We start from the raw sequence: 182,003 nt of genomic DNA on the forward strand, positions 1-182,003 counted from the left end.
ATGATTTTACCAGTGTCATACGTTTCATACTGTGCCAGTTGCGGTGCAGCTTTTTCTATCAAATCCGCGAGTTTATAGAGCAATTTTCCGCGTTGCGAAGCGGTTAAACCTGACCATGCCGCGTTTTGCAAAGCCTGAGATGCAGCAGAAACCGCACGATTAACCTCAGCTGTTCGAGCTTCAGGCATTATTGCCCAAACCTGCCCAGTTGCTGGATTGATACTGTCAAATTGCGCAGCACCATCCTCAAACTGACCATTAATATACAACTGAAATGGAGAAGCCATACTCTTCTCTCCTATGCAAATGCTGGCATCACTTCATTAATCATACGTTCTAATGAGGCCTTTTTACGTTCAAAGCTCATTCCTGTATCGATCCAGAAGGAATACTCGTTATATCCCATCGCCTCATAGACTTTCAGACGATCAATGACTTCCTGCGCCTGACCAATGACATTATTTTTACGCATGGCTTCAGCTGTATAAAATGAATGTTGTGCGATTTCTTCTTGACTCAGTGGCGCAATGAGTCCTTGGGTAATTTCCCGCTCATTTTTAAACCATGACCCAAAATAATTATAGAATGTATTCATTTCATCTGCCGCAAGCTGTGCATCTTGCTCACTGTCGGCAACGTAGGTATGACGGAGTAACATAATTTCAGGACGAGGTACATCAGCAAACTTTTCACAAGCCGTATTGAAATGCCCCATCAACTTTTCGACTTCCTCATCACCTAAATGCAAAGGCGTGACTTGTACATTACAACCATTTTGTACTGCAAACTCATGGCTATTGGGATCACGGGCAGCAACCCAAATCGACGGATGTGGCTGCTGTAAAGGTTGTGGTGAAGCGGTGGTTTTAGGGAACTGCCAAAACTCACCCTTATGCTCATAATCGCCTTTCCAGAGATTTTTAATTGTAGGAATCATTTCCCGTAACCGCTGACCGGCACTCCACGCATCCATCCCTGGTACCATACGCTCATATTCAAATGAATATGCGCCTCGTGCTATACCAATATCTAAACGACCATTAGTGATGATGTCTGCCATGGCAGCTTCACCTGCCAACTTTATCGGATGCCAAAACGGCGCAACTACGGTACCTGTGCCTAAGCGAACATTTTGAGTTTTGTTGGCAAGATCAACCAAATTAATAAATGGATTGGGTGCAATGGTAAAATTCATTGCATGATGTTCACCCATCCAAATCGCATGCATTCCGCCCCGATCAGCAATTTGGCAAAGCTCTATCATTTCATCATAAAGTTGCTTATGTGTTTCTTGATCAGAAACACGTTCCATGTGTACAAATAATGAAAAACGCATAGTTAAACTTCCTCTTTAACAATTTGACGAACCGTCCCTGTGGTTTGATTCCCGTAATAAACCCCATAAGTTTTAAGATAATTTTCTTTGCGATAGCGCATTAACATACTTTCCAAAGCACTATCTACAAAAGTGAGTTGTTCAAGGTCATTTAAATCCACAAATTGACCTTTGTGGGCTTCAGCAGTTGGGGTATTACATAAAAAAGCAATATATTGTTGTTGTGTGGTGATATCGTCGTAGACAGAATAAATAAAGCTTGGCGAAGCTTCAGGCTGGTAAACCGCAAAGATTTTCTCAAGCGCTTTTTCTGCACCGTCTTTATCTACAAGCAAATGTGGCAATGTCCATTTTTGCTGCGAGGTTTGCTCAAGCAAGATTTGGTTTTCATGACCGATTAATGCCATCATCATAACCTTCATGCCAGAGATCACATCCGTTGAAGATTTAGCGGGGGTAAAATAAGCACCACGGTAATACCCCAGTCCGGCAAAACCTGTTGAAGTAAAACCTTCAACCTTACCGATCAATACAGCATGATCTCCTGCATCGACAACTTGGTAAGTGGTACAGTCAAACCATGCACTCACTTGGTCAATAATCGGATTTTGGCAATTACTTTTGCGCCAATCCAAATTTGCAAAACGATCATCACTTGGTCGAGCAAAAGTATTGGAAATATCCTTTTGTTCTTCTGCCAAAATATTGATGGCAAAATGTGTTGTCTGTGCAAAATAATCGTAATTGCTCGATGTCTTGGCAATGCTAACCAAAAGCAAAGCTGGGTCCAAAGACACCGAAGCAAAAGAGTTCGCTGTAAAACCTAATGGTGTTCCATCGTCCTTACAGGTAGTCACTATGGTCACGCCTGTCATAAATGATCCAAAAGCATCACGTAGTTCCCGTATTTTATTTATTGTATCCATTTCACTCATTGCTATATTCCTTTATCAAGCAATTTAGACGCTGGTTTCCAACCATGCTTGCATTGCATTATTCACTTTATCTGGTGCAGTTAAATTCACCATATGTCTTTCATTTTCAATCACAATAGCCTTGGCATTTTGAGCTTGGCTGGCCATTTGTATTGCCATTTCTGCTGTAGAGTTAGGATCACCAGTCCCCGTGAGAATCAAAGCTGGACAGGTGATTTTTGACCAGGCATTGGCATAAATTGAATCACCTCGAGCAAAGGCTGAATAAGCAGTTGCATAGCCTGACAGATCGACCGCCTTTAACCAAGATTTCACTTTTAATGCAGCTTGGCGCTCTGCCTCACTGTCACCAAACCAACGTTGTAGTGGTGTTTCTATATCAAGCTGACCTGCTTTTATCGCTTCAGCGCGGTGAAGCACTGCATTCTTGGCTTTTTCTGAACGTTTATAAACACCATTCAATACCGCCATACGTTTCACCAAATTTGGACAAGTTGCACTTACACCTGTTGTAATCAGTGAACCCATTGAATGCCCAGCCAAATTGACAGCTCCAATATTCAGTTTTGTCAGAAACTCAATCATCCAATCCACAAAGGCCTGTAACGATGCATCATGAGCTAACTTTGTACTTTTCCCATGCCCAGGCATATCCACTGAGATCACGCGATAAGCTTTTGAGAAGAACTCAATTTGCGGATACCATGCCTCGGCTTGCATTCCAACACCATGAATCAGAACTAAAGGTTCTCCTTGACCCTGCTCAAAATAGTGAGCAAGGCGATTATTTGACAGCTGCAGGGTTTTTGAGATCATGACCTAACTCTTCCAAATCTTGATAACGATCCCCAATACGATGATGTGGACGACCACCTGTTGCAGCACCAATCACAATGACTAACTCATCAGCAGCTGGCGCATCTGGAATAGCAAACTGTAAGGTTAAATAATGAGAACGTCGCCCTTCATCATTTTTATCCATCATTGGAATTAAAATCGGTGCATTTGCAGGGCCACGGGTGTTGTTAAATGCAAGATATGATTTTGCCCCGACCGCACTACGATAAGTATTTCCAAAATGTAGGGTATGAATTAGGGCTGAGGCATGTTCAAGCTCACCGTTTAAACCCACCACTGCACTCTTACCAAATGCTTGTACTGCTTCACCAGAACCGGCTTCATCCAAAATAAGCTTGGTTAAGTGCTCACTCAGTTCTGGCGCAATACGACGAACTTCTGGGGAAAGATTTTCAACATAACCTTGCCCTGCCCACGGGTTTTGAATCACAGCCGCTGCTGCAACCATTTTTAAGGGTATAGGTGCATCCTTAGCGCCATCGATATATGTGGTTTCAACATGAAGCACCGTTTTACGTATCAAATTCATTATTCTTCCTTGCTGGTTAATTAATTTTGCAGCCCGTATTATGGTATACCATAATACATAATGCAAAAAATGCAATAGTTTGCTATGCTATTTTTAAGCAAGGAACTTGTAACAAAATTGTGTATTCGCAAAATCAGGAATGATTAAACCTCTATGAATCTTAAAATTGAAAATCCACCCGTGACCTTGCGTGAGCTATGTTTAGACAAAGTTCGCAATGCCATTATTACTGGCTATTTTCCTTCTGGAAAAAGACTGGTTGAAAGAAGCTTATGTGAAGAACTGGGCGTAAGTCGCTCTGTTGTACGGGAGGTCATTCGTTATTTAGAAGCTGAAGGCTTGGTTGAGATTTTGCCAAATAAAGGGCCAATTGTTTCTTTGCTGAACTGGGAAATTGCATCACAGATTTATGAAATTCGACTATTGCTTGAACAAAGTGCGGTTGCTGATTGCACTCGGAATCTCACCCCTCAAACCACCGAAACGTTAAAAGCTTTAGTGATAGAACTTGAACACGCTTTTGCTATAGACGACATTAATTTGATTATTTCAGTCTCATCAAAACTCTATGAAACGATTTTTACCACAGCAAAACATCATATCGCCTTGGAAGTGGTACAACGCTTAAATGGTCGTATTAGTCGACTTCGCGCAATGACAATGAATTCAACTAAACGCGAAGTTTCAGGTTTTCAACGAATCAAAAATATATGCGAAGCAATTTATTTAGACCAAGATGCTGAAAAAGCCAAACAAGCTGTTGCTGCCCATATTGCTGAAGCTGCTTCGATTGCAAAGAATATTTTAAATACATAAAGGTTTAAGAAATTAAAGGATTAAAGCCATGTCTGCATACTGGATTGCGCACGTTACCATTCATAATTTAGAACAATATAAACAATACATGGCTTTAGCCCCCTTAGCGTTTGAAAAATATAATGCAAAATTTCTTGCGAGAGGTGGAAATTCTATTTGCATGGAAGGAAAATCTTATGAACGCCATGTCATTATTGAATTTGCTGATTTAGAAACAGCACAAGCTTGTTATCATTCAGAAGAATACGCTAAAGCAAGGCTTGCTCGTCAAGATTGTGCCGATGTCATGATTAGCATTGTGGAAAGTTTAAAATCTTTGGATTTATAAAGCCCAAAAATGAATGTATTAGAACTGATAAAAATACTTTTCATCACAATTTACTTAAACCCACACTCTTCACCATTAGACTAAATTTTAAAAACGGTTCTTTAAATCAAAGAACCGTTTCGTAATACAGAACCCTTAGAACTTAAAGCTATAATCTATATTTAAACGAGTTTCATTGGCTGAGTGAAAGACCATATTGGTTGGCATATCATTTCGGTAATGAGAAAAACGTGCTCGCATGCCTAAGCCTTTTAACTTCCCTTCTGGGATTTTATAAGCTAAATCCAGCTCCATCGATTCCTCTTTAAATCGTTTATCGCCATAACTAAGTAAATCAATATCTTGTCCTTTGGCATAGCGGGTCATAAAACGCAGTCCATTAAGGGAAATATCAGCTAATTTTACATTTTTAAAATCATATTCATAACGCAGTGAATAGACTTTCTCGTCTTTATTGGAATAATCCGAGCTCATAAAATCAAGCACCACTGGACTTTCTGTTCCCGATAAAAATGGTAAACCTGTCGAACCAAAAGCCTGCATATAACCCAAAGACAAGGTATGGTTTTGATAATTTAAACCAAATAATCCACTTAAATGCTGGTTATCTACATGACCAATTTTTTGTCTACCTGCCTCCTGACTATTGAAAAATCGTACATCGCTTAAAAAAGTTAACTGTTCATTTAAAGGCTGTTTACCATTGAAACCTAAGAATTGCTGTTGGTAGATATCGTGCAGTTCAGCCTGATAAGCACGTATTCGATACGCATCATCGAGTTGATAAGCACCACCAAAACTATAGAAGTAATCTGTTGTTGCTGATTGATCAAAACGGCGATTGATATTGTCAATACCAACATCACTATAATGGATCGAATCACGTTGTCGCACTTGGTCTACATAAAAGCCTTCCAATTGTAACTTTGTAATTTCATTGGAAACAAACCGAGCACCTCGATAAGTTTGAGGAAACAAACGCGCAGGTGAAGAAAAAATCGTGGGCAATCGTGGAACCAAATCCCCCACAAAAAGCTCATTTTTCTTAAATTTTGTTTTGGCAGTCAGCCCTATTTTCCCATAATAATCATCTCGTGAATTATCTGCATTTACAGGTAATAAGTTACTCCGTGCATAGTCATCGGCTCGATCTCCAATTAAGTTAAATCCAGCCATTGCCAATACATCAACACCAAAACCAACTGTTCCATCGGTATAGCCCGATTGACCATTAAAGATAATACCTTGTGCCCAATCGCGCGCAGCAGTATAAGGGTATGGATCTTGTTTATAGTCTCGGTCAAAGTAAAAATTTCTAAGCGTTAGCTCTGCACTGCTGTCTGTCACTAAATCGGCATGCGCCAGAACACTAAATAATGGGCAAAAGTATACCCACACCCACAAGGATGTTTTTTTCATTTTTTATCTCAACTATTTAATTTTTAGAGGATTAAGTTGTTGTTTTAAGCGTATAGGCTGGTTCATTTTTATGTCGATAAAATGCATTACCTAACATTAAAATAAGTACAATTGCCAAAATAAATACCACCCCGTAATATGCATAAAGTGTGGCTGGCGCTAAACCTTTATCTAAAAAAACGCCTGCAATTGTTGGTGATAAAATGGCACCAATACGGCCAAAACCGATGGCATAGCCTACGCCACGGCTACGAATATCGGCATCGTAAATTGTAGGTGAAATAGAATATAAACCTGCAATACAGCCATTAATCAGCGTTCCAAGTAATAGGCCAACAATCAATGCCACGCTCACTTGGACCGAGACAGCCACGAATAAAAACACACATGCGGCAGTTAGTCCTAGAAATAGACTTAAGGCATAGAAGATTTTGATACGGGATGCTAGCAAACCAATAATTGCTGCACCAAAGATCCCGCCAATACTAATTAAAATACCTGTGGTAACCCCTTGTTCAGCCGACATTCCCATTGAAATTAAAATTTTCGGTGTCCAACTCATTACAAAATAGAAGCCAAACATTACAAGAAAGAAAGCGCCCCATAAACACAATGTTTGAAAGCCCTGTTGCCCACCAAATAATTTGGCAAAATCTCCGCCACCCTTTGCATCGCTTTTTGCATAATCAGGTAAGGCATCTAGATGATTTAAGCCCATACGCTGTAATACTGAGTTCATCCGCGCTAGCGCTTGTTGTGGTCTTTTTGCCAACAAATAATCTAAGGACTCAGGCAATAACCATATACTCACCAACAGCATTGCAATGGTTGTGATCCCACCTGCAAGGAAAATCGAGCGCCAGCCTAAATGTTCAATCAGTGTCAGTGACAATATCCCACCAAGTGTGGCACCAATCCCATACCCTGTAGACATTAAACTTACCGCAAAACTTCTCCAACGCGTATTGGCATATTCACTGGCCAAAACATTGCTACTGGCAAGAATACCGCCAACCCCAATCCCTGTGACAAAACGAAGGACTGCCAACATGCTATGACTATTCACAAAAGCGCATGCCAGCATGCTGATTCCAGCGATCACCAAACAAATTAAGATCAGTAAACGGCGACCCATTTTATCGGCGAGTGGTGCCAGAAAAATCGAACCAGCAGCCATACCAAATAGACCAGCACTTAATAACAAACCGATTTGAGCACCAGAAAGCGACCAATCCGCTGAAACTGAAGGTGCAGTAAATGCCATAACCATGACATCAAAACCATCAATAATATTGAGGAAAACACAAATCAAAATCACAAACCATTGATATCGGCTCATTTTATTTTGACTTATCTCACGAAGAACATCTCTTTCCATTTGTGTATCTCCCAATTTGGATCAGATACACACACGACATTACTGAGCTGCGTCGCTGGGTGGTTATGCATATCCGTATCCATAATTACCTAGAGGAATAATTTAATTTTTAAAACTCGTTTTTGAACAAGAATATTTTTTGGAGCGTCCTGCTCTATTTCATCTTGATTAATTGGATCCAAAAAATCAATAGTATTATTAAAAAATATTTTAAAAATAAGATTAAAACACAAAAAACACATGATTTAACTCAATATATTTAAATTAAAAAGAATGAAAAGCGAATATACACATTTAAAGATTACATTAAAATGGATCCATTAAATTCATTTAACCTCTTCTTAGTAAGTGACCTTATTAGAGATATTAAAAAAGCCCACCCCCTTATTTTTAAATATTTCAGTTTTCGCAATACGATAGGCATCCAACAAAAAACACAAATTGGATCCAAAATATTAATAAAAGTACAGTCAACCATATAAATCTCGTAGAGATAATTTTTAAATAAAAACAGCAGAATATTGACAAATACAAAACATTAAAGACTATATTAAATGATTTAATAATCAAAAATGATCATTTTATGGATTGACCGTTTACTTGTGTTGCGATAAATTGGATCCAATAAGTAATAAGGAGTCGTCACAAATGTTTATAAAAAATGCCTGGTATGTTGCTTGCTATCCTGAAGATATCCAAGAAAAACCGCTTGGTCGCACCATCTGTGGTGAGAAAATTGTTTTCTATCGCGGCAAAGAAAATAAAGTCGCTGCTGTTGAAGATTTTTGTCCACATCGTGGCGCACCTTTATCATTAGGCTATGTAGAAGATGGCAATTTAGTTTGTGGTTATCATGGTTTAGTCATGGGATGCGAAGGAAAAACCATTTCTATGCCAGCTCAACGCGTAAACGGTTTCCCCTGCAATAAGAGCTATGCTGCTGTAGAAAAGTTTGGTTTTATTTGGGTTTGGCCTGGTGATCAAGCTTTGGCTGATGAGTCCAAACTTCCAACACTAGAATGGGCAGATCATCCTGAGTGGAGCTATGGCGGTGGTTTATTCCATATCCATTGTGATTATCGTTTGATGGTCGACAACCTTATGGATCTGACCCATGAAACCTATGTCCATTCGAGCAGTATTGGGCAAAAAGAAATTGATGAAGCACTTCCTGTCACCAAGGTCGATGGTGATCATGTCATTACTGAACGTTATATCGAAAATGTCATCGCTCCCCCATTTTGGCAAATGGCACTTCGTTGTAATAACTTAGCAGATGATGTTGCTGTAGATCGCTGGCAACGCTGTCACTTCGTTGCTCCAAGTAACGTACACATTGAAGTGGGTGTCGCTCATGCTGGACATGGCGGATATCATGCCCCCAAAGATAAAAAAGTGTCATCGATCGTGGTTGATTTTATTAGCCCTGAAACAGAAACCTCACATTGGTATTTTTGGGGAATGGCACGTAATTTTCAACACGATAACCCGACCCTCACCGATCTCATCCGCGAAGGTCAAGGCAAAATCTTTACCGAAGATTTAGAAATGTTGGAACAGCAGCAACAAAATATTTTGCGAAATCCCCATCGCCAGTTACTGATGCTAAATATCGATGCTGGTGGCGTACAGTCACGTAAAGTGATTGACCGATTACTGGCACAAGAAAGTACGCTCACCCCTGAAACAACAAAACATAAGTTTCCAAATATTCGGGTGATTTAAAGGAGAATAAACATGGACGTTGTTATTGATAAAATTCATCAACTTACTCCATCAATTCGAGCATTTGAATTGATTTCAAGCAATGGTTCTGCCCTTCCAAGCTTTGAGGCAGGTGCACATATTGATGTACATCTCAAAAATGGCTTAACGCGTCAATACTCACTTTCAAACTGTTGTCGTGAAAAACATCGTTATGTGATTGGTGTTTTGCATGATGAGCATTCCAGAGGTGGTTCTCGTTGTATGCATACCGAGTACCGTGAAGGTGATCAATTACGTATTGGCACACCACGTAATTTATTTGAAATTCATCCTCATACCCAAAAGGCAATCTTATTTGCAGGCGGTATCGGTATTACCCCGATTCTTTCAATGGCTTATCGACTTAAATCCCAGCGGATCCCATTTGAATTGCATTATTTTGTACGTAGTCATGAAATGATTGCCTTCTATGGAAATTTAACCGAACACTTTACAGGTCAGATTCATTTTCATATTCAAGATCAACCAGAAACTCAATGTGATATGTCATCAGTCTTGGAGCAGAACGCATCCGATAAACATTTATATGTTTGTGGGCCAGCAGGTTTTATGGCATTTGTGATGGAGTCAGCTCAACACATGGGCTGGCAGACAGAGCAGCTACATCAAGAACACTTTGTCGCACAAAAGTCAGAGCCATCTAACAATGCAGCTTTTACCATTGAAATCAAAGGCACTGACCGTCGAATCGAAGTACAGCCTCATCAAACAGCAACCCAAGCCTTAATTGAAAACGGCTTTGATGTCCCTATTTCTTGTGAGCAAGGTATTTGCGGAACCTGTATCACGCGTGTGCTTGCAGGAATTCCAGATCACCGTGATGTATTTATGACTGACGAAGAACATGCATTAAATAACCAGTTTACCCCCTGCTGTTCCCGAGCAAAATCTACAAGTTTGGTGATTGAATTCTAATGAAAAACAACCCTTTGATTCGATTAAAAGAGCTGCTTAGGGTCTGTTGATATTTCATTTCGGTTTTATTGAGACAACACATTTCTTAAGGTCTCGCCCAAAACCACAACACTGCTATGCTCACGCATCAATGTTTCAGCACGCCCAGCTTGTCTATGTATTAAGGCATCGTAAATTGAACAATGCTGTAGATGGGCATAATGTAAACGACGATATTCTGAAAGTGCCTGAGTTTGGTCATAAGTAATGGCTTGGGCCGAGGCCATGGGCAATTGATTGTTTTTGGCTAAGGCTTGGATCAGCGCAACATTTTGTGCACCTTGAATAATGGTATCGTGAAAAATCACATTAAAGTGATGATAACGTTCCAGTTCATGATCACCAAACTCAGTTTTTCCATCAAAAAGTTTTTCTGTTTCGACAATGCAATTTTGTAGTGTTTTTTTCTGCTCTTCTGTCAAACCTTGTTCTGCAATGGTTTTAGCTGCCAGTCCTTCAAGGATGCCTCGTACTTCAAGTGCATCATTGACCAGCTTTTCTGAAATTTCTCGAACCGTATAACCTCGAGTCGGATTTTTAATCAGTAAGCCTTCTTGCTCAAGCAAACGAAATGCCATACGCACAGGCTGTCTGGACACCCCAAGCAACTCAGCCGTTGGGATCTCTGCTACTCTGGCACCGCCCTCTAGCTCTCCAGCAATAATCATTTTTCTAAGTTTAATTAAAACTTGTTGACCTGAAGACATTCACTGTCACACGCTATCAAAAATACCCTTTGATGCTAACAAGTTCATCTATAAAATGAAAACAAATTTTCGATTTGAATCTATTTGGTTTGAAGCTAATGCTTTGATTTACGAAGTCACAATACAGGCATAAAACCTATTTAGTATTAAACTCAACCTTAACTATAACTATTGATCCCCTCTCAATTGATGCAGTTCTTTGATAAAAAAGCAACACGTGTGCTTTTTTATCAAATCTTTAATATATCAATTACATAGAATAATAATTCTATTAATCAACAGCGATGATTGTAGGCTCGCTAGAATTATAATCAATATAGTGCCATCCATTTAAAACGGTTGAACAACTATAGTCATCACCACTTAAATCATAAAATGTAAATCCCCAACCTTTTGTATTACGAAATTGTATGCGGCATTGATATATCTTACTGATACCGCCTATTACATTCCCTTCAGCAATACCTAATGCTTTTGCGCAATCCGATGTATAACCTGGTTTTACATTGACTTCCCATTTCAACTAACAACGGCTTCCTTCAACTTTATCAATTTGCTTTTTATTCAACGTATCTGTCACTAGTTCTAAGCTATATCCTGCAGATTTTGGATAGCCAACCTCATAGTTTTTACCCTCATTATTTTTAAGGGAAACCACAATGTACTCTTCATTTTGATCAATACTTAAAATATTTAAATTAGTCATTTTAATTACTCTTTGAGTTATGGAGTAAATAAATTATTATTTTCCAATTGGTAAAAAAATACCCAATTCTTGGTATTTTCTCATTCTTAAGTATTTATTTTTATAAAATAATTTGTAACATCCAGAATCTTTTGTTTTTTAAGTATCAAAAATTCCAGTATTTTTTATCGCATTATTTATGAACAATCACACTACTTTTTTCTAATCTTAGTATCCTTTTCTTAACTATATCTTTTCATTGTTTATCAAAAAGTTGCTTAAAATACTTTTAAAAAAAACTTTAAATAAAGCCATATCATTTTAAATTTAGCTTAATCATAAACATGAAGATCAAGCTTTTTATTTTTCGTTTAATTTGGTTAGCAACAAAAAGCCACCTATATTTAATTAAGATTTAAAAACCTTGCTCAAAATAGGTAACTTTCTATTTTTCAAAATTAATGACTAAGCAAGTCAGAACGACTCCCCTGAACCTCATTAAATGTTTTAATTTCATAAGGTAAACCCACATAGTTTTCAGCCAATGTGGTTAAACCCGCATGTGAATCTAAAATATAACTCAATTCAGCCTGCTTAATTTTATGATCAAACTCACTTTCCGTTTCAAAACGATGTAGTAAATGCGTCATCCACCATGAAAAACGTTCTGCTTTCCACACACGTTTTAAGCATTTTTCAGAATATTCCTCAATGCCTTGTTCTGAACCATTGAGATAAAATTCAATTAAGGCATTTGACAAATAAGCGATATCAGATGCAGCTAAATTTAAACCTTTTGCCCCAGTCGGTGGAACGATATGTGCCGCATCTCCTGCTAAAAATAGTTTCCCAAATCGCATTGGCTCTGTCACAAAACTGCGTAAAGGTGCAATACTTTTTTCAATTGAAGTGCCTGTAACCAAATTTTTACGACTTTCTTCATCAAGGCGATTTTTTAACTCATCCCAAAATCGTTGGTCAGACCACTCATCAACGTGATCCGTCACTGGAACTTGCAAATAATATCGGCTACGGGTTTTTGAACGCATACTACATAAAGCAAAGCCACGTTCTGACTGCACATATATCAATTCATCTGAAACAGGTGGAACATCTGCAAGTACACCTAACCAACCGAATGGATAAATCTTCTCAAAAGTTTTGATTTTATCTTGTGGCACGCTTGCACGACAGACTCCATGATAACCATCACAGCCTGCAATAAAATCACATCTAAGCTGGTACGATTGACCATTTTGCTGAAAGCTAACATACGGGTTTTGCTCAAAATCATGAATTTGCACATTCTCTGCTTCGTAGTAAGTGCACAAACCTGCCGCTTCACGTGCATGCATTAAATCTTTTGTGACTTCCGTTTGTCCGTAAACCGTAACTTGCTTCCCCTGAGTTAACTCAGATAAATCCACACGATGCTTTAAGCCATTGGTTAAAATTTCAATACCATCATGCGCTAAGCCAAACTTGTTTAGATTTTCATCCACACCCGCTTGCTTCAATAAATCAACCGATACTTGTTCAAGTATCCCTGCTCGAATACGTGCAGCTACATATTCAGCACTGCGTTGCTCAATGATCACGTGCGAGATACCTGCTTTAAACAACAGTTGTCCAAGCAATAGCCCAGCTGGGCCTGAACCAATAATCGCCACTTGCGTGGTTAAATTTTCCATAACATTTTCTCCATATCCTGACCATTAAATTAATTTTTTTGATCTCTTTTTGATATGGTGAAAACTGGATAATCGCCGTATAGTGGCAACAATGACCGTATATCGGCCATAAAATTATAATCAGGAATGGATGAACGATGAGATACGATTTAATTGAGAACGAGGTTTCAGGTGAAACAATTAAGCAAGATGATTACATTGCTGGACTCGCCAAAGGACTAAGTTTGCTTGAAGCCTTTGGGGTTGATCGTCAAAAACTCAATTCGACTCAAATTGCGGAGCGCGCAGGATTGAGCCGTACAGCGGCACGAAGATATTTACGCACTTTAAAATATTTAGGTTATTTAGAAACTGATGATCACTACTTTTGGTTAACTCACAAAGTATTACGCTTATCGAGCTCCTATTTAAGCTCTGCACATCTGCCTAAAATTGTGCAACCTATTCTCAATCTGTTAAGCGCACAAACCAGTCTGACTTTTTCGCTGGTGGTTTTAGATGAACATGAAGTCGTTCCGATTGCCCGAAGCTACTTACCTCAACATGATAATTTACGCCTCAGCCCTTATGGGATGCATTTGGGCAATCGTCTGCCTGCACATGCAACCTCAACAGGCAAGGTTTTATTGGCAGCATTAAATTTAGAAGAACAAAAACACTGGGTAAATAAATATAGTTTGAAACGCCTAACCGCTTATACCATTCAAGATGAAGTCCAGTTTTATCAAGTATTGGCAGAAATTCAAAAACAAGATTATTGTCTATCAAAAGAACAACATGAATTAGGGGTTATTGCGATTGCAGTCCCAGTATTAAATGCACAAGGCAAAGCCGTCGCTGCATTAAACTGTATTGCACAAACACATCGTGTCACTGAAGAACAGCTGATTCAGCAGGTTTTGCCTTTACTGAGAAATACAGCCTATGAGTTAAGGAGTATGGTTTAAAAATACTTTGAAGAAATTTTAATGGGAACCAATCTTTCAGCCGACATATCAATAGAACTCAAATATTTTTTTAGTTTGTAAGTATGCTTGTACAAAGCAACATAAATTTATAAAACATATAGATCCATATTGATTTTTATCACTAACTTAAAGGATAATAATTATTATTCGCATATTTATAAAAATCAATTTTATGATCCAATCTATTCTTATTCAGCCAATAGCAAATCGAGTACTCAGCTCTATGACTTTGGTCAGTTATAAAAATACAAACAGATGCTGCAAAACACCTGTTTCTGCTAAAAGCACTATCAGCCAACAATTAAACCTGAACTGAATTTAATCTCATTTTTCTGTAAATCATCAGTACCCATACTTGAGCAATCAATAAGTTTACTCGACTGGGGTAATCACATCACTGTTATCGAATAGGTCATTTTTCATGTTGAAGAAAACTTCTCTCTATTTGGCGCTAGGCATGTTGATCATGCAAATTTCAATACATACTTTTGCCGATAACAGCATTCGTATTGGAGAAACACAAAACATATCTTCCGCTATTTTAAATGAAAAAAGACCAATCCAGATCTATCTCCCTGCTACATATGGCAAATATCCCAAGCAAAAATATCCTGTGATTTATCTATTAGATAGCGAAAGTAACTTTCATTATTTGACAGGAATTGTCGAAAAATTATCGAAGTCACCTTACCCTTCGATTCCTGAAATGGTCATTGTGGGCATCGTCAATACAGATCGTGCCCGAGACTTAACCCCAACCAAGCAAAAGCCTGAAATTAATGAAGAACGACTGATTGAAGGTCAAACTGGCGGAAATGTCGCATTTTTTAAATTTTTAGAATCAGAGCTCATGCCTGATATTGAGAAAAAATATCGTACTAATGGGTTAAATATATTGATTGGTCATTCTTTTGGAGGTATTACCGCACTCAATCATATGCTCAATGGTCAACAAAATATCCAAGCCTATATTGTCCATGACCCTAGTATTTGGTGGGATGATGAGATCATGCTGAAACGTTTTAAGGAAGCGAACAATCAAGATTTTCAGCATAAAACTTTATTTTTAACCCAAGTTGATGCCAGTGAAAATACAGACAGTTTAGACAACCATTACAAGGGTATCAAAAAGTTCAATCAATATTTAAGTCAACAGCCTTTTACTCAACTGAACTATAAATATGTCCAGTATGAGGGTGAAGATCACGGTACTGTGCCAATGAAAGGTAATCTTGATGGTTTGCGTTATATTTTTGAAGGTATACGAGTCAATATTAAAGCGATCCCAGAAAATCCCAATCTTATAAAAGAACATTATGCTCAATTAAGTCAAAATTTAGGTTTTGAGATACAACCCAGTGAGGCTTACTTAGATCGTGTTTTAGACTATTTAAAGCGTTCAAACAATCCAAAAGTGATACAACAATTTCAGGACTATATCCTTTCGATCTATCCTCAATGGCGTGTTAAAACATCATCATAAATGTTGTTTTATATAAATATACCCATCACTTTTTGGTAGATCTCAATGCTGCTATCACCCACCATTGCTTTGTATATTCCAAGTTTGATTCTTCAGCGAATTCAAATCCGTCGCAGATGCCTTGCTGGTTAATCCAGTGTTTACATCATTGACCTGACTATTCAAGCTATTGAAATCCGACTGTGACACTTTCGTCGCCAGCCCTGTGCTTGAATCATTCACTGGGTTATTTAAGCTATCAAAATCAACCTGTGATACCTTAGTGACCAACCCCGTAGAGGTATTATTAACTTGATCATCAAGGGTATTTAAATCATTTTTTGTTTGATTTAAATCAGTATTTACTATTGTTAATGAAACACCATTTGCAACTACATCTCCAGTTGCAGTTAAACTACCATTTACATTTAAACTCTCGTTAATATCTTGCGCTAAAATAGCATTTGAATTAACAATAAATAATAAAAACATCGAACCTCTCACAATTTTATTAATTTTCGATTTCTGATTACCTTTTACAATTTCAGAAACTACAACCCAGCTTCCCACTGTAGTATTCCAGACCAGTTTATACACTTTATTCATAATATATACCTACATTTATAATGAAGTTTTTAATTTATTAATTACTTTTCAAAAAAAATGCACAATATATTTATATTTTTCCATACTGTTTACCAAACGATACATTTTGCTAACAACGAAAAAACAAATATACAACATCAAAAATAATAATATATTATTTTCAAAAACTTAAATAAAAAATACCAACAATACAGACATCTTAAAAATACAAAAAAATTTGTTTATTTTTCTTAAATTTATTTTTTAAATAAATTAACTTTTAATAAAAAATTACCAATCAACATAATATCATTAGAAACAAATAAGCGTTCCAAGCACTCAATAATGGTTAGAATTTTTCTTTAGTTAAGCAAAATTTAATATTCTCCATATTTTTCATATTATTTAAATGAATCAAAAAACCATGAATTAATATATTTTAGATATAGATGTTTTACATAACCTCGATTGATATAGTATTTTCCATTTAACGTAAAAAATTAACTTTCTATTCATAATCAAATATAGATTAAATAATAAAGGTGGGGCCGTAAAATGATTGAATGGCTACAAGGTGAATTAAAACATAGTCCTGAAATCCTATTATTTTTATCCTTAGCAATAGGGTTTTGGATCGGTCAATTTCAATTTGGAAAGTTTCAATTTGGTGGTGTTGCAGGATCATTACTTGTCGCTGTTATTCTAAGTCTTATTGGGGTACCAATCGACAATGGTGTAAAAGCGATTCTTTTTGCTTTATTTATTTACGCAGTCGGTTTTGAAAGTGGCCCACAGTTTTTTAAATCGCTTGGACCACAATCCATTAAAGAAATTTTGTTGGCTATTTTTATGGCTGTATGTGGACTCATTACGGTCTTAGTCATGGCAAAAATCTTTAATCTAGATAAAGGCTTAGCCGCAGGTCTAGCTGCAGGTGGGATGACCCAATCTGCGATTATTGGTACGGCGGGCGATGCAATTTCTCGTCTAGACTTACCACTTGCAGAAATTCAAAAACTTCAAGCCAATGTTGCGATTGGATATGCCGTGACCTATATCTTTGGTTCTCTAGGCGCAATTATTGTCTGTGTGAATATCTTGCCAAAATTTATGGGACGAGAAATTCATGATGATGCCTTAAAAGCGCAAGCGGAACAGTTAAAAGGTGCATTTGAACTGGCACCTGGTCAAGAATTGGCTATGCCTGAAATTGTTGGTCGTATTTACAAAGTCAAACAAGCATCAGGACACACCATTGCCGAACTCGAAACACAAGTACCGAGCGTCACCATTGAACGATTAAAACGCAAAGATCAATTTATTGATGTTGCGCCAGAAATTACCTTACAGAAAGATGATGTTGTTCTGGTCGTTGGTCGCAGGGCAAGTATCGTTTCCATTGCCGAGTTTATTGGATCTGAGTTGCAATCCTCACAAGGCATGGAAATGATCATGGACACCACAGATGTCATATTACGAAACTCAAAATATGCCAAGCGTACCCTTGGAGATATCAAAGCTAATACACCAGATTATTTAAAGCATGGCATTTATGTACTTGCAATTAAACGTAACAGTGAAGCACAAGCTTTAAGTGATGATACGGTCCTGCGTCAAGGCGATGTGGTCACCGTATATGGAACTAAAAATGATCTTGAGCGCTTAGTCAAAGAGGCGGGTAAAGCTTTACCAGAAAGCTTAAAAACAGACTGGATTTTCCACGGTGCAGGTTTAGTTGTTGGTTTAGTCATTGGCCTATTTGTTGTCCGTATTGGTGATGTTCCTTTAACCCTTGGTGCAGGTGGCGGTGCGCTGTTATCAGGTCTGTTATTTGGTTGGCTACGTAGCCGTAACCAAGTCCACGGCAATATGCCTTTAGCCGCTTCACAACTTCTCAAAGATTTAGGTCTTGCTGGTTTTGTTGCTGCTGTCGGTTTGCAATCAGGTTTACAGGCCATTCAAACCATTAAAGAAAGTGGCTTGTCCCTGTTTATGATCGGAGTGGTGGTCACACTAGTACCGCTGATTCTTTCAATGCTGTTTGCCCGTTATGTACTCCGTTATAACAATGTCGCCGTAATGGCTGGAGCATTAACTGGCTCACGCAGTGCAAACCCCGCTTTTGGTGGCGTACTCGACAAAGCTGGAAACTCAATTCCGACCGTCCCATTTGCGATTACCTATGCACTCGCAAATGTATTTTTAACCTTGCTTGGCCCTCTGATTGTCGGTTTAGCATAAATAATTTTATAAATTTCAAACTCATTCACTTCAAGATAATTAAGGAGACTTCCCATGGGGAACGTTGATTATTCAAAATATGCAAAACTTAGCCCATTTGAACTCAAAGATGAATTAATTACTTTAGCACAAAGCCATACCGATCGTATGATGCTCAATGCGGGACGAGGAAATCCAAACTTTCTTGCAACTGTTCCACGGCGTGCCTTTTTCCAATTGGGTTTATTTTCTGCCACTGAATCAGAATTTTCTTTTTCCTATATGCCAGAAGGACTTGGTGGATTTCCTCGTGCGGAAGGATTGCAATCACGCTTTGACCACTTCATCCTAGAAAATCGTGACAAGCCAGGTGTTGTTTTTCTGGGTAAAGCGATTTCTTATGTTCGTGACCAATTGGGACTTGATCCTGATGCATTCTTACTCGAAATGGTCGAAGGTATACTTGGCTGTAATTATCCTGTTCCAGATCGAATGCTAAGAGTCAGCGAAAAGATTATTAAAGAATATGTTTTACGTGAAATGGGCGTACAAGGTATGCCTAAAGAGGAACTCGATTTATTTGCAGTGGAAGGCGGTACAGCTGCAATGGCTTATATTTTTAATTCATTAAAAGAAAATAAAATTATTTCACATGGTGATCGTATTGCCATAGGTTCGCCTATTTTTACCCCTTATCTCGAAATTCCAAAACTCAATGATTATCAGCTCGAAGAAGTACTCATCAAGGCTGATCCTAATCTTGGTTGGCAATACCCTGAATCAGAATTACGCAAATTAGAAGATCCATCGATTAAAGCATTTTTCTTGGTAAATCCAAGCAATCCACCTTCGGTTAAAATGAGTGATGAAGGTTTAGCGATTTTGGCTGATATTGTCAAAAAACGTCCTGACCTGATTATTTTAACAGATGATGTTTATGGCACATTTGCAGATAACTTTAAATCCTTATTTGCAATTTGCCCTGACAATACCATTCTGGTTTATTCTTTCTCTAAATATTTTGGTGCAACTGGCTGGAGACTTGGGGTCATTGCCTTGAGTAATCATAATATTTTAGATAAAAAAATTGCGGCGCTTTCTAAAAAAGACAAGAAAGAACTCGAAGAACGTTACTCATCCCTCACCACAGATCCATCTAGTATTAAGTTTATTGATCGCCTTGTTGCCGATAGCCGTAATGTTGCTTTAAATCACACGGCTGGATTATCCACACCTCAACAAGTACAAATGGTTCTTTTTGCTTTATTTAATATGATGGATTCTCGTCAAAGCTATAAAAAAGCAGTGAAATCTGTGGTTCGAGAACGTGATACTGCGCTTTATAGACAGCTTGGCGTTGAAGTTCCGCAAGATCCGAATGCCGTTGATTACTATACCTTGGTCAATTTAGAAAATACCTCGCGAAAACTATATGGTGATGCATTTGCTGATTGGGTGATGAAAAATAAGAATCCAACAGAATTACTTTTCCGAGTTGCTGATGAGACAGGTGTAGTACTACTTCCGGGTTCAGGTTTTGGTGTTCAACACCCTTCTGCACGCGCCTCGCTAGCCAACTTAAATGAATTCCAATATGCAGCAATCGGGACTTCATTACGAAAATTTGCTGAAGAAGCTTATCTGGAATATAAAAAAGTCAGCAAAAAGAATAAATGAGTATAAATAGATTAAGTATTTGTTTTAAAAAAGATCGCATTAATGCGATCTTTTTTGTTTGCGAATAGCTAACCAAGTTAAGCTCTATTTACTTGTAGTTATCAAATCTCATCACAGTATTCAAACAGTCTTAATTCTGCACTTTACATTTTATTGCTTTTGCGGGAGTAATATTGGTCGCTGAAACTAATTGAGTTGAATCAAAACCTTCAGTTTCCTCTATAAATAAATGATAGTCTTTAATTTGAATCGTTGCCTGTCCTTCATATTGGCAATAACCTTTTTTAATATTGTCTGGTAACTTAAAAGTCTTTTTTGCTGCATCAAAGTTGCTAAAGCAAAACCATACATCTCGTGTATCACCTTTTGGGCGTGGAATAAGTGCAGCTGATGTTTTGTTAGGTTCGAAGCAAATATCATCGCCCATATAATCCAAATATTCAGGGTCTAAATTACGTGAAAATTTTCCTGTTAAAGTGGCTACTCCCTGATAATTTTTAAAACCAGACTCGGTGTTTTTGTATTTGAAGCTTTGTGCTTGTACAAATACTGGCAATATCCCTAAGGCGATTACTAAAATTTTGTTCATCATCATCATCCTAATCTACATTTTATAAAGTGCTAAATTTGCAGTAATTTTACCCAATCTTAGCAAATAAAAGAACCACTTAGACATCTATGACAACAGCCTTTTACTCAACAGCTTGACTTGTTCAATTTGTTGCGTGCTCACTTCTTGTTGAATGGTTACTACGACTTTTGGACAATCACTAATAAGAGCTTATAAAAATTATTTAAAAACAGATTTTTATTAAAATAAATCCCCATAAGTTGTGCACAACTCATGGGGATATTTTATGTCAAGCCACTAGTCTTGTGAGTCAGGATACAAAGGACGATTTCCGGGACTAATTCGATTGATATGTAAAAAGGTCATATGACGTTCGTACTTATCTAAAATGTCATTAATCACCTGCTCTTTTGTATATCCGACCAAGTCATTGTCCTGCGAACCTTCGTACAGGAAGGTTTCTAAACGATAGTAATGTTGCATACCGCGTTTACCACGTTCACTAAAGGTCGGCGCGATATAACGCACAGGCCAGATCTGATAAACGAAATTAAACTCTTCTTCGATGTAGATGGTTAAATCAAGATGATACAAGGTATCACTATCTTCCACTTCTCCCTGCGTTACTTCGATACTCATGCCACGTTTAACTAACTCATCCGCAACTGTCTGGACTGCAGGTTTACATACGCTGTCGAGCATACTGAGTGTTTCGCGACTACCAGGATGAAACATGACACGAGACAAACGTTGCTTCCAATTTAGAATATCAACATTCCCTACAACAGGTGCTGCATTTGAGCTACGGCTCGCTTTACGATAATCTTCCAAGCGCAAGGATTTATACAAACCTGCCATCACTAACAACATGACAAAACTGAAAGGCAATCCCATAATGATCGTTGCACTTTGCAAAGCGGCGATCCCATTAGCCATTAGCATGGCTACAGTCAGTAATCCGATTGCAATAGCCCAGAAGATACGCAACCAACGTGGAGCATCATGATCAACACTAGAAAATTTCGTCGTGAAGTTACCAAGTACTAAAGCACCTGAATCTGCCGAAGTAACATAGAAGAGTAAACCTGTAATTGTGGCAATACTTGCAATAAAGGCAAAGCCTGGATACTGCGCAAGTAAGTCATAAAAGCCATGTGCAGGATTGGTCAATACCGTTTGTGCCAATGCGCTGTTACCATCGAAGATCACACTATGTAAGGCGCTATTACCGAAAATAGATAACCAAGTGATAGTGAACAATAATGGAATGATCAAGGTACCGCAGACGAATTCTCGGATCGTACGACCGCGAGAAATTCTCGCCAGAAATAAGCCTACAAATGGAGACCAAGCTACCCACCATGCCCAGAAGAATAAGGTCCAGCTATTCATCCAGTCTTTTGGCCGATCAAAAGCAAAACTTTCCAAAGCTAAACTTGGGAAGCGACTAATATAATCACCAAAGTTTTGTACCAGCGCATTGAGCAGAAATTCGGTATTTCCAAGAAACAATACGAACAGCATCAAACCAATTGCAGCATAGATATTAATTTCAGACAGAACCTTGATGCCTTTATTTACCCCTGCGGTCACCGAAATAATGGTCACAATCACAGCGACTAAAATCAGCGCAATCTGAATCCAGAGCTTCTCTGGGATATCCAACAGCACATGTAGGCCATAATTGATCTGAACTACTGCAATACCACAGGTGGTAGCAATACCAAAGATCGTTCCGATCACAGCAGCAATATCAACAGTATGCCCAATAGGCCCATCAATTCTTTTACCAAAGATTGGATATAGCGCAGAACGAATTGTTAATGGCAAATTATAGCGGTAACTAAAATATCCCAATGCCATACCAACCAAAGCGTACATCCCCCACCCTGTTAAGCCATAGTGGAACAATGTCCAGACCATACCCTGACGTGCAGCTTCATAAGTCTGCCCTTCACCTATGGGAGGGTTCATATAATGCGATAGCGGCTCTGCAACCGAGAAGAACATTAAGTCTGTCCCAATCCCAGCAGCGAACAGCATCGCTGACCAACTCAATAAACTAAACTCAGGTTTCGAGTGCTTTGGACCAAGTTTGATATCGCCATAACGTGAGAAAGCAATAAAAATTACAAAGATTAAATACAATGTTGCAGCTAATAAATAATACCAGCTGAATTTATCACTGACCCAAGCCAGTACCACATTCAGTAAGTGATTGGCAAAGTCGTTAAATAAAATCGTAACAAGTGCAAATGTTAAAATAAGTAGAGCTGAAATATAAAAAACCACACGATTTAAATGGTCTTTATTCGCTAATGTAGCATCATCAACTGCTCTTGGATTATCTGTTGCCATACAATCCTCAGGAAGTTAGAGAAGAAAAAGAAAATATTCATCCACGTCTTTCCATCGCTCAATCAATGAAAATAAATATCTGAATAAAAAATGAAAAACAAAAGTCATTTACTCAAATTAAAATATTCCTGATTTTTCAGTTGTGTGATGTGATGACTGAATTCACTTCGTGATCACTTGCATTACTTTAGGACTAAATTGATCCTGTTTAAGCGCTTTGACTGAATCAAACATAAACAGCAAAATAATGATGGAGTATGATCAACCAGCGAGTATCACTGCGCTTTACCAGTCGAAACTTTCGAGCAACAGCTGTGAGATACAGACCATAGTAATCACCACAGACCAAAAAATGAGTAATCAAATTGCTGAGACACTTTTATTACGTCCTCTTTCGAGGAAAGATTTGCGACCTGAGTATAACAGAACCTATAAAGTCAAAAACAATACGAAACAAATCACAACACCCCATTTACATAAGGTTTGAAAGATAAAATGGAATAAATGAGACCGAGTCACCGAAGATTTTTGCTATTGTTCTAAGATAAATCACAATATTGCTAAAATCTGTATCCAATCACCAGATAAAATTCAGCAGAAAAAAGCGTAGACTAAGCATAGCATCACTTATGATCAGAATACTTCACCCCAAAATAAAACAGATATTCCCTAAAAAAGGGAACTGCCAGCTCAAGTTTGAGCTAATACATATAAATCTTCCCCCCCCTTTTTACATCCCACTTCAATATCTAAGTCAAAGGGTAAAATCAGTAAAGCCTCATGTCGATATTTAATGAAAATTTCGACACGTATGTATAGATATGTTGATAAAACTTATAAAAATCGATATGAGATATTAAATATGTTGATGACATCAGCATAATGCAATTTGAATAAGGCATTTATTTTTAAAGCAATTGCAATACGACTACTCGAATCTTAGCCACTTTCGCCTTCAACTTTTTAAAACTATATTTTGGCTCTTTTATATCTTGATATTGACTCGCCTTATGTGTTAATTCAAAAACAAGATAAAGTTAGAAATTTTCTTTCCAATAAAAAATCTATCATTGAATAAACAAAATAAAGGATCAAAAAATGAAAAAATTCCTACTTCTCACCCTCTTAATTAGTCGTGGAACTTGGGCTGAGTTACCAAAATCCAAATCATCATGTCAAATCCAAGTTCAACAATTAAAATTTGCTCGTTTAGTTGCTCTTAGTAGTCTTTGTGATAAAGATGAAAATTCAACTTACGGAAAAAGCTTAAATGCTTTGTTTTTAAAAAATCAAAAGAAATGTAAGGTTTCCCGTGAACAGATTGACCCTACAGATGAACAGGTAATGAATGCTTATGATGAACTCATTGGTTTACCTATAGAACAGCAAAAAATACGATGCAGAACGGCAGATAAACAGATCAAAGTCCACTTTTAAAAACTTAAGACTTACTCGGTAAAACTATTCCATCATGCCGAATTCTAGAACTGCTTTGGCTAAGATATAGATGTTGAAAGTAAGATTTCAAGTCACCTATATTATGATAATTTTACAGAAATCAGAATTATTGGCATTCTCGTATACTCTTATCCCGACTATTGAAATTCATAATTGAATTTTTTTTACTTAGACAGAAGTAATTTATAAATTCATATTGTCTAAAGGATTTTCCTTTTTTTAGCTCAATACGGATCTGAGTTTCTAAATAATTCGACATAAGCATATCTTTTGAAAGGCAAAAAATATACTTACTATCTTTATTAGACAAATTTTCTAAACTTTGTGCATATATTTTCTTTGATAATTCATCATTGAAACTTCCACTTTCATTTTTAAATGATGTGTCAAACATTGAAAACTCATTAGAATCATAAATTTCTTGGGGTTTTAATGAACAAATGCTCTTATCTTCTAATATTTCATATTGGAAATCAGCTACACGTTTCTCTTTACAACCAATTAATATTATTGATATAAAAAAAACACTTAATAAATTAATATTTTTCATGAGATGATAATTCAGTAAATTAAAGGAATTAATGGAGTCGGAGTAGAATTAGAAACCAGTGTATATCCTGAAGGATTACTTATAATCGGTTGCATTACCTGTCTTATATACTGTGAATTATCAGCTATATGATTTCGCCAAGCTAAACTGAAATTAATCTGATTATATCCTTCAATTCATCCAAAATAATCAGCTACAATATTAGCCTGTTGCTCAGGATTCAATTTTTTAAAATCTGTATCTTTATTTAATTCTTAATCATATGGGTCATAGACAGAATCAGGTAAAGTCCACTCTAATGTTTGTAGCACTAGTCCTCTGCCAATTACATTGATATTAAAGCATAAGAAAGAAACAATACAAAACTTGATCACCCTAGTTCAAAACTTTCTCCATTAACAAAATGATTCCTATACGAAATAGCACCTATTTCCAGTACCAAACTAGAATCATCCATTAAACAAAAACCACCCGAAGGTAGTTTTATTTGTCTTAAAAACTCGCTTCAGCTCGACTCCGTAAACGTCTTCCCAAGCTTTGTATTTCATATTTTAATCGCAAAATAAAATACTTATGGAAGATTAAGCCTACGGCAATCTTCATAAATAATTTTGCATTGAGTCTCAGGAAAGCCATCATAACGACACGCCTCTAAAACTTTTTTTCGTCCTAAAGCTTTTCTACTTCCAGGGACTAACATTGGGACAACATCGCTTACTTCACCCGCCGTTGTTCGTGCTTTATACAATCTATTTGTTCCTTCCGCTTGACCTATAGTCGCGCAATGATTGTCATCATAAGTAAACCAAATTCTGCAATCAGTCCCACCTTTTTTTTCGCAAGCTTGTAATGCTTTCTCTTCTAACTTTCCGCGGAAAATTTTTGCAGTAGCCACACCGATTACACCATTTGTACCCGAAGCCACATAACCTTCTGTGCTTGGTGTCCGATAGCTTGGAGCTGAATATCCCCCACTGCTTCCATAATTCGAAATAGGCGCACAGCCTTGTACACCTTGACCACCGACAGGATAATAGCCCGGAGGACAATTCCCCTCAGCATGCGCAACACCTGACATCGTTAAAGAAAATAGAGTAAGAGAAATTAACGATATAAAAAATTGTATGATCTGCGGTCTATTGTATTTAGCCATAATTTTTCATCCATGCCGTAAATTATTTTGTGAAATATCTATCATTTATAAATTAACTTTTAGTCGTTCTAAATCTTAAAATAATTCATCACTAAACTCAAATTTTGAATTGGCATTACTTATTTTTATTCTGATGATCATGCTCATCACAACTTGATATTTATGAAACATTCTTAATTAAATCAATATATTGATTAATAGACCGAATATAATAAAGTTTATTCAAAACAGCGCTCAATACGAGGATCGCGCCTTCTAAAAAGATCATCAATAGACTATGAGCAGAGGAAAGTTAACACCAAATTATTTTAGTGAGAATGGGCTTTTGACTATCAATAGTTATGCGATATAATCGTGTGAAATATATACCAAATAATAAATTATGATGAATTAATATCTCGCTCTGCTCTGTACGTATAACATTGATTATTTTAGGAGTCTTTTCCATGCCTTTATTCAAATATAGTTGTGTCACCCTCATGGTGCTTAGTATCAGCGCTTGCGCCACCTTGGCCACCAAACCCAATGAAGTCGAAGTGGCTGCACAAAAACTAGTAGGGCAGCCAGCCAGTAATGCATTTAAAATATTTGGCAAACCTGATCATGGTCTAGGTCCATCATCGTATGGTAGTGGTGGCTTCTATGGGTGGAATCGAGTGCAGACTCATGTAACACCAGAAAAAGTTTTCGTGCAGACAGGTGTTGAGTATATTGGCCAAAAGACGACCATGGTTGGAATCGGTGGCGGTGGCGTGGTTGGCCAAATGCCAGTTGGTAGCGAACCTGTATATCGGAAGACTGGATATACAGAAAATCGGACTGTTATCGATTACTTTTGCAATATCACCCTGTACACCGATAAAAAGAACATCATCACCGATGCCATAGTGATCGGTTGTGATAAAAAGAAGTGATAGCGTAGCTTAAAGCCCATAATTTCAAATGAGCTTTAAGCTGGTTTAGTCTAACTTTAACACTTTGTTCTTCACATCATTCAAAGCGCTACACTGATTTTGCTTAGCAACAGTATCAATACCTCAAAGTAAAATATCTTTACTCTGCCCTGATTCTAATTTTTGCGGTAAGGCGATTGATCTATAAAGAAACTATCTAGAATTTCTTATCACGACCATAATTTTAAATTGGTCTATATATTTTGCTATAGTGAATAGCATAATGACTGATATAAATGAACATATGCTTATTCGCCTAGCGACTGAAACTGACACTAAAGACTTAATCGCTATTGACAGTGTTGCCTCACACGATCCGCAGCGAATATTGCAAATCCACAATTGGTGTATGCAAGGTGTCTGCTTTCTTGTTGAAAAAAATGGAAAGGTAATGGGCTACGGCGTTCTAAATTACCATTTTTTCGGATGCGGTTTTATTGAGATGTTGATGGTCGGAGAACCTTATCGTCGTTGTGGTATGGGGCGAGCATTACTGAATGTATTAAAGGCTAACTGCCAACATCCGAAGCTTTTTACCACAACGAATCTATCTAATTTGGCAATGCAGCAATTATTACTAAATTATGGATTTATCGCGAGCGGTCACATAGAAAATCTTGATGATGGTGATCCAGAGTTAGTTTATTTTTATTCTAACCGTCTAATATAATTAATTTTTAGATAAATACGAATGAATCGTAAATACTAAAATAATAAAAGCTTAAATCAAAGATAACGAAAGATTATACAATTGCTTATCACGATTTCAACCTGTAGAGAAGAGAGGTTGAATTTTTAATGTGTTAAAAAAAGTACCTTAAGGTACTTCTTTATAAAAATAAGTAATTAAAAAACTCGTTCAACACCAATCACACTTAAATATGTTCATCATCACTCCCCTACAGGGATTGAATATTTAAGTTGATTATTTTTCTGTTCTAAAGGCATCTGATTTTGCTTAATCATTTTCTGTTGATAATCGCGCTCTGAAATTACCCCTCTATTGCGTGCCTTTTGCAATGATTTTAACTGCTGTTCATTTTCATGTGCATTCAAAGCATAAGTATCGTTATTTTTCAGAAGATATTGAGATCTTTCAAATGGACTCATATTAGAAGTATTTGCCCGACTTTCATACATTTTTGCGACATTTACCTCACGTTGAGCGATACGATCTTGCTCTTGTTGCTTTGACAACTCAAAAAAATCAACATGTTCACTATTGTTATTCTCATATTGAGGTTCTTCATTTTGTAAAAATACATAGGATTGAGGCTTTTTCGACCAATCTTCAGCGCTATACACAGAACCAGCAATTACAGGACTGATCAGCAACATTAATATTTTTTTCATCAAGTATACTCAACTCAAAATAGTGAAAGTCATCGCTACGTATCATACCTTATTTATAATGTGCGTGATTTTCAAATTGTACTTGTAGATGTCCATGATAGATATTTAGGCATGAAAAAGCGCTGAAATTGTTGATACAAAAAATTAAAGGATTCACTTATTAATCAATTTCCCATAACGATCAATCCATCCTGCTCAGATAAAAATTTTAATTCAACAAGCTTATCAATATCTCTATAAAATGTTCTTTCGGTTTTTCTATCATATAAAATCTGGATTTGTGGAATACGATAAAGTTCTGCTTTTGACAAAAATTTATTACTTTCACTCATCACTCGCATCACATTATGAATAAGATTGAATTGTCTATCTGAAATTTCCTTCCTAAATTTAGCGTTATTTAAAGCTGTTTGGTAAAGCAAATATCCGATTAATTTATTACTTTCATCATGAAGATATTCAATTGTTTCAAACATACCATTCAATATAAATTCAATAAATGGTTGATTAGGTTTATCTTCCTTTTTATCAGCTAGTTTTCTACACTGATTGAATAAAGCAAAATATTCATGGATATTCGTTTGATAATACTTCCAAATAGCAGATGAACTAAACCGATATCCTGACTGCTCAAGAATAAACATTTCAATCAGACGCCCAGTACGTCCATTACCATCCCAAAATGGGTGAATTAGCTCAAAATAATAATGTGCTAGCCCTGCTCTAATTATCGCTGGTTGATTAATTACGTTTGGACTATTTAACCATTCTATCCACGCCTGAATAAGATATTCAATATCCTCTATGCACTTGGGTGGTCGATAGGTTCCCCCATGAGAATCATTACCAACTATTGTTTTTTGAGTTGGCTGGTTATTTCGTAACTGCCCTGCTGGATTATGTTGCTCTTCTAAATTCTGAGATACTAGTGTATGTAATTGAAACATCGTAGAAAGTTCAAAAGGCTTACCTTCTACAGGCTTTAACTGTTTAGAACTGGATTTTTTTATCCATTCAATAGATTCTTTTAAATTTGTCAGTCTTCGCTCTTCTGACTTTTGAATAGTCTTAGGGTCCTGTTTTAATATGTTTGCAGTTTCTTGTTCTGTAAATTGCCCTCCCTCAATAGTATTGGTACTGTAAATACTGCTTGCTAATACCTTATCCTGCACTTGGTCAATAATTAAGGGTAAACTTGGGGTTTTGTTAAAGCGCTTTTGTGAATCATTGACACGATTGAGCATCGCTTGGACTTGAGTATGTTCAAAACCCAATTGAAAAGTAAAAAAGCCTGATTTATATGTCATGACTTTTAACGTCGTTTCATCTATCCATGTTTTACTTTGTTCAGGCATATTTTGTCAGAAAAAATGTCAAAGAAAATGTCAAATCATTATTATTGTATTTCAGTTATTTAGTCAATTTTTTAATAAAAAATATCAAAAAAATGTCAAAGAAAGTGTCAGAAAAAATGTCAAAAAGAAGCATTTTAACTAAAACATATAAATATCATAAACTTAGTCATATTGAGAAATTCTCTAAAATAGCAAGTATAGACAATCAGCTAAAGATGGTTTTACTAAATTTAACTCAAAATAAATTGTACTGGTAATACTTCCATTTTTTAATGTGTTGAAACAGATCATGGAATATTTATTTAGCCTTCTTGCTAATTTATTGAATGTTATTTGTTGCGCAATTCACTTTTTGCTTTACAGACTGAATATTCAATGAAAAAACTATTGTGCTGCTCGGCACAGAAGTGTTTTCATTTAGTTTTAAAAGAATCATATTTTTCTATGACATATTTAGCCATAACACTTTTTTATTCAATTTTATTTACAGTTTCTGAATTAAATTTATATTTTTCAAAATATTAATTTTCCTCATACATATCCTAACTACTGCTATAATAACCATTGTAAGTCAAATCGCTATTTTTAAATTTTAATAAAAATGGGATTTTTGAAAAAAAATAAAAGTTAACAACACCTCAAATTTAATTTTAAAAAGCATCAATTATATTTTGGACAAAGGTGTGCTATGCAAAAATTAAATTGATTTATGCTACGGAAAGCAAATTATGCAAGATGAAATTAGTGATTTAGATTTCTTTATAACATTAGCCTCATCAAAATCAATGACGCGTGCTTCCATTGAAATGGATATTCCCCTACCAACAGTAAGTAGAAAGTTAGCAAAACTTGAATATTTTTATGGTAAGAGGCTTATTAACAGATCTGCTAGACAATTTGATTTAACAGAGGCTGGTAAATTATTATTAGATCGTAGTATTTACATATCATCTTTAATGAAACAAGTTCATGACGAAGTTTCTCAAAATGTGAATTCTTTTGCAGGTAAATTACGTATTGGTAGCTTAAATTATCTTGGGCGTAGTAAGTTAGGTGATCTAGTAGCAAAATTCAGCGTACCGCATCCAAATCTAGAAATCGAACTCATTCTTTCTGACTCGAAAATGGATCTTGTGGAAAATGAACTCGATATCCTTTTTCAACTCGAACAACCCAATAATGTAATCTACAATTCAGAAGTTTTACTCGACACTAGACGTATATTCTGTGCATCACCCAAATATTTTAATAAATTTGGCTACCCTACACATCCCTTAGACTTACTCAATCATCGCCGCATTTGCCTAATAAGAAATCGTCACATATATCAAGATTGGAAATACAGCATAAATGACGAAATATTTGAAGTTCATGTACACCCTTATTTAAAGAGTAATAATGCTGAAGTTACACACCAATGGATGATTCAAGGATTTGGTATTGGATATCGTTTATATCACGAGGTCAAACAAGAGTTAGAAGATGGTATATTAATTGAGTGTTTTAAAGACAATCATTCATCTGAATTATCACTTTACATGGTGTATTCAAAATTAAAAAAGAGAGAGGTTGTCAAAGATTTTATTAACTTTACCAAAGACAATATTAATTACTGAATTTTCTTGGAATGTTATAAGCTAATCCACCGATAACATTCCATTTATTTTATGCTTTAAAATTTCCACGTGTAATCAACATTGACCCTCGTCTCATTGGCGGGTCTGAATACGATTCTCTCATTAGGTAAATCATTACGATAACGCGTATAGCGAGCACGGATACCAACACCCTTGAGGATTCCACGAGGTATGCGATAATTTAGATCAAAATCGTAAGAGTCTTCTTCAAATAACTCCCCCTTTAACCGAGGAATTTCAATATCAGTTCCATGACTATATCTCGCCATAAATTTTAAGCCACTTAAAGCAGTATCTTTAAAATCATAATCATATCGAACACTGATAACTTTTTCATTTTGATTGGTGAAATCAGCACTTATACTATCCATAAATACTGCGGGTTCAGCATAACCTAATGTTGGCATTGCGGTATCGCCTAAAGAGTGCATATATCCTAAACTCAAGGTATGAGTATGAATATTTAAACCTACAATCCCACTTAAATGTTGATTGTCTATTTTCCCTGCTAATTCTTTTCCAGCATCTTCACTGAGAAACGCTCTAAAATCGCCAAGAACATGACCGATTCCGACATCATGTTTAGTTTTGACACCAATAAAATTTTGAGAATATACATCATGCAAATTTGCGTGATATAGATCTGCTTTAAAGCCTTCACTAAATTGATATTCAGCACCAAGCATATATAAGCCTGAAGACTCAGCAGCTGTTTTAAATCGCCCATTGATATTTCCTATACGAATTTTTTCATAGTTCGTAGAGTCCCTATGATTGACTCGATCGACATATAATCCATGAAGCTTAAGATCTTTTACTTGATTAAACTGCAAGTGTGCACCGCGGTAATTCTGTTGGAATAATCGTGCAGGGCTTGAAAAAATTACTGGGAACATCGGCGAAAGTGTCCCGATATGAACTGTCGAATCACTTACCTTGGTTTTCAGGGTCCAGCGCAACTCTCCTGTCTGATCAGGACGCTCATTGTTTCTATCTACAGGCAATAAACCTGAAGCAGCATAATCTTTGTTATTTCCCATAAGATTAAAACCTGCTAAAGCAAGAACATCCAAACCAAATCCTACATTTCCACTGGTATATCCAGATTTAGCATTTAGGATAAAACCTTGAGCCCAATCTCTTGCTGCAGGATATGGAACATTATTTATGTAATCTCTATCAAAGTAATAATTTTTTGTCGTTAACGATATTTTACTATCTTTGATAAATTCAGCATTTGTAATTGTGGGCAGCGTAGTCGTGAGGCCGACTAATCCAAGAAAAAATATATTCTTCATGATATGTACCTATTTTTACTTAAATCTTTAAGGTGTAAAAATCCTGACTACCTAAAAATAATTGAGGTAGTCGTTATTGTTTTTTATTTAAACTTTTGAAGTTTGAGGAATTGTCACTTTAGAAGTTGAATAACGCCCTTTTAAATAAAGCGCTAGCGCCGAAATTAAAATAGGCAATGCAAGTACGAAGAAAATGCCGCTCATACCGAGATTAAATGTGAAAATATAAGCGCCAAAAAATGCCCCGAAAATAGCGCCAAAACGGCCTAATCCGTGCATCCATGAAACACCAACTCCACGGCATTCTGCAGGATAAAATATCGCAGCTAAAGATGGCAATGAGGATTGTGCGCCAACCAAACCAGCGCCTGCTAAGAAAATAAACAATACGAGTAAATAAATATTTTGTGTAAGAAATCCTGTTATGACGAATAATACGGCTGATATAAAATATGCAAAAGTGATGGTTTTATTCACGTCATATTTACTCATAAACCAACCAATGAGAATTGTTCCTGCAACACCACCAAATGGGAAAACTGCTGTGACTAAACTAAACTGTTCTGGTGTAAATCCTGATTCCTTAAGAAGCGTGGGCATCCAACTTGTAAGTACATAAAATACCAATAAACTCATAAAGCAGCAGAGCCACATCATTGCAGAGGGTACAATAAACTTGCCGACGACAAGACCAACGGGATTGGTATTTTTTTCATTTAATTCAGCATCTAGAGGTGTAACAGGAACTAATTTTGCATCGATAAATTTACCCTGTATATTTTTTACAATTTCTAATGCTTCGACTTGTCCTTGTTTTTTAATCAAAAAATGTAGCGATTCTTTTAAAAGAAAAACTGATACAACAGCAACCACTACAGGAATAGCTCCGCCTATATAGAGAACCATTCTCCAACCATGATTTGATAGAAGTCCTGCTGATAAAACACCGCCAATCGTAATACCAAGCGATAGTGCACAAAATAATAAATTCACCATCCATGCACGGCGATGCGCTGGCATATATTCAGATACGAGTGTTGCAGCATTTGGCATTGCAGCACCAAGCCCTAATCCCGTTAGGAATCGATATATCACCATTTCAGTCGTATTATTTGAAGTACCTGTCAGGATTGTTAAAACACCAAAAATAAATGCAGAACCGATAATGACCCATTTTCGTCCAATCTTATCTGCTAATATTCCTGCAAATATTGCTCCAATCGCCATTCCTATTAAGGCAACACTCATCACTGGGCGTAGATCATTTTTAGTGATCCCCCAATCATCTAACAATGCAGGAGCGATAAACCCGACTACCCCTGTATCAATCCCATCTGCTAAAATCACTAAAAAACAAAGTATAAATATTATCCACTGCTGCAGAGATAATTTTCTAGTATCAACGGCTTGCTGTATATCTAATATTATTTTCATCATAAAATCCTTTTACTGCATTAAAAATACCAATAACAATCATTGTTATTGGCTTGAGCTACTTTAAATGCTTAACTTGAATAATTTGTGTGCATTATGACGGCCTATTTTTTCTCGATCATTCTCACCAATTTCGGCATGATCAAACCAATGCGTCGCTTCTTCCATGTCTTCAAATGGATAATCACTTGAGAATAAAACACGATCAGATCCAATTTCATCAATTGCATTTTTCATGGTAATTGTTCGGAAGTTACCGCTTGTTGTTAAATAAAAATTCTTACGGAAATAATCAATAAATGGTTTTTCTGCTTTTACACCGAGTGGATTACGACCATTCGCTGAAGCCCAATGCGATGTACGCCAAATATTATTTTGAATCAATTCACCTAGGTGTCCTAAAATAATATTAATATTTGGGTATTTATCAAATAAACCTGAACCAATTAAACGTAGCGCATGTACACCTGTTTCAACTGAGAATGACCATGCAGGACCCATTAACCAAGGATGATCTTTGATACCCAATTGCTGACTTAAAAGTGGATTACGCGGATGTAAATAGAATGGTACATCGAGTTTAGCAAGCTCAGCCCAAAAATCTAAATACTCCTCAGCATCATAATATTTGGCTGTTTCATCGTTATTTAAATTTGAGAAACCATTTACTAAAGCACCCGCAAAACCGAGTTCTGTTATGCAGCGATTGAGTTCTTTTGTCGCTGCTTCTGGGTCTTGTAATGGTAAGGCAGCAAAAGCCCCAAAGCGATCGGGATGTTTAGCGATTAATTCCGCTAAGGTGTCGTTTGCAATTTTTGCAACTTCAACAGCTCTTTTGGGATCTGGTATCGCTTGAATCGCTGGTGCATTTAAAGAAATGATTGAGTATTCAATACCCGTTTCATCCATGCGGCGTAAACGTTCTCCGGTTATATCTAGTAATTGACTCCGCTTAATTCTCCAAACATCTGGTACAAAGAATCGTTCTGAATCACCAAGCGTCTCTTGAATTGCAAAATGTTCTTCTAAAGCAATCTTCCCTTTCATCTACGACTCCATAATTTATAAAGGTATAGATGTAGATTAGATGGATCAAAAGAATACGAGAATATTAATTATGGAAACTTAACTTTCATTTTACGAAAGCTAAATTATTTTGATCGACTTGGACATCGCTTGTAAATATTAATTAAGCGATATGCAAAATGGATTCATGGTGATAAAAATAGGATAGAGATGGCAAAACTAAATACAGGCACTTAATAAGTGCTTTTTTTATATTTATAAGAATGTGGCGCAAAAAAGTGGTGTATGTGGCATTAAAAAAGCCCTGAAACTGTTAAATTTCAAGGCTTTATTAAGTTTCATGATACATCGTATAACTAAGTGACAGATCATGATTTACAAATTTGGTGGAGATGGCGTCAGTTGAACTAGATTAACAACTTATTGTTTTATTTAAATTTTATTTATATAAAAATCAAATTTACCCAAACTTGACCCATAAGCTTTTTGTACATTTTTTAAAGAGTTAAAAACTCTAACTGTAAAAGAGTTAAAGGGACTACATGCATATCGTTAAATTCTAAGTGTGAGTACAAATTCTTTATGAGCAATTGGACTACTCTATTGTGATTTGCATGTAGCGTGAAATCAACGGCCCTGTTATCTAGTCCATTCTCTCCAGTAAAGTTTGGCCTGTGTAATAAACACTTGTATGATTACTCTACGGAGTATTTTTGCTAAAACACTAATATTTTAAAAAATATCATTTAGTAAATTTTCAACATCACTTAAACATTTTTCTAGCAACACTGATAACATCTACTATATTGATTACTTTGATTTATATAACCATCTAAGGCATAGGACGTAAAGAATACATTGTAATGGAAATCAAGCAAATAAAGTATTTTCTGGCTGTCGTTGAAGCCGGCAGCATAGGTAAAGCAGCTCAGAAACTTGATGTCGGTGCTTCCGCAATTAGCCAACAAATTAGTAAGCTCGAACAGGAATTAAGTATTCGCCTATTACAGCGTAATGCCTTTGGGGTCACGCCTACTCCGGCTGGCCTTGCATTTCTAAAGCACTCTCAACTTATTTTGCGTCAAATAAACTTTGCTGTTGACGCCGCTCATTCAGCTCGACTTTCAGGCCATGTTAGTTTAGGTTTTCCACCAACTATTACTGCTTTGATTGGTATACCTTTGATGAAATTAATGTCTGAACGTTATCCAGACATTCGTCTGGAAATTGTGGAAACACTTTCAGGGAACCTAATTCAGTCGATTAATTCCCGCCAACTTGATATCGCTATAATTTTTACCAACGAAGTTGATAAACAATGGGCAATACAGCCCTTGGTACGTGAGCAAATGTATTTAATGGCACGTAAAGAAGTATTCGAAAAAAATGGCCTTTCTGAATGCATTACTAACGGCATAATCCAATCCCAACAAATTGGTAACATTCCGTTGGTACTACCTCGTCAACGTCACAGTTTAAGAAAATTCCTTGAGCACAAGATTGGACAGCTCAATGTCGTCTATGAAATTGATGGCTTACATTTGCTTATGGATAGTCTTATTCACCTTGACCTTGCAAGTATTCGTCCTGGAAGCGCCTGTCTACAAGAGTATAAGTACAAGATAAAATTACTGAAATTGATTGATCCTGAAGTTGAACGAATCAATTACTTGGTCAGTCTTGCTGAAGAAGAATTATCACCTGCTGCACTCGCCGCCAAAGCCGCAATTAAAGCTTGTGTCAAAGAGTTGATCCAAAATCAAATTTGGCCATGTTCAGAGATTATTTTATAAAGGGTCATTAATTTTATTAAATACCTCATTAATTTTGCCCTATCACTCCTTATCCATTTTTAGGATTACATTTCTTTTCGAATGATAAGTGGATTTCTGTTTATCAAAATATTGACGTGTAGTTTGAACTGGAAACAAGGCAACACATTTTCTACAAAGGATAGCTCAATATCTCACCTCTAACCTATTTAATATTAGGGTCTATGGGGTTAGATCAATTTACATCCAAAAATTGAAAATTGTGAACGTTTCCATTTTATCAGGCCAAGGAGGTCTTTAATGGATGTCGCAAATAATCGCACAGCTACTTTTAAAAAAATATTAAATGTAACCAGTGGTAATTTTTTAGAACAATATGATTTTTTTCTTTTTGGCTTCTACGCTACTTATATTGCAGCAAAATTTTTCCACTCTGAGAACGAATATGTATCTTTAATGATGACATTTACCGTGTTTGCAGCGGGTTTTCTAATGCGACCTCTTGGCGCTATTTTCTTAGGTGCCTATGTTGATAGAGTCGGACGACGTAAAGGTCTCATTGTGACTTTAAGCCTAATGGCAATTGGCACCATACTGATTACTTTTGTGCCAGGCTATGAAACTATTGGTATTATTGCACCAATTTTAGTGGTAATTGGGCGTCTGTTACAAGGTTTCTCGGCGGGTGTTGAATCTGGCGGTGTATCGATTTATCTGGCTGAAATTGCAACTGATAAAAATCGTGGATTTATTACCAGTTGGCAGTCTGGTAGCCAACAAATTGCGGTTGTATTCGCAGCATTACTGGGTTATTGGCTAAATACCATCTTAACTACGGCTCAAGTGGGTGAATGGGGCTGGCGTATTCCATTCTTAATTGGTTGTTTGATTATTCCTTTAATCTTCTTGTTCCGTCGTACTTTAGAGGAAACTGAAGACTTTAAAGCGCAAAAGACTCATCCCTCTTCAAAAGAAATTTTCAGCACATTGGCAAGCAATTGGCGCATTGTACTTGCAGGCATGATGATGAGTGCAATGACCACAACCACTTTCTATTTTATTACTGTTTACACCACTGTATATGCAAAACGTACTTTAGAAATGTCAGTAACCGATAGCCTACTAGCAACCGTATTTGTAGGCCTATCAAATTTCTTCTGGTTACCTATGGGTGGCTTACTATCCGACAAAATTGGTCGTCGTCCAGTTTTAGTTGGTATTTCTTCACTTGCAATCTTGACCACTTATCCGGTTCTAAGTTGGTTGGTCAGTGACATAAGCTTTTCGAATCTTCTCATTACGCTTGCTTACTTTTCGTTCTTCTTTGGTATGTACAACGGCACCATGGTCGCAACACTTGCAGAAGTAATGCCAAAACGTGTTCGTACTGTGGGCTTCTCATTAGCGTTTAGTCTTGCAGCTGCTATTTTTGGTGGGATGACCCCAATGGCCTGTACCTTCCTGGTCGAAAATACAGGTAACGCAAGTACCCCAGCTTTCTGGCTCATGCTCGCTGCAGTATGTAGCCTGATCGCCAGCTTGTATCTATGTCGTGGGTCTCAACAGAAGAATACTGACACGATTGCTGAACCTGCAAAGGTTATTTCTTAAAACAACGACTTAACCTGAAAACTTAATGAACAGTACGGCAGCCTACAAATCTTCGTACTGTTGTTTTTTGTATTTAAAGTGAGGCACTATGAAAAAGTCCCCTATATTGATGACCATTTGTCTGGCTGGCGCAGGCTTAGGTTCAACTCTTACTAACGCAGACACCCTCGAAGTCATTAGCTCAGGCGGTTTCTATTCATCTATGGAAAAACTCATTCCAATATTTGAAAAGCAAACTGGCCATACAGTGCACCTCTCGTCTGGTTCATCAATGGGTGCATCACCGACTGCAATCCCAAACCGTCTTGACCGTGGTGAACGTTTTGATGTGGTGGTCTTGGCTGCCCCTGAACTAAACAAGCTCGCAGAAAAGGGATATGTAGGCCCAAATTCACAAAGTGCTTTAGTGAATTCAAGCATTGGTATGGCTGTGCCTAAAGGTGCACCAAAGCCAGATATTAGTTCTGCGGAAAAATTTGAAAAAGTTTTACTCAATGCCAAGCATATCGGCTATTCAGCAAGTGCAAGCGGCACACATCTTGAAAAAGATATTTTTCCAAGCTTCCCGCATGTCGAGTACAAAGTGATTGCGGCTAAAGCAGAAAAAGTGGTTGGGGACCGCGTTGCTAAACGTATTGCTGAAGGACAGTTTGATATTGGGTTCCAGCAAATCAGCGAAATCAAACCTTTTACTGGTAAATATGGTCAAGTTGATTTAGTCGGCCCAATTCCTGCGCCATATCAAAAAGTCACCGTGTTTGCAGCAGGTATTGGTAAAAACTCTGAACATGAAAAAGTCGCAAAAGAACTCATCAAATTTGTGAAATCACCACAAGCCACACAAATTATTGAACAACAGGGTCTTGAGCAGGTTAAACAATAAAAGTGCTAAAAGGCAACGTCTTTAGCTGATGTTGCCTTTACACTTTTTTTAGGGGTACTCAGTTCAACAGAACAAAATGTATATAGTGATAAAGCAGTGTAGAATAATAAATAAAGGTCAATTTAGTATTTGCCGTGGAACTTAAACAACTCAAGTATTTTATTGCAGTGATTGAGTCAGGGAGCTTGGGTAAAGCTGCCAAAAATCTCGATATTGGAACGTCTGCATTAAGTCAGCAAATTTCAAAATTAGAAAGCGAGCTTTCTATTCGCTTGTTACAACGCACCGCTTTAGGTACAGTTCCCACCCCTGCGGGTTTAGCCTTTTTTCAACAAGTTCAACTTGCACTTAGGCACTTAGACCATGCTGTAGATTCTGCACATTCTTCGCGTTTAAGTGGTCATGTCACCGTCGGTTTCTCACCAAGTGTCGCAGCAGTTATTGGTACGCACTTTTTAAAACTCATGAGAAATCGATACCCTGACATTAAAGTCCGTTTGATTGAAGGCTTATCGGGTGATCTCAAGGCCTTAGTCAATACTAGACAGCTCGATGTAGCCATCATATTTAGCGATGATGTCGACCCTCAGTGGGCCCTACAGCCATTGGTGAAAGAACAGATGTTTTTAATCTCACCCAAAGAAGTGCTCAGTCAATATCAACTTGAAAGCTGTATTGATACTCAAACTATTACTCATCCACAGCTTAAAGAACTCCCCCTGATTTTACCAAGTCAACGACATGGGCTGCGCTTGTTGCTCGAACAGACAATTCATCAACTTAAAGTAGCCTATGAAATTGATGGACTGCATTTGTTAATGCAAAGTATTAGCCAACTTGAGATGGCAACCATTCAACCTGCGGGAGCATCGTTAAATTCGCGACAAGAGCTATGTTTATTACGCATTGTAGAACCTACTATTGAACGAATTAACTATTTAATTAGTCTCTCTGAAGAAGAGCTCTCGCCTGCAACCTTAGCCACGAAAGTGGTGGTTCGTGCCTGTGTGACCAACATAATGAAAGAAAAACGTTGGCCTGGTGCGCAATTCATAAACACTTAAGCTATTAGTATTTAATTTTACTAAACACCCATTCAAGGTTTGCCTCTCACTTCATCTTCTCTTTTAACGCTACATTAGCCCTAGCTGAGAAAGGAAGAAATCTATGCATGATGTTATTGTGATTGGGGGTGGGAATGCCGCACTGTGTGCCGCGCTCACAGCCAAAGAAAGTGGAGCTTCGGTACTGGTACTAGAAGCAGCGCCTGAGGAATGGCGTGGTGGTAACTCACAACACACCCGTAATCTTCGCTGCATGCATGATTGGCATCAAGATGTATTAGTCGATGCATACCCAGAAGAAGAATATTGGCAAGACCTACTTAAAGTAACTGCCGGAAAAACCAATGAACACTTAGCTCGTCTCGTTATTCGTAGCACCGCGACTTGCCGCGACTGGATGCGAAAACATGGCGTGAATTTTCAACCGCCGTTATCCGGTGCTTTGCATGTTGCACGTACCAATGCGTTTTTTATGGGTGGCGGTAAAGCCCTCATTAATGCCTATTACCGTAGTGCTCAGGAACTTGGCATCGAAATTTTATACAACACAAAAATTAAAGATCTAAAGTTAAACCACGGACATTTTGAAGCTGCAATTGCTGAAGATGGCCGTGTATTTAAAGCTAAAAGCTGTGTATTGGCCGCCGGTGGTTTTGAGTCTAATTTAGAATGGTTAAGAGAAGCTTGGGGACAAAATGAAAACGGCGAATGGCCAGCCGATAATTTCATTATTCGCGGAACCCGCTTTAATCAGGGCAACTTACTCAAATTTATGATAGATCAAGGTGCCGATATTATTGGTGACCCATCACAATCGCATTGCGTAGCAGTTGATGCACGCGCACCGTTATATGACGGTGGTATTTGTACCCGTATTGACTGCGTTTCCTTGGGTATTGTGGTCAATAACAAAGCCGAACGTTTTTACGATGAAGGCGAAGACTTCTGGCCAAAACGTTATGCGATTTGGGGCCGTCTTGTTGCAAAACAGCCACAGCAAATTGCCTATTCGATTATTGATTCAAAAGCCATTGGTCGTTTTATGCCACCTGTATTTGCTGGTGTAAAAGCAAATAGCATTCAAGAATTAGCCGAAAAAACCGGTCTAGATGCAAAAACATTATGCCACACCATAGAAGAATTTAACCAAGCCTGTGTGCAAGGTACCTTTAACCATACGGTTTTAGATGACTGTACCACCAAAAATATTTTTCCTAGCAAAACCCATTGGGCCGTTCCGCTTGATCAACCACCCTTCTATGCCTATGCGCTTAAACCTGGCATTACGTTTACCTATTTAGGTTTAAAAGTCGAAGACGATGCTGCTGTACGCTTTAATAATAAAGCGAGCCATAACCTGTTTGTCGCAGGTGAAATGATGGCAGGTAATGTACTAGGTGAGGGTTATACCGCAGGCGTTGGTATGTCGATCGGAACAACGTTTGGACGGATTGCTGGGAAAAAAGCAGCCCAATATGCACTTTCACAAGGAGTGGAACATGAATGCTAGTACTAAAGCCCTAATACCTGTTGTTCAGCTCTCGAACCATGAGCAGGAAGTTCAAAGAGCCCTACAGATTTGTAATGCTTGTCGTTACTGTGAGTCATTTTGTGCTGTATTTGCAGCCATGACCAAACGCCTTGAGTTTAATCAAGCCGACATTCATTACCTCGCGAATCTGTGCCATAACTGTGGTGCCTGCTTACATGCTTGCCAATATGCCCCACCGCATGAGTTTGGTGTAAATATTCCGAAAGCGATGGCACAAGTACGTTTGGAAACTTACCAAGAATTTGCGACCCTTCAGCCTCTAGGTCGACTTTATAAGTCTGTAGGTATTACCTTTGTCTCGGCGTTATCACTTATTTTCTTTTTATGCATGTTAGCTGTGGTTTGGTACAAAGGAACTGATTTATTTGCAGGCTACCAAGGTAATTTCTATGCAATTTTCCCGCATAATTTTTTAGCTCTTCTTTTTGGATTGACCTTTACAGTTGCGATTGTTCTGCTGGGCAATGGAATTAATAAATTCTGGAGACAGATCTCTAAAGTCATTCATGGTAAAGTTGAGAAACCCGACCTAGTTCAAGCCACTCAAAATGTATTAACGCTTAAATATTTAGATGGTGGGCATGGCAAAGGCTGTAATGAACAAGATGACCGTTACACGCAAATCCGCCGTGTGTTCCATCACCTGACGTTTTATGGCTTTATGCTGTGCTTTGCTGCCACAAGCGTAGCAACCTTATACCATTATTTTCTTAATTTACATGCACCTTATGCTTTCTTTAGCTTGCCCGTTGTTTTAGGTACCTTGGGTGGAATTGGCTTAGTCATAGGTCCTTCTGGTTTACTCTATTTAAATCTTAAACGTCACCCCTTGCATGGTGACCAAGAGCAAAAACCTGTAGATCGAGGTTTTATCTTCCTTCTGCTTTTAGTCAGCACTTCAGGATTAGCGCTTATGGCATTCCGGAATTCTCCTTACATGGCACTTTTACTAATTTTTCATTTAGCCACAGTCATGACCTTCTTTATCACCATGCCCTTTGGAAAATTCGCACATGGTTTTTACCGCAGTGCCTCGTTATTGAAATTTGCAATTGAAGAGAAAAAGACAAACTAAGAAATAGCCATAAATTGAATATAAGGTGATTACATACTCCTTATATTCAATGCAACAGTACTAATACGACCAAGACACAATTTTTTTAAAATCGCTAGTCTTATAGATTTGATTTGGTTACGTTAATCATAATAGTTATAAGCAAAACATTAGAGGACACACATGCACCCTCTTTAATTAAACCACTTAAATTATAAAATTCAATAAGTTACATAGAAACAATCTTTTTATGATGTAATCTTGCCACTAATGCAGGAATCAGTGTTCATGGTCAGTTTTTAGAACAGGATTTAGAACAATTTGAACAACTGATTTCTTTAAATGTCTTAGCTCTAATCCACTTATCTAATACAATTCTACAAAGATTAATCCCTTAAAAACACAGATGCTATTATCAATCTTGGTTGAGAGTTTTATCTAACTGTCTACTTTGCAAGTAAATAGTTTGTTAATTTTTTTAGTCTAATCCTCAGCTTAGGACTAAAAGAAACCGATGTTTATATTCAGGCTGTGCTCCCCCTCTCCCCTCTACGACAAAAAACGCAATATGGGAACGTCAAGTGCGGGTATCATTCAAATACCTCCAATGATGGATGTGGATCAACATGTGGATGCAGCGTTGATTGGCTTTGAGAAACGAGAAATTGCGCCAGTTGAACTAGATCAATATAATTCTGTTTTATTTGAATTTTATTCTTAAATAAATCAAATTTTGACAATCCTGACCTGACCATTTACCCTTTTTGAATATCCTGTAGATGGGCCAGATCATACAGGAGCAGCATGGTCAAACCAAATCGAATTATTTCAATGATTGATTTAGGTCCAATTACAAGAAGATCATTTCGTTGTGCAATAGATTTTAGGTGCTGACTTATTCATGTGAGAATTATATTACTGAATAAGGCTTCTACAATAAGGTTTGCAATAAAGATACATCATCCAAAAGCTTTTTTTATGCAATTCAGTTCCTTGTTTCACACAAAATTCACTATTAAATGAATATTATCTAACTAAAAGTTTAATTAAGCGTTTTTTTATCTATTATCAAGATATAGGCGGATAGTCTAGTGGCTATAGAATTTGTTTCCAAATCAAAGTTACCTACTGCGTTTGGTGATTTTGAAATTATAGCGTTTCAAGACCAAAGTACTGGTGAAGAACATATCACTCTTACCAAAGGCATGGATACTATTTCGAATCAACCTGTACTCGTCAGAATTCATTCAGAATGCTTAACAGGTGATGCTTTTTCTTCACTCAAATGTGACTGTGGGCCCCAATTACATTCAACCATGAAAATGATTAATGATGCAGGTCTAGGTGTGATCTTATACCTACGCCAAGAAGGCCGTGGCATAGGATTAACCAATAAAATTCGGGCCTATGCACTTCAAGACCAAGGACATGATACTCTTGATGCCAATTTATTATTAAATTTACCAGCAGACGCTCGTAAATATGACATGTGTACCATTATGTTAGATTATTTAAAAATAAAGAATGTAAAACTCATTACAAATAATCCTCTTAAAATCAAATCCTTAACTGATTTAGGAATTAATGTTGTTGAACGTATTCCTTTAAAAGTTGGCTTAAATATCTTTAACAAAGCTTATCTAGAAACAAAGCAAAAACGTATGTCTCACCTGTATGATAATAGTGATTTTTAACAAGCGATCACTTTCAGTAAAAAATCCACATATAAAATTCCATCTCCCTTACGGGAGACGGTTTTATCACGTATGGTTCTTGATAAATTCACTTAAAGATACTGATTAAAAACAGGATATTATTGATTTTCTCTAAGTATTTGTGAAAAAACTGTGACCTTCTCTAAAGTCTCATTCATCCCCTTATTAAAAAAAGTATCAACGAGTGCTGAACCGATAACAATAAGACCTACTTTATTGGCTAATGCTTTAACATGACTTTCATTTTTGATCCCAAAGCCAATTGCAACTGGAATATCAAAAATAGGTTGGATTTCAGCAATCTTTTTCTCAAGATTAGTCAAATTTAAGTCTCCTCCTGTTAAGCCATTTTCTGCAACATGATATAAAAACCCTGTCGTGCGCGCTGAGATTTGCGCTAACCTTTCAACTGGGGTAGTCGGCGCTGTTATTGCTATTAAATGCATATTATTTTCATTTAATTGCACTTCAAATTTTTCTCGATATCCATATGGGGCATCTAAAATCAATATTCCATCTATAAGATTTTCTGTTTCAGCGATAAGTCTCTCGAAACCATATTGCATAATCGGATTTAAATAAGTCATCAAAATTATTGGTGTTTTTTCATCTTGTAGCCTAATTTCTTTGACCAATTCAATGGTCTGTTTTACGGTTTGTCCTGAACTTAAAGCTCTAAGATGTGCTGCCTGAATGATCTCTCCATCTGCCACTGGATCTGAAAAAGGAATGCCAACTTCAATAATGTCAGCCCCAGCTTGTCCTAATTGGCTCAACAGACGACAACTTTCTGTAAAATTAGGATCTCCAGCAGTAAAATAACAGACCAGACCGCTCCGATTTTCCAGTTTCAATTGCTCTAATTTTTGATCTAGACGATTCATGCTGTAGCTCCTGCAAGATATTTTTGGACTGTGTTTAAGTCTTTGTCACCTCTGCCGCTTAAATTTACAATAATGATCTGTTCTGGCTGCATTTCTTGAGCAAGTTGAATCGCTTGCGCAATCGCATGGGAACTCTCAAGAGCAGGAATAATGCCCTCATGTTGGCTTAAAAGCTGAAATGCATTTACAGCTTCTTGATCGGTTATAGCTGTGTATGTTACACGTCCTGTTTCAAACAGAATGCCATGTTCAGGGCCAACGCCAGGATAATCTAAGCCAGCTGATATAGAGTGTCCCTCTAAAATTTGCCCATCTAAATCTTGTAATAAATAAGTTAAATTGCCATGCAACACACCGACTTGACCTTTGCAAATAGAGGCGGCATGTTCACCGCTATTTGTTCCTTTTCCACCAGCCTCAACGCCAAACATTTTGACATTCAAGTCTTCTAGAAAAGGATGCATCAACCCTAATGCATTTGATCCACCACCAACACAAGCAACCAAGGCATCTGGCAGTTTATTTTCTTTGAGTAGTATTTGGTTTCTGGCTTCTAGGCCAATAATTTTTTGAAATTCTCTGACCATGGCGGGATATGGATGGGGACCAGCACAAGTACCCAACAGATAATAGGTTGTATCAACATGACTAATCCAGTCACGTAGTGCTTCATTCATCGCATCTTTTAAAGTACCACGACCTTTTTGAACACTTTTGACTTCAGCTCCGAGTAACTTCATGCGTTCAACATTCATTTGTTGGCGCTGAATATCTGTTTCTCCCATAAAAATGGTACATTTCATCTTAAACAGCGCGCAAACAGTTGCTGTTGCAACACCATGTTGTCCAGCACCAGTTTCTGCAATGATTCTAGTTTTGCCCATAATTTTGGCTAATAAGATTTGCCCAACACAATTATTGATCTTATGTGCACCTGTATGGTTCAAATCTTCCCGCTTGAGATATATTCGAGCACCTCCTGCATAAGCTGTTAGGTTTTTTGCATAAAAAAGAGGACTAGGGCGACCAACGAAGTCAGTTAAAATATGTTGATATTCAGCCCAAAATTCAGGTTTTCCCCGAACATTATTAAAGGCTTGCTCTAATTCTTGAAGTGCCGGCATTAAGTTCTCTGGCATGTAACATCCACCAAATTTACCAAAAAATCCCAAGTCATCAGGACCGTTACCTGTATAAGGGGTTGTCATCTCATATCTCTTTTAGAATCAAAACTTGTTTGATCTTAAGATATTTTCATTTTTCTGATAATTGATATATTTTAAGCTTATGGTGTTAGAAAATTTTACAACATGAAACGCAGAACGTTACCTCCCCTTAATGCTTTAAGAGCATTCGAGGCAGTCGCTAGAAATAAAAGTTTCAGCTTAGCTGCGGAAGAATTGTGTGTAACCCATAGTGCAATTAGCCACCAAATAAAGCAGTTAGAAGAATGGTTTGATAAAAAATTGTTTATTCGACACTCCTCTACCATCTCTCTCACGGCGGACGCCGAAGAATTATCGCTAGTTTGTACGCAGCTTTTTAATCGTTTAGAAGAATGCGTCTTTGAGTTAACTAATAAAACGTCAGAGGTAGAAGTTATAATAGGAGCTTCTCATAGTTTTATGGCAAATTGGCTAATTCCCCGATTAGAAAAAATCGAAATAATTTATCCCAATATCCATATCAAATTAATGACATGTAATGACTTAAAATTGTTAGAAAAAGAGAAAGTTGACATATTTATCAATAGCATAAATAAAAACCATATAACTCCTAACTTTTTGAATAAATATCTTTTATTTCCGGATAACATGGGGCCTATTTGTAATCGTGAAATAAATCCTCTTCATACAAAAAATGATCTTCTAAATTATCCATTACTTCATACCTACTCAAATAAAAGTGCATGGCATACATGGTTTGCTCAGTTTCAAATGAGCTTTTCCCAAAAACCGAATGATCGTTATTTCGATAGTCTTAATTTAATGATAGAAGCTGCTGTATCTGGGTTAGGAATTGCCATAGTGCCTGAAATTCTAGTAAAAAAAGAAATGTTAAATGAAAGAGTCTTTGCCCCTTTTGGTTTTATCTATTGTGACTATAATTTTTATGCCATGGTCAGAAAAAATAATGAAAATCGTGATGTCATGAATATTATTGATTGGTTAATGGCTGAAGAAAAAGTCAAAAAATTAATCTTTAATTTTCAATACCTTATTTAATTGTTCATCTATAACGTCTATTTCACATTCTGTTCACGGTGTGCAGCCTAAAGTATTAACATAAACTTAATACGGAAACTGATGATGAGACTTGTAAAAAGAGTAATTGCTACAGCCTTATCCTTACCGCTTTTGTTGTTAGCAGGATGTAAAAGTATTCCTAGTTATTCAGCTGATTATGCCCAATCTAGAAATAGTATTCAAGGGATAGCACTGGATCAGGCTAAAGCCCAAAATATCGGCCTCCGCTTTACCTCAGCCTTTAACACCTTGGGCACACCAGAATTTGTGGAAAGAGCAGGATCGCTCTATTCCGACCAACTGTTTATTAACGATACGTTATCGCAATTTTCATCCCGCCAAAATCTGCTGGAGCATTTTCAAGGTATGAATAAGAGAGTCAGTAATGTTAGCGTTATGCTGTTAAACACCTCTTATCATCAGGACTCTGCCTATGTTCACTGGCATATGGCCTATGACTTTAAAATGTTCGGCACGACTCGTAGTATGGACTCTTATGGTATCAGTGAAATCAAAATCGATTCGAACAATAAGATTATTTTCCAGCAGGATTTCTGGGACCCTGCGAATGGGCTTTACCGCTCCCTGCCTTATCTTGGAGGGGTCTATTCATGGCTACTGCCTTTCAAAAATTAGTGCTCAGCACCACGTTACTGATAGGATGTAACTTCAATCTATGTGCGCAGGCACAAAGTATGAATCAATGCGGCAATGGTCCGCTAATGGTGGGGCAAAAACAGGTCGGTATGGCCAGTTATTTTGCCCAAAACTGTAGCCAGTCCTGGGAAAAACAAAATATACAGATGGAGTTTTCCTATATACAGAATATTCCGGAATGGGCGTTTAAGCGTGCGGCCACGCATTTGCTCAAGCGTAACGTCAAAGACCCTAACACCCAAGTTATCTTTAACCCTATTACCGAATTATATCGTCCAGTAAAATCAGGAGACCTGTACCGTTTAAAATACAACCATGCTACACAGACTCTGAGCTTATCATTGAACCAGCAAGGTTTAGGGCAGCTTAAACATCCTCTGGCACAACAATATTTCAATATTTGGCTGGGTCCCCAGCCATTTAGTGCTAAATTAAAACAGCAATTATTAAATTAGTATCTACCGCTATGTCGAAACATTTTATCCTGATGGTTGAAGACCATTATGAACTGGCCTCTACCCTATGCGAGTTTCTAGAAGAACATGGCTTTGTGGTCGATCATGCCCGCAATCTGAATGCTGCTAGACAATTACTCAAACAGCAACGTTATCATATCTTGCTACTAGACATTAATTTGCCTGATGGTTCTGGGTATGAATTGTGCGAGTGGTTACGTAATGAAGAGGGTTTGGACTTACCTGTATTGATGCTCACCGCTCGGGATACGTTGGATGATAAACTCAAAGGCTTTAGTTCTGGGACAGATGATTATTTGGTCAAGCCCTTTGACTTTAACGAGCTGGTGGTCCGGGTCAAGGCCTTGATCAAACGCTCCTTGGGTGAAGTATCTAACAGTCATCTAAAAATTCATGACCTAATTCTGCACCCCGCAACACAACAACTAACTCGAGCTGGGCAGAACATTGAATTGCCTCCGATTCAGTTTAAACTTTTGAAGCTACTTATGCGTCATTCCCCTAAAGTACTAACTAAACAAGAAATTATGATGGAGCTTTGGGGTGACGAAGAGCCAGAAAGTGATGCTCTGCGTAGTCATATCTATAATTTACGCAAAATGGTCGATAAACCCTTTGAACAAAAGTTGATTCACACCATATCCGGTATCGGTTTAAAAATTGCTTTCGAAGATGAAGCTTAATTTAGGTACACCACGACAATCAACCCAGTGGTCATTGTCAGATCAACATTTTGATGGGTACCAAGATAATATTGCCTGTCAAACAGCTCCACACGCCAGCCCAGTTGCTTGCATAGCTTCTGTACCAGTTGCAGGCCAATGCCATGTCCTTTGATTTCCAGTTGCAGCTGGTGTCCGGAAAGCTCCTGGACTTTGGCGTTATTCGGTAAAGGAATACCTATTCCGTTGTCAGCAATTAGCACTTTATTTTTTTGCAGAATCACATCAATTTCTGTGCCCTGTGAATAGTTCAGCGCATTGCGCAGAATATTACCAAATACCATTTTGGTCATCGACGGATAAAGTTTACGCGGCTGTTCATTGAGGTCCTTTTGCAGGTCAATCTTTATACCTTTGTTATGGCTAACGCTTTCCAGATCCTGCACCAGATTGTCTAGACATTCTGAAAGCATGGTCGGTTCAGCAGTTAATGTGTTGGTGGTATTGCGGGCGATGGCCAGCAATGTATCGACCAGCAGTTGCATATCTTCAATGGTATTGTGCAAGCGGGTAAAGGACTTATTGTCACCATAGCGTGCCTGACAGAGCTGCACATTGCCCTTTAAAATGGTCAAAGGAGTACGCAGCTCATGGCTGACATCACCAGTAAATTCGCGTTCATGCTGAATAAACTCACTGAGTACCTGATGATATTTTTCGAGCGCCTGCTTGAGATATTCCGCTTCCAGATTGGAATCAGTACGGATGTCCTGAAACGGCGAAGCCTGATTTTTCTGGTGTTCCCAATCAATATGCTCCAGAGCATTGGCCAGTCGGGTAATCGGGGAAAAATAGCGCCGGGCACGACGATTCCACCACCACAGCACGCTATACAGCACAAACAGGCTGACCATTAGCGGTGCTAGACCAAACAGCCAGACAAGCTTATTAACGTTACTTTCACCAAACACAAGCAGCACATGCTGTCCGTCTTTTTCACCATAAACGGTCATGCGCTCTTTGCCATCTACAAAATGCCGGTTCACCCCTTGCTCAAGCTGCATGTTGCGAAATTGGACTGGTGGCACATCGCTCCAGCGATAACCATACAAGTTTTTGGTGTCGGGCAGTTCAGCTGCCTGATTACGTTCCATCCGCTGCCAGTAGTGTGACATTTCCTGTTCCAGCGCAGTTCTGAGCAAGGAACCCTTGATCACCCAGGTACTACAGGCAATCCCAATCACCACAGACAAGGCAATGAATCCGATTTGTAGCCAGTAGTAGCGGTTAAACACTTCACCCAAAGGATGATCGCGTTTGTCCCTAAACAGCCTTAACATTGCTATATTCCTCGCTGTCCCATCCGATTTATCATTCAATTATATGGCTTTTTTCTTAAACAGAAAGTGACCGATCACCCACTCACGGCCATGGTCATAACCGAACAGCTCTGCACAGGCTATAAAGAAAATCCGCCAGCGCTGCCACCAGATTGCCGCATCTGCGCCATAGGTCTGTTCAAACAGGGGCTGCAGCTCGGCGTGCTTCTGGTCCATATTCTCTAGCCATGCATTTGCAGTACGTTCATATTGGGTGCCGGCCCATTGCCAGTGCATTTTCAGCTGCAAATGCTGCTGGAAATGCAGAAAGGTTGAGGCGGCAGGCATAAGCCCCCCACTAAAGAAATATTTTGACATCCAGTCAAATTCATTTTTTACTTCAAACGGATAATGCAGAAAACGGTGACAGAAAATATGACACCACAGCAAGCCATCCGCTTTCAGCCAAGTGCTAATATTTTCAAATAGTTTCTGATAATTACGTACATGTTCAAACATTTCTACCGAAACCACACGGTCGAAATAAGCGGCTTCCAGTTGCAGTACATTGATGTCGCAGGTCATCACCGTCAGGTTTTCCAGTTTTCTCAGATGGGCCTGTTCCTGAATATACTGACGCTGGGTTGAGGAGTTTGACACCACGGTAATGCGGGCATTGGGATAATGCTCGGCCATGTACAAGCTTAAAGAGCCCCATCCACAGCCTATTTCCAGAATATCCTGTCCATCCTGTAGCTGTGCACGCTGGCAATAGCTGGCAAGTGCCGCTTCTTCCGCCTGATCCAGCGTAGTATGTGTATATTCAAACAGACTGGCGCTGTATTTCAGACGCTTGCCCAGCACCGCCTGAAAAAATGCGGTGGGCAGTTCATAGTGCTGCTCATTGGCTTTGTCAGTCTCGATGGCAATCTTGCTGTTTTTCAGCATATGCAGCACATCCATATAGCGCTGGGCAGCCAGTGCCGGGTCAAAGCGCCCTTCCTGCGCCAGACGTTTTTTGCTTAAGCTGCGAATGCCGGCCCGAATCACAGTATCGGGCAGTTTGCCACTTTCGACTAGTTTTAAAGATTGTTGAATCATAAAGTCCATTTAATTACCTACTCTTTGGGTGGCCACGGAATAAACATTGAAGTTCGTCGTTGATAGTCTTTATAGTTATCGCCGCGATGTGCCAGCGCCTGTTGTTCACTAAAGGGAATTCCGGTGATGTAGTACAAAAACAGCCACATCAACAGTGGATACAACCATAATTCATAAACACCTGCCGCCAGACCAAGGATTGGATAAGCAAACCAGTGTAGCCATTCAAAAAAATAGTTTGGATGACGTGAATATTTCCATAGTCCCCGATCCAGGGTTATGCCCTGGTTTTGCGGATCAAGCTTGAAACGGTAAAGTTGCTGATCAGCCGTGCCTTCCCCCATCAGGGCCAGCAGCATGATTATGGCTGCCAAAAGCACTGTGAGCTGTGTCCAGTCATTCCACTGCTGGACAGGAATGCTCAGCAGCTCTAGCATCGGATAGGAAAACAGCACCACCAGCCCAGCCTGAAACATAAAAAAGGCCAGAAAACCGAGATGCTGATAATCGCCCATGGCCCGGCGCATATTGGCATAACGGGTATCTTCTGCAGTTTCACTGGCATAACGTCGTAGTAGATGCCATGTCAAGCGTAAAAACCAGATGCCACTAAACACGCCCAGAAATACCCGAACTAACAGCGGTGCAGTTTCCATCACCCAGGCCGCGATAATGACGTTGAGTCCAATACAAAAGCTCCACGCCACATCGACCAGTCCGGCACGCTGGTTATAGGTCACCAGCAGCCAGCTACAGAACATGATATAGACATTCAGTACCAGTAAATTCAGCAGCATGTCAGCCCTCCTGTTTTATTTCGGCTTAGTAAGCACTGGCTTCGAACACCAGATGTACATCACTGATCACGCCTTCACGGAAGCCACCTTCGCAATAACACAGATAAAAATCCCACATGCGGATAAAGCGCTCATCAAAGCCGAGCTGCAGAACCTGATCACGCTGTTCCAAGAAACGCTGACGCCAGCAGTTCAGGGTTTGAGCATAGCTCTGACCGATATCTTCCAAATGCTTGAGACGCAATTTTTGCTCAGAAGCAGCATGGGTTATTACACTAATACAGGGAATAAAACTGCCCGGAAAAATATAGCGCTTGATATAGTCCACTGTATTCAGGGCTTTCGAATAGCGTGCATCTTCAATGGTGATAGCCTGAATCAGGGCCAGACCATTCGGCTTGAGGAGCTCATGACATTTACGGAAATAGGTCGGCAAATACTGTTCACCCACGGCCTCGATCATTTCAATCGACACCAGCTTATCGTATTTGCCTTCCAATAAACGGTAATCTTTCAGCTGGACAGTGACGCGATGTGACAGTCCAACTGCAGCGACCCGAGCCACGGCTTCATCATACTGTGCCTTAGAAATGGTTATGGTGGTGACTTTACAGCCATACTGCTGTGCGGCATAAATGGCAAAACCGCCCCAGCCACTGCCAATTTCGACTAAATGATCCATCGGTTTCAGCTTGAGTTTCTGGCAGATCAGCTCTTTTTTATAATCCGAAGCCTGTTCCAAACTCATACTGGGCTCTTTAAACACCGCACTGGAATACATCATGGTGCTATCCAGCAAGAGCTTGAAAAAGTCATTGCTCAGGTCATAATGCTCGGCAATATTTTTGCGGCTGCCATCAATCGAATTCTTGCGCGATTGGTACCAGGCCTTTAAGAGCAACTGGCTGGCCTTGGTCACTGCATTCTGGTTCATCCGGTCCAATACATCTCGGTTGCGTGCCAGAATGCGGATCACATCCACTAGATCTTCACTACTCCAGTAACCGCGGATAAAACCATCTGCTGCACCGAGCACACCATTGCGGAACAACAGTTCCATCAGACGGGAATCATGCACCTCAATCACTGCCTGCAGATCACTGCTTTCCCCGACGTCTCCGTTCCAGACGCCTTTAAAAATCAGCTGACCATGCCGTAATTTCAGCAAATGCCGTAATACCACCGGCAGTGTGCTTTGCTGTCCCATGAATAGTGTCTTCATCGCAATGTGTTTCCTTTTTCTTTTTTAGGATGTCGATAAAATGGAATTTTCTTTTTCCATAAACGAAAGGCATGCAGATAAATTCCGCTGACCATCCTGAAGGGTTCAAGAACTTTCAGCACAGCATAACGATGCTGCTGTGAAGGAACAGTGATGGCCTGCAGGGAAAATTTCAGGGTGGCATCGAATTGCAGCACGCCCTGCTGAAACAACTGCATATGAATCACGTTCTGCTGATCGGAGAAGCTGAAGCGCCAGCGGTAATCCAGTGCCATCGGCATGAACGGCGATACATGAAAAGCCTTTTTAAAATCAAATTGGTGACTCTGGTAGGGCGCATGTTCAGCTGCATTTTTCCGGCAGTCGTGGATATAAACCTGACGTTCATTCCACGGTGTGTTGGTGATTTCGCTGAGGACAAAGAGCAATTGATCGGTGGCATCAAAGACCAGATAAAACACTACAGAATTAAAGCGAAAGCCGAGTGTGCGTGGTAAAGCGAGCACCCGGATGGAAGCGGCATGCGGCAATAGATAGTTTTCCCGTTTGATCAGCAGGCGTACAATTTTTTGCCGGATCGAACCACATTCCATGGTCAGAAAGTCATGCTCATCCAGGGTCAGTAGATTCCAGCGGCTAGAGGACCACAGCCAGGATTTTCGGTTAAAGCTCGCAAGCTGATCCGGATCAAACCATAAATAGCTTAGCTTGCTTTCAAAAGCGTGGGCTTTGGGCAAATAACGGCGATGTCGAATTTCAGCAGCGGCGATCGCCAATGGATACATCTGCATCATGTGCTCCTAGGCTACCTGCTCAGTCTGTTGCAGCAACTGATTTACAACCCATGAAGCACTACGTGCCCCATCTTCGTGAAAGCCCCAGCCCCAGTAGGCACCACAGTATGAGGTGCGGTTCTGAGTATTGACTTCGTTCCAACGTTGTTGCGCTTCAATCGCGGAGGCATCAAACACCGGATGACGGTAATGCCGTTCTACCCAGACTTTTTTCGGATCAATGGCAAAATTAGGATTCAGGGTGGCAAAGACCTGAGTTTTGCATTTCAGGTTTTGCAGCTGGTTCATCCAGTAACTGAAACCATAATGAATGCCACTGTGCTGGAACGTGTTCTGTTCGGATGCCTGACTCGGGGTCACATGCACATGCCAGCTGGCCCACTGGCGACGGGATTTAGGCATGATGCGGGTATCGGAATGCACCACCATGCGGTTATCCTGATAGCGGAACTTACCCAGTACGTCTAGTTCCGCTACTGACGGGTCTTTCAGCAGTTTCAGGCTGTCATCGGCATGGCTGGTAAAGATTACCCAGTCAAAACGTTCACTGCCCTGTACCGTTTCAATCAGTACATCATTGGCATTACGGGATACATGGAGAACACCCATTTTGCGGAAAGTCATATTCGATTGGGCCTTAATGGCATTGACGTAACGAGCTGATCCACCTTTGACGGTAAGCCACGACGGGCGTTCTTTCAGCTGCAACATACGATGATGCTGAAAAAAGCTCACCACAAATTTATACGGAATCTGTCCAGCTTGCTCCACTGGACAGGACCACAGCGCCCCGCACATCGGATAGAGATGTTCCTGACGGAAAGCTTTCGAGTAGCCATGCTGATTCAGATACTCATCAATAGTTAGCTTTGCATCAACCTGTTCGACATCCAAATCTACATTCGCAGCATAAAAACGGAATAAATCCGATAACATCACGCGAAAATCGGCGTTAAAAAAGTTTTGCGGTCGGAACAACAGCGAGAATTTTTTTGAAGGATTGTACTGCAAGCCAGTGACCTGATTATTCACCGAAAAACCCATGTCACTGCTTTGCGATTGAATCCCGAGTTCTTTCAACATTCTGCAGAACAGTGGATAGTTATGTTCATTAAACACAATAAAGCCACTGTCTACTGCGACCTGTTCGCCCTCTATATTCAACTGATGGGTATCAGTATGACCGCCAAAGTAGTTATTCTTTTCAAAGACGGTAACTTCATGCACTTTACTTAATTTCCAAGCCGCATACAAACCGGAAATACCTGAACCAATAATTGCGATTTTCATGGTGATTCCTTCGATTGAATCGTGTGAGCGCCCGTCGTGGTGAGTTTTTTCTGTTTTCGAGCCTGTCTAATTTTACTTGCTTCATAGACCCGTGCGGGAATTGGCTTGAGCCCCCAGACCAGCCCGAGCCAGGACATGAGTTTCAGCAGGTAATAGGTCACATCAATCTGCCACCAGTAAAAGCCCTGCCGGGTACTGCCAGCATAATAATGATGGTTGTTATGCCAGCCTTCGCCCAAGGTAATGATGGACAGGAATAAGTTGTTGCGGCTGTGATCTTCAGTGTCAAAATCCCGGCTGCCATAATGATGCGCCAATGAATTGATACACAAGGTGGCATGGGTCAATAATACGGTAGAGATGACAAAGCCCCAGACCAGCAATTGCAGGCCAGACGTACCGAGTTGCGGCCAGATAATGGTCAGCCATTCCCCAAATGCATAAATTCCGCTCGCGGTCAGTAACACTACAATTAAGCTGAAACGGTCCAGCCAGATCAGTTCTGGATATTTTAGCCAGTCATTAATGACTTCTTTACGCGTAGCAAAGTTATATTCGTTTAAAAACCAGCCGATGTGGCTGTACCAAAAACCATGCGTCGAGGAATGTGGGTCTTGCAAGGTATCGGTATAGCGATGGTGATAGCGGTGATGTGCCGCCCACCACAGTGGGCCACGCTGTGCACTCATGGTGCCAATCAGCACAAACAGGAACTGTACCGTGCGCGAAGTCTGAAAAGTTTTGTGTGACAAATAGCGATGAAAAAAAGCGGTAATGGAAAACATGCGGATCAGGTAGAACAGCAGCATAAAGCCAATCGCAAACCACGACACTCCCACCCAGAACACGGCAAAACAGGCCAGATGCAATAGAGTAAAGGGCAAGATCCTCAGCCACTGAATCTTGCTGTTTTCAGCCGTCAGTGTTTCGGGCGCTGTGGGTGTAGACCAGCTGTCTATCCATCGCATCAGAATTTTCAACATGGACTCATCCTACTTTCAAGCGATTGTCTTTATTCTATTTGATGAGTGTAATCAGTCAGGTATGAATTTTATGTGAAGTCAATAAAAAAAGCCGAACCATAGAGAGAAATGCAGTTCGGCAAAAGGGTAACAGATTAATGCGGCAATTTGATCAGTTTTGTCACGTCATAACCATAATGTTTTGCAGTTTGCAGATAGGATTGATAAGTGGCTTCATCCAGCTGCGGTTCACGTGACAAAATCCACAGGTATTTAATACTTGGGCCACCTACCAATGCCACTTTATATTCTGGGTCTATTCGTAATATCCAATAATGACCTTTGCTAAATGGTATCCATCTTAAACCTTGTGGCAAAAAACTGACCTTTAATTTGCTGTTGCCCGCATTTTGCGGATAGGCCTCCCCTTCAGAGCTGATCATCTCATGATTGGCAATCCTGCAACTATTCAAGACACGCAAGGTTTGATCAGCATTGACACTGTATAGCGCCGTGATATTCGAGACACACTTACGTTGAAAATACATCGGTAAATGCGCAATTTCATACCACTTTCCTGCATACCGCTGGATATCCACCTGATCGACTGGCTGAGGTGCAACAGTTTCTGCTCGAGTCGTTGTACTTAAGCTGATGATGGTCAGTGCGGTCGCTGCAAAAACAGACTTAAATAGCATTTTCGTTTTTTCGCCTTGTTTTATCACAGTCTTAAGATAACCCATGCAGGTGTGAACAAAGCGTGAAGACCAAATGATGCTATTCAGTTTCTCCAGATCAGGAAATGTCATCTGAATATTCAGAATCCGGGCGTTATTGCAGTTTTTTGAGAAACCCAAACATGATTACTGTTTCAAAGCCACTTTTTGCTGTCATCTACAACAGGTATTCTAAACATCACATGCTGAATCATGGCATAGGAGATACTGCCCTTGAACGGAATCTCTGGTAACTGATCAAATTTGAAAAATTGCGCATCGCTTAGTTCATTTTCCTGAATATAAATTTCACCCGCATGATATTCTGCCTTGAAAGCCATCATCAGATTGCTGGGAAATGGCCACGCCTGACTGGCCAGATATTGAATATCTTTGATCTGCCGCCCCTTTTCTTCCAGCATCTCACCGCGTACTACCTCTTCCAAGGTTTCTCCGACTTAAACAAAGTCTGTAATCAAGCTGTATCTCTGGGTTTTGTTGCTAGCATTTTTTGCCATCAGAATTTCATCTGTACCCCGGGTAATGAAGTTAATCACATAGGGATTCACCCGCGTATTCTAGTTATAACCACAGGATGGATAGATCATGGCATATTAGCTGGCGTGCTGCTGGGAGGAAGTACGTTACTGTTCTGAACGATGTAAACATCAGTCCAGACGGCGGCCAAAATCAAACGCTTAAAAATGCTTGTATTGCCGTAAACAATAGGCCCGTATCACCTCGGGCGAACGCAGTTGCAGATGCTTGGTTTTTCGTCCAGTCACGCGTTCACGCCACATTTTAAAGCTACTCGGTTTCATATTTTGCCGCATCAACCGGATCAACGCAGCTTCATTCAGGCGAAACTCAGTCTGGATGGCTTCAAATGGGGTTCGATCTTCCCAAGCCATTTCGATAATTCTGGATAAGTCTTCTTCAGAAAATTGATTCATATCATTCTCGTTTTTAATAATCATTAAGCGTCAATAAGCTTTGTCAACTTTAATCTAACTAAAAGCATAACAATACAATCATGAATTTTTTGTGATTTTTCTCTAGTTTTAAGGCCTAAACACAAATAAATGGGCCAGTTTTACCAGCCCTTTTGAGTATTAATTACCTCTATAAGTCGAATATCCATAAGGACTCAACAGTAGAGGAATATGATAATGGTTGACGCTTCCATCTACTTTAAAAATGACTGGAACTTCAGGGAAAAAAGTATTTTGCTTATTTTTTTTAAACCAATCCTCGGTTTTAAAGGTAACTTTATAAATACCGGCTTCAAAATTCTGATTTTCAGGAAACAACGCAGTGATACGGCCATTGGGACCAGTATATTGCTGATTTAATTTTACCCATTTTTCGCCGGTACTTTTTTCAAGTATCACCATGACTTGAGCGGAAGGCAGGCCACTTTCCAAATTCAATACATGCACACTTAAGGGGTTAGTTTGTGCAAAAGTCATTGATGTCAATAATAACGTTGAGAGTGGCAATAATTTTTTAAACATAATGAATTCCTTAAGGATTGAAAATAGACTGAACAGCTGTTTCAGCGCAGTAATGGTCATTTTTTGCTCCACCTGCTCCAGCAACACCAATGGCACCGACCACCTGATTTTTATAACGCACAGGTATGCCTCCGCCTAACAACAGTAAATTTGATAAAGTGGTTAAATTTTTTGCATCCTTGTTTTCATGGACATTTTGGCTTAACAACAAGGTCTCCATTTTGGTGGATAAAGCGGTATAGGCTTTCTTTTCAGCTGCGCCCAAATTATGCGGTCCGACAGTTTCATGCCTGTTTGCCATCAAGGTATTTCCTCCCCTATCCACTACAACCACAGCTATGTTGCGCTGTATTTTTTGACACGCGACCACTGCAGCATCAAGAAGAGTTCGTGCTGATTGGGAATCAAGTGAATAAACTTGATTCAATTGAATGGATTGTGCAAAAGTACTGATACTCATCAGCATTACTGTTGCAATAAGCCCTTTGAGTTTGTTCATCATGATTGCCCTGAATTAAGTTTTAAAAATCTTATACAACTTGAATGATTTGAATGATGACAATTACATTACAGAGTTGTCATCATTCAAAATGAGTCTGAACAAAATGTGTATTCTAATTATCGAAGATGAAGTGAAGATCGCCTCATATCTGGTTAAAGGGTTAAATGAGTCTGGCTATGAGGCGCAATGTGCCCATTCAGGGCTAGAAGGCTTGGAAAAGTTAAAGATGCATGCATATAGTCTGGTTATATTAGATGTAATGTTGCCCGATATTGATGGCTGGACTGTCCTGAAAGTATTACGACAGTTTTCCAAGATTCCCGTTATTTTTCTTACCGCAAAAGATCAGGTGATCGATCGGGTCAAAGGTCTGGAACTGGGCGCCGATGATTATCTGGCTAAGCCTTTTTCTTATATTGAATTATTGGCCCGAATTAAGAGCCTGCTTAGACGCCAGCAGTATGTGCAGGAAAACCAATTAGAAATTGCCAATCTAAAATTGGATTTGATCAATCATAAAGTTTGGCGTAATAAGCAGTTAATCGAACTCAGCAAAAAAGAATTCAATTTATTGCACTTTATGCTGAGGCATCCAAATGAAATTATTACGCGTAGGCAAATTGCTTCCGAAGTGTGGCATATCAATTTTGATACTGATACGAATTTTATTGATGTCGCGGTGCGACGCTTACGCAATAAAATTGATGAGGCGCATGATATAAAATTAATTCATACAGTTCGCGGTTTAGGCTATAAAATTTCGGCAGAGAAGTAATGTTTAAATCCATTCGTTCGCTAGAACTACGAATAACGCTACTGGCTACAACTTGTGCTGCAATGGTCCTGTGTGCTGTAGCATTGATGACCTATCTAGGCATCAACCAGATTTTAATTTCGCAGCAAGATCGGGCTTTGGTTGACCGAATAGAACGTCTGGAAACTTTGCTGCAAGACAGTCGCAATATTGAACAGATTATCGCGCGTCCAAAGCTGTATCAAAACATGCTCGGAAATCAAGACAATCTGTTTTTATTGATTCACGGCGATCAGATTCTGATTAACATCAATCCTCTTGGCATTCCTCTGCCTAAATTTACCCTTCAGCCCCAAATCCAATTCCGTGATTTATCTGTTCATGCTTACCCCACCCGTATTGCATGGAAAACCATTCAAATTAATCGACAGCCCTATCTATTAATTGCGGGCAAGCAGTGGTCGGAAAGAAAAGACATTATCTCGCCTTTTCAAAAACATCTTTTTATCTACGTGGTTACTGGTATTCTGGCCATTTTCATTCTTTGTGCTATTACCAGCCGTCTGGGATTGAACTCATTAAGAACCCTGCGCGAACAAACCCATGCCATTAGTATTCACAAACTTGAACAGCGACTCAATCTGATTCATCCTCCTGGTGAGATTGAACAGCTCGCCTCCGATATCAATGCCATGCTCGACCGTATTGAAATAGGATATAGTCAGCTGAATCGTTTTTCCGAAGACATTGCGCATGAATTTAGAACTCCTTTGAATAATTTAATCGGCCAAACCGAAATTTTACTCATGAGTGAACGTAGTCCCGTACAGTATCAGGAAGTCATGATTTCCAACTTGGAGGACTATCAACGTTTAAAAAGAATGATTGACAGTATGTTATTTCTAGCCCGCGCAGATACACAAAAGGTTTGCTTAAACAAGCAGAAGATTCAGCTTCAATTATTTATAGAAAATATATTTAGCATTTTCGAGTATCAAGCCGAAGAACAACACTGCAATTTTGTTTTAGAGCTTGAAACAACTGAGTTAGTAGCAGATCCAGAACTGTTACAACAAGCGCTGTATAATCTGATCTCCAACGCACTGATTCATGGCGGCAATCATAGGACTATTTATGTGCATAGCCATCGAAAAACTATCAATAACATGTCTATGATTGCATTATCAGTAATCACAAGTGGTTTAGAAATCTCTCCAGAGCATTTGTCTCATATCTTTGAGCGATTTTATCAGTGCAATTCCAGCAGACAGAATACTCATCAAACCGGCGGTTTAGGCCTGTCGATTGTGGCCTCTATTATGACGCTTCATGAAGGAACTTATCATGCAGTAAATAGGGCAGAAGGTATAAGTTTTGAGGTAATTTTTCCTGAAGCGTATATAGAAAAGTTATAAATACCGACCTCTTCACAACATGAATTTGACTAGTAAATATACGGAATAATCACAAATAAAAATCGATATAAAATATTTTTCTTTAAAAAAATACAGATTAAATAAAACCAACATAATCAATTATATACAAAAAATCGAATTAATAGTCCTTTTACATTGCTCACATCAACTTGGCCTGAGGACTTTGTTTTTGGAAACAGCAGACACGAGCTACTTACCCTCATCAAAGTTTTTAAACTCTTTGGAAAGCTGACTGAGTGTTTTAACTTGTTTTCCATAGCGGCGGCATGAACGGCAAAGCAATAAATGAATTTGTAAATTACCCTGCTCTCGAAATTGAAGTGTTCGGTCTAATCTTTCAGATAATAACTGGGTGGCTTGGCGACAAGTTAACATGAGCAATCATCCTTCAATAACCATTTATTTTCTAAACATTCACGCAATCTTGTTCGACTTCTATACATGAGCACATTTAAATTAGTCACAGTAAGTCCTAACTTTTCACAAATTTCATCTGAACTGAGTTCAATCATTTCTCTAAGCATGAAAACTTGTGCATATTTGGCTGGTAAATGATTCAAACAGGCATCAAAAATAATCCAAAAATCTTGTTGTTCCAATATTTCTTCTGGGTTGGGCCATGCTTGAGGTGCTTCATATTTATTCCAATGTCCAGAAGCATCAAATAATGCATCTATACTTTGTTCACTGTCTTCGTCATTAAACAATTCACTCATCGTCATTAAACGAGATTTTTGCCGAATTAAATCAAAAATCTTGTTTTTTAAAATCGCAAAAACCCACGTTTTAAAAGCTGCTCGGCCAGTAAAAGAATCAATATATTGAAATGCGCTCATTAATGCTTCTTGAACAGCATCTTCAGCCTGCTGTAATGATGACAGTTGTAGAATTGCGAACTTCAGCATTTGTTGTCGTAATTCTATTACAAAGGCTGGATTTTGTAGTTGTTGTAATATTTCTTGATTCGCATTTGCAGGCTCTATGCTCATCCATTTTCCTCATCATTTGTATAGGGTAGATCTAACAATTTCAATCGAATTAATAGTACTTTTAACTCATCGATCTGGGTTTGTATCTGAACACTAGAAAAATCAGGAAACGTCGCTTTTATTAAACTTCTAATATCTTGTTCAACTAACTCTTGTTGATTGAGTTGTTCAATCACCACAGCGAATAAAACAGATAAGCTTTCTACGCAGATATTATCTTGATCATTTCGCCAAACCAATATGGCACTAGGCATAGGCTCAACTTCAGCAATGATCGTGCTTGATGACCATTGGTAGACAGGATATTGATAAACGAGCACCCAGACTTGAGTATTTAACTGCCATTCACTCTGCCGAGTAAGGCGTTTTTTTTCAATTTGAACTGTATCTAAATAGAGTTCAAGCCATTCAAACTGTAAGAGCTCAGCTAACCACGGATATTCTTGTAAACTGGGATGCTGACAGTCTGTCAAATACTCTCTAAATTGTAGAGAAATATCATTATAAAAAGGTGAATCACATTTCGCTTTTTGAAAAAATTCATTCAATAGCTTTTGCCACTGCAACTCGGGCAACATTACTCGAGCTATTGGATAAACCAAGTTAATAAAAGAACTAACATTATTAAAAAGTAAATCTCGATAAATCTGCATTCGTTCCGCAGGAAGAGCTTTTGGTAACTCAGATTGAGGAAAGCGAATCCAATTACAAAACTGCTGCTGTGTAGCTTGGAATGATATTTGCTCTGTTTTCATCACCGCCCTCCTGCTGCTGAATTGTTTTAATTCTCGTCATTTCATCTTGTAACTCTTGCCATGATGGAATATTAAAATCACGCTCAAGTAATGTTGGTTTTACACCACACACTTGATAAGTATATTGTAATAATTGCCAGACAGAATCGCATACTTCAGCACCATGCGTATCAATCAATAGATTTTGTTCAACTTGTTCATGCCCAGCAATATGTATATAACGAATCCGCTCTTTTGGCATTGCTCGAATAAAGGCATACCCATCACTGCCGTGGTTTATACTGTTTACATAGACGTTATTCACATCGAGTAATAACTCGCAGTCTGCTTGCTGAAGTACTTCAGATACAAAATCGGCCTCACTCATTTCAGCATTTGGCATCAAATAGGTTGAGACATTTTCGATCACCAGCCTTTTACCTAAAATATCTTGGACACGTAAAATACGTTCGGCTACATATTTAACTGCCGCCTCAGTCATTGGAATTGGCATCAAGTCGTATAAGTAGCCACGATCATGGGTATAACTTAAATGCTCGGAATAAATCGGGATATGATAATCTTCTAAAAACCCTTTAATTTTTTGAATAAACTCTAAATTGAGTGGATGTGGCCCACCAATGGATAAAGACAGCCCATGACAGATTAAAGGTGCTTTTTCCACACACCGAGCTAATAACTTTGCATGCCGACCACCAAAACCTATCCAATTTTCAGGCGCGATTTCAATAAAGTCTGGCACTTTTTTAGCACTTAGAAACTCATCAATAAAATCCCTTCTTAGCCCAAGCCCTACACCAGCCAAATTAACCATGGTGATACTCCAACTTTGGAAATGATGCCGTCTATGTGATTCACAGCGACATCATTCTTTAACTGATTGACTATTTACTACCACACTTACCATCAGCAACTTTTTTATCAGCACCACATTTCGCATCCGTTGCTTTCTTCGTTGCACCACATTTACCATCTGCTGCTTTTTTATCAGCACCACATTTTGCTTCTGCCGCTTTTTGTGATTTCGTCATTTTGTTCGATCCACACTTGGCTTCACCACATTTTGCATCACTGGCTTTCTTCGCATGGGTTTCTGTCGCATGCGTTGTTGGGGCTGCTGATACTTGAGTTACACCAGCAACAGATAAAGCTAGCAGTGCTGCGACTGATGTGATTGAGTTGAGTTTATTCATTGTTCTATTCCTTTAAGATAATTTACTTGCTTGTACTTAGGTACATATAGTTAGACGACCTAAACTACCATTTATTACAGTCCAAATTAAAAATTATGAATTATGTAAGAAACACAGTTACCAATCGACTAATTACTATTCAATCTTAATGGGTGTGAAATTTTCATGAATAACGCTATCTATGCTTTATCTGAAAAATACCAAAAATTTTGTAGTCTCATAAAACATGGTGACGGTATCGTAGCACTTACACTGAGACTTTATTTAGTCCCTATATTCTGGATGGCAGGTACAAACAAACTTGCGCATTTTCAACAAACAGTGGAATGGTTTGGTAATACCGATTGGGGCTTGGGTTTACCATTCCCGACATTGTTAGCTACGCTTGCGACTTCTGCTGAAATTTTAGGAGCTATTTTGTTAGCGCTAGGTTTATTAACCCGCCTAATCAGTATTCCACTCATTATCACCATGCTAGTTGCTATCGTTACAGTACATTTACCGAATGGATGGCAAGCAATTGCTGATCCCAATGCTCCATTTGCTAGCGCTCAGGTGATTGCTTCATCTGAAAAGTTAGAAAAGGCTCGTCAGATCTTAGAAATATATGGAAATTATGATTGGTTAACCTCAAGTGGATCATTTGTCATATTAAATAATGGTATTGAGTTTGCCGTAACCTACTTAGTCATGCTGTTAGCATTAATTGTGCTTGGCGGTGGACGTTATCTAAGTTTTGATTACTGGGTGAAGCATTTTTTCTTAAAATGAAATGAATGAGGGAATAAAGTTTATTCCCTCATATCATTCACCAGTAAATACTAAAGCAACTTGGATTACGCTTTAAACCAAAATCAGAAAGATACACTCACAGTCAAAGGTCTTTCGACGATGCCTTATCGCTCTTAAATAATGATATTAAGCATAACTGTTTACTAAATGGGTTTTTACAGCTTGCAAAACAAGCTGAATCTGCTTGTCATCAAACCAATTTACGAAATGCCTTTAAAATTATGTTCTTCAAATGAAACTGCTCCATAGCCATTGGTTACATCCAACCATAGTTCACCAATTTTACGTGCATGATTCGTAAGAGTGAAAGTTTGCCCAGCGTAAATACAGAATAACTAAACAAAGTATACGATTGAGTTGTCCAGTCGATATTCCAAAACTAAATTAACAATCGCATAAGTAAAAAGATGAGTAAGAAAAATCGTACTGTAATATGTAAAAGACTCTACATGTCTCAAGCCAATTTCAGAAAATGACAGTATTCATTAAAAGTCTCTAAAAAAATTTATGCAAAATATCACATCAAATATAAGGAATATATAAAAATATAACTAATACTGGAAATTATGACAATACTTATTGTCAAAAATATATTGACAAATGCATCCCTTATACTTTACAAAAGAACCCTATAGTACTTTTAAAAAATATTCATTATGTCCGATTTACGATATTAATAGTTCGTAAGGTACATCGTTTCCGTTTAATGGAGTAATATTTATCATGTCTACTACAATTAACGCTATACAAAAAGTTAAATCCTCTTTTCCTGTTCGGAATATTAAGTTTAATTTTGATCCTTCTACACGTTATTGGTTTGATAAAGATCCTCTTTATAGTCATTTTTTAAATACATTATCAGCAATAACAGCACAAGGAGAATTATTTTTAATAAGAATGCTTCGTACGCTTAGAGAACGTATTAACGATCCAGTATTACAAGCTGATATCAGCGCATTTATTGGTCAAGAAGCCATGCATGCTAAAGAACATACCGCATATCATCGTTACGCTGATCAAAATGGAATTGATATTGAAACTTTTGAGCAACAATTAATTCAAATATATACTCTACTAGATCGAACTATACCATTAATGGATCGTATGGCAATCGGCTGCGCAATTGAACATTGTAATGGAACATTTGGTGCAGAGTTATTACGTAATAATGTGTGGAATCAAAGGATGGTTGGTCCTCTACGTGACTTATGGCTTTGGCATGCAGTTGAAGAGAATGAACATAAAGCAGTGTTTTTTGATGCCTATCATGCTGCAGGTGGTGGATATACTAGACGAATTGTATGGATGGTACTTGGATGTAGTATTTTTGCAGGATTAATGACCTATGGAACAGCCCGTCTCTTAATCGCAGATAAGAAGTTTCTATCAAAAAAACACTTGCAATCTATCAGTCAAATTGCTCACCCGAAAACAGGGCTATTTAATATTATAGTCCTTAAAGAATTCTTCGATTATATTCGTCCATCATTTCATCCATTTGACTATGATACAAAACAATTAGAACAACGCTGGCAGAAAGAGTTAAGTCTTAAAGTTCAATAAAGGTAAATTTATGAAGAGTATTTCAAAAAAGAATGCTCTTCCATTCAAGAGAATTCTTTCAAATTCTAGTAATCCCAAAGCCTTATTAGGCAACCTTTTTGATTTTTTCAATAATTGTCCTTTACCCTTTAATAACGGTTTTAATTATTGCTGTATAAGGCGCTTTAAATGGAGTAATGGCTAAAACAAACACATCTATGAATTGATCTGTTACTCCTTTAAGTTTCTCATATTGAAACAATTTATATAGTAACGATACTATACATATTGATTTGACATCTTACATCGAAGGATGTAAGCAACTTTTTAACTTCAAGAAAAAGCAATCCCAAAAGTTATAAATTTCAAAAACATGTGTTAAAAATCTATATTTTGGGACGTAAACCAATTATTCCTATCCCGAAAACTCCTCTAAGCAGCCCTTTGCTCATATTCAACCAATCAAAATAATCACGCCATAAAATTATTTTTCCATTCTCAACTTTAAATGTGCCACATACCCAAAATCCAATATGCAGTGGTCCAATTTCTAGAATATCCGTACGCTCGGTGAGAACTATATTTCCTTTTGCAACGATTTGATGATTTTTAACTTGTAATTTTCTTGAGCTACTGAGCGCAATTTTGATTAAACTAGCAACCCTTTTACCACCTCTAAAAGTCGGTAAAGAAACATTTGTATAAAGCACATCTGAGTGAAGGAGTTCATTAATCACATTATGATCTTGTTCAACCAAAGCAGTCAGGAATCGTTCTACAACCTCTTCTGATTGTACTTGTATATTTGTTACATCAATATTTGATGTTGTTTTCATTTATGTATTTCCCTAAGATTTAAATTTTGAGATCCAAACGTTGCTGCCAAAGTTTTTCTAAAGCCTTGGTATCATGATCAAAAGGATGAAAATCAGGTCGATAATAATCAAGAAAGTCTTTAACGGTTTGTAAGGTTAATAATCCTCGATGGCCGACTCCTTCTTTGAGGAACTGCGCTATACCTTTCAGAGAAAGCATTCGATCTGCTTTAAGCAATCGTCGTGTGTTATTTGCAATTAAGAAAGTTAAAATACTGCCTGCGATGGTCATATAAAAAATACGTGATACATATCCCCCGCCTGAGGCGACATAAGCATCAAAGAATACTGCTTTATGTTCGTTTTCTTCAACTGCATGCCAAAGCCACAGTTCAGCAACTGGACCGACTAAACGATTATTCCAATCATCATTGCGTAAAAGTTCAGCCCCTAAGGTTGCAGTAATATGTTCAATCGCACACCCAATTGACATGATATGCATACTTGGCAATATTTTTTGCATTATGGCGTACAAGTCTTTAACTTCATTCTGTAATTTATCGATATTAATATGCTGTTCATCAGCGTAACGATTGAATGCCAGATGCTCTTTAGCATGCATGGCTTCTTGTCCGATAAAAGCACTGATTTCTGCTTGAAGTAGAGGATCATCAATTTTGTCCCGAATATTTCTCAAAGCTTCTATTAGCATCAATTCCCCCTGAGGAAAAATAGCAGACATTGCATTCATCAAATGGGTGAAATATGCATCATTATCAAACCAATAACGCTTTGAACTGGTGAAATCAAATCTTAAGCGTCTGACAGGAAATGAAGCTTTCAAACGATGTGCTGTGGAAGATTGATTAATCTTAATAGCTTCTAAGGTAGACATATTTTTTCCAATTTACAAAAGTACCAACTAGTTCTTTTGTAAATTGCTTTACATTATTAGTCAATCAACATTTTTCATCCAATTGAAACTTATATACTTATTTTCAATTGAAGATTCTTTAAACAAAACAATCTTGAGCAATAAACTGGTTAATGATAGCTTTGCTAAGATTAAAAATTTGTAGAAGATTTAGTGTGGAAAAACTTTCTGGTGCTTACGATACTAAAGCTGCTGGGTTACCCAGAGGCCGTACCAGCCTGTTAACCGAAGAAACACGTGAAAAGCAACGTCGACGTTTAGTTAAAGCAGCAATTAGTGTATTCGCTGAAAAGGGGTTTGCTGCCACAACGATTGCTGACATTGTTAAAACAGCACGAGTATCTAAACAGGCATTTTATGAAATATTTGAAAATAAAGAAGATTGTTTTCTTGCCGCTGATGATTTAGGTCGAAAAGCCTTGTATGAACAAGTGCTTACGGATATCAAAGCTCAGGGGAGCAACGGCGATCAATGGATCAGGTCTTCTCTACGTGCCTATTTACAACTGTGTGTTAGTGAACAGGACTTCACTAAGGCATGGGCAATTGAATTCCCTAAAGCTGGGAGTCGATGTTTAGAGCAACGCAATTTATTTTTTTCAGAATTAGGACAAAGACTTAAATTAATTCATTGTGCTATAAAGATCAAACAACCTGAATTGTGGGTAGCTGTTCCTGATTTATTTTATGACGCGGCGATTGGCGGAGCTTATGAAATTATTTTTCGTTATATCTGTCAAAATAAATTTGATGATCTGTTAAATATTGAAGATGATTTAGTTGATTTTATAAAATTCTCGATCGGTTATAAACAAAATATATAAATAATATCAAAATTATTGATACGATAAATCAATTGTAAAGTATGACTTGTAAAATTATATCATTATTACTTTCTATATTTTTGGTAAAAATTACGGCGAATATTACGGTGTAGAAGGCGTTTGGACGCTTTGGGCTATTGCTATCGTACTCAGTGAATTAGTCTATCCACTTATTGTTAAATTTTCTGAATTTAAACATAGAACCAAGCATATCACCTTACTTAAGTATTTTTAATTGAAAGTGAATTTTCGCTCTTTTTAAAATATGTAATTGGGAGTGCTTAGAACAAGTAAGCACCTCCAATCTTCTGAAATAATTGAGAAATAAAATGCAAAATCAAATTTATTGTAATAATATAACATTACACTTGGTTGATATTTACTTCCTATGCTTTCCAAATTTTATCTAATTTCTTCATGTTCATTACTCTCAAACTTAGTCTGGGCACAAACATCTGATCCAACGAGTTCTCTTCCCACAATTGTCATACAAGCGCAAGAAACAGATCAGAATGTCATAACAACATCTGCGTCAACAAAATTTACCCATGATGTACTTGATACCCCTTCCAGTCGCAGCTTTCTTTCTCAGGAAATTTTAAAACAGCAAGATATGCAACGTATAGATGATGCCTTAAACCAAGTAAGTGGTGTATTCAGTCAAACCAATTATGGTGGTGGCTTTTGGGATAACTTTTCATTCCGTGGATTTAGTACTGATCCCAATATCGGACCGCAAATTATTCGAAATGGATTAAGTGTGAATCGGGGTCTCAGTGCGTCTCGGGATATGGTCAATATTGAATCTTTAGAGTTTCTCAAAGGTCCAATGGCTGCACTATATGGACGAGGAGAAACAGGTGGTTTACTTAATATCAATACTAAAAAGCCGGCATGGGAATCATCTAGTGAAATTAATTTAAGAGCGAATAGCCTAGTAAAATATCGTGCTAGCTTTGAGCATACCGCTCCTATTAACGATCAATTAGCATATCGTTTTGCTATTGCACATGAAGATAATCAGAGTTTTCGGGACTATGTGAGTAATTCACGCTGGTTTTTTTCTCCGCAGTTAAGCTGGAAGTTATCTGATCGAACTCAATTGGACTTAGACACAGAATTCACTCGTGTAGAAGGATTATTTGATCGTGGTATTAGTGCTTATCAGCAGAAAATTGTAATGAATCCAAAAACCTATACAGGTGAACCAAGCGATGGAGATCATTTACAAACTGATAATTTTTATCAAATTCGGCTCACGCATCAGTTAAATGATGATTGGAAGGTCAAAAGTGCTGTGAGTGTGAAAGATAGTTTGTTAAAAGGCTTTTCAAGTGAACCTCGTCGTATACAAAGCGATGGTCGTACTTTAGAGCGGCAGCGACGTTATCGGGATAATAAAAGTGATGATGTGTTATTCCAAACAGAAATGTTAGGCACGATACAGCAAGGCTGGGCAAAACATGAAATATTGTTGAGTGCAGAAACAGGACAAATGAAATATCGCCAATTGCAGCTACGCCGTAATCACAGTTCAGATATACCCAATACCATTGGTATTTACCAACCTACCTATGGAAAATATTTACCAGACCTTCCTCTATTTATTGATACTGAGGATCGACAAAAATACTTCGCCTTCAATGTTCAAGATCAGGTTTTTTTAAATGACCAATGGAGTGTTTTACTCGGTCTACGCTTTGATCATGTCACACAAGAATTTGTGAATAAGATTGCCACGACCTCAAATCAAAAAGACTTACAACAAACCAGTCCGCGTTTTGGTTTGAACTATCGTTTGAGTGATGCATGGTCTCTCTATGCCAATTATGGCCAATCATTTGCAATTAATAGCGGAATGGATCGCAATAATCAAACCTTCGACCCAGAAAAAGGTAAAAGTTATGAGATCGGCAGTAAATACCAACTTAACCCACAAAGTCTGATCAGTGTTGCATTATTTAAAATGGATAAGAAAAATGTGCTCACAACAGACCCAATAGATAACAACTTCCAGATAACCGCGGGAGAAGTCTCTAGCCAAGGGATAGAGCTAGATGTCGAAACACAACTGAATAACCAGTTATCGCTCCGCGCCAACTATAGTTACACAGATGCTCAAATTGAGGAGGATCAAACGCTTGCTAAAGGTTCCCGCTTAAGCAACGTTCCCAAACATAGCGGTTCAATCAGTACAAACTATGAATGGACGTTATCAAACAACTCAAATGTAGGCGTTGGGGCAACAGCTGTTTATGTTGGGAAACGTAGCGGTCATAGCACCGATAACGGATTCAATCTTCCTGAATATACATTAATTAATTTAAATGCTTACTATGCGCCAAGAGAGCAAATACGTTATCAGTTCAACCTGAATAATCTTTTGGACAAAACCTATTACACGGCGAGTTATAGTGAGATGTGGATACAACCAGGTGAACCATTGAATGCATCATTGGCAGTGCAATGGAAATTTTAAACTTGTTTGAATGAATGCGTTAAGGCTAGCTAAGCTGATATAGCCTTAACCATTAAACTTATGAAAGTGTAAACATATTGTCAGCATCGAATATAACCGCCAACCTTATAATACGCATTAACATTACCCTGTCGTGCTATATGGTCTAAACAGTTATAATTCCATCCCCCCAATAGCTCATCATTAACTTCTGATTGCCATGCCCCAACAACCCTCTTATTGGCAAAATCTATTCCGCTTAGTCCATATTTATGCAGGAATATTTGTTGCGCCATTTATTTTTATTGCTGCATTTACTGGCTTCCTGTATGTCAGCAGTCCGCAATTAGAGCAATATCTTTATAAGGAGCAGTTGTATATACACAGTGAAAATCGCCCTCAACAACAACTGAGTTTGCAAGTTCTTGCAGCTCAGTCAAAGATGGCAGAATCAGCAAGAATTACTGAGGTACGTCCAGCACCTGCATCGGATCAAACCACTCGGGTTATTTATTCAGATCCAGAAAATAAACTGAATAACCAAGCAGTTTTTGTGAATCCGTATACTTTAGAGGTTATGGGGCAATTACCTGTTTATGGTACGAGCGGTGTACTCCCCTTAAGAACGCTAATCGATCAACTCCACAGCAATTTACTTCTGGGTGACGTTGGAAGATTCTATAGTGAGCTTGCCGCAAGTTGGTTAGCAATTCTCAGTCTGTCAGGGTTTTATCATTGGTATATACGTAGAAAACATTTTAATCAGAGCAAGACTGTCCGAAATAAAGTTTTAAAATGGCATAGCTGGATTGGAATTATTTTATTTCCACTCTTGCTGATTGTTGCGATCACAGGTTTAACATGGTCTAAATGGACTGGAGAAAATATCCGTATACTTCGCCAAGCCTTGAGTTGGCAGACACCAGTGCTCGTCAGCTCTCTTTCGGGTACGCATTTGATTGATAGACATGTACATCATCATACCGATACGGGTCAAATGAATCATCAGCCGCTCATAAAAGCAGAAAATTTTGATCAAGTGCTACAGGTTGCTAAACAAAATGGTATTCATAGTTCTGAACTTCAAATAAAGCCACCTACAAGGATAAATACAGCATGGACCGTGTCAGAAATACGTCGTCGCTGGCCTACAGAAGCAGATAGTATCGCGATTGATCTGCAAAGTAATAAAGTTATTGATCATTTAAAATTTGAAGATTTTCCACTAGCAGCCAAACTAACCCGTTGGGGAGTGGATGCGCATATTGGTATTTTATTTGGTTGGATCAATCAACTCATCTTAATGATCTATTCGCTTGCTCTATGCTTTATGATTCTTTTGGCTTTATGGCTGTGGAGCCGTACATTTAATTTAAAGCAGACAATCTACAATTTCGTAAAGCAGAGCTTACAACTTTGGAGAATCGGCAACATAAAACAGAGATTTTTTCTTCTTCTGTCGCTGCTCATTTTTCTAATTTGTTTGCCAACCTTCGCAATCAGCATAGCCGTGGCTATTACTTTCATAATGCTTAAACAGTATCAATCCAGATTATTATAATTAGTTAGCTAGGCACTAAAAACTGTGCTTAGCTACTCTTCAAATGGCCAACGTTCTCCATTAGATTATGAAAAGACCCATCAAAAGATGGTTAAATGTGTCTAGAATTTTGGTGGCTATTCAGTATTACGTAATCTAAAGCTTCCTGATAAACCCCTACGGCCTTACTTTGCTCATCAATTTGCTTTTGGCCGTAAGTGATCGCATCATTAAAGTTTTTTCAATCATGTAAGGTTTAGTCCACTTTTAGATCTGGGTATGAGAGATAAAGCTCTTTCATTTAGATATTTCATCTAAATTAGTAACAATCCTACGATTTAATTAAACGTTTTTTTATTTCAGATTGAATGATCTCTGGTAAAATCTTGGTGGAGGTGGCGTCAGTTGAACTAAGTCACTATCTTATTGTTTTATATTAATTCTAATTAAAAAAAACACATCAAATTTACCCCATTTCACCCCTCTCCTTTTTGAACATTCCCAGTTAGACTAAACTTTACTCAACAACATTAAAGATAGAGAAAAATAAAATTCAGCCAATAAAATCTTGGATTAAAATTTAAAATATTTTTAAAAATACAGCTTAAAAAACAAAAAGATAATGAAGATTTAAGAACTCATAACTTTTAGAAAAAATATATAAATTTTAATCACATTCATTTTTTTAAGTAATGATACAGAGTTTTTACTCTGTATCATTAAATCACTTATGCTTCGATTGAAACTAGAGTTGATGATTGTTGTTCTACAGCGATAAGATTTTGTATACCATTATATATATCAATATCAGAATCAGCTTCTACACTTATTATTAAACTATATCTCACCTTATAATCTTCTCGTGCAAACTTAGAATTCTTCCACCAACCATAAATTGGAAAAACTACAATAGTATCCATGGAAACAAGATCTGCAATAGTCCCTTCCCATGAATCAGAATGAACTGAACCAAGTCTACGGAAATCATCTTTAAATAGCCACCCATCATAAGAGTTCTGTGAACCTGTATAATTTTCATCGACAGCTAAGCTATTGATCGTTGCTAAAAAATTTTCTTCGCTTTGTGAAGGACTTTTCACATTAAATCCTAAACCAAATGATCTATAGGCATATTTAGTAGCATATTTATTACTCGTTGGATTAGGCTCAACGAAATATGAGAGAGTAACTTTCAGGCGTCCTATTGAGTTTGGATTGTCTGCTACGGCACTCAGGATCAACTCTTTTGGTATAGGTACTTTATGATGATGTAACTCATCAAATCTAATTTCTCCACCATTCTCGACTTTAAGTATATTAATTTCGCGCTCAACAATTATAGTGGCTGAATTATTTTGGCTATTTAATGCTTTTTGTAAATAAGGAATGCCATAACCAAATGTTCGTAAAGCTACCATAACACTAGTTCTTTCAGCATAATCCTTCATTTTATCATTCCATTCCGCTGAATGAATTAATAATCCTCTCAACGTTTCAGGCCAATAATTTGAATATTTTTGTGTCACTTCTGCAAGAAATTTACTTGCTAACGCTGTAGCAGCACTTGTATCTTTATGTACAGTCAGATCATTTCTAGTTCCAGAAGTCGTTAATAATAAAAGATCTTCCGGATAATCAAAATCCGTCCCGCAAGGTGAGATAGCATAATTTCCCCCCTCAAATACTACCTCTGGTTTAATTGGACTATTTTTCCCCCAAATCCATCGTACTGAACTAGAAGTTGCTGGACTGACTTCACCAATATCACTAAACAGCCTCCAACCTGCATAAGTAGCATTTCTTAAAGTATAATGTTCAGTGTATGCCCCAACAGTAATAGCATTCCATGCTTGAGCGGGATCTTGTATTTTACTTAAATTTGCATTATCCCATGCATCTAAACTTGAGGAAATTTCAGGGTTATTCCCAGCAGAAATTACAAATAATCTTTTTGAATCTTCATATATAAAATTATCTATCGAAGCAGACCATGAAGAAGGTTTACCTTCTGAGGGCTCTGCGGTGACTGCTAGGCTGTATATTCTTTTTGCATGAGGCTGCCTAATCTCTAAATCTAAGCATACACTCTTAGTTACATACCCATATAGTAATGGATCATTACTACCACGTTCTGGCAATATTCTTCCAGACTCCAATGAATAATTAATAGTTATAAGATCCGTATTTTCTAAACAATTCACTAAATTTCCATATACAGCTAGACCAGCTTGTAATGAACCATGGTGATGATGATTGCCTAAAGTAGAATATAATGGCCACTCACCTACAATATTATCACCATATGAAGAACTATTTCTTTCAGAAATAAAAGGCCGTAATAGCTTATGATTGAAATTAATGCCAGTATCGAGGATTGTGATTCTAATATCATGTGAATTTGAACCAGATACTCGAGACTCCAAATCATCAATCCAATCATCATGTTCAGTTGTTTCTAAATCTAGAAAGTTGCCTACTGTAGTTGTCGGGTACTTTACCTCTAATAAGTTTGAGATTAAGAAAAGTGACTTCTCTAAACTTTGAATAGATACTTTTACTAAAATAATGCTGGTATTTGGTAAATCAATTTTCTGACCTTTAAACTCTGCATTAGTTGCCCTACAGAAACTAGCTATTGTTTCATCATCGACTCGATCATTCTCAAGCCATAATTCGAACCACATAGGTTCAACAATATTATTTGGAAAATCTCTTTTATCTGTCCAAAATGATTTCAAACTAGCTAAACGTATATGATCAATTGAGTTTATTAAATTATAGTTCTTAGGCTTTTCATCATCTGCTGTTTCAATATATTTTTGAATTTTTGTTAAAAATTTTTGTCTTTGTTCCATTGGAATAAAAACAGTTGCCATTAGATTTTCATCATTTTCAGACTCACGAATATTTCTGAAGTGAATTTGAGTATTATCTAAAGACTCAATTGGAAATGGTGAGTCCTTAACTCCAAATATTTCTAAATAAATTCCATTATCTTGGTTTATTATTGGTCTCAAAGCAGAATTACGTTGTGCTTCACTGAAATTTTGGAAAGCTACACTTATACTTTCTAAAAGAAATCTACCATGGGTGGGATGATTTCGAATACGAGTCTCTCGTCCTCCACCTCCTCTATTTTTTGACTTATATGATTGATTTGTAGTGAAATGTTCCAAATAAATATGATCTAAGCTCATTAATTATTCCATTTTATTTTCTTTACGCCGCCTTAATGAATTACAAATATATTCAGTGGTAATGATTCCCTGATTATTAAAAATTGCATCTTTAGCGCCGTCATCAAATGCTTTTTCAATGTCCCCCAAACTTAAATCCGAAGTAAAATCCGTTATTTTTTTCCAGTCAAGTTGAGTATCTGGAAATATTGAGATTCTATTTTCTAAATAACTTTTCACTTCATCAAAAGTTGGTAATTCAAAAGATATTATATCATCAAATCGTCTATTTAGTGCACTATCTAAAAGTTGTGGGTGGTTTGTAGCGGCAATAACTATACTTTCAGATTGAAGTTGTTCTAGTAAGATTAAAAATGAGTTTAATATTCTACGACTTTCACCTACATCATTTTTTGCAGTTCTATTAGAACCGATTGCATCAAACTCATCGAATAGATAAACGCCTTGATTATTATTTATGAAGCTAAAAATAGTTTTGAGATGTGTAGCCGTATCTCCCATATATTTTGAAATCACAGACTCCAATACAATTTTATATAAAGGCAATCTCAACTCGGAAGCTAAAACAGATGCAGATAATGTTTTCCCTGTACCAGGTGGCCCAACAAACAATAATTTTTTCCTAGGGGACAGTTCATATTTTTTTAAATTATCTTTTTGTCTATGTTCTTTGATGATCAAATTCAACCTAGTCTTAGTTTGATTATTGAGAAAGAGTTCACTCATACGATGATGAGGTAAATATAATTCAATAAGACCTTGTAAATCTTTATCTGTAGATGTCCCCTGCTCATAGCGATTTGTATGAACTTTTTTCTTGAATTGATACTTCTTTACTTTATCAGATAAATCCTGAGCTATTTTATTATGTCCTGCTCTTGCTTCCTTTGCAGCCATTTGCAGAACTGTCGTGTAAAAACGATGGTCATCATTTTCTGCATGACTTTCGACTAATGCAAGCACTTGCGAAGCTGAGATAGCCATGCTTATTTCCTCCAATTGGTATATACAAAATTTTGCGAACTATTTTATCTATTTATTCTACTATTTTTCTAAACCCTAAAGAATACACTATATTTAAGCTATTGTTATTTATATAAATTTATATAAACAAGCATGCATTCCCGACATAAATCATGTTTATTTTTTGCGCATCAAAATATTACCCTAGGTCAACAAACTGGTCAAAGCCAAGCCTAGCATAACTTTAATTGACTCAAAAGTTATATCAACTCCTTTCTCTTTAGAAATTTGTTTAATCCTATTCCAAACATTCTCATCTCTAAGCGTGTCTAATAACTCATGCCCGTCCCAAGTAAGCTTTAAGTTGAATAAAGCTAATTCGCCATCAAGATATACATCACGTCCACCCGTAAAAAAACCTTTAGCAAGTAACAAGTCCGCCATTTCTAATTTTATTATTTCATGTGAATCATCAAGCCCCTTCGAGTCAAGATTATAACTATCTGAATGAGTTAAAGCTTCTATATCTATAAGCAAATTACGAATTACGTCCCAATCTCTTTTCATAAATTTTTAATTCCTTTGATTTATTACTCAACAATACCATTAAGTTTAAAAATAATATCTTCCTTAGCATGAGTTAGCGACATTTGATGTCGCTTTAATCATACTTATAAATTTGCTCAAAAGATTCAATACTCTCAATTTAATTAAACTGGGTACTACAAGTCTTTTTAATATCATTTACATGCTTCAGAATAGGAGCTTGTTAATCTTACTCTGTTTTCGCCTCATTGAACTTCTCAATAATTTCCAAATTCTCTTCTACACCTGTCACAAAGCTAGCATTTGCTGAGTCCTGTTATGATACTCATTTAAAGTATTTTGATAAAATCCTACTGTTCATACATGCCTGATGATTGTACGAGGCATAGCACTGTATAAATATATTTTTTCGTTTATATAATTGAACACCAGTGTATATTTTTATCAAAAAAATAAATTCAATTAAAAAATAGGGAGCATCTGCTCCCTATTCACGGCTAGCTAACTTAGCTTCAATCCATTGATTAATTTCCCAAGCTGACCAACCGATACGGTTCTGAGTGATTTTCACTTTCTTTGGAAATGTTGGATCATAATACGGTGAAAACTCATCCATCATTTCATAAATCGTTGAACGACCAACACCTGTAAATAAGACAACTTGCTTAATGTTAATAATTTGATTCATTTGAAAAGTTTGACCTGTGAACGCATTCATGATGTTTACTCCTGATCATTGATGCGAGCGCTACTGCTCAAATAACCCCTAGGTCTGTAATTTTTTAATCTTTGAGCTCATTCAGTTCACCGCCCTCACACTTCCCTGCAATCCCTGCTGAATATCTTGCACAAAACCCTCTCCCTGATTAGATTTAAGGCGAACTTTTGTTTTCGAATCAGGCTGTACTGTCATCGCTTCAGAACTTTCATCTGTATAAAACTCTTCCACTAAATCCAAGCCCTCCTCAGAATTCACCTCAAATCGTGCATTACTATAACCCTGTCGTGCCATTTGATCTAAAGCAGTTTGATTAAATCCAGCTGCTTTACTTTGTTGGTCAATCTCTGTAGCCATTTGAATGGCTTGTTGAAGATTGACACAATCTCTTAAAGTTAAATCGACGTAATACACTGGTGTTCGATAACTTTGTGTAGTGGACTTGCCTCTTAGGGTCAGTTGCAGTGGTAGGCATGACAACAAGCCATTCGATGCTGCATGGTAATAGCTCAATCTCGCTGCCAAAGTCCTAATACTATTAAAGCCTGTGGTTCTAAAAATGAATGTACCGAGTTCATCCGATTCATCTAAATTGACATGCAAACGGCCAAAAGGTTTACAGTTACCGCCTTGTGCCAACGGGCATAAATCAGGGGATGGACATGGGTGTTGCTCAATGCCTTGGCTAGTTTGCCTTTGACAGGTTTCACCATTCCCCACACAAACAGGTCGCCCTGTTTGACGGTCAAATAAGCTGTACTCCGCCCTTAAATTGAGTTCAGGATCATTGAAGATCATACGTACTGGGATTGAACGGAGTTTTTGATTAGGGGCTTTGGCTCGAAGCTGTTCATCCAAAGGATGTTTCACCCATCCATCCTTGCCTTGGATTTGGCTAGTAATGGTAAATTGGTCATCTCGTTCAGGGAGCCGCTTTCCATTCTTTTCAATGACTTTACCGATACTGATTCTGCCAAGTATGGGTGGTGTGATGGCTAAACCTTTAATCATAGTGGTTTCCTCTTTCCTATAAAATTGAATTGGCATAAAAAATCCCACACGCTCAGGTATGGGATGTTTAGCTGGAGTCTTCTGTTTTGCTTAGGCTAATTGCCTTTCAATCATCATCTGTATAGATGTTGAAACGCCGTGAACCCTGCTTGCTTTGTGGAAATTGACTGAGATACTCAGGGTATTGTTTCAGTAAAGCCTTACTGTCTAAGCTGATTGAGCCTTTAGACTTTTTCCACGTCACTGAACCCTTAGTGAATGTCGCTCGCTCAGCCTGTTGCATCCTGGCTTGGAGTTGATGTTTGAGTAGGTCAAATTGCTCCTGATGCTTTTCAATCTGATAACGTGCCTGAATCAATTGTTCAAATTGTTGATTGGCTTGCGTATCTTCGGATAAATACGTAGTACTGAGTGGTACGTGTTCTGGATAAAGTAGCTGTAAGGCTTTGGCTGCCGATTCGCTGGCGTCTGCATCAGGTGGTGTGTCTTTTTCAACGCACTGCCAAAAGTGTCGTTCAGCGTTGATAATGTGTTGGATCACTGACTCTGAACGAGTTACTTTAAAAATACGGGTTTCATGCCCACAGATCAGCACACAGATATGTGCTGCTTTCTTACCTGTCACCGCCAGTTGATGTTGTACCTGACACAGTACGTATAAAGGCACACCATCTCGCCACAGTTTGGCACCATATTCCCCTGCGGTTTTACATTCTAGAATTTGTACATCGGCATCACCCACCACAGAATAATCCAAGTTGGCTAACATAAAGTGTTTATCAGCTTCAGGGTGTTGTAGCACTGCATTGACTCTACGGACTTTGTAGTTGGTGTGCATGCTGTAGTATTCAGCGACTAAAGGTTCAAGGCGTTTGCCCCAGTACAAAGGTGCATGTCCTTCACTTTCATCTTCAATGGATTGTTGAATTCGTCCTGTCTTGATCATCCATAATTCAAGCATCGACATATAAGGATTGAGTCCACAAGCTGCGGCACAATCACTACTGCCTATACCTTGTCGACGTACTTCTAACCATTCGGCTTGGCTCATGCTTTTGGTATTGACTAAACGTTTAGCGCTGAAAAAACGTGGTGCAATAAAGGGTTGGCTTTTGATTGCTGTGTTGATCATCACAGCATTGGATGAGTTGGTAATATTTAAGTGACTATTCATTGTTTAATTCCTGTATTTTTTAAATTTCGGGCATAAAAAAGCCACATCCGAAGATGTGGCTGTGGGGTATGTTTTTTAGGTTACGTTGGTGAGTGAGTCTGGGCGTTAATTAAAATTAGGCAATCATCCTTAGAGCCTGTTCTAATCCACGTTGTTTTAAGCCTGCCCCTGCGCCAAACCAAGCAGAATCCAGACGATGATCCTGACTCATGGCACGACGCTCGTGGTCTGCAAACTCGGTGATTGAGCACAATAAGCCATAAGCCGTGTCTTTGGCCGAACTGAGTTCAGCCCCACGTCCATGTCCATTAAACATGGTCATGACCTTAGACATGGCACGTCCATTCGGTTCGGCTTTTGTGGTCTCAGCTGTTGAGTTTGCATGTGTTGCAACATTACGATAGAACTGAATAATGCTGTCATCCTGTTCCGCAATACTCAGACTGGTATTGTTAAACACGGCATCAAAATAAGCAGCCGCTTCCTGCTGTGTGACTTTACGTTGACTGAGTTGTTTCATTTCATACATATGCTCTTCCCATGCACGGATTGAAATGCCCAATTGTTGTTTGACCTTTTCAGCATCAAATTTAGTGCTATGTGGGACTTTAACAACACCTCGACTTGTATCCTGTCCTTTCAGTGCAATCGCAAGCGTGTTATTACATACTACTCGGATCGAGGTGAATTGCGCGGTGGTGGCGAGTGTGCCATCACAAGCAGTCGCTAAGAGAATATAGCCATTACTGACATCTTTGCCTTTGAGTACAGTCGTTTGTCCTGTTTTCGCCAAAGCCCAGAATTTCTTACCGCCTTTGAGTACACCTGCTGTTTCTAGTTCAAAGCCAGATTGTTCTGTTAAGTCTTTGTAGAAATGTAGAATCTCGTGAGGTTGCACTTCCTGAAAGCGTTGACTGACCACAGATAATGGCGCATGGGTATCTGAACGATAAAGTACCCTTTGTTCTTCAAATGGCATGATGATACTTTGTCCACGGTCATTCTGTGCCATGTAGCTGACATTAGAGGATTCAATGCGCCAATCCATGCCTGCTTGTTGTGCCCAGACTTCAATGGGTTGATTTTGAGAAAGTTGGTTGCCTAAGCCATGCCAAGGAGTTACACCAACATAAGCCATCTGTTCAATTAAATGTGACATAATAAATTACTCCAATAAAGTTGATTATTCATTTAAGTAATATGTATTTGAAATTATTTTGATTTTTTGTAATTATAGTTAACAACTACACAATAAGACTCTAGAATAATTTTTATGTTTACACTTATCGAATCAAGAGAAGAAATTAGTAAAGCACAACATCATTTAGAACTTGCAATTCATCGTGATTTTCAACAAAAAATTAAAAAAAATATTGGTTATCCTGGTGGCACAGTATTTGATGCACAAGTACAAACAGATGGAACTTATTGGTTCTGGTCAACAGATCATGTTGGAAAAGATGTTATTAATCCACGTCGTTTAAACTGGTTTGGTTTAGTTAGCGATAGCCAAAGTTTAGATATTTCAGTAGAGATTAATACAGTATATGAAGGTCGGAATGATAGAATTGCAGGCTTCTTTGCACGTGATAGCGAAACTGGCTCCATCTATTTAATGCACTCAGGTCGCGTAGGTGGTGGAACTGAAGGTGTAGGTAAAGAAGCATTTTTAGCATGGACTAATCAGCAACCTATTGAAGTTTTAGATTCATCAGGTGATGTTAAAGAAGGAATAGTGGTTATGCCAGTTCAAGGTATAGCCGTGACTCAGCCAGCTATTTTTTATATCAATAATATTGCGAATTTTAAACAAGCGGTACGTGATGGTGAAATAACATCACCAGAATTTCAAAAAAAGAAAAAAGAATTTTCTGATTTTTATTCAGAATCATCGGGTAGACGTCAAGGGAAGCGCTCAGAAGAAATTGATTATATTTCAAGGCATGGAGAAATTGTCGATGCAGTTTATGCATGGCGCAATTCAAGTCCACTTCCAAAGAAAGGGTGTTTAGTCAAGGATTTCTTGATTGATCTCGGGGTAGCCATTGATAATAACCTCGTTGAAGTATATGAGGTCAAAACAAGCTCAAAGCGTATCAATATATACACAGCTATAGGTCAACTGATGGTTCATGGCGTATCTAATGAATGCCAAAGAACTCTTGTACTTCCTCATGATCAAGAGTTGGCTCAAGATCTGCAAGATACTTTAGAACGTCTCAATATTAAGTTGCTTACATTTAAGCTTAATAAAAAATCAGTCACCATTATTTCATCTTAATTTATATAAATTAATTAAGTGTTTAACAAAAATTCAATCTTCAAGAATTGCAATCCAATTTTGAAATGTGGCATTGACTAAGCCCTAACGCCAGATTATCCTTTGCTTGCTGACCTACATTGTCAGTCGGTTTTGACAGGCCGTTTACCCAAAGCGCACTAAAAAGTCTAACTTTTTGGTGGGCTACCCTGCGTCTCCCCCTCTGCGGTGGAACGGGAGGGGGACACCTTCGGGTGTGCTGATCTTTTTGGGTATCAGTCTGTCAACCCCTTTTCGTTTCGCCACCAATATTTGACAGTAAAGTGGTGAAACTTCTTTATACCCAAAGGAGTCATTACCATGACTAAATTTTATCTATCTTTATTATTTTCTCTAAAGCCATATTGGGTATCGCCCTGCCTTTGGTATAACAGCTAGTTTTTCATTCAACAGACATTCAATCTAAAGACTTATTTGTCCGTGGAATAGGACACCTTTGTCTTTGCATTTTGTCTTGCTGTTGAAATGATCAATTCAAAAATAAGCAATAACAATAAATTAGGGGGAATGATGAAAATTCAAACTTCAATTTTAATCATTGGTTATTCACTCATAACGCTCGGTTGTGCCAGTAAAGCTGAACGGGAGTTTCTTGGGGGTTGCCAATCTACAGGTATAGAGAGCTCTGCCTGCAAATGTGTCTATCAAAAACTTGAAGCTAAGTACGGAGAAGAAGGTTTTAAAAACAATCTTTACACCCTCAGCCAGACTGAAGCCTTTCAAAACGATATGGTGCAAATCAGTTTGCAATGTATGCGGGAGTAAGCGATGAGAGCTATTGCTGGAATCATCTGTGTGATTGCGATCATCTGTTTTCTAGGACTACCTTTTATTGGCTTGATGATCCTTTTCGGACTGTTTGTCTTACTTCTTAAATTTGCGCTTGGAGAAAAATAAATGAATACATCAATTACATCTTGGTTAATCCGTTCTTATTTGATTATCGGCTTACTGTTCGCCATCTATCAAAACTTTTGGGGTCAACATAGCTACAAATCATTTGCCTATCACTTAGGGCAAGGTGTGATTTGGCCTGCGGTCATGTTCCCTTCCGTAGGTAAATTCATCGGTGGTGTACTTATCCTTGTGATTATCGGTGGAATACTTCTGCGTTCTAAATAAATTCAAATCTTATTCTTATTTAAAAATATCCAAAGGATCTTCTCATGAAAAAATTCACATTAATGGCTTTCATACTGTGTATGTATTCCACATCTCAAGCAGCGCCCAATATCTGGCAAGATAGTTTTGCACAAGGCTTTAGTTTGTATTCCCTCCAAAATGGTCAAAACCAAAAATTGACCATTTCATGTAACAGTGGCGGTGTTTTAAACGTTGATCACTCAGTGGAACTGTCAATGGGAAGTAAAGCGTATGCAAGCTTTAACAAGCAATCATCTTTCAGCTTTATCATTGATGGAAAAGCACTTGAAGTACCCAATGAAACACAATCCAGACTGAATGGAAATGATTGGGATAAACTTATCGCCCATCTAGGAAATGCCAAAAAAATTGATGTTTTTATTAACAATAAAAAAATGGCTTCGTTCATACCTACAAAAGCCAATAAAGCTTTTGCTCAAGAACTAGTTGAGACTTGTGCTTCGCTATAATTCTCAAATTTTTAATCGTTGCGCTCATTCTATTATTGCTTATATCCATGATCAAAAAAGAAATAAGCATGCCTAGGCTTAAAAACCTAGGTAGCTCCACCTTAGAACGATATTGAGTCATTCATGGCAAAGACCTCAACATTATGAGTCATTACAACTGCTTATTTATTTCTGTATATGAATGGGTTGCTTATTTTCTTCATGATGTGTGAAACATTTTGTTCGTTCTAAATGAGTTTTAACGTGATCTAACTTTATAGAATATCAAAAGGATAATTACATGAAAAATCATCTGCAACTTATCTTCAATGTGATCATTATTATTGCCCTTGCTGGAATAGCTTATCTTGTATGGAATCAATCTAAGCAATCACCAATCAGCAGTAACGTTCCAGCAAATATTAAACCTGATCAATCACAAGTCTCTCAACTTGAAGCAAGTCAACTATCTACTCCAGAGACTAACCCCTCTATTACAGCAGCTGAAATACAACACTCAAAAACAGCCAATACACAGTCAGATTCTCAATCCATCCCAGTCGTTGAAAGTTGTGGTGCTAACGAATACAGTGTGGATTGTTATAACGATTCTGTCCCACGTTTATACTTTATGTACATTATGAATTTGGATAAGCCTACCTTGATTGAATCCATAAGTTTAGGTAAACCTATTGGGTTCCCAGATATGCTGATTGATGAAGTAAAAATCACAGCCAAAGATGGTCATTCATGTGAAGTAGATACATGGAGTCTAGATGGTGAAACCTTAACTGATATGGGACTAAATGTTTCACTGATGCCCTGCCCAGAAAAACAGATCAAACATGTTGATATAAAAATTAATGGAAAGTTTTACCGATTCGTTTAGTTTTTCAGACAAAAAAAGAACTATTCGCTCTTTTTCCTTTTTAAACAAACCAACTTGTACAATATACAAATCGGTTTTATTTTTCATTGAAATGCCAAGCTGTCTTGTGGCTTCTAAGACACTGCGATTATTTTCTTCAATTAGTTTTTATTACTTCCGCTTTAAATTCAGCTTTATAAATCTTCTAGTTTTTGCTCATGGTTAACTTCTGATAAGTATCTATAGTTTACCAAGTTAAAGCCTCTTTTTTTAAGCACGCATCATTTAAAATCACAGCCTTTTCTCAATCAAAGACAACGATTTATTAACATCTTATAAAATAGAAATTCTCTTAATCCATTTAAATTTATCAATTATCCTTCAAAAACTCTATAAGTAATCAGGATATTACTTTTAGCTAAAAAATCTGTAACATCAACAAAAAAGAGTGTGCTAAATGCATTGAGTTCATTTGGTTGTACTATCTCAATACTTGTTTTTTCAATTTCATGAGAACCAAATTTCTCAGCAATTTCATCTGAAAAAATGTACTTTACATATAAATTAATTTTATCTGTTAATAATTGAGCATGAGCAGTATTTTTTTCATCAATATCACTATTACGCACGCTATCATCATCCCAAAAGTAACTATCTAAAATCATTAATTTCAAATGCTTCTCATCTGGAATATATGCAATATAGTCTATTTCATCAAGATTTGTGATACTCATATTAATGTCCAACTTAAGATAACTATCCGGCCGTAAAATTAAAATTGCATATTCTTATATTAATGTACCACTCATTCTTGTTCCTATCGTACCACTATTAGAAAAAATTATATAATCTTGAGATCAAAGTAAGATAACTGATATAAAGTAGGACAATCTTTGAAAAGTTTTTCATGGAATGAAATTATATTATTTACACAATTAAAATCACTTTTTACTATGTTACATTAAAATGCACTTTTTGAGTTAGGTTAACAAGGTTCATGCAGGTATAGCAACATTAAATATAATCACAGAACTTAGGCAAACTTGACAATCTAATTATTCTTTAAGTTTGAATGATTTGACGCAGCTTCGAATTTTAATTGTTTATGCAACAAAGCTTAAAATAATTTAAGAAAATTTCATATAACACTCATTTATATACATTTAAATAAACTGTTGATCATCAACAATCCGTCCACCATTCAACAGAATGATACGATCAACAGATGCAATTGTTTCTGGACGATGCGCAATAATGATTCGTGTGATGTCTAACGATTTGATCATCTCATTAATTTCTTTTTCTTTTATGATATCAAGATGACTTGTTGCTTCATCCAGAAATAAAATTTTAGGTTTTCGATACAGCGCTCTTGCTAAAAGGACTCGTTGTTTCTGTCCGCCAGAAAGAATATTTCCCATATCACCAACCAATGTTTGATATCCCATTGGCATTGCCATAATTTCATCATCTATAGCTGCCATCTTGGCACATTCTTCAACCCAAGATTGCTTAACACTATGATCGAAGAAACTAATATTTTCTGATATCGACCCAGCAAATAAAACATCATCTTGAGCAACAGATGCAATTAAATGTCTTATACGATTTTGCCCCAAGTTTTTGATATTATGTCCACCAATTTTTATGTCGCCATATTCAAGATTTAAATTACCTAACAATAAGTTCATCAGCGTGGTTTTTCCACATCCTGTAGCGCCGACTATGGCTATAGATTGCCCCATAGGGACATCAAAATTAATATGATGTAAAGTCCATGGTTCATCTTCAGAATATCTAAATTTTAATGATTTAACTTCAATATCTGTACATATTTCTTGATCTGTAATCTCAGATTCGAATAAGTAATGATCTGTTTTATCTTGGTCAGTGAGAACAATATCTGCTAAACGTTCACCATGTAGACTGAGCATTTTTACTTCAACAAATTTATCAATAAGAGAACTCACACGCCCACCAAATTGATTTTTATAGGCAATAAATGCCATTAAAATACCAACGGTGAATTCACCTTCAATGACTAAACTCGCGCCCAACCAAACAATTACAATATTTTGTATGCCAAATAATAAAGTATTTACAAAGCCAAACATCAGGCCTAGTTTCTGTGTGGTTAATCCAGCATTGATCTGATCTACAAATAATGTAAGCCATGTGGCTTGCCGATGATCCTGTTTTTCAAACTGCTTAATCGTTTTTATTCCACGCATTGTTTCCATAAAATGCGTATTTTGCTTTGCAGCATGTACAATTTGGTCTTCAGTCGCCCGTCTTAATGGTGCATACCAAATCCATCGAATAATGGCATATATCAGCATAGTAATGATGGCAATCCATGCCAACTTCGCGCTATAGATAAACATGAGCGCTAATGTAAATACAGTCATTAAACCATCTAGAATGGCGGTGATGAATGATGTCGTTAGTGTCCTTTGAATTGCATCAATAGAGCCAAATCGAGAGATAATGTCACCAAGATGACGTTTCTGAAAAAAGTTTGTTGGTAAATTCACCAAATGATGAAAAATATTAGCTTTCCACTGCACATTTAATGTCGTTGCCATATGCATAACAACCCATGACTGCAGTAAGCTGATCAAACTACTTAATATCATGAGCATACCAAAGCCAATCGCTAAGGTAGTCAAAAGGTTGAGATCCGCTGAAACAATCGCATGATCAATTACCCATTGCATAAAGAATGGACTGACGAGTGAGAATACTTCTAAAACTAGGGCCAAAAGTAGAATCTGGCCTAGTGATTTCCATAACCCTCGAATCTCGCCAAACAACTTAAAAATTCGAATACTGGTTTTTTCTTTTTTTTCTTCAAAATCAGAGTCTGGCCATAGCTCTAAAGCAATTCCGGTAAAATGTGATGACGCTTGATCATAATTAAGCTGCTTTTCGCCAAAAGCTGGATCAATAATCGTAATTTTTGTTGTTGAAACACTTTTTAATACGACAAAATGGTTCAGATCCCAATGGAGGATACATGGCAGCCTGAGTTTATTTAATTCATCCAGTTCAAGCTTTAATGGTCGAGTGATTAAATGTAATTTATTTGCAATTTTGACTAAGGTAGTAAGTGTCACACCCTTTTGTGATATCGGATACTTTTGCCTTAAAGTTAATAAATCTGAATCATAACCATAATAACCAGCGATCATTGCCAAACAAGCTAATCCACATTCAGATGATTCTGTCTGTAATATTACAGGTGTCTTTCTACCGAGTCCTAAAGACAAGCGATCAAGATAGCGCATAAATTATAACTTTCCTGTAATACTAAACAGTGGCTCAAGTACCCATTCATACAATTTGCGCGTTTCATGCATAATATCCCCTTCAAGTGTCATACCCACCTGTAATGGCATATCATGACCATAAGCTTTCACTGTTTGCTGCTCTAATTGAGCTCTAACTAGATATACAGGCTCATTATTTAGCTGTTCTTGTGGGGAAATAGTACCTATCGTTTTTAAATCTTGGCTGGCCAGTGCTGTTTTTGCAACAGAAAGAATTTTTGCCTTAGCATGTCCAAATTTTTGATATGGATACGCTTGATAACGTAATAAAACTTGATCGCCTTGTTTAACAAAACCGATTGCTCTACTAGGAACATAAAGCTGTGCGATGAGTGCTGTATTTTCAGGAAGAATTGTCATTAAAGGCTTTGATAAATCAACAAACTGCCCCACTTCTGCATTCACTGTACTGACCACCCCAGAAGTATGCGCTTGTATAGCAATCTGCTGTCTTGACTGCATTTCAATGAATTCTTGAGTATTCGTAGACAGCAAGCGTTCTAACTGTTCAATTTCATTACTTTGTTTATTCTGTAATCCATTTAGATTGATTTTCTGTTCATTAAGCTGTTTATCAAAGGTTATTCTTTCACGTTGTAATGATTCATGTTGATCAACTTGATTCAAAAAATCTGCTTTTTTTGCCTCAAACTCTTCATTTGATGTTGCGTTCTGTTTAAATGCTTGTTCATAACGTTCTTGATTTATTTTAGCCAAATTGACACGATGTTTTTGATTGAGAATTAAATTATCCATTTTTATTAAGTTTTCTTTTAATAAATTGATTTGGTTAAGCGTTGTCTCCTTTTCATTTTGATGAAGTAGGCGCAATCGTATAATTTCATTGCGAATAGACTGTTGTTTTAATTGAGTTTGTTTAGACAAAGCCGCAGCAATATCACCATGTTCTCCATAGCTTGTTGTTGAAATGGCAAAAAGAATATCTCCCTGTTTAACCATTTGCCCTTCATATACATTTTTTTTAACGATGGTGCCTTGTTGAGTAGCATAAACCTGAATTAATCCAGATTGCGGAATCAATTGTCCCTGTACCGTACTACGTTTGGTATAATTTCCCCATATTGCAAAAGCAACAATGACTAACACAATACAGACTGCACAAACTGTTAAAAAAGTAAAACTAAACGGACGAGAGAGGATAATACTTCCCGTCCATCGAGTTCGGTTTGCATCAAGAACTTCTTTACGAAATAAGTTTGAACTCATCTGAAATTTATGTCACAAGCCCAATAATATTTTCCAAAGCCAATTGGAAAAGAAGTTTTTTTATTTTATCTGCTGGATAGCTATTGAATTGAGAAACGATATCCGCAACTGATGAATATGGATGTTCAAACAAATACTGAATCAGCTGTAAACTTATAGCATCAACATTAAGTTTATTTCCGTTAATGATGACGAAACCATCATCAAATAAATAGACTAAATTTGCATTTAGGCAGAGCTTCTGGTCTTCATTTAACTGATCAATTTTACCATTACCGAGAACATCTAAAGATAACATAGCTGGTACCTGATGATTTCCCATATGGTGCATCATAAAGCTTTCATAATATTTTTTATCTTTAATTATTTCGGCAACTTGATGGCTGATATTCTGAATCATCGTTTCATCATGCTCAAAATCAGTAAAATTTTTACGGCAATCTAAAATATCTGGAATGGTGTTTTGCAACCATTGCATATATTCAAAACCTGTAGGTGCAAAAGTAGCCACAGCTAAATGAAAAGTTTCTTCATCTAAAGGCAAAGGATCATGCCACCAACCACGGGGAATATATAAAATATCTCCGGCTTCAAGAATGACATCCATATAAACTTCTTCTGGCTCTTTTATATCAGAGAAATATTTAGTTTGTTGCATATATAATGGAAAGTCAAAGTTAGGTTTTTTTAAAATCCAACGTTTTCGCCCTATTAATTGTACTGCATAAACATCACGCGTATCCCAATGGCCTTTATAAGAAGACTTAGAGCTAAATGCGGCATACCCACCAGTTATTGTATGAGCTTCTGCAAAACTCGCAATTTGTTTACTAATACAATCTACAAAAGTCTCATTTTTAATTCTATTGTAAACTAAAGTTGCACCATTTCTAAGATATTCATATAAAACAGCTGTTATAGGTCTATATTCAATAACGCCTAAATTATCATATGCTTCAACATATTTTTCTTTAGAAACTTCATAACCATCCATTAACTTAAAATTAATATGCGAAATATCAGCACGACTGTAAAATTCATTTACATCATTCCATGTAAAATTATTTTTAGATACTACACCTTTAAATAAGCAAGGTTTTTTGTACAAAAATTCTTTTTTAAATGTATCTTTATTCAGAGAAAAATTTAGCAGCATAACAACCTAGCTATAAATAAATTTGGTTGAATTAAATCAACCAAGTATTAAAATTAATTTAAGATATTAAATAAAAGGTTTAATAGTTACCTCCATCTTTTCCATAATTAGTACCGTCGTTACAGTAATTATTGCCAGCTTTACAAGCTGGTGAGTTTTTCCCAGCAACCGCGCCACCAATTAACGCACCGACAACAGCAACTAATTGAGGTGCTCTTACAGCAGCTCCAATAGCGGCACCCACTAAACCTCCAAGGGCTGATCCCTGCAAAACAGCATTTCTACAGTTTTGGGCATTTGTTCCACCTGAAACGAGCTCTAAGTCTTCTAGAGAAAGTTCTCGCATTGTGAAATTTTCCATATTAAAAATCCTATTTTCTTGATAATAAAAAATGAATATTCAAAATAATTGATATTGGAAGTATGTAGCTCAATATTTTTTTAACAATATCTAAGTTACTTATATTTTTTTGAATGTAAATTTCCAAAAGAATTATAGTCACACTACATAAGAAAAAAAATGATATTAAAAAATGAATAATAAATATTTTCATTTTTACACTACAGGGTTAATCTATATTAAAAAATACTTATATCACATTATTCTGATTTTTCTATTTTTTTCCAAAAATAAGAATTAAAGTTTTAAAATTTAATTTAAACTCAAACACTTAACCTCTATTTCTGTGTTTAAAACACATATTTATTATTATTATGTATAATTTATATTATTTAAAAAGTACTAGGCTACATTTATAGTTAAAATAGGCTTTGTTACATAAATCTCGCAATGAAGAAGTCTACATCTAAAATCTATCGTACAACTAATTGGTCTTCTTATAATCGAGCCTTAATCAAGCAAACAACTCAATTTTTTTGATCCTAGCACTCAGTCCTATTAACAACCACGATGCAAACAAGGTCGGAATCAAACTTATTTCGATACAGCTATTCAATGCTGTTTTTTGATCATATCTTTATTTCGAATGGTAACAGACTTTGTAGCTTAGATTGGACAGCGCCAGATTGTTCCACGCTGTAAAGAAGGAAAAAGCATATTGATATTGCGATTAGTTATCAAAAAAATTGTGATGGACTTCATCTACTCGTCGATTCTACTGGTTTGAAATTCTTAGGTTAATGAGAATGAAAGCTTAAGAAAACCTAACTGAATATCATCAGCAATGGAGTAAGATTCATGTCAACATAGATGATAAAACCCTGTAAATACATAGTATTAAGATAAATACGCACAGTGTTAGGGATTAGCAAATATTTGAAGATCTACTTGTTCAAACTCCACTAAAGGAGCAAATTGATTCTGCTTATACAGATGGGGCTTATCGAAATACTGACGACAAGTGATTTTAACAAAAACATGTGGTGATTCGACTAAAAAAATACGAAGCATTGGAAAGATAAAACTCTGATGTCTATGTAGAGAAATGAATTATTAAAAACAGTCAAACGCCTAGGAAGAGCTATTTGGAAAAAGTGGTCTGGATTATTGCCAAAGCTTGATAGAAACCAAGACGCATAATATTAAATTATTAAGCGATAAGCTCAATGCTAGAAACTTTCAAAGCTATGTCAATGAAATTCATACGCGTGTGACAATACTTAATAAATTCACTGAATTGGGGTAAACTCTCTCAAGTAACCACATAAATCTGAATTACTAAGGGTAGCTATAGTAGTTTTTAAATATTGGTATAACAAAGCCTATTGCTCAATAAGCCTTTAGAGATACATTTTTTGAATAATGCCAATTTATTGTAATTTAAATAAATTTCCATATTAAACTTAATATTCTTTTGATAGTAGGAAGTGAATATTCAAGATAATTGAGACTGGAGTTATATAAATTAATATACTTTTAATAGTATCTAAAATATCTTTATCTTCAGGAAGGTAAATATTAAGAAGAAACATGCATATGATCGACAAGGAAAAAAAAGTTATAAAAAACTGGACAGTAAATTTTTTCATTTATATCTCTAAAAGTAATTTTTATTACAAATAATTTATATCACATTAATTTTATTTATCAAAATAATTTAACTTTAATTGTTATAGTTTGAAGCAGATAAGCTTTGTTGAACAAAGATTTAAAAGTTAATACTTGCCCAAGTAACTAAAATTTAAGACATAACTCAGGTATGAGGTCTGCATAATTCGCTAAATTTATTCAATACCGCTACACGCGTATGAATTTCATTGACATGGCTTTGAAAGTTTCTTGAACTCAGTTTTTCACCTAGTAATTTGATGCAGTGAATCTTAGTTTCCATTAAACATCTTAGGTGGTAGCCCAACCATTTTTTCTATATCATCCGGCCTAAATGCTTTACTCTATCGAGTAGCGCATTACGTTCAATCGAACTTATTCGAGTACCTTTCCATGATTTGCCATTCTTCCTTCGTGGAATAATCGAGCCAATGTTAACAGCAATATAATGCATTTCAAAATCAATCTAAAATAGGGGGAAATAATAGAAGCCAACTAAGAATTTCAATCATTTTTAAACTCTAATATCCAATTAATTTCTAAATTTAAATTACAACAAATCACTTCTATGTTTTCCTGACAAAAAACTCTCTTGATAATCTATTATTTTCTTCTAAAAATAATTTTATTTTTTTATAATCTAAATATTTATTAACGTTTAATGAATAATAACTACCATCATCAAAACCAACCCAATTTATACTACACCTCTCGATTTCTTTTAAAATTTTCTGCACAATTATAGGATCATAATTAAAGAAGACGATTCTTATAGTAGAGTTTTCTGATGTCTCAAATAAATCTTCAAAATATAGCTGTTCATCATCTAACTTTTCTACTAAAAGGATATCACCTAAAGCCAAATTTGGGGCATATAAAGGAATATTTTCAATAACATATTTATCCCCGCTAATCCTTCGACCAAATATAATTTCTTTAGATAAAATATTATCCACATTATAATAAACCTCTTTCATAAATCAAAAAACGTTCATCTTCTTGTTTAATATTCATCCTGCAAAATTTAAGATTTTCAAGCATAATCTGTGTATGAAATATCTCGATTCAAAAAAGCTTTCTGATTCTCAGTTTAAGCGTTATACAGGCATATCTCGTTCGACATTTTCTCTAATGGTTGAACAAATGCAGATGCAAATTCCTTCTAAACGCAGGCCACCGAAACTCTGTCTTGAAGATCAAGTATTACTCTGCTTAAGCTATTGGAGAGAATACCGAACCTTATTTCATGTTGCTGCAAGTTACGGTGTATCAGAGCCAAGAGCTTCCAGAATTGTTCGTCAAGTTGAAGATAGTTTAATCCAGTCAGGTTTGTTTAATTTACCCAAAGATATTCCCGAAGGTGAAGGTATAGACTGGAATGTTGTGATCGTAGATGCTACAGAAATTCCAATTCAAAGACCTAAAAAAACAGAAGAAAAGCTATAGTGGTAAGAAAAAGGCTCATACCTTTAAGGTACAAGCGATCATTCACTGTAAAACTCAGCAAATATTAAGTTTATGCATGAGCAAAGGCGCTGTATATGACTTTGAACTGTTCAAACGCAATCTGCATTTAGTCCCAACAAATTCATTTATTCTTGCAGATAAAGGTTACCAAGGGATTTATGCTATATATCCCAATAGCCTGTTACCGTGCAAGGCTAAAAAACGTTGTGAATTAGATCCTTTGCTAAAAACATATAATCGAGAAATTAATAAAAGAAGAATAGGGATTGAGCATGTATTTGGAACATTAAAGACTTTCAAAATCCTTGCAGAGCGTTATCGAAATAGAGGGAAAAGACTTGGCTTAAGGTTCAATTTGATTGCAGGAATTTATAATTTGGAACTGAGTAAAAAGTGAGTTATGAAATAGGTCTAATAAAGAACTATAATTTTTTCCGCATCCATCTAATATACCTCAATTAATTTAAAATACATTAAAAATAATAAAATAAATACTTTAATCTCGAATATTTATTCTATTAAATTTGGACGCCATCCCAAATCATAATCATCAGCAACTTCACTCGGATAATGATAATCCAATCGCTCTCAGCCCATCAATGTCATCTTTGCTTTTTTAATATAAATCCAAAAATCTTCTGTCATTCCTCCTCCTTGGACTCTATCTGGTGTATCTATTCCCCAAAGTATATCCACAAAAAATGAATTCCCCTTACAGCAGGTTTAAAAGCGATTTATCAAGCCAGTACAGAAGACAATTCGCTAAAGTCTCTAGATATCTTCTGTTATCAATGGAATTACCAGTGCCCCAAAATAGGAGAATCCTGGCGAGCGAATTAGAAAAATATCCGAACGATATTCAGCTATCCAGCTGAAATAAGTGATGCGATATATACAAAAAATGCAATTGAATCGTTGAATAGTGCAATCCGCCATTCAACCAAGAAACGAAAAATATTCACTTCGATGACCGATTAAAAGATCATTTTTAAAAAATGGAACTTACTCAAAATAATTTACAGGCTCCCTATTGGCTGTGAATTTCCACTAGTTAAACTAAAAAAACAAGTTACTTTTTTACCCTTTCTTAGGGAACCGACTTGTACAATATACAAATCGGTTTCTATTTATCTAACACCTAAACTCTAAGTTTCGAACTGTATTCAATAAAAACTTTGCTGACAGTTGGCACAATAAAAGTAACTCATGGGAATAGGTGCTGGACGTGCAGGTGGCTCAAATACACTACTAATAATCCCGCCAATCACTGCGCCTGCTAGACCTCCTACCCATGGGGTAATAGGAATAGGCGTCGGTAAGTTTTTGGCTAAGGTAGCACCGATGCTCGCCATATTGATTGAAGCATTCAATGATTTCGGATTCTCATTACGTTCGTATGGAACATGTTGAGTCATTCGATGGATTTGATCGGAGTGGCAATAAGGACAATGAATTTGCATAATATTTATCTCAGAATTAGTCAAAACAGGTTTGCATTAGTACAGACCTGTTTGAGAAAGAGTGTTTCTCTTTTTGATAATGTAGGTCTAAGATTTTTTTAATTATGCAAATGTCCGCATACGGTTTTTACACTTTACACGTAGATGCTGATTTTCTTTTTCAGGTCTAACTAAGTATTTCACGGTATTCAACATGTTATTCACTTCATCCTTATTCTTACGATGAATCATCCCAATCCCTAAAGTATTTCGATCAGAAAACTGTTTGAGATAGTCAGAATCGTGGCAATTGAAATAACAGCCTAAATCACCCGTAATGGACTTCCATAAATCACCCACCTGTTTTGCTATACCATAGGCTTTACAGCGCTCACTGCCCTTATAGACCAATAATAAGTGACAATGGTAGCCCTTATCAGTGCCTTGCTCTAATGCCCAAGCAGATTCGATCAATCCTTTAAAGATTTTATCTTGATCATTTATTCTTTTTCTTAATATCTTCATATGATGACTAAATTCTTTAATACCTACTTGAACTTGATGTTTAAGCGGATAGGCTAAATCAACTCGTACAACCAAGATACGAGAATAATCATCACTGATTTTTTTCATACGTGCAATTAACTGCTTTGTATTTCGAGATTCAGCATAACGATGATCACGCAGTCGACGTTCATGTATACGGTAATGTATTTTAAAACTTCGTTGTATTTTATCAAATGGTACTCGCCTTAATCTTTTCAGTAACAGATAGTAGAAGCCTAACTCTAGGTACTCATCGAAATCATTAATTAACTCAATGAACGCTCCAATGGAAGCGGAATAATAAAAAGGTGGACTATAGATTTGATTAAATTGAATCAGTAGGTCTGTTAGGTCTTTATAGAAATTTTTAGGCTCAGTCTTTTTACTTACTATATCTTCTACAAAACACTCAATCTCGATTAATACTTTTGATTCGTTAACTGATTCACTCATGTTGATTACCTATGAAAGTTTTATCTCATAGAAATAACCATCATGTAATCTTTTACTGTTTGTATAAGTCATGTATAGCTAAACTTAAAACTTACTTATTATTTCAACCCTATTAGATATAAGAATAGATACTAGTAGTATAAGAGTATATTTACTAAGTGGAATTGATTAAGCTAAGATAATAACATTAATAACCCTTGATGAAAAATCACAACACCCATCAAGACAAAACATTAAAACCATCTAAAATAAATTAAAACACTAAAATATCACAATAAAAACTAAAAAAGCATCAAGCGTATTTTATCCGTTATTTAGATAAATATTATCGGCATAAATCTAATGACTTTAGTCACCCAGTTTATTTATATCTAACTATCAATACATTTTTTCTTCCAAAAATAAATCCAATTCAAGCCAACCTATCATGATATTTCGAAAATTCACTCCTGACTCGATTGCTTAGCATAACGTAGAAATATTGGGCTAATACGATCTTAGATAGCTAACTTTGACAATCAGATAAGTTCGATGCATCGATAATTCTTGAAACTTTAAATTCCTACTATTACCAATTTGATCAATTCCTGAGGCTTTAAAAAGATTAATAAGAAAAAACTAAATCATAAAAATTTATGTCAACAAAGTTATTTCTATTTGCAAAATTTATGAAATATGTTGCTATACATACGATAACGCATATAACAAACTTCATAAAAAACTTGTAAAATACATCTAAAATTATGCTAAAATATTACTATAAATACTACGCATAATACTACAAAGGAAATGTTTAATGTCTGGGTTTAATGTTGAAAGCTCTATACCTGATATCATCGACGAAAAGTTAAAGAAGTACGATGATGAAGATATGATCTGGATCTATAATGAAGTTCTTAAACATGCAGAAGGAACTGACCTTTCATCCAGTAGAGACTCAAACCGAAGACGTGGATATGATCGACAAAACCTTTCCTTTAGAGATATTGAAGAATATAAAAGTATTGATGGAATAAAAGATCTTATTAAAATAAAACTAAAAGAAATTAATGATAGAGAAATATTAGAATCTTTTTTTAAAAACATAGATGAAACAAAAAAATCTATTAATAACATCGATATCTTTATATTTTTAAAAGAAGATACACGTTTATGCAGTTTTGCTTTGAACTACATAAATAATGATCAAATAAATAGAAGAAGATCAGAATCTACTTTTCAATATTTTCAGACCCCATACTTCTATCTTATTTATCAATTAACTATAGATAAAAGAAGAACATCAATATCAGAAATAAATAGTATTAAAGAAATAAATTTGAATATAATTTCCAAAAATTATCACAATAACTCTAAAAATCTTAAAGATAAGGACTTTCTAATATGGGCATATTCTTATCTAAGAGATAAAAATGAATATTTTAGGAGAATAAGATTTATTCCAGAAAAAAATTATGATTATCAAAATTTAATAGTCTCCTTTCTTGATTATCTATTATATTTCGACAAAGATTATCATTACTTATTAACAAATCAACTTTATAAAGCTTGGAGTCAAAGGAAATTCAGAGCAGCAGATAAAATAAAAAAACCTTATCACTTACCGCTAACAAAGTTAGCAAAATCAGAATTAAAAAAACTATCCGATTTCAAGAATAAAACTGAAAACGAAATATTAGAGGAATTAATTCATCAAATGTATTTAAAAGAAATGTGTGATGAGGATGGGAAGTTAAAATACTAGCAAGTTCCTCTAGATCGACTTTTGACTTTAGCAACGGTTAGAAGTCACATTCAATGGCATAGCGGTGATACATTAAATTGAAAATACAGCTTCCTCCTCCATATCTGTTTCACGTTGCATAACTATTTAATCTCCTAAAGATAAGAGGCTTTTCAGCCTCTTTTTTCACGCTATAATTTTAGCAACCAATTTTTTACTTGCTCCCCATACCACTCCATAATCTTTACACGTTCGTCCCAATACTGCGCTCGATTATATGCAGAGCGAATACGGTTCTGTGGCACATGGGCAAGTTGCCGCTCAATTGCATCAGGATTGAATAAATTCGATTCATTCACTACTGTACTAAATAACGATCTAAATCCATGCGTGGTCATTCGACCCGCATAGCCCGACCGTTTGATCACAGCTAAAATTGATTCACTACGCATAGGCTCTTTGTTATTTAAACGATGTGGAAATAGTAGATCTTGATTATGTGTCAGACGCAGTGCCTGAAGCTCATCAATCATCATATCTGTTATGGGTACACGATGGGGTAAACCGTTCTTCATACGTTCAGCAGGGATATCCCATTTACGCTCTTCCAGATCAAATTCATCCCAACGTGCTTGCAGCAACTCACTTACTCGAACACCAGTAAGCATGATCATAATTATTGCATGGTGAGTTTGGGCATCTGCTGGATAAGTTTTAATTTTTCTTAAAAATTCAGGCATTTCACTTTCTGATAATGAAGCTAGGTTCTTCACTTTTTTATTTTTGAGTGCATAAACCAAATCACTTGCCGGATTATCGAATCTATAGCCATGAGCTATGGCATATTTCATGACCATACCACAACGAGACAAAGTACGCTTAGCCACCTCTAATGAGCCTCTAGCTTCGATCTTTTTAATGATTTGCAGAATCTCTGGAGCTTGAATTTGATTAATACGTTTATTGGCCAGAGCAATATAAAGCTCATCTAAAGATGCTCGCACATTACTAATATGTTTGGATGACCAAGTTTCTCTTTGATTATCAAACCAATCTTCTGCTACCTCTTTAAAAAATGGCTTAATTTCCTCGTGCAACACTGACTTGGAATATTTGTATTTCAGTTCAAGTGCAAGCTCCCTTGCTTTCTTTAAACTCATATCAGGATATTGACCAAGTGACTCTGACTTACGCTCACCAAGAACAGTAAAGCGTATGTTCCAGTATTTTTGCCCTGATGGCGTTACGAGAAGTGATAGACCATTCTCATCCGAAAGGCGATATCGTTTTTCTTTTGGCTGTGCTTTTCTGCATTCTGTATCGGTAAGCTTCATCAGTATTTACCCTTTATCTAGACTAAAATAATTGGGTAAATTTTCCCAATAATTACCCAGAGAAGGCAAAAATTAGGTCAAATCAAGTCGGATGATATCGGACAAACAGGCAAATAAAAAAGCCTTTAAGTATTGAACTTAAAGGCTTTTTTACATTCAGTCAAACTTCTCTGAATTGAATTTTGGTGGAGATGGCGTCCACCAAAATAAAAGTCTAACCATTAGATTAATATAACTTAAAAAAATAAAATAAATAAATTAAACCCAATAAAAACCCAATTAACTTTTTTCTAGTATAAAAGATTTTAGGATTTGAACTCATGTACAAATATTCCCCCTTATCCATTGGAACGATATTTATACCTTCACCAAGTCCTTTAAACATAGATGCAATTAAGTGACCACAATGATCATCTAGAAGCCGTCCATTATTTTTACCTGAATTGGTTTGCTGGTGTTTGTTGCGGTCATTAGCTTCAAATTTTAAATTTGCTTCAACATTACTTACACGACCATTTGGATCTGTTTTGTAAGTATAACCATTCAAACTTATAGATTGAATTCGCTTCAGGTTTATTTGCAAGTTTATTCCATGCACATTTTGCCTAGCTTTTAAATGAAAAATTTTCTAGTATGCTTACATTGATCATACGTAAGGCTATATCCGGTACAGCCCCAGAATTTGCCAAATTTCCCTTCTCTTAACTTCATAGGACGACCACATCGGTCACAAATAATTATCTCATTTCTACAATTGCTATTATTGCAAACACTTTGATTACGGGTATCAATTGAAGGTGAGCCACACTTATCACATACTCGAGGTTTTGAATTGCAAATCTCACCAGATGAACACTTATAAAACTGACCAAATTTTCCTCTATAACTTCTAAAATAGCCTTCAGTACATAATGGACATTTAAAGATTCTTCTATAACTCTCTTCAAACATTTTAGATGCTATACGCAATTTATAATTTGGAGATAACAATTCATTGATAAATTCAGATGGTGCCATTGGATCTGCTAACAAATAATTCTTTTTTCTTGCTCGCGTCAAAGCTACATACAAAAGCCTACGCTCCTCGGAATGCTCATAGCTATCCAATAAGGGCAATAGGGATTCAACGATAATCTCTTCCTTATTCTTATTCGGAAATCCTGTCTTGCCTTGGAAAAATCCAATCAGGATACAATAGTCAGCTTCTAGCCCTTTTGAACCATGGAATGTCCAATATTTAATATTGGCTTTGACCTTAGTATTTTTAATTTTCTCTTTTGTATTATCTAGTAAGTATCTATATCTCGCTAAAACAGCAATAGATCCATTCGAGTCATTAGCAATTATCTTTTGAACTACTTGAACCACTCTATCCTCAATAGAAGAAGATTCGCCCACTAGCGTATCAACCAAATAAACCGAAGAACTATCAACTTTCGTATGAGTCGCTACATTTTTCTTATATTGCTCTGGGTTTTGCATCACAAAAGCACCAGCTACATCAGCAATACTATTGTTATATCTATAAGTCTTTTCTAGTTTTGATAAAGAATGACTGCCAACCAATTCTGCAAATCTTGTTGTAAGCTCTAATTTCCCCCCTGAAAATCGATAGATAGATTGCCAATCATCACCTACCACGGTAAGAATGGGGCTATCACCAAACTTAATGAGTGCTTTTAGCAATTCCATACGTGCCATGGAAATGTCCTGGAACTCATCGACCAGAATGTGTCTCCACGCTGGTTTGTAGTGACCTGATTTAATCAATTCTGTCGCAAGAATAATCATATCATCGAAATCAATTCGATTTGTCGATCTAAGCTTAGTCTTGTAGGCCTCATGGATCTCGTTTAAAAGTTCAGTATAGCTCCGAGCAAAAATAATATTATTTGCCTTCAGCCTAGATAGAATGGCTTCGAAGTCTAAATGCTCAACCCTGATAGCTTGTAAACATTTAATGTAACGCTCTACGTTAGTAAGTAAAATGCCTGACTCTTTAAGAGCTTTAAAAACATCTTCATCAGGCCTTTGAACTAATTTTATCTTATTCTCGATCATCAGTTTTTCTAGTCTGTTATAAAGACCTCCCTCAGCCCAATTGTAGTGATAAGTTTCCAAGAGTGTGGTGCCTAACTCTCTATGCAACTCTCTCTTGCTTTTCATTGATTCGTTATACTGCTGTGCATCAATATCTGGTCGGGTATTACCCTTACGATCTACCCCAAAATGCTCGATATAAATATTAGTCCCTTTAAGGTGGAAATCTGGTCTGTAATCAAAACCTATCTCAACCCTTCTTTTACTGACATATGGTTCTTCGTACTCATATGGTACACTGTTAATGAATAGCCAATTAGCAATCAATAACTCCTGATACCCTTTGACCCGTTCGCCTTGTAAAGTTCGATATTCATTGTCACGTACGTAAACATCGTACTCATGCTTGTTGAAGAAAGAAAATGGATTAACCGGCTGGTAGCTTAATTCAATAAATCTAAAAAGAAATGAGGGATCAGAGGTGATATAGGATTTAATCCAATCTGATAACCATATCTTTAGTTTTAAAGGGTCTTCAACAAAGTCAGACATATAAGTGGATACATTACAATCTCTAAGGATCTTCCGCCCTAGAGCATGGAATGTTGATACTGGTGGGCAATTCTCGATAGCCAAGTCACAACCTTTGCCGCGAACACTGAGTCGTTCACTCAACTCTTGTGCTGCTGCTTTGTTATATGCCAATATCAGAATCTCTTTATCAATTGCAATTTTTGAATCAACTAGATCTAAGGCTTTCCCCACCATCACTGAGGTCTTTCCTGTACCGGCCGCAGCTAACACTAGATTAAAGTCATTATTTCTTATAACAGCCAATCTTTGTTGTTCTGTTAATGGGTTAGACTCAACTTTATCGTAAAAAGCTTTTCGATCAACCAGTCTCTTTTGCTCAAATGCTACCCTGACTTTGTCTTTATTCCTCTCAAATGGATAGTAACTTTTTAAGACTTCAAATTTTTCAAGACAGTCACTATTTAGCTTTGAACTCCATGACGCTCTGGACTTCTGATGGGCATCCACCAGTTGTTTAACGATATGATCTAACTCTGTAATATTAGAGTCTCTCAAATATTCATGCACCGCTACCTTTTCAAAATGGAGAAAGGCATTACCAATGTTTCTCTCAATAACACGGTAATACAGTTTTTCAATGGTGGGGGCAGCTGCCACTACTTCTTTTTTTATTAAGAAGGAGAATTTATGATTTGAGCCCTTAGCATTAAAATTTATCTCGCTGCCAAAAATCCCGCTGATGTATATAGAGAGATCAACAATTTCGACAAAGCTATATTCTTTTGTTGTTTCATCTTTAGTTTTTACAGAAATGGAATCCTCATCAATGGAAATGTACGCCACATTTCCAAATAATGAACCTAAAAAATTCGGTCTTATTGTTAATGCCATCCCTGTTAACCTAAATCATTTATTTGGAAAAAATTAAAAATGCAAATACCACCACAACGATAATTATGATCGTCCAAGAATTATGCTCTCTATTACCACTATTATTGGCATTACTTCTTTTCATTGTAGAATTAACTGGCGACACTGGTAAAGTTGACTTGGTAGGAGGTGATGGAGGTTTAACCTTGAGTGTGCCATTCCTAATTTTCTCTTCATGTAATCGAAGAGATGTACTAGAAAAATCCTTTAATGGTTTTCGCTGAAGGCTTATCAGCTGAGGCAAATTCAGTTGACTCACTGCACAATAACTTAATAAATCTTTATAGATCTTTATAAATAAATCTGCAGTAACCAACGCATCACTGAGTGCTCTATGAGCATTGCCAGAACGGTTAATATTGTGATAGTCCGCTAAGGTCTGTAATTTCTTATCTGGGGCCATTTGATACAGCCTACGTGAAAGCAACAAGGTGCAGACAAATTGCTTTTCATAACTTAAGCCACATCGAGTCAACTCAGATTCTAAGAATTTGCTATCAAATGCAGCATTATGAGCAACTAATGTTGCATCCTTTATGAATTTATTAAGCTTTGGTACAACCTCACTCACTGATGGTGCTGAACTTATCATTGTATTGTTAATACCAGTCAATTGCTGCACTGAATAAGGAATCGTACATCCAGCATTAACTAGACTATCAAATCTATCAACGATTTGATTATTCCTAATTAAGACCACAGCAACCTCAGTGATACGATCACCATGTTGCGGATACAAACCGGTTGTTTCAAAGTCAATGATCGCAAATAATTGATTATTCAAATTGGAATTGCTCACTTTGGGTGCCAAAGAAATTGAAGCAGATACCTTGCTGTTATTAAATGAAATTATACCATTAGTATAAGACTTATTTATAGTAGCTCTATCTACAAGATTCTCCTTGTAATGGTCAAGTAAGTCGGGCTATCTCATTAAATCAAAATTCTATCTAAATTGAAAAATCGCGCACATTGAGGGACATGTACCCGATCTTCCTTTATTCACCAGATTTCTCATCTTCTTTTTTCTTAACTAAATCCCAAATTGAAAAATCAGGCTTGGCTTTGTCAGAATGTTCCGCAGGATTTACTTTAAATGCTTCAAGATTGATTTCTAAAAGTTTTACTTTTAGTTCTTCTGAGCCAGTTACACCCAATTTTTCAAGTTCTTGAATTTCTGTCTTATATCTTTCATAAGACTTTGCTAAAGCTTCCTTATGGGAATATTCTTGTTCTAATCTTGAAAAACGATTCAAATTTATATTTGCAATTGTTGCTATCCAAATCAAAGGTGCGTTGATCAATAATTTGAATAAAAAAGTATCCCATTTCATGTTTAAAAAATCTGATTTATCAAACAAATAAAAATTAAATCCAAAAATTGCTGATACAACGATAACAAATACAATAATGCTAATTTTTTGTCCTTCTTTAGCTTCTTTTCCCTTTACAACAAAGCCCCCTGCAAGCCCTGCTTCACTGGACAAACCAATGACTGATTTTGCTCTTTCCTCTACTTTTTTTAAGTTTTCTAATCGGCTATCTAAATCTTTGCTTAAAGCGGTAATATTTTTTTCTTCATTACCATATATTTTGTCATAAAAATTTTGAACTCTCGCTAATTGAAAATTAATCTGTTCATTTTTGCTTTTATTGTCAGGATCATCTGCAATAAATAAATCGTTATAATATTCAATTAACTCATTAATTTTTCTTTCGTATTCTTTTACTTTCGTTTCATCATTATCATTTAGCTCATCAAACAGTTTGTCGTATTGACCTGAAATTTTATCAACTTCATAATTCACTCGGTCAATTTTTGAGGTATCCTTACCATTTCGATCAAATAAATGAATGTAAGCCGTGTGAATTTTTTCGGACTCAACTTCCAAAACATCTAAATTATCTTCATTGGTTACTTCTAATAAACGAGAATAAATAGAACTACCATTTTCATCATTAGCTAAAATAGATTGAATTTTTTCAATAGCAATTAGAGACTCATATAATTTAGCTTTAAGTTGAGATAACTCATTTGTTTTATTAATTAGACTTTGTTGGTGAGCTTTTATTTTTTCCAATTCACCTTGTAAAAGCGAACTAACAGTATGGCGATTATCCGTTAAATCTCTTAAGTCAGACCTTAAAGAATATGTGGATGATAAATGATCGTTTAAAGCCCTAAGTTGCGCTAATCCTTCACGTAGTTTTTTTTCATCACTTTCTTTCAGACCAAGCAAATCCTTTAAGCCCATAATTTTTTTCTTTATTAATAAATTATCAACATATTAAACTAAATTATATATTGAAGTATTGAAACTTTATGCGAAGTAAATTAATTCAGATAAGAACAAAGAAGAGATTGCTAAAATTTCGAATAGTGCCAAAATTATGCCAAAGAAAAGGTAGGCACGCTGTAGGCGGTGTCGATGGCTTACACCTACGTATTGTGAATGATTCTCGTGCTTGGATTTTACGTGTGGTTGTAGGTCAACGTTTTGATGAAGATGGTAAACAACAAGTCCATCGCCGTGATATTGGTTTAGGTTCATACCCTGAGGTATCCCTAGCTGAAGCAAGAACAAAAGCTCAAGAAATGAGAGCTCAAATCCGAAATGGGATTGATCCTATCCAGCAAAAACAGGAAAATCTTCAGGCTTTACGTATTCAAAAGCTCCGTGATCGTACTTTCAGTGAATGTGCCAAAATTGTAATTGCCAATAAATCACGTGAGTTGAAAAATCAGAAACATATTGCTCAATGGTCGACCACATTAGAAACTTATATCTCCCCTATTTTAGGTGACCGTGTGATTGGCTCTATTAATAAAGTAGATATTGCCAAAGTTTTGGAACCCATTTGGGCTGAGAAAAATGAAACGGCTAAACGACTCCGTGGCCGTATTGAAACCATTTTTGATTATGCCAAGGCTATGGAATATTTTGAAGGTGACAACCCTGCCGAATGGAAAGGTAACTTAGAACCTATTCTAGGTAATTTAAAACAAGTATCACGCCCTCACCCATCGTTACCTTACGATCAAGTTACTGAATTTGTTCATCACCTTCGACAAAAAGATGGTATTTCACCTAAAGCTTTAGAGTTTGCAATTTTAACCGCTTGCCGTTCTGGTGAAATCCTTGGAGCAACTTGGCAAGAAATCGATTTTCAGAATAAAGTTTGGACTATTCCAAAAGAGCGGATGAAAGCAGACAAAGAACATCGTGTTCCACTTTCAGAACCCGCAATTGAGTTATTGAAATCTATTCAGACTTTTACACAATCACAAGGCTATATTTTCCCTGCCCCTCGTGGTACTAGCATGCTTTCTGATATGTCTTTAACAGCTTAGATTAAGTGTATGCATGAACAGAAACTTAAAGAAAATGGCTTAGGCTATATTGATCCAAAACTAAATCGAGTAATTACAACATATGGATTTAGGTCGACATTTCGTGATTGGTCCGCAGATAAAACAAACTATCCTCGTGAAGTCTGTGAGCATGTACTTGCACATAAACTACCCGATGAAGTTGAAGCCGCTTATTTACGAGGAGCTTATCTTGAAAAACGTAAATCTTTAATGGCTGATTGGGCTGTATTTTGCATGCCCTTCACGCAATAAAGAATTCTTTGTGCCCTAAAACCTAAAACATAGTGGTCTATTTGAAAACAAAAAATAATACTCTATGTTACAAGATATCGCGAAATAGATCTTGTGCAATAACTCAAACCATATGTGACAATTAACCATTCTTAAGTGCAGCTATCAGGCAAAATTTGAGCTAAAAAAATCTTTCGTTATTACCCTCTTAAATTGAGGTCCTAAAGTGATCAAAATCAGGTATTTCATAATCAGAATATGAAACTAGGTATCCATAAAAAAAACCAAATGCCTTATCGATTCCAATATCTTCAGGAGAAAGTGTTTCTGGTGTAAATAGCATTGCAGCCGACTGATCAATTATTCCAACATGTATGAAAGCTGCTGCGACCAATTCAGAGCAGAAGTATTTTTCACGTTCTGTCTGAACAACTGGTTTCATATAACTAAAGTAGCTATGTACCCTCTCCATCGCTGTTTCTTTATATAACGCCTTACATTGAGTATATCCCTTAATTCCTTCTCGATTAAATTCCTTTCCAATGCACTTAGATGCAAATTGACTTAGTAAAAGAACTCTACTAGAAGACCAAAGTTGTGAATTCCTCATTACTGCTATATGATCATATTCATCTAATAATTTTGAAATATTAGTGATTCGCACTCCCTTGCTATTTGCATCCAAAATTTCCGCACCATCAATAGAAATAGCGACGTGTGAATAGCCACTTCCACCTTTTTTATCATTGTTACTCATCATATTTGAGAAGCATAAAAGAATATCTCCCGTACATATTTCTTCATTTTTCACAATTGGTAATGTCATTTATTTCTCAAACTCCCTAAAATTATATCCATCTTGTATCACGCACATAGCAGTATTTCTCAAAAAACTACTCTTTACTGTTATACAAATTTTTTGGCAATAACTAAAATCACTCAGCTATTCTATGTGATTTTAGTCAAAATAGTTTTCAAGAATGAGTCCGTAATCATCTCTGAGCTCCTTATCTACCAAATGAAATCTAGCGAGATTCAAGTCAGTCCAATGTTTCCTTCCAATGTGCTCCAATAAAATGATTTGAAAACCACCAAATTTATCCATATCAATAACAAATTGATTCAACTCTGTTAATACTTTATCTAAACTACGAATATCATCATTTGGCTTTCCATCACTTGAAAAATAAGGGGTGCTGACTTGATCTAAAACTAAAAAAGAAGGAACCCAAGGAATTTTCTTTGTCTTCGCAATTTCGTGTACAGCTAAGAAATAGGAAACATGAAGATAAAGATAGTTAGATGCACTCCCGACATCTGGCATTTTTTCTATAGTATCTAAATCTGGAGAATATAAATGAATTAATTTTTCTTTTTCGTAATAGGATGTTGAGAATCCACCATACCCTTTTAATGGCAATTTTATAAGCCGTTTATTCATCAAATAATTTAACTTTTGCCTAGCCAAACTACTTTTTTCTTCATTCTGGTCAACAATTCGTTGCAAGTTAGCTATTGAGTCATCGAAATCATCTTCTAGTACTGGCTCGTCCTTATTTTCATTTCGACTATATATTTCAAGTTTTGCTTCAAGGCGACCTAAGTAGCGATAATAATCATTGGGATTATACCGGATAGGATGACTTATCTCGATTAAGGATAATTCCTCTTTAAGTATTCGAATTTTATTCTCATTCTGCTCATGAATATTTCTTACTTCTGCAATGAACGGAAAGCTATTACGACTCTTCAACGATAATTTTATATCAGAGAGCTCACGTTGTAGCCTTGCAATAACTTCGTTGGCAAATTGGGAGGGAAATATACTATCAATTTGAGTATTGAAAGCATTAACTGGTTTTAACGTATCTTCGACTCCCTTCAATTGACTTGAGTAGATCACTTTATTATCAATAAATGCTTGTAATTGACGATTCTTTGCTGTCAGACGGAATATTTCCCGCTCTATGAGTTCAATTGCATATTTGTGATTACTTGGAACAGTAGGTGTCTGAACAAGCTTTTGAAGTGCAATAAAGCTATCTTCGTAAGATGCAGGAATATTATCAATAACGCCAAGTAAATGAGCTTCTCTAGACAAATTCCCAATCTCTTCAGAAAAGACATTTTCTGATTTTGCATAAGATTCATTCTTTCTGATTTGAGTAATTTTCTTTCGCTCTAATTCTGAAAGACGACTTCTGGAAAGTGCAGTATCTACATTTTCAGCCCCAATAGCCATTCGGAACGTTCTTTCAATAGCCTCCTGATATCGTCCATCGCCTGGACGTATATAAAGATGGTCTGGTGCAACAATGGTATTTTGATCCTGATAACAGTAGGCAAGAAAATGGCGGAAAGAAACTTTAGACCCTGCTTGAATAAATCGGCCACCATAGGGCACACGCAATTCTGTATTAATACCAAATGCACTGCTCAGAACTTTCTTTAAATTATCTACTCTGGTGTTTAAAATTGGTAAAGAAGGGATAATACCATTATCATTAAAATATGCTTGATCAGTTACCCCATTGCTCTCAGATGGCCTTGCTATGACAAGTTCTTTTTCATCAATAGAAATCTTGATGCCATACCAGTTAACTTTAGAATCAATATTAGTTTTCGATATACCAGTGGTATCACTTGCTAACAAACAATAATCTATAATAAATAAAATTGATGACTTACCTTTACCAGAATCTCCTGTAATTACATTTACATGATTATGTAGAAAGTCTAGAGTCCTCTTAATACCATTCTTCTGCCAGAGGACAACATTAGAGATCTGAATATTACTCATAAATCAATCCTAAATGCTTGATAAAGATCAACAGTATTTTCATTAAGAATCAGACCAAGCTTAGGACCTGAAGCCAATATATCTGATGCTGTTTTTCCAATTTCAGAATTATTCTGAAAAAATATTTGTTTATTGAGGATCAAGTAATCACCTTTTTGTATAGTCATACCTAACTCCATAGTAAGAATTATTGTATTCAAAGAGGTTATCGCTAAATCCTCATATCTTGCTCGTACAGTGATAAAAGCTTCTGGATTGGACAGTAAAAGATCCTTACTACTCAACACAACACTATTCTTCTTTTTCAAAATGGAGCGTATGGTTTTATCAAAAAGTAAAGGTAGAACTAACATAGTTTTTGATAGCGATAAACGATGTTCAAAAGAATTTTCTAGTGCACTTTGAATAGCAACTGTGCCAATCAATTCATTTTGGAATAAACGATTCATTCTTCAAACTTTCCTTTCCAATCCCTGCGCCATCCAATGCGTGGTAAATTAGAAAGCTTAATGTATGTCCCACAACTCAAATTCTTCGGAAGTTCTACATCACTGACTTTCAATGGACTTATCATCGTTTTATCATAACAATCTAAGGATACTCGCAAATGCTCATTTTCATCATCTTGATTTGTTCTCCGATGTAATTGTCTATGTAGCAATTGCCAATCTGTTACTGCCTTATTTTCTAGTCTTAAATTTTCGCTAACACTGAAGGAACCAGCCTCTTGTAAGGAGCTCATAAACTGTTCTGCAAGTATCATTTCAATCCCCCGATCTACAATTTCATCATTATCAATTCCGATATCTTGCAGCTGTTCATAAAACTTGCTATGAGTAAAAGATAATTTATCGGGTCTCTGATAGTTATAATAAAGATCAACAAAACGATCAAATTCAATAGGATCTGCTCTAGCTGATCTAATTATTCTGTCAAACCCCATATCAACCCGAAAGTCATCAAAAGTAATGACTACCTTTTCTCCTTTGATAATTTTTGAAAATTTTGACTCCTTAAATGCACCAATCACGTGTTTTCTGGCTTCATCTAAGCATGCTGCAGGAATCGCCAATTGCAGTAATGCAGCAGAAATTCTTGCAGTTATTGAAGAATTATCAGAATGAAACTCAAATCGATCAAATAAAAACTTGAGTTCTTCATCACTTGTCTCTGCTATAGCTTTCACATATTTTGCAATAGGGTTAACTGAATCTTTAGGTTCTTTTTTAGATTCTGCTTCAAAAATTTTGCTGTCTATTTCCCTTATATAATCAAGAATTGCTAGAATATTCTGACGAGGAGCTTTTAGCATACTCACAAATATTTGGTTATTAAGAGTTTTATTAGTATAAAGTTGAAATCTCAATGTTGAATCAACAGGTAGTTCTGGAATGAGCTTTAGCCAATTATCAATAGTCTTCCAAAGATCAATGTCTCGATCTGTGATATTACCCGAATCAATCGAATGCTTGACCTGAATAAGTAAAAGCTCTTTCACACAACCATCTGCTATAGTTTCCACATGGATATCGTCATAAAGTTCTAAACATAAAGTTTGTCCTTGCGTAAGCTCAATAAGCTTTTCGATATAAACAAAATCCTGAAACTCAAAACCAAGTGATTTTTTATCCGCCGCTACTTTTTCTGAATGAATCATGTAAATACTCGCCCACTAAATTCCAATAACTTATCGATTATTTTTATATTGATCTATTTCCTAAAACTCTTCCTAGGTTAACCACAACAATCAACACACAAATATTAAAGCATAACTTTTATGATTAACTACATTTTAGTTATTTTTATCTTATATTCTCAATCTTAGCCCACGATTAAGCTCGTTCAAACTTATTTACCTTAAACAATTCTTGCATGTCAATTCACTCTGCTTTGTTGTACAAATCTATTTTAACAGCTTATTCAGCAATATAATTTACAAATGAATAAGCCTTTAACTAAAGTCTATCATTAACGAATTGGCTCTCTTATAATCGAGCCTTAATCAATCGAGGAGATATATCAACACTGGAATGCTCAACCAAATGGAAAACAAGATCGAAAACAAAACTATTCAGACACAGCGATTGAATGATGTCTTATGATTAATTCTTTATTTCAACTCGCTTTATGTATAGTTATAAGTTTTATTTAAAGTAACATTAAATCACTTAAGTAACTAATATTTTTAAATTTTTCATTCAAATCCAAGTTAAAGCTTCACTCAATGTTGATTATATAGTCCTTCTAAGTCAATAAGATTTAAAAAATATGAGGGAGTTGCATTAATTTCCTCTTCTTTTGAATTTATACGCTTTGTTGTTTGAATAAGGATACATAGCTCTTTGGCTCTTGTGATCCCTACATAATGTAGGTTTGTGTCTTGCTCTAACTCAGGGTAATATCGAGACCAATCTTGGGTCACCTTTCGATACGGAAACACCCACTCTTCTAGACCAATATGGATAACCGTGTGAAACTCCAGTCCTTTTGATTTATGCAAAGTCATCACTTGTATCTCAGATTGGCTAATAGGTTTAAATAGTTTTTTTAGTGTTTCATCCGTTAAGATTTTTATTACGGCCTCTAATTCCTGAGCAAAGTTATTAATGCCTATTTGAGTAATTATCTCTTCAAAGGTCTGAACTAGTTGGTTCTCTTCAAGCTTTTTCAAACCATTGATCTTTTCCTTTAACGAGAGTAAATTTTCTTTTTCAGGAACATAATTCTTGATTTGATTGTTGTCCAACACCTCTTGCATTGTGGAAATCTTACCAAAATAAAGAGCTAATAAATCGTGAAAAATACGAGCTACAGGTGTTTTTATTTTCTCAAGATCAATACCTGTATACAAACGATAGTCAACAAGTAATCCTTCTGAAACTTCCCTTAAAACTTTATTACCTTTTGCTAAAATTGCAATATCTGAATAATTTAAGAACTCTTTCTTAGTTACTATTTTAGTTATAATTTCTGAAATTCTTATAGCTGCCTGTTTATGATTTCCTTCCAGAGTGAATCTATGAACCCTACATTCCATATCTGGGACAGGACAAATTGGAGCTAAAGGATCTTTAACTCTTGAAGCGTAATTGCTAATCGACGGATGACATCTATGATTAACATCAATACGGAAATATTGAAATTTCTTCGTATCTTCTATCAAATTATTTAAATACTGGACACTACTACCTCTAAACTCATAAATTGACTGATCTGCATCTCCAACAGCAGTTCCGATTAATCCTAAATCAACTAATTTTAAAAATAGTTCATGCTGCTCTTTTGATGAGTCTTGATATTCGTCCATAAAAATATGGGTATATTTAGCTTTTAAATATCTTACAGCAGATTTAGAGCCTTCTAGAATAAAATTTGCTAACCCGGCAAATGAAGACATCCATAGAACTCCTTTATCATAGAGTTTCTTAAATCCATCATCTACTTTGATATCGAATGTTGTAGGAATCTGCTTATCTAGAAATAATTCGTTATATTTCTTATCTAATTTTTCAACAACCTCACATTCACTTGCACTCTTACCCCATAAATGCGATAAAAAAGGATATATCAACTCCTCTAAACAAAATTTATCAATAGTTCCAAAGAAACTTTGCTTCGTATCATAATTATTACTGTTACATCTATTCCTTAATTCTTGGCTTGCTTTCCTCGTAAACGTTATCGCAATAATACCTTGATGTACATTAATGGTGGGTAGAATATTTCTAACCTTTTCTTCCACAACTGTTGTTTTACCACTGCCTGGACATGCAGTAATAACCATGTTATGCGAATAATTAATCGCTAATTCTTGCTGCTGTGTCAGATTTTTAGTTTTCATTATCTTTTCTTTAATTAATTATAGAATCACGCAAATGCTCTAAAGGACTAGTTATATCTGTACCTCTAAGAACATAAAGCTTTGATTGTATTTTCCCCAATAGATTACGCATTCTAATAGCTTTTTTCTTTTGAAGATAATCTATAGCTTCCTTTGGACTTTTAAAGTCTAACTCTTCTAATATTTCTTTAGACAAATTACTTACTAAGTCAGTCTCAAGATCAATATTTGAAATAAACACGCCTTTTACACGAGTTACCTTATTAAAGCCTTGCCAACGTGCATCAGAAAAAATCTCAGTATGAACTAACTTTGTCTCACTATGCTCCCATGGCTTTTCATTAATTGAAGTTAAACAACGATTAATACCCGCATACTGCCATTTTTCTGTACTTGCTACTTTTGAAATATCATTATCTGTCCGTAGTACCCAGGGGATTTCTAATGCATCTAAAATCTGAATATAGACTTTAAAAGCAATACCATCTACAGATAATAAAGAGATATTTAAATAGTCTAAGTCAATGCCTAACTCCTTAGCTAAAGCAGCGTAAAAAAGCATCTCGGATGGCCCCTCAACGAGAAAAACACCATTTGAGAAAAAAACTTCTGCAGGTAAAATACTTATCCTATACCCCATTTCTTCCCAACCAGTTTCAATACATTTAGAGCAACCTTGACTTGCAGCTATAGTAGATTCATCCTTAACGAGTAATCTAACTATGGAGTTAGGTAAAAAATGAGAAGCTATTTGTGGTGAATGAGAAGAAATTATTGCTTGCCCAGGCAATTCATTAATTAAATACCGAGCTAACTTTCTTTGCTGATGTGGATGTAAATGAGCCTCAGGCTCTTCAATCACATAAAAAACCACCTCATGATTAATATCATGTTCAGCTATACTTTTCGCTTTCCATAACGCTAAAAGTATTTGATTATTGCGTCCATCTCCTCCCAACAATACGCTTGAGCCATGGGTAGAAGCTCCTAATTGAAGAGCATCAATAAAATCGCTAACCTGAATAGCTCCTGTGTCCAATTGTATCGAATAATTTAAGTTACTATGAGCGAGTTTTCTTAACTCAACATTTACTTCTTTAGTCGCTTGGTCAACATAATAGAGCTGAGATACTTTCTCATTTAAGTCATTCAAATCTTCACTTATTTCAGTAAGAAGATCGTTATCCTCTTCTTTCTGATCAGCTGTTAAATTTTGTTGAGATAATTTTAATAACTGTCTTTTTTCTCTTTGTATAAAACGTTTAAGATCTCTTTGCGATTGTATGTATTTTAGATTCAGGTGTTTAAGATAGAATCGACTATTAACCTCTTCCATATTACTCAAAGAATAACCAATAAAAATTTTATAGCTAAGATCTATCCGATTTGCGACATAACGTAAATAAGTAAATCCATCATCACTTACATACCCTTTCAGAACAGAAAGTACTGCATCTTCTTTTATATCATCAAAGCTAATAGTAATTGAAAGTTCATTGTAGGTTGTATTTTTACAAAGATGAAAGTCTAATTCAGAAGGCTCTATATCAGCTTCTGATAAACTTTTATCTAGAAGTAAACGTAAAGCATGTAGCATATTACTTTTGCCTACATCATTAGCTCCAATGATCAATGTATCATCATTAAAATTAATAATGGCATCACTAAAGTTACGAAATCCAACTAGATGTATAGTTTTAATTTTCAAGCAAATCACCTAATTGGAAAAAATTTAAACATGGAGTCAAATAATTAAATATTTTTTATATTAAATCAATATAAAAAACAACTTAAGAAGCACAACTAGTTATTTTTAATATTTTAAACCTTTGTAGATCTAGATTTTTCCTAATTATTTCACTACAGTGAAATAGTATATTTTTGCTAATCTAAGATTATGAACTTAACACAAGAACAAGAAAACATTGTTAATTTTGCCCAAATTGGAAATTCATTCAAAGTTTTTGCTTATGCAGGTTCAGGAAAAACGTCTACTATGATACAGGCATGTAAACAAGCAACAAAAAGAGAGTCAAAGTTCAATCGCTACACTCAAGGCCTATTTTTAGCTTTCAATAATACTATTGCTAAAGATGCGGCTAAAAAACTGAAAAAAAACTCAATTAACACGACCGCAAAAACTTGGCATAGTTTAGCTATAAGTAATATTAGACCTCTATATGGTCATAAAATGGAGCTAAAAAAAGCAGATCAAATTTTACGTCAGTACCTTTATAAATCATTTTTCATATCAGACCAAAGAATTGCCGTAAAAGAAAATATAATAAAAAGACGAGATACATCTAAAGCGCCTACTATTCAATTCAGAAATGTTAGTTCTAGAGTATGTAAAGGTTACATAATCAAAGCTATAAACTGTTACTTTTCTTCCGCCGATCATGAGTTAACGTTAGATCATTTCATTCCAATCTGCCCTAACTGGGCAGATATGGATTTTTTCTTAAACAACTTTGTTGCAAACAACATTTTGTCTATTAGCCAACAGTTAGTCGAAAATATATTTAATACAGAAATGAATCAATTTCCGGTTTCATTTTCTTCAGCTCTAAAAATATATCAACTATCGAAGCCAAAACTCCATATTGATTATGATTTCGTTATTGTAGATGAAGCTCAAGATACGGATTTAGTAGCTTTAGATATTCTCAACAACCAAGATCTTTCAAAACTTCAATTGATAGTAGTTGGTGACTCCTTTCAACAGATTTATAGCTGGAGAGGAGCTTTAGATGCTTTAAATAATGTAAAAGTTGCAGATACTTTTTATCTATCGAAGTCTTTCCGTTTTGGTAAAGACGTAGCCAAATTATCAACAGCTATACTGAAATACTCCTTTTCGGACTTTCAATTACCTATTACAGGAAATCTTGAAAAAAACAGCAAAATTTATGAAATTCAAGATTGTACCTATAGTCGATATGATGCAATCATTACAAGAACAAATGCTGGGGCATTTGATGCCTTTATAAAGGCTATAGAACAAAACCCTCAGTTATCAATAAGTGTGGAAATAGATATACAACAAATTCAAAGTTATATTTTAGATTTTGAAAAGCTAGAAAAGGGAATTAAATTAAGTAGTGATAGCGCTCTAACACTGTTTGAAAACATAGAGCAACTTGAAGAATATGTTGAGGAGAATCCAACTGATAGTGATATATCCTCCCCCTTCCGTTTAATTGTAAAAATGGGCATAAATGAATTAAAAGAAAAGATACAAGTTATCGCAAAAGTTGCTACGAACTCAAAGGAACAAACACAGTTTGATCTCAAAATAACGACTGCACATAAATCCAAAGGCTTAGAATTTAATCACATAGTCTTATTCGAAGACTTTAATTCTTTTCTATTTCAGAAAATGGATTCTACAGAAAATTGTAGCCCCTTAATTTATGCTCCTGTATCAGAGGAGGAAGTTAGGCTCTTTTATGTAGCTGTTACAAGAGCAAAAGAATCTGTGACGTTAGAAAATTTTTCGCTGATATTTGTAGAATCTTTAGTACGACAGGTTTTGAATGCAACTAATTTTTCCGTAAAAAATACACATCAAGAATTGAGTATGACTAATGATATTAAGTTATGTCATTCAATCTTATTAAAGTATTTATCTGAGGAAAATTCCACCCATTTAAAAAATCTACTTGAAGAAAACAATATTTTTGAAATCTTGGATGAATACTTTAATCTTTTCACACAAACAAAAGATAGCTTTTAGTGAAAATTCAACTTGCTTATGAGGTCTGCCTAATTCACTTAATTTCTAAAAAATGCAGCTGTTTAGCACAAACTTATCTCCGAAAGCTTATTGAACAATATCTAGTATTAGTCCCAAATTAAGATAATGTGTGCTGGTATGGATAGAAGAACATATGTATTAAATGCAGTAAAATTACTACGAGGGAAACTGTTTATAATGAAAGGTTATTTATCAGTCGTATGGTGGAATACTAGTCTTTCACCACCCAAAAGTTCAAAAAGAAATTTAGCTTCACAAGATAAAAAAGAATGCATTGCTGTTATCTTACAAAGATTAATGGATATGGATTACGACTTTATTTGCTTAGGTGAAGTCAGTATCGAAGACATTATTTACATCGCTAATTATCTGAATTTAAAAAAAACAGAATACAATTATGCTATAGGAGCTCAGAAACAAGATCGTTTATATTTCGACACAGCTATTTTGTATAAAAAGAATCATCAATTAATTAAGTACAATAATGATGATTGTCAATTTGCAACAATGGGCCTTGGTAGTCGTAATTTAAAAATCTTTGAAAGATATGAGTTTATTCATTCTGAATTTGGTAGTTTGCTTTCTTTTTATTTATCACATTGGCCGAGCCAATTACAAGATAACAGCTTAAATACTGCTACAATTTCTTCTAGGTTAAGATATGAAATTGAAAAAGATCTTGAGAATAATAAAGAAATTATCATGATGGGAGATTATAATGTCGAGCCTTTTAGTGATGAGATGGTTCACCATTTACAATCATCAAGAGATAGAGATATTGTCCTAAAAAAACCTAACATCTTTTATAATCCTTGTTGGAAATTTTTGCCATTAAATACTGAATCAAAAGTTAAAGGTACTTATAATTATCGTAATGGTAATTTTCACACTTGGTGTGTAATAGATCAGATATTAATCTCAAGTTCATTTCTGAAAAATCAGTGGGCATTTGATGATAATTTGACTTCGATACTTGATATAGAATCAATGTTAAGCTCAATTGATAGGGTATTTACAAATCCTTCTGATCATTGGCCGTTAAGCAGTTTAATACACAGGATAAGTTAGTATGTCTACTTCTTCAGAAAAAAGTTTGTTTGGATTAGCCTTACAAGCAGGTTTAAAAGCATCAGAAAGCAAAGCTAAAAATTTAGCTTCTATTCAGGATGTAATTCACAGATTAAAACTTGAAATCATGCAAGCCACTGACAATAAAATATCTATTGAGTATAAATCACCAACTAAAAAGAATCATCTTGCTGCATTTGTAATGGCTACACAAACAATTGGTATGTTAGAAATGAATGACTCACCTAAAAGTGAGAAGCCAAAAAACCAAGCGATTTATGCAACTAATTCTATGGGTGATGAGGAATTGCTTTCAATTGTAGAAATTGGAAGTGAGGGTTATCCTTGTACTATTTATTTAGATGGTAATAAATTAATAGCATTGGATAAAAATTCTTTTGAGAGTAATTTATCAGAATTGATATCATCTGCAGATATAGGTGATAAATTCCAACGACTTCTTAATGCAATGGATCAAGATTAATAATAAAGCTTCTAAAAGTAACTCATAGGTTTATGGTAATACAGTAAACTCATAAAAAATAAAAAAAGCTGAATAAAAGTGATTTATGAAAGAAGTCCGTAAAGAACGAATGAAAGCTGAAAAGGAGCATCGTGTTCCATTATCAGAACCTGCAATTGAATTATTGAAGTCTATTCAAGCTGATACACAATCACAAGGTTACATTTTCCCTGTACCTCGTGGTGGTGGGATGCTTTCAGATATGTCGCTAACAGCTTTGATTAAGCGTATGCATGAACAGAAGCTTAAAGAAAATAGCTTAGGCTATATTGACTCTAAACAAAATCGAGTAATTACAACACATGGTTTCCGCTCTACTTTTCGTGATTGGTCAGCAGACAAAACTGACTACCCACGTGAAGTTTGTGAGCATTTCCTTGCACATAAGCAACCAGACGAAGTTGAAGCTGCTTATTTACGTGGAGCCTATCTTGAAAAAAAAGGGTTTGATGTCTGACTGGGCTGATTTTTTATGCATAAAAAAATACTTCTGCCATTTAAAGCAGAAGCATTAATAGACTTATTTAGTTAATGAACATACCATTTAGAAATATAGAACTTACACAAAATAATTTACAGACACATTATTTATTTTGCTCTTTGAGCTTTATACGCTCCTCCCATAATTCCTTAGGAATTTGAGGATAATCTTTTTCCCACTCTTCTTCAGTTAGATCACTAATTCCTCTCATAAACAAACTCACCCAACTGTCTTCTTCAGGAATATATGCAAATGCAAAATCTATTTTACCTTCTTCCGTCAAAGAAATTTCAAAATGAGTCCATTTCTCTACAAACATATCCAGTGATCTCAATTCCTCCATTAAGCCTATGATTTGATCTCCAATTTCATCAGGAATTTTATCAAAATCAAATGATTTTTTTTTACCATCTTGAGTAAGCCATCTAAAACTGTATGAATTAGAATCGCTATAAATAGTACCTGTGCAAAAAATAACAATTGCTTCTTCAGCCTTGATTGACCATAGAAGCTCTCCTATTTTTTGATATAATTCTTGTTCATTCATTAAGTAGTTTCCTGTTGACGTATTTTTTAATTGTTGCGAAGGTTGTCTAACCCCATTGATGCTATGATTAATAATGAAACTATCTGGCCGTTTACTATTACCTGAGTACAGTGGTTGAATATTTACTTTGACTGATTGGTTGCGTTCCAAAGCTTTCTTCCAATCTGTTTCAAGCTTATACCAAGCACCACTAGAACCATTAAACGTCTTATCCATCGGAACGATATTAATCCCTTCACCCGGACCTTTAAACATTGAAGCAATAAAAAGCATGCCAAAATGACATGCTTCTAAATTAATAAAATATACGCTATATGAATTTATGATTTTTCATTATAAATAAACTTAGTATGAGCCTTACCATTCTCATCCAAAATTAAATTAAACTTTCTCCAATCACCACCTATATGTGATTGCATTTCATCATGAAGTTTCTTACTTAAATCTTCTAAAGTTGAAAAACCAAAGTCCTGTATACTAGCTAAATAACTCTGATTATCTTTGCAATAATCTAAGTGAAAATTTGCCCATCCCTCATCAGGATTGAACTTATATTCAAAAATGAATGAATCATAATTCACAATACTATTAATATCTATATATTTAACAATATCATTTAAAATTTCAATCTGTTTGTTCCTTTTATACCTCCACCAGCCTTATTCTCAAACATTACAGGATCTAGCTTTTTACCATCTATAGTAAACTTTACAAAGACTTTGTCTGGTCTTAATGATCTAGGATCATTTCTTGTAAACATAACCGTTGCTTTACCAATAGATTTACCATCTTTCTCGGCCTTTCTCACGATATTTTCAAAATATACCTTATAAGCTGAATTATTAAAATTTGAATTTTGCGGGAATAAATTATAAGCATCGCAAGTGTCACCATAAACACATGCTTGGACATGCCCATCTAGAGCACGTCCACTCTCCGTCAGTAAACGATTGTCTACATTCACTGAACCATTCAATAAACCTGTCACTTGGTCTCGGGTGATTTCTTGAGTATTGTTGATATCACGGTTACTAGTCGTTGTAGTGTTGGTCACACTACCTTGACCCATCGTCGCTTTGGTTAACAGCTCTTTTTCATTCCCTGTACTTTATAAGCCAACCGTTGAACTACCACTTGGATGAAGAGAACTCTCCTTGCTCTCTCCTTTGATCGATGCACCCACACTGTTCGATACATTGAAGCCACGGTTACTTTCAGAACTATGATCCCATAAATTAATAAGGTATTTTTTCTACTAACCTACTAATTTTAACAGCTTCGTTTGGATTCCTATTTTTATATAGTTCACAAGACAATTTGACAAAATAATAGCAAATATTTTCACTAACCGTGACAGTATTCTCTGATGTAGGAGGATATCCAATAGCAAATTGAACACCTTCAAAATGTTCATCCACTTCACTACTATTCATATTAGGAAAAAAGCAATATATACCATCTAGCATATAAGACTCTCGCTCAATAATATTTTCAATTGCATCTAAAAAATGACCTTCATTATACATTAAATCGAAGTAACTTTTGATAGTTCCTTCCGTACTAAAATGGTCATAGGGCAAATCAAATAAATGTTTCATTTTTTTTCCTATTTAGGATGAAAATTATTAACCCCTTTCGTTTTAGGATCTATATAGATCCTAAATGTCACTCCACCAGCAGTTGCATCATATGCCTGTAACCCTTTAGCAATTGCTTGTTTATACCCCTTAGCTGCAGCCTTTTGTCCCAATTCAAGCATTTTTTGATCTGTAAATATTTTAGGATCATAAACTGTTTTCTCAAATGGTTTAGAACCATTACCTTTATAATTTCCCGTAAAATTTCCTGCAGGATCTTTGGTCGGAATTTTATATTCGATATGGGTTATACCTTGTACATTTGTTGGTTTCGCACTTAAAATTTGCACTCCATTGTCTTTAGCTACTTTATAAAATGCATCAGCATTATGTCCCCCAGAAATAGCTGATTTTTGACTAAAGCCATCAACAGTTGCTAAATGCGTAGGCTGTATAATCTTAAAACTAATGCCTTCTGGGGTTTTTGCCAATATATAAGTATTCTTAAGATTTTTCACTGCATCTACTGTAATAGTTGCCCCCTTTTTAACAACTGTTACAGTACCTGCACTTAATGCTGCTGAGAGACCATTAAGTGCTGTTGTCATTTGGGCATTGCCTAGTCTTTCAAATTCTGCTGGTGTACTGCCTAATGCATTTACTACTGTAATCGTTTTTCCTGTATCCCATAACTCGCCTGGAATATTTTTTACGCCTTTCCAAATCGCTGACATAGTTCCCATTGGATCTGTCGTCAATGCTTCATATACTTCTTTCGGAACATTCGGTAAATTCTTAATATCATTTATAAATTTTGTTGTAGCTTTAGCCTCACCCAATCTAAATGCTTTATTTTGTTCCGCATCCATTTGTTTATAGGCTGTTACACACTCATCACTCCAACAACCTAGGTGCTTTATGTCCTGCCAGTATGATGTTTTTTCATCGATCTTATCTCCATGATCCGATATTGCATCCACAACAGTTGTATTATCTTTTGTCAATTCAGCTATATTTTGAGCTTGAGTAGAAGCATCTTTCCCATCACCCAGTTGACCTTTAAATTGATCAATCGTGTCTTGATTATTCTTAATACCAGAATTGAATGCCCAATCTACCGATTTTCCAACCAAATCTGCTGAAGTTTCATTTTTAATCCCTTGACCATGCGCTATTTCATGTCCTGTTGTATTTAAGATTGATGATCTATTCTCATTATTTACATCTAAAACAACTGTATCTGTTTGATGATCATAAGCTCCTTTGATATTTAAGAATGAGGTAATAGACGTTGTGAGTACATTCACATCTTGACCTAAAGCTTGTGCCAATAGCTGGATACTTCCTTTTGTTGCTAATAGCCCATCATAATCACCGTTTTTAAACTGCTCTAAAACAGTTGCTGCCTCTGGATGCTTTTGTACAAAATCAAAAGTTCTCGCAGGATTCATCACGGTATCATAAGCTTGTTTGAGATTTTGATCCCCACTTGCTAAAGAAGCAGTCGCAACACCTAAGCTTGTTACACCTGCTGCCGTCATTTTTCCTATGATTTCAGCATTCTGAGGTAAATCCTTCTGCTCTTGAATAATCTGAGCACGACCATTCTCTGTCAGTAAACGATTATCTACAGTCACTGAACCATTTAATAAACCTGTCACTTGGTCTCGGGTGATTTCTTGAGTATTGTTGATATCACGGTTACTGGTCGTTGTAGTGTTGGTCACACTACCTTGACCCATCGTCGCTTTAGTTAACTGCTCTTTTTCATTCCCTGTACTTTGTAAACCAAGCGTTGTACTACCACTTGGGTGGAATGAACTCTCCTTACTTTCACCTTTGATCGATGTACCCACACTGGTCGATACATTGAAGCCTCGATTACTTTCAGAACTATGATCTTGAATATCTTTAAGCTCTAGTGCCCCTGTATAATTCAGTTTGCCATGATCTGTTAAAGTTCTATCAGCATTCTTACTTGCATTGGCGATCACACCACCAATATTACTCACCTTTTGCACACCCATTGCATCTAGGTCTGCATCATTTTGAGCATTGCCGATAAGCAATTTGCTGGTTTCATTCACCCAAGCTTTATCGTTTTGACCTTTGGCTTGATTATAACTTGCCGTTACATTGCCACCACCTGAACCAATGCCTACCCCAACTGAACCACCTTTACTGCTACTGTTGCCTGATGCTGTATCTTGTATGCTTTCTACATGGATTTGATTGACTTTTATATCACCACGATCTGCAATACTGACCTCACCACCTTGAATATTTAACTTATTTAAAGATCCAGATACTGTGTTGAGATCAACCGTACTGTTTACATTCGTTAAACTTTCATTATTTGATTTCGATGTTTGTTTACCTACTGAGGCACTTCCACCACCACCATAGGTATAGCTCACACTTTGGTTATTGGTTTTACTGCTGGTCTCTTGTTGACCGTGTTCTTTTCCTGCACTGATATTAAAATCTTTCGTTCCATCGAATGTGGTCGTTCCAGTTGCGGTTAAGCGACTACCTTGAACATTCACATCCTGATTTTCAGATTTAAGCGTGAGGTTGTTTAGATCAAGATTGCTACCTTGCCATTTGCCTTGGGTGGTATTTGTGGTGGTGGTGGTTTCGATACGTTCACCGTTTGCACCAATGGTAAAGCCGTAAGTTGCTGAACTTGCAGCTGCGGTTGCTGCTGCCGAACCTACCGCAATCTGTGCATTGGCAAGATTGGCGGTTGCCATTGCAACATTGGCTTTGGTATCGTCCAGTGCTTCTTTGGTGATTTTACCTGATGCATAGTCACGCTGTGCCTGACTGTATTGATCTTTGGCTTGTTTGACGGACTCGGCTGCATCTTTGACCGCATCTAAAGCAAGTGCCGCATCCAAATAGGCATTTCGTACCCCGACTTCAGTACTGATCGTTTCTTTATGCGTCTTATCTTCAACCGTGGTTTTATTTTCATAACCACCGATATTTAAATCACCTCGACCATGATTAATAACAGTATCACCTGTCGCTTTGATATTTTGACCGAGTATGTCCACCCCTTCAGCACCTTGTATTTTAAGGTTTTCAGTCTGGATTGAACCTGCTTTATGGGTTATTTCAGTAGTTTTAGTACTTTGTGTGGTATCTTCTGACACAAAACCACCTAAACGCACGCTATCTTTATTGAGCTTAACGCCTAAGCCTTCAATGGTTTCCTTACTGTGTGAAGTGACTGAAATGTTTTGTTCTTCGGCAGCATTCAATGTCACCTTTTGACCTGAAAGAATCGTATTTTTTGCAGTAATGTCTGCACTAGTTAAAGTCGTATTTCCTGCTGAACCCACATAGGCATTTTCTGCAACCAAACTTGTACCCGTTTGCTTGATTTGCTCTTCACGTTTGCTGTTGGACTCACCAACTGTAAGTTTGGTATCCACTTTAACGCCAGGGAATAAAGATTGAACGCCAGCCAGACCAACTTCGGTGACTTTCATTAACTCTTTAACAACGCCACGATAACCTTTCTGTTGTTCATCCCACTGCTGATCTTGTGTTTCCAGCGTAGTCAGTTTTACATTTTCAGGCATCAATGAACCGTCAGCAGATTTCAATGTCCCATCGACTTGACGTTGCATCAAAGTATTGCCTACAAAGATACTTTGCCCAGCCGTGATATCGTTGGCTTGTAGCTCAATATTTTTAGCTGCATTGATATCAATATTTTTTCCAGCAACCAACTGGGTTTGGGCAACTTCTTGATCGATATAGCCCGATTGACGATTGTTATAAGTTGCAAAGTTTGTGCTTGAAGATGTCGTACTTTGACTGTTTTCATTTAATGCTGAATTTAGGCTTACATTTCCATTTTTGCCTTGAACCTGAATAGACTCCCCTGCATTGGCATTTAGATGGGTCGCTGAGATATCACCTTGCGATGTATTCATCACAATATTGCCACCAGCTTTTAAACCATTGGCAATCGATTGATCGGATTTCCAAACATCATTACGTTCAGTTTTACTTCCAAGCAAACCGCCCGACTGTGCGGACATGGCAATGTCTGTGCTATGCAAGTTTTTACCATTTTCAAGACTAATCCCTTGTTGAGCATTGAGTAAAATATCACCTTGCTGACTTGCGATATTGACTGCTTTACCTTGAATTTTATTTGCACTTAAATCAACAGTTCCTTGGCTTTGAATTGAACTACCTTGATCTACTTGAGTTGTTGAATAGTTATAGTTCTTTTCATTGGCATAACCTTTATTGCTGACGCCTGTTTGAATGCCACCAACATTCAAATTCCCTTGAGTCTGAATTCTAGTTGAACCATTGCTATTTTGAATCTCAGCTGCTTTTAAAGTCGTATCTCCACCCACTTTGATTGAAATCGAAGTTGTTAGATTTTTTCCATCAGCTTGCTTTAAAGGGGCATTGGTATAAATGCCTGCCAAACGATCTAGACCTGTATAGCTAAATACACTTTCACCAACAATATTTTGACTGCTTTGTGTAGAACTTTCTAAATTAAAGTTTCGACCTACATTTAAATCAACAGCTTGATCAGCTTGAATTTGACCACCAACAATATTTAAATCTTGACGCGTATTCAGCCCGACCTGATTCCCTTGAATCTTGCCGTTCAATAACTTTACGTTATCCGCACTGAGTACAACCGCTTGTCGTCCTGCAATCGTGCCTGAATTAAATACGTCACCTTGTACATCCAACTTAATTGAGTCAGCTGATATCAGTGTGCCATCACCTTTTAGATCACCTACTCTGGCTTGAACATAGACCTGTGGCACTAAAGCTTTAGTGGTTGTTCCATCTGCAAGTTTGATGGTTTTTTCTTCTAACCACACAATATCACTGGTGAGTTGCGCGATTTGTGCTTCTGTTAAAGCGATACCTGGTCTTAAATTATAGAGTTTGGCAAAGCTTAAACCATTATTCATCAGTGCCTTATATTGTTCTTCATCAGAGCCATAACCTTGAAGGAAACGATAGCCTGTGAGTTTTGCCACTTGATCTTGAACTAAGCGTTGTTCGTAATACCCATCACCAATACGCTTTTGCTGCAATGCAGGATCTAATCCTAATGCATCCAACATATAGTCAGAGGACAGCCACTTTTTATAATTCGCATATGCTGGATCTGTTTCAACCAGATAATTCGCTTGGCTATCTTTTGTGGTAATAAATAAGGCATTGCTGGATAAGGTCAAATAATCTTGTGAAACAGTTCGAACAGTAATCTCATCAGTCTGGGTTATTGCGGTTGAATCATTTGTCACGCCATCAATTTGATGATTCTTGATCTGATCCACATCCTGCTGTTGTGCATTCACTTGTGTAGATTGCTGTGAATCGACCTGCAATTGATCAGGGCTCAATGGTTTTTTTAAGTCTGATGCATTTTGGCTAATCCCTGTGCCTGCATCCACATTGAGTTTTTGATTTTGGGCTTGTTGTATATTTAGTTGTGCCTGCTTAACAGATTGAGCATCTTCAATTTTTTGCTGCACTTGCGCAGCTGTTAAACTTTCAACAGGGTTATTAGATTGGCTTGCTGTGTATTCTTTAACAATACCTAGAGTAATTGGCATCGTTTGAGTTATCGGTGCTGGCGCATAATTAACATCTCGCCCCCATTCATGTTTATGGCTGGTATGAGTTTTATTCCAACCGACAGAATGCGTGTTACTAAATCCACCTGATGCAACAGAATCTTGACTGTAGAGTTGAGTAGCTTCATTAATAATTTTATCAAGACCATTAGTAATGGCTAAACCCACCAGAACTTGACTATCTTTATTGCTAAATACTGCATTATTGTCAAATCCAAGATTGCCTCCTGCAATAATCTGCGCTGGGCTAGTAGACTGCACCTCATCTTCACTGTGGATATTGGTATAGATATATCGCGTCCAATCCTCACCTATTTCTTTGGTTGGAGCACCACCTTCAACCTCAGGTACAAATAAAACCGCATTGCCTAGTCCTCTACTGGAATTTCCAAGTCTAATAATACTCGAATCCCAACGTTGCCCATCACGTTCATATTCGGTTACTTTTTCTCGGCTTTTTTCAACCAATTTATTAATAACAAGGTTTTCATTGATATTTTGGATCGATTTGGCACCCAGGTACATATCACCAAGTGATTCAATCACCGCACTGCCATTATAAATTTGCGCTGCATTGCCTTGTGCTTTTAAATTATCATCTAGGCTGCCACCCACATTGAGTTGACCCGCACTAAAGATCCAAGCATTGTCACGTCCGTTCTCTTTTACAACACCTCCCGATTTATTGTTTAAGATTTGGATCCCTAAATCCATGTCACCTCGTGATGCAATCACCGCGCCAGTGCCAGTGCCAGTGCCAGTGCCAGTGCCAGTAGAGTTTGACTTGTTATCTAGCTTATTGGCCTGAATCGCAACATGCGTACCATAAATTCGCGCACCATCATTCCAAACACGATCAGCTTGAATATGGGTGAGCTCACCATTGATTAAACCTTGATTATGTACTGTGTCTTGTGCGATTAAATGCGTTTCATTAGATGAAATACTTGCACCCGTTAGGTATTGAATATTTTTTGCATTCAGTTCAACTTTTTGCCCAGCGCTCAGTTCAGACTGATTAATTAAATCCTGTTCGGTACTGAGTTTAAGTGTGCCATTGGCAGCAATTTGATCCGCTTGGGTATGGGTATAGCTTTGCTTTAAGTCGATATCGACATTACCCTCACTAATGATCTTGCCTTTGTTGACCAATTCATTGGCTTTTAGATTGAGCTGATTTTTTGCCAGTAACTCGCCATCTGTATTGTTTAAATTTAGCGTTTTATCAGCCGTACCGATATTTAAACTATTCAAGCTACTGATTGAACCCAATTGATTGCTCAATTGGTTGTTGACATTCAATGTTGCATTTTCACTGGCACGGATTACACCTGATTGGTTATCAAGTGCTTGTGCATTGATTTCAATACTTTTAGCATCAATGCCACCCAATACAGTGCTATCTTTGGTCTGTGCATTAATCACTTTACTGGCATTCGCCGTCAACTTTTCTCCAGCAACAATATGGCTTCCTACACCACTGTTATTCACTGTATCTGAGTTTAAGCTGACATTTTGCTGTGCTTGAATTTTTCCAGCCACGTTATCGATACGACCGCCAGCAGTCTGTTGTTGCAAGGTCAGGTCTGCTTGGCTATTGATTTGACCGTTGTTGTTATTGATATTCTGTGCAGTAATATTGGCTGAACCAATCGCTGCAATATAACCACTGCTATTTTCAAGCTGAGAAACATTGGCAATATCTAAGCTACCTTGACTAAGTATTCCCGCATCACTCCCTGAATTATTATTGAGCAACGCTTGGTTTTGTGTATCAATTTTTACAGACTGTTCAGCCTGAATCAAACCTGTTTGGTTATCCAGTTTGCCTGTTTTTAAATCTATAGTTTTGGCAATGATTTTAGCATTTTGATTACTGAGCTGCTGTGTTTGAGTATCAATATTGAGTTGATTCTGTGCAGCAATCTGTCCAGCTGTATTATCTAAACCAACACTATTTAAGCTTGCATTTTGTCCAGCATAAATATCGCCTTTTTGGTTAATCAATTGTCCTTGTGCATTTACACTAAGATCAGCATTTTCTGAGCGTATTGTGCCTGATGTATTATTCAAGCCAGCACTTTGAATGTTTAAGTTTTGCGCTGCAGCCAAAATACCTTGTTGGTTCTGTATATCACCCTGCACAATCAGGTTGGATTGGCCTGCTGTATAAATTTGACCATTTTGATTATTCAGTTGAGTGGCATTTAAATCCAACTGGTTTTTGCTATAGATGGTACCCTGTTGGTTATTCAACACAACTGTATTAATTTTGGCTTGGCTACCCGCGTAAATTTCACCAGTCTGATTATCAATGTTTTGCTGAACATTCAAATCCAGTTGATTCTGTTCTGAACGGATTTTGCCTGCCGTATTGTGAATGCTATTGGCTTGGATCTGTAGCTGTTGATTGGCCGCAATTGTGCCAGATTGATTATTAAGTTGATCCGCAACTGCAAGATGCAACTGGTCTTTGGCAAAGACGGTACCATCAGTATTGTCAACCTGTTGAGCAGTGGCATTCAGTGATGCACCCGCAATCACTTTACCCTGTTGATTGCTTAACTTGTTTGCAGTGAGCTCAATATTTTTCGCAGCGGATATTTCTCCTGCCAAATTGCTCAATTCATTTTGTACATTGAGCTTTAATTGATCTTGTTGCGAACGAATTTGTCCAGCTTCATTGATGACTGAGCCTGCCTTTATATCCGTCAATTGTTCAGCTGCAACAACACCTTGAGTATTGTTTAATTCACCTGTTGCAGAAAGCTGTAATTGTTCCGCGGCATAAACCACACCTTCAGTATTGTCTAAGTTGTTCAACTGAATATTGGCATTTGCACCTGACTGGATTTTACCTTTTTGCGATGTCACGTTTTGCGCGGTCAGATTCAGATTTTTTGCTGCTGAAATTAAACCACTATTATTCTGAATATTTTGAACGATGCTTAGATTCAAATCGGCATTTTCTGAACGGATTTGTCCTGCATCACTCAATAAATTCTGTGTATTTAGATTTAGATCTTGATCCGCTGCAAGAGTACCTGCACTGTTGTCAGTTGTACCTAAAACATTGAGATCCAGTTGTTTCTTAGAATAAATTGTGCCTGATTGGTTATTCAGCTGTGCAACATCAAGCTTTGTATCCATACCAGCAAGTAATTGCCCGCCTTGGTTTTCAACTTTGTCAGCAGTGATCTTGAGCGCATTTGCACTTTGAATACTTCCAGCTTGGTTGTTTAAAGTCTGAGTAATGCTCAGACTGACATCACCAGCTTCAGTCTGTATCTGACCCTTGTGGTTGTTCAGATTTTGCGCATCTATGGCAAGTGCTTGTTTTGCAGCAATTAAACCCTGCTGATTAGTCACATTCTGTGTTGCATGTAGCCCCAATTTTCCTGCCGCATAGACAGTACCTGCATCATTGTTCAGCTCACTGACTTGTAAATTGGCATCTCGTCCAGCAATGATTTTGCCAGACTGGTTGTCGAGTTTTTGGCTCGTGACATTAAGGTCTTTTTCTGCAAGGGTTTGAATTACACCGCTTTGATTATTTAAATCCGTTGTTTTAAAGTTTGCATGACCAGCAGCACTGATCACACCTGAAGTATTATTCAATGTTTGTGCAACATTCACCTTCAACTGTCCATTGGCATCACTTTGAATCAATTGCCCTTGTTGATGGCTCAGTTCAGTTGCATTCAGATCAATATTTTGTGCAGATGTAAGCGCTTGGTCTAAATTGGCAATGCCTAGATCGAGTTGTAGATGGCTGTTACTTTGAATTTTACCTTGTTGCCCTTGCACATTTTGTGCTGTGATTTTTAGCTGTTGATCACCTGCATGTAAAATTTCACCTGCAACCGAGTTCAATGCATTGGTCTTTATTTCTGTACGTGTAGCATTACTGATGATCTGTCCAGCATTGTTATCAATCTGATTTGCCACATTCAGAATAAAGTCATTTTTACCTGTGTGTTGAATTAAACCTTGGTTGTTATTGAGTTGTACTGTATTGAGATTGACCTGTTTCGCACTGTATTGCCCTTTTTCATTCTGAATACTTTGTGTAGCGGTTAAATCCAGTTGTTCATCTGCAATAATTTTTGCATTGCTGCTATTCAGTTGGGTCGTTGCAATGTTGATGTTTTTGGCTTGGCTTTCACTTTGACTTAAGTCTGCTGTTTGAGCGGCTTTAATTTGAATTTGATTGCCTGATAAAATCTTTCCTGCAATCTGTGCATTTTGTGCATCAATATTTAGTGTGGCATCGGTATTGCTCAGTTTTCCGTCTTTGTCTAATCCAGCTGCCCATACTGCATTTTTATCACTGGTGATGGTATTTGCTTGAACATTGATTTTGTTCTGTGCCGCCAATTGACCATGCTGTTGTAACTGATTCACAGTTATATCAGCCGTATTGCCTGCGTAGATTTGCCCAGTACTTTGTAATTGCTGGGCATTCAATTTAAGATTGTGCCCAGCAATCAGATTCCCTGCTGAATCTTGAGTCGTACCATTATCAATTTGATCAACATTGATGGTTAAATCCGCTGTTTTGGATTGAATCGTACCCTGTTGATTGTTTAAGCTCTGACCCGTCAGCTGTACATTCTGTGCCGAAATCTCCCCTTTAGTATTGTCTAAAGTTTGAATAGACAGCTTGGCATCCGCATTGACTGAACCAATAACCCCTTGGGTATTATTCGTATTCGCAGAATTTAGAGTTAATGCATCCGCAGCAAGTATTTGACCTTGGCGATTATCAATCTCAGCTGAATTTAAATTGAGTGCTTTGGCACTTTGTAAACGGCCTTGATTGTTATTGAGTTGCTGTGCAGTTAAATCAAAGCTTTGATTGGCACTAATGATACCTTTTTGATTATCCACCTGCTGCGCATTGATATTCACCACATTCGCAGTGAATTTACCTTGCTGGTTTTCAAAGTTTTGTCCATTAAATTGCAATTCAGGAAGTTGAATTTCACCACCATTGTTTTTGATGCTGTCTTGTACGTTTAGACTGATATCCGCATTGTTGACAATTGCACCTTCAACATTGGCAATATCTTGAGCAATCTGAATATTCCCAGCTTCGAAAGTCTTGGGTGTCAGTTCTGTTGGTGCGACTTCAACTGTACTTGAGTCTTGAGCTGAAGACTGTTGCTCTGGATCAGTCACACTTGGCGATGTGGTTCCACCCGGTGTTTGCCCTGTCCCACTAGGATCGATGGTTGCCTGACCAATCAAGCCCTGCGTATTGTCTAAAGTTTTTGCACTAATGTTGAGTTGTTGCTGACCTGTTTGTTCGATTTTACCTTTATTATTACTTAAGTTTTGCGCAGTAAAATCAATTCGTCCTGCGTTGATCACGCCCTCATTATTATCAATCTTGCCTTGAGCATTAAGCTTAATTTCATCACGAGTCGCAATCAGCCCAGTGTTTTGAATATTGTCGGCTTGAATCTGTATTTGTTGTTGTGTACTACTGATATTACCGCTGTTTTTTACATTGCTTGCCTGAATTAGAATTTGATCTTTATTGGCAATCATATTGCCTGTATTGGTTAAGTCACCATTGGCATTTAAATGCATTTGACCGCTCAAAGCATTGAGTGACCCTGCGTTACGCACCCCTAAACCTTTTTCAGTACCAACCAAATAGATTTTTCCAGCATACATCCCGCCCAATTTTCCAACATCAAGGGCAAAGCTCGGTGTAGGTGAGGATGGGGTACTTGTTGCTGCAGTAATCTTTGCTGAGTTTGGATCTTGAACATTGATGTCATTTTGACCCAACACGGTTTTTAGCTCATTGGCATATAGACCCGCATTGACGTTTAAAGCACGTGCATAGATATCAGTATAAGGGGTTAAGCTTCCATTTAAGCCTTTCCCTTCAATCGTGACTTGCCCTTCACGTACTCGGAATGAATCAAGATAACCTTGATGCATTACTGCTTGACCTGTGGTTAAGGTAAAACGATCTGCGTTAATCACCCCACATCCATCACAGACCAAACCAGATGGATTGGCAATCACCACTTGCGCTTGTTTACCCGCAACCTCCAAATAGCCCTTTAATTGACTCGGATTACTGCTGTTCACTTCATTCAGGATTACCTTGGCTTCACCTTTGGCGAGCCATGGATTACCTTGTACCCAGCCACCCAATTGGGTTTGGGTATTATTTCGTGCATTATTTAGAATCGCACCTTCCTGCCCCACATCAAACTGGGTATAGGTATTACGTGATACACCACCGGCACTTGGGGTTTGAATATTGACTTGGGTCAAGCCATTACTGGTATTGAGAATGGTAGCTTGTTGCGAATTTGGTGCCGATTTATCAGCCACAATATGACTTTCAGCGATGGTTGCCATAGGCAAGGTGTAAATTGCAGCACCTAACAAACTCACCACAGCAAAATTAACAGGATTGAGTTTTTTATAGGTGATTGAAGATGAACTCGTGACATCCTCTATTTCAATTTCACTAACCGCATATGATTGCCCTGCCGTTTTTGTACGGCTTTTTACAATCTCAGCAACCGCAATAAACATGCCACGTGCTTGACTAAAAATAACGCGATAACGGTTCTTATTCATAATGTTTTACCTTAATTTTTTAATATTTTTTCAATATTGAATTTTTTGAAATCCATCAATGATCAGTGGCAAGAATCGGATGTTGTTTAATCCAATCCTGAGTTTCTAACTTAGAAACCGATTTGCCATGGAATGTCATGACTTTAAGCCCACGAATAGCACCCTTATGATAAAGTGCTCTAAAACATTGCTCAGGGAATAAGTGCTTTTCAATGAGGTGCTTAATCAAAGCACTTTGGCCCAAAGGCGCAAACCAATTGATCAACCACATGCGATCACCACAATTCCAATTTTGTTGGCTATAGATCCATGGTTCTGAATGTACATATTCAGCCTCAGATTGTTGATCTAAATTCGCCCATGAAATATAGCCCAATGGTTGAGAACCCTGACTAAACAGTGCAAATTGACGACTTTTAATCACAGGTAAAACACGTCTTGCCATATCCGATACTGTTGAGTGCTTACAATTTTCAGATAAAAGCCACAACCATGTCATTGCGCCGAGAACCTCGGCTTCATTCCATTGTTCTTTGGGAAATAACGTGGGTGAAATGACATCTATATCTTCAAATTTCATGGTTTCAACCTATTCTTTTTAAATCTCTATTTGGCTTAATGATTAAACTTAATACATCCAGTTCAGGCTAAATCCTGTTGTCACATTGTCTGTTCTATAATGTTCTGGTTTTTTTAACGGCGTCCCAACAAAAACGTCATAATTGACCGATTTTAAGACTTGCCCACGTAATCCAAAGACAGCGCCCATTAAACTTGTTCCCAGCAATGGATTCGGTTCATGTGCGGTTTTACCCCCCACTTCACCATAGTCAACTCCTGTGTACCATTGCATCGGAAGCTTAAACATCGAGCCACTGATTTCATTACGCACTAAAAATCCATTATCTGCCAACAACGTCTGTTCACCATCAAACCCTCTTACGGTATAGCGATTCCCAATCGAGAATCGATCTTGTGGGGTCAGTGGTTTTTTACTGTACTGTGTTCGCCATTCAGCGAGGTACTGTAGTGATTGATTACCGACTTTAAATGGCACTTGCAGACTGGCATTGGCTTGTAAAATACCAACATGAGTATACGCTTCACCAAATTCTTCTTCAGGTGCATGCATTGCATTAAATGCACCTGTACCGCGTTTATAGGTTAAATTGCCTGTTAAAGTCGCATTGGCTAGATATTCTGTATGATCCAAACTGGCTTTCCAGCCACCGGTTTTTCGACGTTGTACTTCAATTTCTACATCATTGATGAAGTTTTGCGACTCTCGATACCATCCTCCCACACTGGCGGTGGTTTTTCGTTTGGCATCACGGTAAAGTACCCGAGATAAATCTGCCCCAATCAGTTTGCTTTTGCCGCTATAGTTATAGCTTTGGCTATCACCCGCAACAGTTTGATTATAGTCAGATTTGCTATAGCTTGTATTAAATAGCCAGTAACCAAATGGAATCGAGTAACTCAGGTAATATCCATCTGTTCCTCGTTCGCCACTGTCACCACCACCTAAGTCGTGATTATAACTTCCGTAGAATAAGTCATTGGCAGTGAGTAAGTTGTCGAGGGAGAGTGTTGCTGTTCCTTGGTATTTTCCAGTGGACTTTGAGCCTGCATCATCCACGCCTAAATGAATGCGATAAGGTTTGGATTGTTGCCATGCCAACTCTAAATCACTATAACCAGGTTCGCTGTGCTGTTCTGAGGGTTTAATTTTAAAATCGGCTTCTACTGTCGGCACTCGTTTGAAGTTTTCTAAGCCTTGTTCGATATCTCGGATATTTAAAATGTCACCTGATTTGATAGGCAGTGCATTGAATTTATGTGCGCGTTTTGAGGTGCCTTGGGCAAATTGAATTTGATCTACTTTTCCTGCAATAACTTGTAATCTAACCTCACCAGACGCAATATTTTGTTGTGGCAAGAGCATTCGTGTGGTGACATAACCATGACTGATGATCGAATTTTGGATTAAATCTAAGGCTTGGTTTAAGCCTTGTACACCAATACAACGCCCAATAATATTGTTTTCACCTTGAGTAACGGAGCGCATTGCAAAGGTAAATTCACGTGCGTCATCACCACTTAAAATGAATTTTTTGATTGGAAAGCAAACGTCTTCACTATGTGACTTTAAATATTGTAGTTGTGCTTGGGTTTGAAGTTGTTTTTCTAGTCCCGTTTGCACTACAGCTTCGGGCTGTAATTGCTTTTGTAATGCTTCGTCACGTTGTTGTTGGCGTTGAATGGCATCTATTTCTAACTCTGGGCGTAATTGTGGATCTGCTGCGTAAACTGAAGAGCCTAATAAACTTAACATAATGAATATTTGAGTATTTTTCATTTTTTTAAAATTCATATTGAACACAGTGTAAGATAGTTTTATTGAATTATTACCAATTGATATAATTGTGTAAACAAAAAAATAATACTTAACAGATTAATTCAAATATGTGATTAATTTATCTATAGTTTATTTTTTTATTAAAAAAAACACATTAAAAACATACTACACCCAGTTTTTGCTAGTACTCTTAAAAGAAGAATGTTTATGCAACAAAACCAAAGGGAATAAAAAGATGCTCATGCTTTGGGGAAAACATGAGCACATAAAACTTTAATTACTTAACACTAATTTAATATTAAGCATTCTTAATCACAATTTCAATGTTTATTTGTAGATAAACAAAAAAAGATAACAATGAATAACTGTAGGAGAATTTTTAAATTCTCCTACAGTTTAGTTTACTGACCTTACCGATTGCTGTAGCACCTGCTGAATATCTTGAACAGAACACTCGCCCAGCTTCAGTTTAGACTTTATCTTAACTTTTGAGTCTGTAGACTGATGTCCAGATTCAACGTGCTCATCCGCATAAAACTCTTCCACTAAATCCAGTCCCTCCTCAGAATTCACCTCAAATCGTGCATTGTCATAACCGTGACGTGCCATTTGATCTAAGGCAGTTTGATTAAATCCAGTTGCTTTACTCTGCTGATCAATTTCCTTAGCTATTTGAATGGCTTGTTGTAAATTGACACCATCTCTTAAAGTTAAATCCACGTAGTACACAGGTGTTCGATAACTTTGAGTTGTGCTCTTACCTCTCAGTGTCAATTGCAAAGGCAAACATGAAAGTAAACCATTGGATGCCGCATGGTAATAAGACAAGCGTGCTGCCAAAGTACGAATGCTGTTAAAACCAGTCGTTCTAAAAATGAATGTACCCAACTCATCACTTTCATCTAAATTGACATGTAAGCGTCCAAAAGGCTTACAGTTGCCTCCTTGTGCCAAAGGACATAAGTCAGGTGATGGGCATGGATGTTGTTCAATGCCTATGTTGCTCTGCCTTTGGCAAGTTTCACCATTCCCCACACAAACAGGCCGACCTGTTTGACGGTCAAATAAGCTGTACTTTGCTCTTAGATTGAGTTCAGGATCATTAAAAATCATGCGTACTGGAATGATTCTAAGTTTCTGATTCGGTGCTTTGGTACGAAGTTGCTCATCAAGTGGATGTTTAATCCAGCCATCTTTGCCTTGGATTTGACTGGTAATGGTAAATTGATCATCCTTTTCAGGCAGTCGTTTGCCATTCTTTTCGATGACCTTTCCAATACTGATACGCCCTAAAATTGGTGGTGTAATTGCTAGACCTTTAATCATGGTGGTTTCCTCTTTTGTTTAAATGAGTTTCTGTATTCGGTTAAAATGAAATTGGCATAAAAAATCCCATACGCTCAGGCATGGGATTTTGTTTGTAGTGGTTGAATATTTTGCTTAGGCTAATCGGTATAAATATTGAAACGCCGTGAACCCTGTTTGATTTGTGGAAATTGACTTAGATACTCAGGATGTGATTTGAGTAAAGCCTTACTGTCTAAGCTGATTGAGTCTTTAGACTTTTTCCACGTCACTGAACCATTGCTGAATGTTGCCCGTTCAGCCTGTTGCATCTTGGCTTGCAGTTGATGCTTGAGTAGATCGAATTGCTCCTGATGTTTTTCGATTTGATGTCGTGCGTTAATCAAATGTTCAAATTGTTGATTGGCTTGCGTATCTTCGGATAAGTCTGTAGTGCTGAGTGGTACGTGTTCGGGATAAAGTAGCTGTAAGGCTTTGGCTGCTGATTCACTCTCATCTGCATCTGGTGGGGTGTCTTTTTCCACACATTCCCAAAAGTGTCGTTCTGCATTGATGATGTGTTGGATCACTGATTCTGAACGTGTCACTTTAAAGATTCGAGTTTCATGCCCACAGATCAGTACACAAATATGTGCTGCTTGTTTACCTGTCACAGCCAATTGATGTTGCACTTGGCACAACACGTATAAAGGTACGCCATCTCGCCATAGTTTTGCGCCATGTTCCCCTGCGGTTTTACATTCCAATATCTGTACATCTGCATCACCCACCACCGAGTAATCCAAGTTTGCCAACATGAAATGTTTATCGGGTTCAGGGTGTTGTAATACAGCATTGACTCGACGTACTTTATAATTGGTATGCATACTGTAATATTCAGCCACCAAAGGCTCTAGGCGTTTGCCCCAATATAGCGGTGCGTGTCCTTCACTTTCATCTTCAATGTTTTGTTGAATACGTCCAGTTTTAATCATCCATAGTTCGAGCATCGACATATAGGGATTCAACCCACACGCTGCGGCACAGTCACTACTGCCAATGCCTTGTTTACGCACATTGAGCCATTCGGCTTGTGACATGGTTTTGGTTTCAGCTAAGCGTTTGGGTTGCTTTTTTCGTCTTGAAGCTAATGAATAAGCTTTTGATCCTATTACAGGACCTATGATGGGTTGGGGTAAATTTGCGCTATGTTGTCTCATGATGTATTCCTCTAACTTCTAATTTGAAAGACATAAAAAAATCCCATACTTTTTTGGCATGGGATTAGAATTGAAATCAGTATGTTTAAATGGTATTTAGTCGATGCGATAACTCAGCTTAATTTCGTCAAACCTTGCAAGACGGATAAAGTCAGTATGGTAGATGTGTCGATATCCATCTAAGGCCAGATATTGAGGGTGTGGTATTTCATCCACTGTCCTCACCTGCACACCCTGAATGGGGTAAAGTAAAACCACGAAATCCCCAATCTTAAATTTGTACTCAAGGCTGTCATCTGTCATCAAATTCTCTGCGTGATGGCAATATTGTCTAAATAAAATCTCGATACCTGTTTTAAGCAATCATCCTTAAGGCTTGTTCTAGTCCACGTTGTTTTAAGCCTGCCCCTGCACCAAACCATGCAGAATCAAGTCGATGATCTTGACTCATGGCTCGACGTTCATGGTCAGCAAATTCCGTGATACTGCATAATAGACCGTAGGCAGTATCTTTGGCTGAGGATAATTCTGCCCCTCGTCCATGCCCATTAAACATGGTCATGACTTTTGACATTGCCCGTCCATTCGGTTCGGTTTTATTGGCATCTGCGCTATTGGCAACTTGCCTGTAATATTGAATAAAACGCTCATCTTGTTCAGCGATACTCAGACTAGTGTTATTAAACACGGCATCAAAATAAGCAGCCGCTTCTTGCTGTGTGACTTTACGTTGACTCAGCTGTTTCATTTGATACATGTGTTCATCCCATGCTCTTACAGAAATTCCCAACTGTTGTTTGATCTTGTCTGCATCAAACTTGGTACTGTGAGGGACTTTGACCACACCTCGATTAGCATCTTGACCTTTTAGTGCTATGGCTAAGGTGTTATTACACACCACACGAATTGAAGTAAATTGTGCTGTCGTGGCGAGCGTACCATCACAAGCCGTAGCTAACAGAATATAGCCATTGCTAACATCTTTACCTTTGAGTGCAGTACTTTGACCTGTTCTCGCCAATGCCCAGAATTTCTTACCACCTTTGAGTACCCCCGCAGTTTCTAGTTCGAAGCCGGATTGTTCAGTCAAATCACGATAAAACTCTAGAATTTGTTTAGGCTGGACTTCTTGATAACGTTGACTGACCACAGATAAAGGTGCATGGGTATCTGATCGATATAGAACCCGTTGCTCATCATGAGGCAAAATGAGATTCTGCCCTTTGTGATTTTCTGCCATATAACTGACATTGGAACTTTCAATCTGCCAGTCCATGCCAGCTTGTTTTGCCCAGACTTCAATCGGTTGATTTGGGCTAAGTTGATTACCTAAACCATGCCAAGGGGTTTGACCCACATAGGCCATTTGTTCAAGTTGATGTGCCATAAGGCCTTTCCTTCTTTTTAAGTGAATAATGAATTGAATCAATTCAATCTGAATATTTCAGAGTGAGATTTTTGTTGACTGTTAGATTCATTCAGTGTGTTGAATTTCGAAGTGTTCCTGACATTGCTCACACTGGTAATGTAGGGTGATCAAATTGTCTTGCTGTTGGATGAAAAGTAAAAACATCCCTCCAGCGGCTAAACCAATAAAACCACCAACAAAGGGATTAATCCCCAGCCGTTTAGAGATTTGCATACCTACCATTGCCAGTGACATTGGCGAACAGGATGAAAACGTTAAATGAGTTTTAGGTTGTGCTTGTTGACTTCGCCGTAGTAATTGCACATGGGGTGAATGGCAATAAGGGCATTGCTGCATCGTGTTTTTCCTTGATTTATGAATAAATAGACATAAAAAAACCACGAGCATCAGCTCGTGGTTTTTAGGGTTGATTTGATTTAGATTTAAACGTGTATAGCTTATCGATTGACTTTAGGTATGGCCAAACTTGATGGACTTTTACATGGTCGGATACTCTGGATATATTGCCCATCACCAGTATCTTTAAAGAATCCATGTTGAGATTGAACTTCTAAACATTGCCCTTTTTTATAAGATTTGATTTGTTTGACAACTGTTGCAGAAAGTGCATAACGATTAAGGATCACCTCACCTTTGTTGGTTGGAAAAATGACCGCTTCTTCACCAAATCCTAGATCTTTTTTTAAAGTGATTTGCTCTGTCTTTGCCATAACAGCAGTTGTCATCAATAAGCTGAATAAAGCACAGCTGATTATTTTCAGATTTTTCATGGTGATATTCCTATTTATAATGGGTGTAGAAATGATTGAAAATTTAATTTCTAAAAAAGTTAATTGTTTAAAAACAAGGTTTGTAGCCTTCACTTAACACTTGATTATTGCTTTGGTTCCAACGCACCACATACCATGTACATTGATAACGATCTGAGTCCCATGCAGCACGATAAGTAATGCTGTTGCCCTGCTGACTCCAACCTTCAACACGCTTAGCGACCTGATCTGGGCTAGATCGCCCCCAAACCTCCATGAGATGTGACGCTAACATTTGATCAATACTTGAAACGGTTGCCTTAAGATCAGCTGGTGCAGTTTTGATTGGCTTTAGCCCATACTTTGCAGCATTTGAACTTAATGTTTTTCCCTCATGATATTCAGAATCGACTTGCATAGTTAAATGCTCAGTCGCTGAGTTTTGTGAGGCTTTAGCTGCTTCCACTGTTGCGACCGCACCAGCAACGTCATCTTCACTAGGGCCTAAATGCTCAGTTTGTGTTGTTGCATCCTCAGTTAAACCTTGATCGGCTGATTCAGTTGAAGCTTGGACTACATCAGCAGTTTGAGTTTTTTGGGCTTTGGTCTGTTCTATAGCCAGTTGCGCTAACTGTAGCTCTGCTTTACGTTGTAGATGTTGGTTCAATAGATAAGCACCGATGATTACTAAAACTAAAACTACGCCGATGATTTTCCAGTAAGGTTTTGGTGCAGGGATTTGAGTTGTATTTGTCATTGTTATGCTTCTTGATGAGTTTTAAGAAAATAGCCATTCTAAAAAGGTAAAAGGCCAGACGAACGCTCTGCCCAAAAGGTAGGCTTTGGAATAACCTGCTGGAAAGCTCCAGATCAATTTGAACCAGTAGCCCAATATAATCAGCAGATAAGTGATCAATAGATTTCTCATCTTTAACCCCTCCTAGTTCAATTCAGACATACAAGCTAAACCTGCTTCTTGTACTTGATCTTCCCAATCTTCAGGAAATTGCATGGGGTTCTTGATCTGCTTAAGTCGATCTTCACCATAATGTTGTTCTACGTTGTTATAGCTGCATGAACAGAAACTACGATTGCCACCAAAGTTACGGCAGCCATCCTTAAATTCTGATTCAAATGCGCTACTACAGGCAGTCAGCAAAACACCGGCTGACAATGAAAAAATGAGTTTTAATTTCATTCTATCCTCTCATACATACTTATGTTTTTAATGCCCGCGCTTAGAGCGTTATGGCTTCAATGAGGTAATGTATATTTGAAATTTCTTTATTTGAGATTGGATTTAAATCAATCTTTTTTAATAAAACCCAGACATGACTTATTCTGGGCAGTACCCAAGTTCATGATTTGTATTGATCGTCATCAAGCTTTTTAGAAAAATCAGCGAAAGAGAGCTATATGCTGTAATCAAGCACAGGCATAGATCGAGAAGATAAAAAGAAATTTATAATAGAATTAGTACGCATGGCGGACTCCTTGTGTGTAATAAAGAGTTCTACCAAATTACTGTCAAATAATGGTGGCAGAACGAGAAAGGGTTGACAGACTGACACACAAGAATCAGCACGCACAAGGCGTCCCTCCCTCGCCCTACCGCAACGGAGGAGGAACGAACGAGTTCGCCACCAAAAAATTAATTTTTTGATGTGCTTGTGTGTAAACGGTCTGTCAAAACCGACTGGCAATGTAGGCCAGCAAGCCAAGGATAATCAGCCCTGTAAAGGGTGTCAATACATACAGATATAGATTGACTACTCTACACGCCACAATGAAAGTGCAAATCAACTTTAAACTGTTTTAAATTTACCTAGTTTTAAAATATTGAAATGAGTGAATGCTATTTATTAAAATAGGCTCAATCCATTATAAAAATTTAGGAAGTAATCTGTGACAGAGCAATTTGATTTTATTTCAATAAAGAAGAAGGCCAATGTTCATTTTAATGGTGCATCAATCAGCCATGTTATTGTTTTAAAAGATGGAACTAAAAAAACTTTAGGTGTCATTCTTCCATCCGAGGATCCCCTAACCTTTAAAACTCATCTAGCTGAACGTATTGAAATCATCTCTGGAGAATGTAGTGTGCAAATTGGTAACAAGCCTGACTTAAAACGTTATAAGTCTGGTGAATCTTTTCAAATTCCAGCCCAGAGTCAATTCAAGATTAAAACCAGTGAAGTCGTAGATTATGTTTGTCATTTTGAATGACCAATAAATTTTTTATATCCAAAATCTTAGTGTTCTATTCTGATCTATAATGTACTGGTAGCAAAGCTTGACGGAGATAAATGTTGCGACTCAAATGTATTGGTGGTCCACTGTATGGGCAAGAATATTCACACCCATATCATGAATTCACCTTTATTGATCAACATACAGGCAAAAAGATTCTATATCGCAAACACACTTTAGACTTTAAGCCTCCTCAAGATTTTTTTGTGGCTGAATCTATTTCCCGTAATTTTGCATATCAACTTGCTTTACAAGTCTTACACTCACAATACCTGAGTAAAAATTAAAGGATGGTTGATTGATTCCATCCTTTAATTTCAATGTCATTTCCCTGAGGTTCCAATAAAATGCTTAAAGCCTACAGGCCATACTCGTACACCCATTGAGTCTTTGCTGGTATTGACAATATCGCGCTTGAGCAAACCTTCAAGGTCCTCCTGATCATCAAACTCGGTAAACAATTGATTGACCAATTCATGGCTTTGGTTATTATCATCATTTAAGTCAATCACGAGTCCCTGAAAACCTGTTGAGAAATTCCATAACGCTTTCAATCGATCTACATAATAAGAAGTATCTGAATAAATTCTTGCATTGACTGTGATCGATAAAAGCATGATGTATTGATTTTTTTCTGGGATACGAATCACTCGTCTATACCAATACAAATAATTTACAGGAAAATATTCCTGTTGCTTAAGATGTTTATTAAAGTGTTGAATATGTTTATTCATCTCTAAGATAGAAATTGTGCCTGCAAGCTCAGGTTGATATGCACAGATCAGATTAATTTTATTCAGATCAAAGCAGTATTGAGTGACTTTGTCATATTCATCCTGATATCGTTGAACTTGCTTAACATGTCTTTCATTTTGTTCTTTAAGCTCTTCTAAAATTTCAGCACTTAAGAAAATACGCTCTAATTTGGCTAAGGTCATAGTAATGAGCAATTTAGCTTGTTCTTGATCACGAATATCTCGTATTCCTGATTCAAATTGGCTGGCACGATAACAATTCATCAAGGTCTCTAACCAGAATCCATAACGATAGTCATTGCTTGCAAAGATTAAATGCCAATATTGGATATTTTCTAACAGCCGTGTATGCCAGTGATTAACATCATATTCACCGCGTTTACTTCGTATGCTCAAGAATAGTTCATGAACATCACGTTCCAGACGTGGGGCAATTAGGTGTTCGAGAGAGGGGAAATTCATTGGTTGCATGGTGATCTTCCTATTTTGTTCATAGGAAGACCAATGCAATTATTTTTAATTATTCTTGGACTCAATTTCTTCTTTGAAAATCAACTTACTCTCTGGCTAATTTTCAATTGAATCCATTCATGAATTTCCTGAGCAATCCAACCAACTCTATTAGTGGATAAAAAGATTTGTTTAGGAAACGTCGCATCATGGTATTTAGATTTGGGATCAAGTATTGAGTAAATTGTTGCTCGACTTAGTCCTGTAATTTGAATCACTTGTTTGATATTTAAGATTTGGTTGATCTGAAAAGTTTGAGGATTAATCGCATTCATCTAATTGGTTCCTATTCGATATGAAGGCGTGCTTTCTGCACATAGCATGTGCGACCCGATAAAAAATAAATGCCCAAGCAAAAAATTAAAGATCTAAAGCATAGCGAGACCAGAGCGCTAGAAGCGCCCTAGCCTATAAAAGTGTGTTGCAAGCTTAGAAAGGTAATTCGATCTCATTTGATACCATGCGCGATTGACTTAACATGTAAGGACTCGGTTTAAATTGCCCACATGCAAATGTTCTCATTCTAGGCACCTTCGCCCGCAAACGCTGATCATACTTTTCAGGTTGAGTTAAATACTTAGCAAGGCGAAAGACATTGGCAATCTTACTCAAATCCTTTCGCTCAACTAGCCCCAATCCATCTCTCCCTGTTACTTGATAAGTCGCCCGATGTTTAGCATCCTGTAGGTTATACGCCGTACCCAAACCATCCGTCATATTCTCCCATAACTCACTAACCTCACTTGCAATCTTCCACTCTCCTTCTCTTGATGACCCATTGTAAATAAGCAGTAAATGCACATGATAGGCACCAGTTTCCCCACCTTGTTCCAATGCCCAGACATAGCCAACTAAACCTCTAAAGCAGGTATCTTTATCCGACAAGCGTTTACGAAAGGCTTTGAAATGCCGATCAACATCTAGAATGGAAATCTCATCCAAACTTTCACTAAAATACTTAAGATCAACCCTCACCCAAAGTGTTTTACAGTGCTTTTGAATTAAATTACCTAGATACTGCTCAAGCTCAAATCTGTTATTACACTCCTGATCGTGAAACTTCCTTTGGTCTCGTTGATAGGCTGCTGGTGATACATACATCGCCTGACAAATTTCGATATATTGATCCACATAAGGTATTTCCTGTTCAGTTAAACCATATTGAAGAAATAGCCTATTTGCGATGTCAAGGACACGCTTAAATTGGTCTACAGGGAACATCAGTTGAAGACCTTGAGAAATAAGTTGCTTAAAGACTGGAATTAAATCACAGCATTGCCGAGCATAAGCCCTGAGTTTTTGTTCATTTCGTCGATGAGTCAAATGCTCACTATCCAGTGTCTGACTCACTTCTAAAATCAGTTGCTCTAGTGCAATTAGAGTTTCGGTTTCATTTATCATTGGGCGATCTACTATGCTATTAAGTTTCATAGGTAGCGCATCTGAATATTTTTTAATTTTTATTGTTCTAAATCCATCAGTCTCTATCTTGTCGTCTTATCACGACTAGATAGAAATATAGGAAATATCAAATCTTATGATTAAAACTGAAATGATATGAGTAGTAGAGATAGAATGCATAGATATTAAGTACTAGAAATGATATGTATTAAAGATATATTAGATATAACATCATTTACCTAGGACCTAATCTAAAAAGTCCCCCCGTATTTCCGACAAGTCTTCAATTCAAAATATCACCATAGCTTTGATTTCTATGCTTCAGCCCGAAGCGGAAGTTAAGTCTCTTTCTTTTCCTTTTTTCTAGATCTTTTTTTGTAGCCATTTCTCCCGCGAATCAAAATTTGATTCTGAAGGATGGCTGTATGCATCCAGTATAAATCACGATGAATCAAGGCAAATAAGTGACTGGAGACATAACGTTTAGGGTGATTTTTTTTAATGAATCTTGACTGAAAAGACTCGATGTACTCAATAATGCCGTCTTGAAAAAGAATTTGTTTCACCTTTATTTTATCAATATTCAATGCATTCATCTTTTTACCTAGACGTAAATCCGCCTGAAGCTTGAGCTTTTCAAACCAACTTTCTGGTCCTATCGATTCTATATAACGTTCATCCAAATAAAATGTGAGGGTCGCAATATATTTAATCATCTGCTCATCTACCTGCTGAAAACTCCAATATCCAATATACCCCATCAGCTCCTCATGAGTTTTGTTAAAATGATCAATAACATTTCTCAAAAGGGTATCGATTGGTTTTAAAGATTGAGAATTTTGAACGGTAATCGTAAATTCTACATCTCTGTAAATATTCTGTTTGATTTCCAGTTTTTTTACGTAGCTCTCAACCGCGAGAAATGATCTTTTTTTGACTCGCTCCTGCACCATTAACCAGTCTTGTAATGATTCTGTGTGAAGCCGTCGGCTAGTCAGCAGGCTATCTAATTTGGTAATAGCAGCAGCGGGCATCAAATGCTCATCTACCAAGCCCTTTATTTGTTCCTTAAACATTTTAAGGGGTAAAGCCATTAATTCACGAATCTTCTGATGTAATGCAGTTTTATACAAACTAAAACCATAGACATGAGAATATTGTTTTGGGAGCATTAAAAAAGCAGCGATAAAGCATAGAATCCGCGGGCCCATAAAATCAGCATACTGAAGTAAAATTTCAATATTCTTGTGTTCTTGTACATCATCCTGGATTAAACCGCCCCAATCATTTTCCTTAATTTCTTTACCGACATTCATAACTGGATCTCTTTTCCAGACAGGGGCTAAAAGCACCGCGACTTCCATCCGGATCATTGCCGGTGTGAAGTCCAGAATATTCTGGCTGTATGACTGATCAATATAGGGGATGTGTTCATAACACAGCCCAATATCCAGGATATCCTTTTGCAAAGGCTTAAAAACATTTTTTAATTTTAATGCTTGTAGAAGAGACTGATTTTCCTGATGATGTTCCAATTTTTTTTGTTTTCTTGGCGTAATGGCCTTTTTACGGATTTCTCTAGGTTTATCGGCACAGTCATACGGCTCCTCTTCAGTCCAAACAACCTCCCTATAATGTATTTGTAAAAGATGTAGTGCGTTGGCAATATAAGCAAGTGTTGTTCTTACAAACTGAGTATAACTTGGTCCGCTTCTAGAAATGACTCCGGCTTGTAAAGTCGCGGTACGGTAAAGCTTGATATTGAGCAACTCTGACAAATGATCTAAAGGTTCAGTTTCTAAACTATGATTTCCCATACATATGGCTTGCCAAACAGTAGCAATATTTTTATATAACACATCTATCGCAATACTTTTAAAATTTTCAAAAACCACTACACAAAAGTAAAAAAATTGTCCATCAATACCATATTCAAGTTTATAAAACAGACCAAGATAATTTTCTTGCTTACCCATTTGATTACGAAGTTTTTTTAAAGCTTCATTTAAAAATTGAATTTGAGCTTCACCATAGTGTTCGGGTACAAATAAATTAACACAGAGTATTTTTACACTGTTTTTTGAACCTAACATTTGATCAAACTTAGATTGTAATTCTGTGATCCGTTTATCTCTTAACTTCCAAATGTCTGACTTAAACTCCTCTAGAATAGATAAAGTTTTTTGCAAAATAATAATATTTCTTTTTTTAATGAGATCAGTAAAACTTTCTTTGTGAGTCCCTACTGAAATATTTTCGAGCCATATACAATAAAATTGATAAAGCGCCTTCGTATAATCGGAGTCGAGCATCACCTTAGCTATGCCATGTAGTTGACCAAATAACACAACATTTGCCTGCTGTATCTGCCCCATATCCAAAGCAGGCATTTCTTCTAGCTCAAAACGCCCTATTCCTCGTTTATATATTTCGTGTAGTAGGTCAAATAGATCCTGTTCTTCATTACGTTCTAATTTCCCGTTATACACAAAACTTAAAATGAGTTTTTCAAGCTGTAAAACGATTTTAAGATAAGCCATTACAGCATAATATTCATCGCGCAGCCCCATCGGTTTCATGTCAATGGGCTTAATCTGCATCAGATAAAAATTCAAATGAATTTGTAGCTCTTTGGTACGCTGTGTGTACTCAATTTTTGATAGTTTCATCTAATAAACTCTTCTCAAAAGCACAGTCATATAGACCACCCAATCATACAAACTAAAAATAGCACACTTTTTCACACCCTATAATTAAAAAAAATCTCACAAAGCACATTTTCTAAGTTTATTAACTAAAAATTGAATCGATTTATAAGTATAATCACTCAACACAAAGGCTTATTTTAAACAGATTTAAACATGGAAAAATTAACTGTACTTCAACTAAGTAAACGAACAGGACTTTCCAGAACACAGATTTATCATTTGCAAACAAAAAATAAACTCAAAATAATCAATGGAAAAATAGATTTTGAAGAAGCAATGCCAGCTATTATCGAGTTACTCGATAAAAAATCAAATAAAGATAGTGAAATTAATTTTAAACAGATTTTAAACCTGCTCATTTCGCAAAATATCTCGCTACAAACACAGTTAAACTTGGCGCATGAACGCGAAAAAAACTATCTTGCTGAGCTTGCAAGCTATCGACAGCATTTGCTCTCGAAAACCAATCTCAACACACACAAAAATGAAAGTGAAATTCAAGCAAAGCAAAAAAATAATTTAACTGATAGGAATAAAGACGCTCAAAAACTAATGCAATTTGAGAACGAAAATCAGGTGCATTTAGAGTCATGTCAAAACATCAATAAAGAAACGAAATCAGTAAATGAGGTTGAAAGCATACCTATCTCTACAGAATCTATCCATAATGAAATAACCTTGCCCGAATCGAAAAGTTGGGATACTAGATCCAAAAACGAAAGCACTGAGCAAAATGCTGATGCTCTCATTGGCACACCCATTCCAACCAAAGATGAAACAAAACCATTGCTAAATAAAAATAGGCAGGAAAAACCTACAGCTCAACTAGCAAAGACTAAGTCAGCCAAGCTCATTTATCCAAACCCAAACCAAACCAAGCAAAAAGTAGGACTACCTACTGATCAACTAATTACAGATCAAGATAACCTTGATAAAAAGGATCCTCATGACTATGAGTATTAAGAACAAGATCAAAAAGTAGGCATGCGGTACATTTATATACAAGGCTGTTTCGGAAGAACTCAATTTACCAATTATCCAATAGTCATCTGAATAATTCTTATTTAGACAATCCAATCTAAAACAACATATAAAATAATAAAAAATCAATAATTTAAAAGATAAAAAAAACTTAATAGATAGCTCTAATTCTTATAATTTTCAATTCATTTACTAAAAGATATAACACTTTTAAAATCAATCATTATAAATAACCCATGCTTTCACACATTCACTATACCAATTCATAATTTTTACTCTTTCATCCCAATACTGTGCTCTGTTGTATGCTGAACGGATTCTATTTTGAGGAACATGAGCAAGCTGTCGCTCAATAGCATCATAATTAAATAGATTAGCTTCATTTACAACCGTACTGAATAAAGCGCGGAATCCATGTGTAGTCATTTTTCCTGAATAACCAACTCTTTTTATTACCTGTAAAATAGATTCACTCGTCATTGGCTTTTTATAATTGAGACGATTTGGAAATAAAAGATCATTATTATGTAGGCTTCTAAGTTGTATTAACTCATCTATAACCAAATCCGAAAGTGGAACACGATGAGGTAAACGATTTTTCATACGCTCTTCAGGGATATCCCAAATCTTGTTTTCAAGATCAAATTCATTCCAATGTGCTTGCAATAATTCGCTAACACGAACTCCTGTTAGCATAATAATCATAATTGCATGCTGAATTTGCCTAGCACATGGATATGCCTTAACTTTAGCTAAAAATACTGGCATTTCTTTCACAGATAACGAAGCTAAATTCTCGACTTTACGAGACTTTAATGCTGGTACTAAAGCAGCAGCTGGATTATCCATTCGGTAGTCATTTGCTATAGCAAATTTAATTACCATACCACAGCGAGACAAAGTTCGTTTAGCAATCTCTAGTGAACCCCTCTCTTCTATTTGTTTAATTACTTTTAATATTTCAGAAGCAGTAATTTTATCTATAGGTTTCTCACCTAAATCAACATACAACTCATTTAATGACGCACGGACATTTAAAATATGTTTTGGTGACCAACCTTCGACTTGATTACTAAACCAGTCTTCAGCTACCTCTTTAAAACTAGGTTTTAGCTCCTCGATATCTTCCTGTTGACTGACCTTATGTTTTAATTCAAAGGCAAGATTTCGAGCTTCTTTTAAAGTCACTTCAGGGTATTTACCCAAAGATTTGGATTTACGTTTGCCATCAACTGTAAATCTAACAGACCAATACTTTTTACCTGTAGGCTCAACAAACAATGACAATCCATTCGAATCAGAAAGACGATACGACTTATTTTTTATTTCAGCTTTTTTACACTGAATTTCTGTTAATGCCATTTTATAAAAAACCCATAATTATGGAATCTGTGGGTTAATTTAACCCATTTTTAACCCACAGTCACCTTGGATTCAGTTGGACAGTGTTGGAATTGAACAGAACAAAAAACAATAAAAAAAGCCTTAATTTATTAAAAATTAAGGCTTTTTGGATTTATCCAGACTTCTCTGGATTGAAATTTGGTGGAGATGGCGGGAGTTGAACCCGCGTCCGCCAACACTACACTCGAGAATACTACATGCTTAGATATCGTCAATTATTTTAACATTAAGTGACCCGACGAACAGGGTACAAAACGCGATCCTCTAAGTTTAGTATAAAGCCCCGAGGCTTGACTTTATACGGACTTGTGTGCGTGCGCTACAGTCGGGTCCACTGACCACAAGTATTCAGTGAAGCGGACAAGCTGCCCTTAGGCAGCTAGAGCGTAAGATTCGTCGTTTGCGACTAAAATATGCAAATTTGATTTACGAGAGAAAATGCGCTCTCGGCATGCATCTATGAGCTTCATCATCGGCGTCGAAGCCAATAACATCCCCAGATAACACGGCCATCATAACATAATTGTTGCAAATTAAGCAGATAATTCACTACATTTATATCAAATGATGCGCCTAGTTCTATAATTGCGCTACTATCACTATTTTTCAAGGGACAAATATAAAAAAGATGAGCTATTTACTCTCACTTGATCAAGGAACGACCTCTAGCAGAGCAATTATCTTCGATGAGCATGGAAAGGTATATGCCTCTGCTCAACGGGAAACCCAAATTAAAACCCCACATTCGGGCTGGGTTGAGCAAGATGCCATGGAGATTTGGACCACACAAATCACCGTCGTACAGCAAGCAATCGCATCGGCAAGACTATTGGCCAAAGACATTAAAGCACTTGGTTTAACCAACCAACGTGAAACTACGGTAGTTTGGGATAAGCGAACAGGTAAACCACTTGCCCCTGCCATCGTTTGGCAAGACCGACGCGCTACAGACTGGTGCAATCAGTTAGTTCAAAACAATTTATCTGAAAAAATACACAAAAAAACAGGATTAAGAATCGATCCTTATTTTAGTGCTGGAAAACTGGTTTGGTTATTGGAAAATATACAAGGCTTAAGAGCACTTGCTGAACAAAATCATGTGGCATTCGGTACAGTCGACAGTTGGTTGATTTGGAATTTAACCCAAGGTTCAGAGCATGTCATCGAAGCAAGTAATGCTTCACGCACCATGCTGATGGATTTAAAAACACAGCAATGGGATGCTGAATTAATTGAATTATTTAATATCCCGGTGAGTGTTCTACCTAAAATCATTCAATCTGATTGTTATATTGCCAATACCGCCACAGGGCTTCTTGGTGCGGAAATTCCAATTTGTGGCGTATTAGGAGATCAACAGTCTGCACTCTTTGGGCAATCATGTTTTGAAGCTGGAACAGCCAAAAATACCTATGGGACAGGCTGTTTTATGCTGTTCAATACAGGAACAGATATTCAATATAGCAAAAATAAATTACTCACCACCTTAGCATGGAAATGCCAGAACCAATCCCATTATGCCTTAGAAGGCAGTGTATTTATGGCTGGTGCCATTGTGCAATGGTTAAGAGATGGTTTAGGAATTATCAAAAATAGTGCTGAAGTTGAAAAGTTAGCTTGCCAAGTTGACACTACAGATGGCGTCGTTTTGGTTCCAGCCTTTACAGGTTTGGGAGCGCCACATTGGGACAGTGAAGCACGCGCTTTACTCTGTGGAATGTCACGTGGAACCAATAAATCACATATTGCCAGAGCTGCCTTAGAATCAATTGCCTTTCAAGTTTCAGACGTTTTAACTGCAATGCAATCAGATATCGCACAACCCTTAAAACAATTACGTGTGGATGGTGGTGCAAGTCAAAATGACATGCTGATGCAATTTCAAGCAGATATTTTAAATGTCCCTGTGCTACGCCCTAAACTTTTAGAGTCTACGGCTTGGGGTGCTGCTGCATTGGCAGGATTAAAGGCAGGTGTTTTTAATAATCTCAGTGAAATTTCCGAATCTTGGCAATTAGATCGTGCTTTTGAGCCGAAGATGAGCGCAGACCAAAGACAATATCATTTAAGCTTATGGAATGGTGCTTTGCAGCGCGCGAAGTCCAATTAACAATATCCAATTAGCAATTCTACGTAGAAAAGCTTGGCTAAAATTAAAGATAAAATTAAAGATATATTTTTAGCCAAGCTTACTCAGTTTAAAGTCTTTCAACAAACAGTATCCCATTTAAATGGTCGATTTCATGTTGCACAATGCGTGCAGGGAAACCATGAAATTGCTGAATAATCTTTTCACCAGTCAGCGTAAAAAATTGCACAGTAACCGCTTCAGCACGAGCCACTTGCCCTCTTTCATTGGGCACACTTAAACATCCTTCCTCACCCAAAATGGTCTGTTCAGATTTTTCTAAGATCTCAGGATTAATCATTGTAATTGCATCCATTTCAGGTGCGTCTGGATAACGGGGATTCGCTCTTGAAGCAACAATAATCACACGTTTAGAAACATAGACTTGTGGTGCCGCGATCCCAACACCATTACGCTCTAACATGGTGGCTTGTAAGGCCTTAGATAATTCGTTTAACCAAGAACTTGAAAACTCAGCTTCAGCCACAGGCGCTGCGATTAATTTTAAAATGTCTTCACCACGTTGGGCGACAGGTAACACGGCACTCATTATCTTGTACCTTGATCAAATGTAAATTGAATAAAGATGAGTGTAGCATTTGAAATGCGCTTTCCAATTCAATTATTGTGCAAAAGTATGTAGGTTATGTACAAATGAATTTCTATTTACCCAAGCCAAATGACAGCTTGTCTTTTAAGCCATTTTTAATCATGATCGTGTAAATAACAACCGCCCAGTCTATCGTTGAAAATAATGAATACAGCACCCCTATTCTTAGGCTTGATCTTTAGCTCAATTGGCTTAGGCTATTTTATCTATGGGAAAAGACAGCGAATGAACATGCCTTTTATCTGTGGCATTACTTTAATTATTTTCCCTTATTTTATTGAAAATACAATGATTATGTCTGTATGCGGTATTATTCTGAGTGTTATCCCGTGGTTGATTCGCATGTAAATAATCAGTATTTATACCTATAAGAATTTACCTGATTACAATGCTTTTAAAGCAGAAATGATTTTTAAATTGCCTCGATCACGTATAAAAATAAGTAGGATGCATAAAAATAAATATTGATTTTTTAAGTAAAAAATAGTCAATTAAAATGATTAAATTCACATTCAATATCTCTTTTAAGGCATTGCATCATCATGGACGAAAAATTGGGCCTCAATAAGGAAGCAAAAAGAACGCTTGCATTGTCTTCTCTGGGCGGTGCGCTCGAATTTTATGATTTCGTCATTTATGTATTTTACGCAAAAATCATTGCTGAACTATTTTTCCCTAGTTCTTTAAGTCCTTTTTGGGCAATGCTGAATACTTACGGAATTTTTGCCGCAGGATATTTTTTCCGTCCTTTAGGTGGCGTGATCATGGCGCATTTTGGTGATCTCGTAGGACGTAAACGCCTATTTAGCTTATCCATTTTACTGATGGCACTCCCCACTTTGTTCATCGGTCTAATGCCAACTTATGCAGACATTGGCTTAGCTGCTCCACTGCTACTGTTGTTGATGCGCGTGGTTCAAGGCATTGCGATTGGTGGAGAAATTCCCGCAGCATGGACATTTGTTTCAGAGCATGTACTAACAAAGAAAATTGGTTTTGCCAATGGTTTGCTTACCGCAGGTTTGTCACTGGGGATCTTACTGGGCGCTTTGATGTCGCTGTTTATTTCGCTTAAATTTAGCGAAGCTGAAATCCATGCTTGGGCTTGGCGTCTCCCGTTTATAGTTGGTGGAGTTTTTGGATTAATTGCCTTATATCTAAGAAGTTATCTTAAAGAGACCCCTGTGTTTAAAGCGATGCAGGCACGTAAAGAACTCTCAAAAGATCTACCCATCAAGCAAGTTTTGGCATCACATAAATCTGCTGTTGTTATTGGGATGCTGTTCACTTGGTTTTTGACCGGTTGTGTTGTGGTGATTATCCTATCTACCCCAAATTTACTGACCATCACCTTTAACTTTCAACGTGCAGATGCATTTCAGATGCAAAGCTTGGCGATTCTCATGCAAATGCTGGGTTGCATATTGGCAGGGTTGCTCGCTGATCGTTTTGGTGCTGGACGTGTTATTTGTTTGGGATCGCTCAGCGTGGCAATCACTGCAAGTCTTTTTTATTACAGCTTAGGTCATGCCGCTTATTCAACCATCTTCGGATTGTACATGTTACTGGGACTATTTTCTGGCACAGTCGGTGTGGTTTCCTATAGCTTGGTCAATATGTTTCCAGCTCCAATTCGCTTTTCAGGAATATCATTTTCATACAATGTTGCATACGCAATTGCAGGTGGCTTAACTCTGCCATTGGTCCAATGGCTAAGTTTATATCGCGATATTGGTGCCGTGTACTATATTGGTGTGCTTTGTCTAATCACCCTTATGACAAGTGTAGTTTATCGCAAAAAATTTGAAATAGTTTAACGGCGTTGTTTGTATCCGAATGAATGGGTAAGTTCTACTTCAAAGAAATGACAAACCTGATTGCGCCCATTCTTTTTTGCCAGATATAAGGCTTGATCAGCCTGACGAATCAATTCTTTTTTTGTTGCTAAAAAAGGGTTTGTTGATACTGCAACACCAAAGCTTGCCGTCACTTTGATCGTCTGTTGATGATCTAATCGAATTTCTTCTTTTTCAATTGCTTGACGACATCTCTCAGCAAGCATCATCGCATTTTCTAATACACTGTTGTTCATTAGAATAATAAACTCTTCTCCCCCAAATCGCCCAACGACATCCTGCTCACGAATATTTTCAGTCAAAATTTTTGCGACCTGTTTTAAAACAGCATCCCCAGTATCATGCCCATACTGGTCATTAACACTCTTAAAATAATCTAAATCTAATAACACGATCGCAAAAGAACTTTGCTGCTGTTTTAATAATTCAATATTCTCACCAATCCTACGACGATTATAAATACCTGTAAGCGGATCTAGAACGCTAATTTGCTGAATCATTTGCTCTCTTTTGCGCCATTGAATTAAAAGAACCTCGAATAAAACCAGACTTGCAAAAAAAATCGGAATATAAAAATACAACATGCAAAACACCCAAAATGTATTTTTATATAGCGACATGGATTGTAAGTGTTCACTAAAAATTGGAGCATACGTCATTTTATTCGACAGGCTTAATCCAAGGCTGATCAACATAAAACAAGTGATTGGAATAACGATTAGATACACCACTTTTCGTTCGAATAATACCAGCGCCACTGTGACTAAGCTGACATAACCTGCACTTGATGCTGGGCTAAAAATTCCGATGCAATGTGCGCCAAAAACAAAGATAAGACCAAAATATGCAACGGCTATATACGGTATTATTATTTCAAAAATAGCAATTTTACTTAAAGCACGAATAATAAAAATCAGTGCAAAAAAACCCAGTGCAGCAAAAGATAATAATTTCATATAGGTTGGATAAAAATCTTGATTAATCCAAGCTTGTAACTCAACTTGACTGTTGCTAAAAAACCACCAGGCAATCCACGATAAAACAGCAATACCTCCCAAGAGGAGCACAAGGCTACACTTCTTAAGATTACTCCAATTCATGATCATAACATCATGCGTGAAGTGTTCCGTTGAGGACTGTATTGCCGTTCTATGTTTTTGTTCCATATAATAACTATTCCATAAAATTGTGAATTTCTATCCGTTGTTTTATTTATCTGTATTGACCACTTAAATATAACACTCTAGTAATTTTATGTAAGTTTATTTCAAAAATATAGATTTTTATTCTAAATAAACCTTAAGGTTAGGATATTAATCCTTTATATTATTTACAAATATTTTCCAAAGAACAATCATTTTATCACGTTTATTTTATCAATTTTAACTTTAAATTTTTCCTAATATTTCAATAAACAAAGGGGGTTTCTCTTACATGTTTTGGCCGAATGGAATTATTTTTTATTTTACTGGCGATATCCATCAAACTTTAGCCTATTTGGACATATACGCTGAGTTGGATACAAGCACTTTTAAAATAAGATTTGTCGCATTTATCGTTAATTTACTCTAATGTATTTTTAATTTAAATTTTAACATTCTAGAAAATTAATTTAGGCAGAATCCAAACTTGAAATATCCAATTAGACTGGCCTGAATCTCTGTATTGATTGTCATACTGTTTTAAACTGCACACCATCAATATTGTCATTTAAATTCAATGCCCAAATCACTTTGTTATCACCATCCCAAAATCATTGGGATTCAGTTTTAAGCTTGATTAAAATAAAATAACCTTTTCAAATGCTTAACAAAAAAAACTTGGCTTTATATTTTTTTATAAACTCTGATATTTTTACTGTTAAATTTTAAACCGATAGAAGTTGATTGAATTTCTATATTAAAAATCAACTCTCTATATTTGATCTGAATACAAAATTCTTCTGCACCATCATCCAAACCAGAAGTGCTCCAAATTGTGCCTTGTGGGAATTGATCTAACCATTGGGCTTTGTAAAAATCAGAGACTGAATCAAAGTCGAGATATTGCTCAGGTTGGGCCATGATTTTTTCAACAAGTTCTTCAAACTTTTGTTTTTGTATTTGAACAAAATCAATAATCATGGCAGTCCCTTAAATGATGTTAAATTCCTTTATACATGCTCGCCGATTGTTTCTTTTTGACCTGTTCCCATTGCCACCATCCAAATCCAGCCAGTCCAACAAACGCCGCATATAAAGCAGCTGTTAGGAATAATTCTTTATACATAAACATCCCTACATAGACGATATCAACAAAAACCCAAAGCACCCAAGTCGCAATATGTTTACGGCTGGTCCAATAGGTTGCCAGTAAACTAAATGCAGCCAATTGAGAATCTAACATAGGCAAAGCAGCATCGGTAAAATAGTGCAGCGATAACCCAAATACTCCCCCTCCAACAGCAGCGATGATCATTTGCAGGATCACTGTTTGTACAGCAATGGGCTCTATTCGAATCTCTTGATCTTGCTGCTTGCCTTTTAGCCAGTGATAAAAGCCATAAAAATTCACCACCATAAAGAACACTTGTAAGATTGTTTCACCATACAATTTGAATTCAAAGAATAAATAGGCATATAAAACAAAGGCAAAGAAGTTAAATACCCAACACCACATATTTCGCTTAATCGTCAATGTGACACCAATAATACTGATAATAACCGCGAATATTTCTAATGGTGACATGGTAAAAAACTAATCAAGACAGGAAAGGCTATTATGAAAAAATACGGCATGATTGCAAGCAAAACCAGAACTAAAATTTAGAACGGAATCTTTAATATAATTTTTTGAATTAAAATTCACAAAAAATACTGTTGTCCTGCTTTTTCGAATAGTAGTTACGATAACAATATAAATTCCTTAAAAAGTGAATAATTAGCTTTAAATCACAGTTTATGGCGTATCGATTTTTAAAATCTTAATTCTGCTTCTCAATCAGCATACTCAAACATGATGCAATATAGGAAGTTGAGTTCAATACAATAGACTAATCAGCACTTTTGAAAGCTGAAATTTAAGCTTTGAACTATAGCAAAATTAACTCAAATAGCGGATAAAAACTGTCTCGTTTACATTAAAAAGCAGAGAAAAGATTGATCGGGGAAACGCAGCGCAAAATTTATTTATTTTAAATAATATGTTTAAAAACATTGATTAGCATATTGTTTTTAGTTGATGTTGTTCACATTTTAACCATGTTTACGAGATTTAACACTTGTTTACGTGAATACCAATGAATTTACAGAGGGGAACCTCTACTATCAACCTTAAGTTATGAACAATCCCCAAAGTTCATAACATTTCTCCTTAACCGAACTGTGAAAGCAGATTCGTTGTTCTACGCAGTGATCACCCCAATCATTGCGTATTTTTTTGTCTTCAGTTCCCTCTGTAAACTCAATCAGTTATAAGGAATAGTTGGCTAAAATGCAAGCATTACTTTTCAAGCAATTTTCAAAATATAAAAGAATATATTAAATTATAAGATATTGATTTTAATTAGTATCGTAAAATATTTTGTTGCAATACTACGACAAAACCGATAAACTTAATTTATTAATTGAATTAACTGATGATCATTTAATTATTCAGTTCAAATTAAAAATTTTATTTATAAAAACGCGCAACAATAATTTTGAGTAAAACAATATGTGGGAATTATTTATACACTCATCCAACTTACTGTTTAGTGTCAGTCTGTGCCTGATGTTTTTATTGGGTATTGTGGAGTGTTTACTTCTTATTATTGGTTCAACCTCACAAGGTTTCTTAGACCAGTTTATTCCAGATCAACTGTTAGAAACACATCATGCGGATCTAGATATCCATACAGATCACAATCTTTTGGTTCAGCTGTTAGATTGGCTCTATCTTGGTCGTGTTCCCGTCTTGGTTTGGTTGATCATTTTTCTGACCGTTTATGCTCTATTTGGTTTTATTGTGCAAAGTATATTTTTCAATTTCACTGGAAATTATTTTTCAATTTGGTTGATTGCGCCAGCAAGTCTTTTTTTATCTATGCCGATTGTTCGAGTGTGTGCAGCACTCGTTGCAAAAATTTTACCGAAAGATGAAACCACTGCGATTCACAGTGATGAACTGATTGGGCGTACAGCTCAGATTATTTTAGGTGAAGCAAAACAAAACTACCCTGCACAAGCCAAAGTCATCGATCAATTTGGACAGACACATTATATTTTGGTTGAACCAGAATTAGATGAAATCTTCCAACAAGGTCAAAGTGTGATTTTGACACAAAGAACAAAACTAGGCTTTCAAGCAACGCCACTTTAATTTTTCAATAACAAACCTGGGTATAATAAAATGTTGAATTCAAACTTATATCAAATCCTTGTTTTAGCAGGCATTATATTGGTGGCACTGATTGTCATCGGGGTGATTATCGCCCGCCTGTATAAACGCTCAAGTAAAGAAGTTTCTTTTGTCCGTACTGGTTTTGGCGGTGAAAAAGTCATTTTAAATGGCGGTGCAATTGTATTGCCAGTTTTACATGAAGTGATTCCCGTCAATATGAATACCCTTCGTCTTGAAGTCAAACGTGCCACAGATCAAGCACTAATTACTCGTGATCGTATGCGAGTGGATGTGATGGCTGAATTTTATGTACGGGTTAAACCAACCGCTGAATCTATTGCGACAGCTGCCCAAACCTTGGGTAAAAAAACCATGTCTCCACAAGAACTCAAAGACTTGGTGGAAGGTAAATTTGTAGACTCACTGCGTGCTGTTGCCGCTGAAATGGCAATGGAAGAGTTACATGAAAAACGGGTTGATTTTGTTCAGAAAGTTCAACAAGTTGTTTCTGAAGATCTATTTAAAAATGGCTTAGAATTAGAAACGGTTTCACTGACAGGTTTAGACCAAACCAGTTTTGAATATTTTAACCCTCAAAACGCTTTCGATGCAGAAGGTTTAACCAAACTGACCGAAACCATTGAAGACCGCCGTAAAAAACGCAATGACATTGAACAAGACAATGACTTAGCCATTAAAGCAAAAAACTTAGAAACTGAACAAGCACGCTTGCAAATTCTACGTGAAGAAGAATATGCAAAACTTCAACAAGAGCGAGAAATTGCCATTCGTAAAGCTGAGCAATCAGCAGAAATTGCAACACAAGAAGCCGCAAAAAAACGCGAAGCAGAAGAAGCTCAGATTGCCGCTGAACGTGAAGTAGAATTAAAGCGTATTGCGTCTGCACGTGATGTTGAAAATGAAAATATTCAAAAAGCACAGTTGATCCAAAAAGCTCAAGTCGAACAGAAGAAAACCATTGAATTGGCCGAACAAGACCGTGCAATTGCGATTGCTGAAAAATCACGTGCTGAATCTGAAGCCAAAGCGTTGGCTGACCAAGCACGTGCACAAGCGGTAAAAGCGGAAGAAGAAGTGACAACTGTTCGTGAAACTCAGCGTGCAGAGCGTTTAAAAGCCGTTGAATTGGTGGCTGCAAAGCAAGTCGCTGAAACAGATGCAATTGCGATTACCGTAGCAGCAGAAGCAGCCAAACAAGCAGCTGCAGATGATGCTGAAGCAGTCCGTATTGCAGCACAAGCGGATGCTGAAAAAATACGTTTAAAAGCCAAAGGTGAAGCAGATGCAAAAATGTTACTTGCTGCGGCACAAGAAAAGCAATATCAAGTTGATGCTGAAGGTACGCGTGCAGTCAATGAAGCCAATAACGTGCTTTCAACAGAACAAGTTGAGATGCAAATTCGTTTAGCTTTATTGAAATACTTACCTGAAATCATTCGTGAAAGTGTTAAACCAATGGAAAATATTGATGATATTAAGATTCTTCAAGTCAATGGTTTAGGCGGTATGGCAAGTTCAAATACAACAGGTGAATCTGGTGAACAAAATCAAATTGCTTTGTCTGATCAAGTGGTCAATAGTGCGCTGCGCTATCGTTCTCAAGCCCCACTGATTGATAGCTTAATGAATGAGTTAGGCATTAAAGGCGGAGATATTAATGGTTTAACGCAATCCTTAAAACCAAGCAATGACTAATAGAACTGACCTCATAATCCCTTAATTACCAGCCTCTGTCATCAGGGGCTTTTTATTGGATGGATTTTTATTCATGATCTAATAGACCTGATCGTTTTTAATGGTATAGATGTTAACGATACAGATATGCTTATCTCAATAAGTCATGATGGAAACTCACGATTTCTTTTAAAATCGGCTAATTCAACCAAGATTACTTATCTCAATGCTATGCTCTAGTCCTATCCAGTTTTGTTTAATTTAAAAATGACTTGGTTTATTTTTATTCTCGGTGCCATGATTGCAGGCTTTGTCCAAGGTTTAACCGGTTTTGCCTTTGCTTTGATTGCGATGTCTTTTTGGATTTGGGTATTACCACCACAGCTAGCAGCACCATTGGTGGTGTTTGCTTCTCTATGGAGTCATATCATTGCATTGGGAAAAGAACAAAAACATCAACTCCCGTTTTCCCTTGTTCTCCCTTATATCATTGCAGGATTGATCGGTGTACCTCTTGGTACCTATCTGTTACATCTCATTGATGGAAATACCTTTAAAACAATCCTTGGATTATTTTTAGTGATTTGGTGTCCGACCATGTTCTTTGCTCCTGTGTTTCCTCGTATTCAAGCGTTGGGAAAACTTGCAGATGGAAGCATTGGTTTTATTGGTGGTATTTTAGGTGGTCTAGGTGGTTTTTGTGGCGCAGCACCATCAGCTTGGGTGATGCTTAAAAATCTGCCTAAACAACAACAACGTTATATTTTAAGACATTTTAATTTTGCGATTCAGTTGTTTACGATTATTATTTATCTCTGCCAAGGAACCATCCACAAGGTCCATCTCCCGTATTTTGTACTGATCATTCTTACAGTGAGTATTCCAGCGCTGATTGGTGCGCAAATGTTTTATAAAATATCAGAAAAACAATTTAAACAATTGGTGCTGAGTTTATTATTTGCCTCAGGTTGTTTCTTATTACTGACATCATTGCTTTAACAAAGAAAGAGAAAGTTGAATGAATTTCGCTGGCTATTTATTCAGCAATTGGTTACTAAAGTGAAAACAATATTCGAGCGGCTCTATTTTTAATACTCGATTCATCCTACAATTCCGCCACTCATTTTTCTTAAATATCTGTGATGAAAAACTCATTTTTGTTAAGTGCCAGTATTCTCTTAACAGGATGTGTACTTGGCACATCTAGTGAAATTAAAACTGCGGAAAAACTGCTCAGCCAATTTCAATGTAATAATATTGAAACAGCAGAATTGGCCCATAGTTCAATTAATACTTATCATGAACGCTCACTTGCAGTGAGTAAAGAAAAAGCCACTGAGTACGTCGATCGCTATAAATCTGGAGATGAATTATTTAAAATTCCTCTCGATGAAGTGGTTCAACAACAATACGATATTTATAAAACAGCCTGTGAATCCCTTGGCGGTGTGCAACGCTCAACAACAGGCAACGCTAAAAATAAATAAGCCGATTATTGCTGAATACTGCAAAACGTTTATGATCTTAAAAATATCGTGTTTTCAATGATTGTGTTTTAAAAACATAAGCGTAAATAATGATGAGCAGCGTTCATTTTTAAAATCGCCTAGACCCTCATCCTGTGCTGTTGAATTTTTAAATACAACCCGTGGTGCAATATAGCGGCCCCATCTCCAAATTTTATCTCATGATCAAAACAGCCTCAAAAGCAGCAAAAATAGTGGCTTTAGAAAGTACAGTATGGGCAAAGTGATATGATTGCTGCCTCATCACAATTGCCATACCTTGATTTAATTTTTTGCCTTGTATGAATGGTCTTTGATACCAAAAATTTTGATCCCCATCAGATAAAAAATAGAGGTTAAAATTAGACCGACAACCCATGAAACATCTGCACCATCAAGTGCCTTGGCAATAGGACCTGTATACAAGTCTGTCGCAATAAAAGGCACTTGAACAATGACACCAAAAATATATGCAGAAACGGCCATGAGGTTAAATTTTCCATAGATTCCCCCATCTTGATGGAAAAACGAATCGACATCATATTCCCCATTACGAACCCAATAATAATCAACCAAATTCACAGCCGTCCAAGGGATAAGTACGTAGATGAGCAAGAAAATAAAATTAATAAATATGGGCAGAAAATTACTGGATGCTTTGATTCCAATCCACAGTGCAATAGCAATCAACAAAAATGAAATCACAATTCGCCCCTTAGCCAAGGGCATAAATGATGGAATAAATGTCTGGATAAAAGAAATTAAAGTCAGCACACCACAATACAAATTCATTGAATTGATCGCTGATATGGAAATGACCAAAATCAAAATAAATACGCTCCCCATCTCAGATACATAAGCGATCATCCCAGCGATAACATCTCCACCTGGTGTCACCAATCCTATAGTTACCCCTAAACACATTGGAATGATGGTACCCAATCCACATCCCCAATATGTCGCCCAGAACGCTGCCTTAGCCCCTGTTTCTTTTGGCAGATGACGAGTAGCATCAGAGACATAGGGTGCATATGCAATCTGCCACAGTGCAGCAATCGAAAGTGTAGCGAGAAAACCTGTAGCTGAAAAAGAATTACGCGCAAAAAAATCTGCAGGTAAACCTTGAATAAAAAACACCCAAACATATGCTGCCAAAAAAGCCAAACCAGAGATCACAAAGGTTATTTTTGTAAATAGATGAATTAATCGATAACCAACGATTGTGCCGATCACAGCAACGACACAAGTGAATAATATGCCAGATGACTGACTGAATGAGGGAATAAGCAAATTCATGGCTTGTCCAGCCAGCGTCGCATTTGAAGCTAGGAAGCCGACATACATGATGACCACGATTCCAAGGATTGGAAGCGCGCCATATGCACCAAACTGCCCTTTGGTTTGAATCATTTGAGGAACGCCGAGATGCGGTCCTTGAGCGGCATGGAGTGCGGCAAAGATGCCACCAATAAGCGTCCCTAGAATAATACTTAAAATAGCAGAGACAAAAGATTGATGAAAAATGGTGACTGAAACTGATCCTGTCACAAACGTCAATAGCATCAAATTTCCACCAAACCAAAGTGTGAATAGATCCCGAGCCTTACCGTATCGCGCATTTAATGGGATTTGCTGAATGGTATGTTGTTCAATCGAGTGAACATATTTGTCTTCCATGAGTGTCTCCTAATAGAGAAATCGTTAAAAAATTACGATCAACCAAATTGTTTTTTTAAGATGCAAATCCCCCTACGCCTAAATTGCGCAATTGAAAATGCTGAGGATTATGGGTGCAGGCGTTCTGCTATGTGGTCATTGGCTCAAGTACAATGGCATCAAACAATGCTTGGATCTGTTGATGAATTTCCCCTTCAAAAATGACCACTATTCTCGATCTGTGGTCATCATCAGGCCACGCATTTAGGTAGGATTCGGGAAATAGATAATGTTGAACACCGTGTAATATCACCGGTCGTAACGACTCTTTTAACTGAATCACCCCTTTGATTCGGAGCAAGTTCACGCCATAAAGTCGTGCCAACTTCTGAAGAAAATAGGTCACACGCGCCCAAGACAAAGCTTGGTTAGCATATAAACACAAGGTAAAAATATTATGATGCGCTGCGTTATTGAAAGCGTTTTGAGGATTTGTCTGATGCATAAACCTTTGCGCATCAGGTAAATTACGTGTAACAGGATACTTTTCACGATCAAAAATAACTAAAGCAACAGCCGTCACATCCGCACCATCAATAATTTCAGCACTCGCATTCAGAGTACGGATACGCTTGGTAAATGTTGTAAAGGCATGCGACAAATCTGTTTTAGTTAAAATGATTTTATCTGCAACAGCGATTTGACGTAGTCTTTCCGTCCGCTGTTGCGGGGTATGTAAGGGCAATAGGGTATCAACCGTAGCAATCACGGTTTGCACACTAAATAAAGTCGCGACACTTTCATCTGCCAATAAAAGCTTAAGCAAGGGAATCGGGTCAGCCATACCTGTTGTTTCGACAATAACACGGTCAAAAACAGGAATTTCCCCTGCCTCAGCACGAAAATAAAGAAGTTTAAGCGTTTCTGAAAGTTCTGTTTTCATGCTACAACAGACACAACCACTTTTTAGCAAAACAATGTCATCGTCAAGTCGACCTATCAATAAATGATCTAAGCCAACCTCACCTATTTCATTAATAATCACTGCCGTGTGCGCCATGCGATCATCGGCCAACAAACGATGCAGTAATGTTGTTTTACCACTCCCCAGAAAACCTGTCAGTAAGGTCACAGGAATACGTTTTATTCCGCTCATATATGTCTTCCCTTACGCACATAAACAATAATTTAACCCAGTAGATTAGTTAGCACGCTGAAACACATGCTGACCTTGTAATACTGTGGTGATAACTTGAGTCTTAGCAATTTCTTCAGGGCTTGATTCAAAAATATTGCGATCCAAAACAATAAAGGTTGCTTCCTTACCCACTTCTAAACTCCCAGTACGATGACTATGGCCAACAGCAATTGCGCCGTTCAACGTCATGATCCTGACTGCCACATCCAAAGGCACACTTTCATCTCCGTGCTGCAAAATACCTGCCAGTGCAGGAAAGAGGTTTGGCGTAGGTGGCAAAAGCCAATCTGTACCAATCGTCATGGTTGCACCAGCATCATACAAAGTTCGAAAATCATAGGCTTTGCCAAGCGCTTGTTGATATTCTGGGATATGCCAAATCGCGGGGGACATTTCAGCAATAATGTCTAATTCTGCAAAACGGCTACGATCTTTTGCAGAAACATAATGGGCATGTGCAATGTCATGAAATTGCCCTGTTTTACGTTCAACATCGTTGGCATTTTCATAATTGTCTAAACCAATACGCACAGAACCATAACCCGTACAATGTGATTTAACGATCAAACCTTCTTTGGTCCATTCACGAATTTTTTCAGTGAGTTCATTAGAATCGAGAAGTAAATTGTAAGTAATAGGTTCATCTGAAATCGGATCTAAGGGGACATGGCTAAAGGTGGGTGCCATAGATGTACCATCTAGCATCACTTTGATTCCATTCACCATGACACGTTTTGATGCATATTGCGTTCGTTCTGCGATCACCCTTTCATCTTCTTCACGATCACTCAATGACATAATTTCTGCTTTCCAAGGAATATGACAAATCAAATCCAGTGTAAGCTCATCGTCATCATCCAAAGATTTAGCTGCTGTCAGGAATGATCTTGTTGCTGAAGCTTCCTGTGCCGAAGTAATACCATATTGATTACATATACTTGCCGCCATTTTAAGCGCGAACTTATTTTCCTCATCGGTCTCTGTGGGTGCGACCATATATAATTTCACCCATCCACCTTCACGCAAAATTCCAGTGGGTTCACCTGTTACAGGATCTTTTTCAATTTTTGCGCGGGTCGTACTCGGTGTATCACGGGTGATTCCTGCAAGATGTAGTGCTTGGCTGTTCGCCATGACGTTATGAAATGAAAAATCATGAATCACAATAGGCACATTTGGAATAATTTGATCCAACCATTCTCGTGTCAGTAGCTCAGCTGTAAAAATCAATGGGTTATAGAGCCCTGCAAAAATCCATGTTCGTTTGGAGGCATATTTTTCCCAATATGTTTTGAGTTGCTGTGCCAATTCTTGCAAGGTTTGTGGATCATTTAATTGGCAAGAATATTCCAGTCTCAGAAGTGCCGCTTTTAAAAGGTGAGTATGTGCATCATGAATGCCAGGCATCACCAATTTCCCTTTTAAATCATATTTCTCAGCATCCGCTGCCAAACTCAGAATTTCATCCTGATCACCAATCGCTAAAATTTTACCGTCCTTTACCCACATGGCTTCTGCCCAAGGTTGGGATTGATTCACGGTATGAAATTTTGCATTGTAATAGACGCTATTATTCATCTTGTTATCCCTGTCTATGCCCAATAAATGTTGAATTTAACTTTTAGAATTATTTACGCGATTGCTTTAAGCTGTTTACAACTTAAAGCGAATTTCAACAATTTATTTATATACGTCATTTTAAAAAATTAAGTAATTTTTAAATAACGATGTAGATCTTTTGAATTATTAAAGTAGTGTTTTAATTGAGCTAAAAAATAGGTTATTTATAAAATAATATCTAAATGCGCAGATGGTGTATCAACGGGACAACAGCAAATATTTAAGACCGACAAAATATGGGAATGAGCAAAATCACCCTTCCCATATAAAAATTAAATTCATTGTATTTGAGTTTGCAAAGATACTTACAAAACAAAACTCAGCTTATGGAATAAATCTAGTATCTATACTAAATAAATCTGGATGTTTCGGATTGATCTGAGCATAAAATTCCATGATTTCAGCCATGTCCTGTTCATAGTCCCCAGTCGGATAAACAATTTTACCAATCCCTGTTTTTTTGTTTTTATAATCCATATACGCCAGTGCAATAGGTACGCCAGCACTGGTGGCAACATGATAAAAACCTGTTTTCCACTGTTCTTGCTTTGCACGCGTACCCTCTGGCGTCACCAGCATCACCAATTTAGGATGGGTCTTAAACAGATCACTCATCAGCTGAACCATACTTGGACGTTCCTCACCATCCTGCTTGGGACGGCGATCAATCCCGATTCCGCCCATAGCACGCACAAAAGGTCCAAAAGGCAATTTCATATAGCTGTCTTTAATGGTAATACGCACATGAACACCCAAAGCTTTCAGTGCTAAACGTGCATATAGTGCATCCCAATTACTGGTATGCGGTGCTGCAATCATGACACATTGGTCGATGTTTAAATCCCAATGGTTATCAATTTGCCATCCCATCCAACCTAAACTTTGTTCAGCTAATTTTTCAAACACCCAGCACACCAAAATATAAAGAATTTGCGCTGGATTGTAGCAACCAATAGATCAGATAAAAATCCACTTCGTATAGAAAAACAGCAATTAATATATAAATGTATAAAATTAATTCGATGTAAAACTTGTAAGTAAATATTCAGTTTTGATTAAATTCTGCAATGAATTTGCATATATCAATTTTTCGTTTGGTTAAAATAGTTAATCCAATGTAATTCACGACAATGATTATCAAAATGAATTTTTTGTGGCTGAATATTCACATTTGACTGGTGAAGGACCTGATATTCAATCCAGCTTTCTAGACAAGACTCCACTTCAAACAACTGATTGTCTTGTTCTATGCTTTGTTTCAATTGTGTGCCATCTGAAAATGTATAAATTTTGGTGATCTGAGTGATCTCTATATCTTGCTCATAATTTTTTTCGCATTGCAAAATAACATTTTCAATTTTGATTTGATCATTGCTTTTTTGATTGTGGTTTTTTTGATTGTAAATACGAGCAACATATTCAGCCAAATGAGACATAGATTCGAATACTTAAAATATGACAATAACAGAGTTTCTATAATAGCCTAACTTTTTAACATCGAACTACATTACTCAGCAATTTCTTACATAATTCACATTTCATATCAGGGAGATAATTTATATTCTGGATAAAATTATTCACATATAATTATTTATTCATTTGGGTTATGTTATGAAAAAAACACTCTTCGTCATGTCTATTTTAGCGCTGTCATTAAGCGCTTGTTCTAAGCAGACTCATAATGCATCAGAAGATATCAAAGCGACAGCTCAAACACAGGCTGCTGCATCGCATGAAGCAGCAACCCCAACCATAGATTCAGAACACAATGCTCAAAATAGCTTGGATTGGGCTGGGGAATACAAAGGCTTACTTCCGTGTGCTGATTGCTCAGGAATCAAAACCAAACTCATCCTAAAATCAGATCACACTTATGAACTGACTGAAGAATATGAAGGAGTTAAAGGTGAAGGCAAAGAATTTAAAACTCAAGGTCATTTCAGTTTTGATGAATCTGGATCGATTATCGGTCTAGATAAAAATGCAGATAACCGCAAATACTTTGTTGGTGAAAATATCTTAGAAGCACGTAGTTTTGCAACGGGTGAAAAGATCGAAGGTCCAAATGCTGAACTTTATCAATTAACCAAAGATGTGGAATAATTTAAAAATTATTTCCGAATAACAGCATAATAAAAACCTGCTTGAAGCAGGTTTTTTTAAATTTTGGAGCATGCTTTTTAGCGATGACCAATCAAATATGCCCCAAAGAGTGTAAAGATCCCACCTGAAATACCATCAATCCATCTTGAGGCATTTTGGTAAGCGGCTTTAAAGCTAGGTAATGAAAATACAAAGGCAACAAAGCTAAACCAGATCAGCGTTTCCACGGAAACAATTATAAATAATAATGAATGCACACCATCTAAATGTGGATTGGCTAAAAACACTGAAAATACACTACCGAAATAAATTACCGCTTTCGGGTTTGATAAATTGGTTAAGAAACCTTTGAGAAAGAAACGCAGATTGCTTTGCGGTAACTCAAAATGATGCTGTGATATATTCTCTTTCTTACTCAAAGCAGATCTAAGCATTTGGTAGCCTAACCAGCACAGATAAATCCCACCAACAACCAACATCACTTGCTTTAACCATGCCATTTTTTCAAAAATGATATTCAAACCCGCCAAAGCTAAAAAAGCCCAAAACATCACCCCTGCGGTAATCCCCAAAACCACAAAAATAGATTGCTTTCTTGAACGGCTAATCGCAGTTTGCGAGACCAGAAAGAAATCAGGGCCTGGTGTAATCAGGGCACAAAAATGAATAAAGATTAACGTACATAATGCGATCAACATGGACTAGATTCCGTTCAGCGAGACAGATTTATATTAGTGTGAAAATTCATGTTTTTCCATCGATATCGGTACATCAATAAAATTCTTTAGGCTGAACTTCGATGAACATATACCACAAATAAAACATCAACCATCTTTTAAAAAGACGGATTTTAATTATTGGAGAAAATAATATTTTATCTTTATAATCAAAAATTAAAACGAGCTTAAAAAATAAATCATGCTTAATTTAGAAAAAAATTCAACCTCACCCATTGAGCAACCCCCACATCATCCTGTGGAAGTGCAGAAGATCATCAGCATCAATAAATTTATGCTCTTGTGCTTTTTGACAATGGGTTTATATCAGATTTGGTGGATGTTTAAAGCGTGGCGCTTCTTTATGCAAAAAGACAAATTAGACATCATGCCGGCTTTTCGGGCAGTATTTTATATTTTTTTCCTATACTCCTTGTTTAAAAAAATAAATAACTATGCCAAGCAACAAGGATATACAGAGAATTTTTCATCAGGCTGGATGTTTATAGGATTTATTGTTTTTTCAGTACTGATTAAACTGCCTGAACCTTATGATCTGATTACTGTATTGAATTTCATTTTTCTAATGCCTGCATTTAAGGCTCTCAATTTTGCCAAACAACAATCCAATCAATTTGTGGTCATTGAACAAAAGAAATTTAGTAAAGCTCAAATGGTACTTATCGTGTTATTTTCTATTTTTTGGTGCTTGTATTTACTCGGACTATTTCTATAGCCTAAACAGCTTGCAATGAGCCTAAGCTCATTGCAAGCTGTTTAAATTAGACCAAAATATCTCGCTTACCATTCGGTCCTTGTTCACTGACAATACCCTGCTCCTGCATTTGATCAACAATACGGGCAGCACGGTTATAACCTAAGCTAAACTTACGTTGCAGTGAAGATACAGACACCTTACGTGTTTCTAAGACAAATGAAACACATTGGTCATAGAGTGCATCACGGTTCGGATCGCCATCACCATCTTCGAAACCACGTGTGGTCGGTTCTTCGTCAAACGGCGTGAGAATTTCATCAACATAATTCGGTTCACCGCGTTCACGCCATGCGTCACAAATACGGTTGACTTCATCATCGGAAATAAATGCACCATGTACACGCTCAGGATCAATTTTACCTGGACCGAGGAATAACATATCACCATGGCCCAAGAGATCCTCTGCACCACCACCATCCAAAATAGTACGCGAGTCAATTTTACTGTTTACACGTAATGCCACACGGGTTGGAATATTGGCTTTAATCAAACCCGTAATGACATCTACCGATGGACGTTGTGTTGCTAACAGTAAATGAATTCCTGCTGCACGAGATTTTTGTGCCAGACGAGTAATCATTTCTTCTGCTTTTTTACCCACTTGCATGATCATATCTGCAAATTCATCGGCAACAATCACAATCGAAGGCAATGGTTGCAAACGTGGTGCTCTGTCTTGTGTCGCAGAATCACTTGGTTTCCAAGTTGGATCAATGAGATCCTCACCATTTGCAATGGCTTCTTCCACTTTACGGTTATAGTCGGCTAATTTACGGATCTTTAAAAAAGACATCAGCTTATAACGACGTTCCATTTCATTGACACACCAATTCAATGCACTGACAGCATCTTTCATGTCAGTCACAACAGGTGTCAATAAATGAGGAATATCATTGTAGTTCGCTAATTCCAATTGTTTTGGATCGATCAGAATCAAACGCAATTGATCAGGAGTATATTTCAACAACATCGACAGGATCATTGAGTTTACAGCAACTGATTTACCTGAACCTGTTGTCCCCGCAACCAGCATATGCGGCGCTTTACCTAAGTCAGTGATCACAGGATTACCAGAAATATCCTTACCCATTGCCATTGAAAGCAAACCATTTGGATCTTTAAAAACGGGAGTTTCTAACAATTCAATCAGGCGTACCATTTCACGACTGCTATTCGGCACTTCAATCCCGATATAAGGTTTTCCGGGAATCACTTCAACCACACGTACAGATGCCATTGACATAGAACGTGCCAAATCTCGGGAAATATTGGTCACTTTCGAGGCTTTTACACCGGGTGCCAAATCTAACTCAAAACGTGTAACCACTGGCCCAGGTTGGGCTTCGATCACTTTGGCTTTGACGTTAAACTCTTGAAGTTTAATTTCTAACAGTTCAGATAAACGTGACAATTGTTCTGCGGTAAAGTTGACTTTTTTATTTGGATCGACTTTATCTAACAGTTCATAGCCTGGCAATGTTGGTAAGTCTCGACGCTTATTTGCAACTTGCATTGCACGTGACATCGGACGACCAAATGCATCTGTTAATGGTGCATCTAAGTCGAAATCATCTTCAAGTTCTGCAAACTCACTTTGCAATTCGTCTTGAGGTTTACCCGCAGTTTCTTGCCAAGCATCTCTAAATGCATCTTTATCTGCAGCAATTAAAGACTTTTCTTCTTCACTGACCAAGGTTGATGCATTTAAATTGGTTTGAATATTGGCACGGGTAAATGGCGTAGATTGAGCATAATTACTGGTTGTACGAATATCTACAGATTGCTGATTTGGTTGGTACGCAGTTGGGCTTTCAGTAAGTTCTTCATCTGCAAGCGATGCCAGCTCATCTAATTCATTGGCTAAATTTTGTATTGCTACGCCTGAAGTTGCCGCTACTGCGACACCACTCGCAACGCTTTGCCCACCCTGAACAGCAGTATCTACATAACCAGCTTCAATATGAGTCTGCGCTGTAGCGGTATTAAATGGGCTATGGATATCTGTGGCAGTTTGTCCATTTGGTACAACTGATAACAATTCATCAAACACTTGGTCATCATCCCAATCAAGTGAAGATTTTTTATTGATCTGCACAGGATCAACATCATGTTGATGCGCGCGTGGCAAATGATCTGCATATTTATCTTCAGTTTGATCTTCTGACGCTTTGATCAAGGCATCAATATCACGATTATGGTCTTGATCTTGATGTAAGGCTTTCCATACTTCACCAGATGAAACAGTACGTTGACTGTCTTGTTCTAGACGATGTGCTTTTTCTAAAGTCCGCTCTAATTCCAAATCATCAATATCGTCTTGATCAAATTGAACATGATGTTGAGTTTTATTTTCTTGCTCGATCATGTCATCAAATAAGCGTTCAGCTGTTTGATTGTGTTTCGTATTTTTAACAATCAAATGCTCTTTTGCTGGTGCCTGATCATCAGCTTCGACGAATTCAGCTTGAGCTGTTATTGGTTCAGCTTTATGCGTATGCGCATGGTTTTTATTTTTCTGCGGTGAGGTCAAATCAAAAGCAGATTCACTTTCAGGAACATTTTTATAAAACAAATCTTGTAAATAAGCAGGCGTGGCTTTTAGTGTTGCCCACGTTCTATTCCATTGAATACCAAATGCTAAGGTAAATAGAATAACGAGCAAGAGCAAAATAAATACAACTGCACCATAAATACTCATCAGTTGAGATAGGCTTTCACCAAGTTCATAACCAATGATTCCACCAGAAGCATTGGCTAATGTGTCTGCTGGTACATTCCAAAGCAAATACAATAGACTTGAGGTCGCAAGCAAAATAAAAAATTGAGCAGCGTAACGAAACGGACGACTCACAAAACTTCGTGGCCACCACACTTGGACTGCTTCTATAAAAATAAATACAGGAATGAGTAAACTTGCCCAACCTAAAAAACCAAACAACAAATCAGCAATCCAAGCACCCGCTACACCACTGGCATTTGAAACCTGTTGTGTATCACTCGAAATATGCATCCAGCCTGGATCAAATGGGGTATATGTCACTGTTGCAAGGAACAGATATATCCCAAATGAAATCAAGAATATTGTTGTTAAAAAGCGCTGTGCATAAACATTTGACACCGCAGTCATATACTATCCTGTAACCAATTGTTCAAATTACTCTTTTCTGAAGCTTGATCAGCTTTCTTGAGAGAAGAAATTTTTATATTATGCACCTGTTCTTAAAAAAAAGATGCACTATTATTTACTTGTGTTGTAAAGCATTGTTAGAAATTTAAGCTTTTATTTCAATAAAAATGCCAAACAATATTATTTGATTATTCTATATAGCTCAATTCGATTTAGATGATCAATATTATCGACATTGAAGCCACACAACTTTGATAAAGTTTCACGTATAATTCAAACAATTTCTATATTTTTCATAAAAAAGGATGACTCATGAGCGCTCGTCACTCTCGGTTAATTATTTTAGGTTCTGGCCCTGCTGGTTATAGTGCTGCTGTTTATGCAGCGCGTGCAAATTTAAAACCAACCTTAATTGCAGGTATGCAACTCGGTGGTCAATTAACCACGACGACTGATGTTGAGAACTGGCCTGGCGATGCTGAAGGTTTAACTGGCCCAGCGTTAATGGATCGTATGCAAGCGCATGCTGAACGTTTTGGTACTGAGATTTTATACGATCATATCAATGAAGTTGATCTTCAGGTTCGCCCTTTCGTACTTAAAGGCGATATGGACGAGTACACCTGTGATGCGTTAATTATTGCAACAGGTGCAACAGCACAATATTTAGGGCTTGAGTCTGAACAGGCTTATATGGGTCAAGGTGTAAGTGCTTGCGCAACTTGTGATGGTTTCTTCTATAAAAACCAAAAAGTGATGGTTGTGGGTGGTGGTAACACTGCCGTTGAAGAAGCACTATATCTTTCTAATATCGCTTCACACGTTACCCTTGTGCACCGTCGTGACAAATTACGTTCGGAAAAAATCCTTCAAGACCATCTCAATGAAAAAGTTAAAGAAGGTAAAATTTCGATCATCTGGAACCATCAAGTTGATGAAGTTTTAGGTGACAGCAATTCTGGTGTGACCTCTGTACGTATTAAGTCTACCCAAGATGATTCAACTCAAGACGTTGACGTATCAGGTATGTTTGTGGCGATTGGTCACAAACCAAATACGGCAATGTTTGAAAATCAACTTGAACTACGTAATGGCTATATTCAAGTACGTAGTGGTACTGCGGGCAATGCCACAGCGACATCTGTAGCGGGTGTATTTGCTGCGGGTGATGTTGCTGATGATGTTTATCGTCAAGCAATTACATCTGCAGGTTCAGGCTGTATGGCTGCACTTGACGCTGACCGCTATTTAGATGGCTTAGAATAATTGATTTATTTTGTGTAAAAACAAACCGCCTACATGGCGGTTTGTTTATTTTTGATTTATAAATAAACAAGAGCAATGACTTTAAACGAATACAAATTATAGGAAAAAACATGACAACAGCGTGGACCGATGGCTACCAGACAGAAGTAAATTACACCTATGGTTACTATAGAGACTTAAGCCCGAATTACCAAAAGTTTTGCTTATTACTCAATGGGGTTGATTGCCCACCCACCAATGAACGTCACAAACATTGTGAACTCGGTTTTGGTCAAGGTGTCAGTCTAAATATTCATGCTGCATCCAGTTTTGGTTTATTTTTTGGTACAGACTTTAACCCTGCTCATGCTGCCCATGCCAATGTCTTGGCTGAACAAAATCAAGTTCCGCATCACTTCTATGATGCAAGTTTTGAAGAGTTACTCAACAAAGACTTACCGATGTTTGACTCGATTAGTTTACATGGAATCTGGAGTTGGATTAGCCACGAAAACCAACATATAATTTTGCAATTTATCCGAAAATTTTTAAGTCCCAATGGGGTTGTCTATATCAGCTATAACTGCCTGACCGGTTGGGCTGCCAATATGCCAGTCCGCGAGTTATTTCACAGTCATTTTAAATTTAATAGCACCAGTACCAACCCGCTACAAAAAGTAAATGATTCACTTAACTTTAGTGAAGAGCTATTAGCGCAAAATCCCCTCTTTGCTCAGAGAAATCCAAATGCACTCAACAAAGTGCAAGATTTAAAAAAACAAAATCCAAACTATTTGATCCACGAATACTTAAATCAAGATTGGCAGTGTTTTTCTTTTCAACAAGTCGTGCGAATTTTAGAAGAAATTAAACTGACCTATGCGGGTTCAACAGATTTAAATTCACATCTAGATAACATTAATTTTAGTGAACAACATCAGCAATTTTTAAACACCATTGAACATCCTGTTTTTAAAGAGCAATGCCGTGATTATTTTGCCAATACACAATTTAGAAAAGATTTATATATCCGCGGGAAAAATACCTTAACTGCATTAGAAATTCAGCATCGTTTGAGAAATACAGCCTTTGTCTTATTAACAGCACCAGAAAAATTGCCAAAAACAATTTCAGGATACTTAGGGGAATTCGATTTAATCCAAGAGATTTATCAACCACTCGGTGCTTATTTTAAGCAATGTGACTATAAGCCACAGACGATTGCAGAGCTTGAACAGGCCATTCCTGATATTACCTATTCAAAGCTGCTCAATGCCTTGGTGATTTTATGCCACTTAGGTTTGGCACAACCTTGTCAGGCGGCTTCAAATCAAGATATGGTTGAACATGCTCAGAAATTAAATCGTTATTTCCTTGAACAAGCCAGCTATCATACCAATTATCAAGTATTGGCCTGTCCACTCACAGGGATTGGTATTCCAGCCGATCAGTTTACCCAACTCTTCTATCGCGCTCACTTTATCGATGGGCTAGAATCTGCCGCAGAATTTGCACAATATGTTTGGGATGTGCTGACTCAATTAGGCTGGCTGGTATTGGATCAACAAGGCAATACCGTTTCGGATCCAAAAACCAGCCTAGAAGTCATTCAAGAAAAAGCCCAATTCTTTCTAGATAGTGACAAACTCAAAATTGCAAAACATTTGAAACTTTTTGCATAGGGTCTGTTTAGACATTTAATCACATGATCAGCTAAGATAAAGCTGATCTTTTTTATTGATGAATTCTCGTGAATCAACTCTCCCCTTCACAATTTATTTTTCCAGATCCAATAGAAGCTGATCCAGATGAACAAGGCTTGATTTGTATAGGTGCAGACTTAGCACCTTCTACATTATATGAAGCTTATACGCATGGCTTATTTCCATGGTTTTCCGAAGGTGAGCCAATTTGTTGGTGGTGTCCAGAACCCCGCTGCATCATTCGCCCTCAGGATTATCATCCAAGTAAATCACTACTGCGAAATATGAAAAAGTTTGATTATAAAATTACCATCAATCATGCTTTTGAACAGGTCATTCGTTCTTGTTCGCTCCCACGTAGCTATGCGGATGAAACGTGGATTTCTGAGGAGATTATTCACGGTTATTGCCAACTATTTGAAGCTGGTTATGCCTATAGTGTTGAAGTCTGGGATCAAGATAAAATTGTAGGTGGGCTGTATGGTGTGACGATTGGCCATGGTTGTTTTGGTGAGTCGATGTTTAGCACTCAAACCGATGTTTCCAAAATGGCTTTTTACACACTGATGTTATTGGGCCGAGAAAATAATTTACCGTGGATTGACTGTCAGTTGGTCAATGATCACTTACTCAGCCTTGGTGCTTGTACACTTTCTCGCCATGAATACCTTAAATCGTTACAAGATGTAATAAAACAACCCTCTATAGATTGGAAAAGTTATCAAGAGCGTGTATTTTCAAGTAAAACAATAGCGATTTTATCGCGCTTAATGGAATGAAAATAAAAGGAGGGACATGATTTATGAATTCTTATCATCCTAAGTCCCTATTAAACGACTTACAGTACTATATTACGCCACCGCATGATTGCAGTTATCTAGAAAATAAATCTGCACGTATGGTGTTTCTCGACCCTGTACATCGTATTGATGTTGTCACACTTTCCGAATTATCGCGTGTAGGTTTTAGACGCAGTGGTGATTTTGTTTATCGCCCTGAATGTCATCTTTGCCGCCAATGCTTATCTTGTCGGGTGCCAGTGACTGAATTTAAAATGAGCAGTGCTCAGAAAAAAGCCTGGAAACGCAATCAAGATTTAACCGTTAAAATTATTTCGACCCAAGAGGCCACACAAACGCATTATCATCTGTACGAGCGTTATATTATTGAAAGACACGCCGATGGTGATATGTTCCCACCCAGTTATGACCAATTTGAAAAATTCCTGATTCACAGTTGTACCAACAGCTTTTTCCTTGAACTGTGGAAAGATGATCGTTTAATTAGTGTCTCTACCTGTGATCAATTGGATGATGGCGTTTCTGCGGTATATACCTTCTTTGATCCCAATGAAAGTAAGCGTTCACTGGGGGTTTTTGCGATTCTCAAACAAATTGAATATGTAAAATCGTTGAATCTAGATTTTGTTTACCTCGGGTATTGGGTTCCACATGCCGAGAAAATGAATTACAAATCTCAATATGCACCATTTGAATTATTATTAGATGGACAATGGCGACGGATCAATCGTCATTTGGAAGCCAAAGAAATTCAAGAGTTGGGCGATATGTTGATGACCACCCTGCCCTCAGAATGGAATGAGCCGATTATCAAATAATCGGCTTTCGCTGTTCGCATTCTCGATATTGCTTAGGCTTATTTAAATAATTTTGAAAAATCATCACTACAGGCTTTGACCATAATAATTGCATGTTCACGGCCGCCCTGTTGATTCGGATAATAATTTTTTCTTAAATCAATTTGATGAAAGTTGGCTTTTTCATAGAGCGCAATCGCAGCTTTATTTGACTCACGCACTTCAAGAAAGATTTGTACTGGATTATTTTTTAATAATGCAATCGACTCATCTAACAGTTGATAGCCTAATCCTTTACCCTGCTGGCTCGGATGAATGGCCATAAGTAATAAATTGGCTTCATCTAAAACAGGTTGCAGAATACAAAAGCCCACCACTTGATGGTCTTGCTCAATCACCGTACTTAGATAACTTGTTATAGACTCTTCAAATTGACTTTTTTTCCAAGGATGACTTTGTACCAAGTCTTCAATTTGAGAAACAGCGTGCAGATCTGAAGATTGCATTAAACGAATCATCTGCGTTCATCAACTCAATATAAAAAATGAATTATAAGAAATTAAACCAATAAGTCTAATAAAAAAGAGCAACAATTGTTGCTCCTTAATCAAAATGCTGCCTTTAAAACGCGTTACAGACCCAGTTTCGCTTTCCATGTCTCAAGCAAACTCACTGTATCGAGATCATTTGGATGAAAACCTGGCTTAAAGTATGCCAACATTTCTTTGGTCATTCCTGTGATAATGCCTTTAGATGGGCTATAAGCATATTTATAAATAATACCGAGCTCTTTTAGGTTGAGCTTGCCATCTTCTTTTAATAAACGCACCACAAAAGATGATTGCGCCATAAAGATGAGTACCATTGCAAAAACTAAAGCCGTGGTACGTAAGCCATAAGCCTTGATACCTTTACCAAACACCGCTTCATAAACATCATAAGCCACTGCTTTATGTTCATTTTCTTCCACAGCATGCCAATACCACATATACGACATGGTTGGATCAGTCATTAACTTTTGGATATGTCCATTGACCAGCAGTTGCGAAGCAATTGTTGCAGTAAAATGCTCTAATGCAGTAGTCGCGGTTAAATCCACCATTTCTTGAGTCATACCAAAAGGCTTGACTACACGTGCAAACCATTTACGTGCGCCTTGAATTAACACACCTGTTTCACGCTCGTATTTCTCAACATCATGACCAAACTTTTTTGCTGAAGCATTAAAGTTTTCATGCTCTTTGGTGTGCATAGCTTCTTGACCGATGAAAGCACTAATCTCTTTTTGTAATGCTTCATTGTCCTTGATCGCAGGGTGATAACGTACCGCACGCACAGAATCGATAAAAAGTTTTTCACCATCTGGGAACAATGCTGACAATGCAGTCATGAAATGTGTAATACCCGCTGAACCACTTGCCCAATATTCAGGTACATCGTCAAAATTAAAATCCATACGACGTACAGGGAAAGATGCACCAGCACGGTTTGAAATATTCACTTTTGCATTCATTGCGATTCCTCCTATTAAGTGAGTTTCACTTAAATTCTTTATGTTTGTTTTTCTCTTTCTTTATATTACGTTTTTATGAAAGTTTAATAATTGCAGATTAGGTCACACAAATATCAGTTAAGGACAGCTTTTGATAGGTATTGTCTAACAATTTATAGGTGGTTTATTTTATCCATAAAAAAAAGCGCCCCAAAGGAGCGCTCTTTTTACACAATCAGCGATTATGCAGTTACTTTAGCAACT

At 37.0% G+C, this 182,003-nt stretch carries 158 protein-coding genes, 1 other RNA gene and 7 pseudogenes (1 of these 166 cut by a window edge); 64 read left to right on the forward strand and 102 right to left on the reverse strand.

Going from position 1 to position 182,003, the window contains the following annotated elements:
- The 5 genes in view from tgnC to FY049_RS02055 are tightly spaced (at most 24 nt apart) and all read right to left on the reverse strand, a layout consistent with a single transcriptional unit that may run on beyond the window.
- A protein-coding gene (tgnC, locus tag FY049_RS02035; RefSeq protein ID WP_446083060.1) for a (Z)-2-((N-methylformamido)methylene)-5-hydroxybutyrolactone dehydrogenase crosses the window boundary here: on the reverse strand, positions 1–287 show its beginning. 1,183 nt of this gene lie to the left of the window's left edge; only the first 287 of its 1,470 coding nucleotides appear in the window; the start codon lies at positions 285–287; its stop codon lies beyond the left edge, outside the window.
- Positions 288–298: 11 nt separating this feature from the next.
- Positions 299–1,336 carry a flavin-dependent trigonelline monooxygenase oxygenase component gene (gene tgnB / locus FY049_RS02040; protein ID WP_446083061.1) on the reverse strand — a complete coding sequence of 346 codons (1,038 nt, stop codon included), beginning with the start codon at positions 1,334–1,336 and terminating at the stop codon, positions 299–301.
- A 2-nt stretch (positions 1,337–1,338) separates the two neighbouring features.
- Entirely contained in the window at positions 1,339–2,271 is a 933-nt protein-coding gene (gene tgnA / locus FY049_RS02045; RefSeq protein ID WP_446083062.1) for a flavin-dependent trigonelline monooxygenase reductase component, read from the reverse strand.
- 24 nt (positions 2,272–2,295) lie between these two features.
- A complete protein-coding gene (locus FY049_RS02050) occupies positions 2,296–3,087 on the reverse strand; it encodes an alpha/beta fold hydrolase (protein ID WP_446083063.1) in 792 nt (263 codons plus the stop codon).
- On the reverse strand, positions 3,056–3,658 hold the full coding sequence (locus FY049_RS02055; protein WP_446083064.1) for an amino acid synthesis family protein: 603 nt from the start codon (positions 3,656–3,658) through the stop codon (positions 3,056–3,058). Before FY049_RS02055 ends, FY049_RS02050 begins: the two co-directional genes overlap by 32 nt.
- 153 nt (positions 3,659–3,811) lie before the next feature.
- Between FY049_RS02055 and FY049_RS02060 the strand changes: the two genes are divergently transcribed.
- Together FY049_RS02060 and FY049_RS02065 are read left to right on the forward strand one after the other, a co-directional pair.
- Entirely contained in the window at positions 3,812–4,474 is a 663-nt protein-coding gene (locus tag FY049_RS02060; RefSeq protein ID WP_004817253.1) for a GntR family transcriptional regulator, read from the forward strand.
- A gap of 28 nt (positions 4,475–4,502) precedes the next feature.
- On the forward strand, positions 4,503–4,802 hold the full coding sequence (locus tag FY049_RS02065; RefSeq protein ID WP_333668123.1) for a DUF1330 domain-containing protein: 300 nt from the start codon (positions 4,503–4,505) through the stop codon (positions 4,800–4,802).
- Between the two features lie 135 nt (positions 4,803–4,937).
- Here the strand turns inward: FY049_RS02065 and FY049_RS02070 are convergent, their stop codons facing one another.
- A complete protein-coding gene (locus tag FY049_RS02070; RefSeq protein WP_446083065.1) occupies positions 4,938–6,221 on the reverse strand; it encodes an OprD family outer membrane porin in 1,284 nt (427 codons plus the stop codon).
- 31 nt (positions 6,222–6,252) lie between these two features.
- Positions 6,253–7,599 (reverse strand): MFS transporter, encoded by a 1,347-nt coding sequence (locus FY049_RS02075; RefSeq protein WP_446083066.1) that lies wholly within the window; start codon positions 7,597–7,599, stop codon positions 6,253–6,255.
- A 648-nt stretch (positions 7,600–8,247) separates the two neighbouring features.
- Here FY049_RS02075 and FY049_RS02080 point away from each other — a divergent pair.
- Together FY049_RS02080 and FY049_RS02085 are read left to right on the forward strand one after the other, a co-directional pair.
- Entirely contained in the window at positions 8,248–9,324 is a 1,077-nt protein-coding gene (locus FY049_RS02080; RefSeq protein WP_333668127.1) for an aromatic ring-hydroxylating dioxygenase subunit alpha, read from the forward strand.
- 12 nt (positions 9,325–9,336) lie between these two features.
- A complete protein-coding gene (locus FY049_RS02085) occupies positions 9,337–10,281 on the forward strand; it encodes a PDR/VanB family oxidoreductase (RefSeq protein WP_446083067.1) in 945 nt (314 codons plus the stop codon).
- A 65-nt stretch (positions 10,282–10,346) separates the two neighbouring features.
- Here FY049_RS02085 and FY049_RS02090 read toward each other — a convergent pair whose 3' ends face one another.
- From FY049_RS02090 to pobA, 4 genes are all read right to left on the reverse strand, one after another.
- The gene (locus FY049_RS02090) at positions 10,347–11,027 is read right to left on the reverse strand and encodes a GntR family transcriptional regulator (RefSeq protein ID WP_056513336.1); all 681 of its coding nucleotides are present in this window, start codon (positions 11,025–11,027) and stop codon (positions 10,347–10,349) included.
- 271 nt (positions 11,028–11,298) lie between these two features.
- Positions 11,299–11,550: a hypothetical protein gene (locus FY049_RS02095; protein WP_446083068.1), complete on the reverse strand. Its 252-nt coding sequence runs from the start codon at positions 11,548–11,550 to the stop codon at positions 11,299–11,301.
- Positions 11,551–11,733: a hypothetical protein gene (locus tag FY049_RS02100; protein WP_446083069.1), complete on the reverse strand. Its 183-nt coding sequence runs from the start codon at positions 11,731–11,733 to the stop codon at positions 11,551–11,553. It lies immediately after the preceding gene.
- 437 nt (positions 11,734–12,170) lie between these two features.
- Positions 12,171–13,403, reverse strand: a complete 1,233-nt coding sequence (gene pobA, locus FY049_RS02105) for a 4-hydroxybenzoate 3-monooxygenase (protein WP_446083070.1) — start codon at positions 13,401–13,403, stop codon at positions 12,171–12,173.
- 137 nt (positions 13,404–13,540) lie between these two features.
- Here pobA and FY049_RS02110 point away from each other — a divergent pair, with 137 nt between their 5' ends.
- Together FY049_RS02110 and FY049_RS02115 are read left to right on the forward strand one after the other, a co-directional pair.
- Positions 13,541–14,350 carry an IclR family transcriptional regulator domain-containing protein gene (locus FY049_RS02110; protein ID WP_446083071.1) on the forward strand — a complete coding sequence of 270 codons (810 nt, stop codon included), beginning with the start codon at positions 13,541–13,543 and terminating at the stop codon, positions 14,348–14,350.
- Positions 14,351–14,792: 442 nt separating this feature from the next.
- Complete coding sequence (locus FY049_RS02115; RefSeq protein ID WP_446083072.1) at positions 14,793–15,854, forward strand: alpha/beta hydrolase; 1,062 nt, start codon at positions 14,793–14,795, stop codon at positions 15,852–15,854.
- Positions 15,855–15,908: 54 nt separating this feature from the next.
- Here the strand turns inward: FY049_RS02115 and FY049_RS02120 are convergent, their stop codons facing one another.
- Positions 15,909–16,439 carry an ESPR domain-containing protein gene (locus tag FY049_RS02120; protein ID WP_446083073.1) on the reverse strand — a complete coding sequence of 177 codons (531 nt, stop codon included), beginning with the start codon at positions 16,437–16,439 and terminating at the stop codon, positions 15,909–15,911.
- A 534-nt stretch (positions 16,440–16,973) separates the two neighbouring features.
- On the opposite strand from FY049_RS02120, the gene aspT reads away from it, so the two are divergent.
- Together aspT and FY049_RS02130 are read left to right on the forward strand one after the other, a co-directional pair.
- Entirely contained in the window at positions 16,974–18,659 is a 1,686-nt protein-coding gene (aspT, locus tag FY049_RS02125) for an aspartate-alanine antiporter (protein WP_446083074.1), read from the forward strand.
- A gap of 54 nt (positions 18,660–18,713) precedes the next feature.
- Positions 18,714–20,315, forward strand: coding sequence for a bifunctional aspartate transaminase/aspartate 4-decarboxylase (locus tag FY049_RS02130; RefSeq protein ID WP_446083075.1), 1,602 nt, complete (start codon positions 18,714–18,716; stop codon positions 20,313–20,315).
- 130 nt (positions 20,316–20,445) lie between these two features.
- On the opposite strand, the gene FY049_RS02135 is transcribed toward FY049_RS02130, so the two are convergent.
- Positions 20,446–20,904 (reverse strand): hypothetical protein, encoded by a 459-nt coding sequence (locus FY049_RS02135; protein WP_446083076.1) that lies wholly within the window; start codon positions 20,902–20,904, stop codon positions 20,446–20,448.
- Positions 20,905–21,183: 279 nt separating this feature from the next.
- Positions 21,184–23,244, reverse strand: a complete 2,061-nt coding sequence (locus FY049_RS02140; protein WP_327857599.1) for a choline transporter — start codon at positions 23,242–23,244, stop codon at positions 21,184–21,186.
- Positions 23,245–24,342: 1,098 nt separating this feature from the next.
- Between FY049_RS02140 and FY049_RS02145 the strand changes: the two genes are divergently transcribed.
- Entirely contained in the window at positions 24,343–24,681 is a 339-nt protein-coding gene (locus FY049_RS02145; RefSeq protein WP_327857600.1) for a hypothetical protein, read from the forward strand.
- 127 nt (positions 24,682–24,808) lie between these two features.
- Here the strand turns inward: FY049_RS02145 and FY049_RS02150 are convergent, their stop codons facing one another.
- On the reverse strand, positions 24,809–25,252 hold the full coding sequence (locus FY049_RS02150) for a hypothetical protein (protein WP_056513373.1): 444 nt from the start codon (positions 25,250–25,252) through the stop codon (positions 24,809–24,811).
- Positions 25,253–25,823: 571 nt separating this feature from the next.
- Positions 25,824–26,405: a DUF4189 domain-containing protein gene (locus FY049_RS02155; protein WP_446083077.1), complete on the reverse strand. Its 582-nt coding sequence runs from the start codon at positions 26,403–26,405 to the stop codon at positions 25,824–25,826.
- A gap of 446 nt (positions 26,406–26,851) precedes the next feature.
- On the opposite strand from FY049_RS02155, the gene FY049_RS02160 reads away from it, so the two are divergent.
- Together FY049_RS02160 and FY049_RS02165 are read left to right on the forward strand one after the other, a co-directional pair.
- The gene (locus FY049_RS02160; RefSeq protein ID WP_004717787.1) at positions 26,852–27,319 is read left to right on the forward strand and encodes a hypothetical protein; all 468 of its coding nucleotides are present in this window, start codon (positions 26,852–26,854) and stop codon (positions 27,317–27,319) included.
- A 262-nt stretch (positions 27,320–27,581) separates the two neighbouring features.
- Positions 27,582–28,028, forward strand: coding sequence for a GNAT family N-acetyltransferase (locus FY049_RS02165; protein ID WP_224964135.1), 447 nt, complete (start codon positions 27,582–27,584; stop codon positions 28,026–28,028).
- Between the two features lie 221 nt (positions 28,029–28,249).
- Here FY049_RS02165 and FY049_RS02170 read toward each other — a convergent pair whose 3' ends face one another.
- Together FY049_RS02170 and FY049_RS02175 are read right to left on the reverse strand one after the other, a co-directional pair.
- Entirely contained in the window at positions 28,250–28,711 is a 462-nt protein-coding gene (locus FY049_RS02170) for a hypothetical protein (protein ID WP_224964136.1), read from the reverse strand.
- Between the two features lie 164 nt (positions 28,712–28,875).
- Positions 28,876–30,066: a Fic family protein gene (locus tag FY049_RS02175; protein WP_446083078.1), complete on the reverse strand. Its 1,191-nt coding sequence runs from the start codon at positions 30,064–30,066 to the stop codon at positions 28,876–28,878.
- A gap of 728 nt (positions 30,067–30,794) precedes the next feature.
- Here FY049_RS02175 and FY049_RS02180 point away from each other — a divergent pair.
- Positions 30,795–31,682, forward strand: a complete 888-nt coding sequence (locus FY049_RS02180; RefSeq protein WP_446083079.1) for a LysR family transcriptional regulator — start codon at positions 30,795–30,797, stop codon at positions 31,680–31,682.
- A 56-nt stretch (positions 31,683–31,738) separates the two neighbouring features.
- Here FY049_RS02180 and FY049_RS02185 read toward each other — a convergent pair whose 3' ends face one another.
- The 3 genes from FY049_RS02185 to FY049_RS02195 form a co-directional block, all read right to left on the reverse strand.
- Positions 31,739–33,001 carry an OprD family outer membrane porin gene (locus FY049_RS02185; RefSeq protein WP_327857608.1) on the reverse strand — a complete coding sequence of 421 codons (1,263 nt, stop codon included), beginning with the start codon at positions 32,999–33,001 and terminating at the stop codon, positions 31,739–31,741.
- A gap of 87 nt (positions 33,002–33,088) precedes the next feature.
- A complete protein-coding gene (locus FY049_RS02190; RefSeq protein WP_446083080.1) occupies positions 33,089–34,435 on the reverse strand; it encodes an MFS transporter in 1,347 nt (448 codons plus the stop codon).
- Positions 34,436–34,498: 63 nt separating this feature from the next.
- On the reverse strand, positions 34,499–35,482 hold the full coding sequence (locus FY049_RS02195; RefSeq protein ID WP_224964141.1) for an amidohydrolase family protein: 984 nt from the start codon (positions 35,480–35,482) through the stop codon (positions 34,499–34,501).
- Between the two features lie 842 nt (positions 35,483–36,324).
- On the opposite strand from FY049_RS02195, the gene FY049_RS02200 reads away from it, so the two are divergent.
- The 9 genes from FY049_RS02200 to ribA all read left to right on the forward strand — a co-directional run bounded on the left by FY049_RS02200 (position 36,325) and on the right by ribA (position 45,091).
- The gene (locus FY049_RS02200) at positions 36,325–37,254 is read left to right on the forward strand and encodes a LysR family transcriptional regulator (protein ID WP_209827609.1); all 930 of its coding nucleotides are present in this window, start codon (positions 36,325–36,327) and stop codon (positions 37,252–37,254) included.
- Positions 37,255–37,533: 279 nt separating this feature from the next.
- Positions 37,534–38,844: a tricarballylate/proton symporter TcuC gene (tcuC, locus tag FY049_RS02205; protein WP_446083081.1), complete on the forward strand. Its 1,311-nt coding sequence runs from the start codon at positions 37,534–37,536 to the stop codon at positions 38,842–38,844.
- Between the two features lie 88 nt (positions 38,845–38,932).
- Positions 38,933–39,727, forward strand: coding sequence for a substrate-binding domain-containing protein (locus FY049_RS02210; protein WP_209827610.1), 795 nt, complete (start codon positions 38,933–38,935; stop codon positions 39,725–39,727).
- A 134-nt stretch (positions 39,728–39,861) separates the two neighbouring features.
- Positions 39,862–40,791, forward strand: coding sequence for a LysR family transcriptional regulator (locus tag FY049_RS02215; RefSeq protein ID WP_151956903.1), 930 nt, complete (start codon positions 39,862–39,864; stop codon positions 40,789–40,791).
- A gap of 103 nt (positions 40,792–40,894) precedes the next feature.
- Entirely contained in the window at positions 40,895–42,301 is a 1,407-nt protein-coding gene (gene tcuA / locus FY049_RS02220; RefSeq protein ID WP_151956902.1) for an FAD-dependent tricarballylate dehydrogenase TcuA, read from the forward strand.
- The gene (gene tcuB / locus FY049_RS02225) at positions 42,291–43,418 is read left to right on the forward strand and encodes a tricarballylate utilization 4Fe-4S protein TcuB (RefSeq protein WP_151956901.1); all 1,128 of its coding nucleotides are present in this window, start codon (positions 42,291–42,293) and stop codon (positions 43,416–43,418) included. Before tcuA ends, tcuB begins: the two co-directional genes overlap by 11 nt.
- 257 nt (positions 43,419–43,675) lie before the next feature.
- Entirely contained in the window at positions 43,676–43,795 is a 120-nt protein-coding gene (locus FY049_RS02230) for a hypothetical protein (RefSeq protein ID WP_252715967.1), read from the forward strand.
- 170 nt (positions 43,796–43,965) lie between these two features.
- Positions 43,966–44,118 carry a hypothetical protein gene (locus FY049_RS02235; protein WP_245349835.1) on the forward strand — a complete coding sequence of 51 codons (153 nt, stop codon included), beginning with the start codon at positions 43,966–43,968 and terminating at the stop codon, positions 44,116–44,118.
- 370 nt (positions 44,119–44,488) lie between these two features.
- Positions 44,489–45,091: a GTP cyclohydrolase II gene (gene ribA, locus FY049_RS02240; protein ID WP_209827613.1), complete on the forward strand. Its 603-nt coding sequence runs from the start codon at positions 44,489–44,491 to the stop codon at positions 45,089–45,091.
- Between the two features lie 119 nt (positions 45,092–45,210).
- On the opposite strand, the gene trpA is transcribed toward ribA, so the two are convergent.
- Together trpA and trpB are read right to left on the reverse strand one after the other, a co-directional pair.
- Complete coding sequence (trpA, locus tag FY049_RS02245; protein WP_446083082.1) at positions 45,211–45,996, reverse strand: tryptophan synthase subunit alpha; 786 nt, start codon at positions 45,994–45,996, stop codon at positions 45,211–45,213.
- Entirely contained in the window at positions 45,993–47,204 is a 1,212-nt protein-coding gene (gene trpB, locus FY049_RS02250; protein WP_446083083.1) for a tryptophan synthase subunit beta, read from the reverse strand. Before trpB ends, trpA begins: the two co-directional genes overlap by 4 nt.
- 102 nt (positions 47,205–47,306) lie before the next feature.
- Here trpB and FY049_RS02255 point away from each other — a divergent pair, with 102 nt between their 5' ends.
- From FY049_RS02255 to FY049_RS02270, 4 genes are all read left to right on the forward strand, one after another.
- Positions 47,307–48,221: a LysR family transcriptional regulator gene (locus FY049_RS02255; protein WP_446083084.1), complete on the forward strand. Its 915-nt coding sequence runs from the start codon at positions 47,307–47,309 to the stop codon at positions 48,219–48,221.
- An 81-nt stretch (positions 48,222–48,302) separates the two neighbouring features.
- Positions 48,303–48,878, forward strand: coding sequence for a nuclear transport factor 2 family protein (locus tag FY049_RS02260; RefSeq protein ID WP_446083085.1), 576 nt, complete (start codon positions 48,303–48,305; stop codon positions 48,876–48,878).
- Positions 48,854–49,354 (forward strand): chalcone isomerase family protein, encoded by a 501-nt coding sequence (locus FY049_RS02265; RefSeq protein ID WP_105713427.1) that lies wholly within the window; start codon positions 48,854–48,856, stop codon positions 49,352–49,354. The genes FY049_RS02260 and FY049_RS02265 overlap by 25 nt, the downstream gene beginning before the upstream one ends.
- 11 nt (positions 49,355–49,365) lie before the next feature.
- Entirely contained in the window at positions 49,366–50,058 is a 693-nt protein-coding gene (locus tag FY049_RS02270; RefSeq protein ID WP_151956896.1) for a response regulator transcription factor, read from the forward strand.
- On the opposite strand, the gene FY049_RS02275 is transcribed toward FY049_RS02270, so the two are convergent.
- From FY049_RS02275 to FY049_RS02330, 12 genes and pseudogenes are all read right to left on the reverse strand, one after another.
- Positions 50,055–51,377, reverse strand: a complete 1,323-nt coding sequence (locus FY049_RS02275; protein WP_446083086.1) for a sensor histidine kinase — start codon at positions 51,375–51,377, stop codon at positions 50,055–50,057. The two genes, FY049_RS02270 and FY049_RS02275, sit on opposite strands and share 4 nt — an antisense overlap.
- Before the next feature lie 39 nt (positions 51,378–51,416).
- A complete protein-coding gene (locus FY049_RS02280) occupies positions 51,417–52,466 on the reverse strand; it encodes an SAM-dependent methyltransferase (RefSeq protein WP_105713424.1) in 1,050 nt (349 codons plus the stop codon).
- An 8-nt stretch (positions 52,467–52,474) separates the two neighbouring features.
- Entirely contained in the window at positions 52,475–53,254 is a 780-nt protein-coding gene (locus tag FY049_RS02285) for a DUF1295 domain-containing protein (RefSeq protein WP_105713423.1), read from the reverse strand.
- A 25-nt stretch (positions 53,255–53,279) separates the two neighbouring features.
- Entirely contained in the window at positions 53,280–54,476 is a 1,197-nt protein-coding gene (locus FY049_RS02290) for an SAM-dependent methyltransferase (RefSeq protein ID WP_105713422.1), read from the reverse strand.
- The gene (locus FY049_RS02295) at positions 54,473–55,267 is read right to left on the reverse strand and encodes a DUF1365 domain-containing protein (RefSeq protein ID WP_105713421.1); all 795 of its coding nucleotides are present in this window, start codon (positions 55,265–55,267) and stop codon (positions 54,473–54,475) included. The genes FY049_RS02290 and FY049_RS02295 overlap by 4 nt, the downstream gene beginning before the upstream one ends.
- Positions 55,268–55,276: 9 nt before the next feature.
- Complete coding sequence (locus FY049_RS02300; protein WP_446083087.1) at positions 55,277–56,560, reverse strand: NAD(P)/FAD-dependent oxidoreductase; 1,284 nt, start codon at positions 56,558–56,560, stop codon at positions 55,277–55,279.
- Entirely contained in the window at positions 56,557–57,543 is a 987-nt protein-coding gene (locus FY049_RS02305) for an acyl-CoA desaturase (RefSeq protein WP_446083088.1), read from the reverse strand. The genes FY049_RS02300 and FY049_RS02305 overlap by 4 nt, the downstream gene beginning before the upstream one ends.
- Positions 57,544–57,677: 134 nt before the next feature.
- Positions 57,678–58,220, reverse strand: coding sequence for a lipocalin family protein (locus tag FY049_RS02310; protein ID WP_446083089.1), 543 nt, complete (start codon positions 58,218–58,220; stop codon positions 57,678–57,680).
- A 173-nt stretch (positions 58,221–58,393) separates the two neighbouring features.
- Positions 58,394–58,852: pseudogene (locus FY049_RS02315) on the reverse strand (NAD(+) diphosphatase); the annotation flags it as partial.
- Positions 58,853–58,936: 84 nt separating this feature from the next.
- Positions 58,937–59,191 (reverse strand): TIGR03643 family protein, encoded by a 255-nt coding sequence (locus FY049_RS02320; RefSeq protein WP_446083090.1) that lies wholly within the window; start codon positions 59,189–59,191, stop codon positions 58,937–58,939.
- Positions 59,192–59,350: 159 nt separating this feature from the next.
- Positions 59,351–59,752, reverse strand: a complete 402-nt coding sequence (gene uraH, locus FY049_RS02325; protein WP_446083091.1) for a hydroxyisourate hydrolase — start codon at positions 59,750–59,752, stop codon at positions 59,351–59,353.
- 10 nt (positions 59,753–59,762) lie between these two features.
- Positions 59,763–60,251: a GlcG/HbpS family heme-binding protein gene (locus tag FY049_RS02330; protein WP_353163947.1), complete on the reverse strand. Its 489-nt coding sequence runs from the start codon at positions 60,249–60,251 to the stop codon at positions 59,763–59,765.
- Positions 60,252–60,357: 106 nt separating this feature from the next.
- Here FY049_RS02330 and FY049_RS02335 point away from each other — a divergent pair, with 106 nt between their 5' ends.
- Both FY049_RS02335 and FY049_RS02340 read left to right on the forward strand, forming a co-directional pair.
- Complete coding sequence (locus FY049_RS02335) at positions 60,358–61,029, forward strand: heavy metal response regulator transcription factor (RefSeq protein ID WP_105713415.1); 672 nt, start codon at positions 60,358–60,360, stop codon at positions 61,027–61,029.
- Entirely contained in the window at positions 61,029–62,423 is a 1,395-nt protein-coding gene (locus tag FY049_RS02340; protein WP_105713414.1) for a heavy metal sensor histidine kinase, read from the forward strand. The genes FY049_RS02335 and FY049_RS02340 overlap by 1 nt, the downstream gene beginning before the upstream one ends.
- A gap of 210 nt (positions 62,424–62,633) precedes the next feature.
- On the opposite strand, the gene FY049_RS02345 is transcribed toward FY049_RS02340, so the two are convergent.
- The 5 genes from FY049_RS02345 to FY049_RS02365 all read right to left on the reverse strand — a co-directional run bounded on the left by FY049_RS02345 (position 62,634) and on the right by FY049_RS02365 (position 65,381).
- On the reverse strand, positions 62,634–62,819 hold the full coding sequence (locus FY049_RS02345; protein WP_105713413.1) for a zf-HC2 domain-containing protein: 186 nt from the start codon (positions 62,817–62,819) through the stop codon (positions 62,634–62,636).
- Positions 62,813–63,433 (reverse strand): RNA polymerase factor sigma-70, encoded by a 621-nt coding sequence (locus FY049_RS02350; protein WP_105713412.1) that lies wholly within the window; start codon positions 63,431–63,433, stop codon positions 62,813–62,815. Before FY049_RS02350 ends, FY049_RS02345 begins: the two co-directional genes overlap by 7 nt.
- Positions 63,430–64,188: an HvfC family RiPP maturation protein gene (locus FY049_RS02355; RefSeq protein WP_446083092.1), complete on the reverse strand. Its 759-nt coding sequence runs from the start codon at positions 64,186–64,188 to the stop codon at positions 63,430–63,432. Before FY049_RS02355 ends, FY049_RS02350 begins: the two co-directional genes overlap by 4 nt.
- Positions 64,139–65,002, reverse strand: a complete 864-nt coding sequence (locus FY049_RS02360; protein WP_105713410.1) for an HvfB family MNIO-type RiPP peptide maturase — start codon at positions 65,000–65,002, stop codon at positions 64,139–64,141. The genes FY049_RS02355 and FY049_RS02360 overlap by 50 nt, the downstream gene beginning before the upstream one ends.
- Before the next feature lie 70 nt (positions 65,003–65,072).
- Positions 65,073–65,381, reverse strand: a complete 309-nt coding sequence (locus FY049_RS02365; RefSeq protein WP_096733471.1) for an HvfA family oxazolone/thioamide-modified RiPP metallophore — start codon at positions 65,379–65,381, stop codon at positions 65,073–65,075.
- A 165-nt stretch (positions 65,382–65,546) separates the two neighbouring features.
- Here FY049_RS02365 and FY049_RS02370 point away from each other — a divergent pair, with 165 nt between their 5' ends.
- On the forward strand, positions 65,547–66,152 hold the full coding sequence (locus FY049_RS02370; RefSeq protein WP_151956890.1) for an HvfX family Cu-binding RiPP maturation protein: 606 nt from the start codon (positions 65,547–65,549) through the stop codon (positions 66,150–66,152).
- Between the two features lie 744 nt (positions 66,153–66,896).
- Entirely contained in the window at positions 66,897–67,736 is an 840-nt protein-coding gene (locus tag FY049_RS02375; protein ID WP_151956889.1) for a metal-dependent hydrolase, read from the forward strand.
- A 365-nt stretch (positions 67,737–68,101) separates the two neighbouring features.
- Here FY049_RS02375 and FY049_RS02380 read toward each other — a convergent pair whose 3' ends face one another.
- Together FY049_RS02380 and FY049_RS02385 are read right to left on the reverse strand one after the other, a co-directional pair.
- Positions 68,102–68,551: a limonene-1,2-epoxide hydrolase family protein gene (locus tag FY049_RS02380; RefSeq protein ID WP_105714806.1), complete on the reverse strand. Its 450-nt coding sequence runs from the start codon at positions 68,549–68,551 to the stop codon at positions 68,102–68,104.
- A 19-nt stretch (positions 68,552–68,570) separates the two neighbouring features.
- A complete protein-coding gene (locus FY049_RS02385) occupies positions 68,571–69,425 on the reverse strand; it encodes a metal-dependent hydrolase (RefSeq protein WP_209827627.1) in 855 nt (284 codons plus the stop codon).
- Positions 69,426–69,619: 194 nt separating this feature from the next.
- On the opposite strand from FY049_RS02385, the gene FY049_RS02390 reads away from it, so the two are divergent.
- From FY049_RS02390 to FY049_RS02400, 3 genes are all read left to right on the forward strand, one after another.
- On the forward strand, positions 69,620–70,288 hold the full coding sequence (locus FY049_RS02390) for a TetR/AcrR family transcriptional regulator (protein ID WP_446083093.1): 669 nt from the start codon (positions 69,620–69,622) through the stop codon (positions 70,286–70,288).
- A 388-nt stretch (positions 70,289–70,676) separates the two neighbouring features.
- The gene (locus FY049_RS02395; RefSeq protein WP_446083094.1) at positions 70,677–72,767 is read left to right on the forward strand and encodes a TonB-dependent siderophore receptor; all 2,091 of its coding nucleotides are present in this window, start codon (positions 70,677–70,679) and stop codon (positions 72,765–72,767) included.
- 199 nt (positions 72,768–72,966) lie between these two features.
- Entirely contained in the window at positions 72,967–74,307 is a 1,341-nt protein-coding gene (locus FY049_RS02400) for a PepSY-associated TM helix domain-containing protein (RefSeq protein ID WP_151956885.1), read from the forward strand.
- 707 nt (positions 74,308–75,014) lie between these two features.
- Here FY049_RS02400 and FY049_RS02405 read toward each other — a convergent pair.
- From FY049_RS02405 to FY049_RS02435, 7 genes are all read right to left on the reverse strand, one after another.
- Positions 75,015–77,483 carry a S8 family peptidase gene (locus tag FY049_RS02405; RefSeq protein WP_335958956.1) on the reverse strand — a complete coding sequence of 823 codons (2,469 nt, stop codon included), beginning with the start codon at positions 77,481–77,483 and terminating at the stop codon, positions 75,015–75,017.
- A 3-nt stretch (positions 77,484–77,486) separates the two neighbouring features.
- Entirely contained in the window at positions 77,487–78,467 is a 981-nt protein-coding gene (locus tag FY049_RS02410; protein WP_446083095.1) for an AAA family ATPase, read from the reverse strand.
- A gap of 183 nt (positions 78,468–78,650) precedes the next feature.
- Positions 78,651–79,013, reverse strand: coding sequence for a DUF2513 domain-containing protein (locus tag FY049_RS02415; RefSeq protein WP_446083096.1), 363 nt, complete (start codon positions 79,011–79,013; stop codon positions 78,651–78,653).
- A 466-nt stretch (positions 79,014–79,479) separates the two neighbouring features.
- Positions 79,480–79,710: a helix-turn-helix transcriptional regulator gene (locus tag FY049_RS02420; RefSeq protein WP_151798671.1), complete on the reverse strand. Its 231-nt coding sequence runs from the start codon at positions 79,708–79,710 to the stop codon at positions 79,480–79,482.
- A gap of 81 nt (positions 79,711–79,791) precedes the next feature.
- Positions 79,792–80,721, reverse strand: a complete 930-nt coding sequence (locus FY049_RS02425) for a recombination directionality factor (RefSeq protein ID WP_446083097.1) — start codon at positions 80,719–80,721, stop codon at positions 79,792–79,794.
- 106 nt (positions 80,722–80,827) lie between these two features.
- Positions 80,828–81,853 (reverse strand): YqaJ viral recombinase family nuclease, encoded by a 1,026-nt coding sequence (locus FY049_RS02430; protein WP_446083157.1) that lies wholly within the window; start codon positions 81,851–81,853, stop codon positions 80,828–80,830.
- A gap of 157 nt (positions 81,854–82,010) precedes the next feature.
- On the reverse strand, positions 82,011–83,054 hold the full coding sequence (locus FY049_RS02435) for a DUF932 domain-containing protein (RefSeq protein WP_446083098.1): 1,044 nt from the start codon (positions 83,052–83,054) through the stop codon (positions 82,011–82,013).
- Between the two features lie 114 nt (positions 83,055–83,168).
- Between FY049_RS02435 and FY049_RS02440 the strand changes: the two genes are divergently transcribed.
- The 5 genes from FY049_RS02440 to FY049_RS02460 all read left to right on the forward strand — a co-directional run bounded on the left by FY049_RS02440 (position 83,169) and on the right by FY049_RS02460 (position 86,696).
- Positions 83,169–84,176: a hypothetical protein gene (locus FY049_RS02440; RefSeq protein ID WP_446083099.1), complete on the forward strand. Its 1,008-nt coding sequence runs from the start codon at positions 83,169–83,171 to the stop codon at positions 84,174–84,176.
- 549 nt (positions 84,177–84,725) lie between these two features.
- The gene (locus FY049_RS02445) at positions 84,726–84,980 is read left to right on the forward strand and encodes a hypothetical protein (protein WP_446083100.1); all 255 of its coding nucleotides are present in this window, start codon (positions 84,726–84,728) and stop codon (positions 84,978–84,980) included.
- A 132-nt stretch (positions 84,981–85,112) separates the two neighbouring features.
- Positions 85,113–85,337: a hypothetical protein gene (locus tag FY049_RS02450; protein WP_446083101.1), complete on the forward strand. Its 225-nt coding sequence runs from the start codon at positions 85,113–85,115 to the stop codon at positions 85,335–85,337.
- Between the two features lie 44 nt (positions 85,338–85,381).
- Positions 85,382–85,828, forward strand: a complete 447-nt coding sequence (locus tag FY049_RS02455; protein ID WP_446083102.1) for a hypothetical protein — start codon at positions 85,382–85,384, stop codon at positions 85,826–85,828.
- A gap of 280 nt (positions 85,829–86,108) precedes the next feature.
- Positions 86,109–86,696, forward strand: a complete 588-nt coding sequence (locus FY049_RS02460) for a hypothetical protein (protein ID WP_446083103.1) — start codon at positions 86,109–86,111, stop codon at positions 86,694–86,696.
- A 353-nt stretch (positions 86,697–87,049) separates the two neighbouring features.
- Here FY049_RS02460 and FY049_RS02465 read toward each other — a convergent pair whose 3' ends face one another.
- The 5 genes from FY049_RS02465 to FY049_RS02485 all read right to left on the reverse strand — a co-directional run bounded on the left by FY049_RS02465 (position 87,050) and on the right by FY049_RS02485 (position 92,748).
- Positions 87,050–87,409: a DUF6572 domain-containing protein gene (locus tag FY049_RS02465; protein ID WP_446083104.1), complete on the reverse strand. Its 360-nt coding sequence runs from the start codon at positions 87,407–87,409 to the stop codon at positions 87,050–87,052.
- 429 nt (positions 87,410–87,838) lie between these two features.
- Entirely contained in the window at positions 87,839–89,962 is a 2,124-nt protein-coding gene (locus FY049_RS02470; protein WP_446083105.1) for a peptidase domain-containing ABC transporter, read from the reverse strand.
- Between the two features lie 3 nt (positions 89,963–89,965).
- Complete coding sequence (locus FY049_RS02475; RefSeq protein WP_446083106.1) at positions 89,966–91,231, reverse strand: HlyD family secretion protein; 1,266 nt, start codon at positions 91,229–91,231, stop codon at positions 89,966–89,968.
- Positions 91,232–91,238: 7 nt separating this feature from the next.
- Positions 91,239–92,387 carry a JmjC domain-containing protein gene (locus FY049_RS02480; RefSeq protein WP_446083107.1) on the reverse strand — a complete coding sequence of 383 codons (1,149 nt, stop codon included), beginning with the start codon at positions 92,385–92,387 and terminating at the stop codon, positions 91,239–91,241.
- A 79-nt stretch (positions 92,388–92,466) separates the two neighbouring features.
- A complete protein-coding gene (locus FY049_RS02485) occupies positions 92,467–92,748 on the reverse strand; it encodes a Blp family class II bacteriocin (RefSeq protein ID WP_446083108.1) in 282 nt (93 codons plus the stop codon).
- Between the two features lie 429 nt (positions 92,749–93,177).
- Here FY049_RS02485 and FY049_RS02490 point away from each other — a divergent pair.
- A pseudogene (locus tag FY049_RS02490) lies at positions 93,178–94,033 on the forward strand (IS5 family transposase).
- 507 nt (positions 94,034–94,540) lie between these two features.
- Here the strand turns inward: FY049_RS02490 and FY049_RS02495 are convergent.
- Positions 94,541–94,822, reverse strand: a pseudogene (locus FY049_RS02495) (IS5/IS1182 family transposase); the annotation flags it as partial.
- Between the two features lie 139 nt (positions 94,823–94,961).
- The gene (locus tag FY049_RS02500; RefSeq protein ID WP_446083109.1) at positions 94,962–95,372 is read right to left on the reverse strand and encodes a DUF4265 domain-containing protein; all 411 of its coding nucleotides are present in this window, start codon (positions 95,370–95,372) and stop codon (positions 94,962–94,964) included.
- A gap of 73 nt (positions 95,373–95,445) precedes the next feature.
- Here FY049_RS02500 and FY049_RS02505 point away from each other — a divergent pair, with 73 nt between their 5' ends.
- From FY049_RS02505 to FY049_RS02515, 3 genes and pseudogenes are all read left to right on the forward strand, one after another.
- Entirely contained in the window at positions 95,446–95,841 is a 396-nt protein-coding gene (locus tag FY049_RS02505; RefSeq protein ID WP_446083110.1) for a transposase family protein, read from the forward strand.
- Positions 95,789–96,259: a transposase family protein gene (locus FY049_RS02510; protein WP_446083111.1), complete on the forward strand. Its 471-nt coding sequence runs from the start codon at positions 95,789–95,791 to the stop codon at positions 96,257–96,259. The genes FY049_RS02505 and FY049_RS02510 overlap by 53 nt, the downstream gene beginning before the upstream one ends.
- Positions 96,260–96,573: 314 nt before the next feature.
- A pseudogene (locus FY049_RS02515) lies at positions 96,574–96,828 on the forward strand (transposase); the annotation flags it as partial.
- Positions 96,829–97,025: 197 nt separating this feature from the next.
- Here the strand turns inward: FY049_RS02515 and FY049_RS02520 are convergent.
- Both FY049_RS02520 and FY049_RS02525 read right to left on the reverse strand, forming a co-directional pair.
- Positions 97,026–97,322, reverse strand: a complete 297-nt coding sequence (locus FY049_RS02520) for a hypothetical protein (protein WP_446083112.1) — start codon at positions 97,320–97,322, stop codon at positions 97,026–97,028.
- 102 nt (positions 97,323–97,424) lie between these two features.
- Positions 97,425–98,300 carry a YagK/YfjJ domain-containing protein gene (locus tag FY049_RS02525; RefSeq protein ID WP_446083113.1) on the reverse strand — a complete coding sequence of 292 codons (876 nt, stop codon included), beginning with the start codon at positions 98,298–98,300 and terminating at the stop codon, positions 97,425–97,427.
- Between the two features lie 796 nt (positions 98,301–99,096).
- On the opposite strand from FY049_RS02525, the gene FY049_RS02530 reads away from it, so the two are divergent.
- Entirely contained in the window at positions 99,097–100,044 is a 948-nt protein-coding gene (locus FY049_RS02530) for a hypothetical protein (protein WP_446083114.1), read from the forward strand.
- Between the two features lie 170 nt (positions 100,045–100,214).
- Here FY049_RS02530 and FY049_RS02535 read toward each other — a convergent pair whose 3' ends face one another.
- The 5 genes from FY049_RS02535 to FY049_RS02555 form a co-directional block, all read right to left on the reverse strand.
- Entirely contained in the window at positions 100,215–101,357 is a 1,143-nt protein-coding gene (locus FY049_RS02535) for a tyrosine-type recombinase/integrase (protein WP_105714675.1), read from the reverse strand.
- Positions 101,358–101,583: 226 nt separating this feature from the next.
- Positions 101,584–101,940, reverse strand: coding sequence for a DNA/RNA non-specific endonuclease (locus tag FY049_RS02540; protein WP_446083115.1), 357 nt, complete (start codon positions 101,938–101,940; stop codon positions 101,584–101,586).
- Between the two features lie 29 nt (positions 101,941–101,969).
- Complete coding sequence (locus FY049_RS02545; RefSeq protein WP_446083116.1) at positions 101,970–104,822, reverse strand: UvrD-helicase domain-containing protein; 2,853 nt, start codon at positions 104,820–104,822, stop codon at positions 101,970–101,972.
- A 19-nt stretch (positions 104,823–104,841) separates the two neighbouring features.
- On the reverse strand, positions 104,842–105,645 hold the full coding sequence (locus tag FY049_RS02550; RefSeq protein ID WP_446083117.1) for a 3'-5' exonuclease: 804 nt from the start codon (positions 105,643–105,645) through the stop codon (positions 104,842–104,844).
- A 214-nt stretch (positions 105,646–105,859) separates the two neighbouring features.
- Entirely contained in the window at positions 105,860–107,116 is a 1,257-nt protein-coding gene (locus FY049_RS02555) for a hypothetical protein (RefSeq protein WP_446083118.1), read from the reverse strand.
- 107 nt (positions 107,117–107,223) lie between these two features.
- Between FY049_RS02555 and FY049_RS02560 the strand changes: the two are divergent.
- Positions 107,224–108,486: pseudogene (locus tag FY049_RS02560) on the forward strand (tyrosine-type recombinase/integrase).
- A 187-nt stretch (positions 108,487–108,673) separates the two neighbouring features.
- On the opposite strand, the gene FY049_RS02565 reads toward FY049_RS02560, so the two are convergent.
- The 4 genes from FY049_RS02565 to FY049_RS02580 all read right to left on the reverse strand — a co-directional run bounded on the left by FY049_RS02565 (position 108,674) and on the right by FY049_RS02580 (position 112,922).
- Positions 108,674–109,291, reverse strand: coding sequence for a hypothetical protein (locus tag FY049_RS02565; protein WP_446083119.1), 618 nt, complete (start codon positions 109,289–109,291; stop codon positions 108,674–108,676).
- Positions 109,292–109,423: 132 nt separating this feature from the next.
- Entirely contained in the window at positions 109,424–111,265 is a 1,842-nt protein-coding gene (locus tag FY049_RS02570; RefSeq protein ID WP_446083120.1) for a DUF3732 domain-containing protein, read from the reverse strand.
- A complete protein-coding gene (locus FY049_RS02575; RefSeq protein WP_446083121.1) occupies positions 111,262–111,714 on the reverse strand; it encodes a three component ABC system middle component in 453 nt (150 codons plus the stop codon). Before FY049_RS02575 ends, FY049_RS02570 begins: the two co-directional genes overlap by 4 nt.
- Positions 111,711–112,922, reverse strand: coding sequence for a hypothetical protein (locus tag FY049_RS02580; protein WP_446083122.1), 1,212 nt, complete (start codon positions 112,920–112,922; stop codon positions 111,711–111,713). Before FY049_RS02580 ends, FY049_RS02575 begins: the two co-directional genes overlap by 4 nt.
- Positions 112,923–113,204: 282 nt before the next feature.
- Between FY049_RS02580 and FY049_RS02585 the strand changes: the two are divergent.
- Positions 113,205–113,354: pseudogene (locus FY049_RS02585) on the forward strand (IS5/IS1182 family transposase); the annotation flags it as partial.
- A 132-nt stretch (positions 113,355–113,486) separates the two neighbouring features.
- Here FY049_RS02585 and FY049_RS02590 read toward each other — a convergent pair.
- Both FY049_RS02590 and FY049_RS02595 read right to left on the reverse strand, forming a co-directional pair.
- Positions 113,487–115,106 (reverse strand): UvrD-helicase domain-containing protein, encoded by a 1,620-nt coding sequence (locus FY049_RS02590; protein WP_446083123.1) that lies wholly within the window; start codon positions 115,104–115,106, stop codon positions 113,487–113,489.
- A 10-nt stretch (positions 115,107–115,116) separates the two neighbouring features.
- On the reverse strand, positions 115,117–116,823 hold the full coding sequence (locus FY049_RS02595; protein ID WP_446083124.1) for an ATP-dependent nuclease: 1,707 nt from the start codon (positions 116,821–116,823) through the stop codon (positions 115,117–115,119).
- Positions 116,824–117,003: 180 nt separating this feature from the next.
- Between FY049_RS02595 and FY049_RS02600 the strand changes: the two genes are divergently transcribed.
- The 4 genes and pseudogenes from FY049_RS02600 to FY049_RS02615 all read left to right on the forward strand — a co-directional run.
- On the forward strand, positions 117,004–118,842 hold the full coding sequence (locus tag FY049_RS02600) for a UvrD-helicase domain-containing protein (protein WP_446083125.1): 1,839 nt from the start codon (positions 117,004–117,006) through the stop codon (positions 118,840–118,842).
- 138 nt (positions 118,843–118,980) lie between these two features.
- Positions 118,981–119,931 (forward strand): endonuclease/exonuclease/phosphatase family protein, encoded by a 951-nt coding sequence (locus FY049_RS02605; RefSeq protein ID WP_446083126.1) that lies wholly within the window; start codon positions 118,981–118,983, stop codon positions 119,929–119,931.
- A 1-nt stretch (position 119,932) separates the two neighbouring features.
- Positions 119,933–120,415: a hypothetical protein gene (locus FY049_RS02610; RefSeq protein ID WP_446083127.1), complete on the forward strand. Its 483-nt coding sequence runs from the start codon at positions 119,933–119,935 to the stop codon at positions 120,413–120,415.
- A gap of 94 nt (positions 120,416–120,509) precedes the next feature.
- Positions 120,510–120,969: pseudogene (locus tag FY049_RS02615) on the forward strand (tyrosine-type recombinase/integrase); the annotation flags it as partial.
- 69 nt (positions 120,970–121,038) lie between these two features.
- On the opposite strand, the gene FY049_RS02620 reads toward FY049_RS02615, so the two are convergent.
- From FY049_RS02620 to FY049_RS02685, 14 genes are all read right to left on the reverse strand, one after another.
- Positions 121,039–121,755: a DNA/RNA non-specific endonuclease gene (locus tag FY049_RS02620; protein WP_446083128.1), complete on the reverse strand. Its 717-nt coding sequence runs from the start codon at positions 121,753–121,755 to the stop codon at positions 121,039–121,041.
- A gap of 47 nt (positions 121,756–121,802) precedes the next feature.
- A complete protein-coding gene (locus FY049_RS02625) occupies positions 121,803–122,063 on the reverse strand; it encodes a hypothetical protein (protein WP_446083129.1) in 261 nt (86 codons plus the stop codon).
- A gap of 35 nt (positions 122,064–122,098) precedes the next feature.
- On the reverse strand, positions 122,099–122,551 hold the full coding sequence (locus tag FY049_RS02630; RefSeq protein ID WP_446083130.1) for a hypothetical protein: 453 nt from the start codon (positions 122,549–122,551) through the stop codon (positions 122,099–122,101).
- A gap of 166 nt (positions 122,552–122,717) precedes the next feature.
- Positions 122,718–123,080 carry a ribonuclease toxin immunity protein CdiI gene (cdiI, locus tag FY049_RS02635; RefSeq protein ID WP_262086528.1) on the reverse strand — a complete coding sequence of 121 codons (363 nt, stop codon included), beginning with the start codon at positions 123,078–123,080 and terminating at the stop codon, positions 122,718–122,720.
- An 8-nt stretch (positions 123,081–123,088) separates the two neighbouring features.
- Complete coding sequence (locus tag FY049_RS02640) at positions 123,089–135,301, reverse strand: two-partner secretion domain-containing protein (RefSeq protein WP_446083131.1); 12,213 nt, start codon at positions 135,299–135,301, stop codon at positions 123,089–123,091.
- Between the two features lie 55 nt (positions 135,302–135,356).
- Positions 135,357–135,881, reverse strand: a complete 525-nt coding sequence (locus FY049_RS02645; protein WP_446083132.1) for a toxin-activating lysine-acyltransferase — start codon at positions 135,879–135,881, stop codon at positions 135,357–135,359.
- Positions 135,882–135,929: 48 nt separating this feature from the next.
- Positions 135,930–137,636: a ShlB/FhaC/HecB family hemolysin secretion/activation protein gene (locus FY049_RS02650; RefSeq protein ID WP_446083158.1), complete on the reverse strand. Its 1,707-nt coding sequence runs from the start codon at positions 137,634–137,636 to the stop codon at positions 135,930–135,932.
- Positions 137,637–138,056: 420 nt separating this feature from the next.
- Positions 138,057–138,986, reverse strand: a complete 930-nt coding sequence (locus FY049_RS02655) for a recombination directionality factor (RefSeq protein WP_446083133.1) — start codon at positions 138,984–138,986, stop codon at positions 138,057–138,059.
- 119 nt (positions 138,987–139,105) lie between these two features.
- Positions 139,106–140,164, reverse strand: coding sequence for a YqaJ viral recombinase family nuclease (locus FY049_RS02660; protein WP_446083134.1), 1,059 nt, complete (start codon positions 140,162–140,164; stop codon positions 139,106–139,108).
- A gap of 355 nt (positions 140,165–140,519) precedes the next feature.
- Complete coding sequence (locus FY049_RS02665; protein WP_166783507.1) at positions 140,520–141,551, reverse strand: DUF932 domain-containing protein; 1,032 nt, start codon at positions 141,549–141,551, stop codon at positions 140,520–140,522.
- An 87-nt stretch (positions 141,552–141,638) separates the two neighbouring features.
- Positions 141,639–141,929 (reverse strand): hypothetical protein, encoded by a 291-nt coding sequence (locus tag FY049_RS02670; protein ID WP_446083135.1) that lies wholly within the window; start codon positions 141,927–141,929, stop codon positions 141,639–141,641.
- A 101-nt stretch (positions 141,930–142,030) separates the two neighbouring features.
- Positions 142,031–142,363 carry a hypothetical protein gene (locus FY049_RS02675; protein WP_446083136.1) on the reverse strand — a complete coding sequence of 111 codons (333 nt, stop codon included), beginning with the start codon at positions 142,361–142,363 and terminating at the stop codon, positions 142,031–142,033.
- 67 nt (positions 142,364–142,430) lie between these two features.
- The gene (locus FY049_RS02680; protein WP_446083137.1) at positions 142,431–143,099 is read right to left on the reverse strand and encodes a hypothetical protein; all 669 of its coding nucleotides are present in this window, start codon (positions 143,097–143,099) and stop codon (positions 142,431–142,433) included.
- A gap of 183 nt (positions 143,100–143,282) precedes the next feature.
- A complete protein-coding gene (locus FY049_RS02685; protein ID WP_446083138.1) occupies positions 143,283–143,540 on the reverse strand; it encodes a hypothetical protein in 258 nt (85 codons plus the stop codon).
- Between the two features lie 707 nt (positions 143,541–144,247).
- Between FY049_RS02685 and FY049_RS02690 the strand changes: the two genes are divergently transcribed.
- Both FY049_RS02690 and FY049_RS02695 read left to right on the forward strand, forming a co-directional pair.
- The gene (locus tag FY049_RS02690) at positions 144,248–144,568 is read left to right on the forward strand and encodes a pyrimidine/purine nucleoside phosphorylase (protein WP_446083139.1); all 321 of its coding nucleotides are present in this window, start codon (positions 144,248–144,250) and stop codon (positions 144,566–144,568) included.
- 80 nt (positions 144,569–144,648) lie between these two features.
- Entirely contained in the window at positions 144,649–144,879 is a 231-nt protein-coding gene (locus FY049_RS02695) for a hypothetical protein (RefSeq protein WP_199994816.1), read from the forward strand.
- 36 nt (positions 144,880–144,915) lie between these two features.
- Here FY049_RS02695 and FY049_RS02700 read toward each other — a convergent pair whose 3' ends face one another.
- From FY049_RS02700 to FY049_RS02715, 4 genes are all read right to left on the reverse strand, one after another.
- Positions 144,916–145,818, reverse strand: coding sequence for a hypothetical protein (locus FY049_RS02700; protein WP_446083140.1), 903 nt, complete (start codon positions 145,816–145,818; stop codon positions 144,916–144,918).
- Between the two features lie 80 nt (positions 145,819–145,898).
- A complete protein-coding gene (locus FY049_RS02705) occupies positions 145,899–146,132 on the reverse strand; it encodes an AlpA family phage regulatory protein (RefSeq protein WP_056513644.1) in 234 nt (77 codons plus the stop codon).
- A gap of 154 nt (positions 146,133–146,286) precedes the next feature.
- Positions 146,287–147,207, reverse strand: a complete 921-nt coding sequence (locus FY049_RS02710) for a hypothetical protein (RefSeq protein ID WP_446083141.1) — start codon at positions 147,205–147,207, stop codon at positions 146,287–146,289.
- 389 nt (positions 147,208–147,596) lie between these two features.
- Positions 147,597–149,927, reverse strand: coding sequence for a hypothetical protein (locus FY049_RS02715; protein WP_446083142.1), 2,331 nt, complete (start codon positions 149,925–149,927; stop codon positions 147,597–147,599).
- Between the two features lie 192 nt (positions 149,928–150,119).
- Between FY049_RS02715 and FY049_RS02720 the strand changes: the two genes are divergently transcribed.
- The gene (locus FY049_RS02720; protein WP_446083143.1) at positions 150,120–150,929 is read left to right on the forward strand and encodes a hypothetical protein; all 810 of its coding nucleotides are present in this window, start codon (positions 150,120–150,122) and stop codon (positions 150,927–150,929) included.
- Between the two features lie 234 nt (positions 150,930–151,163).
- Here the strand turns inward: FY049_RS02720 and FY049_RS02725 are convergent, their stop codons facing one another.
- Entirely contained in the window at positions 151,164–152,309 is a 1,146-nt protein-coding gene (locus tag FY049_RS02725; protein ID WP_446083144.1) for a tyrosine-type recombinase/integrase, read from the reverse strand.
- Between the two features lie 181 nt (positions 152,310–152,490).
- Positions 152,491–152,849: a transfer-messenger RNA gene (gene ssrA, locus FY049_RS02730) on the reverse strand.
- A gap of 130 nt (positions 152,850–152,979) precedes the next feature.
- Between ssrA and glpK the strand changes: the two genes are divergently transcribed.
- A complete protein-coding gene (gene glpK / locus FY049_RS02735; protein WP_446083145.1) occupies positions 152,980–154,461 on the forward strand; it encodes a glycerol kinase GlpK in 1,482 nt (493 codons plus the stop codon).
- Positions 154,462–154,549: 88 nt separating this feature from the next.
- On the opposite strand, the gene def is transcribed toward glpK, so the two are convergent.
- Positions 154,550–155,029: a peptide deformylase gene (gene def, locus FY049_RS02740; protein WP_335955293.1), complete on the reverse strand. Its 480-nt coding sequence runs from the start codon at positions 155,027–155,029 to the stop codon at positions 154,550–154,552.
- Between the two features lie 204 nt (positions 155,030–155,233).
- Here def and FY049_RS02745 point away from each other — a divergent pair, with 204 nt between their 5' ends.
- Both FY049_RS02745 and FY049_RS02750 read left to right on the forward strand, forming a co-directional pair.
- On the forward strand, positions 155,234–155,437 hold the full coding sequence (locus FY049_RS02745) for an amino acid transport protein (protein ID WP_446083146.1): 204 nt from the start codon (positions 155,234–155,236) through the stop codon (positions 155,435–155,437).
- A 194-nt stretch (positions 155,438–155,631) separates the two neighbouring features.
- Positions 155,632–156,906 carry an MFS transporter gene (locus FY049_RS02750; RefSeq protein WP_446083147.1) on the forward strand — a complete coding sequence of 425 codons (1,275 nt, stop codon included), beginning with the start codon at positions 155,632–155,634 and terminating at the stop codon, positions 156,904–156,906.
- Here the strand turns inward: FY049_RS02750 and FY049_RS02755 are convergent.
- The 3 genes from FY049_RS02755 to pnuC form a co-directional block, all read right to left on the reverse strand.
- A complete protein-coding gene (locus tag FY049_RS02755) occupies positions 156,903–158,045 on the reverse strand; it encodes a GGDEF domain-containing protein (RefSeq protein WP_446083159.1) in 1,143 nt (380 codons plus the stop codon). The genes FY049_RS02750 and FY049_RS02755 overlap by 4 nt on opposite strands.
- 726 nt (positions 158,046–158,771) lie before the next feature.
- Complete coding sequence (locus FY049_RS02760; protein ID WP_004723631.1) at positions 158,772–159,068, reverse strand: hypothetical protein; 297 nt, start codon at positions 159,066–159,068, stop codon at positions 158,772–158,774.
- A gap of 19 nt (positions 159,069–159,087) precedes the next feature.
- Positions 159,088–159,672, reverse strand: a complete 585-nt coding sequence (pnuC, locus tag FY049_RS02765) for a nicotinamide riboside transporter PnuC (protein WP_004723632.1) — start codon at positions 159,670–159,672, stop codon at positions 159,088–159,090.
- 966 nt (positions 159,673–160,638) lie between these two features.
- On the opposite strand from pnuC, the gene FY049_RS02770 reads away from it, so the two are divergent.
- The 4 genes from FY049_RS02770 to FY049_RS02785 all read left to right on the forward strand — a co-directional run bounded on the left by FY049_RS02770 (position 160,639) and on the right by FY049_RS02785 (position 164,486).
- The gene (locus FY049_RS02770) at positions 160,639–161,283 is read left to right on the forward strand and encodes a YqiJ family protein (RefSeq protein WP_446083148.1); all 645 of its coding nucleotides are present in this window, start codon (positions 160,639–160,641) and stop codon (positions 161,281–161,283) included.
- A gap of 30 nt (positions 161,284–161,313) precedes the next feature.
- Entirely contained in the window at positions 161,314–163,020 is a 1,707-nt protein-coding gene (locus FY049_RS02775; RefSeq protein WP_446083149.1) for a flotillin family protein, read from the forward strand.
- A gap of 246 nt (positions 163,021–163,266) precedes the next feature.
- The gene (locus FY049_RS02780; protein WP_446083150.1) at positions 163,267–163,998 is read left to right on the forward strand and encodes a sulfite exporter TauE/SafE family protein; all 732 of its coding nucleotides are present in this window, start codon (positions 163,267–163,269) and stop codon (positions 163,996–163,998) included.
- 143 nt (positions 163,999–164,141) lie between these two features.
- Positions 164,142–164,486 (forward strand): hypothetical protein, encoded by a 345-nt coding sequence (locus FY049_RS02785; RefSeq protein WP_446083151.1) that lies wholly within the window; start codon positions 164,142–164,144, stop codon positions 164,484–164,486.
- 303 nt (positions 164,487–164,789) lie between these two features.
- Here FY049_RS02785 and FY049_RS02790 read toward each other — a convergent pair whose 3' ends face one another.
- From FY049_RS02790 to FY049_RS02810, 5 genes are all read right to left on the reverse strand, one after another.
- Positions 164,790–166,181 carry a purine-cytosine permease family protein gene (locus FY049_RS02790; RefSeq protein WP_446083152.1) on the reverse strand — a complete coding sequence of 464 codons (1,392 nt, stop codon included), beginning with the start codon at positions 166,179–166,181 and terminating at the stop codon, positions 164,790–164,792.
- A 127-nt stretch (positions 166,182–166,308) separates the two neighbouring features.
- On the reverse strand, positions 166,309–167,316 hold the full coding sequence (locus FY049_RS02795; RefSeq protein ID WP_446083153.1) for a CobW family GTP-binding protein: 1,008 nt from the start codon (positions 167,314–167,316) through the stop codon (positions 166,309–166,311).
- Positions 167,317–167,361: 45 nt separating this feature from the next.
- Positions 167,362–168,936 (reverse strand): amidohydrolase, encoded by a 1,575-nt coding sequence (locus tag FY049_RS02800; protein WP_151957922.1) that lies wholly within the window; start codon positions 168,934–168,936, stop codon positions 167,362–167,364.
- A 366-nt stretch (positions 168,937–169,302) separates the two neighbouring features.
- Positions 169,303–169,884: a 1-acyl-sn-glycerol-3-phosphate acyltransferase gene (locus FY049_RS02805; protein ID WP_004723641.1), complete on the reverse strand. Its 582-nt coding sequence runs from the start codon at positions 169,882–169,884 to the stop codon at positions 169,303–169,305.
- Positions 169,885–170,060: 176 nt separating this feature from the next.
- Positions 170,061–170,414 carry a hypothetical protein gene (locus FY049_RS02810; RefSeq protein ID WP_224964180.1) on the reverse strand — a complete coding sequence of 118 codons (354 nt, stop codon included), beginning with the start codon at positions 170,412–170,414 and terminating at the stop codon, positions 170,061–170,063.
- Between the two features lie 175 nt (positions 170,415–170,589).
- On the opposite strand from FY049_RS02810, the gene FY049_RS02815 reads away from it, so the two are divergent.
- Entirely contained in the window at positions 170,590–171,081 is a 492-nt protein-coding gene (locus FY049_RS02815) for a copper resistance protein NlpE (protein ID WP_166781915.1), read from the forward strand.
- A gap of 77 nt (positions 171,082–171,158) precedes the next feature.
- Here the strand turns inward: FY049_RS02815 and rhtC are convergent, their stop codons facing one another.
- Positions 171,159–171,779, reverse strand: a complete 621-nt coding sequence (rhtC, locus tag FY049_RS02820; RefSeq protein WP_004723644.1) for a threonine export protein RhtC — start codon at positions 171,777–171,779, stop codon at positions 171,159–171,161.
- 220 nt (positions 171,780–171,999) lie between these two features.
- Between rhtC and FY049_RS02825 the strand changes: the two genes are divergently transcribed.
- Positions 172,000–172,533 carry a hypothetical protein gene (locus tag FY049_RS02825; RefSeq protein ID WP_327857686.1) on the forward strand — a complete coding sequence of 178 codons (534 nt, stop codon included), beginning with the start codon at positions 172,000–172,002 and terminating at the stop codon, positions 172,531–172,533.
- 46 nt (positions 172,534–172,579) lie between these two features.
- Here FY049_RS02825 and FY049_RS02830 read toward each other — a convergent pair whose 3' ends face one another.
- Positions 172,580–175,702, reverse strand: coding sequence for a DNA translocase FtsK (locus tag FY049_RS02830; RefSeq protein ID WP_446083154.1), 3,123 nt, complete (start codon positions 175,700–175,702; stop codon positions 172,580–172,582).
- 312 nt (positions 175,703–176,014) lie between these two features.
- Between FY049_RS02830 and trxB the strand changes: the two genes are divergently transcribed.
- From trxB to FY049_RS02850, 4 genes are all read left to right on the forward strand, one after another.
- On the forward strand, positions 176,015–176,968 hold the full coding sequence (gene trxB, locus FY049_RS02835; RefSeq protein WP_004723647.1) for a thioredoxin-disulfide reductase: 954 nt from the start codon (positions 176,015–176,017) through the stop codon (positions 176,966–176,968).
- Between the two features lie 110 nt (positions 176,969–177,078).
- Complete coding sequence (locus FY049_RS02840) at positions 177,079–178,629, forward strand: class I SAM-dependent methyltransferase (RefSeq protein WP_327857687.1); 1,551 nt, start codon at positions 177,079–177,081, stop codon at positions 178,627–178,629.
- A gap of 68 nt (positions 178,630–178,697) precedes the next feature.
- Complete coding sequence (gene aat / locus FY049_RS02845; protein WP_353164214.1) at positions 178,698–179,429, forward strand: leucyl/phenylalanyl-tRNA--protein transferase; 732 nt, start codon at positions 178,698–178,700, stop codon at positions 179,427–179,429.
- A gap of 23 nt (positions 179,430–179,452) precedes the next feature.
- Positions 179,453–180,268 (forward strand): arginyltransferase, encoded by an 816-nt coding sequence (locus tag FY049_RS02850; protein ID WP_004723650.1) that lies wholly within the window; start codon positions 179,453–179,455, stop codon positions 180,266–180,268.
- Positions 180,269–180,306: 38 nt separating this feature from the next.
- Here FY049_RS02850 and rimI read toward each other — a convergent pair whose 3' ends face one another.
- Positions 180,307–180,765 (reverse strand): ribosomal protein S18-alanine N-acetyltransferase, encoded by a 459-nt coding sequence (gene rimI, locus FY049_RS02855; RefSeq protein WP_004723651.1) that lies wholly within the window; start codon positions 180,763–180,765, stop codon positions 180,307–180,309.
- Between the two features lie 113 nt (positions 180,766–180,878).
- Positions 180,879–181,760, reverse strand: a complete 882-nt coding sequence (locus FY049_RS02860) for a metal-dependent hydrolase (protein WP_004817558.1) — start codon at positions 181,758–181,760, stop codon at positions 180,879–180,881.
- Between the last annotated feature and the right edge of the window lie 243 nt (positions 181,761–182,003).

This window comes from Acinetobacter sp. 1125_18A, from assembly GCF_052824985.1.

Coding starts and splice junctions, on each gene's coding strand:
- FY049_RS02520 (WP_446083112.1), bottom strand. CDS start 97,322: ATGCAAATTCATTGTCCTTATTGCCACTCCGATCAAATCCATCGAATG.
- FY049_RS02170 (WP_224964136.1), bottom strand. CDS start 28,711: ATGAAAAAAATATTAATGTTGCTGATCAGTCCTGTAATTGCTGGTTCT.
- FY049_RS02360 (WP_105713410.1), bottom strand. CDS start 65,002: ATGGTTAATTTGGCTGGTGTAGGGCTTGGGCTAAGAAGGGATTTTATT.
- FY049_RS02150 (WP_056513373.1), bottom strand. CDS start 25,252: ATGAAAAATATTAATTTATTAAGTGTTTTTTTTATATCAATAATATTA.
- FY049_RS02815 (WP_166781915.1), top strand. CDS start 170,590: ATGAAAAAAACACTCTTCGTCATGTCTATTTTAGCGCTGTCATTAAGC.
- FY049_RS02425 (WP_446083097.1), bottom strand. CDS start 80,721: ATGATTAAAGGTTTAGCCATCACACCACCCATACTTGGCAGAATCAGT.
- FY049_RS02830 (WP_446083154.1), bottom strand. CDS start 175,702: ATGACTGCGGTGTCAAATGTTTATGCACAGCGCTTTTTAACAACAATA.
- rimI (WP_004723651.1), bottom strand. CDS start 180,765: ATGATTCGTTTAATGCAATCTTCAGATCTGCACGCTGTTTCTCAAATT.
- FY049_RS02305 (WP_446083088.1), bottom strand. CDS start 57,543: ATGTTGAAAATTCTGATGCGATGGATAGACAGCTGGTCTACACCCACA.
- FY049_RS02135 (WP_446083076.1), bottom strand. CDS start 20,904: ATGAACAAAATTTTAGTAATCGCCTTAGGGATATTGCCAGTATTTGTA.
- FY049_RS02430 (WP_446083157.1), bottom strand. CDS start 81,853: ATGATCAACACAGCAATCAAAAGCCAACCCTTTATTGCACCACGTTTT.
- FY049_RS02155 (WP_446083077.1), bottom strand. CDS start 26,405: ATGGCTAAATACAATAGACCGCAGATCATACAATTTTTTATATCGTTA.
- FY049_RS02210 (WP_209827610.1), top strand. CDS start 38,933: ATGAAAAAGTCCCCTATATTGATGACCATTTGTCTGGCTGGCGCAGGC.
- FY049_RS02470 (WP_446083105.1), bottom strand. CDS start 89,962: ATGCGCTATCTTGATCGCTTGTCTTTAGGACTCGGTAGAAAGACACCT.
- FY049_RS02255 (WP_446083084.1), top strand. CDS start 47,307: ATGAAACGCAGAACGTTACCTCCCCTTAATGCTTTAAGAGCATTCGAG.
- FY049_RS02060 (WP_004817253.1), top strand. CDS start 3,812: ATGAATCTTAAAATTGAAAATCCACCCGTGACCTTGCGTGAGCTATGT.
- FY049_RS02620 (WP_446083128.1), bottom strand. CDS start 121,755: ATGCTTTTTATTGCTTCAATGTTTAAAGGTCCGGGTGAAGGGATTAAT.
- FY049_RS02655 (WP_446083133.1), bottom strand. CDS start 138,986: ATGATTAAAGGTCTAGCAATTACACCACCAATTTTAGGGCGTATCAGT.
- FY049_RS02680 (WP_446083137.1), bottom strand. CDS start 143,099: ATGACAAATACAACTCAAATCCCTGCACCAAAACCTTACTGGAAAATC.
- trpB (WP_446083083.1), bottom strand. CDS start 47,204: ATGACAACCCCTTATACAGGTAACGGTCCTGATGACTTGGGATTTTTT.
- FY049_RS02780 (WP_446083150.1), top strand. CDS start 163,267: ATGACTTGGTTTATTTTTATTCTCGGTGCCATGATTGCAGGCTTTGTC.
- cdiI (WP_262086528.1), bottom strand. CDS start 123,080: ATGAAACATTTATTTGATTTGCCCTATGACCATTTTAGTACGGAAGGA.
- FY049_RS02860 (WP_004817558.1), bottom strand. CDS start 181,760: ATGAATGCAAAAGTGAATATTTCAAACCGTGCTGGTGCATCTTTCCCT.
- FY049_RS02500 (WP_446083109.1), bottom strand. CDS start 95,372: ATGAAAGAGGTTTATTATAATGTGGATAATATTTTATCTAAAGAAATT.
- FY049_RS02365 (WP_096733471.1), bottom strand. CDS start 65,381: ATGAATAAACTCAACTCAATCACATCAGTCGCAGCACTGCTAGCTTTA.
- FY049_RS02795 (WP_446083153.1), bottom strand. CDS start 167,316: ATGAGCGGAATAAAACGTATTCCTGTGACCTTACTGACAGGTTTTCTG.
- FY049_RS02280 (WP_105713424.1), bottom strand. CDS start 52,466: ATGGACTTTATGATTCAACAATCTTTAAAACTAGTCGAAAGTGGCAAA.
- trxB (WP_004723647.1), top strand. CDS start 176,015: ATGAGCGCTCGTCACTCTCGGTTAATTATTTTAGGTTCTGGCCCTGCT.
- FY049_RS02700 (WP_446083140.1), bottom strand. CDS start 145,818: ATGCAACCAATGAATTTCCCCTCTCTCGAACACCTAATTGCCCCACGT.
- FY049_RS02565 (WP_446083119.1), bottom strand. CDS start 109,291: ATGACATTACCAATTGTGAAAAATGAAGAAATATGTACGGGAGATATT.
- FY049_RS02685 (WP_446083138.1), bottom strand. CDS start 143,540: ATGAAATTAAAACTCATTTTTTCATTGTCAGCCGGTGTTTTGCTGACT.
- FY049_RS02605 (WP_446083126.1), top strand. CDS start 118,981: ATGGATAGAAGAACATATGTATTAAATGCAGTAAAATTACTACGAGGG.
- FY049_RS02715 (WP_446083142.1), bottom strand. CDS start 149,927: ATGAAACTATCAAAAATTGAGTACACACAGCGTACCAAAGAGCTACAA.
- FY049_RS02370 (WP_151956890.1), top strand. CDS start 65,547: ATGAATAACGCTATCTATGCTTTATCTGAAAAATACCAAAAATTTTGT.
- FY049_RS02790 (WP_446083152.1), bottom strand. CDS start 166,181: ATGGAAGACAAATATGTTCACTCGATTGAACAACATACCATTCAGCAA.
- FY049_RS02480 (WP_446083107.1), bottom strand. CDS start 92,387: ATGCTGCTAAATTTTTCTCTGAATAAAGATACATTTAAAAAAGAATTT.
- FY049_RS02050 (WP_446083063.1), bottom strand. CDS start 3,087: ATGATCTCAAAAACCCTGCAGCTGTCAAATAATCGCCTTGCTCACTAT.
- FY049_RS02385 (WP_209827627.1), bottom strand. CDS start 69,425: ATGTCTACCTTAGAAGCTATTAAGATTAATCAATCTTCCACAGCACAT.
- tgnB (WP_446083061.1), bottom strand. CDS start 1,336: ATGCGTTTTTCATTATTTGTACACATGGAACGTGTTTCTGATCAAGAA.
- FY049_RS02610 (WP_446083127.1), top strand. CDS start 119,933: ATGTCTACTTCTTCAGAAAAAAGTTTGTTTGGATTAGCCTTACAAGCA.
- FY049_RS02640 (WP_446083131.1), bottom strand. CDS start 135,301: ATGAATAAGAACCGTTATCGCGTTATTTTTAGTCAAGCACGTGGCATG.
- FY049_RS02335 (WP_105713415.1), top strand. CDS start 60,358: ATGTGTATTCTAATTATCGAAGATGAAGTGAAGATCGCCTCATATCTG.
- FY049_RS02660 (WP_446083134.1), bottom strand. CDS start 140,164: ATGAGACAACATAGCGCAAATTTACCCCAACCCATCATAGGTCCTGTA.
- FY049_RS02180 (WP_446083079.1), top strand. CDS start 30,795: ATGCAAGATGAAATTAGTGATTTAGATTTCTTTATAACATTAGCCTCA.
- FY049_RS02145 (WP_327857600.1), top strand. CDS start 24,343: ATGAAAAAATTCCTACTTCTCACCCTCTTAATTAGTCGTGGAACTTGG.
- FY049_RS02675 (WP_446083136.1), bottom strand. CDS start 142,363: ATGAAAAATCTGAAAATAATCAGCTGTGCTTTATTCAGCTTATTGATG.
- FY049_RS02465 (WP_446083104.1), bottom strand. CDS start 87,409: ATGAGTATCACAAATCTTGATGAAATAGACTATATTGCATATATTCCA.
- uraH (WP_446083091.1), bottom strand. CDS start 59,752: ATGTTTAAAAAATTATTGCCACTCTCAACGTTATTATTGACATCAATG.
- FY049_RS02185 (WP_327857608.1), bottom strand. CDS start 33,001: ATGAAGAATATATTTTTTCTTGGATTAGTCGGCCTCACGACTACGCTG.
- FY049_RS02825 (WP_327857686.1), top strand. CDS start 172,000: ATGCTTAATTTAGAAAAAAATTCAACCTCACCCATTGAGCAACCCCCA.
- FY049_RS02510 (WP_446083111.1), top strand. CDS start 95,789: ATGCTACAGAAATTCCAATTCAAAGACCTAAAAAAACAGAAGAAAAGC.
- FY049_RS02260 (WP_446083085.1), top strand. CDS start 48,303: ATGATGAGACTTGTAAAAAGAGTAATTGCTACAGCCTTATCCTTACCG.
- FY049_RS02065 (WP_333668123.1), top strand. CDS start 4,503: ATGTCTGCATACTGGATTGCGCACGTTACCATTCATAATTTAGAACAA.
- pnuC (WP_004723632.1), bottom strand. CDS start 159,672: ATGTCACCATTAGAAATATTCGCGGTTATTATCAGTATTATTGGTGTC.
- aspT (WP_446083074.1), top strand. CDS start 16,974: ATGATTGAATGGCTACAAGGTGAATTAAAACATAGTCCTGAAATCCTA.
- FY049_RS02695 (WP_199994816.1), top strand. CDS start 144,649: ATGTTGCGACTCAAATGTATTGGTGGTCCACTGTATGGGCAAGAATAT.
- tgnA (WP_446083062.1), bottom strand. CDS start 2,271: ATGAGTGAAATGGATACAATAAATAAAATACGGGAACTACGTGATGCT.
- FY049_RS02100 (WP_446083069.1), bottom strand. CDS start 11,733: ATGACTAATTTAAATATTTTAAGTATTGATCAAAATGAAGAGTACATT.
- FY049_RS02110 (WP_446083071.1), top strand. CDS start 13,541: ATGAGATACGATTTAATTGAGAACGAGGTTTCAGGTGAAACAATTAAG.
- FY049_RS02295 (WP_105713421.1), bottom strand. CDS start 55,267: ATGCAGATGTATCCATTGGCGATCGCCGCTGCTGAAATTCGACATCGC.
- FY049_RS02485 (WP_446083108.1), bottom strand. CDS start 92,748: ATGGAAAATTTCACAATGCGAGAACTTTCTCTAGAAGACTTAGAGCTC.
- FY049_RS02535 (WP_105714675.1), bottom strand. CDS start 101,357: ATGAAGCTTACCGATACAGAATGCAGAAAAGCACAGCCAAAAGAAAAA.
- FY049_RS02380 (WP_105714806.1), bottom strand. CDS start 68,551: ATGAAAACAACATCAAATATTGATGTAACAAATATACAAGTACAATCA.
- tcuB (WP_151956901.1), top strand. CDS start 42,291: ATGAATGCTAGTACTAAAGCCCTAATACCTGTTGTTCAGCTCTCGAAC.
- FY049_RS02445 (WP_446083100.1), top strand. CDS start 84,726: ATGAAAATTCAAACTTCAATTTTAATCATTGGTTATTCACTCATAACG.
- FY049_RS02395 (WP_446083094.1), top strand. CDS start 70,677: ATGCTTTCCAAATTTTATCTAATTTCTTCATGTTCATTACTCTCAAAC.
- FY049_RS02630 (WP_446083130.1), bottom strand. CDS start 122,551: ATGGGTCAAGGTAGTGTGACCAACACTACAACGACTAGTAACCGTGAT.
- FY049_RS02070 (WP_446083065.1), bottom strand. CDS start 6,221: ATGAAAAAAACATCCTTGTGGGTGTGGGTATACTTTTGCCCATTATTT.
- FY049_RS02455 (WP_446083102.1), top strand. CDS start 85,382: ATGAAAAAATTCACATTAATGGCTTTCATACTGTGTATGTATTCCACA.
- FY049_RS02200 (WP_209827609.1), top strand. CDS start 36,325: ATGGAAATCAAGCAAATAAAGTATTTTCTGGCTGTCGTTGAAGCCGGC.
- FY049_RS02310 (WP_446083089.1), bottom strand. CDS start 58,220: ATGCTATTTAAGTCTGTTTTTGCAGCGACCGCACTGACCATCATCAGC.
- FY049_RS02075 (WP_446083066.1), bottom strand. CDS start 7,599: ATGGAAAGAGATGTTCTTCGTGAGATAAGTCAAAATAAAATGAGCCGA.
- FY049_RS02285 (WP_105713423.1), bottom strand. CDS start 53,254: ATGCTGCTGAATTTACTGGTACTGAATGTCTATATCATGTTCTGTAGC.
- FY049_RS02420 (WP_151798671.1), bottom strand. CDS start 79,710: ATGAATGCGTTCACAGGTCAAACTTTTCAAATGAATCAAATTATTAAC.
- FY049_RS02195 (WP_224964141.1), bottom strand. CDS start 35,482: ATGAAAGGGAAGATTGCTTTAGAAGAACATTTTGCAATTCAAGAGACG.
- FY049_RS02405 (WP_335958956.1), bottom strand. CDS start 77,483: ATGAGCTTAGATCATATTTATTTGGAACATTTCACTACAAATCAATCA.
- FY049_RS02785 (WP_446083151.1), top strand. CDS start 164,142: ATGAAAAACTCATTTTTGTTAAGTGCCAGTATTCTCTTAACAGGATGT.
- FY049_RS02600 (WP_446083125.1), top strand. CDS start 117,004: ATGAACTTAACACAAGAACAAGAAAACATTGTTAATTTTGCCCAAATT.
- FY049_RS02725 (WP_446083144.1), bottom strand. CDS start 152,309: ATGGCATTAACAGAAATTCAGTGTAAAAAAGCTGAAATAAAAAATAAG.
- FY049_RS02055 (WP_446083064.1), bottom strand. CDS start 3,658: ATGAATTTGATACGTAAAACGGTGCTTCATGTTGAAACCACATATATC.
- FY049_RS02160 (WP_004717787.1), top strand. CDS start 26,852: ATGCCTTTATTCAAATATAGTTGTGTCACCCTCATGGTGCTTAGTATC.
- rhtC (WP_004723644.1), bottom strand. CDS start 171,779: ATGTTGATCGCATTATGTACGTTAATCTTTATTCATTTTTGTGCCCTG.
- FY049_RS02580 (WP_446083122.1), bottom strand. CDS start 112,922: ATGATTCATTCAGAAAAAGTAGCGGCGGATAAAAAATCACTTGGTTTT.
- FY049_RS02750 (WP_446083147.1), top strand. CDS start 155,632: ATGGACGAAAAATTGGGCCTCAATAAGGAAGCAAAAAGAACGCTTGCA.
- FY049_RS02415 (WP_446083096.1), bottom strand. CDS start 79,013: ATGAAAAGAGATTGGGACGTAATTCGTAATTTGCTTATAGATATAGAA.
- FY049_RS02755 (WP_446083159.1), bottom strand. CDS start 158,045: ATGAATTGGAGTAATCTTAAGAAGTGTAGCCTTGTGCTCCTCTTGGGA.
- FY049_RS02770 (WP_446083148.1), top strand. CDS start 160,639: ATGTGGGAATTATTTATACACTCATCCAACTTACTGTTTAGTGTCAGT.
- FY049_RS02650 (WP_446083158.1), bottom strand. CDS start 137,636: ATGTTAAGTTTATTAGGCTCTTCAGTTTACGCAGCAGATCCACAATTA.
- FY049_RS02340 (WP_105713414.1), top strand. CDS start 61,029: ATGTTTAAATCCATTCGTTCGCTAGAACTACGAATAACGCTACTGGCT.
- FY049_RS02375 (WP_151956889.1), top strand. CDS start 66,897: ATGTCTACTACAATTAACGCTATACAAAAAGTTAAATCCTCTTTTCCT.
- FY049_RS02080 (WP_333668127.1), top strand. CDS start 8,248: ATGTTTATAAAAAATGCCTGGTATGTTGCTTGCTATCCTGAAGATATC.
- pobA (WP_446083070.1), bottom strand. CDS start 13,403: ATGGAAAATTTAACCACGCAAGTGGCGATTATTGGTTCAGGCCCAGCT.
- FY049_RS02570 (WP_446083120.1), bottom strand. CDS start 111,265: ATGAGTAATATTCAGATCTCTAATGTTGTCCTCTGGCAGAAGAATGGT.
- FY049_RS02505 (WP_446083110.1), top strand. CDS start 95,446: ATGAAATATCTCGATTCAAAAAAGCTTTCTGATTCTCAGTTTAAGCGT.
- FY049_RS02840 (WP_327857687.1), top strand. CDS start 177,079: ATGACAACAGCGTGGACCGATGGCTACCAGACAGAAGTAAATTACACC.
- FY049_RS02235 (WP_245349835.1), top strand. CDS start 43,966: ATGGGAACGTCAAGTGCGGGTATCATTCAAATACCTCCAATGATGGAT.
- FY049_RS02400 (WP_151956885.1), top strand. CDS start 72,967: ATGCCCCAACAACCCTCTTATTGGCAAAATCTATTCCGCTTAGTCCAT.
- FY049_RS02165 (WP_224964135.1), top strand. CDS start 27,582: ATGACTGATATAAATGAACATATGCTTATTCGCCTAGCGACTGAAACT.
- FY049_RS02525 (WP_446083113.1), bottom strand. CDS start 98,300: ATGAGTGAATCAGTTAACGAATCAAAAGTATTAATCGAGATTGAGTGT.
- FY049_RS02330 (WP_353163947.1), bottom strand. CDS start 60,251: ATGAACAAACTCAAAGGGCTTATTGCAACAGTAATGCTGATGAGTATC.
- FY049_RS02720 (WP_446083143.1), top strand. CDS start 150,120: ATGGAAAAATTAACTGTACTTCAACTAAGTAAACGAACAGGACTTTCC.
- FY049_RS02850 (WP_004723650.1), top strand. CDS start 179,453: ATGAATTCTTATCATCCTAAGTCCCTATTAAACGACTTACAGTACTAT.
- FY049_RS02140 (WP_327857599.1), bottom strand. CDS start 23,244: ATGGCAACAGATAATCCAAGAGCAGTTGATGATGCTACATTAGCGAAT.
- FY049_RS02130 (WP_446083075.1), top strand. CDS start 18,714: ATGGGGAACGTTGATTATTCAAAATATGCAAAACTTAGCCCATTTGAA.
- FY049_RS02800 (WP_151957922.1), bottom strand. CDS start 168,936: ATGAATAATAGCGTCTATTACAATGCAAAATTTCATACCGTGAATCAA.
- FY049_RS02320 (WP_446083090.1), bottom strand. CDS start 59,191: ATGAATCAATTTTCTGAAGAAGACTTATCCAGAATTATCGAAATGGCT.
- FY049_RS02475 (WP_446083106.1), bottom strand. CDS start 91,231: ATGAGTTCAAACTTATTTCGTAAAGAAGTTCTTGATGCAAACCGAACT.
- FY049_RS02705 (WP_056513644.1), bottom strand. CDS start 146,132: ATGAATGCGATTAATCCTCAAACTTTTCAGATCAACCAAATCTTAAAT.
- FY049_RS02300 (WP_446083087.1), bottom strand. CDS start 56,560: ATGAAAATCGCAATTATTGGTTCAGGTATTTCCGGTTTGTATGCGGCT.
- FY049_RS02270 (WP_151956896.1), top strand. CDS start 49,366: ATGTCGAAACATTTTATCCTGATGGTTGAAGACCATTATGAACTGGCC.
- FY049_RS02120 (WP_446083073.1), bottom strand. CDS start 16,439: ATGAATAAAGTGTATAAACTGGTCTGGAATACTACAGTGGGAAGCTGG.
- trpA (WP_446083082.1), bottom strand. CDS start 45,996: ATGAATCGTCTAGATCAAAAATTAGAGCAATTGAAACTGGAAAATCGG.
- FY049_RS02410 (WP_446083095.1), bottom strand. CDS start 78,467: ATGGCTATCTCAGCTTCGCAAGTGCTTGCATTAGTCGAAAGTCATGCA.
- FY049_RS02175 (WP_446083078.1), bottom strand. CDS start 30,066: ATGCCTGAACAAAGTAAAACATGGATAGATGAAACGACGTTAAAAGTC.
- FY049_RS02555 (WP_446083118.1), bottom strand. CDS start 107,116: ATGGGCTTAAAGGATTTGCTTGGTCTGAAAGAAAGTGATGAAAAAAAA.
- FY049_RS02355 (WP_446083092.1), bottom strand. CDS start 64,188: ATGAAAACAGAGCAAATATCATTCCAAGCTACACAGCAGCAGTTTTGT.
- FY049_RS02665 (WP_166783507.1), bottom strand. CDS start 141,551: ATGGCACATCAACTTGAACAAATGGCCTATGTGGGTCAAACCCCTTGG.
- FY049_RS02085 (WP_446083067.1), top strand. CDS start 9,337: ATGGACGTTGTTATTGATAAAATTCATCAACTTACTCCATCAATTCGA.
- FY049_RS02435 (WP_446083098.1), bottom strand. CDS start 83,054: ATGTCACATTTAATTGAACAGATGGCTTATGTTGGTGTAACTCCTTGG.
- FY049_RS02275 (WP_446083086.1), bottom strand. CDS start 51,377: ATGTTAAGGCTGTTTAGGGACAAACGCGATCATCCTTTGGGTGAAGTG.
- FY049_RS02760 (WP_004723631.1), bottom strand. CDS start 159,068: ATGATTATTGATTTTGTTCAAATACAAAAACAAAAGTTTGAAGAACTT.
- FY049_RS02775 (WP_446083149.1), top strand. CDS start 161,314: ATGTTGAATTCAAACTTATATCAAATCCTTGTTTTAGCAGGCATTATA.
- FY049_RS02545 (WP_446083116.1), bottom strand. CDS start 104,822: ATGGCATTAACAATAAGACCGAATTTTTTAGGTTCATTATTTGGAAAT.
- FY049_RS02350 (WP_105713412.1), bottom strand. CDS start 63,433: ATGAGCATAGAGCCTGCAAATGCGAATCAAGAAATATTACAACAACTA.
- FY049_RS02115 (WP_446083072.1), top strand. CDS start 14,793: ATGTTGAAGAAAACTTCTCTCTATTTGGCGCTAGGCATGTTGATCATG.
- FY049_RS02670 (WP_446083135.1), bottom strand. CDS start 141,929: ATGCAGCAATGCCCTTATTGCCATTCACCCCATGTGCAATTACTACGG.
- FY049_RS02190 (WP_446083080.1), bottom strand. CDS start 34,435: ATGAAAATAATATTAGATATACAGCAAGCCGTTGATACTAGAAAATTA.
- FY049_RS02090 (WP_056513336.1), bottom strand. CDS start 11,027: ATGTCTTCAGGTCAACAAGTTTTAATTAAACTTAGAAAAATGATTATT.
- FY049_RS02460 (WP_446083103.1), top strand. CDS start 86,109: ATGAAAAATCATCTGCAACTTATCTTCAATGTGATCATTATTATTGCC.
- FY049_RS02345 (WP_105713413.1), bottom strand. CDS start 62,819: ATGTTAACTTGTCGCCAAGCCACCCAGTTATTATCTGAAAGATTAGAC.
- FY049_RS02530 (WP_446083114.1), top strand. CDS start 99,097: ATGTCTGGGTTTAATGTTGAAAGCTCTATACCTGATATCATCGACGAA.
- tcuA (WP_151956902.1), top strand. CDS start 40,895: ATGCATGATGTTATTGTGATTGGGGGTGGGAATGCCGCACTGTGTGCC.
- glpK (WP_446083145.1), top strand. CDS start 152,980: ATGAGCTATTTACTCTCACTTGATCAAGGAACGACCTCTAGCAGAGCA.
- def (WP_335955293.1), bottom strand. CDS start 155,029: ATGAGTGCCGTGTTACCTGTCGCCCAACGTGGTGAAGACATTTTAAAA.
- FY049_RS02440 (WP_446083099.1), top strand. CDS start 83,169: ATGTTTACACTTATCGAATCAAGAGAAGAAATTAGTAAAGCACAACAT.
- FY049_RS02745 (WP_446083146.1), top strand. CDS start 155,234: ATGAATACAGCACCCCTATTCTTAGGCTTGATCTTTAGCTCAATTGGC.
- FY049_RS02810 (WP_224964180.1), bottom strand. CDS start 170,414: ATGTCTCATTTGGCTGAATATGTTGCTCGTATTTACAATCAAAAAAAC.
- FY049_RS02575 (WP_446083121.1), bottom strand. CDS start 111,714: ATGAATCGTTTATTCCAAAATGAATTGATTGGCACAGTTGCTATTCAA.
- FY049_RS02265 (WP_105713427.1), top strand. CDS start 48,854: ATGGCTACTGCCTTTCAAAAATTAGTGCTCAGCACCACGTTACTGATA.
- FY049_RS02590 (WP_446083123.1), bottom strand. CDS start 115,106: ATGAAAACTAAAAATCTGACACAGCAGCAAGAATTAGCGATTAATTAT.
- FY049_RS02290 (WP_105713422.1), bottom strand. CDS start 54,476: ATGAAGACACTATTCATGGGACAGCAAAGCACACTGCCGGTGGTATTA.
- tcuC (WP_446083081.1), top strand. CDS start 37,534: ATGGATGTCGCAAATAATCGCACAGCTACTTTTAAAAAAATATTAAAT.
- FY049_RS02645 (WP_446083132.1), bottom strand. CDS start 135,881: ATGAAATTTGAAGATATAGATGTCATTTCACCCACGTTATTTCCCAAA.
- FY049_RS02450 (WP_446083101.1), top strand. CDS start 85,113: ATGAATACATCAATTACATCTTGGTTAATCCGTTCTTATTTGATTATC.